This is a genomic window from Shewanella mangrovisoli, from assembly GCF_019457635.1.
In the GTDB taxonomy this organism is placed as follows: Bacteria; Pseudomonadota; Gammaproteobacteria; order Enterobacterales; family Shewanellaceae; genus Shewanella; species Shewanella mangrovisoli.
This window is the reverse complement of record NZ_CP080412.1, coordinates 57672-288357: the sequence shown is the minus strand read 5'-3', so window position 1 is coordinate 288357 and position 230686 is coordinate 57672. Positions and strand designations below refer to the sequence as shown.

At 48.7% G+C, this 230686-nt stretch carries 190 protein-coding genes, 8 tRNA genes, 6 rRNA genes, 1 pseudogene and 1 riboswitch (2 of these 206 only partly in view); of the genes and pseudogenes, 76 read left to right on the top strand and 129 right to left on the bottom strand.

The genetic code is table 11. From position 1 onward, the window contains the following. The 13 genes from rpoC to K0H60_RS01205 all read right to left on the bottom strand — a co-directional run. Positions 1 to 1497, bottom strand: partial view of a DNA-directed RNA polymerase subunit beta' gene (gene rpoC / locus K0H60_RS01265; RefSeq protein ID WP_011715458.1) — the 5' portion only. The gene continues 2721 nt to the left of window position 1, outside the view; only the first 1497 of its 4218 coding nucleotides appear in the window; it begins with the start codon at positions 1495 to 1497; the stop codon falls past the left edge of the window. Positions 1498 to 1580: 83 nt separating this feature from the next. Then, positions 1581 to 5618 carry a DNA-directed RNA polymerase subunit beta gene (rpoB, locus tag K0H60_RS01260; RefSeq protein ID WP_011715457.1) on the bottom strand — a complete coding sequence of 1346 codons (4038 nt, stop codon included), beginning with the start codon at positions 5616 to 5618 and terminating at the stop codon, positions 1581 to 1583. A 242-nt stretch (positions 5619 to 5860) separates the two neighbouring features. Beyond that, positions 5861 to 6232, bottom strand: coding sequence for a 50S ribosomal protein L7/L12 (gene rplL / locus K0H60_RS01255; RefSeq protein WP_011624800.1), 372 nt, complete (start codon positions 6230 to 6232; stop codon positions 5861 to 5863). 54 nt (positions 6233 to 6286) lie between these two features. Beyond that, a complete protein-coding gene (rplJ, locus tag K0H60_RS01250) occupies positions 6287 to 6787 on the bottom strand; it encodes a 50S ribosomal protein L10 (RefSeq protein ID WP_011070609.1) in 501 nt (166 codons plus the stop codon). Positions 6788 to 7052: 265 nt separating this feature from the next. Further along, positions 7053 to 7754: a 50S ribosomal protein L1 gene (gene rplA, locus K0H60_RS01245; protein WP_011715456.1), complete on the bottom strand. Its 702-nt coding sequence runs from the start codon at positions 7752 to 7754 to the stop codon at positions 7053 to 7055. A gap of 4 nt (positions 7755 to 7758) precedes the next feature. Next, positions 7759 to 8187, bottom strand: coding sequence for a 50S ribosomal protein L11 (gene rplK, locus K0H60_RS01240; RefSeq protein WP_011621019.1), 429 nt, complete (start codon positions 8185 to 8187; stop codon positions 7759 to 7761). A 128-nt stretch (positions 8188 to 8315) separates the two neighbouring features. Beyond that, positions 8316 to 8867 (bottom strand): transcription termination/antitermination protein NusG, encoded by a 552-nt coding sequence (gene nusG, locus K0H60_RS01235; protein WP_011715455.1) that lies wholly within the window; start codon positions 8865 to 8867, stop codon positions 8316 to 8318. Positions 8868 to 8876: 9 nt separating this feature from the next. Next, a complete protein-coding gene (gene secE / locus K0H60_RS01230; RefSeq protein ID WP_011621018.1) occupies positions 8877 to 9248 on the bottom strand; it encodes a preprotein translocase subunit SecE in 372 nt (123 codons plus the stop codon). Between the two features lie 279 nt (positions 9249 to 9527). Then, positions 9528 to 10712 (bottom strand): elongation factor Tu, encoded by a 1185-nt coding sequence (tuf, locus tag K0H60_RS01225; RefSeq protein WP_011715454.1) that lies wholly within the window; start codon positions 10710 to 10712, stop codon positions 9528 to 9530. 115 nt (positions 10713 to 10827) lie between these two features. Further along, a tRNA-Thr gene (locus K0H60_RS01220) sits at positions 10828 to 10903 on the bottom strand. 9 nt (positions 10904 to 10912) lie between these two features. Further along, positions 10913 to 10986: transfer RNA gene (locus K0H60_RS01215), tRNA-Gly, on the bottom strand. A 35-nt stretch (positions 10987 to 11021) separates the two neighbouring features. Then, positions 11022 to 11106 (bottom strand) — tRNA-Tyr (locus K0H60_RS01210). A 7-nt stretch (positions 11107 to 11113) separates the two neighbouring features. Continuing rightward, a tRNA-Thr gene (locus K0H60_RS01205) sits at positions 11114 to 11189 on the bottom strand. A gap of 234 nt (positions 11190 to 11423) precedes the next feature. On the opposite strand from K0H60_RS01205, the gene coaA reads away from it, so the two are divergent. Then, entirely contained in the window at positions 11424 to 12374 is a 951-nt protein-coding gene (gene coaA / locus K0H60_RS01200; protein ID WP_220057027.1) for a type I pantothenate kinase, read from the top strand. 1 nt (position 12375) lies between these two features. On the opposite strand, the gene birA is transcribed toward coaA, so the two are convergent. The 7 genes from birA to K0H60_RS01165 all read right to left on the bottom strand — a co-directional run bounded on the left by birA (position 12376) and on the right by K0H60_RS01165 (position 19770). Further along, the gene (birA, locus tag K0H60_RS01195) at positions 12376 to 13335 is read right to left on the bottom strand and encodes a bifunctional biotin--[acetyl-CoA-carboxylase] ligase/biotin operon repressor BirA (protein ID WP_011715452.1); all 960 of its coding nucleotides are present in this window, start codon (positions 13333 to 13335) and stop codon (positions 12376 to 12378) included. Beyond that, positions 13328 to 14353, bottom strand: coding sequence for a UDP-N-acetylmuramate dehydrogenase (gene murB, locus K0H60_RS01190; RefSeq protein ID WP_220057026.1), 1026 nt, complete (start codon positions 14351 to 14353; stop codon positions 13328 to 13330). Before murB ends, birA begins: the two co-directional genes overlap by 8 nt. 199 nt (positions 14354 to 14552) lie before the next feature. Continuing rightward, positions 14553 to 14668: ribosomal RNA gene (gene rrf, locus K0H60_RS01185) — 5S ribosomal RNA — on the bottom strand. A gap of 130 nt (positions 14669 to 14798) precedes the next feature. After that, positions 14799 to 17688: ribosomal RNA gene (locus K0H60_RS01180) — 23S ribosomal RNA — on the bottom strand. Between the two features lie 273 nt (positions 17689 to 17961). After that, a tRNA-Ala gene (locus K0H60_RS01175) sits at positions 17962 to 18037 on the bottom strand. Between the two features lie 45 nt (positions 18038 to 18082). After that, positions 18083 to 18159, bottom strand: a tRNA-Ile gene (locus K0H60_RS01170). 70 nt (positions 18160 to 18229) lie between these two features. Continuing rightward, a 16S ribosomal RNA gene (locus K0H60_RS01165) occupies positions 18230 to 19770 on the bottom strand. The 16S, 23S and 5S rRNA genes sit together here with 2 tRNA genes alongside, the layout of an rRNA operon. Positions 19771 to 20404: 634 nt before the next feature. Here K0H60_RS01165 and K0H60_RS01160 point away from each other — a divergent pair. Then, the gene (locus tag K0H60_RS01160; protein WP_011715450.1) at positions 20405 to 20869 is read left to right on the top strand and encodes an RNA-binding protein; all 465 of its coding nucleotides are present in this window, start codon (positions 20405 to 20407) and stop codon (positions 20867 to 20869) included. 11 nt (positions 20870 to 20880) lie between these two features. On the opposite strand, the gene murI is transcribed toward K0H60_RS01160, so the two are convergent. Next, positions 20881 to 21699: a glutamate racemase gene (gene murI, locus K0H60_RS01155; RefSeq protein WP_220057025.1), complete on the bottom strand. Its 819-nt coding sequence runs from the start codon at positions 21697 to 21699 to the stop codon at positions 20881 to 20883. Between the two features lie 141 nt (positions 21700 to 21840). On the opposite strand from murI, the gene trmA reads away from it, so the two are divergent. Further along, positions 21841 to 22938 (top strand): tRNA (uridine(54)-C5)-methyltransferase TrmA, encoded by a 1098-nt coding sequence (gene trmA, locus K0H60_RS01150; RefSeq protein WP_220057024.1) that lies wholly within the window; start codon positions 21841 to 21843, stop codon positions 22936 to 22938. 69 nt (positions 22939 to 23007) lie between these two features. Here the strand turns inward: trmA and fabR are convergent, their stop codons facing one another. Then, a complete protein-coding gene (gene fabR / locus K0H60_RS01145) occupies positions 23008 to 23622 on the bottom strand; it encodes an HTH-type transcriptional repressor FabR (RefSeq protein WP_011070594.1) in 615 nt (204 codons plus the stop codon). A gap of 143 nt (positions 23623 to 23765) precedes the next feature. Here fabR and K0H60_RS01140 point away from each other — a divergent pair, with 143 nt between their 5' ends. The 3 genes from K0H60_RS01140 (at position 23766) to mnmH (ending at position 27124) form a co-directional block, all read left to right on the top strand. Next, complete coding sequence (locus K0H60_RS01140; protein ID WP_220057023.1) at positions 23766 to 24872, top strand: acyl-CoA desaturase; 1107 nt, start codon at positions 23766 to 23768, stop codon at positions 24870 to 24872. Between the two features lie 96 nt (positions 24873 to 24968). Then, positions 24969 to 26027 (top strand): selenide, water dikinase SelD, encoded by a 1059-nt coding sequence (gene selD / locus K0H60_RS01135; RefSeq protein ID WP_220057022.1) that lies wholly within the window; start codon positions 24969 to 24971, stop codon positions 26025 to 26027. Beyond that, a complete protein-coding gene (gene mnmH / locus K0H60_RS01130; RefSeq protein ID WP_220057021.1) occupies positions 26027 to 27124 on the top strand; it encodes a tRNA 2-selenouridine(34) synthase MnmH in 1098 nt (365 codons plus the stop codon). Before selD ends, mnmH begins: the two co-directional genes overlap by 1 nt. A 57-nt stretch (positions 27125 to 27181) precedes the next feature. On the opposite strand, the gene K0H60_RS01125 is transcribed toward mnmH, so the two are convergent. The 12 genes from K0H60_RS01125 to K0H60_RS01070 all read right to left on the bottom strand — a co-directional run bounded on the left by K0H60_RS01125 (position 27182) and on the right by K0H60_RS01070 (position 50579). Next, on the bottom strand, positions 27182 to 28495 hold the full coding sequence (locus K0H60_RS01125; RefSeq protein ID WP_220057020.1) for a hypothetical protein: 1314 nt from the start codon (positions 28493 to 28495) through the stop codon (positions 27182 to 27184). A 66-nt stretch (positions 28496 to 28561) separates the two neighbouring features. Continuing rightward, a complete protein-coding gene (locus tag K0H60_RS01120) occupies positions 28562 to 30427 on the bottom strand; it encodes an MFS transporter (RefSeq protein ID WP_220057019.1) in 1866 nt (621 codons plus the stop codon). After that, positions 30418 to 31029 carry a TetR/AcrR family transcriptional regulator gene (locus K0H60_RS01115; RefSeq protein ID WP_220057018.1) on the bottom strand — a complete coding sequence of 204 codons (612 nt, stop codon included), beginning with the start codon at positions 31027 to 31029 and terminating at the stop codon, positions 30418 to 30420. Before K0H60_RS01115 ends, K0H60_RS01120 begins: the two co-directional genes overlap by 10 nt. 229 nt (positions 31030 to 31258) lie before the next feature. Continuing rightward, positions 31259 to 31702: a GNAT family N-acetyltransferase gene (locus K0H60_RS01110; RefSeq protein WP_220057017.1), complete on the bottom strand. Its 444-nt coding sequence runs from the start codon at positions 31700 to 31702 to the stop codon at positions 31259 to 31261. 6 nt (positions 31703 to 31708) lie between these two features. After that, entirely contained in the window at positions 31709 to 32521 is an 813-nt protein-coding gene (gene cysQ / locus K0H60_RS01105; RefSeq protein ID WP_011621003.1) for a 3'(2'),5'-bisphosphate nucleotidase CysQ, read from the bottom strand. Between the two features lie 70 nt (positions 32522 to 32591). Continuing rightward, on the bottom strand, positions 32592 to 33143 hold the full coding sequence (gene nudE / locus K0H60_RS01100; protein WP_220057016.1) for an ADP compounds hydrolase NudE: 552 nt from the start codon (positions 33141 to 33143) through the stop codon (positions 32592 to 32594). Between the two features lie 237 nt (positions 33144 to 33380). Then, positions 33381 to 45362, bottom strand: a complete 11982-nt coding sequence (locus K0H60_RS01095) for a putative Ig domain-containing protein (RefSeq protein ID WP_434086664.1) — start codon at positions 45360 to 45362, stop codon at positions 33381 to 33383. A gap of 119 nt (positions 45363 to 45481) precedes the next feature. Continuing rightward, a complete protein-coding gene (locus K0H60_RS01090) occupies positions 45482 to 46117 on the bottom strand; it encodes a phage tail protein (protein WP_220057015.1) in 636 nt (211 codons plus the stop codon). A 234-nt stretch (positions 46118 to 46351) separates the two neighbouring features. After that, on the bottom strand, positions 46352 to 46840 hold the full coding sequence (locus K0H60_RS01085; RefSeq protein WP_220057014.1) for a GNAT family N-acetyltransferase: 489 nt from the start codon (positions 46838 to 46840) through the stop codon (positions 46352 to 46354). After that, complete coding sequence (locus tag K0H60_RS01080) at positions 46827 to 47993, bottom strand: sulfotransferase (protein WP_220057013.1); 1167 nt, start codon at positions 47991 to 47993, stop codon at positions 46827 to 46829. The genes K0H60_RS01085 and K0H60_RS01080 overlap by 14 nt, the downstream gene beginning before the upstream one ends. Further along, entirely contained in the window at positions 47990 to 50002 is a 2013-nt protein-coding gene (locus tag K0H60_RS01075; protein WP_220057012.1) for a phytanoyl-CoA dioxygenase family protein, read from the bottom strand. Before K0H60_RS01075 ends, K0H60_RS01080 begins: the two co-directional genes overlap by 4 nt. Next, positions 49980 to 50579 (bottom strand): aspartyl/asparaginyl beta-hydroxylase domain-containing protein, encoded by a 600-nt coding sequence (locus K0H60_RS01070; protein WP_041412481.1) that lies wholly within the window; start codon positions 50577 to 50579, stop codon positions 49980 to 49982. The genes K0H60_RS01075 and K0H60_RS01070 overlap by 23 nt, the downstream gene beginning before the upstream one ends. 120 nt (positions 50580 to 50699) lie before the next feature. On the opposite strand from K0H60_RS01070, the gene yrfG reads away from it, so the two are divergent. Then, positions 50700 to 51362, top strand: a complete 663-nt coding sequence (gene yrfG, locus K0H60_RS01065) for a GMP/IMP nucleotidase (RefSeq protein ID WP_220057011.1) — start codon at positions 50700 to 50702, stop codon at positions 51360 to 51362. 63 nt (positions 51363 to 51425) lie between these two features. Here yrfG and K0H60_RS01060 read toward each other — a convergent pair whose 3' ends face one another. From K0H60_RS01060 to gspC, 12 genes are all read right to left on the bottom strand, one after another. Continuing rightward, the gene (locus K0H60_RS01060; RefSeq protein WP_011624783.1) at positions 51426 to 52187 is read right to left on the bottom strand and encodes a type II secretion system protein N; all 762 of its coding nucleotides are present in this window, start codon (positions 52185 to 52187) and stop codon (positions 51426 to 51428) included. A 14-nt stretch (positions 52188 to 52201) separates the two neighbouring features. Beyond that, positions 52202 to 52678 (bottom strand): type II secretion system protein M, encoded by a 477-nt coding sequence (locus tag K0H60_RS01055; protein WP_011715431.1) that lies wholly within the window; start codon positions 52676 to 52678, stop codon positions 52202 to 52204. A gap of 1 nt (position 52679) precedes the next feature. Beyond that, a complete protein-coding gene (gene gspL / locus K0H60_RS01050) occupies positions 52680 to 53867 on the bottom strand; it encodes a type II secretion system protein GspL (protein ID WP_011620997.1) in 1188 nt (395 codons plus the stop codon). 48 nt (positions 53868 to 53915) lie between these two features. Beyond that, complete coding sequence (gene gspK / locus K0H60_RS01045) at positions 53916 to 54914, bottom strand: type II secretion system minor pseudopilin GspK (RefSeq protein ID WP_220057010.1); 999 nt, start codon at positions 54912 to 54914, stop codon at positions 53916 to 53918. Then, positions 54911 to 55678: a type II secretion system minor pseudopilin GspJ gene (gspJ, locus tag K0H60_RS01040; RefSeq protein ID WP_011715429.1), complete on the bottom strand. Its 768-nt coding sequence runs from the start codon at positions 55676 to 55678 to the stop codon at positions 54911 to 54913. Before gspJ ends, gspK begins: the two co-directional genes overlap by 4 nt. After that, on the bottom strand, positions 55659 to 56027 hold the full coding sequence (gene gspI / locus K0H60_RS01035; protein ID WP_011715428.1) for a type II secretion system minor pseudopilin GspI: 369 nt from the start codon (positions 56025 to 56027) through the stop codon (positions 55659 to 55661). The genes gspJ and gspI overlap by 20 nt, the downstream gene beginning before the upstream one ends. After that, positions 56014 to 56586: a type II secretion system minor pseudopilin GspH gene (gspH, locus tag K0H60_RS01030; RefSeq protein ID WP_133182030.1), complete on the bottom strand. Its 573-nt coding sequence runs from the start codon at positions 56584 to 56586 to the stop codon at positions 56014 to 56016. The genes gspI and gspH overlap by 14 nt, the downstream gene beginning before the upstream one ends. 1 nt (position 56587) lies before the next feature. Then, the gene (gspG, locus tag K0H60_RS01025; protein ID WP_220057009.1) at positions 56588 to 57022 is read right to left on the bottom strand and encodes a type II secretion system major pseudopilin GspG; all 435 of its coding nucleotides are present in this window, start codon (positions 57020 to 57022) and stop codon (positions 56588 to 56590) included. 69 nt (positions 57023 to 57091) lie between these two features. Then, complete coding sequence (gspF, locus tag K0H60_RS01020) at positions 57092 to 58315, bottom strand: type II secretion system inner membrane protein GspF (RefSeq protein ID WP_089066680.1); 1224 nt, start codon at positions 58313 to 58315, stop codon at positions 57092 to 57094. Positions 58316 to 58318: 3 nt separating this feature from the next. Beyond that, positions 58319 to 59884, bottom strand: coding sequence for a type II secretion system ATPase GspE (gene gspE, locus K0H60_RS01015; RefSeq protein WP_086902859.1), 1566 nt, complete (start codon positions 59882 to 59884; stop codon positions 58319 to 58321). Continuing rightward, the gene (gene gspD, locus K0H60_RS01010) at positions 59881 to 61992 is read right to left on the bottom strand and encodes a type II secretion system secretin GspD (RefSeq protein ID WP_220057008.1); all 2112 of its coding nucleotides are present in this window, start codon (positions 61990 to 61992) and stop codon (positions 59881 to 59883) included. Before gspD ends, gspE begins: the two co-directional genes overlap by 4 nt. Positions 61993 to 62016: 24 nt before the next feature. After that, positions 62017 to 62943, bottom strand: a complete 927-nt coding sequence (gene gspC, locus K0H60_RS01005; protein WP_220057007.1) for a type II secretion system protein GspC — start codon at positions 62941 to 62943, stop codon at positions 62017 to 62019. 251 nt (positions 62944 to 63194) lie between these two features. Between gspC and hslR the strand changes: the two genes are divergently transcribed. The 4 genes from hslR (at position 63195) to K0H60_RS00985 (ending at position 68132) form a co-directional block, all read left to right on the top strand. Beyond that, complete coding sequence (gene hslR, locus K0H60_RS01000; protein ID WP_220057006.1) at positions 63195 to 63593, top strand: ribosome-associated heat shock protein Hsp15; 399 nt, start codon at positions 63195 to 63197, stop codon at positions 63591 to 63593. 36 nt (positions 63594 to 63629) lie between these two features. Further along, the gene (hslO, locus tag K0H60_RS00995) at positions 63630 to 64490 is read left to right on the top strand and encodes an Hsp33 family molecular chaperone HslO (RefSeq protein WP_220057005.1); all 861 of its coding nucleotides are present in this window, start codon (positions 63630 to 63632) and stop codon (positions 64488 to 64490) included. A gap of 200 nt (positions 64491 to 64690) precedes the next feature. Next, positions 64691 to 66232, top strand: coding sequence for a phosphoenolpyruvate carboxykinase (locus tag K0H60_RS00990; RefSeq protein WP_220057004.1), 1542 nt, complete (start codon positions 64691 to 64693; stop codon positions 66230 to 66232). Positions 66233 to 66572: 340 nt separating this feature from the next. Then, on the top strand, positions 66573 to 68132 hold the full coding sequence (locus K0H60_RS00985) for an AbgT family transporter (RefSeq protein ID WP_220054378.1): 1560 nt from the start codon (positions 66573 to 66575) through the stop codon (positions 68130 to 68132). Positions 68133 to 68252: 120 nt separating this feature from the next. Here K0H60_RS00985 and K0H60_RS00980 read toward each other — a convergent pair whose 3' ends face one another. Beyond that, positions 68253 to 69716 carry an OmpA family protein gene (locus tag K0H60_RS00980; protein ID WP_220057003.1) on the bottom strand — a complete coding sequence of 488 codons (1464 nt, stop codon included), beginning with the start codon at positions 69714 to 69716 and terminating at the stop codon, positions 68253 to 68255. A gap of 406 nt (positions 69717 to 70122) precedes the next feature. Between K0H60_RS00980 and K0H60_RS00975 the strand changes: the two genes are divergently transcribed. Continuing rightward, positions 70123 to 71856: a hypothetical protein gene (locus K0H60_RS00975; RefSeq protein WP_220057002.1), complete on the top strand. Its 1734-nt coding sequence runs from the start codon at positions 70123 to 70125 to the stop codon at positions 71854 to 71856. A gap of 81 nt (positions 71857 to 71937) precedes the next feature. On the opposite strand, the gene K0H60_RS00970 is transcribed toward K0H60_RS00975, so the two are convergent. After that, positions 71938 to 72294, bottom strand: a complete 357-nt coding sequence (locus tag K0H60_RS00970; protein ID WP_220057001.1) for a DUF7716 domain-containing protein — start codon at positions 72292 to 72294, stop codon at positions 71938 to 71940. 460 nt (positions 72295 to 72754) lie between these two features. On the opposite strand from K0H60_RS00970, the gene K0H60_RS00965 reads away from it, so the two are divergent. The 3 genes from K0H60_RS00965 (at position 72755) to K0H60_RS00955 (ending at position 77486) form a co-directional block, all read left to right on the top strand. Continuing rightward, positions 72755 to 73984, top strand: coding sequence for a dicarboxylate/amino acid:cation symporter (locus K0H60_RS00965; RefSeq protein ID WP_220057000.1), 1230 nt, complete (start codon positions 72755 to 72757; stop codon positions 73982 to 73984). A gap of 263 nt (positions 73985 to 74247) precedes the next feature. Next, positions 74248 to 75372: an FUSC family protein gene (locus tag K0H60_RS00960; protein ID WP_220056999.1), complete on the top strand. Its 1125-nt coding sequence runs from the start codon at positions 74248 to 74250 to the stop codon at positions 75370 to 75372. 131 nt (positions 75373 to 75503) lie between these two features. Beyond that, positions 75504 to 77486 carry a M14 family metallopeptidase gene (locus K0H60_RS00955; RefSeq protein ID WP_220056998.1) on the top strand — a complete coding sequence of 661 codons (1983 nt, stop codon included), beginning with the start codon at positions 75504 to 75506 and terminating at the stop codon, positions 77484 to 77486. Between the two features lie 25 nt (positions 77487 to 77511). On the opposite strand, the gene K0H60_RS00950 is transcribed toward K0H60_RS00955, so the two are convergent. Next, a complete protein-coding gene (locus K0H60_RS00950) occupies positions 77512 to 78279 on the bottom strand; it encodes a class I SAM-dependent methyltransferase (protein WP_220056997.1) in 768 nt (255 codons plus the stop codon). Between the two features lie 268 nt (positions 78280 to 78547). Here K0H60_RS00950 and K0H60_RS00945 point away from each other — a divergent pair, with 268 nt between their 5' ends. Together K0H60_RS00945 and K0H60_RS00940 are read left to right on the top strand one after the other, a co-directional pair. Beyond that, complete coding sequence (locus K0H60_RS00945) at positions 78548 to 79324, top strand: DUF4097 family beta strand repeat-containing protein (RefSeq protein ID WP_169548431.1); 777 nt, start codon at positions 78548 to 78550, stop codon at positions 79322 to 79324. 288 nt (positions 79325 to 79612) lie between these two features. After that, positions 79613 to 80116 (top strand): hypothetical protein, encoded by a 504-nt coding sequence (locus K0H60_RS00940; protein ID WP_220056996.1) that lies wholly within the window; start codon positions 79613 to 79615, stop codon positions 80114 to 80116. 2 nt (positions 80117 to 80118) lie between these two features. On the opposite strand, the gene K0H60_RS00935 is transcribed toward K0H60_RS00940, so the two are convergent. Together K0H60_RS00935 and K0H60_RS00930 are read right to left on the bottom strand one after the other, a co-directional pair. After that, entirely contained in the window at positions 80119 to 80457 is a 339-nt protein-coding gene (locus K0H60_RS00935; RefSeq protein ID WP_258405779.1) for a nucleoside deaminase, read from the bottom strand. Further along, entirely contained in the window at positions 80450 to 81139 is a 690-nt protein-coding gene (locus K0H60_RS00930) for an FMN-dependent NADH-azoreductase (protein WP_220056995.1), read from the bottom strand. The genes K0H60_RS00935 and K0H60_RS00930 overlap by 8 nt, the downstream gene beginning before the upstream one ends. Positions 81140 to 81273: 134 nt before the next feature. Between K0H60_RS00930 and K0H60_RS00925 the strand changes: the two genes are divergently transcribed. Beyond that, positions 81274 to 82125: a LysR family transcriptional regulator gene (locus K0H60_RS00925; RefSeq protein ID WP_258405778.1), complete on the top strand. Its 852-nt coding sequence runs from the start codon at positions 81274 to 81276 to the stop codon at positions 82123 to 82125. 274 nt (positions 82126 to 82399) lie between these two features. Here the strand turns inward: K0H60_RS00925 and K0H60_RS00920 are convergent, their stop codons facing one another. The 3 genes from K0H60_RS00920 to K0H60_RS00910 form a co-directional block, all read right to left on the bottom strand. After that, on the bottom strand, positions 82400 to 83461 hold the full coding sequence (locus K0H60_RS00920) for an AlbA family DNA-binding domain-containing protein (protein WP_220056993.1): 1062 nt from the start codon (positions 83459 to 83461) through the stop codon (positions 82400 to 82402). Between the two features lie 331 nt (positions 83462 to 83792). After that, positions 83793 to 84236 carry a GIY-YIG nuclease family protein gene (locus K0H60_RS00915; protein ID WP_220056992.1) on the bottom strand — a complete coding sequence of 148 codons (444 nt, stop codon included), beginning with the start codon at positions 84234 to 84236 and terminating at the stop codon, positions 83793 to 83795. A 10-nt stretch (positions 84237 to 84246) separates the two neighbouring features. After that, positions 84247 to 86382, bottom strand: coding sequence for a S9 family peptidase (locus K0H60_RS00910; protein ID WP_220056991.1), 2136 nt, complete (start codon positions 86380 to 86382; stop codon positions 84247 to 84249). A 240-nt stretch (positions 86383 to 86622) separates the two neighbouring features. Continuing rightward, a riboswitch (FMN riboswitch) is annotated at positions 86623 to 86856 on the top strand. A 211-nt stretch (positions 86857 to 87067) separates the two neighbouring features. On the opposite strand from K0H60_RS00910, the gene ribB reads away from it, so the two are divergent. Both ribB and K0H60_RS00900 read left to right on the top strand, forming a co-directional pair. Continuing rightward, positions 87068 to 87721: a 3,4-dihydroxy-2-butanone-4-phosphate synthase gene (gene ribB, locus K0H60_RS00905; protein WP_220056990.1), complete on the top strand. Its 654-nt coding sequence runs from the start codon at positions 87068 to 87070 to the stop codon at positions 87719 to 87721. Positions 87722 to 88084: 363 nt separating this feature from the next. After that, the gene (locus tag K0H60_RS00900; protein WP_220056989.1) at positions 88085 to 91318 is read left to right on the top strand and encodes an EAL domain-containing protein; all 3234 of its coding nucleotides are present in this window, start codon (positions 88085 to 88087) and stop codon (positions 91316 to 91318) included. 88 nt (positions 91319 to 91406) lie between these two features. Here K0H60_RS00900 and ftnA read toward each other — a convergent pair whose 3' ends face one another. After that, positions 91407 to 91943: a non-heme ferritin gene (ftnA, locus tag K0H60_RS00895; RefSeq protein WP_011620966.1), complete on the bottom strand. Its 537-nt coding sequence runs from the start codon at positions 91941 to 91943 to the stop codon at positions 91407 to 91409. A gap of 326 nt (positions 91944 to 92269) precedes the next feature. Between ftnA and moeA the strand changes: the two genes are divergently transcribed. Genes moeA through K0H60_RS00875 form a run of 4 tightly spaced genes read left to right on the top strand, consistent with a single transcriptional unit; the run spans position 92270 to position 95335 of the window. After that, positions 92270 to 93523, top strand: a complete 1254-nt coding sequence (gene moeA / locus K0H60_RS00890) for a molybdopterin molybdotransferase MoeA (protein ID WP_220056988.1) — start codon at positions 92270 to 92272, stop codon at positions 93521 to 93523. Positions 93524 to 93534: 11 nt separating this feature from the next. Next, the gene (gene moeB / locus K0H60_RS00885; RefSeq protein ID WP_220056987.1) at positions 93535 to 94296 is read left to right on the top strand and encodes a molybdopterin-synthase adenylyltransferase MoeB; all 762 of its coding nucleotides are present in this window, start codon (positions 93535 to 93537) and stop codon (positions 94294 to 94296) included. A gap of 54 nt (positions 94297 to 94350) precedes the next feature. Then, the gene (locus K0H60_RS00880) at positions 94351 to 95013 is read left to right on the top strand and encodes a Bax inhibitor-1 family protein (protein WP_220056986.1); all 663 of its coding nucleotides are present in this window, start codon (positions 94351 to 94353) and stop codon (positions 95011 to 95013) included. A gap of 25 nt (positions 95014 to 95038) precedes the next feature. After that, positions 95039 to 95335: a putative hemolysin gene (locus K0H60_RS00875; RefSeq protein ID WP_220056985.1), complete on the top strand. Its 297-nt coding sequence runs from the start codon at positions 95039 to 95041 to the stop codon at positions 95333 to 95335. Positions 95336 to 95376: 41 nt separating this feature from the next. Here K0H60_RS00875 and rlmF read toward each other — a convergent pair whose 3' ends face one another. Further along, the gene (gene rlmF / locus K0H60_RS00870; protein WP_220056984.1) at positions 95377 to 96471 is read right to left on the bottom strand and encodes a 23S rRNA (adenine(1618)-N(6))-methyltransferase RlmF; all 1095 of its coding nucleotides are present in this window, start codon (positions 96469 to 96471) and stop codon (positions 95377 to 95379) included. A gap of 60 nt (positions 96472 to 96531) precedes the next feature. Then, on the bottom strand, positions 96532 to 96942 hold the full coding sequence (locus tag K0H60_RS00865; RefSeq protein ID WP_023266265.1) for a flagellar basal body-associated protein FliL: 411 nt from the start codon (positions 96940 to 96942) through the stop codon (positions 96532 to 96534). A gap of 101 nt (positions 96943 to 97043) precedes the next feature. On the opposite strand from K0H60_RS00865, the gene K0H60_RS00860 reads away from it, so the two are divergent. Beyond that, positions 97044 to 97607, top strand: a complete 564-nt coding sequence (locus K0H60_RS00860; RefSeq protein WP_011715398.1) for a chorismate--pyruvate lyase family protein — start codon at positions 97044 to 97046, stop codon at positions 97605 to 97607. Positions 97608 to 97672: 65 nt separating this feature from the next. On the opposite strand, the gene K0H60_RS00855 is transcribed toward K0H60_RS00860, so the two are convergent. Then, positions 97673 to 100483, bottom strand: coding sequence for an immune inhibitor A domain-containing protein (locus K0H60_RS00855; protein ID WP_220056983.1), 2811 nt, complete (start codon positions 100481 to 100483; stop codon positions 97673 to 97675). Positions 100484 to 100890: 407 nt separating this feature from the next. Continuing rightward, positions 100891 to 103746, bottom strand: a complete 2856-nt coding sequence (locus tag K0H60_RS00850) for a TonB-dependent receptor domain-containing protein (RefSeq protein WP_220056982.1) — start codon at positions 103744 to 103746, stop codon at positions 100891 to 100893. 331 nt (positions 103747 to 104077) lie between these two features. Here K0H60_RS00850 and K0H60_RS00845 point away from each other — a divergent pair, with 331 nt between their 5' ends. The 3 genes from K0H60_RS00845 to K0H60_RS00835 all read left to right on the top strand — a co-directional run bounded on the left by K0H60_RS00845 (position 104078) and on the right by K0H60_RS00835 (position 107371). Further along, positions 104078 to 104683 (top strand): YhgN family NAAT transporter, encoded by a 606-nt coding sequence (locus K0H60_RS00845; RefSeq protein ID WP_220056981.1) that lies wholly within the window; start codon positions 104078 to 104080, stop codon positions 104681 to 104683. Positions 104684 to 104869: 186 nt separating this feature from the next. Then, the gene (locus K0H60_RS00840; protein WP_220056980.1) at positions 104870 to 106507 is read left to right on the top strand and encodes a ZIP family metal transporter; all 1638 of its coding nucleotides are present in this window, start codon (positions 104870 to 104872) and stop codon (positions 106505 to 106507) included. A 63-nt stretch (positions 106508 to 106570) separates the two neighbouring features. Then, the gene (locus tag K0H60_RS00835; protein WP_220056979.1) at positions 106571 to 107371 is read left to right on the top strand and encodes an NRDE family protein; all 801 of its coding nucleotides are present in this window, start codon (positions 106571 to 106573) and stop codon (positions 107369 to 107371) included. A gap of 4 nt (positions 107372 to 107375) precedes the next feature. Here the strand turns inward: K0H60_RS00835 and K0H60_RS00830 are convergent, their stop codons facing one another. Then, positions 107376 to 107825, bottom strand: coding sequence for a YybH family protein (locus K0H60_RS00830; protein ID WP_088212699.1), 450 nt, complete (start codon positions 107823 to 107825; stop codon positions 107376 to 107378). Positions 107826 to 107954: 129 nt separating this feature from the next. Here K0H60_RS00830 and K0H60_RS00825 point away from each other — a divergent pair, with 129 nt between their 5' ends. Further along, complete coding sequence (locus K0H60_RS00825) at positions 107955 to 108515, top strand: lysophospholipid acyltransferase family protein (protein ID WP_011715392.1); 561 nt, start codon at positions 107955 to 107957, stop codon at positions 108513 to 108515. A 25-nt stretch (positions 108516 to 108540) separates the two neighbouring features. Next, positions 108541 to 109164 carry a LysE family translocator gene (locus K0H60_RS00820; protein WP_023266272.1) on the top strand — a complete coding sequence of 208 codons (624 nt, stop codon included), beginning with the start codon at positions 108541 to 108543 and terminating at the stop codon, positions 109162 to 109164. Here K0H60_RS00820 and K0H60_RS00815 read toward each other — a convergent pair. Both K0H60_RS00815 and K0H60_RS00810 read right to left on the bottom strand, forming a co-directional pair. Then, positions 109161 to 110429: a mechanosensitive ion channel family protein gene (locus tag K0H60_RS00815; protein WP_011715390.1), complete on the bottom strand. Its 1269-nt coding sequence runs from the start codon at positions 110427 to 110429 to the stop codon at positions 109161 to 109163. The two genes, K0H60_RS00820 and K0H60_RS00815, sit on opposite strands and share 4 nt — an antisense overlap. Positions 110430 to 110662: 233 nt before the next feature. Then, on the bottom strand, positions 110663 to 111046 hold the full coding sequence (locus K0H60_RS00810) for a DUF1090 domain-containing protein (protein WP_220056978.1): 384 nt from the start codon (positions 111044 to 111046) through the stop codon (positions 110663 to 110665). Between the two features lie 197 nt (positions 111047 to 111243). Here K0H60_RS00810 and K0H60_RS00805 point away from each other — a divergent pair, with 197 nt between their 5' ends. Continuing rightward, positions 111244 to 111885, top strand: a complete 642-nt coding sequence (locus tag K0H60_RS00805) for a DUF3157 family protein (RefSeq protein ID WP_220056977.1) — start codon at positions 111244 to 111246, stop codon at positions 111883 to 111885. Positions 111886 to 112009: 124 nt separating this feature from the next. Then, entirely contained in the window at positions 112010 to 112999 is a 990-nt protein-coding gene (locus tag K0H60_RS00800) for a DUF481 domain-containing protein (protein WP_086902891.1), read from the top strand. Between the two features lie 2 nt (positions 113000 to 113001). Here the strand turns inward: K0H60_RS00800 and K0H60_RS00795 are convergent, their stop codons facing one another. Continuing rightward, positions 113002 to 113598, bottom strand: coding sequence for an MliC family protein (locus K0H60_RS00795; protein ID WP_434086670.1), 597 nt, complete (start codon positions 113596 to 113598; stop codon positions 113002 to 113004). Between the two features lie 409 nt (positions 113599 to 114007). Here K0H60_RS00795 and K0H60_RS00790 point away from each other — a divergent pair, with 409 nt between their 5' ends. Further along, positions 114008 to 114622 carry a hypothetical protein gene (locus tag K0H60_RS00790; protein ID WP_220056975.1) on the top strand — a complete coding sequence of 205 codons (615 nt, stop codon included), beginning with the start codon at positions 114008 to 114010 and terminating at the stop codon, positions 114620 to 114622. Between the two features lie 116 nt (positions 114623 to 114738). After that, on the top strand, positions 114739 to 116082 hold the full coding sequence (locus K0H60_RS00785; protein ID WP_220056974.1) for a M48 family metallopeptidase: 1344 nt from the start codon (positions 114739 to 114741) through the stop codon (positions 116080 to 116082). A 65-nt stretch (positions 116083 to 116147) separates the two neighbouring features. Here K0H60_RS00785 and yedF read toward each other — a convergent pair whose 3' ends face one another. The 3 genes from yedF to fdhD all read right to left on the bottom strand — a co-directional run bounded on the left by yedF (position 116148) and on the right by fdhD (position 118556). Beyond that, positions 116148 to 116381, bottom strand: coding sequence for a sulfurtransferase-like selenium metabolism protein YedF (gene yedF, locus K0H60_RS00780; RefSeq protein WP_011070517.1), 234 nt, complete (start codon positions 116379 to 116381; stop codon positions 116148 to 116150). Continuing rightward, positions 116381 to 117595, bottom strand: coding sequence for a selenium metabolism membrane protein YedE/FdhT (yedE, locus tag K0H60_RS00775; RefSeq protein WP_011715383.1), 1215 nt, complete (start codon positions 117593 to 117595; stop codon positions 116381 to 116383). Before yedE ends, yedF begins: the two co-directional genes overlap by 1 nt. Before the next feature lie 124 nt (positions 117596 to 117719). Further along, positions 117720 to 118556, bottom strand: coding sequence for a formate dehydrogenase accessory sulfurtransferase FdhD (gene fdhD / locus K0H60_RS00770; protein ID WP_220056973.1), 837 nt, complete (start codon positions 118554 to 118556; stop codon positions 117720 to 117722). Positions 118557 to 118697: 141 nt separating this feature from the next. On the opposite strand from fdhD, the gene K0H60_RS00765 reads away from it, so the two are divergent. Further along, positions 118698 to 118792, top strand: a tRNA-Sec gene (locus tag K0H60_RS00765). 93 nt (positions 118793 to 118885) lie between these two features. On the opposite strand, the pseudogene selB reads toward K0H60_RS00765, so the two are convergent. The 9 genes and pseudogenes from selB to hutC all read right to left on the bottom strand — a co-directional run. Beyond that, positions 118886 to 120679 (bottom strand): annotated as a pseudogene (gene selB, locus K0H60_RS20635) (selenocysteine-specific translation elongation factor); the annotation flags it as partial. A 2-nt stretch (positions 120680 to 120681) separates the two neighbouring features. Further along, the gene (selA, locus tag K0H60_RS00755) at positions 120682 to 122103 is read right to left on the bottom strand and encodes an L-seryl-tRNA(Sec) selenium transferase (protein WP_220056972.1); all 1422 of its coding nucleotides are present in this window, start codon (positions 122101 to 122103) and stop codon (positions 120682 to 120684) included. A gap of 57 nt (positions 122104 to 122160) precedes the next feature. Beyond that, on the bottom strand, positions 122161 to 123069 hold the full coding sequence (fdhE, locus tag K0H60_RS00750; RefSeq protein ID WP_011620939.1) for a formate dehydrogenase accessory protein FdhE: 909 nt from the start codon (positions 123067 to 123069) through the stop codon (positions 122161 to 122163). After that, a complete protein-coding gene (locus K0H60_RS00745) occupies positions 123069 to 123710 on the bottom strand; it encodes a formate dehydrogenase subunit gamma (protein ID WP_011620938.1) in 642 nt (213 codons plus the stop codon). The genes fdhE and K0H60_RS00745 overlap by 1 nt, the downstream gene beginning before the upstream one ends. Next, positions 123707 to 124621 carry a formate dehydrogenase subunit beta gene (gene fdxH, locus K0H60_RS00740; protein ID WP_088212711.1) on the bottom strand — a complete coding sequence of 305 codons (915 nt, stop codon included), beginning with the start codon at positions 124619 to 124621 and terminating at the stop codon, positions 123707 to 123709. Before fdxH ends, K0H60_RS00745 begins: the two co-directional genes overlap by 4 nt. 2 nt (positions 124622 to 124623) lie before the next feature. Beyond that, positions 124624 to 127638: a formate dehydrogenase-N subunit alpha gene (gene fdnG, locus K0H60_RS00735; protein ID WP_220056971.1), complete on the bottom strand. Its 3015-nt coding sequence runs from the start codon at positions 127636 to 127638 to the stop codon at positions 124624 to 124626. 607 nt (positions 127639 to 128245) lie between these two features. Continuing rightward, positions 128246 to 129787, bottom strand: coding sequence for a histidine ammonia-lyase (hutH, locus tag K0H60_RS00730; protein ID WP_220056970.1), 1542 nt, complete (start codon positions 129785 to 129787; stop codon positions 128246 to 128248). A gap of 47 nt (positions 129788 to 129834) precedes the next feature. After that, positions 129835 to 131505 carry a urocanate hydratase gene (gene hutU, locus K0H60_RS00725; RefSeq protein WP_011620933.1) on the bottom strand — a complete coding sequence of 557 codons (1671 nt, stop codon included), beginning with the start codon at positions 131503 to 131505 and terminating at the stop codon, positions 129835 to 129837. Positions 131506 to 131629: 124 nt separating this feature from the next. After that, a complete protein-coding gene (gene hutC / locus K0H60_RS00720; RefSeq protein WP_169548458.1) occupies positions 131630 to 132337 on the bottom strand; it encodes a histidine utilization transcriptional repressor HutC in 708 nt (235 codons plus the stop codon). A 197-nt stretch (positions 132338 to 132534) separates the two neighbouring features. Here hutC and hutI point away from each other — a divergent pair, with 197 nt between their 5' ends. Together hutI and K0H60_RS00710 are read left to right on the top strand one after the other, a co-directional pair. Then, the gene (gene hutI, locus K0H60_RS00715) at positions 132535 to 133761 is read left to right on the top strand and encodes an imidazolonepropionase (RefSeq protein WP_220056969.1); all 1227 of its coding nucleotides are present in this window, start codon (positions 132535 to 132537) and stop codon (positions 133759 to 133761) included. 153 nt (positions 133762 to 133914) lie between these two features. Then, complete coding sequence (locus K0H60_RS00710; protein WP_220056968.1) at positions 133915 to 134394, top strand: GIY-YIG nuclease family protein; 480 nt, start codon at positions 133915 to 133917, stop codon at positions 134392 to 134394. Between the two features lie 71 nt (positions 134395 to 134465). Here the strand turns inward: K0H60_RS00710 and K0H60_RS00705 are convergent, their stop codons facing one another. Both K0H60_RS00705 and K0H60_RS00700 read right to left on the bottom strand, forming a co-directional pair. Beyond that, positions 134466 to 135212 (bottom strand): siderophore-interacting protein, encoded by a 747-nt coding sequence (locus K0H60_RS00705; RefSeq protein WP_220056967.1) that lies wholly within the window; start codon positions 135210 to 135212, stop codon positions 134466 to 134468. A 35-nt stretch (positions 135213 to 135247) separates the two neighbouring features. Continuing rightward, positions 135248 to 135676, bottom strand: a complete 429-nt coding sequence (locus tag K0H60_RS00700) for a MarR family winged helix-turn-helix transcriptional regulator (protein WP_088212717.1) — start codon at positions 135674 to 135676, stop codon at positions 135248 to 135250. Positions 135677 to 135913: 237 nt separating this feature from the next. Between K0H60_RS00700 and K0H60_RS00695 the strand changes: the two genes are divergently transcribed. Then, the gene (locus tag K0H60_RS00695) at positions 135914 to 136513 is read left to right on the top strand and encodes a hypothetical protein (RefSeq protein WP_220056966.1); all 600 of its coding nucleotides are present in this window, start codon (positions 135914 to 135916) and stop codon (positions 136511 to 136513) included. On the opposite strand, the gene K0H60_RS00690 is transcribed toward K0H60_RS00695, so the two are convergent. Together K0H60_RS00690 and K0H60_RS00685 are read right to left on the bottom strand one after the other, a co-directional pair. Beyond that, positions 136484 to 137044, bottom strand: coding sequence for a hypothetical protein (locus K0H60_RS00690; protein WP_220056965.1), 561 nt, complete (start codon positions 137042 to 137044; stop codon positions 136484 to 136486). The two genes, K0H60_RS00695 and K0H60_RS00690, sit on opposite strands and share 30 nt — an antisense overlap. Before the next feature lie 51 nt (positions 137045 to 137095). Beyond that, entirely contained in the window at positions 137096 to 137674 is a 579-nt protein-coding gene (locus K0H60_RS00685; RefSeq protein ID WP_220056964.1) for a hypothetical protein, read from the bottom strand. 299 nt (positions 137675 to 137973) lie between these two features. On the opposite strand from K0H60_RS00685, the gene K0H60_RS00680 reads away from it, so the two are divergent. Further along, complete coding sequence (locus K0H60_RS00680; RefSeq protein ID WP_258405775.1) at positions 137974 to 139869, top strand: DUF885 domain-containing protein; 1896 nt, start codon at positions 137974 to 137976, stop codon at positions 139867 to 139869. Positions 139870 to 139977: 108 nt separating this feature from the next. Here the strand turns inward: K0H60_RS00680 and K0H60_RS00675 are convergent, their stop codons facing one another. Beyond that, complete coding sequence (locus K0H60_RS00675) at positions 139978 to 140709, bottom strand: hypothetical protein (protein ID WP_220054340.1); 732 nt, start codon at positions 140707 to 140709, stop codon at positions 139978 to 139980. A gap of 378 nt (positions 140710 to 141087) precedes the next feature. On the opposite strand from K0H60_RS00675, the gene K0H60_RS00670 reads away from it, so the two are divergent. After that, positions 141088 to 142674 (top strand): arylsulfatase, encoded by a 1587-nt coding sequence (locus K0H60_RS00670; protein WP_220056962.1) that lies wholly within the window; start codon positions 141088 to 141090, stop codon positions 142672 to 142674. Positions 142675 to 142726: 52 nt separating this feature from the next. Here K0H60_RS00670 and K0H60_RS00665 read toward each other — a convergent pair whose 3' ends face one another. Together K0H60_RS00665 and K0H60_RS00660 are read right to left on the bottom strand one after the other, a co-directional pair. Further along, positions 142727 to 143740, bottom strand: coding sequence for a DUF3137 domain-containing protein (locus tag K0H60_RS00665; RefSeq protein WP_220056961.1), 1014 nt, complete (start codon positions 143738 to 143740; stop codon positions 142727 to 142729). Positions 143741 to 143832: 92 nt separating this feature from the next. Beyond that, positions 143833 to 144267 (bottom strand): hypothetical protein, encoded by a 435-nt coding sequence (locus K0H60_RS00660; RefSeq protein WP_220056960.1) that lies wholly within the window; start codon positions 144265 to 144267, stop codon positions 143833 to 143835. Between the two features lie 363 nt (positions 144268 to 144630). On the opposite strand from K0H60_RS00660, the gene mtnC reads away from it, so the two are divergent. Continuing rightward, positions 144631 to 145311: an acireductone synthase gene (gene mtnC / locus K0H60_RS00655; protein WP_220056959.1), complete on the top strand. Its 681-nt coding sequence runs from the start codon at positions 144631 to 144633 to the stop codon at positions 145309 to 145311. Between the two features lie 61 nt (positions 145312 to 145372). Here mtnC and K0H60_RS00650 read toward each other — a convergent pair whose 3' ends face one another. From K0H60_RS00650 to K0H60_RS00640, 3 genes are all read right to left on the bottom strand, one after another. Then, positions 145373 to 145768, bottom strand: coding sequence for a GFA family protein (locus tag K0H60_RS00650; RefSeq protein WP_220056958.1), 396 nt, complete (start codon positions 145766 to 145768; stop codon positions 145373 to 145375). A gap of 16 nt (positions 145769 to 145784) precedes the next feature. Then, complete coding sequence (locus tag K0H60_RS00645) at positions 145785 to 146363, bottom strand: NAD(P)H-dependent oxidoreductase (protein WP_220056957.1); 579 nt, start codon at positions 146361 to 146363, stop codon at positions 145785 to 145787. Between the two features lie 71 nt (positions 146364 to 146434). After that, positions 146435 to 146788 (bottom strand): MerR family transcriptional regulator, encoded by a 354-nt coding sequence (locus K0H60_RS00640; RefSeq protein ID WP_220056956.1) that lies wholly within the window; start codon positions 146786 to 146788, stop codon positions 146435 to 146437. 182 nt (positions 146789 to 146970) lie between these two features. Between K0H60_RS00640 and K0H60_RS00635 the strand changes: the two genes are divergently transcribed. Continuing rightward, positions 146971 to 147399 carry an acyl-CoA thioesterase gene (locus tag K0H60_RS00635; RefSeq protein ID WP_220058097.1) on the top strand — a complete coding sequence of 143 codons (429 nt, stop codon included), beginning with the start codon at positions 146971 to 146973 and terminating at the stop codon, positions 147397 to 147399. Between the two features lie 59 nt (positions 147400 to 147458). Continuing rightward, positions 147459 to 147722 carry a GNAT family N-acetyltransferase gene (locus K0H60_RS00630; RefSeq protein WP_220056955.1) on the top strand — a complete coding sequence of 88 codons (264 nt, stop codon included), beginning with the start codon at positions 147459 to 147461 and terminating at the stop codon, positions 147720 to 147722. A 20-nt stretch (positions 147723 to 147742) separates the two neighbouring features. On the opposite strand, the gene K0H60_RS00625 is transcribed toward K0H60_RS00630, so the two are convergent. The 7 genes from K0H60_RS00625 to K0H60_RS00595 all read right to left on the bottom strand — a co-directional run bounded on the left by K0H60_RS00625 (position 147743) and on the right by K0H60_RS00595 (position 156061). After that, positions 147743 to 148291, bottom strand: a complete 549-nt coding sequence (locus K0H60_RS00625) for an HPP family protein (RefSeq protein WP_037416221.1) — start codon at positions 148289 to 148291, stop codon at positions 147743 to 147745. A 117-nt stretch (positions 148292 to 148408) separates the two neighbouring features. After that, positions 148409 to 148819: an acyl-CoA thioesterase gene (locus tag K0H60_RS00620; RefSeq protein WP_011624719.1), complete on the bottom strand. Its 411-nt coding sequence runs from the start codon at positions 148817 to 148819 to the stop codon at positions 148409 to 148411. Positions 148820 to 148926: 107 nt separating this feature from the next. Further along, entirely contained in the window at positions 148927 to 151416 is a 2490-nt protein-coding gene (locus tag K0H60_RS00615; RefSeq protein ID WP_220056954.1) for a toxin-antitoxin system YwqK family antitoxin, read from the bottom strand. A 140-nt stretch (positions 151417 to 151556) separates the two neighbouring features. Continuing rightward, positions 151557 to 153350 carry an AMP-dependent synthetase/ligase gene (locus K0H60_RS00610; RefSeq protein ID WP_220056953.1) on the bottom strand — a complete coding sequence of 598 codons (1794 nt, stop codon included), beginning with the start codon at positions 153348 to 153350 and terminating at the stop codon, positions 151557 to 151559. A gap of 128 nt (positions 153351 to 153478) precedes the next feature. Beyond that, positions 153479 to 154789, bottom strand: a complete 1311-nt coding sequence (locus K0H60_RS00605; protein WP_220056952.1) for an ABC transporter permease — start codon at positions 154787 to 154789, stop codon at positions 153479 to 153481. Further along, complete coding sequence (locus K0H60_RS00600) at positions 154786 to 155649, bottom strand: ABC transporter ATP-binding protein (RefSeq protein ID WP_220056951.1); 864 nt, start codon at positions 155647 to 155649, stop codon at positions 154786 to 154788. Before K0H60_RS00600 ends, K0H60_RS00605 begins: the two co-directional genes overlap by 4 nt. 46 nt (positions 155650 to 155695) lie before the next feature. After that, entirely contained in the window at positions 155696 to 156061 is a 366-nt protein-coding gene (locus K0H60_RS00595) for a GntR family transcriptional regulator (protein ID WP_088212733.1), read from the bottom strand. 146 nt (positions 156062 to 156207) lie between these two features. On the opposite strand from K0H60_RS00595, the gene K0H60_RS00590 reads away from it, so the two are divergent. From K0H60_RS00590 to K0H60_RS00575, 4 genes are all read left to right on the top strand, one after another. Then, entirely contained in the window at positions 156208 to 157773 is a 1566-nt protein-coding gene (locus tag K0H60_RS00590) for an alpha/beta hydrolase (protein ID WP_434086669.1), read from the top strand. A gap of 3 nt (positions 157774 to 157776) precedes the next feature. After that, positions 157777 to 158511 (top strand): ABC transporter ATP-binding protein, encoded by a 735-nt coding sequence (locus K0H60_RS00585; protein ID WP_220056949.1) that lies wholly within the window; start codon positions 157777 to 157779, stop codon positions 158509 to 158511. An 88-nt stretch (positions 158512 to 158599) separates the two neighbouring features. Then, a complete protein-coding gene (locus K0H60_RS00580) occupies positions 158600 to 159739 on the top strand; it encodes an ABC transporter permease (RefSeq protein ID WP_220056948.1) in 1140 nt (379 codons plus the stop codon). A gap of 57 nt (positions 159740 to 159796) precedes the next feature. Beyond that, on the top strand, positions 159797 to 160057 hold the full coding sequence (locus K0H60_RS00575) for a hypothetical protein (protein WP_220056947.1): 261 nt from the start codon (positions 159797 to 159799) through the stop codon (positions 160055 to 160057). Between the two features lie 3 nt (positions 160058 to 160060). Here the strand turns inward: K0H60_RS00575 and K0H60_RS00570 are convergent, their stop codons facing one another. After that, entirely contained in the window at positions 160061 to 161104 is a 1044-nt protein-coding gene (locus tag K0H60_RS00570; RefSeq protein ID WP_220056946.1) for a GlxA family transcriptional regulator, read from the bottom strand. A 151-nt stretch (positions 161105 to 161255) separates the two neighbouring features. On the opposite strand from K0H60_RS00570, the gene K0H60_RS00565 reads away from it, so the two are divergent. Next, positions 161256 to 161477 (top strand): hypothetical protein, encoded by a 222-nt coding sequence (locus tag K0H60_RS00565; protein WP_220056945.1) that lies wholly within the window; start codon positions 161256 to 161258, stop codon positions 161475 to 161477. A 33-nt stretch (positions 161478 to 161510) separates the two neighbouring features. On the opposite strand, the gene mog is transcribed toward K0H60_RS00565, so the two are convergent. From mog to K0H60_RS00545, 4 genes are all read right to left on the bottom strand, one after another. Continuing rightward, complete coding sequence (mog, locus tag K0H60_RS00560) at positions 161511 to 162044, bottom strand: molybdopterin adenylyltransferase (RefSeq protein WP_006083754.1); 534 nt, start codon at positions 162042 to 162044, stop codon at positions 161511 to 161513. Positions 162045 to 162177: 133 nt separating this feature from the next. Continuing rightward, positions 162178 to 163662, bottom strand: coding sequence for an MFS transporter (locus K0H60_RS00555; protein WP_220056944.1), 1485 nt, complete (start codon positions 163660 to 163662; stop codon positions 162178 to 162180). A gap of 24 nt (positions 163663 to 163686) precedes the next feature. Next, a complete protein-coding gene (locus K0H60_RS00550; RefSeq protein ID WP_041408656.1) occupies positions 163687 to 164151 on the bottom strand; it encodes an NlpC/P60 family protein in 465 nt (154 codons plus the stop codon). 114 nt (positions 164152 to 164265) lie between these two features. After that, entirely contained in the window at positions 164266 to 165003 is a 738-nt protein-coding gene (locus K0H60_RS00545) for a sulfite exporter TauE/SafE family protein (protein WP_220054323.1), read from the bottom strand. Between the two features lie 134 nt (positions 165004 to 165137). Between K0H60_RS00545 and K0H60_RS00540 the strand changes: the two genes are divergently transcribed. The 7 genes from K0H60_RS00540 (at position 165138) to K0H60_RS00510 (ending at position 172204) form a co-directional block, all read left to right on the top strand. Beyond that, complete coding sequence (locus tag K0H60_RS00540) at positions 165138 to 166064, top strand: pirin family protein (RefSeq protein ID WP_220056943.1); 927 nt, start codon at positions 165138 to 165140, stop codon at positions 166062 to 166064. Between the two features lie 227 nt (positions 166065 to 166291). Continuing rightward, positions 166292 to 167338 (top strand): sensor histidine kinase, encoded by a 1047-nt coding sequence (locus K0H60_RS00535; RefSeq protein WP_220056942.1) that lies wholly within the window; start codon positions 166292 to 166294, stop codon positions 167336 to 167338. Next, complete coding sequence (locus K0H60_RS00530; protein ID WP_220056941.1) at positions 167339 to 168028, top strand: response regulator transcription factor; 690 nt, start codon at positions 167339 to 167341, stop codon at positions 168026 to 168028. Positions 168029 to 168072: 44 nt separating this feature from the next. Beyond that, the gene (locus tag K0H60_RS00525; RefSeq protein ID WP_011624699.1) at positions 168073 to 168771 is read left to right on the top strand and encodes a potassium channel family protein; all 699 of its coding nucleotides are present in this window, start codon (positions 168073 to 168075) and stop codon (positions 168769 to 168771) included. 1 nt (position 168772) lies between these two features. Then, on the top strand, positions 168773 to 170134 hold the full coding sequence (locus K0H60_RS00520; RefSeq protein ID WP_220056940.1) for a TrkH family potassium uptake protein: 1362 nt from the start codon (positions 168773 to 168775) through the stop codon (positions 170132 to 170134). A 383-nt stretch (positions 170135 to 170517) separates the two neighbouring features. Then, complete coding sequence (locus K0H60_RS00515; RefSeq protein ID WP_220056939.1) at positions 170518 to 171705, top strand: MerR family transcriptional regulator; 1188 nt, start codon at positions 170518 to 170520, stop codon at positions 171703 to 171705. Continuing rightward, complete coding sequence (locus K0H60_RS00510; RefSeq protein WP_220056938.1) at positions 171695 to 172204, top strand: GNAT family N-acetyltransferase; 510 nt, start codon at positions 171695 to 171697, stop codon at positions 172202 to 172204. The genes K0H60_RS00515 and K0H60_RS00510 overlap by 11 nt, the downstream gene beginning before the upstream one ends. A gap of 730 nt (positions 172205 to 172934) precedes the next feature. On the opposite strand, the gene K0H60_RS00505 is transcribed toward K0H60_RS00510, so the two are convergent. The 7 genes from K0H60_RS00505 to K0H60_RS00480 all read right to left on the bottom strand — a co-directional run bounded on the left by K0H60_RS00505 (position 172935) and on the right by K0H60_RS00480 (position 179958). Further along, complete coding sequence (locus K0H60_RS00505) at positions 172935 to 173591, bottom strand: hypothetical protein (RefSeq protein WP_220056937.1); 657 nt, start codon at positions 173589 to 173591, stop codon at positions 172935 to 172937. Between the two features lie 51 nt (positions 173592 to 173642). Beyond that, entirely contained in the window at positions 173643 to 173774 is a 132-nt protein-coding gene (locus tag K0H60_RS20490) for a hypothetical protein (protein WP_258405773.1), read from the bottom strand. A 499-nt stretch (positions 173775 to 174273) separates the two neighbouring features. Beyond that, a complete protein-coding gene (locus K0H60_RS00500) occupies positions 174274 to 175773 on the bottom strand; it encodes a competence protein CoiA family protein (RefSeq protein ID WP_220056936.1) in 1500 nt (499 codons plus the stop codon). Positions 175774 to 176334: 561 nt separating this feature from the next. Continuing rightward, positions 176335 to 177519 (bottom strand): BaiN/RdsA family NAD(P)/FAD-dependent oxidoreductase, encoded by a 1185-nt coding sequence (locus tag K0H60_RS00495; RefSeq protein ID WP_220056935.1) that lies wholly within the window; start codon positions 177517 to 177519, stop codon positions 176335 to 176337. Between the two features lie 237 nt (positions 177520 to 177756). Next, entirely contained in the window at positions 177757 to 178773 is a 1017-nt protein-coding gene (gene gpsA / locus K0H60_RS00490) for an NAD(P)H-dependent glycerol-3-phosphate dehydrogenase (protein WP_220056934.1), read from the bottom strand. Positions 178774 to 178777: 4 nt separating this feature from the next. Continuing rightward, complete coding sequence (gene secB, locus K0H60_RS00485) at positions 178778 to 179263, bottom strand: protein-export chaperone SecB (protein WP_220056933.1); 486 nt, start codon at positions 179261 to 179263, stop codon at positions 178778 to 178780. A 260-nt stretch (positions 179264 to 179523) separates the two neighbouring features. Further along, positions 179524 to 179958 carry a rhodanese-like domain-containing protein gene (locus K0H60_RS00480; protein ID WP_011620881.1) on the bottom strand — a complete coding sequence of 145 codons (435 nt, stop codon included), beginning with the start codon at positions 179956 to 179958 and terminating at the stop codon, positions 179524 to 179526. A gap of 265 nt (positions 179959 to 180223) precedes the next feature. Here K0H60_RS00480 and gpmM point away from each other — a divergent pair, with 265 nt between their 5' ends. The 4 genes from gpmM to K0H60_RS00460 are packed head-to-tail and all read left to right on the top strand — an operon-like array spanning position 180224 to position 184934. Next, on the top strand, positions 180224 to 181768 hold the full coding sequence (gene gpmM, locus K0H60_RS00475; RefSeq protein WP_220056932.1) for a 2,3-bisphosphoglycerate-independent phosphoglycerate mutase: 1545 nt from the start codon (positions 180224 to 180226) through the stop codon (positions 181766 to 181768). Between the two features lie 10 nt (positions 181769 to 181778). Then, complete coding sequence (locus K0H60_RS00470; RefSeq protein ID WP_220056931.1) at positions 181779 to 182912, top strand: murein hydrolase activator EnvC family protein; 1134 nt, start codon at positions 181779 to 181781, stop codon at positions 182910 to 182912. Between the two features lie 48 nt (positions 182913 to 182960). Beyond that, a complete protein-coding gene (locus K0H60_RS00465; RefSeq protein WP_220056930.1) occupies positions 182961 to 184166 on the top strand; it encodes a S41 family peptidase in 1206 nt (401 codons plus the stop codon). A 12-nt stretch (positions 184167 to 184178) separates the two neighbouring features. Beyond that, entirely contained in the window at positions 184179 to 184934 is a 756-nt protein-coding gene (locus K0H60_RS00460) for a divergent polysaccharide deacetylase family protein (protein ID WP_220056929.1), read from the top strand. Here K0H60_RS00460 and K0H60_RS00455 read toward each other — a convergent pair. The 6 genes from K0H60_RS00455 to K0H60_RS00430 form a co-directional block, all read right to left on the bottom strand. Further along, complete coding sequence (locus tag K0H60_RS00455) at positions 184909 to 185364, bottom strand: Rrf2 family transcriptional regulator (RefSeq protein WP_011620877.1); 456 nt, start codon at positions 185362 to 185364, stop codon at positions 184909 to 184911. The two genes, K0H60_RS00460 and K0H60_RS00455, sit on opposite strands and share 26 nt — an antisense overlap. 21 nt (positions 185365 to 185385) lie before the next feature. Next, entirely contained in the window at positions 185386 to 185640 is a 255-nt protein-coding gene (locus tag K0H60_RS00450; RefSeq protein ID WP_011624688.1) for a YkgJ family cysteine cluster protein, read from the bottom strand. Positions 185641 to 185946: 306 nt separating this feature from the next. Continuing rightward, a tRNA-Asp gene (locus K0H60_RS00445) sits at positions 185947 to 186023 on the bottom strand. A gap of 30 nt (positions 186024 to 186053) precedes the next feature. Next, positions 186054 to 186169, bottom strand: a 5S ribosomal RNA gene (gene rrf, locus K0H60_RS00440). A gap of 130 nt (positions 186170 to 186299) precedes the next feature. Continuing rightward, positions 186300 to 189188, bottom strand: a 23S ribosomal RNA gene (locus K0H60_RS00435). A gap of 309 nt (positions 189189 to 189497) precedes the next feature. Beyond that, positions 189498 to 191040, bottom strand: a 16S ribosomal RNA gene (locus tag K0H60_RS00430). A gap of 527 nt (positions 191041 to 191567) precedes the next feature. On the opposite strand from K0H60_RS00430, the gene K0H60_RS00425 reads away from it, so the two are divergent. Continuing rightward, complete coding sequence (locus K0H60_RS00425; protein ID WP_220056928.1) at positions 191568 to 192116, top strand: gamma carbonic anhydrase family protein; 549 nt, start codon at positions 191568 to 191570, stop codon at positions 192114 to 192116. Between the two features lie 56 nt (positions 192117 to 192172). Here K0H60_RS00425 and K0H60_RS00420 read toward each other — a convergent pair whose 3' ends face one another. Both K0H60_RS00420 and aroE read right to left on the bottom strand, forming a co-directional pair. Next, a complete protein-coding gene (locus K0H60_RS00420) occupies positions 192173 to 192448 on the bottom strand; it encodes a DUF1488 family protein (protein WP_220056927.1) in 276 nt (91 codons plus the stop codon). Positions 192449 to 192468: 20 nt separating this feature from the next. After that, complete coding sequence (aroE, locus tag K0H60_RS00415; RefSeq protein ID WP_220056926.1) at positions 192469 to 193347, bottom strand: shikimate dehydrogenase; 879 nt, start codon at positions 193345 to 193347, stop codon at positions 192469 to 192471. Positions 193348 to 193517: 170 nt separating this feature from the next. Here aroE and K0H60_RS00410 point away from each other — a divergent pair, with 170 nt between their 5' ends. Continuing rightward, positions 193518 to 193955, top strand: a complete 438-nt coding sequence (locus K0H60_RS00410; RefSeq protein WP_220056925.1) for a group II truncated hemoglobin — start codon at positions 193518 to 193520, stop codon at positions 193953 to 193955. A gap of 16 nt (positions 193956 to 193971) precedes the next feature. On the opposite strand, the gene hemF is transcribed toward K0H60_RS00410, so the two are convergent. From hemF to K0H60_RS00380, 6 genes are all read right to left on the bottom strand, one after another. Next, positions 193972 to 194898, bottom strand: coding sequence for an oxygen-dependent coproporphyrinogen oxidase (gene hemF, locus K0H60_RS00405; protein WP_220056924.1), 927 nt, complete (start codon positions 194896 to 194898; stop codon positions 193972 to 193974). 29 nt (positions 194899 to 194927) lie between these two features. Then, positions 194928 to 195494: an L-threonylcarbamoyladenylate synthase type 1 TsaC gene (tsaC, locus tag K0H60_RS00400; protein ID WP_220056923.1), complete on the bottom strand. Its 567-nt coding sequence runs from the start codon at positions 195492 to 195494 to the stop codon at positions 194928 to 194930. Between the two features lie 138 nt (positions 195495 to 195632). Next, entirely contained in the window at positions 195633 to 196196 is a 564-nt protein-coding gene (locus K0H60_RS00395; protein WP_220056922.1) for a DNA topoisomerase family protein, read from the bottom strand. Positions 196197 to 196318: 122 nt separating this feature from the next. Next, on the bottom strand, positions 196319 to 196795 hold the full coding sequence (locus tag K0H60_RS00390; protein WP_011715328.1) for a DUF494 family protein: 477 nt from the start codon (positions 196793 to 196795) through the stop codon (positions 196319 to 196321). A gap of 2 nt (positions 196796 to 196797) precedes the next feature. Further along, on the bottom strand, positions 196798 to 197886 hold the full coding sequence (gene dprA / locus K0H60_RS00385) for a DNA-processing protein DprA (protein WP_491573771.1): 1089 nt from the start codon (positions 197884 to 197886) through the stop codon (positions 196798 to 196800). Between the two features lie 11 nt (positions 197887 to 197897). Further along, positions 197898 to 199022 carry a LysM peptidoglycan-binding domain-containing protein gene (locus tag K0H60_RS00380; RefSeq protein ID WP_220056920.1) on the bottom strand — a complete coding sequence of 375 codons (1125 nt, stop codon included), beginning with the start codon at positions 199020 to 199022 and terminating at the stop codon, positions 197898 to 197900. A 125-nt stretch (positions 199023 to 199147) separates the two neighbouring features. On the opposite strand from K0H60_RS00380, the gene def reads away from it, so the two are divergent. From def to K0H60_RS00355, 5 genes are read left to right on the top strand one after another with little or no spacing between them, the layout of a single operon-like run. Further along, the gene (gene def, locus K0H60_RS00375) at positions 199148 to 199654 is read left to right on the top strand and encodes a peptide deformylase (protein WP_011620865.1); all 507 of its coding nucleotides are present in this window, start codon (positions 199148 to 199150) and stop codon (positions 199652 to 199654) included. A gap of 15 nt (positions 199655 to 199669) precedes the next feature. Further along, entirely contained in the window at positions 199670 to 200626 is a 957-nt protein-coding gene (fmt, locus tag K0H60_RS00370) for a methionyl-tRNA formyltransferase (RefSeq protein WP_220054304.1), read from the top strand. Between the two features lie 2 nt (positions 200627 to 200628). Continuing rightward, positions 200629 to 201915 (top strand): 16S rRNA (cytosine(967)-C(5))-methyltransferase RsmB, encoded by a 1287-nt coding sequence (gene rsmB, locus K0H60_RS00365; protein WP_220058096.1) that lies wholly within the window; start codon positions 200629 to 200631, stop codon positions 201913 to 201915. 15 nt (positions 201916 to 201930) lie between these two features. Then, the gene (trkA, locus tag K0H60_RS00360; protein ID WP_011620862.1) at positions 201931 to 203340 is read left to right on the top strand and encodes a Trk system potassium transporter TrkA; all 1410 of its coding nucleotides are present in this window, start codon (positions 201931 to 201933) and stop codon (positions 203338 to 203340) included. 11 nt (positions 203341 to 203351) lie between these two features. Continuing rightward, the gene (locus tag K0H60_RS00355) at positions 203352 to 204794 is read left to right on the top strand and encodes a TrkH family potassium uptake protein (protein ID WP_088212866.1); all 1443 of its coding nucleotides are present in this window, start codon (positions 203352 to 203354) and stop codon (positions 204792 to 204794) included. Between the two features lie 46 nt (positions 204795 to 204840). Here the strand turns inward: K0H60_RS00355 and hemG (K0H60_RS00350) are convergent, their stop codons facing one another. Beyond that, positions 204841 to 205395, bottom strand: coding sequence for a menaquinone-dependent protoporphyrinogen IX dehydrogenase (gene hemG, locus K0H60_RS00350; RefSeq protein WP_088212865.1), 555 nt, complete (start codon positions 205393 to 205395; stop codon positions 204841 to 204843). 198 nt (positions 205396 to 205593) lie between these two features. On the opposite strand from hemG (K0H60_RS00350), the gene K0H60_RS00345 reads away from it, so the two are divergent. After that, entirely contained in the window at positions 205594 to 205902 is a 309-nt protein-coding gene (locus K0H60_RS00345; protein WP_023266030.1) for an ArsR/SmtB family transcription factor, read from the top strand. A 55-nt stretch (positions 205903 to 205957) separates the two neighbouring features. Here the strand turns inward: K0H60_RS00345 and hemG (K0H60_RS00340) are convergent, their stop codons facing one another. From hemG (K0H60_RS00340) to pepQ, 4 genes are all read right to left on the bottom strand, one after another. Continuing rightward, complete coding sequence (gene hemG / locus K0H60_RS00340; protein ID WP_220056919.1) at positions 205958 to 206482, bottom strand: menaquinone-dependent protoporphyrinogen IX dehydrogenase; 525 nt, start codon at positions 206480 to 206482, stop codon at positions 205958 to 205960. A 1-nt stretch (position 206483) separates the two neighbouring features. Then, positions 206484 to 207941, bottom strand: coding sequence for a TrkH family potassium uptake protein (locus K0H60_RS00335; RefSeq protein ID WP_011620857.1), 1458 nt, complete (start codon positions 207939 to 207941; stop codon positions 206484 to 206486). Between the two features lie 77 nt (positions 207942 to 208018). Continuing rightward, entirely contained in the window at positions 208019 to 208633 is a 615-nt protein-coding gene (locus tag K0H60_RS00330; RefSeq protein WP_220056918.1) for a YigZ family protein, read from the bottom strand. Between the two features lie 15 nt (positions 208634 to 208648). Further along, positions 208649 to 209968, bottom strand: coding sequence for a Xaa-Pro dipeptidase (gene pepQ, locus K0H60_RS00325; protein WP_023266033.1), 1320 nt, complete (start codon positions 209966 to 209968; stop codon positions 208649 to 208651). A gap of 443 nt (positions 209969 to 210411) precedes the next feature. Between pepQ and fadB the strand changes: the two genes are divergently transcribed. The 6 genes from fadB (at position 210412) to K0H60_RS00295 (ending at position 219425) form a co-directional block, all read left to right on the top strand. Next, a complete protein-coding gene (gene fadB, locus K0H60_RS00320; RefSeq protein WP_220056917.1) occupies positions 210412 to 212562 on the top strand; it encodes a fatty acid oxidation complex subunit alpha FadB in 2151 nt (716 codons plus the stop codon). A gap of 22 nt (positions 212563 to 212584) precedes the next feature. Next, positions 212585 to 213748: an acetyl-CoA C-acyltransferase FadA gene (gene fadA, locus K0H60_RS00315; RefSeq protein WP_011715316.1), complete on the top strand. Its 1164-nt coding sequence runs from the start codon at positions 212585 to 212587 to the stop codon at positions 213746 to 213748. A 224-nt stretch (positions 213749 to 213972) separates the two neighbouring features. After that, entirely contained in the window at positions 213973 to 215166 is a 1194-nt protein-coding gene (locus K0H60_RS00310) for a diguanylate cyclase domain-containing protein (protein ID WP_220056916.1), read from the top strand. 157 nt (positions 215167 to 215323) lie between these two features. Continuing rightward, positions 215324 to 215569, top strand: a complete 246-nt coding sequence (gene tusA / locus K0H60_RS00305; RefSeq protein ID WP_011620849.1) for a sulfurtransferase TusA — start codon at positions 215324 to 215326, stop codon at positions 215567 to 215569. Between the two features lie 35 nt (positions 215570 to 215604). Next, the gene (locus tag K0H60_RS00300; protein ID WP_220056915.1) at positions 215605 to 216042 is read left to right on the top strand and encodes an MOSC domain-containing protein; all 438 of its coding nucleotides are present in this window, start codon (positions 215605 to 215607) and stop codon (positions 216040 to 216042) included. A 194-nt stretch (positions 216043 to 216236) separates the two neighbouring features. Further along, positions 216237 to 219425 carry an amidohydrolase family protein gene (locus K0H60_RS00295; protein ID WP_220056914.1) on the top strand — a complete coding sequence of 1063 codons (3189 nt, stop codon included), beginning with the start codon at positions 216237 to 216239 and terminating at the stop codon, positions 219423 to 219425. Between the two features lie 85 nt (positions 219426 to 219510). Here K0H60_RS00295 and K0H60_RS00290 read toward each other — a convergent pair whose 3' ends face one another. Continuing rightward, positions 219511 to 220086 (bottom strand): DNA-3-methyladenine glycosylase I, encoded by a 576-nt coding sequence (locus K0H60_RS00290; protein ID WP_220056913.1) that lies wholly within the window; start codon positions 220084 to 220086, stop codon positions 219511 to 219513. 118 nt (positions 220087 to 220204) lie between these two features. On the opposite strand from K0H60_RS00290, the gene glyQ reads away from it, so the two are divergent. Then, on the top strand, positions 220205 to 221110 hold the full coding sequence (glyQ, locus tag K0H60_RS00285) for a glycine--tRNA ligase subunit alpha (protein WP_220056912.1): 906 nt from the start codon (positions 220205 to 220207) through the stop codon (positions 221108 to 221110). A 9-nt stretch (positions 221111 to 221119) separates the two neighbouring features. Beyond that, entirely contained in the window at positions 221120 to 223186 is a 2067-nt protein-coding gene (glyS, locus tag K0H60_RS00280; RefSeq protein WP_220056911.1) for a glycine--tRNA ligase subunit beta, read from the top strand. 63 nt (positions 223187 to 223249) lie between these two features. On the opposite strand, the gene K0H60_RS00275 is transcribed toward glyS, so the two are convergent. Beyond that, positions 223250 to 224293 (bottom strand): HDOD domain-containing protein, encoded by a 1044-nt coding sequence (locus K0H60_RS00275; protein ID WP_220056910.1) that lies wholly within the window; start codon positions 224291 to 224293, stop codon positions 223250 to 223252. Between the two features lie 158 nt (positions 224294 to 224451). Then, complete coding sequence (locus K0H60_RS00270; RefSeq protein ID WP_220056909.1) at positions 224452 to 225300, bottom strand: LysR family transcriptional regulator; 849 nt, start codon at positions 225298 to 225300, stop codon at positions 224452 to 224454. 126 nt (positions 225301 to 225426) lie between these two features. On the opposite strand from K0H60_RS00270, the gene K0H60_RS00265 reads away from it, so the two are divergent. Then, positions 225427 to 226083 (top strand): glutathione S-transferase family protein, encoded by a 657-nt coding sequence (locus K0H60_RS00265; protein WP_220056908.1) that lies wholly within the window; start codon positions 225427 to 225429, stop codon positions 226081 to 226083. An 82-nt stretch (positions 226084 to 226165) separates the two neighbouring features. On the opposite strand, the gene gyrB is transcribed toward K0H60_RS00265, so the two are convergent. From gyrB to dnaN, 3 genes are all read right to left on the bottom strand, one after another. Further along, the gene (gyrB, locus tag K0H60_RS00260) at positions 226166 to 228583 is read right to left on the bottom strand and encodes a DNA topoisomerase (ATP-hydrolyzing) subunit B (RefSeq protein ID WP_086903527.1); all 2418 of its coding nucleotides are present in this window, start codon (positions 228581 to 228583) and stop codon (positions 226166 to 226168) included. Positions 228584 to 228599: 16 nt separating this feature from the next. Beyond that, positions 228600 to 229682, bottom strand: coding sequence for a DNA replication/repair protein RecF (recF, locus tag K0H60_RS00255; protein WP_086903526.1), 1083 nt, complete (start codon positions 229680 to 229682; stop codon positions 228600 to 228602). 161 nt (positions 229683 to 229843) lie between these two features. Beyond that, positions 229844 to 230686, bottom strand: the 3' portion of a protein-coding gene (gene dnaN, locus K0H60_RS00250) for a DNA polymerase III subunit beta (protein ID WP_220056907.1). 258 nt of this gene lie beyond the right edge of the window; only the last 843 of its 1101 coding nucleotides appear in the window; its start codon lies beyond the right edge, outside the window; it ends in the stop codon at positions 229844 to 229846.

The following is a 230686-nucleotide window of genomic DNA, read 5'->3' as shown; positions in this document are numbered from 1 at the left end:
AACAGGCTCGCCGTTCGCAGGTGACAGGATGTTGTTGGTAGACATCATCAAAGCACGAGCTTCAAGCTGCGCTTCCAGTGTTAACGGTACGTGTACCGCCATTTGGTCACCGTCGAAGTCGGCGTTATATGCCGCACAAACGAGTGGGTGTAACTGGATCGCTTTACCTTCAATCAGTACAGGTTCGAACGCTTGGATACCCAGTCTGTGCAGTGTTGGTGCACGGTTAAGCATCACTGGATGTTCGCGGATCACTTCATCTAGAACGTCCCAAACTTCCGCCACTTCACGCTCTACCATCTTCTTAGCAGCTTTAATGGTTGTCGCTAAGCCACGACCTTCCAGCTTGCCATAGATGAATGGCTTGAACAGTTCCAGTGCCATCTTCTTAGGAAGACCACATTGGTGCAGACGTAAAGTAGGACCTACGGTAATTACCGAACGACCTGAGTAGTCAACACGCTTACCTAACAAGTTCTGACGGAAACGACCTTGTTTACCTTTGATCATGTCGGCCAAAGATTTCAGAGGACGTTTGTTAGAACCAGTAATAGCACGACCACGACGACCGTTATCTAATAGCGCATCAACGGACTCTTGTAACATACGCTTTTCGTTGCGTACGATGATGTCCGGCGCAGCTAAATCTAACAGACGCTTCAAACGGTTGTTACGGTTGATCACGCGGCGATACAGATCGTTCAGATCTGAAGTCGCAAAGCGGCCGCCATCGAGCGGTACCAGCGGACGTAAGTCAGGTGGTAACACAGGCAGTACTTTTAAGATCATCCACTCTGGCTTGTTGCCAGAAGTGTGGAACGCTTCCATCAACTTAAGACGTTTAGTCACTTTCTTGCGACGAGTCTCAGAGTTGATTGATGGCAGCTCTTCACGCATTTGTTCGATTTCTTTTTCGAGATCGATTGCGCGCAGCAGTTCTAATACCGCTTCAGCACCCATCTTAGCTTCGAATTCGTCACCGTATTCTTCTAGTGCATCCAGATAGTTTTCTTCTGTCAGCATTTGGCCACGTTCAAGGCTGGTCATGCCAGGCTCGATCACGACGAAAGATTCAAAATACAGTACGCGTTCGATATCACGCAGCGTCATGTCCAGCATTAAACCGATACGGGACGGCAGTGATTTCAAGAACCAAATGTGGGCAACTGGGCTAGCCAGTTCAATGTGACCCATACGCTCACGACGTACTTTAGTCTGGGTAACTTCTACACCACACTTTTCACAGATCACACCACGGTGCTTCAAACGCTTGTACTTACCGCACAAACATTCGTAATCTTTGACCGGGCCAAAGATACGCGCACAGAACAGACCTTCACGCTCAGGCTTGAAGGTACGGTAGTTAATGGTTTCTGGCTTCTTAACTTCACCAAAAGACCAAGAACGGATCAGATCAGGCGATGCCAGACCAATTTTGATGCCGTTAAATTCTTCAGTCTTGCTTTGCTGTTTCAGAAACTTTAATAAGTCTTTCACGTTTCTCTCCTGAAGGAGTTAAACCGGGTGCTCCGCTCGCACGGAGCACCATTCTGTTGCCAAACGCGGCTAAATACCTGCGCTTATTCCTGATCCAACTCGATGTTGATACCGAGTGAACGGATCTCCTTCAGTAATACGTTGAAGGACTCTGGCATGCCAGGCTGCATCTGATGGTTACCGTCGACGATGTTCTTATACATCTGAGTACGACCGTTAACGTCATCCGATTTCACGGTGAGCATTTCTTGAAGCGTATAAGCGGCACCGTATGCTTCGAGTGCCCACACTTCCATCTCACCGAAACGCTGACCACCGAACTGAGCTTTACCGCCCAGTGGTTGTTGAGTCACTAAGCTGTACGAACCGGTAGAACGGGCGTGCATCTTGTCGTCAACTAAGTGGTTCAGTTTGAGCATGTACATGTAACCTACAGTTACTGGACGCTCAAATTCGTTACCGGTACGACCATCAAATAATTTCAGCTGACCAGAGGTTGGCAAGCCTGCAAGCTCAAGCATCTGCTTGATCTCTTTCTCTTTAGCACCGTCGAAGGCTGGCGTAGCAACTGGGATACCGCCTTTCAGGTTGTTCGCTAAGCGCAGTAACTCATCGTCAGTGAATGAATCGATGTCAACGCGCTGCTGCACTTCGTCACCTAATTCGTACACTTGCTTGATGTAGTTGCGAACTTCTGCAAGTCCCTTCTCGCGCTGATCTTCCAGCATGGCAGCAATCTTGTTACCAATACCTTTAGCAGCAGCACCTAAGTGAACTTCAAGAACCTGACCGATGTTCATACGTGATGGAACGCCTAACGGGTTCAATACGATGTCCACAGGGTTGCCTTGCTCGTCGTACGGCATGTCTTCAATTGGGTTAATCTTAGAGATAACACCCTTGTTACCGTGACGACCCGCCATCTTGTCACCTGGTTGGATAGTACGTTTAACCGCTAAGTAAACCTTAACGATCTTCAGTACGCCTGGTGCCAAGTCATCACCTTGGGTGATCTTGCGACGTTTGATTTCAAACTTCTTATCGAAGTCTGCTTTCAGCTCTTCATGCTGTTCAGCTAATTGCTCAAGCTCAGTTTGTTTGGTTTCATCGTCAATAACTTGAACCAATACATCTTTACGTGGCAATGCTGCGATTTGTGCTTCAGTGAAACCGGCACTTAATAATAAGTTGCGCGCACGGCTCAATACGCCTTCTTCAAGGATCTTGAACTCTTCGCCTAAGTCTTTACGAGCTTGGGCAATGTGCATTTCTTCGATTTCAATGGCGCGTTTGTCTTTCTCAACGCCGTCACGGGTAAATACCTGAACGTCGATGATGGTACCTTTAACAGAGTTAGGTACACGCAGTGAGCTGTCTTTCACATCAGACGCTTTCTCACCGAAGATGGCACGCAGTAACTTCTCTTCTGGTGTCAGTTGGGTCTCGCCTTTTGGCGTCACTTTACCAACCAGAATGTCACCGCCCTTCACTTCTGCACCGATGTAAACGATACCTGACTCGTCGAGTTTCGACAGAGCAGATTCACCTACGTTTGGAATGTCAGCAGTGATTTCTTCGCTACCCAGCTTGGTATCACGAGCGATACAAGACAGCTCTTGAATGTGGATAGTGGTGAAACGGTCTTCCTGTGCAACACGCTCAGAAATTAAGATCGAGTCTTCGAAGTTGTAACCGTTCCAAGGCATGAACGCGATACGCATGTTCTGGCCAAGGGCTAAGTCACCTAAGTCAGTAGACGGACCGTCTGCTAACACGTCACCACGAACCACTGGCTCACCAACAGAACAGCAAGGACGTTGGTTGATACAAGTGTTTTGGTTAGAACGGGTGTACTTAGTCAGGTTGTAAATGTCGATACCGGCTTCGCCTGGGCGCAGCTCGTCTTCATTTACTTTAACTACGATACGGCTCGCATCAACGTAATCGATCACACCGCCACGTTTAGCGGCGACTACTACGCCTGAGTCCACAGCTAACGTGCGCTCAATACCAGTACCGACCAGAGGCTTCTCTGATTTCAGCGTTGGTACCGCTTGACGTTGCATGTTCGCACCCATCAATGCACGGTTCGCGTCGTCGTGTTCTAAGAACGGGATCAGTGACGCAGCAACAGAGATGATCTGTTGTGGCGATACGTCCATGTATTGAATGTCAGACGCGCGCATAAAGGTAGATTCACCTTTGTGACGACATGCGATCTGCTCTTCAACCATGCGGCCTTCAGAGTCAACTTCAATGTTCGCCTGTGCAATCACATAACGACCTTCTTCAATCGCTGACAAGTATTCCACATCGTCAGTGATCACACCGTCTACCACTTTGCGGTATGGTGTTTCTAAGAAGCCGTAAGAGTTAGTACGGGCAAAGCTTGCTAATGAGTTGATCAGACCAATGTTTGGACCTTCAGGGGTCTCAATTGGACATAAACGACCATAGTGCGTTGGGTGTACGTCGCGGACTTCGAAGCCAGCACGTTCACGGGTCAAACCACCTGGGCCGAGAGCAGAAATACGACGCTTATGCGTTACTTCTGACAGCGGGTTGTTTTGGTCCATGAATTGTGACAGCTGAGAAGAACCGAAGAACTCTTTCACTGCAGCAGAAATTGGCTTAGCGTTGATTAAGTCTTGTGGCATCAGCTCGTTCAGATCGCCTAATGACAGACGTTCACGCACGGCGCGCTCAACACGGACCAGACCAACACGGAATTGGTTTTCAGCCATTTCACCCACAGAACGAATACGACGGTTACCTAAGTGGTCGATATCGTCCACTTCGTCGAAGCCGTTACGGATGTGAATGATGTTCTTCATTACTGCAACGATGTCTTCTTTAGACAGTACGCCGCTACCTTCGTCATCAGGAATGCTGAGACGACGGTTGAACTTCATACGACCTACTTTAGACAGGTCATAACGTTCTTCGCTGAAGAATAAGTTTTGGAACAGGGCTTCTGCTGCATCTTTGGTTGGTGGCTCACCAGGACGCATCATGCGGTAGATCTCAACTAACGCTTCTAAGCGGTTAGTGGTTGGATCGATACGCAGAGTGTCAGAGATGTAAGCACCGTGGTCTAGCTCGTTGATGTACAACGTGCTCAGCTCTTTGATGCCTGCCAGTGATAACTTCGCTAAGTCTTCTAAGCTGATTTCACTGTTAGCAGAAACTAATACTTCACCCGTGTCCGGATCGATGTAATCTTGAGCAGCATATTTGCCCACGATGTACTCAACTGGTACTTCGAGTTCAGTGGTGTTGGTTTTTTCGAGTTGGCGAATATGACGTGCAGTCACGCGACGGCCCGCTTCAACCAATACAGTACCTTCAGCATCCTTGATGTCGTAGCTGGCGGTTTCGCCACGCAGACGCTCAGGCACTAAGGTCATAACCAGAGTATCTTTCTTGATCTTGAATTCAACACGTTCGAAGAACAGGTCGAGGATCTCTTGAGTAGAGTACTCTAATGCGCGCAGAATGATGGTCGCAGGTAATTTACGGCGACGGTCAATACGTACGAACAGCGCATCTTTAGGATCGAATTCAAAGTCTAACCATGAACCACGGTAAGGAATGATACGTGCGTTATACAGCACCTTACCTGATGAGTGGGTTTTACCACGGTCGTGATCGAAGAATACGCCTGGGCTGCGGTGTAATTGAGATACGATTACACGCTCAGTACCGTTGATCACAAAGGTACCGTTGTCAGTCATCAATGGGATATCGCCCATGTAGACTTCTTGTTCTTTAATATCTTTTACAGTGCCGGCCGCTGCTTCACGATCATACAACACCATGCGTAATTTAACGCGCAGTGGAGCTGAATATGTAACACCACGGATCTGACACTCTTTCACATCAAAAACAGGCTCGCCAAGCTTATAGCTGACGTATTGCAGTTCTGAATTACCAGAAAAGCTCTTGATGGGAAAAACGCTACGGAAGGCGGCTTCTAGACCGCGCTCACCGGTAGGATCTTGATCGGTGAACTTCTTAAAAGAGTCTAACTGAATAGACAAAAGGTAAGGAATATCCAACACCTGTGGACGCTTACCAAAGTCTTTGCGAATACGCTTCTTTTCAGAATAGGAGTAAACCATGGGTTTCCTCTGCTTGCGAGATGTGACCAAGACTGAACTTATAACAATCGTCATTAAATTCAGCACGTTTGCCCATCACCGTTGATGGCAAGAACCTAACCAGTAATCTCTGCTAGGGACTGCAAAATTTGGCGATAAACGGTGAAAAAAAATCGCCGACGCATATAGCGCAAAAAAGGCCGACGGTTAAAAAACCGCCAGCCTCCACCCAATTGGCTTGGGTGAGTAAGCTACATAATAGCTTACTTGATCTCTACTGTAGCACCAGCTTCAACCAGTTCTTTCTTCAGAGCTTCAGCTTCTTCTTTAGAAACGCCTTCTTTAACTGCTACTGGAGCAGCTTCAGACATTGCTTTAGCTTCTTTCAGGCCTAAACCAGTTGCGCCACGGATTGCTTTAATAACAGCAACTTTGTTGTCGCCGTGAGCAGTTAACATAACAGTGAATTCTGTTTGTTCTTCAGCAGCAGCACCTGCATCAGCAGCACCGCCAGCAACTACTGCAGCAGCAGCAGAAACGCCGAACTTCTCTTCCATAGCTTCGATCAGTTCAACAACTTCCATTACAGACATAGCTGCAAAGGCTTCTAAGATTTGGTCTTTAGTGATAGACATAACAAATGTTTCCTATTGTTCTGAATTCAATTTTATTAAGCAGCCAGCTTAAAATTAAGCGGCTTCTTGTTTTTGATCGCGCAGGGCGGCCAGAGTACGAACGAACTTGCCAGCAGATGCTTCTTTCATAGTCATCATTAACTGTGCTAGTGCTTCTTCGTATGTTGGCAGTTTCGCCAAACGATCAATGTCAGCTGCAGGGATGAAATTCCCTTCAAAGGCTGCGCCTTTAACTTCGAAGTTAGCTTGCTCTTTAGCAAAGTCTTTTAACAGACGAGCTGCAGCACCTGGGTGCTCGTTAGAGAAAGCAATCAAAGTTGGGCCAGTGAACGTTTCTGCTAGGCACTCAAATGCAGTACCTTCAACAGCACGACGAGCCAGAGTGTTACGTACTACACGTACATAAACACCAGCTTCACGAGCTTTTTTACGCAGACCGGTCATAGCACCTACAGTTACACCGCGTGAATCAGCGGCTACTGCAGATAGCGCACCTTTGGCAGCTTCGTTGACTTCAGCAACAATCGCTTTTTTGTCTTCGAGTCTTAATGCCATTGGCTTTACTCCTGGATTCCACCTAGGGTATTCCCCTAGTATTTACCATACTAAATACTTATGTATTTAGTGACTTACGGTGCAGATTATCCAGTAAAAAATTTAGCTGGGGCCTGACACCGTCTACGCAGGAAATTAAGTAAACCGATAAGGAAAACACCTGCGGTCTTGGACGGAAGCCCGTTTCACGATGTTTTACACATCAAAAACAGGCTTCAACCCACAAAGTGCGCGCATTATAGACTAATGCGCGTACCTTGTAAAATTAGTTAGCTGTATCGAGAGTCGCTTGGTCGATAGCTACACCTGCACCCATAGTGGTAGAGATGCTAACTTTCTTCACGTATACACCTTTAGCAACTGCAGGCTTAGCCTTTTTCAGTGCAGAGATTAACGCTTCCAAGTTTTCTTTCAATTGAACTGGTGTGAAATCCACTTTACCGATAGTAGTGTGGATAATACCGTTCTTGTCGTTACGGTAACGAACTTGACCAGCTTTAGCGTTCTTAACTGCTTCAGCAACGTTTGGTGTTACTGTGCCAGTTTTTGGGTTAGGCATTAAACCACGTGGGCCTAAGATTTGACCTAACATACCAACAACGCGCATTGCATCTGGAGATGCGATAACTACGTCGAAGTTCATTTCACCGGCTTTGATTTGCTCAGCCAGATCATCCATACCAACGAGTTCTGCACCAGCAGCTTTTGCAGCTTCAGCATTTGCACCTTGTGTAAATACTGCAACGCGAACTTCACGACCAGTACCGTGTGGTAATACAGTAGCACCACGAACGTTTTGGTCTGATTTACGTGGGTCGATACCCAGGTTAACAGCAACGTCAACACTTTCAACGAACTTAGCAGTTGCTAATTCTTTTAACAGAGCAACAGCGTCGTTGATTTCGTATAACTTAGTACCGTCAACTTTCTCGCGGATTACGCGCATGCGTTTAGTTAGTTTTGCCATTATATTAACCCTCTACAACCAAACCCATTGAACGCGCAGTACCTTCGATTGAGCGAGTCATCGCTTCAACATCAGCACCAGTCATATCGGCCGCTTTCAATTCAGCAATTTCTTGAATCTTAGCACGAGCGATAGTACCTACTTTCTGAGTGTTTGGACGTGGAGAACCTGATTTCAGGCCTGCAGCAGTCTTCAGTAAGTAAGAAGCTGGCGGAGTCTTAGTTTCGAAAGTGAATGAACGGTCACTGTATACAGTGATCACGACTGGAATAGGCATGCCTTTTTCCATTTTTTCTGTACGGGCGTTGAACGCTTTACAGAATTCCATGATGTTCACACCTTTCTGACCCAGAGCTGGACCAACTGGTGGTGAAGGGTTCGCAGAACCTGATTTCACTTGTAGCTTAATATAAGCATCAATCTTTTTTGCCATCTGACATTTCCTCAGTTTGGGTTCAAACGCGCATCAGCGACATGCCGACGTGCTCCCCCGAAAACAACGGGTGCGGATTATATAGAAATCCGCACCCGTTGCCAAACGGATTTTTGTATTTAATTTAATCAGCCTTTTTCGACCTGATTAAAATCGAGCTCAACAGGTGTAGAACGACCAAAGATCATTACTGACACTTTTACGCGGCTCTTGTCATAATCCACTTCTTCAACAGTACCGTTAAAGTCAGCAAATGGACCATCACAAACACGCACCACTTCGCCCGGCTCAAAAATAACACGGTGAGTCGGTGAAGCTGTGGTTTCTTGTAAGCGACGCAGAATTGCATCCGCTTCTCTATCTGAAATTGGGGCAGGACGATCAGAAGTTCCGCCAATAAAGCCTAAAACACGCGGGATGCTTTTGACTAAATGCCAGCTGTCATCGTTCATTTCCATCTGGACTAACACATAGCCCGGGAAAAACTTACGCTCGCTCTTACGACGCTGGCCTGCACGCATTTCGATGACTTCTTCAGTCGGAACTAATACTTCGCCGAAGTATTGTTCCATGCCGTGCATTTTAATGTATTCAATCAGTGACTTACAAACTCGGCCTTCATAGCCTGAGAATGCCTGCACTACATACCATCTTTTTTTAGCTTCTTTAGCTTCAGTCATTCGAGGTGCCTATACGCCAGTGATGAAATTGACAATGTGCATTAACACTGCATCTAAACCCCATAAAACAAGGGCTAAAATACCTGTTGCAGCAAGGACAATAAAAGTGGTGTTAAGCGCTTCTTGACGTGTTGGCCATACGACCTTGCGCACTTCAATTTGCGACTCACGAGCGAACGCTAAGGCTTTTTTACCCTTTTCTGTTTGCAGTGCAATAAAACCAGCAATAGCGAATGCAACGATAACAGCCAGTGCGCGGATCACGGCACTTGTCTCGCTATACATCTGATTGCCAATAACAGCAGCGGCCAGCAATAGGATCGCTAAACCCCACTTCACGATATCCAGAGAGTTAGTCTGGTTTTCAGTATTTGTTGTCATCGGTTATTCCGTTACTCAATACGGCCTGAGCTTGAGCACAATAATTAGGGACATACGACCCAGTTACAATACGCTTTAGATACTCTGCATTCCGAATACCCTTAGAAACGCATCATGTTGCATAAGCTCAGGGTCAAAAATCGGCCATAGATTGTATTCTTATTCGACTTTGTTAGCAAGGATGCACAGCCGTTGCAACCCACAAAACCTAGTAAATAATCGACTTAAACAAAAAAGGAAGCCGAAGCTTCCTTTTTCAGTACTATAACTAGTTCGCGATTAAGCGAAAATCTTAGCTACAACACCAGCGCCTACTGTACGGCCACCTTCACGGATTGCGAAGCGTAAACCTTCGTCCATCGCGATTGGGCAGATCAGAGTCACTTTCATCTTGATGTTGTCGCCTGGCATTACCATCTCTACGCCTTCTGGCAGTTCGATAGTACCAGTCACGTCAGTTGTACGGAAGTAGAACTGTGGACGGTAGCCTTTGAAGAATGGAGTGTGACGACCACCTTCTTCTTTTGACAGAACGTATACTTCTGATTCAAAAGTAGTGTGCGGGTTGATTGAACCTGGCTTAGATAATACTTGACCACGTTCTACGTCATCACGCTTAGTACCACGTAACAGAATACCACAGTTCTCACCTGCACGACCTTCGTCAAGCAGCTTACGGAACATTTCAACACCAGTACAGGTTGTCTTAGTGGTTGCACGGATACCAACGATTTCAACTTCGTCACCAACGCGTACGATACCACGCTCAACACGACCAGTTACTACTGTACCACGGCCAGAAATTGAGAATACGTCTTCGATTGGCATCAGGAATGGCTTATCGATATCACGCTCTGGTTCTGGAATGTAAGAATCCAGTGCAGCGGCTAATTCGATGATCTTCGCTTCCCACTCTGGCTCGCCTTCAAGGGCTTTCAGAGCAGAACCTTGGATAACTGGTAAGTCATCACCTGGGAAGTCGTATTCTGATAACAGTTCACGTACTTCCATTTCTACTAATTCTAACAGCTCAGCATCGTCAACCATGTCACATTTGTTCATGAATACGATGATGAATGGTACGCCTACTTGGCGAGACAGCAGGATGTGCTCACGAGTTTGTGGCATTGGACCGTCAGTAGAAGCTACTACCAGGATCGCGCCGTCCATCTGTGCAGCACCAGTGATCATGTTTTTAACATAGTCAGCGTGGCCTGGGCAGTCTACGTGTGCGTAGTGGCGAGTTGGTGTATCGTATTCGATGTGAGAGGTATTGATGGTAATACCGCGCTCACGCTCTTCTGGAGCGTTATCGATTTGAGAGAAGTCTTTAGCTTCACCACCGTAGGTCTTAGCCAGTACGTGAGAGATAGCTGCAGTCAGAGTGGTTTTACCATGGTCAACGTGACCGATGGTGCCCACGTTAACATGGGGCTTATTACGTTCAAATTTAGCTTTTGCCATGGTATTGCCTCAATCCAAGAGTCTTGGTGATGAAAACATACATATAGAAAAAATCCGATGCATATAAATGACATCGAACCGATTATTTAGGTATAGGAGCTTAATTTAGAAAGGCTGGTGCTGATAGGCAGATTCGAACTGCCGACCTCACCCTTACCAAGGGTGTGCTCTACCAACTGAGCCATATCAGCAACTAAATTTGGAGCGGGCAGCGGGAATCGAACCCGCGTTATCAGCTTGGAAGGCTGGAGTAATACCATTATACGATGCCCGCGCAACCTAACTAAGGCTACCTAACTACCTAGAAAATGGTGGAGGGAGAAGGATTCGAACCTTCGAAGGCGGAGCCGTCAGATTTACAGTCTGATCCCTTTGGCCACTCGGGAACCCCTCCAGTAAAATGGTGCCGGCACCAAGAGTCGAACTCGGGACCTACTGATTACAAGTCAGTTGCTCTACCAACTGAGCTATGCCGGCAAATCATTTCGGAACGGGATATTAGGTAAATGTGTGCCCAAGTGCAAGCAAAAATCGACGATTTGTTTAAAAAAAGCAATCAAATGATGCTTTTTTACACTTAAACCAAGGCTGTAGTGCAATTATTCTGCGAATACTCAAGCCTGACCAATAAACGGGGCATCGAGAATAGATTTTATATTGTCGATACTTAAGTCATGGTGTACTGTGCGATCCCTAAGCCGAGGAAAGCCAATGACGTCAAAAAATCCAATTCAAAAAGCACTCTATCTTGCCTTTGAGCGCGCGCAATGGTCTGTTTTACGGGACGCAGTGCCGATGACACTGAGTGAACAAGACTTGGAAAATTTGCGCGGTATTAATGAGAAGGTCTCCCTCTCAGAAGTGACCGACATTTACTTGCCACTCAGCCGGTTACTCAATCTCATCGTAAAATCGAAGCAACAACGTGGCTTAGTCTTAGATGAGTTTCTCGGCCAAAAACCCTCAAGTAGCCCTTATATCATTAGTATCGCTGGCAGCGTTGCTGTGGGCAAAAGTACCACTGCGCGTATTTTGCAAGCCTTGCTGCGCCACTGGCCTGAGCATCCTAAGGTCGATTTAGTCACTACCGATGGTTTTCTGTATCCTTTGGCTGACTTAAAACGCAAAGGCCTGTTGCAGCGTAAAGGCTTTCCCGAAAGCTACGACATGAAGATGTTGGTCGAATTTATTTCAGCGGTAAAATCGGGGCAAGTCCATGTGAATGCGCCTATCTATTCCCACGTGACTTACGATCGTATTCGCGGCCAACATCAAACGGTTTCTCAGCCCGATATTTTGATCTTAGAAGGGCTCAATGTACTGCAAACCGGTTTAGATTCACCGGTTGATATACGTCGCCCCTTCGTCTCCGACTTTGTCGACTTCTCCATTTACGTCGATGCTGAAGAGCACTTATTAAAGCAGTGGTATCAAGAGCGCTTTTTGCAGTTCCGCAAAGGTGCCTTCAGTGATGAAAAGTCGTATTTTCATCACTATGCCAGCCTAACGGATGATGAGGCGAATGCCATTGCAGCGAAGATTTGGGACACGATCAACGGCCCCAATCTACAACTCAATATTCAACCAACAAGAGAGCGAGCACATCTGATCCTGCAAAAAGGCCAGGATCACTTGATGTCCCACGTATTGTTACGCAAATAATCTATCTTGGTCTTAAACTGATTTCACCGCCGATGTATGCCTGTGTGCCATCGGCGGTTTCAAGTAGCACTGCGCCCTGTTCGTCGACACCGCGGCAAATACCCTCAACATGATTTTCACCCATGAGCAAACGGATCTCTTTGCCATAGAATAGATCAGCCGCTTGCCAACGCAGTTTGAATGCCGCCAGTCCTTCTCGCTCAAAGAGTTGAATGTCTTTCTTCAGCTGCTTTTGCAGCGCAATCACGAGGTCCGTTTTATTCGGCATAGTCGCTAACGCGGATAAATCGCTCCAAGGCTGGTCTATGCCTTTTCCTTGGTCTTCTGACATGGCCATATTAACGCCAATACCAATGATCAATTGGCACTCGCTGTCCGCCTGACCTGACATTTCAATTAAAATCCCAGCAAGCTTTTTATAATTCAGGTAAATGTCGTTTGGCCATTTCACGCCGATATTATCTACCCCAAAGGATTTCAATACCTCGACCAAACTACAAGCCACCACTAGGCTTAAGCCCATCGCCTGCGCCATCCCCTGTGGGAATGACCAAAACTGCGAGAAATATAAATGATGCCCATAGGGAGAAACCCAAGTACGGCCGCGACGACCTCGCCCTGCCGACTGGTACTCCGCGACACACAGGTCGCCACTCTTAAGCTCACCCGTATGACTTAACATAAATCCGTTAGTACTAGGGATCTCATCAAAATAAAAGCAGCGATTATCAATCGACTGAATTAACCGCGCTGAGTCGATGAGGGAGATGGGGTTCGCTAACTTGTAACCACGGCCTTTGACACTGTAAATTGCCACGCCGTAATCTTCCAAAGCATCCACATGCTTACTCACCGCCGCACGAGAAACACCCAGTTGTGTCGCCAATTCTTCACCCGAGACAAAATGTTCGCTCGACAGCAATCCCAGTATTTCGCGTTTTCTCACCCAGTTATCAGACATCGAGACTCGTCTCCCCTGTTAATCCCATAATTCTTGGCTCCGCTTCGAGCTTAACACCAAAAACCTCATTCACTCTCGTAATCACATGCAATGCTAATCGACAAATATCTTGGCCGGTCGCATGGCCTAAATTCACTAATACAAGAGCTTGCTTCGCATGCACTCCCGCATTACCAAGAGCAAAACCCTTAAGACCCGCATGCTCGATTAGCCAACCCGCAGCCAGTTTAACCTCTCCATTGGGTTGCGCATAACCGACGATACTCGGGAAACGCGCAGCAAGCTGCATATAAGTCGCTGCGCTTACGATAGGATTCTTAAAGAAACTGCCTGCATTCCCTAGCACTTCTGGATTAGGTAGCTTTTCGCTCCTCACTTCACAGACCCGCTCAAAAATCTCCCTTGGGGTCACTGTCTCAGCGGTAAATGATTGCAACGGACCATAGGCCAATTTCGGTTGCCAAGCTTTAGGAAGGCGCAAACCAACGGCGGTAATCACAGCTTTGTCGCGTAAGCTACCCTTAAATATCGACTCCCGATAGGCAAACTCACACTCATCGGCTGTAAGCCTTTGCAAGTTACCAGAGTCGAGATCCAGATATTCGACCCAATCACAAATATCGCACAGCTCAACGCCATAGGCGCCGATATTTTGGATCGGAGCCGCACCAACGGTGCCAGGGATCAGCGCTAAATTCTCAAGTCCTGGCATGTTCTGATTTAAGCTGAATTGAACTAATTCATGCCAGTTCTCACCCGCCTCAACAGCAAGGTAAAAGTGAGTATCATCTTCAGAGCAGGAAACTCCTTTAGAGAGAACACGCACTACGGTGCCATTAAAATCATCGGTGAATACGATATTGCTGCCGCCACCGAGAACAAGCATAGGTCGCTTAGACTGATATAAGGATAAGCAGGTCGACTGTAGCTCTGCCTTAGAATGGACTTCAATCAAGGATAAGCAGGATTGCTCCACGCCAAAAGTATTAAACGGCTTTAGCGAATATGGAAAAGACATGGTGATGTTCTGCCGCGACAAAAGCGACATTGTAAACGCTTCACCCTAGAATTGCAGCAAACTGAGGTCGATCAGTCAAAGCAGACAGATTAATGCAGCAAGATCTCGAACAAGAGTTAAAAACACGGAGGAAGTTGTAAAAAAAACGCCAAATGCAAAAAAGCCAGCTTATGCAGCTGGCTTCATTGTTTAATTAGGCGCTTGGCGATGACCTACTCTCACATGGGGAGACCCCACACTACCATCGGCGCGATTGCGTTTCACTTCTGAGTTCGGGATGGGATCAGGTGGGACCACAATGCTATTGTCACCAAGCAAATTTGTTATTCACTACCCGTCTTATCTCACGCAGGCAGTAAATTAAATTCGGAAAGCTGGTTTGAGTTACACTTCTTAAGTGTTTGTATTCAAGCTAAGTACTCTTAGCAAAACCCATCTGGGTTGTATGGTTAAGCCTCTCGAGTCATTAGTATCAGTTAGCTCAACGCCTCACAACGCTTACACACCTGACCTATCAACGTCCTAGTCTCGAACGGCTCTTTAGTGGACTTAAAGTCCAAGGGATGACTCATCTTGGGGCTCGCTTCCCGCTTAGATGCTTTCAGCGGTTATCGATTCCGAACATAGCTACCGGGCAATGCCATTGGCATGACAACCCGAACACCAGCGGTTCGTTCACTCGGTCCTCTCGTACTAGGAGCAACTCCCTCAATCATCCAACGCCCACGGCAGATAGGGACCGAACTGTCTCACGACGTTCTGAACCCAGCTCGCGTACCACTTTAAATGGCGAACAGCCATACCCTTGGGACCGACTTCAGCCCCAGGATGTGATGAGCCGACATCGAGGTGCCAAACACCGCCGTCGATATGAACTCTTGGGCGGTATCAGCCTGTTATCCCCGGAGTACCTTTTATCCGTTGAGCGATGGCCCTTCCATTCAGAACCACCGGATCACTATGACCTACTTTCGTACCTGCTCGACGTGTCTGTCTCGCAGTTAAGCTGGCTTATGCCATTGCACTAACCGTACGATGTCCGACCGTACTTAGCCAACCTTCGTGCTCCTCCGTTACTCTTTGGGAGGAGACCGCCCCAGTCAAACTACCCACCAGGCACTGTCCTTAACCCCGATTAGGGGCCCAAGTTAGAACATCAACACTACAAGGGTGGTATTTCAAGGACGACTCCACGAGAACTAGCGTTCCCGCTTCAAAGTCTCCCACCTATCCTACACATGTAGGGTCAATGTTCAGTGCCAAGCTATAGTAAAGGTTCACGGGGTCTTTCCGTCTAGCCGCGGGTATACGGCATCTTCACCGCAATTTCAACTTCACTGAGTCTCGGCTGGAGACAGCGTGGCCATCATTACGCCATTCGTGCAGGTCGGAACTTACCCGACAAGGAATTTCGCTACCTTAGGACCGTTATAGTTACGGCCGCCGTTTACCGGGGCTTCGATCATGAGCTTCTCTTGCGATAACCCAATCAATTAACCTTCCGGCACCGGGCAGGCGTCACACCGTATACGTCATCTTGCGATTTTGCACAGTGCTGTGTTTTTGATAAACAGTTGCAGCCACCTGGTATCTGCGACTGCCGTCAGCTTAGGGAGCAAGTCCCGTCACCAACAGCAGCGTACCTTCTCCCGAAGTTACGGTACCATTTTGCCTAGTTCCTTCAGCCGAGTTCTCTCAAGCGCCTTGGTATTCTCTACCCGACCACCTGTGTCGGTTTGGGGTACGATTCCCGCTAACCTGAAGCTTAGAAGATTTTCCTGGAAGCATGGCATCAACTACTTCAGTCCCTTAGGACCTCGTCATCAGCTCTCAGTGTATAGTGACCCGGATTTGCCTAAGTCACCCACCTACCACCTTAAACGCGGACTACCAACGCCGCGCTAGCCTAGCCTTCTCCGTCTCTCCATCGCAGTTAGCGGAAGTACAGAAATATTAATCTGTTTCCCATCGACTACGCCTTTCGGCCTCGCCTTAGGGGTCGACTCACCCTGCCCCGATTAACGTTGGACAGGAACCCTTGGTCTTTCGGCGAGGGGGTTTTTCACCCCTTTATCGTTACTCATGTCAGCATTCGCACTTCTGATACCTCCAGTGTGGGTTACCCCTTCACCTTCAACGGCTTACAGAACGCTCCTCTACCGCGCAACTCTAATGAATTGCACCCGTAGCTTCGGTGGTATGTTTAGCCCCGTTACATCTTCCGCGCAGGCCGACTCGACTAGTGAGCTATTACGCTTTCTTTAAATGATGGCTGCTTCTAAGCCAACATCCTAGCTGTCTAAGCCTTCCCACATCGTTTCCCACTTAACATACACTTTGGGACCTTAGCTGACGGTCTGGGTTGTTTCCCTTTTGACGACGGACGTTAGCACCCGCCGTCTGTCTCCCGGATAGCACTCTTTGGTATTCGGAGTTTGCAAAGGGTTGGTAAGTCGGGATGACCCCCTAGCCTTAACAGTGCTCTACCCCCAAAGGTGTTCGTCCGAGGCGCTACCTAAATAGCTTTCGAGGAGAACCAGATATCTCCCGGTTTGATTGGCCTTTCACCCCCAGCCACAAGTCATCCGCTAATTTTTCAACATTAGTCGGTTCGGTCCTCCAGTTGATGTTACTCAACCTTCAACCTGCCCATGGCTAGATCACCGGGTTTCGGGTCTACGCCTTGCAACTAAACGCGCAGTTAACACTCGGTTTCCCTACGGCTCCGCTATTCGCTTAACCTCGCTACAAAACGTAAGTCGCTGACCCATTATACAAAAGGTACGCAGTCACGGTCTCAAGAACCGCTCCCACTGCTTGTACGTATACGGTTTCAGGTTCTATTTCACTCCCCTCACAGGGGTTCTTTTCGCCTTTCCCTCACGGTACTGGTTCACTATCGGTCAGTCAGGAGTATTTAGCCTTGGAGGATGGTCCCCCCATATTCAAACAGGATATCACGTGTCCCGCCTTACTCGTTTTCATCAAAGGTTAGTTTTCGTGTACGGGGCTATCACCCTGTGCCGCTGGACTTTCCAGACCATTCCACTAACACCCCTCTGACTTAAGGGCTAATCCCCGTTCGCTCGCCGCTACTAGGGGAATCTCGGTTGATTTCTTTTCCTAAGGGTACTTAGATGTTTCAGTTCCCCTCGTTTGCCTCGCAACGCTATGTATTCACGTTACGATGACCGCTTATGCGGCCGGGTTCCCCCATTCGGACATCGTTAGCTCAAATGCTTGTTACTAGCTCGCCAACGCTTTTCGCAAGTTACTACGTCCTTCATCGCCTCTGACTGCCAAGGCATCCACCGTATACGCTTAGTCGCTTAACCATACAACCCAAATGAGTTTCACATCACTTGAGCCGTTGCGACCAGCTGGTTTTACTTGTCTCATCTTCGACCAAGAAGATGGACTCGCCTTAGACTTGAATATTCAAGACACTTAAAAAGTGTTTTAAGAACTCAATTTTTTCGTATTAACACAACGACAGACATCATTGTATTAATTACTATCAGCTTTCCAAATTGTTAAAGAGCGGGCTTAAAAAAGCCAAAGATAATTTTTCAGTTTATCTTTGGCATCTCTAACCAGATTGCAGTAAGTGGTGGAGCTATGCGGGATCGAACCGCAGACCTCCTGCGTGCAAGGCAGGCGCTCTCCCAGCTGAGCTATAGCCCCATTTACATGCAGTGCGAGTATCAGATGTCCCAACCCTCAAAGGATTGGTGGGTCAGAGTGGACTTGAACCACCGACCTCACCCTTATCAGGGGTGCGCTCTAACCAGCTGAGCTACAGACCCATCGTTTACTCTATCTTCTATCAAGCAAATCTGTGTGAACACTCAACAAACATCGAGTTAGTCGTATAGGTAAGGAGGTGATCCAGCCCCAGGTTCCCCTAGGGCTACCTTGTTACGACTTCACCCCAGTCATGAACCACAAAGTGGTGAGCGCCCTCCCGAAGGTTAAGCTACCCACTTCTTTTGCAGCCCACTCCCATGGTGTGACGGGCGGTGTGTACAAGGCCCGGGAACGTATTCACCGTGGCATTCTGATCCACGATTACTAGCGATTCCGACTTCATGGAGTCGAGTTGCAGACTCCAATCCGGACTACGACGAGCTTTGTGAGATTAGCTCCACCTCGCGGCTTTGCAACCCTCTGTACTCGCCATTGTAGCACGTGTAGCCCTACTCGTAAGGGCCATGATGACTTGACGTCGTCCCCACCTTCCTCCGGTTTATCACCGGCAGTCTCCCTAGAGTTCCCGCCATTACGCGCTGGCAAATAAGGATAGGGGTTGCGCTCGTTGCGGGACTTAACCCAACATTTCACAACACGAGCTGACGACAGCCATGCAGCACCTGTCTCAGAGTTCCCGAAGGCACTAAGCTATCTCTAGCGAATTCTCTGGATGTCAAGAGTAGGTAAGGTTCTTCGCGTTGCATCGAATTAAACCACATGCTCCACCGCTTGTGCGGGCCCCCGTCAATTCATTTGAGTTTTAACCTTGCGGCCGTACTCCCCAGGCGGTCTACTTAATGCGTTAGCTTGAGAGCCCAGTGTTCAAGACACCAAACTCCGAGTAGACATCGTTTACGGCGTGGACTACCAGGGTATCTAATCCTGTTTGCTCCCCACGCTTTCGTGCCTGAGCGTCAGTCTTTGTCCAGGGGGCCGCCTTCGCCACCGGTATTCCTCCAGATCTCTACGCATTTCACCGCTACACCTGGAATTCTACCCCCCTCTACAAGACTCTAGTTTGCCAGTTCGAAATGCAATTCCCAGGTTGAGCCCGGGGCTTTCACATCTCGCTTAACAAACCGCCTGCGCACGCTTTACGCCCAGTAATTCCGATTAACGCTTGGACCCTCCGTATTACCGCGGCTGCTGGCACGGAGTTAGCCGGTCCTTCTTCTGTAGGTAACGTCACAGCTAGCAGGTATTAACTACTAACCTTTCCTCCCTACTGAAAGTGCTTTACAACCCGAAGGCCTTCTTCACACACGCGGCATGGCTGCATCAGGGTTTCCCCCATTGTGCAATATTCCCCACTGCTGCCTCCCGTAGGAGTCTGGGCCGTGTCTCAGTCCCAGTGTGGCTGATCATCCTCTCAGAACAGCTAGGGATCGTCGCCTTGGTGAGCCATTACCTCACCAACTAGCTAATCCCACCTAGGTTCATCCAATCGCGGAAGGCCCGAAGGTCCCCTCCTTTCCCCCGTAGGGCGTATGCGGTATTAGCAGTCGTTTCCAACTGTTATCCCCCACGACTGGGCAGATCCCTAGGCATTACTCACCCGTCCGCCGCTCGCCACCTCAGGAGTAAACTCCCTTGTGCTGCCGCTCGACTTGCATGTGTTAGGCCTGCCGCCAGCGTTCAATCTGAGCCATGATCAAACTCTTCAATTAAAAGTTTTGTGAACCCGAAGGTTCGGCTCAATGAATTCTGATTTGTCGTTTCAACTCAAAAGCCAAAACAAACTGTACATATTGCTATGAACACTCATTCATTGATGTAAATTTTGATTACTCGCCAAACGACAGAGTAATTTCGATTAACTCAACACCTGTGAGTGTCCACACAGATTTGCTTGATAAATTGTTAAAGAGCGTTGACCATCGCCTTATCGTAATTGATTTCAGCGGGTCAGGGCTGCGTATTCTACGCATTCCCGTTTTTGCGTCAAGTAGTTTTTGCAACTTTCTTTTCGCTCATCGAGGAGTGAATCACTCGATGAACTGGCACTTGAAACTGCGTATCGCTGTCTGCCGTGTCAGTGGATGCGCATTATAGGCAGCAGAACTTTTTGTGCAAGGGCTTTTTTCGCTTCTTTAAATCGTACGTCGATATTTTAAACATCATGTCTATTTTTTATCTCTTTCTGCTTTGTTATTCGATTTTAAAGCGAATTTTTATCTGAGAAATGATAATTCACGCTCAATTTTTCGGCAGCAGTCTAGTGTAAAAGTAAATAATTCATTACCATATGACTTGCTGTTAACAGTTATTTATCATTTTCTATTTCATTCAGAGAGCATTTATATGCAAAAGTCATTTCTTATTGTTTTGGTTATTGCCATTCTCGGCGCAATCGCGCTATCTCAATTTGCAACTACATTACCTGCGTACATCGCTTTTGTTGCTGGCGTTATCATTACTACTCTCGTTTTTAAATTTGTCCCAGAGACAAACCAAGCTCAAGGTGCAGATGAGCAATATGTTGGCCCGACCATGACACTCTATGTAGGCAACTTGCCTTATCGTGTCCATGAGGGTGAAGTGAAGGTTCTGTTTGGTGAGTTCGGCCCCGTCAACTCAGTACGTTTAGTACGTGATCGTAAAACGGGTCGTCGTAAAGGGTTTGGCTTTGTGGAAATGTCCGAGGCGGGAGCTCAAAAGGCGATGGTCAAGTTGAACGATTTCAACTTCCAAGAAAGAACCTTAAAGGTTAGAGAAGCGAAGACTCAAGATTCGGAAGCTGCCGACCGTACAGGTACCGATGAGTAATCCGCGTTAATTTATCCGTTTGAGTTGATTGTGGTGATTCGCTCTAAAGTTGAAAAGCCACAATCGACTAACGTAGTCGCTAATCCCTCACTGATTTCCGCTTTAGTATAAAACGCCTGCATATGTGCATCGCAGTGCGCATCTTCTTGAACTTGCTGCTCACTGTTAGTCTCAGCCAACAAGGTTTTGACTCGCTTGGCGATTGCCTCACCGGAATCGAGCAAGGTGACACCTTGGCCTAATACCTGTTGCAATTCATCACGCAGCATAGGGAAGTGAGTGCATCCAAGCACCAGTACATCTAAGTCCGCTTCTACGATGGGTGATAGAACCTGTGTTAACCGCGCCATGTCCAATTGACCAGTGGCAATCTTCTGCTCGGCCATAAGCACTAATTCAGAAGATCCGAACAGCTCAACGTGACAATCATCGGCAAATTGGCTGATTAACTCGTAGGTATAGTGGCGCTTGACCGTACCTGGGGTGGCGAGCAAACCAATACGCTTACTCTTAGATAACTGCGCCGCGGGTTTAATGGCGGGGACCACACCCACAACAGGAATAGATAAGGTTGCACGCAGCGCGGGCAGCACCACAGTACTGGCGGTATTGCAGGCAACGACGACAATGGCGGCATGGGTACGCTCGACGACTTGGTCGATGAGCGCAACACAACCCGAGACAAGTTCCTGCTCTTCCAACTCTCCATAGGGCAATCTGGCATTATCGAACAAATAGCAGTAATAGTGATGTGGGAGCAATTTGCGAATTTCGGCCAATACGGATAGCCCGCCGATGCCAGAATCGAATACTAATATTGGTTGCGACAAGCCCGTCTCCAGTTAATTCGTTGTCCCATTCGCGAGCGGATTCTCCCACAGCTTAACTCAAACCGCAAAACCAAGATGCTGGACATTCGTGTCACCTAGTATAAAATTTGCGCCCCAATTTACAGCCACGGTGAATCGACAATGAACTTAGCAGCAATGGATCCCACGACCTATGATGCGCAACTAACTGCAAAGCGTATCAAGCTAGAGCAGGCCTTTGCCCAATTTGAGACACCGAGTGTTGAAGTGTTTGCCTCAGAACCTGCCCACTATCGGATGCGCGCCGAGTTTCGCGTATGGCACGAAGGCGACGATTTATACTATTACATGTTCGATAAAGTATTGAACGACAAAGTTCGTTGCGATCAATACTTACCCGCGAGCGCCTTAATCAATCAGATGATGGCGGCGCTGATCGCCGAGTTAAAACCGAACCACAGCCTACGTCATAAACTCTTCCAAGTTGATTTTTTATCAACGCTCAGCGGTGAGATTTTAGTGTCACTGCTGTATCACAGACAGCTTGATGACCAATGGCGCAGCGAAGCCGCCGCACTGAAAGCCAGATTGAGCAACCAATTTAAGGTCAATATCATTGGCCGTGCGCGCAAACAGAAAATCGATTTAGATAAAGACTTTGTGGTTGAGTCACTGCAAGTGAATGACAAAGTTTTCCATTACAAACAAATCGAAAACAGCTTTACCCAGCCAAATGCCAAGGTGGCAATCAAGATGCTGGAATGGGCTATCGACGTGACTCAACACAGCCAAGGCGATTTACTGGAGCTTTACTGTGGTAATGGCAACTTCTCCATCGCATTAGCACAAAACTTTAATCGCGTGCTCGCGACCGAGTTAGCTAAACCTTCGGTGGATGCAGCCCAGCACAATATCGAAGTCAACAATATCGATAATCTGCAGATTATCCGTATGTCGGCGGAAGAATTTAGCGATGCGATGGCGAAAAAGCGCAGCTTTAGACGCTTAGAAGGCATAGATCTGGATAGCTATGTCTGCAACACCATTTTTGTCGACCCACCACGAGCAGGTATTGACCCTGCCACATTGGAGTTAGTGCAAGGTTATGAGCGGATCCTGTATATCTCTTGTAATCCCGACACCCTGAAAGACAATTTGCAGCAATTAAATCAGACCCATAAAGTCACCCGTTTTGCCCTGTTCGATCAGTTCCCTTATACCGACCATATGGAAACAGGTGTACTGCTAGAGCGTCGTTAGGCGACTCTATGTACCTAAAAATAAAGGAGCCATTGGCTCCTTTATTTTTGGACTAAATCACACTCTTTCTTAACGATGCTCGACCTTATGTTGTAAGGCTTCGGCGCCCTTTGCCACCATACGTAATTGCATCACCAGTTGATCGGCGAGCACTTTACGATCGGCGCGCTTCATATCCAGTGCCGACGCTCCGGCGTTAAACACTAAGGTCACGAGCGCTTCTGCCTGTGCTCTGGCCAGCATAGGCGTGCGGCCCGCGGTCGCTTCGGTGTAATGGGCCAGTTCAGAGATAAAATGTTCAATCTCACGGGCTACTGCTGCGCGGAATGCCGCCGAAGTCCCTGAGCGCTCATGCAGTAAGATTCTGAAAACGTTTGGGTTAGAATCAAGCACTTCCATAAAGGTATCCACAGAAATGCGGATCACACTGCCCCCGGCTTCGGCACGTTGCCGCCCCTTTCGCATCATCTGTCTTAGGGTGAGCCCGCCTTCATCGACCATGGTCAACCCAAGCTCATTCATATCCTTAAAATGACGATAAAAGGATGTGGGCGCAATGTTGGCTTCCCTCGCCACCTCACGCAAGCTTAAGCTAGAGAAACTTCGCTCAGCACTGAGCTGGTTAAACGCCGCATCGACCAATGCCCGCCGAGTTTTCTCTTTTTGCTGTGCACGAATACCCATTCTTCAATCCGCTAACTGAATGTAATGACGCGATAATACCGCTTTTGCGTCTGAAACACAGCCCCATCCACCTTGACCAAACAAGATTGCTAGGATAAATTAGCTTACAGTTGTACGCTCAAATGCGGATATTGGAAACTATAATGAATAAACCCCCTATCATCTGGCTAAATGTCATCCTCTTTAGCCTCACCTTCCTCAGTGCAGTTATCCTCGTTCCTTGGTATGGCCTAGCCCACGGTTATGGCGCCAGCGAATGGATTGCTTTTGTGGTGTTAGCCTTTGCCAGTGGCCTGTCGATCACAGCGGGTTACCATAGACTCTGGTCACACAAGGCCTATAAGGCTCACTCTGCGGTACGTTTCCTCTACGCGCTTGGCGGTGCATTAGCATTACAAAACAGTGCATTACATTGGGCATCCGATCATCGTGTGCACCATAAGCATGTCGATGACAATGATAAAGACCCCTACTCGGCCAATATGGGTTTCTGGTACAGCCATATCGGTTGGATGCTGCGTGAATACCAAGCCCAGCGTTACCATGACTACCAAAACGTGCGTGATTTGCAGAACGACCGTATCGTGATGTGGCAACACAAGCACTATCTCGCCCTCGTCATTCTGATGAATATTGGTTTGCCTGCGTTACTCGGCTGGCTCACTGGCAATATCGCTGGCATGTTGCTGATGGCAGGATTACTGCGTTTAGTCGTTGTGCATCACTGCACCTTCTTTATCAATTCCCTCGCCCACGTGTGGGGTAGCCAACCCTATACCGATAAAAACACCGCCCGTGACAACGGTTTTCTGGCGATGTTGACCTACGGTGAGGGTTACCATAATTTCCACCATATCTTCGAGAACGATTACCGTAACGGCATTAAGTGGTGGCATTACGATCCGACTAAGTGGTTGATTAAGGGTTTATCTTGGGTTGGCTTAGCCAAAGACCTACGCACCAGTCCACAGGAACGGATTGAGAGCGCACGCCTGCAGATGCAACTGCTGCATGCCAAAAATAAAGTGGTCCATCTGCCCAATGCCGATGAAGTGATTGAGAAAATCCAACAGGAATACGAGTTAATGAAGGAGCATTTACTCGAATACTATCAGGCAAAAAAGGCACTGTTAGACGCCAAGCGTAAACAACTGGTCGATCAACAGTTGTTACTGCAAGTCGAAGAATTAAAGACTCGATTCCTCACTCAGCAAAAAAGCTGGAAGAGCCTCACAGCAAGTTATAGCTAGACCACAATTCTCGGTAAAAATCATACGGCCGCCTTGCATGGTGGCCGTATCCTATTATGATGATGCCTCAATCACTTTTTACAGGATGTAGGGCTCATGTCGAATTCCGCTGTATCTTCCGCCGATAGCATTAAACTCACAGAATATAGTCATGGTGCCGGCTGCGGCTGTAAAATTTCCCCTAAAGTACTGACCACGATTCTTGCCTCGCAGCTGCCTGTATTTACCGATCCTAACCTGTTGGTCGGCAATCAAAGCCGTGATGATGCAGCCGTTTACAAGCTCAATGATGAAATCGGCATTATCAGCACCACCGACTTTTTTATGCCTATCGTAGATGACCCCTTTACCTTTGGCCGTATCGCCGCCACCAATGCCATTAGCGATATCTATGCCATGGGTGGCACGCCCATGATGGCGATTGCGATTTTAGGCTGGCCAGTGAACAAACTTCCCGCCGAGATCGCGCAACAAGTGGTCGATGGTGGCCGTCAAGCCTGTATGGAGGCCGGGATAATGCTGGCCGGAGGTCACAGTATCGATGCGCCTGAACCAATCTTTGGCCTTGCGGTCACCGGGCAAATCGCCCTGACGGATTTAAAACAAAACGATACCGCAAAAGCGGGCGATCGCTTGTATCTCACTAAACCTATCGGTATTGGCATTCTCACCACAGCACAAAAGCAGAAGAAGCTCAAAGACGAAGATAGCCAAATTGCGGTGAATGCGATGTGTCAACTCAATAGCATAGGCGCCAAAATCGCTAAGATTAAAGGCGTGAACGCCCTCACCGATGTTACTGGTTTTGGGCTTGCAGGCCATCTACTGGAAGTATGCCAAGGCGCTAAACTCACCGCTAAACTTAATCTGGATGCCGTGCCACTCTTACCCCGCGCCCTCGACTATCTAGCGCAAGGCTGTATTCCCGGTGGTACCCATCGTAACTACGACAGTTATGGTGAACACTTACCCACACTTACCGATCATCAAAAAGCCATTTTGTGTGACCCACAAACCAGTGGCGGCTTGTTAGTGGCGGTGTCGAGTGAGGCCGAAGCGGAACTGGTGGCGCTACTTAATGCCCATCAAATTGAGCCTATCTGTATTGGCTCGCTAGAAACACCCACCTCCACCGCCAATGTGGTGCTGTGTTAATGACAACTAAGCTCATCCCCGCCCAGCAATATCACGATATCTTTATCGCTGGGCAGCCATTAATCGACTTAAGGGCGCCAATCGAGTTTGACCGCGGCGCTTTTCCTTCCTCGGTAAATCTGCCGTTAATGGTTGATAAGGAAAGGGAAAAGGTCGGCACTTGCTACAAAGCGCAAGGACAGCAAGCCGCGATAGCTTTGGGCCATTCCCTCGTGCATGGCGTGGTAAAACAGCAGCGTATTGATGCTTGGTTAAACTTTTTATCAGCAAACCCCCAAGCTTATCTTTACTGCTTTCGCGGCGGGCTACGCTCACAGTTAACTCAGCAATGGCTGCAAGAGGCAGGCGTTACCGTGCCTTATGTACAGGGCGGCTACAAAGGCATGCGCCAATATTTAATTGGTGTCATTGAGACGGCGCCAAGTCAGCAACCTTTGCTAAGCCTGAGTGGCATGACGGGAAGCGGTAAAACCGATTTTTTAAGACACCGTAAAGAAGCAATCGATCTCGAAGGCATTGCCAATCACAGAGGCTCGAGCTTTGGTAAAAACATCGACCCACAACCGACACAAATTAACTTTGAAAATCAGCTCGCCATCGCCCTGCTTCGGCATCAATTAGGCAACCACGCCTGTTTGTTGCTCGAGGATGAAAGCTTTTTGATTGGCCGCTCGGCGCTGCCGCAAAGCTTTTATAGCGCCATGCAGACGGCCGATATTGTGGTACTCGAAGAAGACGATGACATCAGGCTAACTCGCTTACTCGATGAATACGTTCACAAAATGCATCGAGGATTTAGCGAGCGTCTCGGCTTAGAGGCAGGTTTCGAAGCCTTTAGCCACTACCTATTACAGAGTCTTAGCAGTATTCGCAAACGTCTTGGTGGTAAGCAATATCAAGAGTTGCAAGACATGATGCAACAAGCGCTGTCGCAGCAGCTGAATCAAAACCACACCTCACAACATTTGGCCTGGATAAGCCTGCTACTGCACAAGTATTACGACCCCATGTACGAATACCAGTTGCAGAAAAAAGCCGGCAATATTCTGTTTAGGGGAAGCCACCAAGCCATGCATGAGTGGCTGGATAACTATTAATAAAAATAGAAAATACACCGCCGCACAATGGCGTACAGCGGTGCTTTTCCTGCAAAACTAATACGTTGAAATAGTGATATCTTCGTAGTCGTAATTGTCAAATTTAGTCGAACGTATAGAATTAGTGCTGCGGCTAGACTTACTCAGCTCAGAGCGTAAATCATATAAATCAGCCATACCACTATAACCCCATACATAGAAACTCATCGATGTCATCGACGAATCATCAAAGGCCGCTTGTAGGTGCGCAGGCAAATCTAAATCAGGAATAGAACCCTTCAGCGGGCCTGAAATAGACCAGTAATCATTGCTTTGCGATAAGGTTACCTGCACCCCTTGCATACGATTAGCGTTGAAACTGAAGTCATAATTTGTACTTCCTGCATTACCAATTGTACTCATTAAGCGTGTAACTTCACTTAGCATTAGATTTTCATTTAATGGTAAATTTAAGCTTAAGTTATTTGAAACATCTGCAACGGCTCTCCGAGTTAATCCGACATAACTCATAGTTCCAATATCATTTCCACCGAGATCGATTTGTTGTGATGCAGACACGAGATTGCGATTAAAAAGCTCGGGGAATAGCTGAACTTCTCTTGTAGGCCATGAAATCCAATTTTGTCGACCGTATTCTGTTTCAGAATAACTACGTAAAAAATAGTTACTGCTATTCACATCTACATTGAGCAAAGTACCCTCATGACTCGCCCCTTCAAACATACTGCTTGAAAGTGAAATAACTTGCGATAAATCAAGCTCATTGGGATCTATACTAGCTGCATAAGCAGCAATACCACCCTGCTTAGGAATTAATATAAAGTTCACCGGCGCGAATTTATTGTCACGCTTACACACATGCAATGGATTATTGGTGAGCGCTGGATTGATATAAGCATTATTACCATAAAGATAGTAGTTACTATAAACAGTAGCTATCTCGCTTGTATCTAAATTGACATCACTACAGTCACAACCATTATTTAAATTTTCATCGGTAAATCGATATATACCATAATCACTGGCTTTAGCATTTAAATCTGTCTGGATCCGCCAAGAAGAGCTACCATTCACAAACTCTTGTGCCGCGACCGTTAAATGTGATGCTTCACTAGACCAAGGGACATCGACATGTCCCTGCGCATCACTCTTATAAGAGTTCAAAATACTGCCGTCACGTCGATGAACAATCACATCAACACCTGCTTTCTTTTCTCTTATATTACACATTGACGCTGTGCTCTCGACATCCATTGTGAGTCGAGGTGATATAGGATTTCCTCCATCGGAGTCATCAGAGTTTGAATCACCAGCCCCTCCACACCCACTTAGCACAAGTACCAAAGCGCCTATATAGCATCCCTTTTTCATGACCAAACTCCAACACTTAAATTGTTATTTATATGTAACTTTTTAACTGAAGGATTACACCATATCTCAATTTCGTAAAGCAAGTAGGTTTACAACTTGCTGCCGTAGATTTGCGCGACTAGTGGACGCTCCCAGAATAGGGCTCTCAATATCCACTGATACCTTGGACCAGAAGCGTTTCGGTATAGTAGTCAATGCATGGCCGTCCTTATGACTAAAGTAAGAACCCCACAGGCCATTGAGCGCCATAGGGATTACGGGCACAGGATCGCGGGCCAAGATTTTATCGATACCGGGACGAAACTCGCCGAGTTCACCATCGGGGGTTAAACGACCTTCGGGGAAGATACATACCAACTCGCCATTCGCTAACGCCTCATGAATTGATTCAAAGGCTTGATTGTAAGTCGCCTCACTCTGGCGCGGCGAACAAATCGGGATCACCCCAGCATGGCGGAACAGGTATTTCAGCACAGGGATTTCACTGATAGATTTATCCATCACGAAACGAATCGGCCGGGTCGACGCCCCCATAATGATCAACGCATCCACATAGCTCACATGGTTACAGACTATGATACCTGCACCTTCTTTGGGGATCTTTTCTCGCCCAGTCACAGTCACGCGATACATCACATGACTGAGTAAGTAACTGATAAATCGTTGAGTAAACTCAGGCACTTGCGAATACACGTAAAGCGCAACCACAAAGTTCATCACCGCAAGCAGCAGGAACAACTGTGGAATACTCCAGCCAGCCACCCCGAGTAGCAGCATAGACAACAACGCCGACGCCACCATAAAGAGCGAGTTCATAATGTTATTCGCAGCAATCGCTTGCGCACATTCTCCCTTAGCGGAGCGCGCCTGAATAAAGGCATACAGAGGCACGATAAACAAACCACCGCTGACCCCAATCATAAAGAAGTCCAGCATCACTCGATAATGCTTCTGCTCGGCAATAAAGGAGTGTAAGCCATACACAAACTGCGCATCTGCAGGTGCGGGCGGAATCGCCCAGAGCAAGTCCACACCAAACACAGTTAACCCGAGCACCCCAAAGGGCAGCAAACCTAGCTCCACATGGCCAAAGGAAAAACGCTCACAGACAAAGGAGCCCACAGCAATCCCGATAGAAAACATCCCCAGTAGCAGCGACACCACAGTTGCGCCAGAGTGCAGGTGCAGCTTGGCAAAGTTAGGGAATTGGGTCAGATATGTCGCCCCCAAAAACCAGAACCAGCTAATGGCGAGGATGGCCATCCAAATCGAAGGCGTTTGACGCGCCTTCTTAATGGTGCGCCAAGTACCTGATAATGGGCGAAATTGAATTTTCTGAACTGTGCCCTGCGGCGGTAAAGCAGGGATCGCGCGGCTAGATAAATACCCCGCCAAGGCAAGGGCCGCGACTGTGATGGCCGACCATAGGGTGGCATTGTTTTCAGACACCAAAATCCCGGCACTCAAGGTACCAATCAAGATAGACAAAAACGTCCCCATCTCAACCCAGGCATTGCCCGTGACTAACTCATCTTCTTTTAAGGCTTGAGGTAAGAGGGAATACTTGACCGGGCCAAAATAGGCCGACTGACTACCGGTTAAAAACAGCAGTAATAACATCATCATGTAATTTTCGCTCACGATGGCCGCGGCGGCGCTGAACATAATGATGACTTCGAGCAATTTTAAGCGACGGATAAGTTTGGCTTTATCGATATAGTCGGCCACCACGCCTGCATGGGCCGAAAATAGGAAAAACGGCAGGATAAAGACCCCTGCAGCCAAATTGACAAACATGTCGACACTAATAGGTAAGTCGTTGACTTGGCTGAAGGTAACCAGCAGTAACAACACATTTTTATAAATATTGTCGTTAAGAGCCCCAAGGCATTGGGTAGCAAAGTACGGTAAAAAACGTTTTGTTAGCAGCATGATGCTTCCCTCTGATAACCCATTCCCTGTAAATACCCTGTCACATGACTCTCTAGCAAAGCGGGTAAAGATGCCGTATCGGCAAACAATTTATTATCCAGTGATAATGCCGTGAGGCCGTGGATGCCGCCCCAGAGTACTCGGCTCATTTGAAGTTGCTGCTCAGCAGTCTTATGGGGGAACAACAGGGCTAACTCACGCTCAATTAACCTGAATAAACCTGCGATAAGCTGGCCTTGGGATTCGGGCAAAGGCTCGGAGTCGAGTAGCTGCAGTTCAAATACCAACTTAAAACATTGGCGCTGTGCATGGGCAAACTCAGCGTATTTTTGCGCCATGCTGATGATTTGATTGCGACTATTCTCTGCACTTACCTCGGAGAGCTCATGCATCAGCGCCTGCAACGTTGCCTCAGAAACGGCTAACAGCAGGTAGTTATAGCTACCAAAGATATTGATTAAGGTACTCGGCACATAGCCAATCTGGCTAGCAATCTTACGTAAACTCAGTTCTTGTGTCCCTTGCTGTTGCAGCAATGCCATTGCCGCTTCTATTGCCATAGCACGAATCTCATCATGACTATGTTCTTTGCGTCTCGCCATAGGTCTCACTCCCTGTTGAATGCAGTGAGATTAACAGCCTCAAAAATAAAAAACAACGTTCAAAATAAGTTTATTTTGCGTACAGTATGAAATAAAAGGCATAAAAATGAGGGAAGATGGGCTAATTCTCAGGTAATCGCTCGATGGGAACCTTGGAAGGAATTTAACTTTCAACGCATAAAAAATGGCGCCCTCAATCGAGGGCGCCATTTCCAGGTTGAACTTTTACCTAGCAGCAGTGATAACTCATAACGACTCTATCGGCCCCGGCGCCAAAATAGTCCGTTTCGAAGGCGGTATCGACAAATCCTAAACGCTGATATAAACCATGGGCAGGATTATGGGGATCGACGGTTAAATCCACCCGCTTAACCTGAGACGGTAGTTGGGTTAAACATTGTTGGATTAATTGTTTACCAATGCCTCGCCCGCGGGCTTGCTCACTCACCGCCACGGAGAGGATCCACATACAGGCAGGGTCGCCACTTTGAGCGCAGAGCAAATAGCCTAAAATCTCTCCGCCATCATCTACGGCAACCAGAAACTGCTCGGGCCAACAATCAAACCCTTGGCGGAAGAAAAAATCGGGATAACAATGGTCGCCAAAGATAGCCTGCTCGAGTTGAAAAACGTCGGCTAACTCTGACTTTAATACTGGACGGATAGACTGCATGTAAAACTATTCACCAATTAAAATTTTATCCCACTCTAAATTGGGTGCACCAACAACAATAAAGTTAGGATTTTCAAGCGTCTCACGCTCGTTATAGGTTAAAGGTTGCAGTTCGGTATCCATGAGCTGGCCACCCGCTTCCTCAATAATGATCTGTGCGGCGCCGGTGTCCCACTCCCCCGTCGGCCCGACTCGCACATAACAATCGGCGCGTCCTTCGGCAACCAGACAACTCTTCAATGCTGCGCCGCCCATGACCACCAGCTCACAATGCTTAGGCTGATTAAACAGGGTCAACACAGATTGGGGATCCTGACGACGACTCACAGCTAACCTTAGGGAAACTTGCTCACGGTGCTGAATTTGCCGACTACTGATGCGCACTTCCTGCTTATCGGTGCGTTTATAGGCACCTAAGCCCGCAATGGCGTAATAACACACCTGCGTCATTGGCACATAGACCACACCCATGACAGGGCGGTTGTGTTCCACCAGCGCGATGATTACCGAAAAGTCACCACTACCAGCAATAAACTCCCCCGTGCCATCGAGAGGGTCGACTAACCAATAACGTTTCCAGCCTTCGCGCACGCTTAGGGGAATATCGGCAGCCTCTTCGGACAAGATAGGAATATCGGGCGTCAATGCGGCTAAGCGTTCACAGATCAGCTTATTTGCCGCTAAGTCCGCCGAGGTGACAGGGGTATTATCAGACTTGGTTTCTCGTTCAAAATTACCCTTGAGGTAAATCTCACGAATAGTGCGACCCGCATCCGTTGCTATCGCAATCACCTCGTCGATTAACTCTTCTGGCTTCATAACCACTCCAATCGCAAACTTCGCGAATGATTTACAAGCACTCAGTTGCTGAACGCTTTAACGAAAAAGATTATTTAAGTTGTAGGTGTTTCTGCGCTAAAAACAATGCGCTCACACTACGAGATTCGGAAAAATCGCTATTATCGAGTAACGCTTCCCACTCGGCCAACGCCCAAGGCACCACATCTATGGGTTCTGGCTCGTCGCCTTCGAGGCGGCTTTCATATAGATCTTCTGCAATAAAAATTTGCATCTTGCTAGAGAAATAACCCGGCGCAAGACTAAGTTCTTTCAACAGTGTCAGTTTACGCGCCCCAAAACCGATCTCTTCCTGTAATTCTCGATTGGCCGCTTCGATAGCTTGCTCACCAGAGTCGATTAATCCCTTAGGAAAACCTAGCTCGTAATTATCTGTTCCAGCGGCATATTCACGGGCTAACAGCATGTTGCCTTGATGAATGGGCACCACCATCACAGCGCCTCGGCTACCACCCTTCATCCGCTCATACTGGCGCTCGACACCGTTGGAGAATTTAAGATGAACCTGTTCAATTTGAAACAAGCGGCTCTTAGCGACAACTTCGGTATGTAAGATTTCCGGCTTATGGTGCCGCTGCGACATAACTGCCCCTGGATAAAAATAGCAACAAACTAACTAGGATAAGTGACAATCTTACTATCCTGTCTTTAATCTACAACCTGAATTTAGTGCGGCTATTCCAAAGACCACCATCCAAGCCATGGGATTTAAATCACATACTCAGCCAAGACAAAGGAGAAACGGTTAAAACTTTTCGCTTTTTACCGCGAAAAATCACCAACAAAAAAGGGGCTAAGCCCCTTTTTATGTCGACATCATTTAAAACTGATAGCGCAGATTGAGCTGATAACTCAATAGATCATTCGGCTCGATATCTATGTATTGATAACCTAACCCCACGGACCAAGCATCACTGAATTGGTAACTAAAACGCACTCCCGCATACCAATCAGTACCATCTAAATCGGTCTTGATCGTGGTATTGCCCATGGTACTGCTGATATCGGCTTGCCAATGGAACAAGCCAACGGGTACTTCAAAGCGCCAACCTTGATGCTGCAGCAGGGTAAATCTCAGGCCCAACATGACCCCATCGGCAAGCACTGGGGTGACGGTTTTCACCAACTCATGGTATTGCTCCGGCGTTAAGGTTGAGCCCTTAATTCTCGCGCTTCCTTCACCAAAGTCGGCATAGCCCAGTTCTAACGCTGCGGTCGGCGTCCACTGATAACCCAGACTCACCCCAAATGCGGTATCCGAGTCATCGACGTTGAGGAGTTGTCCCTCTCCAACTTGGACGTTCAACTCAGGCAGGGTTTTATCGGCCTGCGCTTGGCCGATAAAACCCTCAACATACCAGTCTGTTGCCTGCGCCTGTTGCGTCACACTGAGCAATAACAGGCTGCCTAAAGCAAATCGCTGTAACTCTCGGCGGCGCAACATGGCGCACGCTAAGATGAATGCCAACGCCCATAAGGTCATACTGCCACCTCCTGACTTATTATCGATAATGACCTCTTGATAGGCTTTCACTGTGATAAGCACTTGCCCCGTCGCTTCACCACCTTGGCCGTCGCTAATCCTATAGGTCACAGTATCCACGCCATCGAATCCTGTTTTAGGGATATAGCGCAGTTTATTCGCTTCGATAGTCACAGTGCCTTGTTGAGCCGTCGCACTTAACAGGGTCAACGTATTACCATCCACATCTGTGTCATTACTCAGCACGTCGATAAGCAAGCTGGTGCGATCATCGGTGGCGGCGCTGTCATCGACAGTCACAGGGGCTGTGTTGCCATTCACCACTATCGTCAACTCACTACTTGCCGTACCGCCCTTGCCATCGGTAATGCTATACACCAACACATCGGTACCGATGAAGTCTGCCGCCGGCATGTAACTGAGCCGTTGATCCGCTAACACTGTGACAGTGCCAAACTCACTAATCACTTGAGTGACGCTCAAACTATCCCCATCGCTATCCGTATCGTTGGCAAGCACGTTCACATCGACACTCTGGTTCCAGGCAATTGCTGCCGAGTCAGGATTGGCGACAGGCAAGTGGTTACCATTGAGCATCACAGCCACGCCACTTGGGTCGACAATAGTACGGTTAGCCACACCATCATCATCGTTAGGGCCACCGTCTTCGATGGTTAACTGCACACACCAATGGCCTTCGGTTAATCCCGGCGTCCAACGGCTATCCCCCGGTGGCGGGCAGAAACCACGCTCACCTTCGGTACTGGCAACAGTGTTATTTGCATCAATCACAAAGTCTCGCCAGCCCGCTTGAGCATTGAACTTGCGGTAGACGGCATTCGCGGGAACGGGTGAGCGTTGTGGCAATACCAAGCTATAGCTTTGGCCCTGTTGAGGTAGACCCGTGGCGATAAAGTCGAAAATACCGCCAACATTGTCTGCTAAAGCATCTTCAGCCACGGCTTCTGGCTGTAGCTGCACGCCGCTCTGTCCACGGCTTAGGGCAATATTCCCCAAACGTAAACAGACGCCCGCCTGCCCTTCAGCCAAGAAGTAGACTGGCTGTAATTCACCTTCAGGCATCACATTACAGTCGTTATTCGCATCCAAATAATCAGGAATACCATCGCTATCGCTATCGCTATAGCCTTCTTGATTATCGGGAATTAAATCGCCATCCGTATCGGCACTCGTCAATGCGACTAAACTTGGACGCACTACGATGTACACTGTTTCAGTACTCGACAGCACAGGCGAACCATCATCGGTCACCGTCAGGCTCACAGGATAAATCCCCGGTGACACCGCGGCTGGAGAGAATGCCATGCCTGTCGCATCCGCTTGCAAACTTAGCGCGCCGCTTGCCCACGTCAGCGTCAATGTATCTTGCTCATTGGCATCGGATGCTGTGGCACGGATATGCACATCACCGCCATTTTGCGCGACAATGACTTGCTGCTGGCCAGCTTGAGCCACAGCCAAACTGACCTGTGGTGCAATATTAGCTTCGGTAATCACAACTTGGGTCTGCTGCTTACTACCAAGATTCAAGCTTGGATCTAGGCTGATAAGCACCTCTTCATCCCCTTCGGTCACACCATCATTCAGGGTAGTAAAGTGGATTTCCGCCATCTGTCCCGAGGTTATCTCGACAACACCATCAACCAAATCATGGTCGCTGCTATCGGCTGAACCGGATACTGTGAATGGAATACTCAGCGGATAACTCGGCGCCTCACCATTGAGATGAACACTCACAGTCACTTGGTTACCTTCGGCTACCACTTGATCTTTGCTCAGTGAAATCAATGGATTGACTTTGACTTTCTGCGCTTTAATCGCCTTATTACCCTCGCCATCCACTGCCTGCCAATAGGCTAAGTAGTTGCCAGGGGCGAAGAACAAGCTCTTATTCACCAGCGACACAGGCAATGGATGGCCATTACGGTCAACCGCCTTGGCAAAACCGAGTTTCACCCGCGTAAACAGGCCAGTCGCATTCACCTCAACATCATCAGGTAGAGTGATCACGGGTTGACTCGCTGAGTCAGTGCCTTCAATCAGCACATTCACTTTGGCGGTTGCCCGCCCTTTGTTACCATCGCTGATGGTATAACGCAGAGCCACAGGCCCCACATAAGCCTCGGGCGCGGTAAAACTGAGCCCATCTGAGGTGATTTGCACACTGCCAATATCTGCAGCAGCGCCATCAATGGTTAGGGTGTCACCATCAACATCCACATCGTTTGCCAATACGGCCAGTGTATAGGTGTCATTGGGGGTACTGGTTAAGGTATAGCTGTCATCGACAGCTTGAGGATCGTCGTTCACTGGCGTAACCGTAATGGTGACAGTCGCAGGCTCTGAGCTTAACTCCGCATCTTTGGCAATAAAGCCAATAGAGTCGGTACCATTAAAATCCTTCTCAGGTGTATAAAGCCAGACACTACCGTGTTGCTCTAAGGTACCAGAGGCTGGTTGCGCGGTGATCTCATAGGTCAGAGGATCATTATCGGCATCCTCAGCGGCAAGCGTAATCATCAGCGAACTATCTTCCTCTAGCGTCACTGTCTGATTGGTCGCAACTGGCGCATCGTTGACGTTTGCCACCGCAATCGTAAAGCTCTGGTCTGCGGTTAAGCCATCAACATCCGTGGCGCGAAGCAATACCGCATAGCTACCCACGTTCGCGTTAGTTGGGGTACCACTCAGCACGCCCGTCGCCGCATTGAAGCTCAGCCAGCTTGGCAGTGTCACGGCGCTTAAGGTGAGACTGTCACCCACGTCGCTGTCCGTCGCCACTAGGGTGTAGCTGTATGCAGCATCTTGGGTCGCACTCGTGATTGCCGTTGAACTGATAGTCGGTGCATCATTAACGTTCGCCACCACTATCGTAAAGCTCTGGTCTGCGGTTAAGCCATCTACATCCGTGGCGCGTAACACCACCGCATAGCTACCCACGTTCGCGTTAGTTGGGGTACCACTCAGCACGCCCGTCGCCGCATTGAAGCTCAGCCAGCTTGGCAGTGTCACGGCGCTTAAGGTGAGACTGTCACCCACGTCGCTGTCCGTCGCCACTAGGGTGTAGCTGTATGCAGCATCTTGGGTCGCACTCGTGATTGCCGTTGAACTGATAGTCGGTGCATCATTAACGTTCGCCACCACTATCGTAAAGCTCTGGTCTGCGGTTAAGCCATCTACATCCGTGGCGCGTAACACCACCGCATAGCTACCCACGTTCGCGTTAGTTGGGGTACCACTCAGCACGCCCGTGGCCGTATTGAAGTTCAGCCAACTTGGCAAGGTCACTGCGCTTAAAGTGAGACTGTCGCCCACATCGCTGTCCGTCGCCACTAAGGTGTAGCTGTAGGCCGCATCTTGGGTCGCACTCGTGATTGCCGTTGAACTGATAGTCGGTGCATCATTAACGTTCGCCACCACTATCGTAAAGCTCTGGTCTGCGGTTAAGCCATCTACATCCGTGGCGCGTAACACCACCGCATAGCTACCCACGTTCGCGTTAGTTGGGGTACCACTCAGCACGCCCGTCGCCGCATTGAAGCTCAGCCAGCTTGGCAGTGTCACGGCGCTTAAGGTGAGACTGTCACCCACGTCGCTGTCCGTCGCCACTAGGGTGTAGCTGTATGCAGCATCTTGGGTCGCACTCGTGATTGCCGTTGAACTGATAGTCGGTGCATCATTAACGTTCGCCACCACTATCGTAAAGCTCTGGTCTGCGGTTAAGCCATCTACATCCGTGGCGCGTAACACCACCGCATAGCTACCCACGTTCGCGTTAGTTGGGGTACCACTCAGCACGCCCGTGGCCGTATTGAAGTTCAGCCAACTTGGCAGTGTGACTGCGCTCAAGGTGAGACTGTCACCCACGTCGCTGTCCGTCGCCACTAGGGTGTAGCTGTATGCAGCATCTTGGGTCGCACTCGTGATTGCCGTTGAACTGATAGTCGGTGCATCGTTGACGTTTGCCACCACTATCGTAAAGCTCTGGTCAATCGTCAGACCATCTCCGTCCGTGGCGCGTAACACTACTACATGACTGCCGACGTTAGCGTTAGTTGGGGTACCACTGAGCACGCCCGACGCCGCATTAAAGCTCAGCCAGCTTGGCAGTGTGACTGCGCTCAAGGTGAGACTGTCGCCCACGTCGCTGTCCGTCGCCACTAAGGTGTAGCTGTAGGCCGCATCCTGGGTGGCACTGGTTAACGCCGTTGAACTGATAGTCGGCGCATCGTTAACGTTTGCCACCACTATCGTAAAGCTCTGGTCTGCGGTTAAGCCATCTACATCCGTGGCGCGTAACACCACCGCATAGCTACCCACGTTCGCGTTAGTTGGGGTACCACTCAGCACGCCCGTGGCCGTATTGAAGTTCAGCCAACTTGGCAGTGTGACTGCGCTCAAGGTGAGACTGTCACCCACGTCGCTGTCCGTCGCCACTAGGGTGTAGCTGTATGCAGCATCTTGGGTCGCACTCGTGATTGCCGTTGAACTGATAGTCGGTGCATCGTTGACGTTTGCCACCACTATCGTAAAGCTCTGGTCAATCGTCAGACCATCTCCGTCCGTGGCGCGTAACACTACTACATGACTGCCGACGTTAGCGTTAGTTGGGGTACCACTGAGCACGCCCGACGCCGCATTAAAGCTCAGCCAGCTTGGCAGTGTGACTGCGCTCAAGGTGAGACTGTCGCCCACGTCGCTGTCCGTCGCCACTAAGGTGTAGCTGTAGGCCGCATCCTGGGTGGCACTGGTTAACGCCGTTGAACTGATAGTCGGCGCATCGTTAACGTTTGCCACCACTATCGTAAAGCTCTGGTCAATCGTCAGACCATCTCCGTCCGTGGCGCGTAACACTACTACATGACTGCCGACGTTAGCGTTAGTTGGGGTACCACTGAGCACGCCCGACGCCGCATTAAAGCTCAGCCAGCTTGGCAGTGTGACTGCGCTTAAGGTGAGACTGTCGCCCACGTCGCTGTCCGTCGCCACTAAGGTGTAGCTGTAGGCCGCATCCTGGGTGGCACTGGTTAACGCCGTTGAACTGATAGTCGGCGCATCGTTAACGTTTGCCACCACTATCGTAAAGCTCTGGTCAATCGTCAGACCATCTCCGTCCGTGGCGCGTAACACTACTACATGACTGCCGACGTTAGCGTTAGTTGGGGTACCACTGAGCACGCCCGACGCCGCATTAAAGCTCAGCCAGCTTGGGAGTGTGACTGCGCTTAAGGTGAGACTGTCGCCCACATCGCTGTCCGTCGCGACCAAGGTGTAGCTATAGGCCGCATCCTGGGTGGCACTGGTTAACGCCGTTGAACTGATAGTCGGCGCATCGTTAACGTTTGCCACCACTATCGTAAAGCTTTGGTCTGCGGTTAAGCCATCCACATCCGTAGCGCGTAACACTACCGCATGGCTGCCCACGTTAGCGTTAGTTGGGGTACCACTCAGCACGCCCGTCGCCGCATTAAAGCTCAGCCAGCTTGGCAGTGTGACTGCGCTTAAGGTGAGACTGTCGCCCACATCGCTGTCCGTCGCGACCAAGGTGTAGCTATAGGCCGCATCCTGGGTGGCACTGGTTAACGCCGTTGAACTGATAGTCGGCGCATCGTTAACGTTTGCCACCACTATCGTAAAGCTTTGGTCTGCGGTTAAGCCATCCACATCCGTAGCGCGTAACACTACCGCATGGCTGCCCACGTTAGCGTTAGTTGGGGTACCACTCAGCACGCCCGTCGCCGCATTAAAGCTCAGCCAGCTTGGCAGTGTGACTGCGCTTAAGGTGAGACTGTCGCCCACATCGCTGTCCGTCGCGACCAAGGTGTAGCTATAGGCCGCATCCTGGGTGGCACTGGTTAACGCCGTTGAACTGATAGTCGGCGCATCGTTAACGTTTGCCACCACTATCGTAAAGCTTTGGTCTGCGGTTAAGCCATCCACATCCGTAGCGCGTAACACTACCGCATGGCTGCCCACGTTAGCGTTAGTTGGGGTACCACTCAGCACGCCCGTCGCCGCATTAAAGCTCAGCCAGCTTGGGAGTGTGACTGCGCTTAAGGTGACACTGTCGCCCACATCGCTGTCCGTCGCGACCAAGGTGTAGCTATAGGCCGCATCCTGGGTGGCACTGGTTAACGCCGTTGAACTGATAGTCGGCGCATCGTTGACGTTAATTACACTCAAATTAAAGGGAGGAAGACTCGCAGACAGCGAACCATCTGACACGCTGATCACAATACCATTAATCACACCCACATCTTGATTAGAAGGCGTGCCAGATAAAGCTCCCGTTGCGCTATTAAAGGTCAACCATGAAATAGTCTGATTAATGCTAAACGTTAGACTATCTCCAGGGGAGTCAGTCGCTACTGGCGCGAAGTTATATAGCGCCCCTTGGTTAACGGCTAACGTTGGTGTGCCATTAATGACTGGTGCGCCATTGGGTTTTACCGTGTTACTCGCCGATGAGGCACTACCTAAACCAGCCGAATTTGTCGCAGCTACAGTAAATGAATAGGAAGTACCGTTGGTTAATCCAGAGATAACAATGGGCGAAGAGCCGCCCGATGCAGTAATGCCGCCAGGAGTAGAGACTAAGGTATATCCACTAATGGGCGCGCCACCACTAAATCCTGGAGCGGTAAAACTCACCGAGGCTTGAGCATCACCCGCTGTCGCAGTGCCAATTACAGGAGCCCCAGGAACAACAGCATTCACTGTAAAGGAACGACTAACTTGGGTCGCAGGTAAATAACTGGCGTCACCAGACTGGTCTGCATTGATAGTACAAGTACCCGCAGTAACAAATGCCAAGTTTCCACCGCTGGTAATAGTACAAACACCAGTTGTGGATGAAGTAAAGGTTGGCGTCAAACCGGAATCAGAGATTGCCGTCAAGGTTGGAGTAGTACCAAAGTTTTGTGCACCCGGGTTGCTAAAGGTAATAGTTTGAATTCCCCTCGGCGTCACAGGATTAGATGGACTAGACGCCATACCTGTGCCTGAACCATTGGTCGCAGTTACAGTGAAAGTGTATTGTGTGCCATTCGTTAAGCCTGTCACTGTAATCGGCGAGGTTGCGCCAGTTTGAACCGCCCCCCCCGGTATTGATGTGACTGTATATCCAGTAATCGCTGACCCACCGGTAACTGTAGGGATGCTAAAGGCAATCGTTGCGGAAGAAACGCCAGCCACTGCACTCACACCTGTTGGTGCCCCAGGGAGTAAATTGTTAGTTAAACTCAATTCGTTACCTGAACCAGCCATATAACTCACAAGCAAATTACTAGAGTTACCTCCGGCAACTAAAACATCACCTTCAGCGATACCCGAAAAAGTACCATTAATTGCATCAACACCATCATTGATGATGACCTCATAGCTATCGCCATTAGCTGCCACATAGCTGTGGGTTGCAGAAATAGCCGCGCCAGTAAGGGTGACCGTACCGGTCACATTTAATTGGTCATATTGAGTCGCAGCGCTGGTGCCAGTAATATCCAGCAGCAAGTTTGCGCCCGAATTAAGCAATAAATTACCGGCAATATTTATCAAACCGGGGCCAGCATTACCGGGGGAAAGATTACCGCCATTCGCAACACTGACAGCAGCGACAGTACCTGTCCCCCCCAAAGTTGCACCAGAGGCAACCGTCACACCAGAGCTGGGAGCTATGTTGCCAGTAACCAGTAAAGTACCAGCAGATACTTGAGTTGCACCACTGAAGGTGCTGGTACCGCTGAGTATGAAGGTACCAGTGCCCGCTTTAACAAGTGAACCCGCTCCACTGACCACACCAGAGAAAGTGGTACTGCTATTGTTAGATCCAGTGGTGAGAGTGCCGCTGGTCAGCACCAAACTACCGGCACCCGTAAGAGACCCAACGGTTTCACTGCCACTGGGTAAGATCACACTCGCACCCGCGCTGACAGACACCGCCACTGAGTCAGTCAATGCACTACCGTTCGCCAGCACTAAACCACCAGCAGTGACACTCACAGCGCCAGTTGTCGTGTTGGCCGCGCTTAGCGTCAAAGTTCCTGCCCCTGCTTTGGTCAAGGCGCTCGCACCGCTAACAATACCGCTGATGGTCATCGCATTGGCGTTGCTAATAGTTGCATCACCCGCAAGATTGATGGCATTAATGATTGTCTGCGCTGTGCCTGTAAGGGTTAGCAGACTAGAAGCATTGATCGTGACAGTCCCTGAGCCCAAGTTGGTAGAATCTGCTGCTGTCACGCCATTGGTGCCAGCAATAGACAGGCCGCCGGAGAAACTGTTGCTTCCACTAAGGGTTAAATTACCACCACTGGTTTTGCTCAAAGCACCACTGCCACTGATACTGCCAGACAAGTTAAGGGTTTGCCCAGCGCCGACTACTTGAGCAGTCCCGCCACTGGCGCCCAGTACTATGGCGTTATCAAACGTAAAGCTCGCCGTATTATTCGTTAGGGTGCCGCCATTTAGCGTGAGGCTTCCAGAGGAGAAAACATCGTCACTGCCAATCGATAACTCGCCCGCCATTACAGTGACACCACCACTGTAGCTAGTGGAGTTATTGGTGTTCGTTAAGGTTAAACGACCTGCACCGGTTTTGGTTAACGCACCTACACTGGTCAATTCACTCTCCAGTGTCAAGCTGTCGCCGCTGCCATTGGTTATCGTTAGACTGCCTAACGGGGTGAACGTACTGCCAGTGATAGTTGCGGTGCCCAGCGCATCGGCATCTAGAGTAATGTTGGAAGGTACCGATAAGGGAGCCCCCAAGGTGATAGTGGTTCCGCTCAATCCCGCCGCAAAATCGACCCTACCGCTAGCAGCGACATATGCCAATGCTTCACGCAGAGATAAGCCACCACCGTCGGCAATATCAGTTGCCAGACTGCCATCAATAGTCGCATCAGCCCCTGCATCGGAATTGGTCGTTACTGTAACTGGACCATCGATAGTAACCGTCAAGGCCGCTGATACACTGCTGACATTGTTTGCAGCATCGGTTGCAGTTGCGGTTATGTTGTGGATACCATTAACCATCGCACCTGCGGTATAACTCCAGTTGCCTGAACCATCGGCAACCGTTGTGCCTAGAGTACCGCTGATGGATGAAATTACCGTAACGGTTGCATTGGCCTCTGCCGTGCCGTTAAAGGTCGGGGTGTTGTCGCTGGTGTAATTGTCAGTATTAGATGCGCCCGTATCAGAGGCATCATCAAGATCCGGCGTACTCGGCGGCGCCGGTGCATCGCGGTCGACATTGTGGACAGTGCCTGCGACATAAGCTGCAATGCCATTACCAGCCGCATCAGCAATATTGGTTGAGCCATTGAGATTCAGCTTGAGAGTTCCGGTGCCGGAGATGGTATTAATGGCGACATTAATATTGGAGCCTGATGTTGCAGAGACACTGCCTATAGAACCAGCCGCAGTCCCAGTCGTGACCAAGGTAAAGTCGTCGGTGGAAATATTACCGACCGATTCATCAAAGGTCACAGCAAAATCCATGCTCGCGGCATTAGCAGTCGGAGAGCCTGTAGGGGCAATGCTGATGACGTTGGGCGCAACCCCATCCACCACCAGCGCTTTATTTGCGCCCAAGGAGTTGGCCGCACCGGGGGGCGCCAGTGTTAAGGTCGCATTATTGTTTGCAGCGTCTCTGATAGTGCCGCTATTGAGCGCAAGTGAGTTTATTCCAACGTAATCCAGATCGGCAGAGTTGTCGCCCGCCTGAATCGTATAGTTGAAAGTCAGCGTGCTGCTATTACTACCACTTGCATAATTAATCGCACGATCAGTCGCCCCCGTTTCGAGGGTTAGTTGCGGTGTGCCTCCGCCAGTGTCTACTGTAACGGTTTCACTAAAGTTGACCTGAATACTAATGACGTCACCGGCTTTGTAGGCGCCATCCGCGGTGCTGGAGTTGACCGAGGTTACACTGGGCACAACACCATCAACCACTAGAGCTTTGTTTGCTCCGAGGGAATTGGCTGCGCCGGGTGAGGCCAGGGTCAGGGTTGCGTTGTTGGTGGCAGCATCGCGAATGGTGCCGCCATTTAACGACAATGAGGTAGTTGCGACATAATCCAGATCAGCAGAGTTATCACCCACCTGAACGGTATAGCTAAATGTAAGGGTACTTGTACCTGAGCCGCTGGTGTAATTAATAGCGCGATCGGTGGTGCCTGTTTCCAGCGTTAATTGTGGCGTGCCGGTTACTGTAATCGCTTCACTGAAGTTGACTTGAATACTGATGGCATCACCGACTTTGTAGATGCCATTGGCAGTACTAGAATTAACCGATGTTACAGTGGGCACAACACCATCAATGACTAAAGCTTTATTCGCTCCCAACGAGCCAGCAGCACCGGGTGAGGCAAGAGTCAGGGTTGCATTATTACTTGCGGCATCCATGATGGTGCCGCCATTGAGCGTAAGGGAGGTGGTAGCTACGTAGTCCAGATCAGCACTGATATCACCCGCTTGCACAGTATAGTTAAAGTTTAATGTGCTTGTACCCGTGCCACTAGTGTAATTGATTGTGCGGTCTGTCGAGCCTGTCTCCAATGTCAACTGTGGAGTGCCAGTCACATTCACATTTTCACTGAAATTGACTTGAACAGTTATAACATCACCTAATTTGTAGGTGCCATTTGCAGTACTGGAATTAACAGAGCTGACAGTGGGAGGGGTGATATCAGGAACCGTATTAAATACGAAGCTATCAAACACATCATAATAACCGCTGCTATTTGAAGTAATAACTACCTTGTCAACATTATCAAAGGGATTGTTGTTTAACGTTACAGTAAATGAGCCATTAGCCTGACCAAAGCCTGACCCAGTACTTTGAGTCCCCACAGATGATCCATCTCTAAAGCCCTCAACCGAGGCAAAACCACCACCAAATGCATTGATGTAAAAACTAACGAAGTCAAATTCATTGCCCGAGGTGGTTTCGACAGTAATTGTTTCAACTCCAGAATACATACCTGCAAATAACCCGGCAGAATTACTCTGACCATCATCCGTATCCTGAAACCAGTTAACGGCGCTGTAAGTTATTTTAAAGTCACCCTGTGTAAAAACATTTGATCCATGATCAGCACCCTCAATAAAACCAGAAGAATTAAAGTCTATAGCGACATTGGAAGGAATTGAGGCTGCATAGCCATTCATACTGAGTAATGCGACTGCTGCAAAACACAGCCGAGCGATCAACTTAATGCCCGTATTTATTATGACAAATCTACAAGCAGAAGTTTGATATCGGTCATCGGGATAACCTGTTTTGCAGCGTGACATACTAAGTTCCTTAAAGCTGTGCACGAGGAATTTGATTTAATTCAAGAAGCTAAAATCTAGTACTCCAGAAGGTTTTCCTCTCTAGATTACTAAGATATTTTCATAGCAATTATCCGCCGTTAATTACGCGAGGGATAAATACCCTCCAACGCGATAATAAAATTCATCCCCAGATAGGGATTGCGAATTCCAACAGGCTGTCCTCCACCAACAGGATTGACGGTGACCGAGCCTGTAGGTGTTACGCTACCCTGCACTCCACCGAGGCTAGCCTTTGTAGAGTCTGGCGCCGTACCAGTAAACAACCCATTAAACGCAACATTTGCAGGCCCCGCCTTAGCTGTCGTAGCAGAGAGGTAGGTAGTTGCGCCCGTTGCCGGAGGAACCATTGCAGTGGCCGTAGTGGTAGCAACATCAACCGTTGCTGCCACACTACTTGCATTGCCAGTGAAAGTAGCTGTTGGTGTATGAATAGGTAGCTGATTGGTTGTGAGATTGATGTTCTCAGCACCCGAGCTCTGCCCGAGAACAACTGTTGTCAAACCTCCCCCAGTTCCAGTACCCACAGGAGTACGACTTTGCAAGTTAGGCAACCCAAAAGTCGTTGTGCCATTGCCACCATAGTTTGTACCCAGAAGAGAGAAGAGCGCGGTGTAGGTGGAAATGGCCAGTAACTGTCCATTGCAAAGCGCCCAACCACGCGGAGCGAAAGTACCAGCGAACATGCGGATTTCTCCAATAAATGGATCTGCCATTGTATTTCTCCTTAAATAACGATTTTGTCTACGTAACTTCTTTCAATGGTTTAATTACTCACGACAATTAATCGACAGCGAGTTCCTTCTGCTGATTACAACATCATCCGCATCACACATTGGGGAGGTTATTATGCAACACAATTAAAACAGCTTAGTTACAACTAAACATATCTGAAAAATCGGCAAACACAATTAAGCAGAAAAAATTTTGTATAAATTATCAGCCGACGTTTAAGGCCATCGCATTGACTCATAGGTTTCGGAACGGCTTTGAAACTGAAATCCATGCCGTAAATAAAGTGATTTAGCTTGAGTATTTTCACTCTCTACTGATAAATGAACAGGCAACTGACGTTGTGTCGCTTCAAGCTTGACCGCCTCTAATACCGCAGAGCCTAAACCGCGACCTCGCATACTTGGCGTAATAATAAAATCAACAAGATGAACTCTCTGCTCATTAATATCTAGCATCAGTTTGCCGACCGCTTGTTGCTGATAAAACAAAATGTAGCTGATGGCATGCGGATATTGCTCCCGATAGGAGACTTGTTGCAGCCGATATTGTTGCTCCAACATGTTCTGTGCAACATCAAGGGGTAAACCAAGCTCATAGAAGAAGGTTTTAGTTGAATAAAAAAGCTCTGCCATAAATAGGTTATCGTTTGCGTTGGCAGGCTTAATACTCAAGCCAGTTAATGGATTTAACTCAGCTAGCATCATGATTTTTATCTCGAGCTAAAAGTTGCAACAGTTGCTCATAAGCATTCAATAACTGCTGCCATGAGAGAGTTTGTGATTCATTTAATAGGGTAGATTGCGCGGGTACCATGGGCACAAACAATTGCCCTTGTCGCTTAACATCAAAGCGCCAGTGGCCTTGCCAGTGCTCAATATCTTCTGCGGCTAACGGCCAGTCTAAAATGGCCGAAAGTGCGCTGGGTTTAAGCGCATTTAATTGTTGATAATCCATTAAGATGCAACGACTTGATTGATAAAGTGCAGCAGTTTGCTGGGCAAAACCATGCAACACACCCATTCGAAATGCGTCTAAATTTGGCTCAGCATGCGTGCTTTCAGTAAGCGGTAACGGATAGGGGAATACAGCCTTCACCCGCCCTGCCATATGCATCCCAGCCTCTCGTTGATGCGAAACCAAAATATCTCTGGGATGGCGCATCAGACATAGCACTCGACTATTAGGATAGAGTTCTAGCAACATGGGCCAACAAGCTAAATCCCACGCATTCCACTTGATCACTAGCTCACACTCATCAGGCCTCAACCGCCCTTGTAGCCTTAAACATAAATCCACCAGCTGCGGTATTAAGCTCGAAGGCCAAGCATCATGGTGCATCACATCGCTGCAGAGCATAGATTCGGATAACACTCGGCACGCTTTGAGTAGGGAAAAACTGCTAGAAACCAGTGTTGACCCACAACGGGACCAATGGAAAATCATCAAATTAGGATTGATCGAAGGCAAACTTTCGCGTTGGGATAATAAGGGTTCGAGCAAGGTTTGAGGTTGGATAAAACTGGCCAGTAAACCACGGCGAGCATCGCAGATATCGTCCTCCAAGAAAGGTTTTGATAACCGCTGAAAGACGGGAACCCAACTTATTGTTTTGGTTTGAGCATGATAACGAGAAGGAAACCAAACTTGGCTGAAGCGTGCTAAATCCGGAATGAAGCCTTGTTGCTGTAAGGCAATAAATGCCAGCATCTGCTCTAAATTTAACTCGGGCCAATTGAGGAGGTCTGCCATCAAAGCAATAAAATGCTCAACATCGTTAGCTTGATGCAGCAAAATCAGCATTTGCGGTTGATGCAACAGTTGCCAATAGCGTTGCTGCTGTTCATGAATATCAATCATTGGCTAGCCATTGGGTAGAAGTTAATGTACTGCACCATGCGGGGTAACAGGCCTCGATTTGGCGTCGGTCCATGGGGCAAGGCATGGTGCCAAATGATTAAATCCCCTGCATTTGCGGCAATGGGTTTAATGGGCCACTCCTCCCAACGCTGTTGCTGCAACTCAATATCAGTCTTGTTTTGTTCCTGTAGCCAGGTTTCTATTTTAAGGTGAAAGCCGGGAACACAACAAAATGCCCCCTGCTCGGCAGGGGTATCCGAAAGATAAATCAATCCTTGTGTTCCAAATGGCACAGGTAGTTGCAGTGGCATGTCCCAATGCATATTGGGGCCAGGAAACTGCCAAGTGGGCGTTTCAGGAGGATTAAAACTCACTCTGTCAGTTGTCATCACTAAATCGGTACGCTGCCATAATTGTTCAAAGACTTGGCGGATTAGCGGTGTTTGCCGATTGGCATCGAGGATGGGATGACGAAATAACTGCAGCATGATTTTCTGCATCAACTCATGGGACTGGTACCAAGTTGATGGATCATTTTCATTCGCACCAAGCTGTTGCCAAATCACGGCTCGACTCGCCGCACATTGCGCTTTTGACAACACTTGCGGGATGACTATATAACCTTCCCGTTGCCAAGTGGCGAGTTGGGCGTCGGTAAGCACTTGAGGTAAAGCTGCACCATAAGCTAGCTCTGTATTGCCGCTTTCTGGCTCAGCTTGGGATAAGGCACGCAATCGCTGATTAATACCGACAATATCCGCTGTAGTCAGCTGAGTTTGCCTTTGAACGAAGGCGATAAAATCAGCCTGTGTATCATATTGATAGAGCGCCTTCATCCCAGGCTCTAATCCAATGCCGCACAGATCCAGTAGCGCTTTATCTAGGTTCCATTCACTCTCAGTAACCTCATTGGTTTGTCCACGCTTTTGCAACTGAATTTTTTGCCATAGTCGCTGCAAGTGATAAATCCCCAAACAACTCAAATCCTCACTGCCAACAAGTGGCAATTTCTGCTGCTGATATTGGAAGATAAAATCGGGATAGGTTCCCAGCTCGTAGCTAAAGTCCACTCGACTCAGAGGTTTAAGCCACAGGGATTTTTTATATTGAGATAGGGTTAATTGTGATTGATTTTCAAGTAATTGATGTTCGCCATAGACCCTGATTTTTGTCGTCAATTTTAGGTTTATGGGTTGAGGATCATAATCGGGTAACAATAAGCTCCCCGCTAACCCACTTCTGTCGCCTTGAGCGAGCAAGCGGACATGGGCTAAGTCGAGGCAGAATAAAGGGCCCAAATATATTGGCGGCTGTTCTTTTAGCTCGAGCCACGCATCCAACTCAATCGACTCGGGGATCAAACATCCATCCTCAGCTAAAAAATGCTGTAGATGGCTAAAAATCTGTACCTGCGGTTCCTGTTGCAGTAGGTGTTTCATGGTTTCAGAAATAATCAGATCAAAGGCTTGTGTTGATACAGGCCGCCAAAGCGTAGCGTCAGCACAAATAAGTGCATCGACACGATCCGCTACATCGAAATATGCCAGTAGCTTTTCCACACTCTCCAATGACGCTCGATGAATATCGAGTAAGGTTACTCGCACTTGCTTAGCCGTAAATAGTGGTAATAAGACTAAGATTAGCCAAGCAAAAGGCCCAGTTCCGGCATAGAGTATTTTTACAGGATGGTTCGAGTTAGCTTTAAGTTTGTCCTGTATCGCTTGATAAATTCCCTGAATAAACACTCTGCTACGTTCGGGATCTTCTGCACATTGCGCCGCAGTTGTTGGTGATACCGCCTTGCCAAAAGAAGTCATGCTGGCCTCAGTATCGAGAAACAACGCCGGGTGCAGTTCCAACCCAGTCAATTGACATAACTGCGCCAGCATAGGATCGATAAGCTGCTTTGCCTCGCCCGCAGAGTGCGATTGCAGTAGCTCCTGTGCAAACAGCTTTAATCTCAAGAGCGCATCGGGCTGCCCTACATCAGGCTTTGATCTTGGCATCATGGATAAGTTCCTTTAACCACGAGTTGACTTCACAATCGATCACCAAATTGATTCTGGCCTCCACACCTTTGTTCGCGACCCAATGGGTTTGGTCGGCATTGATATACCACAGCTCCCCCGCCTGCATCGGCACACGCTTATCGTCCACATAAAAATGCAGTTGGGCGTGGGTTTGAATGGGAAGATGCAATCTTGCTTCGCCTTGCTCTAGGGATAAGCCTTGATCCCTATGGGGTTTGATTTCGGCGCCAGCGTGTAAACGCATTAAGCGTACCGATTTAACCGAGCAAGCAAGGGATTGAATAAACTGCAGCAGCACGGGGCTCGATTCTAATGAGGGCAAGTTATCCCAATCTGTCGCGGCACTAATGGAAAAGGCCTGCAAAATAGGGTGCGCGACTCGGTATTCCTCGGCGCAGCGTAGGGCCAACACATCCCAACCACCCTGAGAGCCTGCGTGATAATCCCGTTGGTTAATGTGCGGCAACCACTCATGCTGCAACAAAGAAGTGAGTTCTTGCTGTAAACTAGTGATATTTGGGGCTTGGGTAAGTAAGGCAAATGAGCAGATATCCATATCCAAGTGTCTCATTTTTAGACAAAAACGAATTAATCAAGCCTAGCACAAAGTGTCATGCTGACAAGATAGGCTAATGAAAACCTCATTCTGAGCCGAGTGAACCACACAGGACATCCCATGTTTGACTGGAAGAAGATTGATACTGTACTGCTCGATATGGATGGCACCCTGCTCGACCTGCACTTTGACAACCATTTTTGGTTGAGTCTGGTGCCACAGGAGCTGAGCAAGCAACGGGGATTAAGCCAGAGCCAGGCACAACAACTGGTGGAAGAAGCCTACGGCAGAGTCGCGGGCACGTTAGACTGGTATTGCCTCGATTATTGGCAGTCCGAGTTACAGCTCGACATTATGGGACTTCACCGTAACTTAGTTGACCGTATTCAGCTGCGCCAAGACAGCATGCCATTTCTCGATGCCCTTGCCACCGCGGGTAAAAAACGTATCTTAGTAACCAATGCCCACCCTAAGAGTCTTGCGCTTAAGCTGGAGCACACTGAACTGGCAAGCGGCTTAGATGCGATGATTTCGAGTCATGAAACGGGTTATCCCAAGGAGCACCCACAATTTTGGCAAACGCTATTTGAAAAATTCGCCCTAGTGCCAGAGCGCTGCCTGTTTATCGATGATAGCGAGCCGATTTTGAATGCGGCGCGCTTAGCGGGCGTGGGCCATCAGCTCGGGATCAGCAATCCCGATAGCCAAAAGCCTGCCAAAACCTTCAATGATTTTCCGGCCATTAGCGACTATCGCCTGCTATTTGCCGATCTAGCGGGTTAATCCTTTAAAAACAAAAGGCACCCTAAGGTGCCTTTATCGAATCAACCACAAACTTACTGAAGATTAAAGCCCAGGAATACGGCCTTGATAAACCACTGGGAAGTAACCATCGCTACCACGCTTGCCCAGCATCCCGAGGGATTTACGCATATCTTCTGGCTGTTCGTTGGTTTCTTTAATCTTAGCGGCAACCTTAACCATATTGCCTTCATCTAGCTGCAGCGTGCCGATAATCCCCAACTGGTTTTTGCTCTCATCGGTGGCGAGCTGGGCTTTACCCTCAACACAACTTAGCCCCAGTTCGATATTACCCAGTGGATAATTGCCGAATTGGTTCTTCACATTGGTTTGATTTAAAAACAATTTACCCGATAACTGCTCGCACCAAGGTTTACCTTGTTCTAGGGTTTCCACAAGCAAGCTGACTTCACCGTTAATTTCGGTTCTAAAGGGCAGTTTAGCATTGCCAATCAAGAAGCTATCGGGCGCCTCAAAACGCAATCCTTGAGCGCTGATCCCGCCCATAGACCAAGTGATTAACCCTTTGGCACTCACTGGGGTTGCACGGCTACCTACTTGAAAGTCCAGCTTCACTTTACCTAAAAACAACGCCCAAGGGCTCAGCTCCCAGCGAACTTGTTCCAATTGGCGTTGCTGCAGATTTAAGGTTTCGATGCTGCCAGACCAAATACTGCCGCTCACTCCAGAAATTCCCACATTTGCAGGCAGTGGCGCGAGGCGCACAGCGACACTGGCGGGAAATAGCGCCAGTAAAAACACTAAATAAACCAGTACACCTATAATGATTTTTTTTATCAAACTCACAGCTACACCTTAACCTATTGCGCTAGTTGGATACGTCTTACTTTGACATAGCCAGGCGCGTCGGCCTCTGCCAAATCAACACTCTCAAGTGATAGGCCTTTTTTCTGCACTAAGTCACTCAAATAATTGAGTAAGGCATCGAATGGCACATCATCCATCCACACTTGGATTTTATCGCCCTGGGGCTGCATGCGAGTGATCACTAATCCGTAAGTGCCTGCAGTTTGGTTAACGACCGAGCTTAAGCTGCCTGACATAGTCGGCTTAGCGCCGCTTTGCTTTAAGCCAGCGATTTTATTTGCCGTTTGCTTTACATAGGTAAGTGTCTGCTGCTGCGCCGTTAAGTTGCGCAGTGCATTGGCTTCGGCATTGGCAATGGGTGTCCAGATGCCCCAGTAAAACACGCCGATCACTAAGAAAACGGCGCCGAAGCCGACGATTTGCTGCTCGCGCGATGCAAGCCCTTGCCACCAAGTCCGCAAATTATCCATCTTATTTGCTCCTCAAGGTTAAGGTACTGGTGACCTGATCTTCACCGCTGTTCATCGTACCGCCATCCATTTGGAAGCGACGGCCGACAATCTCTTTAAACTTCTCAATTTGCGCGTAATTCTTGGCCGTGACTTGCATACGGATTTCATTACGGGCGCTCTCAAATCTTAGGGTGTTTGGTTTCAGCTCGGGCACTTGTTTAAAGGCGTCCTGTAAACCATCGAGCATCGCAAAAAACTCAGCACCACTGCCTTGGCCTTGGAGTGCGCGCAGTTGGCTTTCCATCTGCGAACGTAAATTCACGATGCGTGAATTCCCCGGCACCACTTGTTGGTAAATGGCTTCACTCTGCGCCTTCAAATCGGCAATCTGGCCATTCACTTGATGAATGGTTAAGCCCTTATTTACCAAGGACAAGACAATGGCAACGCCTAACACGATTGCGGCATTTTTCCACTGCAACAGATGCTTACTGTATTCGCGCTTCGGCGTATACACACCCGTGAGTAAGTTGATGGGCGCATGTAAAATGCCACGCGCCAGTACCAACATAGGTAAATCGAGCGGCTGTGGCTTAAGCTCAACGCCGTCCAGTTCCATCTCTGTGTAACTGGCGACCGACACTTCGTCGGCCTGCGCCGTCAGTTGCTTCATCGCTACTGGCAGCCAAGGTAAAGGCAGGCTATGGCCAGTTCCTAATCCTGTACGCAGTAATAACTCGTTACCGAAACGCATGGCCGCCCATTGGCATTCCTGCAATGGCAAGGCGAGGCAATCGGGCACGATACGCTTCACTTTTAAACCCGCTTCAGCCAAACAGCTGAGCCAAGTTTGCATTTGTTCATGGGCAACGGCCACCACACTGAGGGCATCGCCATTGCGCGGGCCAACGGTAAAGTGCATCGCATCCACATCATCGGCGATGGTTTCTTCCAACATAAAAGGCAGGGCTTTTAAGGCTTGGCGTTGGCCTTTTTCGGGTAGATTCACGCTGGTGAGCGTCATGGCGGAGGCTGGCACCAATACATCGATAGGCCGATTTCCCGCGCGCTCGGTTAAGGTTGATAAACCTTGGGCGTTGGCAAGTTCACCAGAGGCGATAATTTCTTGTTCTTGTTCGGACCAAACCAGCCAAGAGCATGCCTGCTCTGCGGTTCTGCCTAAGCGAATAAATAGCCGTTCACTCACAGTTTTTCTCCACCAGCTTCCATCTTAAAAGATTGAGCTTGTTTGCTATTATTTTTGTCCACCAAACTGACGGGTGAGCACATCCATTTTGTTACCGCTGCTCTTTTTGAGCACGCTCTCCATTCTAAAAATGGCGTTGTCGACCTTTGCGCCCGAGGCGAGGAGGAAGTACTGACTGTCCACCACAAAACTAGACTTCATCGCATCTTCCCATTTAATCGACCCCATTGAGGAGGATTCATAAAAATCATCGATCTTGGCAAAACCATCGCCGGGGCGTTGGTTGATAATGCTTTCGGCCTCGCCAACCGATATCTGATTATCCAGCATGGCCGCCAGCAGCGCCGCCTGCTCGACATCTATAGTGTTCACGTTTAACAGTTGTCTGTCATTCCCTGGAATGACGCAAATATAAGGCAATAATTTCAAATAAATATCTTGTGTGTAACCTATCACCGCCCGCAACTCACTCCTGTGATTCATCAGGGTATTTGCAGCGCGATATGGCACATTTCGCGCTTCGTACTCGGCGTCTTCGGCGCCATATGGGCTCGCGACTGTGTCCTCGTCGATATAATCCTTTAGGGTTTGAGTTAAATGATCCGCGGTAAAATCATCCATCCCTAAACTCACTAATAAGGCTTTGTATTGCTTTGCCGCTAAGGGCAATTTAGGTTGACCGTTTTCCACATCTTTTGTGGTGACGGACAAAGCATTTAAGTTAAAACACGAACGCATATCGGTGATCTTGCCAGCAATCTCACCATATTCCGCCGGAAACACCACGTCGCTCATGGCCCAATATTGTTGCTTATGTACACGGCCTTCCGAATCGTCCAAGTCTTGCTTGAGGATCTTCTTCGCCAGTTCCTCGGCGGAAATCGCGTACCAATAGGCCTGATCGAACTGGGCTAAGTTTAAGGTGCGGCGCATCGACAACTGATTTCGACTGGTAATATTGGTGGCGATAATCACCACCATGGCCACAATCAGCAACACCACAATCAGCGCGACGCCACGTTGTTTAGCAGGATTTCGCCTTATCATGCGCCATCCTCATTTTCAGGGTCACCTTTGCCGGGATCTTCTTCGCCGTTACCCGAGCCATCGCCATTATTGTCTTGGTCGCCGTTGTCGTCTTTATTGTCATCGGCGTTGTCGTTCTTGTTGTCCTCATCATTGGACTTTTCTGGCGCCGCCGCGCCCAAGGGCAACATAAACTTACGTTGAATTTTGCCTAAGCCTTCAATCTCAATTTCCATTGCGATGGCTTTGGGTAACTTGGTCGCCTCGACCTTGCGTTCCCATTTGTCCTCCATAAAGAAGGAATACTCGACCGAAAGCACCTTGTCGATAATTACAGTCTTCATTGGCTCGGCGCCAAATTCGGGTTCGGGATAGGGAAAGTACCAACGCTCTAATTTTCCTTCGCGTACCACGTAGGCAACCGACTGTATGCTGCCACGGGGCAATAAGCCGTCGGGGTTGAGCCAGCCTAAGCGGTAAAACACTAAGGCCTCTGATTCCGAATCTAAAATATCGTTACCCGTTTGGAACACTGTGGTACCACGGCCGCCTTCGAGTAATCTGGGTGTCCGCGCCACCATCTGCCCAAGGTCGCGCTCAATCGCGCCAAAGCCCTGCTGCAATGCCTTTAAACGCACCGAGAAGTTACGGGTCACTTCATCGTTGGTCAGCACAGTGCTAAGTACCGCATTGGCGGCTAAACCTAACATGGCAAAAATCGCAATCGCGATCAGCATTTCCAGCAGGGTAAATCCCTTATGAGCCTTAGTTTGTTTTAAGGACATAACTGCTCACTTGTGCTGCAATACGCTGATAACGCTCATCTTCACTGACACTAATGCGGATCATGCGAAAGTTATCATCCGTGGTTTTCACCACTTCTTTACGCCAGTACCAATCCTTACCCGCGAGTTCTACCTGCCCTTCTTTTTTGCCTAATTCGGGAAATTGCGGATCGAGTCTGGCGTCGACCATTTGATTGTCCGCCACCCATTGGGCAAGGGTGCGCGACTCCAGAATCGGCATGTTCGCCATCTGTTCACCTAAGCTTTTGGTGATAGAGACTGCGGCGATGGCAAATACCGCCAAGGCCACAATGACTTCGAGTAGGGTCATCCCCTTAGCGTATTTCATCGGGTCGCCCTAGGGTTAAACGGCCAAGGGCATCGCCCACCACTAACACATCGAGTGGCCCATTGTCGGTCTTGGTAATAAAGCTCAGCTCAAAGGCGCTCATTTCACCACTCGGCAACAGCAAAATCTGCGGCTCTGGATGCTTTTTCTTATCTTCCGCAGAAGGCTCGATTAAGGGTTCGTCGAACCACGACTCGTCCTTCTCATCCTCCTGCACTAAGGGTAAACCGTCGAGCACTAGGTTCAACACGACGCCGGGCTCCATTTGTTTTTCAGACAGAATCCTGTCCTTCTCCAATGGATTCCATTTGCCATCTTTATAATAAACAAACTGATAGCTGGTTTTTTCCACCACGATACCGATAAATTGACCACTTAATACGGTTTCATCCAGCACTAGCTCTGTGGCGGCGATAAATTGCTGCGCGCTTTTTTCCAGTGCCTGTTGTGGGCCTGAATTGCCAATAGACATAGTCACCGCCGCGGCGGTGAGTCCCATTAACAAAATCACCAGCATCACCTCCATCAAGGTGAAGCCGGCGTGGCGCAGCGTTACCATCTTATTGGAAGTTCTGTAAGTTCCAGTTACCGATATCGTCTTCGGTACCTGGCTGACCATCTGGGCCTGCACTAAAGATATCTAACTTGCTGTTTTCGCCTGGGCTTAACAGTAAGTAGTTATTGCGCCATGGATCCTGTGGTAAACGCTTCACATAGCCTTCTTCACGGTAGTTACGTGGCTCGGGTGAGATCGTGGGCTTTTGCACTAAGGCTTCTAAACCTTGTTCAGTCGTGGGATAAATACCGTTATCTAACTTGTACATATCTAAGGCGTTTTCGAGCGCCACTATGTCAGATACCGCTTTCTGTTGGTCGGCTTTATCTTTGTTGCCCATCAGGTTTGGCACTACCATAGACGCCAAAATACCGAGGATAACGATAACCACCATCACTTCGAGTAAGGTAAAACCCTTGTGCTTTTTGTTCATTTGCATCGACTACATCTCCTAAAAAACCTGCGCCATCTCTGAGTCCAAAGAGGCAATAATCCATAAATTTAATAACTAGCCACTAATCAAATTGTTCAGTGCCAAAATAGGTTGCAGAATGGCCATCACGATAAAGAGTACAACCCCCGCCATGCTCACCACCAACATGGGCTCGAACACGCCCAGCGCCAGTGTAACATTACTCTCGAATTCCCTATCCTGGTTATCTGCAGCACGCTCAAGCATTTCCTCGAGCTGACCACTCTTCTCCCCCGAGGCGATCATATATAACATCATCGCCGGGAATAGCTTAGTGTTAGTCAACGCTGCGCCTAGGCTAGTTCCTTCCCGTACGCGTGCCGTGGCATCATCCACCGCCGCTCGCACCCGCACATTTTGCAATACTTCGCTGGCAATGCGCATCCCATCTAACAAAGGCACCGAGCTGGCAGATAAAATACTCAGGGTACGCGCAAACCGCGCGGTATTGAGTCCTTTACTCACTCGGCCAATCACCGGCATTTTCAGCAAAAACGTATGGTATTTCATCTTGAAAATCGGTGACTTGAGTAGACGCTGGAACACCACCAGCAGAATACCAATCGCCAAGATAACAAACAGGCCATAGTGCTGGACAAAGTCTGAGGCGGCAATTAAGAAGCGGGTCGTCGCCGGTAACTCGGCGCCCATATGCTCAAATTGGCCAACCACTTTTGGCACCACGGCGGCCAATAACACCGACACCACCCCAATGGCCACTATCGTCAGCATAATGGGGTAAATCATCGCCTGTTGCAGTTTGGACTTCAGCTGCTGACGACGTTCGGTGTAATCGGCTAAGCGGTTCAGTACCACTTCTAAGTGGCCGGATTTTTCACCCGAGGCTACCATGGCGCGGTACAAGTCATCGAAAATATGCGGAAATTCGGCAAGAGAGTCGGCCAGACTATAGCCTTCCACCACGCGGGAGCGCACCGCCATGATCATGCTGGCGAGACGCGCCTTCTCACATTGCTGGCCCACCGCCTTGAGACATTCCTCAATCGGTAAACCCGCCGCGACCAGTGTGGCGATTTGACGGGTGATCAACGCTAATTCCGCCACCGAAATCCCGCGCTTAAAGGGCGAGAATCCCGTACCTTTTGCCTTGGCTTCTTTTTCGGTGACCGGCAAAATTTCCAGCGGCATCATGCGTTGGTCACGCAGCTGACTACGGGCATGTCTGGCGGTATCCGCCTCAATCACCCCTTTTAGCTGTTTTCCCTTGGCGTCCAGCGCCTTATATTCAAATGCTGGCATAGCTTACTCCTCGCGGGTCACCCTCAGGACTTCTTCCAGAGTGGTGATACCTGAGAGCACCTTGCTCATGCCATCGTGGCGAATGCTTGGCACCGACTGGCGGATATATTTCTCAATCGCCAGTTCACCACGTCCACCGTGGATCAGCTCACGCACATTATCATCGACCAGCAATAACTCATGGATACCCGTACGACCACGGTAGCCACTGCTACCGCAGGCCTTACAACCATTGGCGCGGTAAATATGGCGATGATCGTCCGCCGCCATTCCCAGTAGCTCACGCTCACGGGCATCGGGCACATGTTCCGTCTTACATTTTGGACAGAGTGTACGGATTAAGCGCTGGGCTAATACCCCAAGCAAACTCGATGAGACTAAGAAAGGCTCTACGCCCATGTCCTGCAGACGGGTAATCGCGCCCGAGGCCGTATTGGTATGCAGGGTTGAAATCACTAAGTGACCAGTCAAAGATGCCTGCACCGCAATTTGTGCGGTTTCTAGGTCACGGATTTCCCCGATCATTACTACATCCGGGTCTTGACGCAGAATCGCACGCAGACCACGGGCGAAGGTCATGTCCGCCTTAGTGTTCACTTGAGTTTGACCTATACCCTCTAATTCGTATTCGATGGGATCTTCAACAGTTAAGATATTGGTATCTTTAGAGTTAATTTCGGTAAGACCCGCGTACAGCGTGGTACTCTTACCCGAACCCGTAGGGCCTGTCACCAGAATAATGCCGTGTGGACGACGGATGATCTCATCGAACTGGGCACGGATACTGTCGGTCATCCCCAGTTGTTTTAAGTCCAAATTACCGGCATTTTTATCTAACAGACGCAGTACCACACGCTCGCCATGGCTCGATGGCATGGTCGATACCCGCACGTCCACCGCACGACCCGCAATCCGCAGCGAAATACGGCCGTCCTGCGGTACACGTTTCTCGGCGATATCGAGGCGCGCCATGACCTTAATCCGCGACACCAACAGGGATGACAGCTTACGATTTGGTTTAAGCACTTCCTTCAACACGCCGTCGATACGGAAACGCACGACTAACTGCTTCTCGTAGGTTTCGATATGGATATCCGAAGCTTCTTCTTTAATGGCTTCAGATAACAAGGCGTTAATCAGCTTGATAATAGGCGCATCGTCATCGCCTTCCAGCAGATCTTCGGTTTGCGGCAGCTCTTCGGCGAGGGTGAATAAATCCATCTCGTTGCCAATATCTTCCATCAGCTGCTGCGCTTCGGAGGAGTTGGCTTGATAAGCCTGGGTTAATTTTGCCTCAAACTTGCCCGGTTCGAGCAATACCAGTGGCAAATCCGCGCCCGAGTAGCGGCGTGCTTCGAGCATGGCCGCCAATGGGGTCTTGGCGGTATAAAACAGGTTCAAGGCGCCATCATCGCCATAGGCTAAAATCACCTCATGGCGGTGGGCAAAGGCAAAGGGTAAACGCTCTTTGCTGCTGGAGCGAAATACCTCATCACCTTCGGCTTCAAGCCCTAGTTCGTTAGAAACTAGGCTTAAATCCTCGACTTGGGTTACTTGTATTTCACTCATTGTGTTTTGTCTTTGTTCTTGTTTTCATCCAGCGACTTGAGGGTCGAGTCCGTTTTACGCATATTGGTATCTAACCCTTTGCCTTCTTTATAACGCTCTAAAATCTCATTCACTTCCGGCGGCAGGTATTCAGATTGATTCCATTCTTCCAGAATTGGCACTTGAGTATTTGGCATTAAGTTCACGCCGCGCTCTTGCTGCTCAAGTTGTAATGCTCTGAAATAGTTGTATTTACGGCCTGCGATACCTTCCATAGTCACACCATCACGGATAATGGTAGGCTTGATGAAAATCATCAGGTTCTTTTTGGTCTTCTTACTCGAAGACGACTTGAATAGGTGTCCGAGTACCGGAATGTCACCAAGGAATGGCACTTTCTGCACGCTTTCTTGGACTTCTTCGTTAATCAAACCACCGAGCACTACGATTTGCCCTGAATCAGCCATCACAGTGGTAGTTAAACGACGAGTCGCGAAGGAGATATCCACACCTGTGTTACCGTTTACGCCCGAGACTTCTTGCTCAATCGCAAGCTTAACCGCGTTGCCTTCGTTGATCTGAGGCACCACTTTTAACTTCACCCCAACCTCTTTACGTTCAACGGTTTGGAATGGGTTACTGTTGTTTGAGCTGGCGGTAGAACCCGTCAGAATCGGCACTTCGTCACCGACGATAAAGGAGGCTTCTTGGTTATCCAAGGTGGTGATAGAAGGTGTTGCCAGTACGTTCGAGTTGGTATCGGCTGACACAGCTTGTATTAAGGCACCGAAGTCCCCCATAGCCACGCCCCACGCCATACCATTCACTTTACCTAAGGCTTGGGCAAGTAATGTCACATCACCTTTGGTATCAGGGTTGTCTGTACAGGTCTGATTATCTCCAGAACCGGTACAAGTTTGGGAAGCTTTCACATCCTGTGCCTGCCAAATACCGGCGCCAATTTCGCCAATGGTTGGGCCTAAGTTATTGAACTGAGTACCACCGCCCGCTTTAGCGGCCCATTGCACGCCAAAGCCAACGTTATCGCCTTCGGCAACTTCTACAATAATGGCTTCGACTAATACTTGGGCGCGGCGAATATCGAGTTGGTTAATCACGCTCTCGATAGTGCGCATTTGATCTGGCTCTGCGCTGATCACTAAGGCGTTGGTATCAGTGTGGGCCATAATGTTGATTTCATTACGACGTTTAGCTCCAGCCTGCGCGCTAGGGTCTTTTTCACCCTCTAGCTTTTGCGCAAATCCGGTCAACACCTCGACTAAATCTTCGGCCTTGGCGTAACGTAAGTAGCGTACCTTGGTATTACCTGTGCTGGCCTGCTCGGCATCGAGGCGGTGGATAAGCTCAACCACGCGTTGGCGGCTCTTTTCATCACCACTGACCACCACGGCGTTAATCCGCTCGTCGGCAACCACCTTAGGCGCTTGTCCTGGGAGCTGCGCTTGGTTAGCCGTCGCGCGGTAAAGGGTATCGATAATACGCACCATTTCACCGGCTGAAGCGTATTCGAGTGGCACCACTTGTACCGAGGTATCGCCCTGCTTATCTACACGACGCACGATTTCAACTAACTTATTCACTACCGCTGCGCGGCCTGACAACATCAGCACGTTCGATGGGTCGTAGTTCACTACGTTACCGCCACCAGCGTTATCGTTTAACTGGCGTAATAACGGCGCTAACTGCTTGGCTTCGGTGTTATACAACGCCACAATGCGGGTGACCATTTCATCGCCTAAACCTGGGTCGTTGTCGTTGGCAACACGAATCGCCGCGGTTTTCGCATCTTTGTCTTTGATGACCTTGATGACGTTGTTTTCCATCTCGACGATGGCATAACCGTAAACTTGCAGCACGTTGAGGAAGAATTGGTAATACTGCTCATCGTTGAGCAGATCATAACTGCGCACGTTGATCTTGCCGCGAATGGTCGGGTCAACAATGATGGTTTTATTCAGGTTTTTACCAACGATGTTGATAAATTCTTGGATATCAGTGCCTTTAAAGTTGGCCGCATATTGTTCAGACCAAACAAATTGCGAGGTCAGCATAGTGGCGCCAGCCACAACTCCAGCAATCAGTTTGCGTCGAATCCGTTTGTTATTCATTATTTTACTTTCCTCTAACGCGTGTTATTGCGGCAAACTAAACATGATTTCAACCAATTGTCCTTCCCGTTCCACCATAATGGAAACTTCAGTTAACTCAGGCAATTGGCTCATCATTTCTAACGCCTGACTCATCACAGTCAGGTCGTATCCATTAATCGATTTCGCAAGGTCATTGGGTTTAAAGCCCGCTTGCTTAAAAAGGTTCACATCTTTACCCGGGTTTAGACGGTAACCCACGACGCTTTCGCCCTGTCTGACGGGAGAGATCGCGATGTAATCGGTAATTTTGCTGGGATCGGCTAAGAGTTCGCTGCGGGATTCTGCCAGCTCTTGGGAAATTTCAGCATTTTTGCGCTGATCCACGCGGCTAACCACCTCGGCTTTTTCACTCTTAGCCTTTTGTAATTGCTGATTCGCCGGGCTTTGGCTGGTGTAAACCAGACCATCGAGCATCAGGGTCTCGTAACGGCCCGCGTTGGTGATGATAATCCGGTCGGCGTAGACTTCTTTTAACGAAGCCGAAGTGCCTTTGATCTTATCGCCTAGGCTGTAGGTTTCTTGACTACCGCTGGACTCGATAATCGCGAGGCCTTTTTGATCGGCGGTCGAGGCCACCACACCCGTTAATTGAATCGAGAGGGACGTCTTAGGCGCATCGGTCACAGTCTCAACCACTTCCACTTTCGGTTTATCGGTTTTGGCATCGGCTCTGCCAAACAGTGCAAGCTGCTGTAATCCCGCCAGATCAACTTGCCCAGCCCCTTTACCTATCGTGGTGACAGCCGTAGGAGACCAAGCCGTTGGGGATGCAGTGCTAGGTACGAGTTTCCATGTAATTTGCGCGGCTAAGAGTAAACACAGAATAAAACCAAACCAGAAAACAACCTGACTCAATGGCTTATGCGGGATACCTGCAGCTTTAGCGATAACTTTATCTAATAAATCCATATTTATGTGGACCCTCAATACAGGTCTCTGTTCTGATTATAAAAATTAGAATGTTCGCCACATGCTAACCTAGGCCGCATTTGGCAACAACCCCATAACAGTATTGCAATTGGCGAAAATTCGCCATTTATGCTAACTTTGCCCGCCTCAAAAGGGTGTGAAGCGCACCACCCTTTAACATAATAGCAATGCGGCTTAGGCATTTTATTGTTCAGCATGTGAACTCATCGATCTTTTATCTTGGAGACACTATGACGCAAAGTGTAAGCGACAGTGGCACCGTTCGACTCGATAAGTGGTTATGGGCCGCACGTTTTTATAAAACCCGTGCCATTGCCAAAGAAATGATCAACGGCGGCAAAGTACATTACAACGGTGCTCGCACCAAATCTAGTAAGAATGCCGAGATAGGTGCCGTCCTTAAGATACGACAGGGATATGACGATAAAGAGATCGTCATAAAAAAATTATCTGAAATGCGCCAAAGTGCATCGATTGCGCAGGAATTGTACGAAGAAACGGCCGCCAGTATAGCCAAGCGTGCGGTAAACGCCGAAGCAAGACGATTGAATATTCTCAATAATCCTGCGCCCGACCACAAACCGGATAAAAAGCAACGACGCCAACTTATCCGTTTTAAAGAATGCTAAGAATTACGTAAAAGTTACCTAACAGTGAGATACAAGATGATACAAGATATTTTAAACCGCTACTTGTTCGACAATGCCGATGTGCGTGGTGAACTCGTACAGTTACAAGACAGCTATCAACAGGTGATTGGCTCACACGCTTACCCACCCGTGTTGCAAATCCTGCTGGGTGAATTGCTGGCGGCGACGTCTCTGTTAACTGCCACCTTAAAATTCAGTGGCGATATCAGCGTGCAGTTGCAGGGCAACGGCCCAGTATCACTGGCGGTGATTAATGGCAATAACCAGCAGCAATTACGCGGTATTGCCCGCTGGGAAGGCGAGTTAGCCGACGATGCTAGCCTTGCCGATCTGTTTGGCCAAGGTTATATGGTTATCACCCTGACGCCGGATGAAGGCGAGCGTTACCAAGGCGTGGTCGCCCTAGACAAACCAACCTTAGCCGCCTGTGTCGAAGACTACTTTAACCAATCAGAGCAATTACCTACTGCACTCTGGTTATTTGCCGACGGTAAGCAAGCTGCGGGTATGTTCTTGCAAGTATTGCCAAGCCAAGAAGGCCACAATGCCGACTTCGAGCATTTGTGTCAGCTGACTGCGACCATCAAGGCAGAAGAGTTATTCACCTTAGATGCGCAGGACGTATTGCACCGCTTATATCACCAAGAAGAAGTGCGTTTGTTCGATCCTATCGAAGTCAGCTTTAAATGCACTTGCTCACGTGAGCGCAGCACAGCTGCGATCAAAACCATTGATCAAGCCGAAGTCGAAGCCATTCTGGCCGAAGACGGTAAGGTCGAAATGGGTTGTGAGTACTGCAATGCCAAATACGTATTCGATGGTATTGATATCGCAGCTATTTATGCCAACGGCACAGCTTCAAATACCCAGCAGTAAGTCAAAATTGACTGTTAAAAGGGCACCTTAGGGTGCCCTTTTTTGTACCGCCTCAATGATCCAGCTCACACTTTACCCGCGGATAGGATACAATCGGCACACTTTGTCCCCTAGCACGCCTCGGGCGATAAATAAAAACAAATCGGCAGACGATCGATAAAAAAATAACCTTACAAATACAAGTCAATGGAGACCTCACTATGGCGGATGGATTAAACCGCGTTCACTACAACCCCTCAACAGCACAACTGGTCGAATTTGCCCTGCTACGCGGCGAAGGTGAATTGACTGCAAACGGCGCACTGGTCGCTAAAACCGGTACCCGCACAGGTCGCTCTCCTGGCGATCGTTTTATCGTAAAAGAAGACAGTTCAGCGGCTGACATCGAATGGGGCCCCGTCAACCAAGCATTTGAACCCGGTGCTTTTGAAGGATTATGGGCGCGCGTAGAAGCATTCCTCGCCGATAAAGAGTTGTTTGTATCTGACCTCGAAGTCGGTGCAGATCCAGAACATTACCAGCCAGTGCGCGTGACGACTCAATACGCTTGGCACCAACTGTTCGCCCGCAACCTTTTTATCATCCCAGAAGAATTTAACCGTCAAGACAAGCCTGTATGGCAAATCATCAACGCGCCAGACTTCGTCTGTGTTCCTGAGCGTGATGGCACCAATTCAGATGCGGCGGTGATCTTAAACTTTGCCGAGCGCAAAGTGTTGCTAGCGGGCCTGAAATACGCTGGCGAAATGAAGAAGTCGATGTTCTCTGTACAAAACTTCCTGCTGCCAGCTCAAGGCGTATTGCCAATGCACTGCTCGGCTAACGTAGGTAAAGACGGCGACACTACCCTATTCTTCGGTCTGTCAGGCACGGGTAAAACCACCCTGTCTGCGGATCCAAAACGCTTCCTGATCGGTGACGATGAGCACGGCTGGGCACCGGGCGGCGTATTCAACATCGAAGGCGGCTGCTACGCCAAGTGTATCGACCTAAGCCAAAAGAACGAGCCAGTGATTTGGGATGCGATTCGTTTCGGTACTGTGCTGGAAAACGTGGTAATGGACGAGCACCGCGTGCCTAACTACAAAGACAGCAGCCTGACGGAAAACACCCGTGCGGCTTACCCACTCGAGCATATCGCTCAGCGTAAAGAAGACAACCGTGGCGCCGAGCCACACGCAGTGGTGTTCTTAACCTGCGACGTGTCTGGCGTATTACCACCGGTTTCTATCCTGAGCAAAGAGCAAGCGGCTTACCACTTCCTCTCGGGTTACACAGCTAAAGTCGGTTCGACTGAAATCGGTTCAACTTCGGCGATTCAGTCCACCTTCTCTACCTGCTTCGGCGCACCTTTCTTCCCACGTCCTGCGGGCGTGTATGCCGAGCTGCTGATGAAGCGTATCGAGTCATTCGGTAGCCAAGTGTACTTAGTGAACACAGGCTGGACTGGTGGCCCACACGGCATTGGTAAACGTTTCGACATCCCAACGACGCGCGCCATTGTCGATGCGATTGTCAGCGGTGAACTGAAAAACGTCGAAACCGTACACTTAGACACACTGAATCTGGCCGTACCTGTGGCGGTATCGGGTGTAGACACTAACCTACTCAACCCAGTGAACACTTGGAGCGATAAGGCACTGTACGCCGAATACGCCCAAAAACTGGCCGAAGCCTTCACTAAGAACTTCGCTAAGTACCAAGTGTCTGATGCCATCCGTAACGCAGGCCCAAAGGCATAAGCGCAGCGAATTCATTTAGATAATGTAATCAAACACATTGTTGAGTAAAAAAAGCGCGGGTTCAGCGATGAACCCGCGCTTTTTATTTGCCTATGGATTTTATGACTAATACCAATCGTATTAAATATCTGTTCATTCAGCGGGAGTTAAACGGGCTTTAGACAAGGCGAAGGCTTGAAGGCATAGTGGCGCTCTGTCGAAAGCCTTAAACGCACTAAAGTCACTGCGATAGATTTTTTTGTGTTTTATTTCTTATCGATTAGTTAAACCAAGCTTAAATTAATGCTGCGTTTTTATAATCATCGATAACAACCATCATTATTTAGGAAGCGACACCCAAATGGAAAACCATAAACCTGTCACTGGATTCCAGCGATTTCTCAATGGCGTCGAAGTCGTCGGCAATAAACTGCCCGATCCGGCGGTGTTATTTGCGATGTTTCTGGGCTTAGTCTGGCTGATCTCTTGGGGATTATCGGGTGTCAGTTTTGATGAAATCGACCCTCGTACTGGCAACCCCATTCAAGTCGTGAATATGCTCGAAGGCGGCGCACTGACTGCGTTTACCTCGACGATAGTCTCCACCTTTGTGACTTTCCCGCCGCTGGGTGTCGTGCTGGTTGCTATGCTAGGTCTTGGCGTGGCTGAGCATACTGGCTTTATTAATGCTGGGCTGCGCTCAATTTTATCTGTTACCCCCAAGATGTTACTCACTCCGGTATTGATCGCCGTGGGTATCCTGAGCCATGTCGCGGTAGATGCGGGTTATGTACTGGTTATCCCGCTCGGCGCGGTGATCTTCTATGCCGCGGGTCGCCATCCCCTAGCCGGTATTGCCGCCGCTTTCGCGGGCGTATCCGGCGGTTTTTCTGCGACCGTGGGCGTGCCTTCGAGCCTTGATCCTATGTTAGCGGGCTTAACTCAAGCAGCGGCAAGATTATCCGCCGATCCCGCAGCCGCCACATTAACGATTAACCCACTGAATAATATCTTCTTTACGTCGGCCTCAGCCGTGTTAATCATCTTAGTTGGTTGGTTCTTAACGGATAAAGTAATTGAGCCGCGCCTAAAAAACACCGCGGTGAATGGCGATCCCAGCACACTCCCAACGCTTGATGAGCTGGCGCCCCATGAGCGCCGAGGTCTCAAATTCGCCATGGGCGCCATGTTGTTATGTGCCTTAGGGCTAGTGTTTACCGCCTATGGTGACAACTCTGCCTGGCGTGGTACCGATGGCGCGCTAACCAGTGCCTCGGCTCCCTTAATGCGCTCCATTGTGGCGATTATTTTTGTGTTCTTCCTCGTGCCAGGCATAGTCTATGGCTATGTTGCGGGCACGGCGAATAACCACAGGGCCATTATTCAAGGCATGAGTAAGTCCATGAGCGGCATGGGTTATTACATCGTCATGGCCTTCTTCTGCGCCCAGTTTATTTACGCCTTCGGTCAATCCAATTTAGGCGCATTAATGGCGATTAAAGGCGCGTTGGCGTTGAAAGAATTGGCCCTTCCTATGGGCGTGACTTTGGTGGGGATAGTGTTTCTCACGGCGTTCGTCAATCTATTAGTCGGCTCTGCGTCGGCCAAATGGGCTTTGATTGGAGCCATCATGGTACCCATGTTAATGGAACTAGGCGTATCGCCCGATCTGACCCAAGCCGCTTACCGCGTGGGCGACTCGTCGACCAATATCATCACTCCGCTGATGCCTTATTTTCCGTTGATTGTGGTGTTTTGCCAAAAATACGTTAAGGAATCAGGCATTGGCACTCTAGTGGCACTGATGTTGCCGTTTTCAATCAGTTTTCTCCTGCTTTGGAGCGGTTTCTTATTGGCTTACTGGGCCCTAGGTCTGCCATTAGGAATTGGCAGCTCGCTGACCTTCCCCGCACTATCTTAGCCTTAGTATAAATATCGCTTGGCTGAGAGCGTCGGCTGAGCTATCACAGATAAACAAAAATGGCGCCAACTCGATAAGAGCTGACGCCATTTTTATATCTATTGAATCAAACGATTGGGCTTATTTAGTATCCGATCTCAATACTAACTCGACACGGCGATTCTGCTGCTGCCCCGCCTCATCACTGTTGCTTGCAACGGGGGCATGCTCACCAATCCCTACGGCTTCCAATTGTTGAGTTTGAATACCATGACTCGTGGTCAATAACTTCACTATCGCCACTGCGCGGCGCTGGGATAGACCTTGGTTATAGGCTTGATTACCTTTGTCATCGGTATGACCCACCACATAAAAGGCACGCTTAGGGTTTGCCTTTAAGTAACTGGCAAGCACCTCGACAACGGGCTGCGCCTCGGGCAATAACTTGTCGCTATCGTACTCGAATAACAACCCTTCTAAGGCAACATGCCCCTTAGCTTCGATTTGGTCGGTCAGCGCCTCAAGATTGATCCCCACGCGGTCATCCTTAAGCTCAGTCTCCTCTAACACCCGCAAATCGGTCCATAACCCGCCGATATAACCTATGGTATAAGTGCTCACATGCACATTCCCCTCGGGGCGCGTTAAGGTATACCAAGCATAAAACTGACTGTCTTCATTACCGATATTCACTAGAGAATCGATAGCTCTGATAAACCTATCCTCCCTACCACAGGCCTTTCCCTGACACTCAAATTGCGACTCGAATCCGAGTTTAGTCAAAGCTACTTTGTAGTTAGTGAACACCTCGTAACCCGAATATTCCTTTGGTATTGAATAGCCATTTTGAGTCAACTTACCCGCACGCTCCACCAGCACAGGCTTATTGCTTGCATCCATTGAAGACACAAATACTGTGCTCGCAAAGCCTTGGCGTTTAAAGTCCTGGATATAGCTTCCCTTTAAGCGGCTGATAAGCGGATGATCCTCGGCGCCATTCGTATCCTTCTTTTGATTGTCTTTAAACTCGATTTGCTTAGGCGCCTGCTGTAAAAATGCGGCATTAACCGTGACTAAATCTAACGGCTCTGGGATCACCTCGAGCGTCGTAATATGAAGACCCGCAGAATCATTCATAACTGCCGCTTGTATGGCGGTATAAAACTCTTTTTGCTCATTCTTCACTCGAGCAAACAAGTAACCACTTTCAACACCAATAACGCCATCCAACAGGGCAATTTTTTCTCGCAATAGGCGAGAATCACCACAGGCCTCAAGCAGACACTCGAATAGGACTTCGCCACCAAGCTTTTTAATCTGCTCACGGTAATTATCGAGAATATGCACAGGGCTGTATTCGGGCGCTAATTTGTATTTTTGCTGATGGACCTGACCGAAGATAGGCTTAAAACGATAGTCAGATCTTTGTTCACCCGCGCTGATAATAAAGGGATATTCTGCATAATGGCGCGTCAATTCATCCTTTAATTTCGCAGTAGGAAAAGGCGTAAATAATCCCTCATCCGCCGCCATTAATGACAATGGCAATAGGCTCGTCGACATAGCCAATAACCCCGCTAAATAACTCCGCTTAGAAACACGCATCAATATTTACCCTCCATAGAAATACTGCTGCGAAAAGTAACACTAAACAGATTGTGCAATAACAAATATTAAACAAGTTAATACTTTAGCGTGATTGAGGCGATGGGTTGTACAGGCAAAAATAGCTGTCGAAAATGCAGACTGATTTAAAAACAGCCGCATTTTGACCGGAAGGATGCCAAACGTTGTCGTGAAAGGGATTTCACATCAAGCCGCATGTTTTATCACAAGCGGCGTCGATTTTTATCCACTCAGACCGATACTCACTCCCTTCTTAGTCACCTAGGCTCATGCTATTTGGCTTGGCCACAAATAACACTGCAACACGTTGAATACTCGACGTTATCAGATGACTCCGCGCTAACTCAGTGCAATGGAAATTGCCGAATTGATGTAAGGACACAAGATGTTTAAACCTAAACTGCTCTCTTTGCTGATCGCCACCAGTTTGCTGACGGCTTGTTCTGGCTCCGACGATAAAGATGACACCACCACGACGCCAGAGCCGACGCCACCCACAGAATACGCCCATAAAGTCACAGGTCAGGTCACTTATATCGGCGCTATCGCCGGGGCCAACGTGTGCGTGGATCTCAACCAAGACTTAAGCTGCTCAGAGGGTGAACCGAGTACCACTACGGACACTGACGGTAAGTATCAAATCGATTGGAAAAGCGCGACCGAAAAACCTAACTATTACCTGCTGGCTAATTGGATTGATAACGCGCCTTCATCGGCACGCTCAGCATTGGCGGTTAGCACCGCCGCAGCTCACACAAACGCCACCGCAGGCGGTATGAATATCGTTGCCCTGCCCGATCATGCGGGTCATATCAACGCGCTGACCAATATTGAGTTTTCACGCTATCGCAAGCTGATTGAATCCGACTTAACGCCACAGCAAGTGATTGAGTTCCGCGCCAAACTCAAAAAATTATACGCCACTGGATTTAAACAAGTCGAAACTGATTTATTTAGTCTTTCGCCCGAAATCACCCTGCAACCAACATTTCTCGACACCCTGCTGTTACACGATTATCTGCTGAACCTCACCAATGAGCGCACAGTGGAAATTTTAGCGGCTATCGAAGTGTTAATCGCCGCATTTGAAGCCTTCGAGAATTTAATCCTAGGGTATGGCTTTGGCACAGAGGCTTATCTGCAAACCAATCCCGTTGCCGTCACTAATAAGGTGGAGAGCACCTTAGTGTCCTTCGGTTATATGGAAGCGCCAGTTGATGGTAAGGCGATGAACAGCACTGACTGGGATACAGTGTTTAGCAGCATGCTCAATCATACCGACGCATCTCATGTGCTCAACATCGCCACCGTTCGCAACAGCCACTTTGTCAGCTTAGATTATGGTACTGCTGACCAAACTCTTACTGGGGTATTTTCAGGTGACGCTGTGATGATCTTCGACAACTCGTCTGGAGAGGAGGTCCCTACCGAATGCTGGAATGAGCCGATGAAAAAATGGATCAATGCCTCGCGTAACGACCAAGGGTATGTCCTTAAAGAACCTGTAATTGAAGGCAATCAACTAAAAACCGTTTATGCCGGCACTGAAGTCCCTGTCGAAATGAATTTCCATAAGTATCAAAACACGGCCGCTGACTGGCAGGATTTGCTGGCAAACCTCCCGAGCGACCTTAAACTGGCGTCACTCAGTTGGCCTTCACAAATATATCGCATGGACATTAAGCAAACGGCTGATGTGCTATGCCGCGCAGAAGATCCCATCACCTATGAAACGGGCGTTGAAACCGCGAGCGAGCTTTCCTCTAGCGTGATCGTGGAGCTATTGTGGCCCTTCGCTTACCCCGAGAGTTACGTTGAGGACTCAACGAATAAATTCATCATTCTCGATAGCTTCGGTCAGCCTGAAAGCCAACATGAATGGAGCATTAGCACCAGCCCGAACGGCGGCAAGCTGCTAACTATCACTGAAATTGTGGAGGATCCGATTGCGAGCCAGATGGTGCAACCTCGCTACTACCTTGTGACCTCAAACTTGCTGACTGAAGTTGAGCTAAACACGGCATTTGATACGACTGACAATAAACAGTTATATCGCTTTACCTACGACCAAAGCTTCAGCAATACCCTGTACAACCACTTTAAGTCGCTAGCAAAATAAACCTTACTCCCTCCGCGCCCCTGAGTTGATTCCTCGGGGCGCTTATCTCAACTTAAGTCGCGATGCACCGTAAAGAGTCCATTAGAGGCAGATAAACGCATCTCGCTCATAGTAAAAGATAATCGCTTCAAGCAGTTCCTGTTCACTCGGCAGCGCTTTTTGCTGCTTAAGATTATCAATCACATCCTCTATTTGATCCGTGTTTAGCAGGTAACCATAGTCACTGTGGCCTAAGCCATCCTCAAAGGCATCAATTTCGTCATCCGAGAGATCCCTCATATCGGCCACTACCGGGAATAATAACGTGGTCAGCTGTAGGGATTCACCGTCATCAAGATCTTGATAAACCAGCCAATAACTTAATCCCGGTTGTTCGATGCACTTTCTTATCCAGCGCTGTAGCGACTCAGGCTGACCAAAGAATGAAGTGATTTTCATAATGTCCTCGAAATGGCGTTGTCATAGTAAAACCGAGTGAGTCAAAGAGTTGCATGGTCATAGAGGTTATTCACCACTCCCAAGATGCATACAAGTAACTGATGGGAATTCTCGCGACTCAACCCGCCCCAAGAATACGAGAGGATATCTGCGTCCATCAAAGCCAAAATCACAATTCATCAATTCGATGGACAAAACCCAAACCAAAATTAAACAAACATCACTTTACGATATGTATTTTTAAACATTATCCATTTAGGCATGGTGTTATTTAGGTTTTGGTTATTTTCAAACCAAGCTTGGTGATGTTTCACAAAACCCGTTACGCCAACTGTGGTACCTTAAGCGCCCAAAAAACGTGTCAGGGCTGAGCTTTTACGCCAAAAACGAGGGCAAGCCAGTAAATAGATAACTAGTCTTAAGACACAAAATGCCGCGGTAACTGGGGAGTTTCGCAAGAATGAAGAGCAAGAGTTTATTAGGCAACATTGGTGTGCAAGTGGTTATTGCCATGATTATTGGCGCACTGGTTGGTTTTACCATGGGCGAAAGTGCGAGCATCTTCGCCCCACTGGGCACCATTTTTATCCATTTAGTCAAAATGCTAGTGATCCCACTGGTGCTGGTGTCTATCATCAGCGGCGCCGCCAGCCTAGGCGATAGCCCCTCGGCGGGTAAGATTGGTGTCGGCACCTTCGGTTTCTTTATTGTCACCTCGGGGATTGCCGTTGCCTTAGCATTAGTCATGGGCAATATGTTTACCCCCGGCGCGGGTGTCGACTTTACCGCCCATAGTAGTAGCGGCCTGATGGAAGTCACCGCCGAACATGGCGCACTGCCTGGGGTAATGGATACCTTTATTGGCATGATCCCAACCAACGTGTTCGAATCGCTGACTGGCGGGAATATCCTTCAAATTCTGGTGTTTAGTATATTTTTCGGTATCGCACTGACCAAGGTCAAAGGCGATGGCGCTAAGCCCATCATGGCAGCGTTAAATACCGTCGTCGACGCCTTTGTGTGGATGATTAACTGTGTGATGGTGATTGCGCCCATTGGGGTGTTTGGCTTGATGGCCGATTCCGTCGGCACCTTCGGTTTCGATGCCTTAGAAGTAGTGTTTAAGTTGTTTGCCGTGTTTGTGGCCGCGATTCTGATCTACGGTTTTGTGTTCTTCCCCTTAGTGGTGCAGCTGTTTTCTAGGGTATCGGCACGCCAATTTATTTCGGCGATGAAAAAACCTCAGGTGATGGCACTGTCGACGGCTTCATCCATGGCAACGCTGCCGGTGAATATGGAAACCTGCGAAGAAAATCTTAAGGTTTCTAAGGCCACCACCGCCTTTGTGCTGCCTTTAGGCGCCACCATCAATATGAGCGGCAACGCGATTTACTATGGTTTAGTCGCCATGTTCTTCGCGCAAATGTACAACGTCGATCTGTCGATGACCGCCTATGCCGCGATTATCTTTACCTCAACCTTAGGCGCCATTGGCCAAGCGGGTGTGCCTGGTCCATCATTTTTAGTGGTCGCTGTGCTACTGGCCGCCGGTATTCCCATTGACGGTTTACCATTGTTATTCGCCCTCGACCGGGTGTTTGACATGATCCGCACCGCGCTCAACATCACAGGTGATGCCGCCTGCGCCGTGATTATGGATAAGTACACCGCAGAGCCAAGCTCGAACTAACTGTGCGAATACATTGATATACCAAGGCTTGAATAGGCTTGCTTATTCAAGCCTTTTTTATGGTTTAAACTTCGAGATACCGCATCTTATCCCACTGATTTTGTATCACTTAATGCAGATTAATGTGATCTTGGCGACGCCTTGGGCTAAGCTCAAACGGCGCCGCCTCGCAATTTGTATTTCTTTATCCGCCAAGCCACACGAGCACAATGTCTTTCTGCGATAATGGCTTGGCTACCATCAGTCCAAAGGAGTGTTGCACTATGTCCGTATTTGCCCCTGCAAGCCCTTTTGCCGACTTTATCTATCGTCATTTCCGTGCCATTCACGCCCTTAAACTCGGCCTCGCCCTACTGATTGCCGTCACCATTAACGCCATTTGGTCGCCGCCGCATTTTATTTGGAGCATGGTGACCATAGTGATCATTATGATGAGTCTGCCGCAGGTGGGCGGCGCGATTGAAAAGTCCCTGCAACGGGCGGTAGGCACTTGTTTAGGTTCGGCTTATGGCGTGATGTTAGTGGCCACCATCGACAGTTATTGGCTGATTATGGGGCTGCTGATCTTAGGGGTCACACTGATCTGTTTTATCTCGGCGGGACGCTACAGCTATGCCTATCTGGTGGCGGGATTCACCATTATTATCGTAGTGGGCGATGCGAACCACGACACCTCAGAGGCGCTCTGGCGCACGGCAAATATTCTGCTCGGTTGTGTTATCGCCATTCTGGTGTCGCTGTTTATCTTCCCGATTAAGGCCAAACAGGACTGGCGCAGCCAGCTCACTAATGCCATCGACAATATGGCCAAAGTGCTGACCCAACATCTACAGGCCCCCGCCAACCATGATTTAGATTTTCGCGCCGAACTCGAAGCGGCCATGAAGGCGGTATTAACCCAGAAGAAACTGTTTTTCTCCCTCGAGTGGGAAAGCCAAACCCTGAAAAAACATAAAGTGCTGCTGGCGGAATTAGTTAATAAACAGGTTAGGTTGATCACCCTACTCGAGTTATTACCTTTGAGTCGCTGGCAGGAGGCCGACAAAGAGGCATATCACCAAATCAACAAAGTCGCCGCCGAGCTTACAGCTTATCTGCAACGCCTTGGCGAATTTGTTGCAGGCAAAACAGCCACATTGCCCACACTACCAAATGCATTAGAGCAGGAGTTGCAACACAGATTACAACTTAGCTTGGCAACACCCGCGCCAGACCACACCTCAACCTCTGTGGCAAACGAGGTAGCGCAGGGATTTGCCCTCACGGGATACGGCTGGCTTATCTATCAACTCGCCATCGCCGTCGAAGCCCTCTACGCCGATATCGAGATTATCGAAATCGCCTATAGCGGACAAACCGTGTTACATAAAACCGACAAGCCTTCATAGGCTGTTACCACGGGGAATGGAAGCGAAAATCACTCAGTCAGATCAAGATAAACCCTTGGCAGCCCTTGCACTCGCAGGGGCTTAATGAAAAGATACCGCCCTAATAAAAATTCGATGTGTGGACTGTTTTCATGCGCTTGTTTTCCCCTTCCGTTATCGCCATTGCCTGCTTATCGGCGGGTTCACTATTCACCACCCAGTTAGCCGTTGCCGCGACTACCGAAGTCGCGCAGCCTGAAGTGACGACTACTGGAGCTGCAAACGCTGAGGCCGCTAAAACTGACACGGTTGACACCAGTGCCGAAAGCAGCGCTTTGCCCGCAACAGAAGCGGCTCCCGAAGCCGCAGTGATAGCGACACCGGCTCGCGCCAATACCTTTGTGAATGATGCCATTCTCCCGCCGAGCATCACGTGGCACGGTGCCAGTGAGTCGTTGTTACTTAGCGCCGATAACGAATGGGCGACGCCCTTCGAGCAAAGCAACGGCACCGAAAGCCCAAGCTATGACGACACCATCACTTGGCTCGACCGATTAGCGGCCGAAACCACCAAATTGCAGAAAGTCAGCCTAGGCAAGAGCCCTCAAGGGCGCGACATTTGGATGTATGTCGCCAGCAGTGAAGGCATTAACGAATCGGCGCGCCTTAAGCAAAACACTAAGCCGACGATTCTGGTGCAGGCGGGGATCCACGCGGGCGAAATCGACGGTAAAGACGCCGGCATGATGCTGCTGCGGGATATAGTCAAAGGTGATAAAAGCGACCTGCTCGAAAAGGCTAACTTGCTGTTTGTGCCTATGTTTAGCGTCGATGCCCATGAGCGCAGCGGCGAATTTAATCGTGTTAATCAACGTGGCCCAGTCAATATGGGTTGGCGCACCAATGCCAATAACCTCAACCTTAACCGCGACTACGCCAAGGCCGACACCTTAGAAATGCAGCATATGCTGCGGGCGATTAATGTGTGGCAACCGGATCTGTATATCGATGTGCATGTCACCGACGGTATCGATTACCAGTACGACATCACCTTCGGCTACAATCTCGCCCAAGGTTTGAGTCCCGCCAGTTTCCGTTGGCTCGAAAATAGCTACCGCCCAGCGGTAGAAGCTGCGCTAAGCGCCCAGGGCCATATCCCAGGTCCACTGATTTTCGCCGTCGACAATACCGATATCACTAAAGGCATGTCACTGTGGAACCCTAGCCCACGTTTCTCTAATGGTTATGGTGATGCCCGCCATCTGCCCACCATTTTGATTGAGAACCACAGCTTAAAACCCTTTAAGCAGCGCGTACTTGGCACCTATGTGATGCTAGAGCAAACCCTAAAAACCGTGGGCGACCAAGCGACCAAGTTAAAGAGTGCGATTCAAGAGGATAAATACCGCGCCTCGCCACTGATCACCTTAACGTGGAAATCGGCACCACTGGCTAAAGGTTGGGATTTTAAAGGCATAGATTACAAGTTAGAGCAGAGTCCGATTAGCGGCACCGAAGTAGTACGTTGGACGGGCGAGCCTAAGTTGTACCCGAATTTACCTGTGATTGCCGAAACTGTGCCCGATATAAAAGTCACTCGCCCGAGTGCTTACTATATTCCCGCCCAGTGGACACAAGTGATCGACCGCTTAAATCTACATGGCATTCGGATGACACGTTTAAGCAAGCCAACAGAGCTTAAATTGCAGCAATACAGCTTGAGCAATCCGGTGTTTAATACCAAGGCGTTCGAGGGACGACTCACTGTGAAGGCCGACTCGACACTGGCGAAACTGACCACCACCTTGCCCGCGGGCACAGTGAAAATCAGCACAGATCAACCCTTAGGCGATCTGGCGATTTTACTGCTCGAGCCACAATCACCGGACTCGTTACTGCAATGGGGCTTCTTCAACCCTATCTTTACCCGTACCGAATACATTGAGGACTACGCCGTAGAGCCGCTGGCCACCAAGATGCTGAAGGAAGATCCAAAGCTGCAGGCCGCATTTAATAAAGCGCTGGAAAACCCAGAGTTTGCCGCCGATCCCGAGGCACGCTTACGCTGGTTCTATGAGCGCAGCCCTTACTACGATAATCAATATCTTAAATATCCAGTCTACCGTAGCCGTTAATCCCCGCAGTTAAAAACAGCAAGGATTAAGCAGGCTTACGCGCACTGATGCTATACACCAAGGGCACATGTTGCCCTTGGTGTTTTAGCACATAACGGCCATCGGCTTGCGCCTCTAGCCCTGCGAAACAGTTATAGGGGCTAAACGCAAACTCGTGAAAGAGCTCCAACACTAAGCCCGCCTGCAATAAGGCATTGATCACCTCAGACAAGCTATGCGACCAGCACATTAAGGTTTGCTGCTCATCACCGGCATTCTCGGTATAGGTCCCTTCCTGCTCTATATCTGGCTCACCGCGATTAAAATAGCTATACCCATCGAATAGCTGCTGCGCCGGATGAAACTCGACCATGTAAAACTGTCCGCCGGGCTTTAAACACGCCGCAATGGTCTGCGCCCAGAGCGTTAAATCCGGCAGCCACACAATCGCGCCATAGGAGGTAAAGACAATATCTTGCGGCTCAACCTTGCCCGCCACGCTGTAGACATCGCTACAGATAAACTCGGCGGACAACTGCGTCTGCTCCGCCAGCTTGTGCGCCTCAGCAATCGCCACCTCGGATAAATCGACCCCAGTCACCTTTGCGCCCATTCGCGCCCACGACAGGGTATCTAAACCAAAGTGACATTGCAGATGCAGTAGGCTCTTACCCGCCACCGCAAGCTCATTTAATTCGATTTCCGTTAAGGAGGTGTTGCCATTCAAAAAGCCTTCAACATCATAAAAATCAGAGGTTAAGTGCACCCGAGTGCGGGCATCCCAAGCGATTTTATTGGTCGTTAAGTAATCCATGTGAATCCTTTCTGGTTATGCTGTTAGCCACGTTGGCTGAATGGACACACGCTAACCGAATAAGTGAGTAATTTCACCACTCTTTGGGAAAAATCACTCATTCAGCGGACATGTCCGCCTACGGCCAAGCGGACGCATTTGAAGTATTTAACTGATAATTAAGGAATTTAAAAGTTGGCATAGGATGTGCTATCTCTCGACATAGCAATTATCGCCATAGACTCCGCACTCTGCAGCTTATCGAGTGTCGATAACAAGGAAGAAGAAAATGTCACTACGCCCTTTTATATTCACCCTCGGATTTGTCGCCGCCTTTACCGTTGGCGTGTCACTCACTGGCTGCATTATCAATGTGAACGCCGCTGGCATGCCGGATTTAGATCACCAGCAACGTGAACTCAGCCTAGATGCTCAAGACTTACAAGAACTCGTCGCCGAAACGGGTGCGGGCAGCCTTGAAATAATCGGCGTCGAAGGCCTAACCCAAATTAAGTTAGTCGCTGATATCTATAGCAATGACGATAGCAAAGTGATTCTCACCCTTGAGAAAAAGGCTAACAAAGCCCAGCTTAAGGCCGACTTTGAATCCCATAGCAGCTTTAGCAATTACTCGCCTTATATCGACCTTAAGTTACAAGTCCCTGCCGGATTAGCACTGGACATTGACGATGGTTCGGGTGCGATTTTGATCAACAAGATGACCGCGGATATCAAGGTCAAGGATGGCTCGGGCGAACTGGTTATCCATGGCGGCAATAATGTCAGCATCGACGATGGTTCTGGCGCGATTGAAGTCAGCCAAGTGAACGGCAACCTCGCGATTGTCGATGGCTCTGGCGGCATCCAAGTCAATGATATTAAAGGCAGCATCACCATCGATGACGGCTCTGGCGAAATCAACGTCGCCAATGTGCAAAACACAGTCACCATCAACGATGGCTCAGGCGATATCAACGTGGTGAACACTAAGGGCTTAACCATTCTCTCGGCAGGTTCAGGGGATGTGAGCTTCGATAAAATCGATGGCCCAGTAAGCAAACACTAAGCCCGTTAGACCAACAGCATTACCGCTCCACCAACTTCCCGGCGTAGAGACTGATGTTGCAGTACCCAACCAAATGTCAGTCTTCTACCCACCCCTTTGCGTTACCGTTCCATGGACATTCTTATGCACTTTATGCCACTAACCCCTTGTAGTGGCATCTTTTTTGGTGCGACCATAAAACTTAAATTTGCGATAACCAGACTTTAACCCCGCGAATTTGTTAAGATAATTCACCTTCCCGCTTCGATAGTCACAAAGTCACGCAGCATTGCCTGTAAGGTCGAAAATATGGATCAGTTTTCGGAATACCAACAAGAAATTGAATCGCTTTCCCGCTCGGATAACCCAAGAGAAATAATGGAAGGACTAGGGGATATTTGTTTTGATGGCGAAAGCTTTTATCACAATGGTAATACAGCCCTAGCTAAACACATTTTCGAGCATATTTACGCCTTAGATGCGCACTCGGACTATTTCTCACACGCCAGAACAGTCGCCAAAACCTTCCTCATTAGCCTAGGAGAAATACCTCCTATTTCCCTAGAGGAGACTATTTTACAAATGCAGCATGAGAATACTGCGTTGAGCCAACAGCAGCTGAATCTATTGATTGCGAAGCGTATTTTTAGGGAGTTTAGTCATCATCAAGACACTATCCGCACCACGCTGGAGTATCTCAATAAAGCTGAAGCACTCGCGCCTTTGTGCAAAAGCGACCTTCGTTTTAAAGCCTTAGTGAATGCGGCAAGTCATACTGCCGCAAACCATACCACTGACCTACAAACCGATTGAGGTTAACCCAATTGAACTTTGGCGAAATGGCTGAAGACGATGACTCGACTGATTTTGGCCAGCTTTATCGCCATATAACAAAATCCACAAGGTTCACCAGAAGCGATTAATGTCATGCCCTCCAAGCTGACTTGTTTCAGCTGTTGCGTCGCCATTCGGATCGCTTGGATTTCAGCATGGGCGGTACAATCATGCAGCGCCAGCACCCGATTCACCCCTTCAGCCACAATCCGCCCAGACTCATCCACAATCACAGCAGAAAACGGCAGGCCAGCACCTTCGACTTCCTTTTGCGCCAACGCCAAAGTGTGGTTAACCGCAGGTAAAAAGTGATTACACATCAGTCGCTTCCTCTGCGTAGTGTTGTGCTAGTTGCAACCCCATGGCCGCGGACTTTGCCAGAGCCTGTTGTAACGACTGCTGATGTCGATTATCGGCAAACTCTTGATATTCAGAGGCGACTTCAAAAATCTGCTCAACACCCAAATACTTACTCAGGGTACGTAGATGCGGCACCAAATGCCCATGCCGTTCGTTTACGCCACCCGCCTCAAAGCCGAACTCACCACAGGACGTCAAAACCACTAAGGTTTTGCCTGACAGTAATGGGGCTAGAGGCGCATCCCCACGGTTTAAGTCAAAATCGAAGGTCTTGTTAATCCTCACAATCTGATCAAACCAAGCTTTAAGCTGAGCAGGCATACCGTAATTGTACATAGGTGCAGAAATCACAATCAGATCGGCCGCAGACACCTCCGCAATCAATTGATCCGATAATGCCAATTGCTGCCGCTGCGCCGCAGAGCGTTTAGCCTCCGGCGTGAACACCGCACCTATCCACTGTTGGTTGATAAAATCTGGTGGATTCATTCCGACATCACGGTAAGTATACTCAGCTGTAGCACAGTGAGTTTTAAAGCTAGCAATAAATCGTTCTGCCAATTGTTTAGAAATAGAGTTATGCGCTGGATTATCATTTAACACAGCTCTAACGCTTGAATCTATATGAAGAATATGTGTCATCTTAAGTCTCTCTTTAGCTGAAAATACCCAGTTATTGTGATTTTTCAGCGAGTGACAGACAAACGACTAAAACGCATTTACAGGTGAGCCAAACTCATCTATTTTCAGCTAATACTTATCGAAGGCGGATGACAATGCAGGTTTCATTACAAGCGTTAAAAGCATTTGAAGCAGCAGCCAGACTCGGCAGCTTTAAATTGGCAGCGCTAGAGTTATCACTATCACCGACCGCAATATCGCACCATATCAGCAATCTAGAACAGCGCTTGGATGTCGCGCTCTTTCAACGCCAGGCCAGACGCATTAGTTTAACGCCAGCTGGCGAGCGTTTATCAACCGTGACCACTCAAGGATTTCAGGCCATAAATCAAACCTTGGACGATATCGCGAGTACTGGACGCCATATTAAGGTCGCCACCACATCGTCACTTGCGGCGTTGGTCTTGATACCCGCACTACAACAGTTTTACGCGACTCACCCACAAACCCAAGTTGAAGTCGCGACAGGCGAAGATATGCAGCATGATGCCTTTACGCTACCGCTGCGCTTTGGGGATCTGCGCCATCAACATCCTGATGATGTATTAAAAACAGAGTTCTTTAATATGTTTGCCACACCAGCGGCTGCATCATTGCCAGCAGGTCTTAAGCCTCTGACCATATACACAACAAGATGGAAAAATAATAACTTACCACCACCGCCGCTAACGGACTGGTTGTCACAGCAAGGCTTGCAAGACTCTGGATTGGATATCAAATACTATGATCAGGAGTTGTTTGGTATTCAGCAGGCGCTCGCAGGGCAAGCTTGGGTATTTAGCTCTACCACGCTCACCCAACAATATGTACAGGCTGGGATATTGCAAGCCGTTAACCCTAACGCTGTAAAATCAGCGCTTTGCTATTACATCCCCAATAAAGCCCTACTAAGCAATCGGCATAACGCACACTTTATTGACTGGCTACAAGCAACCTTAAATACATAAGGAGCAGCGGCGTCGATACTGCCGATGCTCAGTTCCATGGAAGAACTTAGTTTCGGTAATGGTTCGAGGGGCTAATAGGCGGCATCATGGCTTCTGGCTATCGTATTCCCTAATTGCCTGCCGCAGGCTTTCGCACTGTTACGCCAGTGACTCGCCGTAAATACGTCCCTGTAGGCTCTGCTAAAACATCCATGTTTTAGAAGGTCACTGGCGCAACAATGCTTGATTGGGTGCAACCATTGATAACCGAGTTATGCCTGACCTGATTTTTCTCCTACTTACCAATATATTCGGAGACAAACTCCTCAAGAAATCTAGTTTTGACATACTCCTTATACTCTCTTGCATTAAGTAAGCGGTCGCTTGAGGGATTATTTCTTATGAAAAAGCATCTGTTGTCCCAAACTGGAAATGGGGAAGGCTTTACATCAACCATAAGCACAAACAAATCAGTGCCTACGTCTACAAGACTCCATTCAACCAAATTACAAATTCCTTTCCCTAATCTGCCTAAAACAGTATCTTTGAACTTAAGAACGAAATCATCATGGTTGTTATCAACATAAGATAAGTCCTTTTGCATTCCGAGAATTTTACCTGAATCATTAACACCAACGAGTAAAGTGCCACCTTGGGAGTTCAAGAAGGCCGCAATAGTCTTTGTGCATTCATATTTAAGATTTTTGTTCTTTGAATTCGATGTAACGTCATATTCGAATGAAGATTTGAACTCAAGCTGCTTCCCTTCCTTCTTTTTGGCAAGATGAAGTATTTTTATGGCATGTTCACTGAGTCGATCAGTGTTCAATTTAAGAATTTTCGCAAGATAATCTGAATCTGATTGACCGCCCCTAGCGGTTAGATATGAGGCGTATTTAACTATTTGATTAATTTCTTTAGAGCCTAATGGATACTTTCTGCATACTTCGCTCACTTTTTTATAAGCTTCTACACAAAGTTTATAATAGCTCGGTACGCATTCTTCATAGTGGCCACCACTGTTGATGTAATTAAGTAATGCGTCAACATTTGACTTGTTTTCATTAAACAAAACATCCAAACAAAGTCTAAATGTAGCATTAATCCAATTTTGCAGTGACTCTGGATAAAGCTTTTCATTCGGCAGATTTATTGAGCCTTGAATTGCTAAAAATGCCTTATAAACATTTGGGTAATGATGAACAAGCTCATGGATATCCGCCAACAAAAATTGTTTTTCGCGAACTCTAATAAGTAGTATCCATTCGCAATAAAAATACTGAATTTTTGGGTTTGAAAAAATTCGCTCATGCTCAGACAGAAAGCGTCTTGCTCCCTCAACAGAATATGATGACATCAATGACACCCTTTACAAAACTCAAGCAAAATACATCCTAATAATCAGATATATACCAGAATATAAAACGACATGCTAACCAAAATTCAGAATTACATTTTAACATCTGACACCTTGTAAATTGTGCCACTGTGTTGAGTATTGCGACAAATTTACCAAGCAATCCCATTGCTAAGTTTTGTTACGAAATGGTGGAATTGGGGCATTTACGGGCAGGATGCTCAGTGATTAACGGGATTAAGCACTGACATGGAAGTGACCGTTGGCGGCATGGATGCCGCCGTCGAGCCCTCAGGGATGAGTTCATGGCGAGTCACTGGAATGGCTGAGCTTAATCGTTCCCCGCTAACATTCCGAACTCAATCATTGCCAGCTTTTGATTGCGGCTTAACTTCTTAACCGCGATTTCTCGCTTGAGAGCATCGCTGCGGGTGCCGACTTGTTCTTGATACATCAGGGTTAATGGCCCTTTGCCGCGCAGGTACTTTGCTGCTTTTGGGCTGTTTGATTGATGTTCGTTAAAGCGGCGTGCGACATCTGTGGTGATGCCTGTGTATAAGTGGCCATTGGCGCAGCGGATAAGGTACAGATACCACATCGAGACTTGTTCTATCTCTGACGCCGCACCTTGCTCCGAAGTAACAGCTTGCTCAGCTCCTAGCGCTTCTGGCTTGCTAGAAAACTGAGCTTTGGTAACGGCTTGAGTTTGGCTAGCCCCTTTTTTGGGGCTAGCCGAGTGAGTTGAATTAGCGGCTTCAATCACTAAATCGGTCACCCGTTAGCGCCTACTTAGTCATGCCGAGCAGGCTTAGGAAGAAGGCATATTCCTGCGCTGTGTCTTGATACTGGCGGTAACGGCCACTCTTGCCACCGTGTCCTGCATCCATATTAACGTCGAATAACAACACCTTATCGTCCAGTTTGTACCATTTATTTTGCACTTCACGCAGTTTTGCTACCCATTTCGCAGGCTCGAAATACTGCACCTGCGAATCATGCAAACCTGTGGTCACCAATAGGTGTGGGTACTCATGGTCGGCAACATTGTCATAGGGCGAGTAGCTGAGCATATAGTCGAAATAGGTTTTCTCGTTTGGATTGCCCCATTCATCGTACTCATTGGTGGTGAGAGGAATAGACTCATCGAGCATGGTCGTGACCACATCCACAAAGGGCACGTGTGCCGCAATAGCAAAGTACTTGTCAGGCGCCATATTGGCAATCGCGCCCATTAATAGCCCGCCGGCACTACCACCCGAGGCCACCACTTTATTTTTATCGCCATAACCTTGCTCGGTTAAGGCGGCGGTGACATCGATAAAGTCATTAAAGGTATTCTTTTTATTCAGTAACTTGCCCGCATCGTACCAGGGGCGACCTAACATTTCGCTGCCGCGCACATGGGCGATGGCATATACAAAGCCGCGGTCGAGCAGACTGATAACCGACGACGAAAAGTCAGGCTCTACAGTGTAACCGTATGAACCATAACCATATTGGTACAGAGGGTTAGTGCCGTCTTTCGTGAACTTATCCTTACGATACACCAAAGACACTGGCACCTTAGCGCCATCGCGGGCGGTGACAAATAAGCGTTCGGCGCGGTACTGGCTGGCATCGAAGCCGCCGAGCACTTGTTCCTGCTTAAGCAAATCGCGTCTATCGGGATTGCTTAAGTGGTACTCATAAATCGCCTCGGGCGTGGTCAGGCTCGAGTAGAAAATCCGCAATTTGTCGCTATCTTGCTGGGCGTTAACATCTAAACCAAGCACATAAGCAGGTTCATCAAAACTTAGCTCAAAGGGCTTTTGACCATTGAATGGCATCACTTTAATGCGCGTCAGGCCATTCTCGCGGGTTTGAATAATCAGGTAATCCTTCAGCACCAGCTCGTCTTCGATGCGCGCATTGGGATTATGGGCAACCACTTCCTGCCATTTAGACTTATCGGCGGCATCCTTAATCGCCACTTTCATCAAACGGAAGTTAGTCGCCTGCCAGTTGGTCAGGATGTAATAGCTGTCGCCCAGCTTAGAGACGCTATATTCATGGCCTTCTTCTCGCGCGAGCACAGGTTTGAATAGGCTTAGTGGATCGTTAGCATCCAGCACCGACACTTCGCTAGTGGTGGTGCTCTCGTGGAACAGCACAATTTGCGACTCGTCTAAACTCTTGCCGAGGGAGATGTAGTAAGCATCATCTTGCTCCTCATACACCAACACATCGCGCGATTGTGGCGTGCCGAGTTCGTGGCGATATACACGGTAACCCAGCAGGGTTTGCAGATCCTTAGCGATATAAAACACATGGCGATTATCATTGCCCCAAACGATACGACCCTCTGTGTTTTCAAGCACATCGGTGATCATGGCGCCGGACTCAATATCTTTAAAATAGATGTGATACACGCGGCGGCTTAGCACATCTTCACCGAAGGCCAGCATGGTTTCATCTGGGCTGACGCTGACGCCACCTAAACCATAAAACTCATGGCCCTTGGCGCGCTCATTCACGTCCAGCATCATTTGCTCAATCCCGTCACTGCCTTTGCGAGCGATCAGCGGATATTCGCCGCCCTCTTGGTAGCGGCGGTAATAGCTGTGCTGGTGCCATTGGTAAGGCACGCTCGACTCATCGGCAACGAGGCGCCCAGTCAGTTCGTTAAACAGCCCATCCTGCAATGACTTAAGCGGCTTAAAGTAAGCTTGGGTATAACGGTTTTCGGCATTCAGATGCGCCAACACCTTAGGATCTTGGCGTTTATCGTCGCGCATCCAGTAGTAATCGTCGGTACGAGTGACCCCGTGCAAGGTCATCACATGGGGGATTTTTTCCGCAACGGGCGCAGAGACTTGCCCTTTTGGAGTGGAGCAACCGGGTAATAGCATAGCGAGACCTAAAGTAAGCAGCAGAGTGCGCATGTATACGTCCTTGTGACGTTCAAACACCATCGTGGGGCACGACGGCAAGCCAATAAGTTGATGTGCCAGATATGATATACCCAAGCTAGCGCTTGTTGCGAGTTTCCTAAAGATTGCGCTTGCTTTAGGTTCTCAAGGCATTGTGCGCTTGCGCAAACATTGCCCAATTTGTGGCGCGATTTTATTGCCATTCCAACTAAATAGGCGCAACATAACCGCGTTTTTAGGCCAAGGCCTAGCAACAATTCTCAGGGCGGGGTGAAACTCCCCACCGGCGGTAAATAGTGTCGTGAGCGTTTTCACTTCCACTAAAGCCCGCGAGCGCCCGAACGCAATTTCGGGGTCAGCAGATCTGGTGACTTAGCTTGTCTCGTTATGGTTAACGCCTATCGAGCGCTACTATTCCAGAGCCGACGGTAATGGACTGTTTGCAAACATAGCAACGGTACTGAGTCCGGATGGAAGAGAATGTAAGACAACATCAGGATGCAGGCGCTTCGTTTCAGCCAATGAGCGAAACCTACCGCCATCTGAATGTTAGCCTCATATTTTGCAATGTGCCGACGTAAGCCATTGAGCTTAAATGGGTCTATTGCTACAGCTCAATCCCTTTGGGGTAACGGCTGTATTTCTGCACGCCCTGATTCTGGAAATTCCCATGTCGTATTTTTGAAGGATATTAACCATGAATCAGTCTTTACTTGCTCCTTTTGGTACTGCTATCGAACGCGTTGAAGCGGGTCTTGAAGCCCTGCGCCAAGGCCAAGGTGTGTTGGTCGTCGACGACGAAGATAGAGAAAACGAAGGCGACTTAATTTTTGCCGCCGAGTCACTCACCAATGCGCAAATGGCCATGCTTATTCGCGAATGCAGCGGTATCGTGTGTTTGTGTATACCAGATGAAAAGGTCAAAGCCCTTGAGCTGCCACCTATGGTCGAAAACAACTCGAGCCAATATGGCACTGCCTTTACCGTGAGTATCGAAGCTAAAGTGGGTGTCACCACTGGGGTTTCGGCTGCGGACCGTGTCACCACCATTAAAGCTGCTATCGCCGACAATGCTAAGCCGAGCGATTTAGCGCGCCCAGGCCATGTGTATCCACTGCGCGCCCAACCCGGCGGCGTATTAACTCGCCGTGGCCATACCGAAGGCACTATCGATTTAATGCAACTGGCCGGCCTCAAGCCTGCGGGCGTGTTATGTGAAGTCACCAATCCCGATGGCACTATGGCACGTCTGCCAGAAATTATCGCCTTTGGTGCCGAGCACAACATGCCTGTGCTGACGATTGAAGATATCGTGGTTTACCGTAAGTCGTTATTAGCCAACGTTGGCTAATTAATCGCCAAAGCGGGATGCCATTTAAAGGACGTCGGCTCTGCCCACGTCCTTTTTTATTGACCAAACATCATGCTAAAAAGCGGGAGAATTTGTATCAAATTAAGCTCAATATCACAGACAAACAAAAGATTCGTTTGCTAGGAGAGCAAATACACTAATAAAAATAGTATGTTAGTTATATATAATAAATCTCTGAATTTCGTGAGCTAGATTAGATATCCATAAACTAGGGGTCGCGACCCTCTTGCTTCTATGTTAAATATCCACACCCAGTGCCCGGTCTTTTTTCACTTTTAACACATCAAGGTTTTGCCTTGATTTTTTATGTCTCCAACCGGGCAAAAGTAGGAGTAAGTTTACATGCCATCCACGCTACAGCATCTCAGCCTGAAGCAGAAGTTGATTCTGTTTTCACTGCTACCTTTGCTGATGATGAGTATTTTTGTGTTGTCGCGGATGTATGTGCTGGTGAAGGAATATCGCTCCGCCAATCAAAATCATTTGGCAATCCAAGCGACCGCCCAAACCACCGAACTACTCTACCAACTGCATAACGAATACGGCCTCAGTGTCCAGCTTTCTGCCCCCGGTTCCCCCCAAGAAGAAACACGCCTGCTACAGCAACAACAGATAACCTCAGACGCCTTAAATACCCTGCTCAATGGCTCAGCCTTAAGCACTTTAATGTCTACCTTGGGTCGCAATCAACTCGCCACCGCGCAGTTGCAGGAGCAGCTCAATACCCTAACACTGTTAAGTCATAGGCTAGCATCGGGTCGCCAAGAGGCGCTCGACCAACATCCTAAGGCTTTTATCGATTTGTATAACCAGTTCAACACGGAATTGGTCAAACTTATCCAGCAATTACAGTTACAAACCAACGATATTGCGCAATCTCGCGCCTACACGGATTTGCTTAATTTATTGATGGTGCAACAACTGGCGGTAAAAGAGCGCAGTGCGATTAATCGAATGCTGCTGTCGCAAACGCTGAACATTAACGACTACCGCGCGATCAGCACTATCATGTATGAATATGGCCAAGCCATAGAACATGCCAGCAACGCCTCGATTTCTGACCGTCAGTCCTTAATCCGCAAGGTACAGACCTCCCCCGAGAATCTGCGCATCCTCAAGATTAGCCAACAAATAGAGCAACAAATCCGCGTCAGTACCTTAGTGCAAAATATTAATGCTCATTTAGGCTACGGTGGCTTGATTGACAGTTTTCAGGATTACCTCATCAAGGGCGATGCTGCCTCGCTAGAGAAATTTACTAAGGCGCAGGCAATTATCCAGCTGAATCTCGATGAACTTAATCATGAAATCCGCAATATTCCAGAGCTCAAAGCGGCGGTCAGGACGATTGAAGACAGTGTCGATCAATATCAATTCTGCATGTCTAAACTGCAACAGTTGAAGCAACAGCAACTGTCACTCGAAGAAATCACCGCCCTCGCCCAAGTCAATGATAGCGGCCTGAGCGAGGCCATAGACAAGCTGTTAATGCCACCGCATCCGGTCAGCAGTAAGCACTGGTGGTCACTCACCAGCGATAGGATCAATAAGCTGCACGCCATCAGCGATGAAATCACCGAAAACATGGCGCACCAGAGTGAAGTACAACAAACTAAGTCACTCAGTTTGCTCGGGTTATATTTATTCTCCGCATTTTTTACCGCTGCAATAACCCTCTGGCTGGGGCGAAAAATCATTCGCAGCTTTATGGTGAAAATCACTAAGATTGCCAATGATATGCAGCGAATGGCCGCCGATCCGCAGCTCAATATCAATATCGATGCTTCCGGCTCCGACGAGCTGGCGCGCATGGCGCAGGCGATGAATCGAATGATCAGCGAACGCCAAAAGGCCAACCACGCCCTAAGCCGCGCCGCCGCCGTGTTTAACTATTCCGCCGAAGGCATTATGGTCACGGATGCCGATAACCATATCGAGCTGATTAACCCCGCCTTTAGCCAGATCACCGGCTATAGCCTCGAAGAAGTTAAAGGCCGCAGCCCCTCGATTTTAAGCTCGAATCGCCACCCGCATCATTACTACACCGCCATGTGGGAGGCGCTGCATAAAGAAGGCAAATGGGAAGGTGAAATCTGGAATAAACGCAAAGATGGCCAAGTGTATCCCGAGTATCTTGCGATTACCGTGGTGCGCAATGAGCAGGGCGAAATAATCCAACATATTGGTTTATTTATGGATATCAGTAAGCGTAAACAATATGAGCAGGATCTCTGGTATCAAGCCAACTTCGACACGCTAACTGGGCTGCCCAACCGCAAACTGTTTAACGAGCGGCTACAGCATGAAATCCAACTCGCCCAACACGACTCCCGCAAGCTAGCGATTCTGCTAATCGACTTAGACCAATTCAAATATATCAATGATGTGCAGGGCCATGCGACGGGCGACCTCTTACTGCAGGATGTGGCCAAACGGTTAGAAAATATTATGGGTAAAAACGATTTTATCGCCCGTATCGGCGGTGATGAATTTGTGCTTATTTTACCAAGATTAACCAATGAGTTAGCCATCGAGCATATGGCGAGCCGGATTATCGAAACCCTAGCGACACCCTTTAATTTAAATGAACGGGAAATCCAGATTTCCGCCAGTTTCGGTATTGGTGTCTACCCAGAAGACGGGCTCGATGTCAGTTCGCTGACCCGCAATACCGAAATGGCCATGTATCAAGCCAAGGATGCTGGTCGAAATAACTTTAAATACTTTACCTCTGGCATGAACCAGGCCATGTTTGCCCGTATGGAGCTGGAACAACGCCTGCGCCGCGCCGTGGCTCAGGATGAATTTACCCTCCACTATCAACCAATTGTGGATATGAAAACGGGTAAAGTGTGCAGCCTTGAGGCACTGATCCGCTGGCAAGACCCAGACTTAGGCCTGATCCCACCCGATCACTTTATTCGTATCGCCGAAGAGACTGGGCTTATCGAACCTATGGGCGAATGGGTACTTAACCAAGCCATGCACGATTTAAGGCAATGGCAACATATGGGATTCAAACTCAATGTCGCGATTAATGTCTCGAGCCGCCAATGCATCAACACCCGCGGCATAGGTTTCGACCAAGTGTTGCAGGAGTGTTTTAATCGTCACCATATCAACCCGAGAAACGTGCATATCGAGATCACCGAGAGCATGCTGATGGGCGATGCCAGCCACTGCCTAAGCACCCTAGAATCGATTCGCCACTTAGGCTCGCAGATTTATATCGATGACTTTGGCACAGGCTATTCATCCTTGAGTTATCTGAAGAAATTCCCGATTTCCGTTATCAAAATTGACCGCAGTTTTGTCGAAAACGCCCTCGATAACAGCTCGAACGCCAATCTGGTCAAGGCCATTGTGATGATGGGGCAAAGCCTTGAAATGGAACTGGTGGCCGAAGGAATCGAAACCGAGGCACAATGGAAGTTTCTGCGCGACCTAGGCTGCCACTATGCCCAAGGCTATTTACTCTCTAAACCGCTGCCATTCGATGAGATTACGCCATTACTCAGCCAGACATTGCCGAAAATGTTGCACTTAGAGCAGCGTGAGAAGTGCGTAAACAGTTGATAGATTTACCCTGTCGCCACGAATCATAGACATTAAAAAAGCAGCCTAAGCTGCTTTTTTATTATCGCGTTGAATATCGAAATGGCGCTTAGGCCTGTGGTTGGCTTTGGGGGTTCATAATGCTCTCGCCGCCCTTTGATGCCAACTTAGCTAAATCTTTATCGATAAAGAACAGTGCTTTACCATCTTCGCCCACTAAACGGATCTTATCGACAATCGACTTAAACAGCTTTTCTTCTTCGTGCTGTTCGGCCACATACCATTGCAGGAAGTTGAAGGTCGAATAATCTTGGTTTGAAAAGGCTGCATGGGCCAAGGCGTTGATCTTACTGGTGATCAGCTGCTCATGCTCATAGGTCAGCTCGAATAACGCCAGCAGAGAGTCAAACTGTGACTGCGGCGCTTCAATGGCACCCAGTAGAGGTAAGCCGCCAGTTTCGCTCACATAGGTGAACAAACGGCGCATATGGCCCATCTCTTCGTCCGCATGTTCGCGCATAAATTTTGCTGCGCCTTCAAAGCCTTGATCTTCACACCATGCGCTCATTTGCAGGTATAAATTAGAGGAGAAGAACTCCATATTAATTTGTTCATTCAACTTTTCGATCATGGTTGCAGACAGCATAGTTAATCCTCTTGGGCATTCGAACTGAAATCTTGGCACACATTGTCATGAAGGGCGTCGCCAAAAGCAACAAAATTTACCTTTGTTTATAGAGCTAAGTTAATGATTCATTGATAAAAATGATTTTCATTTGTTCATAGACTCGTATTTAGCAGCATATCCAAGTCATCGTAAAATGACGTCTTGCTAGCGTTTTCTTTAGGCAAGACTTAAGCAAAACTGTCTGACAAATCACATAAACCCCTATGCAGATCATAGCCAAGCAAGCACAGCGTGGCATAATAGCCAGCATATTTGCCCAACCTTTTGCCCATAAGGAAGACCCGATGTCCGTGAAAGCCGATCCTTGTTCGCAACCTAGCTTAATGCATCCAGATCAAGCCATTCCCCTTCTGCTTGAGCAGGTTAGCCCAGTGTCAGACACAGAAGTCGTTACCCTTCCCCATGCGCTTGGCCGCGTATTGGCCGAGGATTTGGCCTCTTGCATCGATTTGCCGCCCTTCGATAACTCCTCGATGGACGGCTACGCCTTTCGCTTTGCCGACTTAAACAGTCAGACCAATCAAACCACACTAACCCTGATTGGTAGCTCCTTTGCTGGCCATGGTTTTGAAGGTGAAATAACCCCTCACTCCTGTGTGCGCATTATGACGGGCGCACCTGTGCCAGCGGGTTATGATACAGTGCAAATGCAGGAAGAGACCCACGCGCAAGGCAATCAAATCCAAATTAATCACCCTAAGGCTAAGGGCGCCAATGTGCGTTGCCGCGGTGAAGAGCTGCTGCAAGGCACTAAAGTCTTGAAGGCGGGCATAGAAATTAAAGCCGCAGAACTGGGCGTATTAGCCACCATTGGCGTGAGTCAGGTGCGGGTTTACCGCCAACTCAAAGTCGCGTTTTTTTCCACTGGTGATGAACTGCGCCCCGTGGGCAGCGACTTAGCGCCGGGACAAATTTACGATTCAAATCGTTATTCCATCCAAGGCTTACTCAGTCGCGCCAATGTGGAATGGCTGGATTTAGGCGTGATAGCCGACGACCCAGAGGCCATTCGCCACGCATTTCGACATGCCGCGAGCCAAGCGGATATGGTGTTAACCTCGGGCGGCGTCTCGGTCGGCGAAGCAGATTTTACTAAGCAAATTCTTGATGAAGAAGGCAAAATCACCTTCTGGAAACTCGCCATTAAACCGGGCAAACCCTTTGCGATGGGACGCATAGGCAAGGCGGTATTCTGCGGCTTACCGGGCAATCCCGTCTCTTCCATGGTGACCTTCTACAAGTTGGTGTGGCCCATTCTGAATAAGATGCAGGGCTTAACCCCTAAAGCACCACTGATGCTGTCAGCCACCCTAACGACACCCGTGCGTAAACAGCCCGGCCGTGTCGAGTATCAGCGCGGCATTTTATCCCGCAATGCACAGGGCGAATTGGAAGTGGCCATCACGGGCAGCCAAGGTTCGGGCATGTTGACCTCTATGAGTCTGGCAAATTGTTTTGTACTGCTGGAACAATTCCAAGGTGACACCCCTGTGGGCACGCAAGTAACGGTTGAACCTTTTAATTCAGTGCTATGCTAAGGTACGCCTCGATGAATGAACAACTAGAGATCCTCAGCGACGGCGAACTCACCCGCTACAGTCGCCAAATCTCCATCAAGGCGATGGATATCGACGGCCAGGAGCGCTTAAAACTCGCCAGAGTCTTGATGATTGGCGCCGGCGGTTTAGGCTGCGCGGCGGGGCAGTATCTCACAGTTGCGGGCATTGGCGAGCTGACTCTAGTGGATTTCGATACGGTCGAACTCTCTAATTTGCAGCGCCAAGTGCTGCACCAGGATGCGACTATCGGCCAACCTAAGGTCGAGTCGGCCAAGCAGAGCCTTAACCGACTCAATCCTCACGTTAAAATCAATACCATCAATGCGGTATTAGATGACCATGAGATCGATGCCTTAGTCGCCAGCCACAGTATCGTGGTCGATTGCACCGATAATGTCAGTGTGCGTGAGCAGTTAAATCAAAGCTGTTTTAAGCACAAAATCCCGCTGGTCTCGGCCGCCGCGATTCGTATGGAAGGCATGGTTACTGTCTTCGACTATCAAGCGCAAACGCCTTGTTATCATTGCTTTAGTTCACTTTTTGGCGAGCAGCAACTCAGCTGTGTGGAGTCCGGCATTCTCGCCCCCGTGGTCGGCATGGTCGGCTGCTTACAGGCGGTTGAAGCCATTAAAGTGATTGCGGGTATGGGCAAGACACTCGCAGGACGAATATTGATGATCGATGCCATGACCATGGAATTTCGCGAAATGAAACTCCCTAAACAACCCCGCTGCAAGATTTGTGGTGAGTGACAGATTAACCTTTACCACTTAGCACGCTTTCTACAATTAAGGATATAAAAATCAATGGATTCTGAAAACAGCGTATTCGACCGCCGCACTACCGATGACACTCTCATTGGCGCGGGTCTTTATAATTTAGTGATTGGCTTAACCCTACTCTGGGGTTTTGCCGTGAACTATTTGATGGTCAGCCATATCGACCCCGAAGCGATTGCCAGCGTTAGCCCTTGGGTTTTCTTTATCGGTTACTTCGCCTCCTGCTTCTTTGGGATTTACTTATTTCAAAGTTCGAGTAACCCCCTCGTCAGCTTTATTGGCTACAACTTTGTGGTCGTGCCATTCGGCTTAATCATTAATATGGTCGTTAGCCAGTACGACCCTGAGTTGGTGACCGAGGCGATTCGAATCACGGGTTTAGTCACTATCGCCATGATGTGTTTAGGAACTATGTTTCCGGCCTTCTTCCAGAAAATCGCTGGGGTGCTGACTATCGCATTGTTATTAGTGATAGTCGTTGAACTGATTGAAATATTTATCTTTAAAACCCACCACGGCATTTTGGATTGGATAGTTGTGCTCATTTTCTGCGGCTATATTGGCTACGATTGGGGCCGCGCGAATCAAATCCCAAAAACCGTCGATAATGCTGTCGACAGTGCCGCCGCTTTGTATATGGATATCATCAACCTATTTCTGCGTATCCTGCGGATTTTAGGACGTAAATAAGTCACTCAACGACAAGGAAAACAGCATGAAGTTAACATCACCACTGTTAATCGGCCTGATTATGTGCGGCAGCTTAGTCGGCTGCGGCGAGAAGACTGAACCTACAACTCAGGTGCCCGCCGCAGTAACAACCGAAGCCAAAACAGGTGCTAAGGTGCAAATCGCCAACCCAGCCGCCGAATATTGCGTCTCACTGGGTGGCACCTCAGAAATCCAAAAGACTGCTGAAGGTGAACATGGCATTTGTACTTTGCCAAGCGGTGAAAAAATTGATGAGTGGGCGCTATTTCGCCGCGACCATCCACAGGAAAACGCCCAGTAATTGAGGATAAGTAAAAAACAGGCGCTCTCGGCGCCTGTTTTTTATTCCCCGCTGATGACCTGATTACGCCACTGCAAACGTTTAGCCTGCGAATGGAAACTCCATGCGAGCACCCGAGTGTTCTTATTGCCCTGCTGCATCTCAATGGTTTTTACGGTATCCACACCCAACTTTTCCAAAGCCTGATAACAAGGCTTTAGGTTCTCCTGCTTCGACACTAAGCTGGTAAACCACAAACACTGCTCGGCAAACGCGTGGCTCTCGCGGATCATAGTGGTTAAAAATTGCTTTTCTCCCCCTTGGCACCATAACTCCGCCGCCTGACCACCAAAGTTTAAGATCGCGCTGGTCGCTTTAGGCTGCTCACCACGATTGAGTTGCAGATTACGCACCTTGCGCAGCGAGCCTTCACTCGCTTCCTTTAACGAGCCATGAAAGGGAGGATTGCACAGAGTTAATTCGAAGCGATCTGAGGCTTGAATAATTCCCTTAAAGACCGCCTTGTCATCCTGCTGCCGCCTTAAGGATAAGTGCCCCTGCAAACTCGGGTTATTGTCGATAATCCGCTGCACATTGGTGAGCGACTGAGGATTAATATCCGAGGCGACAAACTGCCAGTCATACACTTGATGACCCAGGATGGCATAAACGCCATTCGCCCCAGTGCCTATATCTAAGGCATGAATCGCCGCAGCGCGCTTAACTTTGCCGCCCTCAAATAACAGATCGGCCAAGTAATGTAGATAGTCGACCCGCCCAGGAATTGGCGGGCACAGCGCGCCCTTGGGAATATCCCAAAACGCCAGCCCATAATGATGATTCAAGAGCGCCGCATTCAGGGTTTTTACCGCTAAGGGATCGGCAAAGTCGATAGATAAGGCGCCATAGGGCGTGGGCCGGACAAAGGCTTTTAGCTTAGGGAAACTCGCCACCAAGGCCGGAAAGTCATAACCATTAAGGTGCAAGTTACGCGGATGTAAGCGCTTCTGCTCGCCGTGCTTCGCCTTGAGCTTAGTCGCCGTTTTAGATTTGGTGGTTTGAGGTTTAGCTAGCGATTTTGGCGTGCTTGGCTTGCCCCGTTTACCTGCGGATGACATCGCGGGTTTAGCGGCAGTTTTAATGGCGGGTTTAGGCATAATGACTTATCAACAAGGGCGGGCTAATCCAAGGATCAGCCCTCAAACATATTGGCGGAATTAATCGTAAAGATAGGAGGTAAACAGTAGGTTGACCACTAAGGGCTTACCCGCTTCTTTGGTCAGCAGATTATTCACCATATCAAAGCATTCACGGCGGATTTCTTCACGGCCAGTGAGGGACTTAATCTTTTCTTCGGCCTGATTACCCAGCACCTCAATAATCGCCGCCCGCAGCAGAGGATCATGGCGCTCAACGATGACGAGATCATCAGGACTTTTTACCATCAGCTCGACACTGATCTTCACAAACCCCAGTTTTTTGCGGTTTGAAATATAGTTAGTCACAATTTCGGGTTCAAAACCGTAGTAGGCGTAATCTCCCGTGGGAGCCGCTTCTTTCTCGTCGGCCGCATATGCACTCAATACAACACTGAATAAGATCAGGCAGGCTGATAATAATTTTTTCATATTGGTTTACAGCTCCCTAAAAACAATAATGGTCAATGGAAGAAACTTCCCAATCTATCTGGTAGACTGCCGACGTTTGCTTATATTGTAACGAGTATTTAATGAATGTGACCAGCTTAAGCTTCCCCTATGGCGAATCTATTCAATGGTTTTGTGCCGATAACGCCAAAAATCTTCCCTCTTCTCCCCTTAAAGAATGGTTACTGGCACCGGGAAGCCTGACACAAAAGCTCAAGGGCTGTTGTGATAAGTTCGAAGTCAAAATCCTCGGTGAAGGCCAATGTGCCCCGCTCGAAGGGGAATATCCCAAGCAAAATGCCGTTTGGGTGCGTGAAGTGTTACTCTGCCTCGATTCAGTGCCTTGGGTCTTTGCTAGAACCTTGATCCCGCAATCTTTATTATCGACCCGCCAAGCCGATTTTTTAGGCCTAGGTACACGTCCACTGGGCGAATTATTGTTTAGCCAAGACAGTTTTGTGCCCGGTCGCATCGAAATAGCCCGCTTTACCACCGACAGTCGCCTCGCGCAGCTCGCTCAGAGTTTAGCGCAAAACGTCGAACACGAGCTCTGGGGCAGACGCCGATATTTCCACCATGACGAGGAGGAAATGTTTGTCAGCGAAATGTTCCTCCCGGCCGCAGTGCAAGCGATGGCTAGGCTATAGTCCGAACCTCTACGCTAAAACAAAAATGCCTCTATATCAGAGGCATTTTTCGTAAACATATCCGCTTATTGACGCTGGCGACGCCACGCCAAGCCACCGAGCAACATCAGGCTCAGCCAGCCTAGACTGCCACCACCGCCGCCACTCGATGTTTCAGCAGGCGTCGTTGGTGCTGTCACGGTTACGCTTGAACTGCTGCTTGCGGTAGCGTTTTGAGTATCTTTCACCGTCAGCGTGACAGTGTAAGTGCCCGCGCGAGTGTAAGTGTGGGTTGGCGATGCCGAAGTGCTTGAGGTGCCATCGCCAAAGTTCCATGTATAACTTAGGCTACCAACGCCACCTGCCGAGGTGTTGCTAAAGTTCACCGTGAGCTGGTTGGCACTGGCACTAAAGCCAGCGGTTAAGGGCAAGCTCACCACAAGTGTTTTCGTCACCGTAACGCTCGCGCCTTTGGCATCGGTTACCGTTAAGGTCAGCGTATAGGTTCCTGCATTCGCGTAGGTATAAGTTGCCGACGCTGAAGTGCTGGTCGCTCCCGCAACGCCAAAATCCCAAGCATAAGTGTAAGCGCCTTCACCACCATCAACCACAGCAGCCACAGTGGCGGTTAAGCCACTTTGGCTCAGATCGATTGCCGCCGTTAAGGGAGTGAACCCTGGATCTGTATTCGCATTGGCTAAACGGATCACCGCAGTGCTATTGTCGCTGGCTTGAGAGACCACTTGCATAGTCAAACCAAGTTTTTGCAGCACCATACCCGCTTGAGGTTGTAGCGGTGCACTGTAATCTAAACTATCGTCAAACAGACTCACAGGGCTAAGATTGGTGTCGCCCTTGTAAGCCGTTTGTCTTACAGTACTAAAGGCTGCATCACGGATTTGCACATCGGTAGAACCAGCGCTAATCCTATTCTGATCCGCATCAATTACCCCAATCAAACTATGGCCAGGATGATCAGACACATTGTTATCCTGGTAACTAAAATCCTCTAACCACAGGAGTACTCCGGGATCAAAACCTTCGTCCTTTAATCCGGCATCGACACCATTGTGACTGCGTAATTGGATTAAATAGCGAGAAGCTGCACCTGGGCGCGTACTAGTGATCCGGCTGTAACCTGCCAGAGTCGCTTTACCCCCAATCTCAGCATTATCGGCATACAGCTCAGTTGCACCTTGCTTAATGCTGATGTTGTCGATAGTAATACCCGACTCGATAGCGGCCTCATCGGTCACATAGGTAAATTCAATCGTCACAGCTTTGCCAGCGTAGGCTGATAAATCATATTCCAATCCTACCCAAGCATCACTGCCTACTGCGGTCGAAATACTCGATGATTTACCCGTAATAATATGTCGAGCGCTGTTAATCGCATTGACGGACTTAGTGTAATTGCCCGCCATCGCCACACCGTTCACTTTGACCTGCATATAGTCGTAATCGGCCTCAATCTCCCAACTTGCCTGCATCGTAAGGGTAAGTTTTTCACTCGTCGCCGGTAAATTTGCCGTAAAGCTCATGCTGTTGCTCAGCATATCGCCTTGGCCAGAGTAATACTGATAACTCCCTTGATAGGGTGCTTTAAAGGCAATCGGAGCAGCGGGGAGAGGAATCGACACCTGATTCACTAGGTCTTGATTTGACGCCTGATTCAGTGTCACTTCCATACCAGATCTAGGAATACTGTCTAAGCTGATTTCACGCTCATTCAGCCATTTACCTTTATATTTTTTCTGCAAATAGGAGCGTGCATAGGGGCTAAAACCGCTAGGCTTAGTTCCCGCAAGAGCGCCGGTCCAGCTACCACCCGACATTAAAGACCAAAAACCGACAGGGGAACCATCTTTGTTGGTGTTATCCGTAGTGTCATATTCATCGGGTAAACCCAGATCATGGCCAAACTCATGGGTACATACCCCGGTTGCCGCATCGATTGGTTGTATGGTGTAACCAAAGAGTTTTTTGGACGACCCAGGTAGGCTATAACCTTGCGTGCTTTGGTCAACATAGTAACGGTGCGACCAAATCGCGTTATCCCCTAATTTGCCGCCCCCTGTCTCTTCCCCAATACTCGAGTGGAAAATCATCACATGGTCAATTATGCCATCGGGCTCATTTAGATTGCCGTTATCATTAAAATCGTATGGGTCTTCAACATCATAGGTTGCGAGTTCGGCCGCCGACATATTGGCTACCGCTTGGCTGACAGCCTCTTTAACCAGCTCAGTCACATTAGCATCGCTACCCGTATCGGCATCATTCGCGCCATAGTAATCGGCATTTTGGCTCGCGGTATACCAACCTTTCACATCGCCAGTGAAGAAGAAAGTCTTGCCCGAAACAGCTTGGTAATATTGATAGGCCGAGTCTAAGGTCTGCCCTTGAGGACCATTAAAACCTGTGGTGGAGAAGAGTAAATTTTTATAGTGGGACGCAGGGTAACTGGGGTAATACATGTCGGTATCACTCGCCGTTAAACCATTGTTGTTATACTTTAAATCAGGAAAATCAATCAGTACGGTTAATACCTTCACCGTTTTAGTCACGTCGGCATCCGCTAACACCCGCTGTGCAGAGGCGCGCATCATCGCCGTCGACTTGGCTTTTTGCAGCCTGTCATGTTCAGCCTCAATCACCATTCTCGGCTCTTTGGGCTGGGCCAAGCTCGCACGGGCAATATAGGCTTCAACGGCCGCTTGCTTAACGCTGTCGCTAGCATCGGCGGAGACTTCGCCCCGCTTGATCAACCAATAGAGGATCCTTTCTTTATTAATGACCCCTGCATCCGCTGGCGTATGATTGGGCGCCGCAATACTTGCGCCACTCAGCAAGGCCAACATCAATCCTAACGCTGTGATACTTCTTGAACTTCGCATTACTCTTCCTTCCGTCACAATGTGCGCTGTAGCCAAGCTATTTTCTAAGGCTAGTGCCTATTTGCTCTATGGCAAGTTTGTTTTTGGCGGCTCGCGATCTTGAATACCTTCCCCCATTTCGGGGGATGTAAAAACATATCAGGACTACTTTTGCGTAACAACTTGATACATTCAGGAATGGGATTCTTTTTATGTTTTGTCAGCCGTTATTCAGCAAAAATACATCACCACAAGAAATATTTTAACGACATCATCACAACTAAAAACCACCTTACACCTGCTTATGCGCAACTAAAATGACAGGCTAAGGTATAAAAGAAATAGGGCTCAAATTAATTTGAGCCCTATTTGATGTTGGATTTAGTTCAGATACTTATGCAACGGATCTAAACTGGTTGCTTCAACCGTTACAAACTGAAGCTAATAGTAGTATAGAAGAAACGTCCTATGTTGTCGTAAGCAGCAGAACCTGCTGTTGTACCAGTAGAACCGTAAGGTAAATCTTTATTAAACAGGTTATCGACACCAACCTTCAACTCTATACCATTATCAAAGTTGTAACCAATACCCATATCACTAATGTAGTAGTCACCATAAGATAATAAACTATTTGGGTTAGCATTTACTGCAAGCTCTTGATCTGTGTATAAACTCACACCTTCAATGAAGCGAGTTCTCCAAGTAGCCTGCCAGCTATTCCATGAATAGTTAAAGGTTAAGTTAGCTTGCCATTCAGGAGTACCAACTACACCAACATAATTTTCATAGACATCAGGTTCGTCTTGGAATGAGTAATCTCTTCTTTTAAGTAATTTAGTTGCAATCAAGTTTGAACGTAAATCGCCACCAAAGAGTTCAAAGTTGTAACCGATATCAAAATCGATACCAGCAGCTTCTAATGAAGAGATATTCAACGCATATTGACGAATTGACGTGATTTCGTGACTGTTTGGATCACGTGTAATTAACGCACAATATTCGTTGTCAACGCCACTTGGAGAATCAACACATTTGTCAATAATATCTTGTGCAGAAACGGCGCTGATAGCGTCGTCAATTTTGATATTCCAATAATCGACTGTTAAAACTAAGCCGTCAACAAAGCTTGGTTGGAAAACACCACCAATAGTATAACTTGTTGATTCTTCAGCCTTAAGATCTCTATTTCCTCCAGAGAAGCCATCAACACTTGCTGAATCATAATCTGAATCAAAACTTGTTGGGATACCCAGCGCCGCACAGTTCTGACGACGAAGTTCTGAATTGGCTAAATTATCAAGCTCAGAAGATTTACAAGAGTCATCTACGTTGAAGAAGTTTTGACTTTGCGCACCAAATAATTCACTAATATTAGGTGCACGAATCGCCTCGGAGTAGGTAGAGCGAATACGAAGATCATCATAGACCTCCCAGCTCAAACCCGCTTTCCATGTTGTAGCGCTTCCAATTGTACTGTAATTCGCATAGCGCGCAGCCAATTCAGCATCTAATTGGCGAATTAATGGAAGATCACTCAACAGCGGTACACTGATCTCTGCAAATACTTCTTTAACATCAAAGTCGCCTTTATCTTCACCTAACACGTTGAAGAAAGTACCTTCGGCATTATCAGGTTCAAAGACTTCGCTTTCTTCTTTACGGTATTCAACACCAGCAGAGAAACCAACTGCACCCGCTGGTAAATCAAACAATGCCGAATTAGTTACAGAACCCCCCAACACAGTTTGCTTAATAACAGAAGAACCTGTAGAAGTAGTGTTGATGTAATCACGTGCACCTTGGCTTGCTTGACCATCACCAAAGATATTTACAGGCACACAACCAGCAGCTCTAGCAGCCTCATCACGGCAAACTGCAACGCCATCAACAAGAATAGAATCTAAAGCGTTTTCATAATTCGCATAAACTAGGTTATTACGGTTTACACGCTCAAGATCGGTTTGCCCGTAGGTAGCAAACACATCGTATGACCAGTCTTCTAGAATATTACCTTCTAGCCCAACTACATATCTTTGTGTTTCACGGGTATCATCTTCAAGACGCAAACCTAAATCCGTCATGAATCGGTTAATAGTTAAGCTCGTTTTACCATTTGCAGTCATTAAGTCACGCAGATCATCTTGAATGAATGCGTTATCAATACTGATAGTGTTCACAGGATTAAAGAAGAAAAATGCTGGTTGGAACATGTCATGAGACTTACTTCTCACGTATTTCCCTTCAGCGTAGAAATTCATATCGTCAGAGATAGCATAGTTACCCTTGACGTTGAAATTATAACGATCAAACTCCGGCTGCAACTCCACAAACTGGTTCAAGTTAGTGTAATCACAGTCTGCACAGTAACCACCATCTGAATTAGGTCCAATATAAACATCTTTAATTGAGCCATCTGGATTAAAGGTTTTCCAGCCATTTAGATTAAATGTTCCTGCGTTGCTGATACGATAATGTCCAGCATTCGGAGTTAAGATTTTATCAGGATAAGCTGGATCGTTTTCATCACCATTAGGACGATTGGAGTTTGTGATGGACGCAAATGAAGTCGCGGTTTGATCTCGATCGAATGCCTTTAGCTGGTTTTGACCACTATACTCAAAAGCACCAGCGATATTACCTCTACCATTGTCAAAGTCGGTACCGTAAGAAACTGAAAAACGCTTTTTAGTAAAATTGCTATCTTCAGCAGTCCCTAACGTAGTAGAGACATCTAATCCAGTTACATGTTTCTTTAGAATAAAGTTAACAACACCAGTTACTGCATCGGCACCATAAATAGCAGATGCACCACCAGTAATAACTTCTACTTTTTCAACCCATGTACTAGGAATAGTGTTAATGTCAACGGAAGATGTGCCAGAAGAGCTCGCGACATGGCGGCGGCCATCAACAAGCACCAAAGTTCTATCAGTCCCCATGTTACGAAGGTCAAGCAAGTTAAGACCTGAAGTACCAATAAAACGACCAGAGTTAGCAAGCGAATATGTACTACCTAAAGCGGGTAATTGGTTTAACGCCTCACCAATGTTTGTAACACCAGTAGAGAGTAACTCTTCGCCTGTGATAACAGTAACTGGAGTAGGAGCAATGGCCCCTTCACGAATAATACGCGAACCTGTAACTGCAATTCTTTCAACTTCTTCTTTCTTGTTTGCACCCGGAGCATCTTCTGCCGCATATGCAGAAGCCCCAAACATAATACTTGCAGTACTAGCAACGAGAGCTACTCGCACCGCCTTGGTTAAATATGACTCTATAGCCATTCTATCTCTCCCTATATTTATTTTTATACTAAACAAACACACAACCTAGAAGACAAACTTTTATCACCAGAAAAACAACTAGTCAACAAATAGGGCTATTAATTAATCAACAATAGGTGTGACACAAACCATTGTTATAACTTTGTTTATTAGTGTTTCAAAATGTTTCAATTATTATTTATCAAGCAGAGATAGATGTGCTTCGGGTTTATAACTATGCGCAACTCAAAAATTGCTGTGAATTGCCTCTAATTGGTAATTTTCTCACATCTGTAACGCGAAAAAGTTATACAATATCAGCTCATATTGGCTTGGGCGTTGATAACGTTAAATGGATATATTTTCTGCTGCGGTAATGTTGTTTTTGATCATGGATCCCCTCGGTAATTTACCGATTTTCACGTCGATTTTAAGGCATATCGACCCGAAAAAACGTCGTAGAGTTTTGATCCGCGAACTGATTTTCGCATTATTGATCATGTTAGCCTTCCTGTATGCTGGCGAAGCCATCCTCAGTTTCTTAAATCTGCGTTCCGAGTCTGTCAGCATCGCTGGTGGGATTATCCTATTCCTGATCGCTATTCGGATGATTTTCCCTCAGCCGGGCGGCGTGGTTGGTCTTGCGGCGGGAGAGGAACCCTTTATCGTCCCTATGGCCATTCCGTTGATGGCGGGACCATCGATTCTGGCCGCGCTGATTTTACTCGCGCACACCGACAGTACTCGCATGGGCGACTGGACGATTGCGCTAGTGTCCGCTTGGGGGGCGAGTGCGGTTATCCTCATGTTCTATAAGCTCTTTACCCGTATGTTGGGTGAAAAAGGCTTAACGGCTGTTGAGCGCTTGATGGGCATGGTACTGGTGATGATATCAGTGCAAATGTTCCTCGATGGAGTATCGAACTATATGAGAGCTGTCGGTTCGATCACAAGTTAATAGATGAAAGAAATTGTTGATTACATTTGTATTCCTACATCGACGAGGCAATGACCTTTCCACTAAATAGCTTATAGTACGTATGCTTGCACATCCTTGTGGGGAGGTAAATTGCCAGTAAGTCGCTGCTCATTTTGATTACAACTGGTATACTATGGCGTTTTTTCAGCAAAATTCGTGGAATCCATGCTCTATCTTCTCGCTAGCTGTATCGCACTCTTAATCGGACCACTGTTTTATCGCTACTTTTCATCGGGCAGCGGCTTACAGAAGGGACTCGATGGCTTTATCTTCGTCTCTTTAGGCGGACTAGTGCTGATCCATATTTTGCCTGAATTGCTCGAGCATGGTGGCCTATTAGCCATAGTCTTTGTGGTGCTAGGCCTCTGGGGACCGACCGCCAGCGAACGCTTATTCCACCGCTACTCAGAGATCACCCATAATCTCACCCTGTCACTCGGGATTGGCGGTCTTTTACTGCACACCATTACAGATGGCGGCGCTATGGTACTGGCGCAGCAGGACGGCAATTCCAGCCTATTGGCGCTCGGGGTGATATTGCATCGCCTGCCCGTCGGCCTCGCCATTTGGTGGTTACTCAAGCCTCAAGTCGGAACCCGTTGGGCAAGTCTCGTATTAGTCGCCATGATGCTACTCACTGGCGTGGGTTATTTCGCGGGCGAGCAATTATTATCCCAGCTAAGTTTAGATAATACCGTTTATTTACAAGCGTTTGTGACAGGTTCAATCCTGCACGTTGTGCTGCATCAACCCCATGGTCAACACGATACCGATAAGCAAGGCCAGTATGAATATCAGGCCGGTATCGGCAGCTTACTGGGGATTGGATTGTTGATGGTGCTGCTCCTGATGGATTCTGGCGGCCATGACCATGCCCACCACGATCACAGCACCGAACAGCTAACCACTTGGTTAATGACCATAGCGCCGGTACTTTTACTCAGCTATGCCGCGGCCGCGCTGCGATTCCAGTTTGGCTTAACCCCGCAGGATAACAGTCTCGCTCGCCGTTGGTTCCAACGCTTGGCGGGTCCTGAGGCGCTTGTGCTCAGCGCGCTACTGCTTGGCCCTTGGTTGGCGCTATTCCAGCTACTCGTGGTGTTTATTATGAGTGCTTATCTCGCCCATGCTCGGGTCGAGATTACCGATCCTCACAGCAAGTTGCCCCACAATGCGCTGCGCTTTGGCTTTGCCCATCTGGTTGATCGCAGTGCCCCTTGGGTGCTCCTCAGCCTAGTGCTCGTCAATCTGATCGGCCATCCTTCGGTACCGTTAAGCAATCCGATGTTGCAGATTGCCGTACTCTTGTTGGTCTTTTTACCTATGCGCTTCTGTAATTTAGGCGCAGCAGTACTGTCGATTGCCCTCGCCTACAGCGGCTGGAGCCCACTTGCCATCATACTGCCTCTGATTGCTGCGCCCGTGCTGAACATCGCCCAACTTAAACTTATGAGTTGGCCGCAGCGTGGTATTTTGCTGACTATTATTGCCGTATCACTGGTAGCAGCCCTTAAGTTGCCTATGTGGTTCTCCTTGGTCACCTTGCCTGAGGCGATTAACTTGGCCGCCTTGCTGGTTCTATCCGGTTTATTTGCCGCGAGCTTACTGCGCCTAGGACCACGTAAGTTCTTACGTCGCCTGATGATGTTAAAACCGGCTGCCCATGGTCATAAGCACAGCCATGATCATGCACACGCGCATTCCTCAGCAGCAGAAACCGCCCATAGTCACGGCCATGGCCATACACACTCTCATCAGAGTGGCGGCCACAGCCATAGCGATGCAAATAAGCACCATCACTAGCACTGTTCATTTGATCACAGACAGGCTAAGTTAATCCTACTCCTAGGATAAATTTAGCCTGTTATGTGCATACTCTTCGTCGCCCTTAAAACTCACCCCCAGTATCCGCTGATCATTTGCGCCAATCGGGATGAGTTTCACCACAGACCCACAGCCCCTGCACAATTTTGGCCGCCGGAGCAGAATATGCTCGCGGGCAAGGATTTGCAGGCGGGTGGCACTTGGTTTGGGGTGAATAAACAGGGGCAAATTGCAGGAGTCACTAACCTGAGGGTGGCGCAAAAAGCCCAAGAGCCGATGCGCAGTCGCGGCGAACTGATCATTAAAGCCCTAAGCTCGGGTTCGCTTATCTGCCCTAACTGGCTTGAGGAACACGCCGAAGATTATCAGCCATTTAATCTCGTGTTTGGCCAAGGCACCAACCTCTATTGCTTCAACAGTCTTAAGCGGAACACGGTAAAACTCACGGCAGGATTCCACGCCATTAGCAATGGCGCGCTCGATGATATCTGGCCAAAAATGGCTAAGGGCCAACGCTCGCTCGAGGCCCTTATCCAACAATCGGAACCGCTTGAGCTAGAGTCGCTGATTCAGTTAATGCAGGATGATTCGCGTCCAGAGGATAACGAGCTACCTGATACGGGCGTCGGGCTAGAATGGGAACGCCGACTCGCGGCAATTTATATTCGTCACCCCGACTATGGCACCCGCTCCACCAGCATTTTGCTGCAAAATGCCCAAGGGGAAGTCCAGTTTACCGAAGTAAGATATGACGGTAAGGGTCGACGACTGGGACAGCAGGACTTCCACTTCACCCTGCCGTCGCAATTACCTAAAGAGCCGGACTGTCTCGCCCACTTTTAACGGCTCAGTCCGAACTGTGGTCCATAGTGATCACCCAGCGGTCATCAATTTTTTCCACCAGCAGGGTAAATACCCCCGTGGGCGCATCCTTTTGCCGCTTTAAATCCCAACGCCCCACCACCATAGCGGCGTAGTTACTGAGCATTTTGATTTCTTTGATGGTGAACTTCAGCTCACCCAGCGCCTCTTTATTCGGATAGTTTTTCTTGTAGGCGGCAAGGGTTTCATCCCAGCCGTAACGAAACTTTCCATTAGAGACAAATCTAAGCTGTTCGCTCTTCCAATAACCCTGCATGTAAGCGTCAAGATCGCCGCGGTTCCACGCATCTTCCTGACCTTTTAGCATTTGGGCAATGTCATCCGTCGGCACTGCACTCACCTGCCCAACAAACAGCAACATCAGTACCGCGAGGCACCGTAAAATGTGTTTTTTCATCAATCCCTGTCGCAACATAGTATCGCTCCCCAACTATCAGGTTAGACTGTACTATAACCAAATTGGCGCAGACTATCTTGTCAAAGCCGATTTATAATTAAAAAAAGCTGATGATATTATTCATTTTTCGACTCTGAGCACCAAATTATGTTTACACATTTATGCCGCTGGCTACTCAAAATTTCAGGCTGGCAAATCCAAGGGCAGTTACCCTCTCAAGCCAAATATATTGTGATTGTTGCGCCACACACCAGTAACTGGGACTTTATCATCGGCGTGCTCGCTCGCGGCGCCTTAAACACCCGCATACACTTCCTCGGTAAGCATCAATTGTTTATTCCGCCTTGGGGTTGGTTCTTCCGCGCTATTGGTGGCAGCCCAGTGGACAGGCGTAAAAACAATAACTTAGTCGATGCTGCCGTGCAGCTGTTTGCCACCCAGCCGGACTATAAACTCGCGCTCGCCCCCGAAGGTACTCGCAGCCCAGTGACTCGCTGGAAATGCGGCTTCTACCATATCGCCTCCAAGGCGCAGGTGCCAATCGTGCCAGTCGGCTTAGACTTTGCCCGTAAGGCCGTGGTGATCCAACCGCCACTGCAACCAAGGGAAATCGAACAAGATATGGCGGAAATCCTCAGTTTTTACCGCAGCATTAAAGGGCGTCATCCCAAAACGATCCCCGACTATACGCCAGACAACAGACGTTAATGCTTGAGGAATAACGGAGCAAAACATGCAGACCGAAACTTGGTTACTCTACCTTTTTGCGATTGTTTTGATTGGGATTTCCCCCGGGCCTATCGCCATGTTGTCTATGTCCCACGGCATTCATTTCGGCAAAAAACGCAGCATAGCCACGGGGCTTGGCAGTGTCAGCGCCGCACTGGTGCTGATGGCGGCTTCGGCAGCAGGATTAGGCGCGATAATCAGCGCCTCGGAATACGGCTTTAGCCTACTCAAATGGTGCGGCGCCGCCTATCTAGTGTTCTTAGGTATTAAGTTGCTGCTCACTAAGCAACAAGGGCAAAAGCTGGAAGTAGCGAAAACCGAAGGAAAAGGGACAGCTAAGCAACTCTATAAACAGGCATTTTTAGTGGGGATCAGCAATCCTAAAGACCTGCTGTTTTTTGCGGCGTTATTTCCACAATTTATCGATTTAACCGCACCACAAATGCCGCAACTGACGATTCTTGCCCTCACCTGGGCGCTGGTCGATTTTAGTTTTGTGATGCTGTACGCCTCGATGGCGAATGTGCTGGCCCCGAGCCTAAAGGCCAGCAACAAACTGCATTGGTTTGACCGTACCAGCGGCGGCGTGTTTCTCACCCTCGCCGCCATCTTAGTCAGTCGAGATTAACCTTCGACTTTCACCGATTTTAGACTGCGGATATCGTTGCCCGTCGGCGCTTGGAAGGCCTGTAAACCAAACTCGGGCAATACGGCAAAGATATGGTCGAAGATATCCGCTTGTATCGCCTCATAAAAAGCCCAACGGGTGTCATTGGTAAAGATATAAATCTCTATCGGTAAACCTTCGGTCGTGGGGGCCAGTTGGCGCACCATCAGTGTCATATCTTTGTGCACTTTATCGTGGCGTTGCAGGTACTCCTGCAAATAGGCGCGGAAAGTGCCGACGTTGGTCAGATGGCGGCCGTTGACCTTCATATCCAGATCCGACACTTTGGCATTCGACTCTTGAATTTCGCTGATCTTGGCGGGGAAATACTCTTTCAAGCAATTGATTTTACTGAGGCGATTTCGCTCTTCCTCAGATAAAAACTTAATGCTGTTGATATCGATATTGACCGCACGCTTGATACGGCGCCCACCCGATTCCGACATACCGCGCCAGTTACGAAATGCATCCGATACTAAGGCATAGGCGGGGATCATAGTGATGGTCTTATCCCAGTTACGCACTTTGACCGTGGTTAAGGACACTTCCTCCACCGCACCGTCGGCGCCGTACTTGTCCATTTGGATCCAGTCGCCCTTGCTCACCATGCGGTTGGCGGCGAGCTGAATGCCCGCCACAAAGCCTAAAATAGTGTCGCGGAACACTAACATCACAAAACCCGTTGCCACACCTAAACCGCTGAGGAAGTACACGGGTGATTGATCCGCCAGTACGGAAATCGATACGATCAGACCAACAAAGAACAGGAACAGTTTAATCAGCTGCACAAAGCTTTTTACCGGCAAGCGGCGACTGACCAGATTGACATCGGAAATCTCATTAACCGCATCGAGCCCAGCGTAAATGGCGCGGATCATCAGGATAACCAACCAAATACTCAATAGACGGTCGACTAAACTGCTTAGCACGGGGTGCTCGGTTAAGGTAATGGGCACTAGCAGGTTGAGCACTATCGCGGGGACTAACATCGCCAGCTTTTCGAGCACTTTATAGCGCATAAACACATCGTCCCACGTCGCCTTGGAACGCAGGATCACCATGTTCACCGCGCGGATCACCCCACGGCGCATAATAAAATAAGCAATGGCCGCCACCAGCACACAGGCAAGCAGCATAATGCTCGTTGAAATGCTGTCGGACGGTTGGCTGTCGATCCCGACACTCGATAACCAGCCCGAGATTTCAAGGCGAATTTCTTGATCCACAATCTACTCCTAGAGAAACGGCTGGGTTATCTGCCCAATCAAGCCATCCCAAGATAAAGCAATAAGGTTGCGAGAGCGTGACACGCTCACAATTGAACCTAGCAACAAATATTTCACAACCATTTATTTTTCAAACGATTTTAGCATTCGAGGCCAAGAGCTTAAAGCGCATCGCAGTTTAAAATGCCAGATTGAGTCCAGCATCCATAGCGCAGCAGCTAATGGCCTCGCCGCTATTGCTCAAGTTTGGCCTGCGCCTGATCCAGTTCAGCTTGAGCCTCTGCCACCTTTTGGCGTTTTTTATTGATTTTATCCATAGACTTACCCGCAGCTATCGCGTCAGTTAGCTCATTTTGACGTTCGACGAGTTTAGCTTCTAAGGCCTCAACCTTGGCTAAGCGCTCTTGGTATAGCTTGTCATCGTCACAATGGGTTAGCACGGCTTGGCGCGCCTGCTCTAACCCCTCTGCTTTTGCTTGATTACCCGAGGCCTTAGCCTCAACAAGCTGCGCCTCAATTGCCGCTAGCTTTGCAGCACAGCCTTTAGGGGGCTCATCCTGCGCGAATGCCGCGCCACTGCACAACAAGGCTAGCAAGCATCCGTATCGACAAAACATAGGCTCCTCCTTTAGGTGACAATATTTAATCCTGCGATAGGCTTGATAGTGCCATAGCTTATAACCACAAGCTGTATTTGTGCTTAAGTAAAATCGACTTTCTTGGTACAAATGCGACTTAGGCAGTGACTTAATAGCAATAAATTGTTTATGTTAGGGCAAAATATTGACTCAGACGGATATCGGAGCCAGAAACCATGCCCAGTTCATTTCGCCTCAGCGCGCTCAGCTCATTATTGCTGCTCTCTTCATCTGTGATGGCCGCCGATGTGGCAACTATCACCCTAGAGAATGGCGCTCAGGTCAGACTCAAAGATGACTTCACTTGGGAATATATCATCACAGAAACCAAAGCCGCGGCAGCGCCAGCGGTTGCCACAGTTGCTACCCCAACTACCGCGGTGACATCAACCGCAGCGGCCACAGCAGTAGCCAGCAGCACACCCGCCATTGAAGCTGCGACGCCTGTCACCACATTAACCGCAAACGCCATTGCGCGCCCCGAGCTCTTAGGCTCTACCGCCAAAGATGGCATTAAAGTCACCTTCAACGAGAGCCAATGGAAGGGCGATAAACTCGGCCTGACCTTCGAGCTTGCCAGCACTAGCGGTGAGCACGTGACCTTAGTTGAAGTCGAAGCTAGCTTCTTTGCCGACGATGGCACCTTGCTCAAAACCGAAAAACTGGAAGTCTGGGAAGCCATTTTCCGCATGCCAGAAACCTACCTGCGTAAAGGCGAGCAACGTAAGAGCCCAGTGATTTGGGTCGAAGGCGTCGATAAAAACCGTTGGCAGAAACAACTGATTAATCTCAAGATCACTGAGATTAACTCGCGCTAATCCGACGAATGAGGTAAGGAATTGGAGTTAACTTTCAATTCCTTACAAACTCAAACGGGTGTAATCAGGCGAATAAGCTACAATTGCCAGAATGCCCTTATTCCCCATATGAGCCAGATGCAAGATGCCCAATAGATATTCATCTCTCGCTCTTACACTCTGGCTCTGTGGTGTTAGTCACCATGCCATTGCCGATACGGTATTTCTGAACAATGGCGATAAAATTACCGGTGAGATTAAAGCGCTAGATGAGCAAAATCTGGTAATCAAACCTAGCTACGCCCCCAAAATCACTATCGAACGCAGCGCGGTTCGCAGCTTTGAAACCCGTGAGCCACAGCCCTGGAGCATCAATCGCTCAATCAAAGAGGTAACGGTTCAAGCTTCTGAATTAGATAGCTTTGTGCTGATAGACGATAAGCAGACCCCAATCAGCGAGTTAATCTATTCGGAACTCCTGAGTGACTCGGACTGGCACTACAGCGGCAGTGTAGAGGCCGCCATTGATGTCACCCATAACAGTAAAAACACTCAAAAGCTGCATGCTAAGGGAGATGTGACCGCCGAAACCTTAAACTGGCGTCATAACCTCAAGAGTGAAGTCCGCTACGAGACCGAAGACAAAACCACTAAGCGTAATACCCTCGAAGCCCATTACAGCCTCGACTATTTGATCAGTGACCATTGGTTCCTGCGGCAAGAGGATTATTATCAGGAGGATAAGCTCAACCTCGATATTCGCAGCTACTACGCCGCATTGGGTCCGGGCTATCGTTTTTGGGGCGTCAACCGCGACAAGCTCGACTTTGTACTCACCTACAACCACTTCTGGCTAGATTATCAAGTATTTACCTATGAGCTAAATGCTTGGGCGGCAACCATCAACTACAAACAATATTGGTTCGACGGTGTGTTAGAGACCTATGCAGATTTGCAAATTGCCTTTCCCGATATTCCTACCATTGAATATATTTCTGACTCGACGTTTGGACTTAAATATCTGCTGACACAACAGATTTATCTCTCATTCAAATACGATATCAATGAGACTAAATCCGCTGTGCAGCATTCGCGGGATATTTCCTACAGCCTAGGTTTAGGGGTTAACTTCTAAATTTACTGAGGTTTTACCACGCAGGTCATTTCTGGCGCTTCGTATCCCCAGACAATTTTGGCTTCGCCATGGTGTTCCCACATACTCTCATTTCGGCCTTGATACTTAGCGCCGCTGCCACTGGGCTGAACAAACATCAAGGACGTTTGATCGCCACGCTCGGCTATCAGAGTGGCAGGCTCAGTCTTAAAGTAACTGACCACGACTTCATTCGCCGGATTACCGTCGCAGGCGTAAAATATCGGCCCGGTCATTTCCACGAGATGATACTGCGCCTGTAGCTCGGCAATCCGCGTCTGGTAACTCGACTCAACACAGGCGCGTTTATCTTCACTCTTCCAACATTCATTACGGCCTTTGACCCAGCCCCGCTGCATGGCTTTTAGCATAGGAGGTTGCTCATTCTTTGCCTTATCAGCAGCTTGAGCGTAAACATCTGCAAGCTGTTGATCGAGCTTAGTCAAACCCTCATCCTGACACACCAGCTCTTCGATACTGCCTGCCTGAACCTTGCCACAGTCAAAGGAAGGCTTTTCTGCGGCCATAGCTGGGACACTTAAGGCCACAGCTAAAAGCCCCGCCGCTCCTGCGGTTTGCATATTGATTCTCTTGGTAAATGTCATACCCGTGATTCCCTTTATCTATTGCTTATGGCTATCTGTTGCCCATAGCTAACGCCACCTTGGCTTAACCTAAGCTGACTTAAGCTCAATCCCCCTCTTTGAGCGAGCAAAAATCAGCACTTAGCCACAAATACCAGCCAATATTAGCGCTACAAGCTAACGGCTTTGCACAAACTCGAGTAAGTGTAGTGCAGCCACAGACGTTATCCCAAGAGTGTCCACTGAACGGACAATCGCGCGGACACATTTAAAGCCATAGTGCGGACACTTTAAACTTTTCACGCGGACACAATTTTTATCATGTTGATAAATAATAAATATTTAATTGGCACATATTCTGCCTAGTCAGTGGGTCACCACACTTATCTCAATACAAGGAAGCATTATGAACACTCACACAAAAGTATTCGGCGGTTTATTGATCCTCGCGCTCATCCCCTGTGGGATTTGGGCAGCCCAACAGGTAAGCACTCAGTCATCTAGCGACACCAACATCTCGATCAATAGCCGTAACTATCCTAACTTTTCGTGGATTTATGTGCGCCAAGATGGCGAGCTCACGATTGGCGCGGGTGAGAGCCAAGATTGGAATAAACTCAAACGCCAAGGCAATGCTTATCAAACCGACTATCTGTGGGTCAAAACCGCCGGAAATAGCTATGTGATTACCGATCCGGCCTTAGTCAATCAAGTAAAAGAGGCTGTTCGCCCAATGCAGATCCAAGGCGAGAAGATGCAGCGTCTGGGTGAACAAATGCAGGTTAAGAGCGATGCCATCAGCGCCGAAACCAGCAAACTCTTAATCAATCTCGCCTCAAGTGAAAAAGATGCTGAGGTTAACGCGCAAATCGAAAGCCTAGGCGCGTCGATGGAAGTGATGGGTAAAGAGATGGAACAACTCGGCGAAGAGCACCAAGCATTAGCCGATGTGGCTGAGAAGCAGGTTTACGAACTGGCGCAAAACGCGATAAAAAATGGCACCGCAGTACTAACACCTTAAGCCATTTTTAGCACTTAAGGGTAAATTATCGGTTATTCCAGTTATAGAGATTGAATTTCCTAGTGAAATTGACTATTTTCACGCCGCTTTGTTATTTCACTAGGAAAAGGATCAACATGGAACAAGCGATTAGCACAGGGAACGACAACCCCATTCAAATGGCCGATACCGTCTATTCGAAAGAAAAGTCACTGTTTGCAATTTTAGCGATTATTTCGGGGCTAATTTGGGCCGTGCTGATCTTAGCCACCAAAGGTCTCGCCCTGATTTATGTGCTGATGTTTTTTATCATTTACCTCTTCACCCACTCGGCGTTTATCAGCTACTTAAAGGGTACGGCGGTTGAAATCAGCCCTGAGCAGTTCCCCGATTTACACAAACAATACCTCGCCTGCTGCGAGCGTTTAGAGATTAAAGAACCGCCTCGCGCCTACCTGTTAGCCGCCGATGGCATGCTAAATGCCCTCGCCACCCGCTTTCTGCGTCGCAACTACATAGTGCTGTTCTCATCGATTGTGGATGCACTCGAGTCCGATAAAGATGCCCTTAACTTCTATATCGGCCATGAGCTGGGCCATATTCGCCGTAACCATATTGGTAAAGAGCCGCTGTTAGTGTTCGCCACTTGGCTGCCGTTAGTCGGCGCCGCCTACGCCCGCGCCTGCGAGTACACCTGCGACCTGCACGGTCTGCGTTGCTGCAATAGCCTACGTTCGGCCACCAATGCGGTTGCCGTATTAGCCGCTGGGGTTGAGCAGTGGAAGCGGATGAATGTGGACCAATACATTCGCCAAACCCAAGAGTCGAGCGGATTTTGGATGTCCTTCCATGAGCTCAATAGCAGCTATCCATGGCTGACTAAACGTATGGCAAGAGTACAAGCGACCGCACAGGGCAAAGTGTATGCAGCGCCTTCTCGCAGTGTATTCGCCTACCTCTTTAGCCTGTTTATGCCACGTATGGGCACCGCAGGCGGCGGGATTATCATCCTTGCGGCCATTATCGGTGTAGCCGCTGCGGTCGCGATTCCCGCATATAAGGAATACCAAGAGAAAGCGGGCGCTGCCAGCATTAACTATGATGATGCCAACTACGCCACCAGCACCCCGCAAATGGACACTGTACCCGCTAACGTGCCCGATGCTGCACTGGCTATCGAGCATATCGACCAGTTACATCAATCATTAGCCCCTATTACCGAGGTGCTGACTCAATACTACCAAAGCCATAAAGCTTGGCCGACCGAGTTAGAGCCGCTAGGTTTTAGCGATGAGCAGCTAGCCACCTTTAACCTTTATTCCGAGGGGATTGTTGGTTTTGTTGCCGGCGAAGCCTTAGGAGATTATCAAGGTTATGAGGTGTATCTGTCGCCCCAAGTTGACGAGCAAGACAATGTCACTTGGGTATGTAGCAGTAACGGTATTCCCGACGAATATCTACCAGCCGATTGCCAAGGCTAAGATCAAAAAGCGCTGCCAATGCAGCGCTTTTTATTTGCCTTAATGGCCCTATTCGAATAGCTCAATTAACGCTGGATCAGATAACGGATCGTTGGCCCGTTTTGCTCAATCTCTAGCACTTTATAGCCATGATTTTTGGCATCGAGTGGAATATTATTGATTGACTGCGGGCAGTCACTGATCACTTCTAATATCTCCCCCGGCTTCAGTGTCGGCATGGCCTCAAGGGTTGCCACTGCGGGATAAGGGCATGGCTCGCCCACCATATCGAGTTGATAATCTGGAATATATTGACTCATTACGCCGCCTCCGCGATCAGTTGTTCATCCCGCTTCGCCTTACGGGCAAAGAAACGTTTTTCCCACAGCAACATGGCCGCAAACGACAGCGCCAGCAGCAGATAGGTAAGCAATAAACCGCCCTTATCGCCAAAGCTAGAGAGCAAGTTAACCTTGTCCCAACTTGTGGCTAATGGCTGGGCTAAATCATCCCAGTAGTAGGCCAGCAGGGTTGAACCCAGCACGTTACCTAAACCAACCCACCAGAAATGCACTTGGCCTTCAACGGCGCGATACATCCAACCCGTCTCACAACCGCCCGCCAGCACAATGCCAAATCCAAACAGTAGGCCACCAATCACCGCATTCGGGCCGGCCCACATGATTTTGGGCGGCACACCTAATTGCACATAGCTATAAATCCCGATGGCACTCACCGCCATACCGAGAATAATTGCCTTGGCCATATGGGTGCGCCCGGTGATCCACATATCGCGAAATGCCGAGGTAAAGCAGATTTGTGCCCGCTCAATCAACAGACCAAAACCCACACCGCAGAGCATAGCGATACCCAGCTTAGGCGCATTGAACATTGTCAGTAATCCCCAGCCGATAATGGCCGCGAACACTAACATGCCGATACGAAAACGTCGTCTCGCTTGGTTTTCATCCTGTTTAACCGAGGTCGCCTTATCGACTTTCTTCAATTTCACCGGAATGCGGAACATAGGCAGTAGCGTAAAGCGCGCACCAAAGTAAGAACCCGCCGCCGTCGCCAGAGCAAAAAACCACGCATGTAAGGAAAACTGCGGAATCCCGGTGAAGAACGCCGCCAAGTTACAGCCCATCGCCAAGCGCGCACCAAAGCCCGCAATAATGCCGCCGATAAGTGCCTGAGCGATGCGGATACGACTCTGTGGCATACGCAGTTTGACGTTATTCGCCCACAGTGCCGCCGCAATACAACCACCAAACATGCCGATGATCATCATGCCGTCGATACGGTCTAAGGGAGAGCCCTGTAAACCAATCACTTTGAAATAACCCCAAGTTTCAGGATTGGCACCAACCAGTTGCAGTAAGTGCCCGCCCCAACGCGTAAACTCGCCCGTAACAGCCCAAAAAGTGCCAGTTAACCCAAAATAGTAAGTAGAAAGGATTCCGGCGGCGATAACCGCAGGCATAGGTGCCCAAAAACGGACTAAATATTGTTGTTTAAATTCTTGCCATGTCATGTCATTACCCTAATGAACGAGACTATAAAAAATAAGCACGAGGCTTATACCCGTTGCCACACAAGCAAGGCACAATCCCTTAAAAATAAGGCGCTAAAGAATCTTAATTGTGTGGCGACACGCTTTAGATGGCTTTCGCTAGACAGCCACGATTTACTCCCGATAACCGATAGCTATGGGTGTAGAGCGTGGCTCTGCCATTACGGCAAAAACCGATAAGCGTGATGTTGCTTTTCTCTGCTAATTCCAACGCCAGTGAAGTCACGGCGGACATAGCAAACAGAATTTGGATATTGGCACTGGCTGCCTTTTGCACCATTTCAAAACTGGCGCGGCTAGTGAGCAACACTGCGACAGGTCGCTGTGCCTGACGCATTGAAAATCCACCGATTAATTTATCCAGTGCAATGTGCCGACCTATGTCCTCAAAGGCGGCGATGATTTGTCCTTCCTCGTCTAAACCCATGGCGGCGTGGGTTGCCCCCGTGAGCTTAAAGTGATGTTGATTCTCTTTGATCTGCTCAAGGGCAAGCTGCAGATGATCGATATTAAATCTGGCGTCCGAGTCCACGCGGATAACGGGTTTAACCGCTTCCTCCAACTGCGCCACACCACAAAGGCCACAGCCAGTACGGCCAGCCATATTGCGCCGTTGCTGCTTGAGTTCCATAAAGCATCTTTGGGTGATTTCCACCTGAATGAGCACGCCTTCGGGGGTGAACTCGAGATCTACACCTTTGATTTCATTCACATGGGAAACAATCCGCTCCGACAAGGTAAAGCCAATGGCGAACTCTTCTAGATTTTCAGGGCTGGCGAGCATTACAGTGTGGGCGATGCCGTTATACACCAGCGCCACTCGCACCTCGTTAGCTACATAATCGGTTAACTCGGAAGCCTGCCCCTGCTCTAAAAGGGTCACCTTTCTTTCAGTAACCACTGCGTGTGAATGATATTCCATAGCGACCCTCTAAACTCATTAATTCAAATAAAAACAATTAGTTTGCTAACAAAATTCGACTCAAGTCACAAAGCGACTAACGAAATACGAATGCGCTTGATTCAGGTTTAAGCATTTTCTACTATCGGTTTGTCTTCTATTGGAAGAACGTCGTCTCCGGTGAGGCGTCCGGACTTCAAATCCGGGTAGGGCTGCCAGCAGTCCTGGGTAGGTTCGACTCCTATGTTCTTCCGCCAATTCTCATGGGAATAAAACAGTTCCCCATCCCGAATCTCCCGACTGTTACTGCGATACTTCCTACGGGTAAAACCACTGCGGTCAAAAAACTCCAACAGCTGAATACTCACCTTACGGCCTAGGCCAATCAGATCCTTAAACTCTGCGGTTTCAAGTTTGCCGTGAGTTTCCACATGCGCTCGCACCAGATTGGCGTAATGACACAACTGCTCGCTCAGCAGATATCTGTCCTTCACCACCGCGGTAATAAAGCCCTGTTGCACCAGTTGAAAACACAGCAATCTGAGTTTGGCGGGCTCGAGTTCGAGGTATTCCCCCATTTCAGTCACCCACACGGGCGAGGTTTGCAGTGCCAACCAAGGGGCCAAGCGTTGCCAGCACTGTTGTGCCTCGCTATCGAGGACAATCCTGTGATCCGCCAGCTGCAGCAAGGCGCCACGCAGCACCATCTGTCCGTCTTGGCAGAGGCTATCGAGCACCTTATTGGCAAGCTCGCTGGGCAATACGTTGTGGCTCATGCGTTGCAGGCGATTACGCCCCAGCCCCAATTGGTCGGGGTGCTGTTGATGGTATTCACGTAACAGATCGATAAACTGCTGTTTTTCTTGCTCAAGTAACTGGGTCGATAGCCAATAGGCTCCGAGGCGAGTCAGCCCCGCCTGCGCCAGCATGGCGGCCAGCCCTTCATCGGTTAGCTGCCAGCGCCAACGGATTTCATCGATACTGAGCGCCTCAGTCTGACCGAGTAGCGCCAGCACATTTACCGGATTGGAGAGCTGAGCCAGCTGTTGCAACTTACTGACACGCTCCGGCGTACGCTTCTTACGATTGGGAACTTTTAATGCCAGCACCCGCCCAGCGCCCAGCGTTTGCTTGCCACCAATATGCCTGAGCACTATCGGGTCGTCCTGACATAGCAGCAATGGCTTATCGAGCACAATTTCGGCCAGATAACGCCCCTGCTCATAGGCTTCATCCAGAAGCGATACTCGCCCTAGGGTATGGTCGGCGCCGTGGTGACAATGCATATTTTGCCAATGGCTGATGGGTTCAAAACTGCGAATTTGCACTACGGGTCTAGCGCACAGCTCAGCCTGAGGCAGACAGCTTAACCAGTCACCGCGAGCGGGCGTCCTATGGTTATCAACGCCAGTAAGATTTAAGGCGACCCGAGTGCCACTCAAGGCTCTGTGGGCTTCCATCCCTTGGCAATGAATGCCGCGCACCCGTAGTTTGGCCTTTTGCCCAGAACTGTAGAGGCTATCGCCGATACACACACTGCCGCTAATCACAGTGCCCGTGACCACACAGCCAGCGCCTTTAACGCTAAAGGCACGATCGAGTGTCATCCTAAAGCTGCTGGCATCTTCCGCTTGGGTCGATTGCTGCTCGGCAATATCCAAAATATGTTGCTTAAGAGTGTCTACTCCCGCATCGCCTGCATCATTCGCGCAAACCTCAAATACGCCACTGGCCTCGATACCGTATTCAGCAAGCAGCGCCATCCCCTCTAGGGTTAACTTGGCGGCGGTTTGGTCATCGACCAAATCCCGCTTGGTCAGCACTAAGGTCAAACTGTTTAGCGGTAAAAGCGCGAGAATTTGCAGATGTTCGCGGGTTTGTGGCATCACGCCATCGTCACAGGCCAACACCAACAGCGCGTGGCGCACATGGCTCACGCCCACCAGCATGTTATTGATAAATTTTTCATGGCCGGGCACATCGATAAAGGCTAAGCGAGTGCCATCTCGCAGTGGCATAAAGGCGTAGCCGAGATCGATAGTCATGCCACGGCGCTTTTCTTCGGGAAGCCTGTCGGTGTTCATGCCCGTCAAGGCACGGATCAACGTGCTCTTGCCGTGGTCGACATGGCCAGCGGTGACCATAATCATAGCTGCACACCTAAGGTGCTGAGTTCGGCTAACAATTCGGCCTCATCATCGATACCGCGCAGGTCGAGACGAAGTTGATCTTGGGTCATACGGCCAATCACAGGCCGCTGCGCCTGCTTAAAATGCTGCTCGAGCAACGTTAAACTGCCGCCCTCTTGCGCGTTAAAGCACAGGGCGATTGAAGGTAAAAAGGTGTCGGGCTGCGAGCCGCTACCGACTTGGGTCTGGCACTCCACTAGCTCGATGCCATAACTCGGAGCAAACAGTGGCGCTAAGGCGCGCTGCAGGCGCTCACCAATTTGGCGTAACTCAGCTTGGCTGCGGGCAAATTTGGCCATAATCGGCAGTTCCCGATCCAAGGATTCGGGGTTGAGATAGTGGATCAGCGTCGCCTCGAGCGCCGCGAGAATCAGCTTGTCGCAGCGCAATGCACGCTTGAGCGGATGACTTTGAAGCTTATTAATTAGCGCCTGCTTACCGACAATCAGGCCCGATTGCGGGCCGCCGAGGAGTTTATCGCCGGAGAAACTGACCAGATCGACGCCATCCGCCAACATGGCTTGGGGTGTTGGCTCTTGTTTTAGGCCAAAACGGCGTAAGTCGGTGAGTGAACCACTGCCAAGATCCGAGATCAGCGCGACACCTCGTTCGCGGCAGAGTTGGCCCAATCTGGCCTCATCCACCGAAGCGGTAAAGCCACTGATATGGTAGTTGCTGGTATGCACCTTCATAATAGCGGCGGTATTTTCGGTTATCGCCTGCTCATAGTCCTTGAGGTGAGTACGGTTAGTGCTGCCGACCTCCACTAAGGTGCAGCCCGCTTGGCGCATAATGTCTGGAATGCGAAAGGCGCCGCCGATTTCCACCAGCTCGCCGCGGGAGACGATCACTTCTTTGCCCGCCGCGACCGCAGATAACATCAGCAGCACAGCGGCGGCGTTGTTATTCACCACGCAGCAGGCCTCAGCCCCTGTTAGGCGCTGGATTAACCCACTAATGGCATTATCCCTATGGCCGCGCTCACCGGCGGCTAATTCAAACTCTAGCGGCGTGGGATAACGCATCACAGAGGTCACAGCACGAATGGCCGCCTCAGACTGCTGGGCACGGCCAAGATTGGTATGCAGGATTGTTCCGGTGAGGTTCCACACGGGCTTAAGACTATGGCTATAGTCCTTAGACAATTGATCAACCAAATATCCGTTCAATAACGCCGGGTTAGCACACCAAGCGGGTAAACGTCGCTCCTGGGCAATCAGCTCGCGCGCCGTGCGTAACTGGCTATCCAACGCCGCTTTTACTGCTGCTTTACCATAGCGTTGCAGCAGGGGCGCCAATATCGCATCGGCGAGCAGACTGTCCATCGACGGCAGCGCGCGGTACAGGGCTTGGGGTGTATCGGGTACTTGGGTCATCATTTGTATCATCTTGATAAATATAAGGGGAAGAGCTCAATGAGCCCTTCCCAACTTTGGTTATTGCTCAGTTTCGTGGGCCAGCAGCAATGGATTGACCGTGGTCGCCCCAAAGCCCTTGGCATTTAGCTCACTGTCGAGCATCAGGGTCGCTAAGTCGTCGGCCGCCACATCCATCAGCGGTGACTTTTCGACGAACAGCATCTTGGTGTAACCATGGCATTCGTCGCAGCTCTCGATACGCACCTGTGCCTTGGCATCATCAAATGACCAGAGCGTCGTCCCTTTATCCTGACCGCAGCTAGTGCAATGGGCGCGAATGTAATGCCATTCGCTCTCGCACAAACTGCAATGCAGATAACGCAGACCCGCTCTCGGCTGGTCGACGATCACGCTCGCCACGGGATGACAGCCGCAAATCGGGCATAGGTTCTGCTGCACGACTTTGCGTTGATCGATCCGTTTAATCACCATAGGTGCCCAATGGGACCAGTAGACCCCCATCGCCGCCCAGATAAACAAACTGAAGCGCGCGGGGACTTCGCTCATATGTCCCTGACGCAGTGCACTGCCCCATGAGGTGAGTTGCTCTGGAGATTGCTGCATCAACAAACGCAGCACTCGCGCCATATCCTCATCCACCTGCGGCAGCAGATCGCTTAACAGTTGTTGTAGCAGTCCTTGCCAGTAGCTATCTGCCTCTGAACCCAAGTGGGAAAGCGGAATCGCTTCATCTTTCCCCCAAGCGAGAAGCTGACCGAAGTCAGCCTCCGCCGCCAATCTGGCCTGAATCGCAACCACACGGCGGCATAGCTCAAAGTAGTCGGCCAGCGGCGAGTCCTTGGCCAACGACAACAAACGCTGCGCCCGTCTGTGATACACAGTTTTAGGGTCCACCGCCTTTAAGGGTTTAAGCTCCAGCGGCGATTCGCTGCCGGGGACCATAGGTATCTCGGCTGTATGACTCATTAATGTTTCTCCACGTCCGAATGTTCATCCAACATCAGCGGATGATGTTTACGGCACCAAGCCTTAGAGACCTTGCCGTAAAGCATGCCTGTGATAGAACCTTCCACCCAGGTCGCCATCCAAAAGTGCACCATCACAAACATCAGCATGATCAGAGCACAAATGGCATGCAGCACGATCGCCCAGCCCACTACAGTGGCCGAGAAGTAAGGTGCAAAGTAGGGTTGCCACATGATGAATCCCGTCACGGTTAAGGTGATAGACGTCAGCACAAAGGCACGGAACAGCACTTTTTGACCAGGGTTGTAATGGCCGATAGGCGGGATTTTGTCCTCGTTCTCGAACATCACGTCCTTGATGGCGAGCATCCAAGCCAGATCGTGTTTTTCCCATTTGTTGTGGTGGTAATAACGCACCAACATCAACATCAGCGGTAAACACATCATCAGGCCGGCAATTGGGTGAATAAACTTCGCCAATTGCGGCGTGCCCGCTATCGCGCCCAACCATTGGAAGGAGGGATAGAAGAAGGAAAAGCCCGTCAGAAACGTGACTAGCCCCACGGCCACAATGAACCAATGACAGATGCGGTCGAACAGTTTGTGACGCACTACCATTTCTTGCTTGTTATGCTTGCTCATTTCTTGGCCTCCTCTTCCGCTTGCGCCTTGTCCTCTGGCGGCTGATAGCCGGGTTGGTCCTCTTCCACTATGTTGCGACCGACGGTGATCTTATGCAGGCAGGCCACAGCCGCCGTTGCCAGAAGTCCGACAGTACCTAGTGGTTTCACCCAGTCCTGCCACAGGGTGACAGATAATGGGATTTGCGGATCCTTTGGCATTTCGTAGGTTTCAGGCTGAGTGACATCGTGCAATATCATCAGCATGCCTGTGCCACCGACACCTTCAGGGTTGTAGAGTCCCGCCTTAGCAAAACCACGTTCTTTCAGCTCGTTAACACGCTTTTCTGAGTAGAACAGCATGTCTTCGCGCGTGCCAAAACGCAGCGCACCCGTGGTACAGGACTTAACGCAGGAAGGCTCCAGCCCAACAGCCAAGCGGTCAGAGCACATAGTGCACTTGTAGGCTTTGTTGTCGACGGCGCTGATCTTCGGGATATCGAATGGACAGGCACTGGCACAATAGCCGCAGCCAATACATTTGTCCGAATCGAAATCCACAGTGCCATTGGCATGTTGAATAATCGCGCCAGAGGTAGAGCAGGCCTTTAAGCAGGCGGGATCCGCACAGTGCATACAAGCACTGTGGGTAAACTGCCAACGTAATTTGCCTTGGTCTTCGATCTCGTTGTACTTCATCAGGGTCCAGCACTCTGGGGACAGAGATGCTGGGTTTTGATAAGTCCCTTGGAACGAACCCACTTCTTCACGCAGGTCATTCCATTCAGAGCAAGCGACCTGACAGGCTTTACAACCATTACACTTAGTCGCGTCAAACAGCTTCGCAATTTGCTTCACGCCACCGACTCTCGCCTGTGCAGGCGGAGTCGCTTGCGAAGTGCCGGAACGTTGAATGATATCTTGAGTCGCCATTATCAGACCTCCGCCTTTTCAACATTCACGAGGAACGCTTTGTACTCAGGCACACCCGTGTTGGCATCACCCATCTCAGTGGTAAGGACGTTACAACTATAGGCCTTACGTGTGAGCGCGTTATGGCTACCGTGACGTGGAATACCGAGTGTGTGTACCGTTTGACCATTGACCTGCAATGGGCGCATACGCTTAGTCACTAAGGCTTTGGTGAGAATGTGGCCACGTTTCGAGCTCACTTTCACCCAATCGCCATTCTTAATGCCTTTTTCTGCCGCCAATTGCTCATTCATTTCCACAAAGGTCTCTGGCATGGCAATCGCCGCTAAACGGCAGTGTGTCGTCCAGAAGTTAAAGTGCTCTGTGAGTGAGTAAGTGGTACAGGCGTAGGGGTATTCCTCTTTAGTACCGATAGTGTCTTTCACCCCTTCGAACCAACGCAGCACAGGGCTGTGCACCACATTGGGATGCAGTGGGTTGGTGCCGATAGGCGATTCGACAGGCTCGTAATGCTCTGGGAACGGTCCTTCTTTCAGCAGTTTGAGCGCGAAGAAACGACCCACGCCATCAGCCTGCATAATGAAAGGATGCGCACTTTCCTGTGGATTCAACTTGGCATTAAAGTCGGGCACGTCTATCCCTTCCCACTTGCCGTCTTTCCACTCGACAATCTTACGGTGCTCATCCCAAGGTTTACCGTTCACATCGCAAGAGGCACGGTTGTAGAGGACGCGGCGGTTAAGCGGCCATGCAAAGGCCCAGCCCGGCGTAATACCTTTACCCGATGGATCATGGTTATCGCGGCGAGCCATTTGGTTACCGGCTTCGGTCCAAGAACCCGCGTAAATCCAACAGGCACTCGCGGTACTGCCATCGGCCTTCAGTTCAGCAAAGCTGCTGATCTGACGCTTGGTCGCGACATCATAACCATTCAACTCTTTCGTCAGTTCGATAGAGCTTGGGTTGTGCGGATCGATATAGTTCCAGTTAATCGCTTCAATCGGCTCGGGCAGTTTGCCGCCCTCTTCACGATAGAGCTGTTTCAACTCTTGCAGCAGGCCAGAGACAATCTCAGAGTCCGACATCGCTTCGCCTGGAGGATTAGCCCCTTTATAGTGCCATTGCATCCAGCGGCCAGAGTTAACGATCGAACCTTCTTCCTCTGCGAACACGGTCGCAGGTAGGCGGAAGACCTCGGTTTGAATACTGGCGGTATCGACCTCGTTAAAACCGGGTTCGTTTTGCCAGAAGGTGGCGGTTTCCGATGACAAGTTATCAAGCACCACTAAGTACTTAAGGTTACTCAGCGCCTTGATGTTCTTGTTACGGTTAGGCATGGAGTTAATGGCGTTAACCCCTTGCACGATGCAACCGTTCACTTTGCCACGGTACATCATGTCCAGATGCTTACCGAAGTCATACATCTGATCCCACTTAGGTAACCACTGATAACCGAACTCGTTTTCAGGCGTCGCGTTCTCACCCCAGAAGGCTTTGAGCAGGGACACATAAAACTTCGGATAGTTTTGCCAGTAGTTGGTTTGACCTGGGCGCAATGGCTTAGGCGTATTCGCCGCCAAGTGAGCCGCTAAGGTCGGTTCTTTATCGTTTGGCAGTTTTAGGTAACCGGGTAAACTTTGGGCCAGTAGCCCCATATCGGTTGAACCTTGAACGTTGGCGTGACCGCGCAATGCGTTAACACCACCGCCTAACTGACCAATGTTACCCAGTAATAACTGGATCATCGCCATAGAACGGATGTTCTGCGCACCTTTACTATGGTGGGTCCAGCCCAGCGCATACATAAAGGTTGCCACACGATCTTTAGTATGAGTGCTCGCAATGGCGTCACATACCACTTGGTAGTCCGCCGTTGGCGTACCAGTGATATTACTTACCGTTACAAAATCATAACGTTCTACGTGTTGTTTGAGTAAGTTCCACACACAACGCGGGTGCTCAAGTGTTTCATCCACTTTGGCATAGCCGTCTTCGTCGAGTTGGTAGAACCAGGATTCTTTGTTGTACTCACCTTTTGCTTCATCAAAGCCTGAGAATAAGCCGTCATGGAAGTCAAAATCATCCCGCACCAGATAACTGGCGTTGGTATAGGCTTTCACATAATCGAAGTTAACTTGATTGGTCGAAATCAAATAGCGAATCACACCCAGAAGGAATGCTATGTCAGTTCCTGAGCGGATTGGGGCATAGTGATCTGCCAATGACGCACTGCGGTTGAAACGTGGGTCAACCACAATCAACTTAGCATTGTTATGCTGCATAGCTTCTGTAACCCAGCCGAATCCGACAGGGTGAGCTTCTGCGGCATTACCGCCCATAATAATCACTACGTTAGAATTTTTAATATCGATCCAGTGGTTGGTCATGGCACCGCGCCCAAATGTTGGAGCAAGACTTGCTACCGTTGGGGAGTGTCAGTTACGTGCAATAGTATCGATAGCCACTAGGCCTAAAGCGCGCGCAAATTTTTGGGTCGCTAAGCCGCTTTCATTGGCCATACCGGATGAGGTCATCATCCCTGTGGTTAACCAACGGTTAACCGTTACGCCATCGGCGTTTTTCTCAATCAGGTTCGCATCACGGTCATCTTTCATTAAACGTGCGATACGTTTAAAGGCATCATGCCAGCTGATCCGTTCCCATTTGTTGCTGCCGGGGGCGCGATACTCTGGATACTGTAAACGGTGTGGACTGTTAACATAATCCACAAGGCCAGCACCCTTAGAGCACAATGCACCTCGGTTTACTGGATGATCGGCATCACCCTCGATATGGAAAATAGCATGCTCAGAGTTTTTCCCCCCACTGCCTTGGCTGTACATCAGCAGGCCACAACCAACCGAGCAATACGGACAGTTGTTACGGGTTTCTTTGGCTCCGATCAGCTTAAACTCTCGCACTGCTGCATAGGCCTTTTCGGACATCAATCCCAGCGCTGAAATCGCTGAGGTTGCCGCTCCGGCCGCACACAGTTTAAAAAACTGGCGTCTGTTCATAGCGTTCTCTCACACTTTTGTCGTTATGAGTTGGGTAATTGCAGTGGTAACGCTGCAATCGTTTGAGTGAGTCATTAAAGCCCCCACTTAATTTAAGATTATCCTTAAAGTGAAAATAGATAACAAATAATGACACGAGATCAAGATCCCAATTCACCAGCTACAGAATAAATGACCGATAATACAGGTTTAATTGAAAATATTTAGATTTTAACTTCAAAAATAAAGAACAAATAAAGATATAAGCCCAAAACACGCCAAAAGACATTTTGTCCAACAAGCAAGACCCATTTTGTCTCACATTGGCATGTTGAGGTTATATAAAGCATGAGTTTAAAGCCGAAACGAAATAAGAGATGGTTAAAAACACCTCAGATTTACCAGTTTTGGACGGATAGACAGCGATCAAAGCTGACAATGTAAAGATTGGATAAAAAAGCACTCATCCTGCGGTGTTAAACACACCTAAAGTACAAAGTGCAAAAACAGCGAAATCGCCGCATAGATAGACAAAAGGCATAGCAAATCGCTATGCCTTTCACTTTATTGAGCGCTTACTTCGGCACTTTTCACCCGCTGATGGGTTATCGGCGCCAAAGACTGCGTATTACAGACTCGGCAATACGCCTTGGGGCAAGTAAGCATTGAAGCTGGCGGTATAAAGCAGATCCGTGGCCGCATCGATATCCGGCGCAAAGTATCTGTCTTTATCATAGTAGGCAACTACTTCGCGTAGCTCGGCCTTCGCCTGCGCCACTGCTTTGCTTGGCATTAACGGCGCGCGGAAGTCCAAGCCTTGGGCAGCCGCCAATAACTCAACCGCTAACACACCACGGGTATTCTCGCTCATATCCCGTAAACGGCGCGCCGCAAAGGTCGCCATAGACACATGGTCTTCTTGGTTAGCCGAGGTCGGTAAACTGTCTACCGATGCTGGATGGGCGTAGGTTTTGTTTTCAGAGGCCAATGCCGCCGCCGTCACTTGGGCGATCATAAAGCCCGAGTTCACCCCACCGTTTTTCACCAGGAAAGGAGGCAGTTTAGACAGGCTAGAATCGATGAGCAGCGCGATACGACGCTCAGCAATCGCGCCTAATTCGGCAATCGCAATCGCCAAATTATCGGCGGCCATAGCAACAGGCTCGGCGTGGAAGTTACCGCCAGAGATAATGTCGCCAGTATCTTGGAACACTAATGGGTTATCGGTTACGCCGTTGGCTTCAGTGCCTAACACCTCGGCCGCTTGACGGATTTGGGTTAAGCAAGCGCCTAACACCTGTGGTTGGCAGCGCAGTGAGTAAGGGTCTTGCACCTTCTCGCAGTTGAGGTGGCTTAAGCTGATCTCAGACTCTTCGCCCAGCAGATGACGGAACACCATGGCTGCATCGATTTGTCCTTTCTGACCACGGGCCGCATGAATGCGTGGGTCAAACGGACTGCGGCTACCCATGGCCGCTTCGACGCTCATGGCGCCAATCACTGAGCTGGCAGCAAACAAGTCTTCAGCGTGGAACAGGCCTTCAAGCGCCAGTGCGGTAGAAGCCTGAGTACCGTTAAGTAGAGCTAAGCCTTCCTTCGCGGCTAAATCGATGGGCTTGAGACCCGCGATTTCTAAGCCTTCGGCGGCCGAAATAATCTGACCTTGATAGCTCATCTCGCCTTCACCCAACAGCGGCAAACACATATGGGCTAACGGCGCTAAGTCACCGGAGGCGCCCACAGAACCTTTTTCAGGCACGCAGGGGTAAACCTCGGCGTTCACTAGGCTGATAAGGAAGTTGATGACTTCTAAACGGATACCCGAGAAGCCACGACTTAAAGAGTTGATCTTTAACACCATCATCAGGCGCACTGTGGCGTCCTGCATGTATTGGCCCGTGCCCGCTGCGTGGGATAACACGATAGAGCGTTGCAGTAATTGCAGATCTTCCGGGGCAATCTTAGTGTTGGCCAGCAGACCAAAACCCGTGTTGATTCCGTAAACGGTGCGACCTTCATCCAGCACCTTTTGCACGATTTGCGCGCTGGTGTTGATCTCGGTAATCGCCTCTGGTGCCAGTTCGAGTGTCAGCTTATGGCGGCTGATTTCACGCAGTTGCGCCAGACTTAAACTGCCAGGCGTTAATACTAAATGATTGACTGATTTCATTTTTACATCCGTATTCTTGTCGTTGTTTTTCACGGTTTGTTGAATAGTTAGTCTTTAAGCATGGGCAGATCTAAGCCCTGCTCCTTGGCACAGTTTTTCGCGATCTCGTAACCCGCATCCGCATGGCGCATCACGCCTGTCGCTGGGTCGTTCCACAGCACGCGGCCAACACGTTTAGCGGCGGCCTCAGTACCGTCACACACGATCACCACACCTGAGTGTTGGCTAAAGCCCATGCCGACACCACCGCCGTGGTGCAGCGACACCCAAGTCGCGCCGCTGGCAGTGTTCAAAAGTGCGTTCAGTAATGGCCAGTCAGAGACTGCATCTGAACCGTCCATCATAGATTCAGTTTCACGGTTAGGGCTGGCGACTGAGCCTGAGTCTAAGTGGTCACGACCAATGACGATCGGCGCCGACAGCTCGCCGTTTTTCACCATCTCGTTAAAGGCTTGGGCTAAACGCGCACGGTCCTTTAAGCCCACCCAGCAGATACGCGCTGGTAGACCTTGGAAGGCGATACGCTCACGGGCCATATCTAACCAGTTGTGGAGGTGTGGATTGTCGGGGATCAGTTCCTTCACTTTGGCGTCGGTCTTGTAGATATCCTCAGGATCGCCAGACAGGGCTACCCAACGGAACGGGCCGATGCCTTCGCAGAAGAGTGGACGAATATAAGCAGGCACAAAACCGGGGAAATCAAACGCGTTTTTAACGCCAGTTTCGAAGGCCATTTGGCGAATGTTGTTACCATAGTCTAAGGTCGCCGCGCCTGCCGCTTGCAGATCCAGCATGGCTTGCACTTGTACCGCCATCGAGGCTTTAGCCGCTTTTACGACGGCGGCTTCATCGGTTTTACGCATGTCAGCCGCTTGCGCCATGGTCCAGCCCTGTGGCAAATAGCCGTTCAGCGGATCGTGGGCAGAGGTTTGGTCGGTGACAACATCAGGAGTAATGCCACGCTTCACTAATTCGGCAAAGATATCGGCAGCGTTAGCCAGCAGGCCTACAGATACGGGTTTACCCGAGGCATTGGCATCGTTGATCATAGCCAAGGCTTCATCTAGTGAAGTCGCCTTTTTATCCACATAACGGGTACGCAGACGAAAATCGATACGAGTTTCATCCACTTCACAGGCAAGCACAGAGAAGCCAGCCATAGTACCGGCCAGCGTTTGCGCGCCGCCCATACCACCTAAACCACCGGTGAGGATCCACTTACCGGCAGCCACGCCGCCAAAGTGTTGTTTTGCCACGGCCACGAAGGTTTCGTAGGTACCTTGGACAATCCCCTGAGTCCCGATATAAATCCACGAACCCGCGGTCATCTGGCCATACATGGCCAGACCTTGCTTATCTAACTCGTTGAAGTGCTCCCAGTTTGCCCAATGTGGCACTAGGTTAGAGTTAGCAATCAGCACGCGCGGAGCATCAGCGTGGGTGCGGAATACGCCCACAGGTTTGCCCGATTGCACCATTAAGGTTTCGTCATCTTCGAGGCGTTTGAGCACTTCGATAATCTTGTCGTAGCAGTCCCAGTCGCGCGCCGCGCGGCCGATACCGCCGTAAACCACTAAATCCTCTGGGCGTTCGGCCACATCGGGATGTAAGTTGTTCATTAACATGCGCATTGGCGCTTCGGTTAACCAGCTTTTGCAGCTTAATTGGCTACCATGGGGCGCAATAATGCGGCGGCTTGGGTCGTGTCGCTTGTCCATTGAGATGTCCTCTTTCAACCTGTTGAACTCACTCGCCATTCGGCTAAGTGCTATTGTTTTTATTGTGTTTTTGTCGCTAAACATCGGATGAATGCAATAAGCCTTCATCTCTGTTTGAATGACGTTATTTATTGAATGTCAGGTGTCCGCCGAGCTTAAAGCGGCTACCCGGGTGTACTAATTTGGCAAAACTCACCACCCCTTGGCGTGACCAAGTGCGGCGTGAAATCTGTAAACAGGGTTCGGTCGCCGGAATGGCTAACCTCTGTTGCAATTCGACACTGGCAATAATGGCTTCGATGGTATGGTGCGCCTCGGTCAGCGGCGCCACCTGCGACAGGTATTCATGGGGTGTCTGCTCGCTAAAGTCCTGCTCTAAGTAATCAGGCGCAAAGGCGGGATTCACATAACGCTCCTCGACTTGCAGCGGCACGCCTTGCTCGCAATGCACTAACACCGAATGAAACACCGGACTCCCGAGCTCCAGCGCCAGTGCGATAGCGATAGGCGCGGTGGCATTCACTTGTCTCAGTGCCAATTGCTGCACACTGTAACCATGACCACGGTCTTTGATTTCATCGGCAATGTTGCGGATCGCCAACATGGAGGATTGCGACTTTCGCCCCGCCACAAAGGTGCCCAGCCCCTGTGAACGCTCAAGCACGCCGTTGTCTGTCAGCTCAGTCAGGGCGCGACGCGCCGTCATCCGGCTACAGACAAACAGTTCGGCCAGCTGATTTTCCGAGGGGACACGGGCATTTTCTTCCCACTCACCAGACTCGATACAGCCAATGATATATTGCTTAATTTCTGCAAACTTAGGCGTCGCCAAAACACTTCCTCAAGATAAAATCTACCTAGGTTTGGGGTGGTAGGTACTCACACACCAAAACACTGAGCCACTTTCAAACGTTCAAAATTGCGGCTACAATCCTAGCTTGTATATACAAGTAAATACAAGCTAGCTCACATAACTTTCGATAATAAAGAGTTTGCGGGGCAAAAAAGCCAACGCAGCGAGGGATTACAATGTCTTGGGATCAGGTTTGGATAGACGTTAACGTAGCAACAATGGACCCTTCCATATCAGCACCTTACGGCGCAATTACCAATGCGGCTATCGCAGTTAAAGACGGTAAAATTGCCTGGTTAGGCCCACGCAGCGAGCTGCCTGCCTTCGATGTGTTGTCCATTCCTGTTTACAGGGGCAAGGGCGGTTGGATCACTCCAGGGCTGATTGATGCCCACACCCATTTAGTGTTTGCAGGTAATCGTGCCAACGAATTCGAGCTACGCCTAAAGGGCGCCACCTACGAGGAAATCGCCCGTGCTGGCGGCGGCATTATTTCCACAGTTAACGCCTGCCGTGAGGCCGACGAAGCCGAACTATTCGACCTCGGTCGCCAGCGTTTAAATGCCTTGGCGAAGGAAGGCGTTACCACGGTTGAGATTAAATCAGGCTATGGCTTAGATACCGAAACCGAACTCAAAATCCTGCGCGTGGCCCGCGAACTCGGCCAACATCACCATGTGGATGTGAAGACCACTTTCCTCGGTGCCCATGCGGTGCCGCCCGAGTTTAAAGACAATAGCGACGGCTATGTCGACTTAATAATCAATAAGATGCTGCCTGCGGTGATCGCCGAAAATCTTGCAGATGCAGTGGATGTGTTCTGTGAAAACATCGCCTTTAACCTAGAGCAAACCGAGCGCGTGCTGAGCGCCGCCAAGGCGGCTGGCCTGCAAGTTAAACTGCACGCAGAGCAATTATCCAATATGGGCGGCTCTGAATTAGCCGCACGTTTAGGGGCTAAGTCGGTTGATCATATTGAATATTTGGATGAGGCTGGCGTTAAAGCCCTAAGTGAAAGTGGCACCTGCGCCGTGCTGTTACCGGGCGCGTTTTACTTTTTGCGGGAAACCCAAAAACCGCCTATCGACTTATTGCGTCAATACGCTGTGCCTATGGTGCTCGCCAGCGACTTTAACCCCGGCTCATCACCCATCTGCTCGACCCTGCTGATGCTGAACATGGGTTGCACCCTGTTCCGCCTAACCCCAGAGGAAGCGCTTGCAGGTTTAACATTGAATGCCGCTAAGGCGCTAGGGATTGAAGAGAGTGTCGGCAGCTTAGTGGTCGGCAAACAGGCGGATTTCTGTCTATGGGATATCGCCACCCCGGCGCAACTCGCCTATAGCTACGGCGTGAATCCCTGCAAAGATGTAGTTAAAAACGGTAAGTTAGTGCATCAATAGGTCGTATTATACCGACATAAACAATAGGTTATTAGAGACAACTTATAACCTATTGATTTGCTTAGCCATCTAACATGAATATTGAGAATTGATTGGTTATACAGCTTTGTAATATTAAATTTAATCTCTTTCGAAAAAAATAAAGTGAACAGCATGCCTTACACCATATTAATTTCTGAAATTAATGACGTCATAAGAAAATTCAACATTTTCCTAACTAACGATAAATCAATCCCCCTTTTGTCTCAGGTTAATGGTGAATTGCAATCGGAGTTAATTAAAGTTGTGCACGGAAATTGGAATGCCTTTCCCTTTCCAAACGCTCAACGGCGAGGAGTTTATTTTGCTTTTGGAAAAAAACAGGATACCAGTAAACTGGGGTTGTACATTGGTAAAGCCTCATTCAACTCAACTATTGGGAAGCGTCTATACAGCCATTTAAGAATTCATGCAGATGCTGAATTTTTTACAATGAAAGGAGCAAACGACCAAGTTTTTATCATTGAATACTTAGCCTCCATAGATTTGGACGCCTTGAATATGCATTTCATGGCCTCAAGCCTAGAGGAATACTTAATTTCTAATCTCACAAACAAATTGCCATTGATGAATGTTACGGGTGCAAATAGCTAATGCAGGCTACAACAAGCCTGCAAAAAATGTACTGTGCATTTTAATTTTGGTCGGCTAATCCTAAACAGGGTTTATTGGTTTTCTAACTGCTCATCTTGTTGTTTTACCAGTTTATGCTCGCCTTCATTACAGCCGATCTTCCAGTAACTTGATGTATAAAAATAGCTTTTCGGTAAGTCGTATGTCTGCTTAAGCAGCTTTCTTAGGGCGCGCATACTGCTAAATTCACAGGCGAGCCATACTGCGCCTTGCCCTTCCAGTTTTGGCAACTGGGCAATGCATTCGGCTAAGGGCTTACCTTCTGGGTCGGCTTGTGGATTAATTACCCAATGCAATTGCACATGGCTAGGATGCACTAAGGGCTGAATATCGGCTTCACTTAACACCTCAATCACAGCGTAACCCACGGCATTGCTTGGCAATTGCGCCAAGTTCACGCTGATGGCGGGCAAAGCCGTCATATCCCCTGCCAGTAAAAACCACTCGGCATCCACATTGATCAGTTTTTTCAGTCCGGGGCCACCGATTTGGATGGTATCCCCAATCTCGGTCGACTTTGCCCAACGGGATGCGGGGCCATCGGTGTCGTGCAAAACAATGTCTACATCGATTTCATTCGTCCGCTGCTGACGAATGGTATAAGTGCGCATTAATGGCCGCTCATCCCCCGGCTGCGGAAACAGTAACTTGATATAGGCGCTTTCTTGATCGGCGGGAAAACCTGCAAAGCCAGCGCCGCCTAAGGTGATACGTAGCATATGTGGCGTGACTTGGGTTTTACCTATCACGGTCAATTCGCGCGGAGCGGGTCTGTTCATACTAAAACTCCAAAAAGATAAATGGCACTCAATTGTTAACTTTCCGCCACGCTATCGCTGATCTGGTTGGCAATACGGATAAACACCGCAATTTCATCCTGATCGAGTGCTTGGGTCATATGGGCAACGGTGGCTTTTTCGGCGGCAATAATTTGCGTCATCAGCTGCTCGCCCTGCGCCGTCGGCCTCAACAACTGACTTCGACCATCCTTAGGATTATCGACTTTTAGGATATAACCACCCTGCTGTAGCTCATTGAGCACCCGCGTAATTTGGGCTTTATCCCGTTGCATACGCAGGGCAATAGACTGCGCCGTGGCCTCGGGATGGCGGCAAATCCCCTTGAGCGCCCGAATATGGGTGACAGGTAATTCAATCTGCTGCGCGGCAATATCCGCACGCAGCTGTTTTTTGTAGGCATGCACTAATCTGTGCAAGGTTTCACCGAGGGAAGTGGCTGACATAATGGCATCTCGATATAGTTGACAGTATCAACAATATCGATATTGGTTGATTGTGTCAACTAATGAAGTTTTTGGATAACACCTTTACTGAGAAAGTAGACTTAAGCAATTCACTCATGACGTACTTAATCAAGGGATTTGTGCAACTAAATGACTTATCTCGGAGGTCATTGAATTTACAAAGGAGAATCCTGTAAGTTAGTGCAAACCAACTAACAGGCGCGAAATGGAGTTATTATGTTAAGAATACTGAGCTTGCTGCTACTGATTTTTTCCAGCCAAAGCCTAGCCAGTTCATGGCCTGTACCTAAGTCGATTGTGATGGTTAGTCCTGATGGAGGAGTAATTGCGCGACTCCACTCTGGCTCATTTCCTTTAGACAAACCTGAATCAGCACAGATGAGTATTTTTATCTGGAATGAACAGTCTGGATATGTGCTTTCCGAGCGCTATCCACTGCCTTATCGCTTTGCTCCGGCCAAATTTGCAGTAAACGACAATGGATTTGTGATTACTGTAGGTAAATATGTTGCAGAAGAAACAGGCCCAGATATTGGCATTTTTAATCCTCAAGGACAGCAAATACAGTCCTATACCTTGGAGCAACTTTTCCCTGATACAACGCAAAGACAGCAATTAATCGCTCAATCACAAAAATTAACCACTGAATGGCAGCAGCCTCTGCGAGATGAACCCCAATGGTATTGCCTATCTGCCCCAGAGGCCATGATGAATAATGCTTTCTCCGTTAGATATGAATTAGGTGCTTTATTGTTTTATGTCGATGAGAATCCATTTGAAAGCTATCTATTTGAGAGTGGATGTCCTCGCCTCTAAAATAAACTGGTTAATGCGGCCTGCGCATTCTTTCGCTTCATGGTCCCACATAAAACTACAGATATCGACTTTCAAGCCACCTGGCATTTGTAATGTTAAAAAATGTTCGTAGTCAGGATTTTGCGCTGGTAGTCCAACCTTTGTGATTTCAACCTGGTCGAGGGGATAACAAGTTATTTGCCAGCTTATTCCGCTAGAACGCGTTAGCACAACTTCATTCGTCACTGCATTAATCCGCAACTCTATCGACATAGCTAAGCCTGCAAACCAGAGGGAGAGTATAATAATCGCGGAAGGTAACAGGCACAAAAACAAGGTATGAATACCGAGAAACAACAAAGCAGGAGGATTTGACCAATCTATTTGCAGCCAATGAGATAGAAAATACCCGAGCGGAAGCAGAGGAGTTAACCCCCCAACCAAACCTACTAATAACCTGAGCCAGCCCGGAATAGGATTATGATAAAAGATCGCCCGCTCTTGATAGAGCAGGCAATCATCTCTTTTTCGCAGTGAGTTAAGCCATGCCATTAATGCCATCCTAACGACATGCGGATAAGTAAAATATCTCAGAAGAGAAGCTTAATTTAACACCCTTTGCTCATCATCAACTTGATGATAAAACTTAACTTCTTTAATCTTTTGCTCTGACTCTTCTTCCGTTAGCACTTCTTGCTTAACTAGCCATTTGAATTTGTTGATCTCATTATTCAACTCATTCTCAGGGTTGATATCTGCATACCAATGGGCCAGTTGTGCTTTGCGGCGCACCATTAACTCTTCAATCAAGGCATCATGATGTTTGTCTTTGATAATAAAGATATTGGCACCTTCAGCTTTAAATACAGTGTAAGTTACCTTAGTCATTAGTGCCCATGTTAAGCAGGCGGCCCCAATAAATATCCACATGGGGTCAAAGTAAAAAGCACCTCGCGTAAAACTGCCATAGCCACTTTGAAACAGGCCAAGCAAGATCCACAATACACCTACGTTTCTAAGCCAATCATTTTGCTCAGTTTGCTCAGAACGTTTAAGGGGTAGATCACCGTAATAAACTTCAACATCACCTTTAGCAGACCCATCTTCATAGGCATATTCAAACTGCTCTTGCCCTAAGCGAAAAGTATGTTTGTTTTTTCCCTTCTTTTGTATAACTTCCATTTTTTGTCCTTTTATTGCTCGCTCATCCCAAACAATGAGATTTAAGCAACTTATACCTTGAGTCGTCAACAAATTAGCAACAAACAACGATTTAAGCATGTAATAAAATGAAAGTCGTGGCTTAACAGCTGCTTGGCTTTAGTCCACTCAAAACGAGTAACAAAAGTTATACGGTTTGAGTGCAATAAACTGCTAGGATAACCGTTCAAATTTGAGCTTGATCACACAAAACACGGTTTAACACTTGGGGTGTCAGTTCGATAACGGATTTGCCTCAATGTCTTTGTATGAGTAACCCGATGAAAAGAATAATAAATGCTTTAATGCTGGCCATGTTAGCAACGGGCTGTAGCGATCCAAACCCAACACAGACCAATCAAACTGCTGAGCAGGCCAAGGCCGAAAAGGCCGTCCCAGTATTGAGCCTAAAGCAGCAACTCGCGCCAATCACCCAGCGTTATTTTGCCCTTAGACCCGAAATCGCCACCTATTATGGCGTGGCCGAGGATGAGGCAGGCAAGGATGTGCTCTCTAAGCTGACCGATTACAGCCCATCGGGGGAAAATCATCGCCGTAAAGCACTTAAGACCATATTAGCCGAACTCAACGCTATCGATGCCAGCCAGCTTAGCGCCTCGGAGCAAGTGAGTTTAGGCTCGATAAAATCTGAAATCGCCGGTGCCCTGCTGCCTGCCGAAACCGTGGCTTATGGCACTATGCTCGGTGAATACGGCGTTTGGTTTTTACCTTATGTCGTCAACCACTTATCGGGACTACATGTTGAATTTCCGGGGTATATGGAAGATAAGTTTGCGGTCACCAGCCCAGAGCAAGCCAAGGCCTATCTTAACCGCTTAACCATGTACCCTGCCGCCATGGGCACAGTTATCGATAAGCTGGATCAAGATGTGCAGATGGGGGTAATCCCACCCGATTTTATTATCGATAAGACCATAGCGGGTTTGCAGCAACAGTTAGTCCACCATGCAAGTGAACATCCCTTAGTTAGCAGTTTTAAAGCCAAATTAACCGCCGCCCAAGTACCAGACAGTGAGGCGTTGGCGAACTCTGCCGCCGAACTGGTGGAGACAAAATATTACCCTGCGACGCGTCAGTTGATTTCCGCACTGCAAGCCGTGCGCCTTAAGGCCACTCATGTGGCGGGACTCGGCCACCAACCTCAAGGCGCGAAACTTTACAAGGCGATGATTAAGCACCTCGCCAATTCGGAGATGACCCCAGATGAGATCCACCAACTGGGATTAGACGAAGTCGCCCGCATTACCGCCGAGATGGATGTGTTACTCAAACAAGTGGGTTACCGCAAAGGCACAGTTGGCGAGCGTATGCAGCGATTGCTTAAGGATCCTAAATACATCTACCCCAATACCGCCGAGGGCAAACAGCAATTAATGACGGACATTCACGGCTATCTGGCGAAAGTGAATGCCAAATTACCACTGTGGTTTGGGCTGTTACCGAATCAAGAGGTTGCGGTCGAAGCCGTGCCCGATAGTCGCGCCGCCGCAACCAGCGGTGCATTTTACGATGCGCCTTCACAGGATGGTTCACGTAAGGGCACCTTCTGGATAAGCCTGTACGATATGGCGGCGCTGCCCTCCTATTCGCTGCAAACCTTAACCTATCACGAGACCAATCCCGGCCATCATCTACAGACGCTCATCGGTCTGTCGGATACCTTGCCGCTGCTGAGTACCATTTTTTACTCTAATGCCGCGGGAGAAGGTTGGGCGCTGTACGCCGAGCGTTTAGCCGCCGAGATGGGCATGTATCAGGATAATCCGATTAATGACCTTGGCCGCTTGCAGTCTGAGTTACACCGTGCGGTGCGCTTAGTGGTCGACACGGGTATGCATGCTAAGGATTGGAGTCGTGAGCAAGCCATTGATTATGCAGTGGCGACTGAGGGAATACACCTCTCTGAAGCTACGGGCGAAATCGAGCGCTATGTGGTTTGGCCGGGGCAAGCCTTAGGTTACAAGCTGGGCGAGCTGAAAATTATCGAATTGCGCACTAAGGCCAAAAAAGCCTTGGGCGATAAGTTTGATATTAAAGTCTTCCACGACAGGCTGCTTGAAAATGGCGCCTTGCCCTTAGATTTATTGGAGCAAAAGATGGATCTGTGGCTCGAATCCGCTAAGGCGGCCAATGCCGCCGCCGAGACCAAGGTGTAACTCGGGTAAAACCACTCAAATCATCTCAATATAGGGGCAGCTTAGGCGGCCCCTATGCTTTTAGGGCTCCCTTGGTTTTTACGGCTCCCTTTGTTTTCAGGATTCAGGTTAATCCGCAAAGCGACCTTGATACTTGCCGCTTAAATAGCGGATCACCACAAAACCGACAACACCTGGCAGTGTCCACGACAACAGACGCAAATTGCCATGGTCGATAAACAAACGGCTGCCGCCAAAGGCAAAAAAGGCGGTATAACAGGCGATACCCGAGCCAATCATGGCGCCTAAATGCTCAATCCACCATTCTAATTTGGTCAGAGTCGCCTTAAAGCTATAACGCAGGAATCCCGCCCCAACCGTTGTGCCTAACAGGCCAAAAATCACCGCGAGGATCAGCTTTTCTTGGTATCCCCATAGCGCCATCACAGGGCCAAGTAGCGTTAAGCTCAGCATTAATGACAAATGCAGCGGCGATTTTAATAACTGACGCTGCGCCTTATAACGCAGAACTAACACGCCATGCCTCACGGTCACTAGGGTTAATAAGCTGATATAGATGAGAAATATCCAAGCATTTTGACGATTCGCAATCTGCGCCGCTAAGGCGTCGGCACTGGCCGCAGGCTGTTTAATCACCGCGAGCGGGTCAATGAGGCCCGTCGTTGCCATCGCCACGCCCGTCGCCGCCACTGTGTACATGGCATAGACATAGTAACGGCCAAAACGACTGTGATTCGCGCTGCCCTTTTTCAGCATGGCAGGCATCCAAAATAACACTAATGCCAGTGCGCCCGCGGTGATATGCACAAATTGCGACAGGGTGAAAATCGTGTTCATCATCTTGCTCCATCAAAGTTTGAAGCTTGATAGTAACTAGCATGGGGAGTCACCCATAAGTGCCAAAAGTCATGTTTTATCTTCGCGCTAACTTTTGAATGTAAAGATTGCGTCAATCTGCCCGTAATAATGCACTCACTCTGGCCAAACATTCGCTAAAGAGGTTTATAAAAATCAATCACAAAGCCTCTATATGCTGACAATCTAAAGAAACCCGTTTGAATTGATTGAGAAATTTTCCGATACCCCATAATAAATTGACATTGAATACTGGTTATTTTTTGCTAAGTTAGATGCAGCTCAGTTTTATTCACTTAAATTTTGCGTGGTTAAAACTTTGCAAGCGCTCGCTTGCTAACAGGGAAATGGAGGTTACACCAGATGTTGAAACGGAAATTACTATCAACGGCAGTGCTTGGGGCGTTAACAATTACGCCCACAGTCTTAGCTGCAGAACAAAAACAACCCAATATCTTAGTAATTTTTGGCGATGATATTGGTTGGCAAAACGTCAGTGCCTACGGCATGGGTACCATGGGTTACACCACACCCAATATTGATCGTATTGCCAACGAAGGAATTAAATTTACCGATCATTATGCGCAGCCAAGCTCAACTGCAGGCCGTGCCGCTTTTATCACAGGCCAATATCCCATCCGCTCGGGGATGACGACTGTCGCCATGCCTGGTGGTGATTTAGGCTTAAAAGCCGCTTCACCATCCTTGGCCGAAGTGCTTAAAGCTAAAGGTTACGCCACCGGACAATTCGGTAAAAACCACTTAGGCGACCATAACTTTGCTCTGCCAACCGCCCATGGTTTTGATGAATTCTTTGGTAACCTCTATCACTTAAACACTCAGGAAGAATCCGAGCAGCGGGATTATCAAAACTTCGCTAAGGCCTATTCAGGCTCAGCCGAAGCCTACGAGAAAAAATTTGGTACTCGTGGTGTATTACATTGCTATGCAACTGAGAAAAATGACAAAACCGTAGACCCTCGCTTTGGTGTCGTCGGCAAGCAAACCTGTACCGATACGGGTCCATTGACCCAAGAGCGGATGAAGGATTTTGACGCTTCTGAAATGATCCCAACGGCGATGAAGTTCATCGAAAAATCGAAGAAAGATGGCAAACCCTTCTTTGTCTGGATGAACACCAGCCGTATGCACCTCTACACCCGCCTCAATGATAAGTGGCGCTATGCCGCTGAGAAGTACACCAGTGAATACGATCTTCACGGCAGCGGTATGTTACAGCACGACCATGACATCGGCATGGTGCTAGACCAGCTCAAAGAAATGGGTTTAGACGACAACACTATAATCGTCTACAGCACAGATAATGGTCCTGAGCACAGTTCCTGGCCACATGGCGCAACCACACCGTTCCGCGCCGAGAAGATGACAACCTATGAGGGCGGTGTAAGGGTGCCTATGATGGCACGTTGGCCCGGCCATTTCCCTGCTGGCAAAGTGTTAAATGGTATTCAGGGTCATCAGGATTTATTCACCACATTAGCAGCTATCGGCGGTGAGCCAAATGTGAACGAGAAAATGCTGAAAGAGAAAAAACAGTATATCGACGGCGTGAATAACCTCGATTACTGGACGGGTAAGGCGGCAGAATCAAACCGTAATTCAATCCTCTACTACTACGAAGGTAAACTCACCGCCATTCGTATGGGGCCTTGGAAGTTCCACTTCTCAACCAAAGAGGATTACTACGCAAACCTAGTGCCACTGACTGTGCCTAAAATCTATAACCTGCGTGCCGATCCGTTTGAAAGTTACGATACCATCGACGCTCAAGGTCATCTGATGCAAAAAATGTCCTGGTTAATGGCGCCTGCGACCGAGATCATCAATGGTCATGTCAAAACGCTGATGGATTACCCACCTGTGCAAGGTGGTACCAGTTTCGATATGTCTGACATGATTGGTGAAGTGCTGAAAAAAGGTCAACAATAACGACAACGTGGCTAACGGTGCAATCTGTTAGCCACTCTTTCCGCAAATGGCATTAGAGCCCAGTGTGTTTATCCAATTTCAAAGTATCAATAATCGAGAAGGTATAACCTAGCTCGGTAAACATCCGCTCGATATTGAGCTTAAAATCGATGGGGCGATCTAAATCGAGTTGATTGATAAAGAAATGGTGTTTTGTCGGGATCTTAATCAGCAATTGTTTTTGATAGAAACAAGCTTCAACCTCGGCATTTAGCTCGCGACCTAAGGCCAAGAGATTCTCCATCATCAAGGGATTGAGTAAGTAGCGCGCCTCGACTTGGTCGCTGCTATACACCTCAAAACAACGCTCAAAACGCACATCCTCAAGCTTGACCCGCGACAGCTTTGTCTTAAACCCCTCAATACGATTTTTTAAACTGCCCTTATCCGTGACTAACAAGGTCGTGCCGTTGAATCGCTTAGGAATATTGCACACCAGTAGCACACCATTGAAGATGGTCTCTCGCTCAACCGAGCCATTATTGTTCGATTTAGTGTTGTAAGCATCGACCTCATAAAACTGGAACGGCACCTTGTTATAGGTTCCCTTAAGGCAATTTTGCGCATACTGTTTATCGGTTTTAGGCAGCAGCCCCAACTCCAGGAAGGTTGAGAAATCCACCTTAGGCTCCCTCGTTAACACATAATCATTGCCGAAGTACTTGAGACTAATGGGATAGAGTTTTTCAAAGGCGGCATTATAGAGTTCATTGCTTTCCTTTCCCGAGGCAATCGCCACTAACGCTATCACGGGAGTCGGCAGAAACGCGCCAATCATCAAAGGCACAAAATAATCCATAGGCACCAGCATAAACTGCACCCCGAGCAGCCCAGCGAAGGCACCCAAAATCACCGTGATGCATATGTAGTAGATTGGGGTGGTGAACTTGGCATTTTCACGCCGCCTTTGGTTCACGCCTTCACGTTTTGCTTCAAACGGGGCGCATTTAGGGGCGATTTTTTGTTTGTAATACTTCTGAAAGGGAATACGGTGATCTTCGGGAATATCAAATTCAATCGAACTCATTGGCTCCTACTCTTACGACTCAAATCCATTTAGGCCAATGATTTTACGGATTTTATTTCAGCAAGGCCAGTTTAAGACCAACAAATGACCAATTAAGCCCGAGCAAGCCTGCGGCTACGGCGCTGCAATAAGCCAAAAATAATCAGCACTCCAAAGGTGGCGCTAAATAGGGTTAAGGCTCTGGCTACGCCGTAAAAATCCGTGAGATTAAAGGAAACCCCATCCGCCCATAGCACTAAGGAACCTAAGGGCAATTGCATCGCCACCGCTGCATACCAATCGAATGGCAATCGAGGAAAAAGCCGCTGATAGCTAAATAACATCAGCCCAGAGAGCAGCAATAATAAGCCCGCGTCATGGGCACCTAACCCCAGATAAACCGGGCTAGTGTGGCTGAGGTTATCGACACTTCCGAGCAAAGCGTACATATAGCCCGCCGTGGCAACCAGCGCGAAACTCACAAAGCTTAATACCGCCAACAGAATACCTAAGCCAAATGCGGGTAAATATTTCATAAACAGTCTCATCAGTGCAGAACTCGCTCGACCTCATTCCTAAAACCCTAAAGGAGAACAAATTCAGTCGAAAGATAGTAAAGCTACAATAACAGCCAAAATTTCCCTTAGCTATTAAGACCATAGTCTTATGCCGACAACAAACTGTGGGATCATAAACAGCCTAATTCTCCCCACTAAATCCAGTATTTCATCCATATCCACTAGATAAGCCTCTAAAATTCCTCATTTAATTAAGTTTCAGTCGAATAGTTGAGTGATATGGTGCACAATCTCCCACGGTCTAAGGGCGAAATCCACTAGCCAATTCCCCCAATAACGCTTAGGATCGGGGTTGCATTTTTTAGCCAACATATTGTGGAGTATCAAAACATTATGGGTATCAGAGCCATAGTCGTAGACACAGCAGGCACCACGACAGACCTAACCTTTATCCAAGATGTGCTATTCCCCTATTCTGTCAAAGCCTTACCAGACTTTTTAGCGCAGAACCAACACAATGTCTTGGTGGAAAACTGTATCTGCGACACCCGAGATATCGCCCTCGAACCCGATGCCGATTTAGCCCGCGTGACTGAAATTTTGCAGCAATGGGTGCATGAAGACCGCAAAGTGACCCCACTCAAAACCCTACAGGGTTTGATTTGGAAGCAAGGTTACGCCCATGGCGAATTTACAGGCCATATCTTCCCCGACTTTATCGAAGCGGTTAGCCGTTTTAGCGCGCAAAAACTGCGTATTTACAGTTTCTCTTCGGGTTCGGTTGAAGCCCAAAAACTGCTGTTCAGCCACAGTGATGGCGGCGATTTAACCGAGATGTTTAGCGGCCATTTTGATACCCGTACCGGTAACAAATTAGATAAACAAGCCTACGCCAACATACTCAACACCATCAGCCTAAGTCCTAAGCAAGTGCTGTTTGTGTCTGACGTGGTTGAAGAGCTTAAAGCCGCAGAAGCCGCAGGCATGATGACCTGCCAAATGGTGCGCGAAAGCAAACAACGCACTGGCGATTTTCGCACTATCAACAGTTTCGATGAGCTAGTGATCGAGTAACACCGACACAGCACATAAAAAGCGACCCTAGGGTCGCTTTTTGTTTATCAGGCAACCAAACCTACCTGTCCGCAGGGTGATTCACCCCATCGCAAACGGGCACATCGCCTAATTCGTAAGGATTCACGCCTTCGAGGCAACCAAGGTTATAGCCATATTCATTGGGATTAGAGCGCCTTTGATGATGGGTATAGATACCGCACACAGAGCAGAAGTAATGTTTGGCGGTTTTGGTATTAAATTTGTAGCACTTTAATACGTTCTCGCCTTTGATAATCTTCAATCCCGCCAGCGGCACTGAGCCGACGATAGCGCCCTTGCGCCGACAGATTGAGCAATCACAACGCCTCGGCTTTTCAATGCCATTGGGCAGCGATAATTCCAATACCACGGCGCCACAATGGCAACTGGCGAGATGCTTGGCTTGGATCTGAGTATTGCCAACGTGTTTAATCACTTAAGCTCCTTGTTGATTAACGCCCCAATCTGCCTTGCCGTTCAACTTGCGCTTGCCAGTTTTGCACTTGCAGCGCCTTGGCATTGATCACAGGCCCCAGCATTTGGCTCTTAGCGCGCTTAAAGCCACTAAAGACTAAGGTTGCGATATCTAATTGCTTTAGGGCGGGCGCGCCTTGGAACCACTTGTAATACCAAGGCGGCGTATCCATGGTCATGATAATGCGTGAGGTTTTCCCCTTGAGCAGTCGATCGGGAAAGGTTTTTCCCTGCTGATACTGAAAGGCAAAACCAGGTAAAAATGTTCGATCAATTAATCCTTTAAACTTAGCAGGTACGCTGCCCCACCAAATGGGCACCACAATCACAACATGGTCGGCCCAGAGAATAGCCTGTTGAAAGCGTTGCAGATCCGCCTCTAATGGCTGTTGTTGATGGTACCCCTGCGCCAAATTAGGCTCAAATTCCAACTCGCTAAGTTTTAATAGGCGCACCGAATGCGACTCGCCAGCGGCCTTGGCGTAAGTGTCTGCTAAATGTTCACACAGGCTATCGGGTTTGGGATGGCCAGAAACCACCAGTATCTTTTTTGTCATAGTAAAAACCTTGAGTATTCAATATGACAACAGCTTAAGCTCTGCCCCTAGGGGCAGAGTCAAGCCCACAATTACGCGCGGGATTCGCAGGTATCCAAACCATCAATACAAGCGTCGAGCCTGACTAATTTATCTTCTAATTCGCTAATCTGCCGTAGGAAATCGGCTTTGATATGCAATAAAAACTGCAGCACAGACTCAAGCTGCGCCGCCTGTTCACCCTCGGTAAGCAAGTCCTTCAGTTGCGAGAGTTTGATACCTAAGGTTTTGGCCTCTTTGATCAGCAATAACTGCTTTATATCGGTTGCACTATAAGTGCGATAACGCCCCTTACGGATCGGCGCACTGATCAGCCCCCACTCCTCGTAGAGGCGAATCGCCTTGATTGATAGGCCTGTTTGCTTCGCCACAGCACCAATATACATAGTATTTAATCCATTAAAATAATTGAAAAAATCATCATAAATCTGCCGCCCTTTGCCAGCATATCACTACGCTTTAGGCTTGTCGCTCGCACTTTATACTGCTAGTCTGGCTTCTTAAACGAGCGTTTTAACTAGAGCTTTTGACTATGAGTAATGCAATGGAAAGTCCAACACTAAGTCCAATGGAAAAGTTTCTCGCACAGCACCCTATAGTGACCGAAATCCCCGTGGCTTGGGGCGAAATGGATGCGCTGCAACACGTCAACAACGTGGTCTATTTCCGTTATTTTGAAACCGCACGTATCGACTTTTTCAACCGCCTCTTTCCACTCGATGCCCTGTATAAATCCGGTGTCGGTCCAGTGATTAGCGAAAATCAGGCCCGCTATAAACGCCCTGTAACCTTCCCCGATACCCTATTGGTCAGTGTGAGTATCAGCGATATTCAAAGTGACAGATTTACCATGCATTATCAGTCATTTAGTAAACAGCAACAGGCCATAACGACCCTAGGCACTTCGGTCGCTGTGATGTTTAACTTTAAAACTGGCCAAAAAGCCGAGCTTCCCACGGAATTACTCGCCATTCTTAAACAACACGAGCAAGCTTAAGCTACCGAGTCTATGGCGACATTGCCATAACACTTTAGGCCAAATCAGAGGGAGGCTGTATGTCAGAAAAAACGCCAATAGAAGTCGTTGTTGAGCATCAACAGGATCAACAACGCTTTGTGATCCCCGTTGACGGGCATGAAGCCGTGCTGGAATACCGACTCAATGGCCAGCACATCGACTTTAACCGTACCTTTGTGCCCGACGAGCTACGCGGCAAAGGCCTTGCCGAACGTTTAGTTCGCCATGGCCTGAAATGGGCCAAAGCCCAAGATTTTGAGATAGAAGCCAGCTGTTGGTATGTGCAGAAGTTTTTGAAATAACGGGCTTCGCAACAGGTAAGCTAAATCCAATACACTGGATAGTGGCGTTTCGGATCGGTGGAGAGGTTATTCACGACTAGCGCCACCAGCAATAGCAGTAGTGAGCCGAGAAAGACTGGCATCAAGGCATAGAGAAACCCGAGTTGATGCACGTTCTCGCCGCCTATCACAGCAATTAATGCCGTTGCGCCGCCCGGAGGGTGCAGCGTGCGAGTTAAATACATCAATGCGATGGCAAGTGATACCGCTAACGCACTCGCGAGCACCATATAGTCGGCAAATACTTGATACACAGCCACACCAATCAGTGCCGATAACACACTGCCGCCAATCAAGTTACGTGGCTGAGAAAACTCTGCCAGCGGCGCACCGTAGACTAATACCGCCGACGCCCCAAATGAGCCAATCACAAACATGGTGCCGAGCAGATTATCGCCCATATAAGTAGCGAGACTGGCGACTAGATAAATGCCACAAAAAGCCCCTACCCATGACCAAACGATCTTTTTCAGGGGTTGTCGTGGCGGACAGATGTCCTTAGAACGCATTCGGGTGAAGTAAAATCTCATGCTAAATCCGGCCGGGGGAATAAAGGCGCGGATAAGTGATCCGCATCACATTTGCGGCCGCCACGTTAACGTTTTCACCGCGCAATTGCAATTGTGCGGTGAAAGCGAATATCAGACTTAAGCAGCTTCGCCATTAAGGCTAGCTAAGATTTCACGAATATCTTCGGGGATGGGGCGGCTCTTTTCGCAGCTGTAGTCGTAGTGCACTAAGGTGGTTTTCACTTCGGCGGTTTTATTACCCGCTTGCCAACAGGTTTGAGTCAGCTCGAAGCTGCTATTGCCGATACGGCTGACATAGGTTTTCACCGTCACGCTCTTGCCGTAGTAAGTCGGCGCGATAAAGGCCACAGTAAAGCCTGCCACTATGAGATTCCACTGATGCAAATCCAACTCGGGATTAAAAATCTCGAAGATTGGTGTGCGCGCCGCCTCGCACCACACGGGGATCACTGTGTTGTTGATATGACCTAGGCCATCGGTTTCGGTAAATCTTGGGTGGATTTCGAGGCTGTATTCGGTGACTGACATGCAAACTTCCCTTTTGTTGTTCTTATACTTTTATGCTGTAAATGGGATAAACGAGGCGCTTACCCTGTTTATCCCTACCAAGCCTAACAGAAATAAGAAGCGCGATGCTAGAACTGGCAGCTCGCGGTCTCAGGGGTTTGCTTGCCATTGGCATCGTACTTTTTCATACAACCAGCCTTACCCATCTCATAGATTTTTTCGTATTTGAGCTTGCCACTACTGTCGTAGGACTTAAACACACCATGGCTTTTCGGGTTTTCTAAGTGATAGATTTTGCGCCCCTTAGTCACATGGGAAAAATCCGAGAACCCGGGTTCCTCTTGATAGATAACCCCGTTCATATAGCGCTTATGCACCACATGCTGCTCATCGATACGCAGCATTTCACTGGCTAACTTACCATTCTGGTCATAACAGACTTTATCCACGGCATAATTGCCGTCGAGATCCTCGATACAACTCACGGCACCATTATCAAAATATTCCCGCTGGATACCGCAGCGCGCAATGGCGTTATCCCAGAAATAGGGTTCACCGTTCCAGGTTTCACCTTCTTGCTGGCAATAGTTCCACAAACTCTTTAACTGGCCGTTTGGATAGAAAGTGTAATGGGGGCCAGAAAGACGGTTATTGATAAGATGACCATATTGGACGAGCGAATAGCCGCCGTCGGTGGAATAGCGGATGCTTGGCCCGTATTCCTGACCCGCTTTATAGGTCTGCAGAGACGTTAAGCGACCGTTGGAATCGAATCGATATTCTTTATCAACCGACCCATTGGTGTAATAGCTTAATTCGGATAGTTGGCCGCCGCGATACACTCGCTGCTCACCGTCTTTAATCGAGCTAGTTTCAGCATTTTTTGCGCTTAATACGCCCTCACAATCACCTGCGTAGGGCTCTTTTCGCATCATGCATTCATCCTGCGAGGGTTTAAGTGTTACGGCGTCATTAAACTTATATTGGCTCAACTCATTGAGATCGCCGTTAGGCTCGAGCCACATTTGTGCGCCATCCAACTCACCTTGACGATAGTTGGCAACATTGCTGACGATATTTGGCGCTGAATACCATAGACTTTCTCCGTGGAGACGGCCCTTATCGTAATGCTTAAGGGCGAACATAAAATTATCTTTATTGAATAATTTAGCCTCACCTTGGCGTAGACCATTCTCATAGTTGACTTCGGTCTTATAGAGATAAGTCACTGATTGCTTCGTGGTAAAAGCATCGTTCTCATCGGGCGTTCGAATATATACCCAAGTGCCTGAACGTTTACCATCGAGGTAGCGGCCTTCACCAGTTTGAAAGCGATAATCCCCTTGGGTGACCTTTTCCACCCAAGCGCCTTGTTTCACACCCTTTTGGTATTGGCCTTTGCTGCCATCGGACTCAAGCCACTCGCCATCTTTTACGCCATTGAGATAAATGCCCTTTTCGGACAACTTTTTCGCGCCTTCGGTGCTGGACTCGTAATCTGGGGTATAGATTTCACTCGGGCCATCTGGCACGCCCTTGTTGTAGTGGATAAAGCCGTAGTTATCGGCGTCATCCATAATGGACTGCAACACCCATTTGCCCTGTTTCTTACCATCGAGGTACTCGCCTTCCCAGTAGGTTTCACGGCTGTCGGCTTCAATCCACTTACCCACTTGCTTACCCAGCTTATAGTCACCGGCATACATCACACTGCCATTGCGGGCATCGTAGGCGGCAAAGTGGCCATCCAGCTCACCCTGCACATAATGGGCTTCACTGGCAACACCAGCCCAAGTACTACCCATGCTCATGAATTCGTAAAAAGGCCCTGTTCGCGGGATTTTTTCGCTGCCATTTTTAAGCCAATCGATGTCGTCGGCCTCGTAGCCAATGGCAACCAGCATAAAGCTACTATCTTCTTCGACGTAGGCGCTGCGATCAAAAGTTGCCACCAGACTGTATTTTCGTTCACGCCCCTCGGCATCCTTATCGGTGCGAGTCAGGGGATAGCGCAGCTTGTATTCCACTGCGGTTTTGATATCCGTTGCCGTGCCTTCAGAATTGCGATAGCCAATTAAGGTCGGTTTGAGCTTAGAGGTACCATCAAGAATCGCTTTGATGTCAGGATCTTGGACACCCTCAGCCTCATAGGTCATGCGGTACTGCTGCGGCGGCAACTGGCTTAATACTTTGCGAACGCCGCCGACGGTAAAGGTGCTAATGGTGGGTGCGACTTCATCGAGCACGGCTTGCAGGCGCGGCAGTTTAGTCAACTCCTCGCCCTCAAAACCATAACCCCGCAGATGCTGGCCATCGGCATCCTTGAGCATGACGATCACTTCTTTAGTGCCGCCTTTGTCGAAGTCATAGTAAAACACCGCCACGATTTCGGCGCGGCCGTAATCGTCAATGCGCACACCAGGCGCATCGCCGTAGAGCATTTCGCCCCACACCTGTTGATCTTTTTGATAAAAATTGAGCCATTGGCCATTGGGAAGATCCACGGGACCGTGAACCATTTTGTCATATTCCGCCGCAAGTGCAGCAGGAATAACCGCAAAAGAAGAGAGCAACACCGCACCAACTGCGGCGCATAAACGACGAATCGAAAGTTCCATTTAACTATCCTTAACACCGACACCTTGCGCCTCGTGCGCACCAGTAAGCGGGGCGAATTTTAAGCGAAGTCCGGTGCTTCAGGAAGTAGCTGACACAAAAAAGGCCGCAAAGCGGCCTTTTAGGATCAAAGCTTTAACAATCAATTATTGTACATAGCATTAATTTCATGGGCGTACTTGTGATAAATCATTTTGCGGCGCAATTTCAGCGTCGGGGTGATTAATCCCGCCTCCATCGAAAAGGCTTCTGGCAGCAGGGTAAACTTTTTGATTTGCTCAAACCCCGCCAATTCTTGCTGCAAATGCTTTAAGCGCTGCTCGAAATGCTCAACCACATGGCTATGACGCAGCAGCTCGATAGGCGACTCGTATTTCAGGCCCTTATCCTTGGCCCAAGCTTCGAGGGATTCAAAGGCGGGCACAATCAGCGCCGTCACATAGTTACGGGCATCGGCAATCACAGCCACTTGTTCGATAAAGGGGCAACGGCCCACAGTGCCTTCAACCCGCTGCGGTGCAATGTATTTACCGTTAGAGGTTTTCATTAACTCTTTGATGCGGTCGGTAATAAATAAATTACCATTGGCATCGAGTCGCCCCGCATCGCCGGTCTTCAACCAGCCACCTTCGAAGGCAGCTGCGGTATCTTCAGGGCGATTGTAATAACCGCGCATCACGGTATCGCCACGGACTAAAATCTCATCGTCCTTACCTAGCTTCACCTCGATTTCGGGCAATACTTTACCGTTCGAACCCGCAACCCGGTTATCTAAAGTATTACAGGTCACAGTCGCGTTCGTTTCCGTCATGCCGTAACCACAAAGTACTGGAATACCAATGGCATGGAAGAAAGACGCTACGTTTAAATCGAGGGCGGCGCCACCGCAGGGCATAAACTTTAAGCGGCCACCGAGCACGGCTTGCAACTTGCTGTAAACCAGCTTGTGCGCTAAACGCCATTGCAAGGATAACCACAAGCCACCCTTAGCGCGGCCTTGGCTCACCTCAAACTGACGCTCGCCGACGCCCATGGCCCAGGCGAACAGTTTTTTACGGCCTTCGGCGGATTTAGCGACCTTATCCTGCACTGCGCTATAAACTTTCTCGAGGAAACGCGGCACCACACACAGGGTATGCGGACGCACGGCGCTGATAGCCTCTTTCACTCTTTGGGTGTTTTGCAAGTACACATTGTGGCCACCACGGCACAGCACGTAGAAGCTCCAACCACGCTCAAACACATGGCTTAGCGGTAGGAAAGCTAACGACACATCGCCAGTGGTAAACGGCAGGATCTGATCGTGCTGACGCACAGTCGAAGCCATATTGCGGTAATCCAACATCACGCCCTTAGGGTCGCCCGTGGTACCAGAGGTATAAATCAGGGTTAACAGATCGTCGAGATTGGCATCCTTTAAGCGCTGCTCAAGCTCAGCACTCTGGTCGTATTCTTTGGCTAATAAGCTGTCTAAATGCTGATGTTGGGCGTTGTCCTGCGCCAGCTCAACACTCGCGTCGAACACAATCACATGCTCTAGGGTCGGACACTGTTTTTGCAACTCACAGGCCAGCGCATATTGCTTAGCATCGTCGACAAAAATCACCTTGGCCGCCGCATCATTAATGATAAAACTGGCCTGCTCTAAGGTGCTGGTTGGATAGATAGGTACCACAACGGCACGGCTTTTCAGGGTACCTATGTCGGCACAGGTCCATTGGGGGCAGTTTTGCGACAGGATCACGCAACGGTCTTGCACTTGTACGCCAAGTTCAATCAACACCTGTGCAATTTTATGGCTGATTTGATCGAATGCCTGCCAACTGACTTGATGCCAAGGCGCAGCCATTTCAAAACCTTCCAGCGCGATAGCCTCTTTTAATGACTGGCTTTGCTGCTGTAATAGTCGAATTACGTGATATTGTTCGAGAGACATGAGTGACTCACCTTTTAGCTTACAAGTGTACCGCTTTTGCGGCATTCTACCTGAAGGCAAGCTAAAAACTAAGAGTTTTTGCTCTAATCTTGTGCAAATGTCGCCCCAATCACGCCATTTCAGGGCAATTAGAGTCCGGTAATGTCGCCCTGCCAGAGCTTTTTACTGCCCCAATACAGTGCGATTTGCCCAAGGATCATCAGTAAAATATTACCCAGCGACCAATAAAACAGGCTGCCCTCATGTTGCAGCGCTGCAAGGCTAATAGACACCCAGATTGAATGCCCCACGACCACCAGCATGGTTAGGCTCACCTGTAATACTCGGCGGCACAGGCAGCCTAGCCCTAACACTAAGGCGCAGGCCCAATAAGTGCTCATGACTAAGTGCGCCAGCAAGGCCAATGTCATGTTGCCATTGAGCCAAGTGATAAACAGACTCGAGAGCAAAATGCCTATGCAGATGAAATACAGTAATCGTTGCTGCCCACGGGCAAAGGCTTTGACTAAACCAGCACGGCCATCGAAACCCGGCAGTAATAAGAGCAATTCTGTTGCCCGAGAGCGCTGCACCCGGCTCCAGTGCACTAGCGAGCAGCCGATCACACTAAACTGCGCCAACAGCAGTAACACAGGGAAGTTCCAATGCAGTTCATGGGATAACACCCCAAGCACTATCGTCAGCACAGGGAGCAACAGTAACAACACCGTCAGCATAGGACCAATAAAGAAGTTCACCGGATGCAGGTAGCGCTCTAATCGGCTCAACATTCGCATCGATTGCAGACTCGGCAACCAAAACCAGCCCATCTCGAGTCCATTGAGGTACACGCTGCGCGCCTCCACCCGCCAAGGTAACACTAGACATCGGCGCCAAATCAAGGCGGCTAATACAAACAACACGGCTAAACTCAGCCACAGCGGCACTTGCTCGGCTAAATCGCTGGAAAATGGCACTAAGATAAACAGTAAAAATGAGCTGTAAAACCACTGGGTTTGCAACAAACACAGCAGAATAAAGCCTAGGCTTATCCCTTGCGCAAATACCAATAATGACAGGCTCGAGGTGAAGTCATACAACACGCAAAGCAGCACGGCTAAACTAAATACACCGATAAGCATCACTTCGCATTGGATAAACACATTCTGTCGATAACGGGGAATTAATATCGAACACTCATTGGCCATCAAACGAATAAGCTGCCAAGCCACGGCCGCCGAAGTCGAAACGACAGCCATGGCAACGAAGATATCGAAACTCTCTTTCTGCCCCGCCCATCCGGCCAAGATACTCAGCACTAAGCCAAATATGCCAGTGCCGAGAAAACTCACACTGCCGACATCAAACAACCACAGGCGCAACATGCCGTTAAAGGGATTAATCGAATGGTGCGTCCCCAGTTTTTCAGGTACCTGCACTAAGGGTTTAGCGGCACTCATTTGTGCAGCTCCACAAAGAGTTGCTCCAAATTCAGCGCCTCACTGCGCAGCACACCGGAGAAATTAAGCTCAATATCGCCCCTGTCCACCAGCACAGAATCGCCATCGCGGCTGAGGATACGCACCTGCTCCGGCAACTCGGCGCCGTCCGCGAGTTTGACTAAACGTACCTCTTCCCTCAGGGCATCGATCTCCTTAAACAGCACTAACTCGCCCTGCTTAATCAGGGCGACATGGCTCGCCACCCGCTCTAAATCTGAGGTGATATGGGATGAAAACAACACGGCCGAGCCGGATTCGAGGGCCAAGTCGAACAAATCGACCATAAACTTGCGCCTGACTATCGGGTCGAGGCTGGCCACGGGTTCATCGAGGATCAGTAACTCGGGACGATAGGCCATCGCCATGATCAAGGCTAAGGATTGGCGCTGACCAACGGACAGGCGTTGCACCTGTTGAGTCACATCTAATTCAAAACGGGCGAGCCAATCCTGCTCTAACTGCATGTCCCAGTGGGGATAAAAACTGCGGTGCAAATCGAGGGCGCGTTCAACGGTAAAACCTTCATAACCAAAGGGTTGCTGCGGCACATAGCCGAGGCGTTCCTTAGCCGCCGAGGAGAGCTGCTCCGGCGTTTCGCCTAAGGTGCGGATTTCACCCGAATCCGGCGAGAGGATCCCCAAAGCGCAGCGCATTAGGGTCGATTTACCCGCACCGTTTTGTCCCAATAGACCCACCACCATACCGGCCGATAAACGTAAGGTCAGATCCTTGAGCGCACGTTTTTCGCTGGCACCTTTGCCGCGAAACACTTTGTTTACGTTAGAAAACGCTAGTATTGGGGTAAAGTCTTGGTCCATCGAATTGCGTCCTTTTTATTCTCGTTTTCGCTTAGCTCGACTCAGGCTACCAGCGCTCATTAATCAATTGCAGTAACTCGGGCAGACTCACGCCCAGCTGCTTTGCCTGTGCCAGCAGCGCATCTAATTGCGGCTCGAGCAGACTCACGCCCGACTCCATCGCCTCGCTGCGCGCGGCGACCCTTGTCGCCTGACCTCGGCGGCGCTCTAGCCAACCCTGATCGACCAATTGCTGAATCGCGCGGGACACCGTCATCGGATTGACCGCAAGATATTCAGCAATTTGGCGTACTGAGGGTAATACGTCTTCCTCTTGCAGTTGTCCGCCCACAATCAAGCGCACGATTTGCTCGTGTAATTGCTTGTAAATTGGCTCACCACTGCTGGGGTTGACATTTAAAAGTTCTAACATTAGTCTTTACACACTGTATTAATACATTGATACACCGATACACTGTATTTAAAGTAACACACTCATCCTGAAATGCAAAAAGGAAAGCGCTCATGATAGATAGCATGATCCACAGGAAGTCCCATAATGCCAGCGCTGACGTGGCAATGAAGCGCGTTGATACGCGCCAGCACTCGGGCAGATTAAGCAGAAGCATCATCAGTTTGAGTGCGCTGATGCTCGCCATGGGTAGCGCCGCGACTTGGGGCAGCGACAACTCAGTGAAGCCAACTGAATCCGCCAACACCTGTTACGTTGAAGGTGTATCAGACCGCTTAAACTGCGGCTTTGTCACTGTGCCCGAAAACCCTAACAAGCCCGATGGCAAGCAAATCCAAGTGCATTATGTGGTCTTGCCCGCGGTGAAAAACGTCAACCACGAAGAAGCCTTACTGGCGATCGCCGGTGGCCCGGGTCAATCGGCCATAGATAATGCGGCAGGCTTCGATAGTATGCTCAACAAAGTGCGCCAGCAGCGCGATATTCTGCTTATCGATCAACGCGGAACGGGGCGCTCCAATGTGCTCAATTGTGACGCAGGCCCGCAATCGCCACTGTCCTTCGACGATGATAATGTCGATACCCTCGCCGAGGCGCAAAAATGCCGCGATCAATTCCCCGATACTGATGTCACCCAATACGGCAGTCTCAATGCGGTGCAAGACTTCGAGGCCGTACGCGCCCACTTAGGCTACAAGAAGCTGCACCTCTACGGCATTTCCTACGGCACGCGTATGGCGCAGCTCTATATGCGCTTATATCCCGAGCACTTAGCCACAGTCACCTTAGACGGTATAGTGCCGATGCAGCAGAGCGTATTGGAGATTGGCTCGGCAATTGAGCGCGGCTTTGACTTGCTGTTTAAAGACTGCCAAGAAACAGCCGCCTGCCATGCCGAGTTTCCTGAGCTCAAAGCCGAGTTTGACCAAGTGGTTGCTAAACTCAGCCAAGGGCCGGTGATGGAGCCGGTGCACGACCCAGTGACGGGAGAAAAGACCCTACTCACTATGACCCGCGCGAAGTTTTACGGTGCGATCCGCATGGCACTGTATCAAACCAATGTGCGCGCCTTAGTGCCCCATGCAATTCATCAGGCCGCCAAGGGTAACTACCAACCGCTACTCGGGTTATTTGCCTTAACCACGGATGGCGCGGGTATGGCGATGGGCATGCACGCCTCAGTCGTCTGCGGTGAAGACATACATCGCATCACCCCTGCGATGCGCGAACAGGCCAAAACCTCCTATGTTGGCAAAACCATGCTCGAAAGCTTAGAGGCATCGTGCTCTGTGTGGAAGGTGCCGCCAGTCGATGCCAACTTTAGCGAGCCTATCAAGAGTGATATCCCCACCCTGTTGCTATCGGGCGAAATTGACCCAGCAACCCCACCGAGCTGGGGAGAACTGGCGATGGAAAAACTCACCAACGCCAAACACTTTGTCGCCCCTTATGCGACCCATGGTGTGGCCTATCAGTCCTGCGCCAATAATTTAGTCGCCGAGTTAGTGCGTACTGGTTCGGTCAAAGATCTCGATGGTGAATGTTTGAAGAAGGATGTGCGCCGTAGCTTCTATTTAAATGCCAGCTCGGTTGAGCCACTCGCGACCGAAGATGCAACCCACTCTTCCCAAGATAAGCCCAAGGATAAGCCCAGCACTGGAGCCAAGGAGTAAGTCATGATCAAAGTATCCCATCTTTCTAAGCGCATCGGTGAAGTGCAGGCCTTAAACGATTTGAGCTTCGTGGCCGAAAACGGCCAGATCACCGGCCTGCTCGGCCCCAATGGCGCGGGTAAAACCACTTGTTTACGCACGATTTTCGGTCTGTTAAAGCCCGATACCGGCACGGCTGAAATTGAAGGTATCGACGTTGCCATCGACCCGATTGGCGCTAAGCAGCAACTAGGCTTATTCCCCGACCCGTTCGGTCTGTATGAGCGCTTAACGCCGCGGGAATATATCCGTTACTTTGCCGAGCTCAGCGGTTTATCCGCGAGCAATGCCAAGGCGGCCACAGATAATGTCATCGCCAAACTGCGCCTCGAAGATATCAGCGATCGCCGCTGTAAAGGCTTCTCCCAAGGGCAAAGAATGAAGACCGCCCTCGCCCAGGCCATAGTCCACAGCCCGAGCAATATTATCCTCGACGAGCCGACCCGCGGACTCGATGTGATGAGCACTCGCTTGCTGCGCGACATTCTTATCGACCTTAAGAATCAAGGGCATTGCGTGCTGTTTTCCAGCCATGTGATGCAGGAAGTCGCGGCCTTGTGCGACCAAGTGATCGTGATGGCGCAGGGCCGAGTGGTCGCCATCGGCAGCCCAGAGCAACTCTGCGCGCAAACGGGTAAGGCCTCACTCGAAGATGCCTTTATCCAGCTGATCGGTACCGATGAGGGGATTGCCGCATGATGACTCACAGCATTAACGCTCACACAAATTGCGATAACGCCTGCTTCGACTTAATAGCGAACAGATAAACTTGGGATAAGGAATAATCATGAACAAAATCATCGCAATGGTTCGCAAGGAACTGATAGACGCCGCCCGCGATAAACGCTCTGTGATGGCGGGACTCTACTACGCCATCGGTACGCCGCTGATCATGTGCGGCCTGTTTATGGTGCTTATCGGCCAGCTGACTAGCCCGGACGATCTCAAAATCAGCATCACTAATCCCGACAAAGCACCGGATTTAGTGCGTTTTTTATCTAACAAGGGGATTACACAAGGCGAAGCTGGCGCGAAGGATCTGAAAGCCATAGAGCTGATTATCAGCCCCGACTATGCCAAGCAGATGAACCAAGGCAAAGGCGCCGAGATCACTATCGTGGCCGATAATTCAGAGGAAAAACTGCAAAACTCGATTCGTCGCTTAGAGAAACAGTTACAGGCCTATAGCGCCGAAATGGGCAGCCTGCGCCTAATCGCCCGTGGCATTGACCCTCGAGTAGTGCAGCCGCTGAAAGTGAATGTGCATGACCAAGCCACAACCGACTCTAAGGGCGGGATGATCTTAGGTATCGCCATTTTCACTATGATTTACTCAGTGTTTATCTCGGGGATGAATCTGGCCATCGATACCAGCGCCGGTGAGCGTGAGCGTAACTCCTTGGCATTGTTACTCAGCCATCCGCTGACCACGCGCCAATTAGTGCTCTCTAAAATCATCGCCGTCGGCCTATTTGCCCTACTCGGTTTAGTGTTGATTCTACTCGTGTCTAAGGTCGCCTATACCTTCGTGCCTTGGCAGGAGCTCGGTTTTAGCGTCAGCATCACCAACGAATTTATGGTGTTAATGCTGCTGGTCGGTATTCCCGTCGCGCTGATGGCCGCCTGTCTGCAATTGTTTGTGTCCTTTATGGCGAAAACCTTTAAGGAAGCCCAGTCCTACCTGACCATGGTGTTGTTTGTGCCCTTAGCGCTGTCCATGGCGGCCAGCTACAACATAGCGCCGGACATACTGCAATGGCTGCCCGTTTCGGGTCAGCAACAGGCGCTGATGGACTTTATCAAAGGTAAGGACATGAATATGCTGCAATTGCTGGTATCGACGCTGGGCACCCTAGCCATCGCCTTCGTATTAGCGTTTGGCATGGAAAAATCCTTAAAGAGTGAAAAGGTAGTCTTCGGTTTATAACGCTATCGACCCGCAGAGGGTGCGCTGCGCCCTCGAATAGGGTTAAAGGAGCCTGTTATGGAAAACGAATATGTGCTGATGGTGATCATGGTGACTTTTGTGGTGGGCATAAGTGCCACCGAAATGTTTAAGCATTATCTAAAAATCCGCCAATTGGGTGGCGGCAACGATCGACAGCTTGAGGATAAACTTACTCAGTTGAGCTTACAGAATCAGGTGCTTATCGAGCGTGTGCAAGTGCTGGAGCGCATAGTTACAGACACTGAACACAACGCCCAGCAAAGCACGCTGGCGCAGCAGATCGATGCGCTAAAATAGCCACTAATGCAGTTCGGCCTCGCAACAGTTGTCGCTATCAAACTCATATTGCTGGGTATTAAAGCGTTGTCTGTAGGCCCTCGGGGTTAAGCTCGTTAGCTGAATGAATAATTTGCGAAACGAGCTGACATCCTCATAACCCACACGGGTGACCACTTCCTCTAAGCCTAGACTGGTCGTTTCCAATAAGCGTTTTGCCTCGTCCACCCGTAGACGCTGCACATAGCTAGCCGGGGTTTCGTTTAATGCCTTTTTAAAGCGGCGGATAAGAGTGCGCTTACCTAGGGCAAATTTATCAGCGATATCATCCAGTAGCAGCGGTTCGGTTAAATGATGCTGCATCCATTGCTGCACATTCCAAATCACCTCATCCTTATGGCTCGAGGTCATCAGCTCCATGGTCATAAAGGGTTGTTGGGATTGGCGATTAGGGTCAATCAGCAGGATTTTTGCCATCTGGCTTGCTAGCTGTTCACCCACCAAAATGTGCACTAAATGCAGGGCGAGGCTCATATTCGAGGTCGTCGCCCCCGCGGTATGCAGATGGCCGTCGGACACCACCAGCTTGTCCATCCGCAGATTCACCCTGGCAAAATGTCGCTGAAACATCTCGTTAAGCCACCAGACAGTGGTCGCCTCTCGCCCATCCAGCAGGCCCGAGGCCGCTAAGATCAGAGTGCCGGAGCAATAGGCCGCTAATGGTTTGCCGGATGCGGTAAACAGCCTTAATGGTTCGAACAAGGGCTCAAAATCATGGAGATAGTTTTGAAACTCGCTCTTATTGGTCACCATGGCCGAGGCCAAGATCACCGCATCGGAGTGCAGAATATCACTCGGGGCATTGAGCCCCACCGCGGGCACTTTAATGCCTTGATTCGTTAAGATATCACCGCCGTGACTCGACACCACTTGGCACTCAAACAGGTCTTGCCCGGCCTGAGGATTGACTCGCCGCCAATAGGTATTGCAGAAACTAAACACATCGAGAAAACCAATAATTCCGCTGGCAACCGTATTGTCCGTCGCCAAAATAGTGATCCTTTTCATCTCAATGCCCTCGCCAGTCTCATCATGCATTGAGTCTAGCGCACTGGCACAAAATGTCACTACTCACCTTTAAATTGTCAATAACGACACTTCAAGCCCAGTGTGAGAGTTTCTAGACTGTGCTTAAACCTCCAGCACACAGGATGACACTATGACACAGCGCCCCCTCAGCCAGCTTAAACGTCTACTGGCCTTTGGCTTACTCAGCCTCACTTGGGCACTCTTGCTCTGGTTAAACTTCAGCATTGCGCCCAATGTCTTCGCGCATTTTGTCGCTATCCCTGTGCTGTTTATCGCAACGGGCGTATCGGCGCTGCTGATCACCAACAAGACGCCAAGTCCTATTAACAAGGCAATAAAAAACCCAAGCTAGGCTTGGGTTTATGTCATCTTGCAGCGCGGAGCGTTATTTTGCCTTAGGTCTAAAAGGCTTAATCACGGCCTCGTTACACTCGAGGTACGGCCCTTCCATCAGGTCGATGCAGTAAGGGATAGCGGGGAATACGGCATCTAAACATTCGCGGATTGATTTGGGCTTGCCCGGCAAGTTAACAATAAGCGAATCACCGCGTAAGCCCGCAGTTTGGCGAGAGAGAATCGCCGTAGGCACAAACTTTAACGACTCGGCGCGCATCAGCTCACCAAAGCCAGGCATCATGCGATCGCACACGGCCTCAGTCGCCTCTGGCGTCACATCGCGCTTGGCTGGACCTGTGCCGCCAGTGGTCACAATCAAACAGCAATCCTGTTCATCGGCCATCTTGATCAGGGTCGCTTCAATCACATCCTGCTCGTCGGGGATCACTTGATAAATCGGCTCCCACTCGCTGGTGAGGTAATCATTGAGGGTGTCGATAATGGCCTTGCCCGAGATATCCTCATAAATCCCCGCGCTGGCACGATCGCTTACCGTAACAATCCCGATTTTTGCTTTGCTCATATCCCACTCCAAACATCAATCTGTGACTCGACCCCTAAGCACTTTGGGATCCACTAATTTCTCTGCGGCTAAAATAGCATAAAAACAAGGCAAAATGCGCGCCGACAACTCGACTTAGCTCACGTATTAGCAGCTAGTCTGCCGGGCTAGCGGCTTTAGGGAGCGGCTCAGTATTGTGATCCTTAAGCGGCGTTGCGGGCGAGAGATAACCCACAATCGCAGAGCTAAGCGCCACCAGAGCCGCCGCGATAAAACCCCACTGGAAGGCATGATGCACAACCTCTATGGGTAACTGCTTTATTGCCGCAATCCCCACCTGCGCCCCTTCGAGCGGTAACAAGCCATATAGCAATAGACTAAATAAGGCCGTGCCAATTGCCGCGCCCATGGAACGACTCAAGGACACCATAGCGGTGATTTGGCTTAAACGCGCCTTGCCCGACACGCTCTGCACCACCAGTTGTACGCTGGGCATCACAGTTCCTAAACCAATGCCCACCAGCACACCTAAGCCGCCGATAAGATTCGCATTCGGCGGCACTAAACCGATTAAGAGCAAACCGATAAAGGCCAAGCCCATACCAAAGGTCGGCAACCATTTAGGTGCAACGTCCCGACTCAACAGCCTGCCCGCTATGGTGGAACCCGTCACTATGCCAAAGGTCATTGGCATCAGCAGCAAGCCCGTTTTGGCCGGATTGGTGTGCAGACCGACCTGTAAGTAAATGGGTAAAAAGAAGATCATCGCAAATAGGCAGGCGGCAAATAGCGCTGCCGTGAAGAGCGGCATGTAAATGGCTTTATTGGCGAGCAAATCCAGCGGTAGGAAAGGACTTTCACGCCGACGCTCCCACCACAACAGCACAAGGGCGCCCACACAGATAAATCCCATAAAGCCTAAGCTTGTGGCCGATAGCCAAACAAAGTCTTGCCCTGCCACAGATAACCAATACAGCAGCGCCGTAATGATAGCGGGAAATAACAGCACGCCGAGCAAGTCAAACCTGCCTTGCCGTACGGGTTTAACACTCTGTTTATGCAAGCGATTAAGCCGCCAAACCGCCAGCATGACCAAAGGAATATTCGCCCAAAATAACCAATGCCAAGAATAGGCATGCACCACAAAGCCGCCAATCACTGGGCCGCCAACACTGGCGAGGGTAAACATAGCGGCAAAATAGCCCTGAAAACGCGCCCTTTGCCGTATCGGTACCAGTTCACCCACAAGGGATTGGGACAGACTCATCAACCCGCCACCGCCGAGGCCTTGGAGGATCCGCCCGGCAATCATATGGTCCATTGTACTGGCACTGGCGGAGACAACCGAACCCAGCGCAAACACGACTAAGGCGATCATCAGGATTTTAGCGCGGCCAAAGTTATCCCCTAGCCAGCCGTAAATAGGCACGCTAGCAGCCATCGCCAGCATATAACCGATAGTGATCCACGAGGCTTGCCTGAGGCCGCCCAAATCTTCCACTATGGCAGGGGTGGCGGTAGCGAGTAGGGTCTGATCGACCGCCGCCAGAAACATGGGTAAGAATACGGCGGAGAAAATCGCCAGAAAAACTGAGGTGGGCAGAGGCTCATGCTGGGACGAAGCAGACGCTGGGGTCATAGAGTCTCCACCTGTGATTAAGGCTTAAATTCGCCTTGCATTCCAATACTTTGATGCCCAATAACTGTTTAGCAGGCTCGAAATTTTCACCCCTTGGCTCGTCGAGACATGGAGAAAATTATTTCCGCCCACATAAATGCCGACATGGTGCGTGCTCCAACCCGTTTTGAAAAACACTAAGTCGCCTTTACGCAGTTGATCCCGCGCCACGGGTTTGCCGAGGGCTTGCTGTTCTTCCACTGTGCGCGGCAGAGTCATACCCAGCATCTTTTGATAAGCGACCGACACAAAGGCCGAGCAATCGATGCCTTTCTTAGTGCCGCCACCTAGACGATAGGGTACGCCGCGCCATTCGGAATGGAAATCGGCGATATTGCTATCGTTCCAAACGGATACGGGTTCCACTTGCTTCACCACAGGCTTAGGTTCTGGCGCGCTCGCACAGGCGCCAAGGCCTAAGGCTAAGATAACTATCAGTAATCGTTTCATTAGCGTAAAACTCATCGCAGGCAATTCTTGCGTAATATCGGGTGCTATCAAAGCGATAACGACAATACAGTGAAAAATCGATGGTATCAGCCTAAGCTAATCTCAAGCTTAAAACTATAACGCCGTCCACAGTAAACGAATACCCACCAGCACCATTAAAATCAAGATGATGCGTTTAAACAACCTATCGCTGATCTTATCCTGGATCGACAACCCCAGTTTTACGCCTAACCAAGCCAAAGGCGCAAGTAACAAGGAGATCAGAATGTTACCTTGGTTAATTTGTCCAAGCAGGCTGTAGGGCACCAATTTAACCAGATTCACCACCGCAAAAAATACCACTGCCGTGGCTAAAAACTCTGGCTTGGCCAAGCGTAACGGCAGCAAATAGGCATTGAGTGGCGGCCCGCCCGCATGGGCCACAAAGCTAGTAAAGCCTGCGGTTAAGCCGCAAAGCCGCCCCACGAGTGGCGAAGGCGTTGCTTGGGTTTTATCCCCTAATATCAAGCCATAAAGGCCAAAACCTAAGGACACACAGCCTAAAATCGCCCGTAAGTAATCTTCGTTTAAGCGGTCGAACAGCCAATAGGCTATGCCTATGCCCACAATCGCCGCGGGTAAAAGGATCCATAATTGGCGTGAATTATGTTGGCCCCACCACGAACGAACACTTAAAAAATCCATATAAATCAGCAAAGGTAACATGATTGCCGCCGCGGTTGCCGGGCTTATGGCCAGCGCTAACAGGGGCACGGTCAGGCCACCGACACCGCCAGCAAAACCCGATTTAGAGATCCCAGTGATCAACACCGCAGGAATCGCCACCAGCCAAAAAAGAGGGTCTGTTAACATCCCTTATTCCCAATATTGCGTTAAAGTCATTAAGGTCGAGCATCGAGTAACAGACCTTGAGGGCGATAACACGCCTCGCTGCACCAGCATAAATGTTAAGTCTATCCGTGTCTAAATGAAGATAAGGAGTCGATATGAGTCAAATGCAAACATCGCCATTTTACGGCGGCCCAAGGGAATGTCCCGTCGAAGATGGGCGGATCCAAATCCAGCAGATTGCCCCCAAAATCAGTGATGTGGGCGGGATACCCGTAGCGCGGGCGATTCCGCAAAAGCCGCGTCGACTCATAGGTCCTTGGTGTTTTCTGGATCATATTGGCCCAGTCACCGACGGCCCCTTAATGAATGTGGGCGAGCATCCCCATATCGGCCTTCAAACCTTCACTTGGATGCTGGAGGGGGAAATCATGCACAGGGACAGTCTAGGTAGCGCCCAAGTGATACGCCCGAGGCAAGTAAACCTGATGACCGCAGGCCATGGTATCGCCCACACCGAAGAGTCCGTCGAAGGTCATCGCACTATGCATGCGGTGCAGCTATGGATTGCGCTGCCGCTGGAACACAAAGACACAGCCCCTAGATTCGACCATTATCCCCAGCTGCCCACTTGGCAGGAGGCGGGCGTCGAATTTACCCTATTGATTGGCTCGTGGAAGGATAAACAAGCGCCCACGCTGCACTTTTCACCAATCGTCGCGCTCGATATTTTTGCCGCAGAGGCCACTCAACTGACGCTCAGGCTGGATCCGCGATTTGAATATGGCCTAATGCCCCTCGAGGGCCGATTCGATATCGACGACGAGGCCTTTGATAACAATAACCTCGCTTACCTTGGCATGCTGCGCGAGAGTGTGACGCTCGACCTTCACCCTGGCGCACGTTTACTGCTGATTGGCGGCGCGCCCCTCGCCGACACCGTCAGTATTTGGTGGAATTTTGTCGGCCACAGTAAGGAAGATATCGCCAGCGCCCAAGCCGATTGGGAGGCCAAGTCCCCACGTTTTGCCACTGTGCCGGGTTATAATGGCAAACGCTTAATGCCGCCGCCCATCCCTTGGTAACCCAAGCCGTTCATGCGTTAGCGCGAGGTAATGGAGCTAGATTACCTCGCGTAATCGCGGTATTTGCAGCCCTTATCTGATGCAAGGCGGCGAGCAAAACCGCCAGCCTGATGTAAATGCCAGACAAAACCACACGCCAAGCCACAAAAAATTTTACGGATTTTTTACGCGCTATCCCCACATGCCTTTGCTAGAGTAGCCTTAACTTCAGCAATGCCTTAGCCGTTATGACTTTTGCAAACACAGCCTCCATCAACCAATACTGGCGCACGCACCCCGCGTTATTTACCGCCATGCTGTTAGTGATAGCCTTGCTCACTAGCTATTTGATTGATCACTTTTCAGGCTCGGCCATTGCCGTACTGCTTATCCTGCAATTAGCCGTGGTCGCCGTGGCTCTGCAATGCAGCGCCAATTACGCCTATTTTGTGGCCGTATTTGGCGCTGTCAGTTTCAATTTTTTATTTACCACGCCACGCTATTCGTTACAGATGTTCAACGTCGAAGACATAGTCAATCTAAGCGTGTTTTTGCTGGTCGCCCTCACTAGCAGCAAGTTAGCCGAACATTACCGCCGCCAGCAGCAGGCACTCGAACAGGCGCAGCTCAGAAACAGCATTTTGCTCTCTGTCTCCCACGATTTACGCACGCCGCTTGCGACCATTATCGGCACCCTAACCACGCTGAAGGAATACCAAGCCAAACTTAACCCGACGCAAACCGAGGAGCTTATCGACTCGGCCGCCGCCGAGAGCCATAGGCTGCACCAATATATCGAAAACCTTTTGCAAGCGACTAAGTTACAACATGGCGCGCTCAAATTTAGCCTAGACGAAGCCAATCTACGCGAAGTGTTACAGCGCACTATCGCCCGCTTTCAAACCGCGCAACCTAGGATCCAAATTCACTGTGAGCCAGAACTTCCGCCATTAATGATTTGCAGCTCTTTGATTGAGCAGGCGATTTTTAATGTACTCGATAATGCCCTGCGCTACTCGCCCGCAGAACAGCCTGTTACGGTAAACCTCTATCGCCACCAACAGATGCTGCGCATCGATATTCAAGACTTAGGACAAGGCATAGCACCAGCCGACGCCGAGGCGATTTTTGACCTCTTCTATCGTCAACATCCCTCGACCGATGGCGGTGCGGGATTAGGCCTTGCGGTCGCCAAAGGCATTATTACCGCCCATAAGGGCAGCATCGGCGCCGAAAGTGTTGCCAAAGGCAGCCTGATCCGCATCGCTTTGCCAATAACCACGAAGGCGGCATAAATGGCTTACAAGGTATTAGTGGTGGATGATGAGCCGCAAATCCATACCTTTATGCGGATCTCACTCGAGGCGGAAGGCTTTGAATACTTAAGCGCCACCAGCATAGCCACGGCGCTTAAACAATACCGCAGCCATCAGCCGCACCTTATCGTGCTCGACCTCGGCCTGCCCGATGGCGATGGTATCGAATTACTCTATGCGCTGCGCCAGCAGGATAAGACCCCTGTGCTAGTACTCACCGCACGCGATCAGGAGGAAGAAAAAATCCGCCTTCTCGAGGCGGGTGCTAACGACTACCTGAGTAAGCCCTTTGGGATCAGGGAATTAATCGTGCGTATCAAGGTGTTGGTTCGTGACCTTGTGAATACCTCAAACACCATCGATATACTGCAATTTGGCCCGCTCTCCCTACAAAAGAGCAGCCATCAATGCTGGCTCAATCAACAGGAAGTGGCGCTTACCAAAAAGGAATTTGCCCTGCTCGCCCAACTCATGTCCCACCCGGGGCAATTACTGAAACAGAGCGAACTGCTGCGCAATATCTGGGGCGAGACTCATCAAGAAGATAGTCACTATCTGCGGATTTTAGTCCGCCAACTGCGTAAAAAGCTCAACGACAGCGACGAACAACAACTGATCAAAACCGAACCCGGCTTAGGGTATCGACTCACCGACCTCGACCCGCCCTAGGCCAGCTCACCTCACTCTTTAGTTCAATCACAAAAGGATATGGAATGGCACATTTTACTGTCATCGGATTAGGCCGCTTCGGCGTTGCCGCGAGCCTCGAACTCATCCACTTAGGTCACACGGTTACTGGTGTCGATAGCGACCCAAAAATCGTTGAAAAATATGTAGAAAGTCTTACCGAAGCGGTGATTTGCGACTGCGCCGATGAGGCATCGCTGCGGGAACTCGATCTGACCAACTGCGAGGCCGTGTTGGTCGCTATCGGTGAAGATATGCAGTCTAGCCTGCTATGCACGCTGGCACTGAAAAACCTCGGCGTGCAGACGATTTGGGTCAAGGCCAGCACCAAGGCGCACCATACCATAGTGTCGAAACTCGGCGTTGCCCGCATTATTCATCCCGAGGAAGAAATGGGGATCCGCGTCGCCCAGTCGCTTAACTATCCTATGGTGAATAATTTTCTCGCCATAGGTGATGGGCTCTATATTGTTGAAATCCATATTAAAGCTCAGTTGCATCACACCACTGTTGGCCAACTGCTCGGGAGCTTGCAGGAACACAGTGCCGATGAGCAAACCAATGTCCCACGCAATCCTAAGGGCAAGGTGGCGGCGCTGATGGTTAAGCGTGAGCACAACGTATTTAGCAAGATTGATAGCGACTTTAGCCTGCACACAGAAGATGCCCTATTCCTCTGCGGTAGCCGTGCCGAGTTAAAACAACTCGCACCAAGGTTGGTGTAACGTGGTTCAATGGCACCCTTCGCTCACCCTAGAGCACACACCTAAAAGCGGTAAAAAACTCTTTGGCGCGCCGCCCTTTATCCTCAGTGTCAGTTTTGCCCTGTTGATCCTCGTCGGCACTTGCTTGCTAAAACTGCCCATCGCCACCGAGTCGCCTATTACTTGGCTACAAAGCCTCTTTACCGTGACCTCGGCGGTGACGGTAACAGGACTTGTGGTCGTCGATACTGGCAGTGTGTTCACGCCCTTTGGCCAAGTGATTATCGCGCTGCTCATTCAATGCGGCGGCCTAGGCTTGATGACTTTTGCCATAGTCACGCTAATAGCGCTGGGCGGTAAGATAGGTTTCTTGCAGCAAACGGTCGCGAAAGAAGCGTTTAATCAAACTGATACCTCCACCTTAGTCTCGACCGCTAAGGCCGTGCTGGTGTTTTCGCTATTGGTTGAAGCCGTGGGTATGCTGATTTTATCCGTCTACTGGAGCGGCGAGCTGGGCTGGCAAACCAGCCTATTTCATGGCTTCTTTTATACCATTAGCGCCTTTAATAACGCGGGTTTTGCCCTAAGCCCAGATAGCCTGATGCCCTATGTGGCAGACCCTGTCGTAAACCTTACCATCACCGGCTTATTTATTGTGGGTGGCCTTGGGTTTTCGGTGTGGATTGACCTTAAACGCAATAAACGTTGGTCGAAACTCACCGTCTACAGCCGCATGATGATTACTGGCACCGTACTGATCAATGCCGTGGCCGTGATAGCCATTTACCTGATTGAGTACAACAACCCCAACACCCTCGCGCCCTTAAGCGAACTCGGCAAATGGTTGGCCTCTTGGTTTCAAGCCGTGACCCCGCGCACCGCAGGCTTTAACACCCTACCCATAGACCAACTCGAAGATGGTTCCACCTTGTTGATTTTGGTACTGATGTTTATCGGCGGCGGCTCCCTCAGTACCGCCAGCGGCATTAAGGTGGTGACCTTTATGGTGTTAATCCTCGCCACCTACGGCTATTTGCGCCGCGATGAAGCAGTGTATGTGTTTAAGCGCGAAATCCCCAAAGACACTATTAGCAAGGCGCTCGCCTTGACAATGATCTCCATCGGCGTCACTTGGCTGGCAATATTCGCCCTCGTGCTCACCGAAAAAGCCCCAATTATGGATATCGCCTTCGAAGCCGTATCCGCCCTCGGCACCGTCGGGTTATCCCGCGGATTAACAGGTAATTTATCCAGTGCCGGCCAAGGGATTATCATCTTTATGATGTTTATGGGACGCCTCGGCCCACTGATGTTGGCCTACTTCCTTGCCAACCCAAGAATAAAAAAACTGCGCTATGCAGAAACCAAATTAGCAATTGGGTAAGGATAGATTGGTGGTGACATAATAAATTTAGTGGCTATCAGAGGTTTGTAATCTTGAGTCAGCGAGATAGTCGAGTTGGCTCTGAAAGCGCTGAATTATAGGTGAACCATGGCATTTGCTCGACGACGCGATGAATAGACCACTAGGGCGGACGGTCGTCTTGCTCGAATATAAACAATGCCAGCCAAAGTACAACAAGAATCCAGAGCAAAGTGGCGGCAAATAAAGGCCTATGTCATACAGATTTAGGCAGGTATGGAGCCCCTACTCGCCATTCCACACCCTTCTGACGATCAAGATTATTTTTAAATTTCTGCCAAAATGAATGTTGACCTGTCTAAAACTTCACAGTTTATAGTTCGCTCATAAATGAGAGGAACCCCATGTACCGTATTTCTGAATTAGCACAAAAAGTCGGATTAAGCCGTTCCACTCTGCTCTATTACGAAAAACTCAGACTAATTTCTGCCAAACGGCAAAGCAATGGGTATCGCCGCTACTCAAACAAAGATGTCCAACAAGTCAAACTGTTACAACAACTACAGGCTGGAGGATTAACCTTAAAAGAGTGCCAAGCATGTTTGGAGGCTCAAATTGACAGAGAGTTGCTACTTCATAGGCTGAATGTATTGGATGAAGAAATCGCCCAAAAACAAAAGGCAAGAGAGCTGCTTTCCTCAATGCTTGGCATGAACTCGATGAAGGAGTGGCACCTATCAATGGAAAAAGAAGCTCCATCAGCACACCTAGAATGGTTGTTAAAACAGGGTTTTAGTGAAAAGCAGGCACTGAGACTCAAATGGTTGTCCAAAGATATGAATGAACATGATCAATATATGGCTGACTTTGAAGCGATTTTTCAAGGTTTAGATCGGCTGGGGCCTAGTGATGATGGTGACTCCCTCAAAGCATTACGCTCTTTACCTATTAAGTCGGGGGATGCGCTAGAAATTGGCTGTGGAAAAGGAGTCACAACCCTCTTTCTAGCAAAAAACTCTGCCTTCAATTTAACGGCACTCGATAACGATGAGTACAGCTTAAGCTGCCTTAAAGAGAAGACTAAAGAAAATGCTCTTGAACATCGAATAACATCGATTTGTGCCAGCATGACGGCACTACCATTTGAACAGGGGCAATTTGACCTGATCTGGTCAGAAGGCAGTGCCTATATTATGGGAATCAAGCAGGCGCTCAAAAGTTGGAAACCATTTCTTAAGCATGATGGTTATTTAGTGATTAGTGACTTGATTTGGTTGACCAATAACCCAGATACCGAAGCCATAGAGTTTTGGCAACAAAACTATCCCGACATGGCAACTAGCGAACATCGAATCAAAGAGATGATAAAAGCGGGCTATGAGGTTATCGAAAACTTTACACAGAGTGAACAGTCGTGGCGTAACTATCTGGAACCATTGAAGCAAAAGATCGCTCAGCTCGATGACAAGGATTTTACTTCTAACTCACTCAATGACTTACGCAAAGAACTCAGGATACACGAGCAATACTTAGGTCAATATGGTTACCAAGTATTTATATTAAAGAAACAAAGGTTAAAACATGAAAATTAGAGCTGAAAATCACTCCGACCTTTCAGAAATTGAACATCTTATTTATCGAGCGTTTGAGAACCATCCGCACCACGAACCGGGAGCTAAACCAACAGAACACTTGATCGTCAACAGACTACGTGATGCGAAAGTTTTGTCGTTATCTCTAGTTTGTGAAGATCAAACAGGCATCATTGGTCATATTGCCTTTTCTCCGATTCTGATAAATGGCGAAGAGTATGCTTGGTGTGGCTTAGGCCCAGTTTCAGTAGTGCCGGAACGTCAAGGTGAAGGTATCGGTGGTGCACTTATTCGTGAAGGGTTATCACAACTTAAAGCACAAGGGATTGAAGGGGTCGTATTACTTGGCGAACCCAAATACTATGGCCGATTTGGCTTTGAGTCACTGCCAAAACTGACACTTCCAAATATTCCTTCAGAATATTTCCTAGCTTTATCGCTAGCCGACGATACTCCGACAGGGGAAGTTAGCTATCACTCTGCATTTTTCGACAACTAAAAAGTAAAGAAACATTATGAAACGAATGAGTTAGAGTCAATTCCCTAACTCATTTTTTATCCATTGCTGAAATGTGACTTCAAATAGCTATGCATTACAGCACATCATATAAATGTGGATATGAAGATGCCCTTTTCTGCATAGTTCAGGAAGCCTTCAAGCATCACCATCACTGACCTTCTGCTTAGTAGAGTCTCAGGGTCGGTTCTTAAATAAAGGGAGGTATACGTGACTGAGGAAACAATGACACATCACCCTGCACGCCTAACGACAACGTTATCAAGCTTTGGAATTAACCCGAAGATTGGCTTTGATGAGTTCAAACAGTCAGGGCTTTAAGTCTTGCAAGTTAGGGATTAATGATTCCCCATAATTAACCAAAGACAAACTATTACCTATATTTATCAATAAATTGAAAGTATCGCTGTGTGAATAAATATTGTAACGATGATCAAAATTAGGAAAATAAAAGCCAGCGGTCAGTGACTGACGGCTGGCTTTTTACCCACCCAATCCCTTAACTACATGTTATGTTTCGGCTATTCAGCAGTGCCTTTGGCCTAGCTCCTTTCAAAGCAATAACAATGTACTCCTAAAATTGTTTGAATAGCACTATGGTTGCGAACTGGCTAACCATAGGGCTTACCTAATTGGGTACTTCAAACATTGTGGTTTCCCCACATATTTTGGCTTACAGGTGCCAAGCCCTTTCTTTGGGTTCTTCTATACCTTACCAAATGGCAGGGTATTCAACAATTCCATCAACTTGAAATCCGTGATTTAGTAGTGATTGACGCAAAATGAAAGGTAACGTGTATGCGTCACTAGGGTATTCAGCTAGCGTTTTTTCAGCATAGTTATCAATTACAAGAAGTAGCTCCGCAAGCTCATATTGCTCAGAAACTTGTGATCCCCAAATAGCATCTTCTACTGTTGATTCAAGCTCTGCATTGCTATGTTGAAACCTTAAACGACTTTGATAAACAACTCTGAATTTATTATCACCTTGATGATGAATGGTAAGTTTATGCTGAGGAACTTTTTTTTGTAGCTTGTAATTAACTCTTCTAGCGTCATAAAAGGCTTGGCTCAAAATAACTTTGCCTTCAACCTTGTGGAATACCTTGGCTTCGCTTTCAGAATCAATACTCCAATAAACCCTAAAGGAATTCCGTCTTAACTTATGACCATATTGCTCAAGCAGAGGTTTAAGCTGTTGCTCCGTTCCTTGATCTAAGCCTTTGTACCAATGGCTAACAATAGATTGATGTGTTCGGCACGCTTTAGCAATTTCTATTTGAGTCCATCCATCATTAATTGCCAATCTAACGAGCTGTTTCGTTAGCTTAAATTTGCGCTTTTTCTTTTTATGATTGGTAGCTTCCATACTTGTCCTTAGAAAGTGGCAGGCGTTGTGAGCCTGCCACAATATATCCCATTATTTTTTCTGATTAGGATTCATTTGCTTACCGCGATTACCTTGTACCTTATCATACGCTTGGTTAGTACCAGTAGTACCTTTGTTAGCGTTACCTTGATTTGCTTTATGGTTGTTTTGTTGATTAGACATCGTTATCTCCTGTTTATGTGATTGTCTAAATCAATCCTATGAAATCGTGGAAAAATAAAAATTGATAGTTTGATGATAAAACGTGATATCTCATGATAATTAATAAATCAGTTCAAAACTGATAAGCGTAATTACTATATAGCAGGGTTTTAAGTCCCTACTAGTGTACTAATCATTTATTGCGGCTCTTTTGAAATGTCGGATGCCATGGGTTCATTTGTCTTGAGCGGTTATCGTTTAAAACTTTATTTGCTGGGTTATTAGGATTTTTGAGTTAGAACGTTGATCATTAGGGGTATAGCGGGATGAATTTTAAGCCATGTTGCTCTCCTTTTATTAAACGTATGGAATGGCACTCAGTGCATAAAAGGTTCTTTTCGATTTTTTGATAAAAAGTTGAAATTTAATCTCTGAAAAATTATCAATTTAAAATCAATCTATTAGCTATTAACCTTAGATAATATGTACCTTCAACCTCGCTCAATTCAGAACAATGAAGCTATCTTATGAATTGCCATGGTACAAAATTGCTTAACTGACAATGCTCTACTTCATACTTGCTCCAAGCGACTCTCCTTAAGAATCCCACTTCGTATAACTTCTTTAACCAAGCCCCCAACAATTTTCTTCGTGATTCATACGCCCAATCTTCTGTTGAAAAACCTAACAAAGACTCGAACCAAGGGTCAGATGCGATATCACCAGCATCTATTTTGTACCCTTCATTTCCGTGAATTTTGTAAACCCAGACCAGCGTTTTCCAGACATCATAGGAAGCATTCCAGCAGGAGACATGATTGGAGGTTTGAGTAGGAGCGGCTAATCCAAGCTTTTGACAAAGTATTTGCATTTTTATTGGCTCATCACTAGAACGAAAATACTCCGCAAATGAGGATATTCGTTGTGATTTATTAATTTGCTGGAGCCTCCTTTGTTTCAACTCACTATCGGCAATCTTCTCTAACTTACTTTTCCAAGATTGTACGTTTTCCCATTTAAGGTTAAATCGATGCTTCTCATCATACTCATGCTGGTTATAGCCTATGAGCAAGGTGGGAATATCCGGCTCAGTAATTGGACTACTTTTCACATCAACATAGAGCAGCACATTTACAATTGTTTTATTTTCAACTACCGCTGTGCCTGAATACCCAAAATCAGATTTAGCCCACGCTTCATTGAAATGTGTAATCTTAGGCACTCTCGTTACTGCAAATCTTTCATTCTTCGATAAAGCTCGATACGTTATTAGTTCTGGCCAACAGAAGACCGGTAGGTTGGTATTAGTGCTTAGAGATGCAGCCAGACCATTTAAATTGGATAGATAATCTCGATTATTGGACTCTACAGTTTGGTCTACTTGTTGTTTCAAAGATTGGTATAGCTCACATATCCTATTGTTATGTAGCCATGTTCGTTTTGCCTTGTGCAACACCGCTTCTTTCAATTCATGGCGACTGATAGTCCAAGGCAGCCTACTAAGATCAATTTCTAGTGCATCAACCCCGATTGATTTGTATTTACCGATGCTTATTGTGTCCTTTGCATTAGTAACGAATATCTCTATTGCCAGTTCTTTTCCTCGGGAAGATTTAGCAAAAACATCAGTTATGAGTGAATCACTCAATCTCACCTCTTGCCTTGCCTCAAGTAACTCAAAACTCGCCAACTCGACACAGGATTCCGCTACAATCTCTCCAAGCATATCGGCACACGAGTACTCCGCACGGATTTCGGGCAATATGATGTACTCATCTTTAGATGCTGCATCCTCTAAAATCTGCTTTGCAGCAAGATGAAGCGCTGATTCTCCACCACAATCTGTATTTGTTTGATGGGAAAAATAGTGAGCCTTCAAGGAACCTTGATTGGCGATAAGTGGACTTGAGCAATTTGGAGATGGGCATATACATCCACACGCTTTCCCATTTGCAACTTCGGAAATATGGCGCATCACACCATCAGCGCTAAGACCCCATGAAATTTTAACTTCAGACACATTGAATCCTTTCAATCTTTAACTAGCGGCAACTCCAGCAGAGCCCCACAACAACTTTCAGATATAAATCATATGTTTACAAATTAAAGTTAGAAAAAGAACTTATTCATCAGCTTTAGCGATTGTTTATTGAGATACAACTCTATGGTGATATAGTGTCATTCTTAAAGTGACCAGACTTCTCACTCGCGACATTCAGTAATGTATTGCTAGTTACTAGTTAAAACATTTTATATGCCTGATAAAAAGACAGATTTAGTGCTTATCAAGTTGATATTTTTGCTGTTTTCATAATATCTATGGCGATGTATACAGGCTTTCAAGTCATACCCAATATTCACTTCAGTTTTTACATCGCTCAGATAAAAACTTTCTTAATAAGTATTGTGTTTTATATTCCTTTTTCGACACGAATGAGTGGCCTCTCAAAAAAATAGCTAAAGTGATCTCTTCAACAAACAAAACGCAGACTATCTATTTATAATATCTAATCAAACGGATAAGAAATATCTAGATATTTTGTTAACCAGAAAACTCTGCATTTTAATTTCATTAATTCAACTAAACTGCCCTACCAGCAGCCACACCAGATGCCCAGGCCCATTGGAAGTTAAACCCACCTAGCCAACCGCTGACATCCATCACTTCACCGATAAAAAACAGGCCGGGGACCTTTATGGCCTCCATGGTTTTGGAGGACAGTTCATGGGTATCCACGCCGCCAAGGGTGACTTCGGCGGTGCGATAACCTTCGGTGCCATTCATTAAGACTGTCCAGCGATGTAGATCGTCGACTAATTTGGCACGCTCTGCATGAACCAGCTGATTTAAGGCTTTGTTGAGTAAAGCCTCATCAAATAACACTTCCACCAGCCGCTTAGGTAACCACTGACTTAAGGTATTACGCAGACTCTGTTTAGGATGTGTGGCCAGCTGTTGATCTAAAGCCTGCGCGGCATCCATATTGGGTAATAGATTGATTTCTATAGTTTCGCCTGCTTTCCAATAGTTGGAAATTTGCAAAATGGCGGGGCCAGATAAGCCTCTGTGGGTAAAGAGCAGGGCTTCGCTAAAGGCGGTGCCATCTTTGGCGGTAATACGGCTAGGGACGGCAATGCCCGACAGCGGTTCGAAGCGAATTTTATCTTCGCTGTGCCAAGTAAAAGGCACCAGACCCGCGTGAGTTGGCAACACCTTAAGCCCAAACTGCTCGGCCAATTGATAGCCGTAGGGTGTGGCGCCGAGTTTTGGCATTGATAAACCGCCGGTGGCGATCACTAAGGAGTCACAACTTAACTCGCCATTTGAGGTGTTTAGCTCAAAACGGCCAGCCTCGGTTTTGCTCACTGCCAGAATATCGGTGCGAAGTTTAATGCTCACGCCAGCCCATTCACATTCGGTCAGCAGCATAGTAACTATCTCTTTGGCCGAGTCATTACAGAATAGCTGGCCATGATCGCGCTCATGGTATTCAATGCCGTGGCGCTCAACCAGTTCGATAAACTGCTGCGATGGATAACGCGCCAATGCGGATTTAACGAAGTGTGGGTTGCCACAGATAAAGTTGGCGGGTTCGACTTTCAGGTTGGTAAAGTTACAACGGCCGCCACCGCTGATAAGGATTTTACGCCCAGCCTGCTTGGCATTATCGAGTACAAGCACATCACGACCTCGGTAACCCGCTGTCGCAGCACACATTAATCCTGCGGCGCCGGCTCCGATAATAATTACATCATGATGTTTCACACTCATACTCCAGTCGATAAATTAATTTGGCTATTGCCATCATCCCAAATAGTTCAAAGACTGAGTGACAGTATTGGTCTTTGATATTGGGGTAGATATTCCGCGTTCAGCATCCAGCCTTAATGGATACAGCCAATGCAGACTGCTGCCAGTACATTAAGGCGATAGCGATCGGACATAAAAAAGGGCGCTATTTTAGCACCCTTTATTTTATTCAGCATCATCACAACCCGCGCTTTATTGCGCTGGCGTTTCTGATTTCTTTTCTCTGCTGAGCAGTTCTTTGGCGGCATCCAAGGGCGCTTTGCCTTGGTATAACACTTGGTAGATTTGCTCGGTGATCGGCATTTCGACGCCCATGCGCTTCGCTAGGGTAAACACTTCTTTAGTATTGCGATAACCTTCAACCACTTGGCCGATTTCGGCCTGGGCGGTATCCACATCGCAGCCTTTACCTAAGGCTAAACCAAAGCGGCGGTTACGGGATTGGTTGTCGGTACAAGTCAACACTAGGTCGCCTAATCCAGCCATGCCCATAAAGGTGGCGGTACTAGCGCCTAAGGCTTCGCCTAAGCGAGTTAACTCGACTAAACCACGGGTAATTAACGCCGTTCTGGCGTTGGCACCAAAGCCAATACCGTCGGACATGCCAGCGCCAATCGCGATAACGTTCTTCACCGCGCCGCCTAATTGCAGGCCGATAAAGTCGTCGTTAGCGTAAACACGTAAGCGTTTAGGGCTGTGCAGCAATTCCACTAGCTCAGCGGTAAATTTCGGACAGGTGCCCGCAACCGAAATCGCCGTAGGTAACCCCATGGCTAATTCCTTCGCGAACGTCGGCCCTGACAATACCGCCAGCGGATATTGCTCCCCTAACACATCACGGGCCACATCTTGCAGCAAACGTCCGGTTTCAGGCTCGAGTCCTTTGGTCGCCCATACGATGCGAGCATCTTGGCGTAACAAAGGTTTCGCTTGGGCCAATACCGAGCCAAACACATGGCTAGGTACCACAACCAGCACATTATTGCTGGCCGCTAAGGCTTTAGCTAAGTCGGCTTCGATATGTAAACACTCGGGGAAGGCAATACCAGGCAGGAATGCTTGGTTGCATTTGTCCTGAGCAAGCGTTTGCATATGGGCAGGTTCGTGCCCCCACAACAAGGTCTTATGACCATTGCTGGCTAAAGAGATGGCAAGGGCGGTGCCATAAGAGCCCGCCCCTAACACCGTGATATCGGCAGAGTTTTTCATGTAATTAAGCGTTAGCTTCTTCGGCTGCTGGTGCAGCTGCGGCGGCTTGACGTTGTTGCACGTATTGTGCGAACAGAGCGTCGAAGTTTACTGGTGCTAAGTTCAGTTGTGGGAAAGTACCACGACCCACTAAGCTACCTACAGCTTCACGCGCATATGGGAATAGGATGTTAGGGCAGTATGCACCTAATGAGTGAGCCAGTTGTGGCTCAGTCAGACCTGCGATTGAGAAGATACCCGCTTGTTGTACTTCACACAGGAATGCAGTTTCGCCAGCGTTTTGTGCAGTCACAGTCAAAGACAGAACCACTTCGTATACGTCGTCGGCTAATTTAGCGCTGCGAGTGTCTAAATCTAACTTAACTTCTGGACTCCATTCTTTTTGGAATACAGCTGGGCTGTTAGGTGTTTCGAAAGAAACATCTTTAGTGTAAACACGTTGGATGTTGAATTGTGGGGCTTGTTGTTCGTTGTTTGCTACTTCAGCCATAATTTCCTACCTATCCTATCAATGTTATGCCAACACTTATCTGGTTGGCTTTTTTGTCTATTTAGCTGGGCTTATGCTTTGATGCCTGAATGAGATCTCAGTACCGTCCCAACGTTCCCTTAACGGGGTACTTTTGAAGTCAATCTAAATACTTAATTTAAGCCCTTAGTGACCACAGGATTAGTATGCCAAACAATGATGACGCAACTGCTGCACAATCAATTAACTATGCAGCACAGCGCATAACTGCCGCCGACAACTTATCTTTTGCTTTTTGAAACAGGCATATTCGCTGCCTGCCATTCACCCATACCACCTTTCAAGTTATACAGGTTTTCAAAACCTTGTTTACTTAAAAGCTGAGCCGCTTGAGACGAGGTCATGCCAGCATTGCATACCAGTATAATGGGACTGCCTTTGAACTTTTCAAGGGCTGAAACCTGATTATTTTTGATATCCGCAAGCGTAACGTTAACTGCATCAACAATATGGCCCTTACGGAACTCGTCATTTGAACGCACATCCACGACTTTAGCGTCTTGTCTGTTCACCATAGTGGTGAGTTCTTGATGAGTGACATTTTTGATTTTAGAGAAGCTCGATTTGATCACACTGACCACAAGCATTACAAACAAACCCACCCAAGCCAGACTTAGCATAGTGTGAGCCTTAAAAAATTCGATATATTCTTGCATGGTTACAGCCCGTATAAATGGCGAAAAATTCGATAAGGGCACAGAGTATACCCATTGCCTTGGCAGATTGCAGCAGTTTAGTCACAGTTCTAGAACACAGCTCAGCCCTTGCGCCATCTCGCTTCTCTTGGCGCTCACAGAATCTGCTCAAATAGCGATTCGATGACCTTAATCTAGGTAAAGCGCTTTTTCGTACCCCGCTTACGTAGTAATATTTAACCAATTTCAGATTTCTTTAGCTTCCTTAAACTTTAAAGGTATCACCATGACGACAACTAAACGTCCAATCGCGTTGTTGATCCTCGATGGCTGGGGTTACCGTGAAAATACGCATATGAATGCGATTTACCACGCCAACACTCCAGTACTCGACCGTCTCAACGCCCAATATGCCCACGGTTTAATTTCAGGTTCAGGCTTAGATGTAGGCTTGCCCGATGGGCAGATGGGGAACTCTGAAGTAGGCCATATCAACTTAGGTTCTGGCCGAATTGTTTACCAAGAGCTGACCCGTATCAGCAAAGCCATTGCAGATCATGAGTTTGAGCAAAACCCAGCCCTTTGCGATGCCGTCGATGCGGCAGTCAAAGCTGGCGGTGCAGTGCACATTATGGGTCTGCTCTCTCCAGGTGGTGTACACAGCCATGAAGAGCATATCGAAGCCATGTGCCGTATGGCCGTTGCTCGCGGTGCCACTAAAGTGTACTTACATGCCTTCTTAGATGGTCGCGATACCCCACCTCGCAGCGCCAAAGGCAGCCTAAGCCACTTTGATGATCTGTTTACTACATTGGGCCATGGTCGTATCGCCTCGATTATTGGTCGTTACTTTGCCATGGACCGCGATAATCGTTGGGACCGCGTGTCTCAGGCTTACTCACTGATCACCCAAGGCAAGGCGAAGTTCCAATACGATAACGCAGTGACCGCGTTAGAAGCCGCTTACAGTCGTGATGAAAACGATGAGTTTGTGTCGTCTTCAGCCATTACCGATAGCGAAGGCAAGGTTGCCAGCTTGAACGATGGCGACGCGCTGATTTTCATGAACTTCCGCGCCGACCGTGCTCGTCAAATCACCCGTAGCTTTATCAATGCCGATTTCGACGGTTTTGAACGTGCGGTGACGCCAAAGGTTAACTTTGTAACGCTGACCGAATACGCGGCCGATATCAAGGCGCCTATCGCTTATCCTTCTGAAAACCTAGTGAATACCTTAGGTGAAGTGCTGCAAAACCGTGGCCGTACTCAGTTACGTATCTCCGAAACTGAAAAATACGCCCATGTGACCTTCTTCTTCAACGGCGGTAAGGAAGAGCCATTCAACGGTGAAGATCGCATCCTGATCAACTCACCTAAAGTGGCAACCTACGACTTGCAGCCTGAGATGAGCTCAACCGAGCTGACGGATAAGTTAGTCGCGGCGATTGAATCCGCTAAATACGATGTGATTATCTGTAACTACCCGAACGGTGATATGGTGGGTCATACTGGCAACTTCGATGCGGCGGTTAAAGCCTGCGAAGCTGTCGATGCCTGTATCGGCCGCGTAGTCGATGCGCTGGCGAAAGTGGGTGGCGAATGTATTATTACCGCCGACCACGGCAACGCCGAGCAGATGACCGACGAGACCACAGGCCAAGCCCATACGGCGCATACCAGTGAACTCGTGCCCTTTGTGTTTGTTGGCCGTGACGCCACCATAGACGAAGGCGGTAAACTGAGCGATGTCGCCCCAACGATTCTGCACCTGATGGGTGAAACCATTCCCGCAGAGATGACGGGTAAGCCCTTAATCCACGTAAAAGAGTAGTTGTTACCTAGTGAGCACTCGACTCCCCGTTAAAGCCAGCATTATTGCTGGCTTTATGATGTTATCTTTCTCGGTCTACGCTTCTGATTTGGAGAAGCGTCAGTCCGAGTTGAAATCCATCCAAGCGCAAATCAACCAACAACAAAGCGCGCTCAAAAACACCAGTAAACAGCGGGAAAAGTTACTCGCTTTGCTGCGTAGCGATGAAGAGGCGATTGCTGCAGCAGCCAAAAAGGTCAATAGCACCAAAAACAGTTTGGCGCAGATTGATACTAAGCTCGCCGAACTCAAACAACGCCAAGAAGAGTTAGAAACCCTTAAGGTTAGCCAGCAAAAAACGCTCTCAAAACAGCTCTCGAGCGCCTATCTTGCTGGTAACCACGATTACACTAAGATGATGCTGAATCAGCAGAGTCCCGCCACGATTGAGCGGATGTTGGCCTATTACCAATACCTCAACAAGGCACGCATGAACTCGATTAACGAGTTAAAAAAAACCATCACCGAACTAGATGAAATTAAAGTCTCGCAAACCAGCAAGCAAAAACAATTAACTAAGCTGATGGCCGAGCAACAAGTGCAATCTAAGCGCTTGAACCAAGAACAAGATCAACGCCAGCTCACCCTAAAAGAATTACAGCGCACCCTGAATACCAAGGGCGCCGAACTCGAACAACTGCAAATTGAAGAGGCCAGCTTAAAGCGAGTGGTTGAACAAGCGCTCAAGGCGATGCGTGATAACCCCTCGATGGAAGGCTTCGATAAACAAGGCGGCAAACTCAAATGGCCAACTAAAGGCCGTGTCAGTGCCAGCTTTGGCAGCCCGAGATCCGGCCAAGTGGTGTGGAAAGGCACTATGCTCTCAGCACCCGAAGGGCAAAATATTCGCGCGGTTTCTGGCGGTAAGGTCATCTATGCAGACTGGCTAAAAGGCTTTGGTATGGTGATGGTGATAGACCACGGTAAAGGTTATATGAGCCTCTACGGCCATGCGCAGGCCCTGTTAAAAAGCCCTGGGGACATGGTCAAAACCGGTGACGCTATTGCTTTAGTCGGACGTTCGGGTGGACAGACTGAGCCTGGCCTATACTTTGAAATAAGGTATAAGGGGCAAGCGGTCGATCCAGCCAAGTACTGTCGTTAATCAGTACTGTCGCTAAGGTGGCCGTCCCCATCATCACAGGGGACGGCTATGAAACAACTAATCCGCAATATCGTCTGCCTTGGACTCGGCCTAAGCCTAGGCCTGTCCATTAGCCTCTCCAGCCAAGAGAATGCCAAGTCATATCAGAGTGACTTCGACTACCCGCTATTGCAGGATGTATTAGAAACGGTCGAAACCTATTACGTTAAAACCGTTTCCAAAGATGAGCTGGTGCAAGCCGCCATTAAAGGGATTTTTGAGCATTTAGATCCCTATTCCAGCTTTTTAAATCACCAAGAGTTACTCGACTTAAAAGACTCCAATCGGGGCGAATACTTCGGCTTTGGTTTTGAAGTCGCCAGCGATAAAGACCATATCAGCATTATCGCGCCCTTTGCTAATTCCCCCGCCGAACAGGCCGGTATCCAAGCGGGCGATATTATTATCAAGCTGAATAACACACCAACGACCGAAACCAATCTTGCGGATATTCTTAATCAAATCAAACAACATAGTCTGAGTAATCAGAGTATTCACCTCACCCTGAAGCATCATAATGATGACGCTCTGTTCGAGGTATCACTCAAACCTAGCACTATCACCATTCAATCTGTCACTAGCAAATTACTGGATGGCAATATCGGCTACATTAGGCTCAGTAGCTTTCAAGAGAACTCCACCGAGGATATGGTGCGCAGTTTAAGCCAGTGGCAAAACGCGCATCTCACGGGCTTGATTTTAGATTTACGCAATAATCCCGGCGGCTTACTGGATCAGGCAATCAAAATTGCTGACCTCTTTTTAGCGAAGGGCCGAATCGTCTCGACCTCTGGCCGCTTCTTCGATGCCAATTCCGACTATTACGCCTCACCGCAAACCATGTTGACCAATGTGCCTATGTTAGTGCTGATCAACAAAGGCTCGGCCTCCGCCTCCGAAGTGCTCGCCGCGGCTCTACAGGAAAATGGCCGTGCTAAACTGCTCGGCGAAACCAGCTTTGGCAAAGGTACGGTACAAAGCCTTATCCCCATACTGAACGACGGTAATGCCATCAAGCTCACCATCGCCCAGTACAACACGCCAAGAGGGGAAAACATTCACAATATCGGCATAGTGCCCGACATTAAAGTTGTAACCGAAACTGGTTCCAATCAAAAGAATATGGCTATAATCGACGCCATCTCAGCACGAACCGATGTTAGCCAAGACAGCCTAGTGACCTCTGCTATCGCTTGGATGCGACATCATGACTAATAAGAAGAAATAGTGCGTCTATTTTACATATTGACCCTTTGGGCCCTGTGCATTGCGCCAAGCAATGCGGCTCAAATTGCCTTGATCATCGATGATATTGGCTACCGACACACCGACGAAGCCGTGCTGTCACTCCCAAGCACCGTCACCTTGTCGGTGCTGCCACACACACCGCTCAGTAATAAATTAGCCAAAGCCGCGCACGCCAAAGGCCATGAGATTATGCTGCACTTACCCATGCAGGCTCTCAATGGTAAAGCCCTAGGTGTTGGTGGTTTAACGAATAATATGAGCGAAGCACAGATACGTAGCAGTGTACTTGCAGCCATCGCCAGTGTGCCCTTTGCTAAAGGCGCCAACAATCATATGGGAAGCCTGCTAACGCAGCTCGATGATCCTATGCTATGGGTGATGGAAACGCTAAAGCAGAAGCAGCTCTACTTTGTCGATAGTATGACAACCAAGTTTACTAAGGCGGGAGATAAAGCCGATTTACTCGGCGTGCCACTGCTACGACGCCAACTCTTTCTCGATAATGACGTCAGTGCCGCAGCGCTGGAAAAACAGTTTAATTTGATGATTAGTCAGGCTCACGCGCAAGGCAGTCTGGTGGCTATAGCCCATCCTTACCCCGAAACCATTCACTTCTTAAAAACGAACTTAGCGCGCCTAAAGGCGGAAGGGATTGAGCTAGTGCCGACATCAAACTTGTTGCCCATCGAACTAGCCCATGAGAAAGGCGCTAATCCAACTGTAAGACAGAAATAGTCATATCAGGCAGCAGTGCCAGCAGCTCATTTCGATTACTAACAATGTCCTGCAGGCTGTATTGATCGAGCACATTTAAATACGCCTCAACGGCTTGGGCTAACACGCCCTTCAACTGACAGGCGGGAGTGAAACGGCAGTAAGGTTTGCTGCAATCAATCGGTGCCAGAGAGTTCTCTAACGCACGGATCAGCTGTCCAAGGTTAATCTCGCTCGCCGGTTTCCCTAAACGAAATCCACCCATTTTGCCGCGTATGGTTTCCAGATAACCTAACTTGCCTAAGTGGTGCACAATCTTCGAGACATGATTTGGCGACAAATCGAAGACCTCGGTAATCTCTGCGATCCTAAAAAGGGTTGTTCTATCGGGCTGAACCGCCAGATACATCAGCGTGCGAACACCAAAGTCGGTATAGCGTGTTAACTGCATAATTCACCTGTCAGCAATAAACTATTGAGATGTTTGAGATTCAAGGTTTGTGATCAACCAGAGCGCCTCTTCGTTTGAATCCCCACAGACATCTAAAGACGCTTCAAAATCACTACAAACCGCAGGACGATCAGGCGAGCCGAAAATCAAACATAAATTGTCATCACTGAGCTGCACACAGCGCTCTCCAGCCGCCTTACCATTTGGCATACCAGGGATCCCACTGCTGATTGAAGGTGCAATACAGCAAGCACCGCAACCTAGACGACAATTCATTTTATTACTCGTAAAAATTGGTAAACATTATACCGTTTAATTTATCTGAGGGCAGAAACACAGTTCAATACTGCCAAGTGGCGCACAACCACCTCACCCACAAATGAAAAACTGACCTGTCCAGCCGTAAAAACTAGCAGTCTATCATAAAGAAAACCGCTAAACCCTTTTAATAAAAAGAGTGGTTTCAGAATAACTTACATAAATGAGACAGAGTAAAACACCGCTGAAAATGAGTCTGAGCAGATTTATCCAGCGTGTAAACGAAAAAAGCCTCATCTTTCGATGAGGCTTATCTCTTTGTGTTGGCGGAGCGGACGGGACTCGAACCCGCGACCCCCGGCGTGACAGGCCGGTATTCTAACCAACTGAACTACCGCTCCAACTCTGTCTGGTCATTGACCAAATTAGGTGCTTGGCGATGACCTACTCTCACATGGGGAGACCCCACACTACCATCGGCGCGATTGCGTTTCACTTCTGAGTTCGGGATGGGATCAGGTGGGACCACAATGCTATTGTCACCAAGCAAATTTGTTATTCACTACCCGTCTTATCTCACGCAGGCAGTAAATTAAATTCGGAAAGCTGGTTTGAGTTACACTTCTTAAGTGTTTGTATTCAAGCTAAGTACTCTTAGCAAAACCCATCTGGGTTGTATGGTTAAGCCTCTCGAGTCATTAGTATCAGTTAGCTCAACGCCTCACAACGCTTACACACCTGACCTATCAACGTCCTAGTCTCGAACGGCTCTTTAGTGGACTTAAAGTCCAAGGGATGACTCATCTTGGGGCTCGCTTCCCGCTTAGATGCTTTCAGCGGTTATCGATTCCGAACATAGCTACCGGGCAATGCCATTGGCATGACAACCCGAACACCAGCGGTTCGTTCACTCCGGTCCTCTCGTACTAGGAGCAACTCCCCTCAATCATCCAACGCCCACGGCAGATAGGGACCGAACTGTCTCACGACGTTCTGAACCCAGCTCGCGTACCACTTTAAATGGCGAACAGCCATACCCTTGGGACCGACTTCAGCCCCAGGATGTGATGAGCCGACATCGAGGTGCCAAACACCGCCGTCGATATGAACTCTTGGGCGGTATCAGCCTGTTATCCCCGGAGTACCTTTTATCCGTTGAGCGATGGCCCTTCCATTCAGAACCACCGGATCACTATGACCTACTTTCGTACCTGCTCGACGTGTCTGTCTCGCAGTTAAGCTGGCTTATGCCATTGCACTAACCGTACGATGTCCGACCGTACTTAGCCAACCTTCGTGCTCCTCCGTTACTCTTTGGGAGGAGACCGCCCCAGTCAAACTACCCACCAGGCACTGTCCTTAACCCCGATTAGGGGCCCAAGTTAGAACATCAACACTACAAGGGTGGTATTTCAAGGACGACTCCACGAGAACTAGCGTTCCCGCTTCAAAGTCTCCCACCTATCCTACACATGTAGGGTCAATGTTCAGTGCCAAGCTATAGTAAAGGTTCACGGGGTCTTTCCGTCTAGCCGCGGGTATACGGCATCTTCACCGCAATTTCAACTTCACTGAGTCTCGGCTGGAGACAGCGTGGCCATCATTACGCCATTCGTGCAGGTCGGAACTTACCCGACAAGGAATTTCGCTACCTTAGGACCGTTATAGTTACGGCCGCCGTTTACCGGGGCTTCGATCATGAGCTTCTCTTGCGATAACCCAATCAATTAACCTTCCGGCACCGGGCAGGCGTCACACCGTATACGTCATCTTGCGATTTTGCACAGTGCTGTGTTTTTGATAAACAGTTGCAGCCACCTGGTATCTGCGACTGCCGTCAGCTTAGGGAGCAAGTCCCGTCACCAACAGCAGCGTACCTTCTCCCGAAGTTACGGTACCATTTTGCCTAGTTCCTTCAGCCGAGTTCTCTCAAGCGCCTTGGTATTCTCTACCCGACCACCTGTGTCGGTTTGGGGTACGATTCCCGCTAACCTGAAGCTTAGAAGATTTTCCTGGAAGCATGGCATCAACTACTTCATCCCCTTGGGGACTCGTCATCAGCTCTCAGTGTATAGTGACCCGGATTTGCCTAAGTCACCCACCTACCACCTTAAACGCGGACTACCAACGCCGCGCTAGCCTAGCCTTCTCCGTCTCTCCATCGCAGTTAGCGGAAGTACAGAAATATTAATCTGTTTCCCATCGACTACGCCTTTCGGCCTCACCTTAGGGGTCGACTCACCCTGCCCCGATTAACGTTGGACAGGAACCCTTGGTCTTTCGGCGAGGGGTTTTTCACCCCCTTTATCGTTACTCATGTCAGCATTCGCACTTCTGATACCTCCAGTGTGGGTTACCCCTTCACCTTCAACGGCTTACAGAACGCTCCTCTACCGCGCAACCCTAATGGATTGCACCCGTAGCTTCGGTGGTATGTTTAGCCCCGTTACATCTTCCGCGCAGGCCGACTCGACTAGTGAGCTATTACGCTTTCTTTAAATGATGGCTGCTTCTAAGCCAACATCCTAGCTGTCTAAGCCTTCCCACATCGTTTCCCACTTAACATACACTTTGGGACCTTAGCTGACGGTCTGGGTTGTTTCCCTTTTGACGACGGACGTTAGCACCCGCCGTCTGTCTCCCGGATAGCACTCTTTGGTATTCGGAGTTTGCAAAGGGTTGGTAAGTCGGGATGACCCCCTAGCCTTAACAGTGCTCTACCCCAAAGGTGTTCGTCCGAGGCGCTACCTAAATAGCTTTCGAGGAGAACCAGATATCTCCCGGTTTGATTGGCCTTTCACCCCAGCCACAAGTCATCCGCTAATTTTTCAACATTAGTCGGTTCGGTCCTCCAGTTGATGTTACTCAACCTTCAACCTGCCCATGGCTAGATCACCGGGTTTCGGGTCTACGCCTTGCAACTAAACGCGCAGTTAACACTCGGTTTCCCTACGGCTCCGCTATTCGCTTAACCTCGCTACAAAACGTAAGTCGCTGACCCATTATACAAAAGGTACGCAGTCACGGTCTCAAGAACCGCTCCCACTGCTTGTACGTATACGGTTTCAGGTTCTATTTCACTCCCCTCACAGGGGTTCTTTTCGCCTTTCCCTCACGGTACTGGTTCACTATCGGTCAGTCAGGAGTATTTAGCCTTGGAGGATGGTCCCCCCATATTCAAACAGGATATCACGTGTCCCGCCTTACTCGTTTTCATCAAAGGTTAGTTTTCGTGTACGGGGCTATCACCCTGTGCCGCTGGACTTTCCAGACCATTCCACTAACACCCCTCTGACTTAAGGGCTAATCCCCGTTCGCTCGCCGCTACTAGGGGAATCTCGGTTGATTTCTTTTCCTAAGGGTACTTAGATGTTTCAGTTCCCCTCGTTTGCCTCGCAACGCTATGTATTCACGTTACGATGACCGCTTATGCGGCCGGGTTCCCCATTCGGACATCGTTAGCTCAAATGCTTGTTACTAGCTCGCCAACGCTTTTCGCAAGTTACTACGTCCTTCATCGCCTCTGACTGCCAAGGCATCCACCGTATACGCTTAGTCGCTTAACCATACAACCCAAATGAGTTTCACATCACTTGAGCCGTTGCGACCAGCTGGTTTTACTTGTCTCATCTTCGACCAAGAAGATGGACTCGCCTTAGACTTGAATATTCAAGACACTTAAAAAGTGTTTTAAGAACTCAATTTTTCGTATTAACACAACGACAGACATCATTGTATTAATTACTATCAGCTTTCCAAATTGTTAAAGAACAATGCTTACCGGCAAGCGGTGCATTTCGCTCTCCCTTCCCTTTCGAGAAGTTCAACAAGCCATCTGTGTGAACACTCAACAAACATCGAGTTAGTCGTATAGGTAAGGAGGTGATCCAGCCCCAGGTTCCCCTAGGGCTACCTTGTTACGACTTCACCCCAGTCATGAACCACAAAGTGGTGAGCGCCCTCCCGAAGGTTAAGCTACCCACTTCTTTTGCAGCCCACTCCCATGGTGTGACGGGCGGTGTGTACAAGGCCCGGGAACGTATTCACCGTGGCATTCTGATCCACGATTACTAGCGATTCCGACTTCATGGAGTCGAGTTGCAGACTCAATCCGGACTACGACGAGCTTTGTGAGATTAGCTCCACCTCGCGGCTTTGCAACCCTCTGTACTCGCCATTGTAGCACGTGTGTAGCCCTACTCGTAAGGGCCATGATGACTTGACGTCGTCCCCACCTTCCTCCGGTTTATCACCGGCAGTCTCCCTAGAGTTCCCGCCATTACGCGCTGGCAAATAAGGATAGGGGTTGCGCTCGTTGCGGGACTTAACCCAACATTTCACAACACGAGCTGACGACAGCCATGCAGCACCTGTCTCAGAGTTCCCGAAGGCACTAAGCTATCTCTAGCGAATTCTCTGGATGTCAAGAGTAGGTAAGGTTCTTCGCGTTGCATCGAATTAAACCACATGCTCCACCGCTTGTGCGGGCCCCCGTCAATTCATTTGAGTTTTAACCTTGCGGCCGTACTCCCCAGGCGGTCTACTTAATGCGTTAGCTTGAGAGCCCAGTGTTCAAGACACCAAACTCCGAGTAGACATCGTTTACGGCGTGGACTACCAGGGTATCTAATCCTGTTTGCTCCCCCACGCTTTCGTGCCTGAGCGTCAGTCTTTGTCCAGGGGGCCGCCTTCGCCACCGGTATTCCTCCAGATCTCTACGCATTTCACCGCTACACCTGGAATTCTACCCCCCTCTACAAGACTCTAGTTTGCCAGTTCGAAATGCAATTCCCAGGTTGAGCCCGGGGCTTTCACATCTCGCTTAACAAACCGCCTGCGCACGCTTTACGCCCAGTAATTCCGATTAACGCTTGGACCCTCCGTATTACCGCGGCTGCTGGCACGGAGTTAGCCGGTCCTTCTTCTGTAGGTAACGTCACAGCTGCAAGGTATTAACTTACAACCTTTCCTCCCTACTGAAAGTGCTTTACAACCCGAAGGCCTTCTTCACACACGCGGCATGGCTGCATCAGGGTTTCCCCCATTGTGCAATATTCCCCACTGCTGCCTCCCGTAGGAGTCTGGGCCGTGTCTCAGTCCCAGTGTGGCTGATCATCCTCTCAGAACAGCTAGGGATCGTCGCCTTGGTGAGCCATTACCTCACCAACTAGCTAATCCCACCTAGGTTCATCCAATCGCGGAAGGCCCGAAGGTCCCCTCCTTTCCCCCGTAGGGCGTATGCGGTATTAGCAGTCGTTTCCAACTGTTATCCCCCACGACTGGGCAGATCCCTAGGCATTACTCACCCGTCCGCCGCTCGCCACCTCATAAGTAAACTTACTTGTGCTGCCGCTCGACTTGCATGTGTTAGGCCTGCCGCCAGCGTTCAATCTGAGCCATGATCAAACTCTTCAATTAAAAGTTTTTTTGTTTAACTCGCGTTAAACGACTCAATGAATTCTGATTTGTTGTTTCAACTCGAAGTCAAAACAAACTGTACATATTGCTATGAACACTCATTCATTGATGTAAATTTTGATTACTCGCCAAATGGCAGAGTAATTTCGATTAACTCAACACCTGTGAGTGCCCACACAGATTTCTTGTTTAGATTGTTAAAGAGCATTTGACCATTCACTTCACGTTACCGCTCAGCGGGTCAGGGCTGCGTATTCTACGCATTTCCCTTGTCGCGTCAAGGCGTTTTTAAAAACTTCTTGGCGCTTTCGAATCAACTGCACATTTTGCATTCGATTCGCACTGTAACCGCAGTTGCTTTCGCTGTCTGCCGTGTCAGTGGATGCGCATTATAGGCAGCAGAACTTTTTGTGCAACCCCTAATTTAAAGATAATTAGCTTTTTTACACTGTTCGTTGGATATTTGACCTGACCAGTCAGTTTTTAGCCTTTATAATGCGAAAAACCACTCAATTAGGGACTTTTTTATGTCAGGGCCACTCAGAACTTACCAAGGGATTCATCCACAACTCGGCGATAATGTGTATGTAGACTCTGCTTCGGTACTCGTTGGCGATATCGCTTTAGATATAGACGCCAGCATTTGGCCTATGGTGGCGGCGCGTGGTGACGTAAACCACATTCGTATTGGTAAGCGCTCCAATGTGCAGGATGGCAGCATATTGCACGTGACCCGAAAATCCGCCTCTCGTCCTGACGGTCATCCATTGATCATTGGTGATGATGTGACGATTGGGCATAAGGCGATGCTGCATGGCTGCAAGGTTGGCAATCGTGTATTAGTGGGAATGGGCGCGATTATCCTCGATGGCGCCATATTAGAAGACGATGTGATTTTAGGTGCGGGTTCGCTAGTACCGCCAGGTAAGGTGCTGCAGAGCGGCTACTTATATGTCGGCAGCCCAGCAAAACAGGCGCGACCTTTAACCGAAGCAGAATTGAAGTTTTTACCTGAATCCGCGGATAACTATGTGCGCTTGAAAAACGAATACTTGGCGGAACCTCAGCCAGAGTAATGTTTCTATTAAATCGAGATGGCAGAATTTAAGCTGCCATCTTGCTTATGTTGTACTTAGCCTAAGTGTACTGCGCCAAACTCATCAAACTCTTCTGCTTCAATTAAGGCTTCTGCCATTTCTTCCGCATCGAATCGCACCGCATCAAATAGCGCTAACATGGCAGCCGCTTCATCGCTATTAGGCTGAGGCGAAAAATCATTTAACTGCGCCAGCTTCTGCGCGCTGATATAGCACTTAATGCTCATTCCCTGCTGCTGGGCAATAAAGCAAATGTGTTTTTGGGTTTCATCCCAATGTTGCAGATCGGGGAATAAAATACTCTGATTCATCTTATCTTCCTCTTGAGCCACTATTGCGCGTCGGCCTGTAGTTTGTCCCTGAGCAATTTAAGCACTCCTGAGGTATCTGGCTCGACACCACGCCAGAGTGCAAAACTCTTCGACGCTTGACCGACAAGCATACCCAGTCCATCAACCACTTGCGCTGCGCCCTGTTGCAAAGCCCATTGATTAAATGCCGTTGGTTTGGCGCCATACATCATATCGTAGCAAGCCGTTTTGTTGCCTATGATGGACCGTGGTAATGGCGGTAACTCTCCCGCTAGACTCGCTGAGGTCGAGTTAATCACTAAATCGAACTCACCCGACAACTCTGGCATCGATACAGCCTGGAGTTTATCGCTATAGCGCCCTTCTTGTACTTGGCTAAAAATATCCACTAAGGCCTGTGCCTTACTTTGGGTTCGGTTGGTGATGACCAGTTGACCCACTTCGGCCTTAAGCAATGGCAAGATACAGCCGCGCGCCGCACCGCCAGCCCCCACCAAAAGTACCCGCTTATGCTGCAAACTGCCGAGATGGCGAACAAGATCGGCCACCAGCCCCAGACCATCGGTGTTATCACCGTAAATAGTGCCATCGGCCAACAAGCTTAGAGTATTGACCGCACCCGCCAATGTCGCTTCGGCACTTAAGCTGTCGCAGAGGGCAAAGGCTTGCTCTTTAAAGGGCACAGTCACATTCGCGCCCTTTCCTCCCGCCTGAAAAAATGCTCGTAAACTCGCTTCAAAACCATCTATGGGCGCCAGAATCGCTTCATAACTCAAAGTCTGCTGTGTAAGAGACGCAAACTGTCCATGAATAAAGGGCGATTTACTGTGACCTATCGGATTGCCAAACACGGCATATCGATCAAGCACTGGCGTAGTTACTGAGGGCATATCTGTCATCTGCGGGATTCTATTGGCTGTGAGTGGCTTGCAGTCTAGCGTGCTTTTAGGCGGTAGCACAGCTTAATGGCGAGTCTAAGTTGTTGTACCTGACTTTAGCCCCCTGTTTCGCAGTGGCATTCAGGCTATAATGCGCGCATCAATATTGTAGATGCAGTGCAGTTAGACCTATGAACTGGCTTAAAAAGATTTTTAGTAAACACACAAGTGCGCCGGATGACAGGGATCCGAATCAGTCTAATGCCTATGATTTAATTGGTGGCGACAAAGTGATCCGCGCAATTGCCAATAGTTTCTATCAGAAAATGGCAAGCTCAGAAGAAACACAAGCCTTATTCGCAATTCACCGTGCGCCGGTTGCGGAGTCGGAACAAAAGCTCTATGAATTTTTAAGTGGCTGGCTCGGCGGTCCGCAGTTATATCAGCAAAAGTATGGCCATCCCGCATTACGCGCTCGGCATATGCCCTTCGCTGTAGATGAGACAATGCGGGATCAATGGCTATTTTGCATGAAGTTTGCCATTGAAAAACACATAAAAAAGCCAGAGCATCGCGCCGCTATCTATGAGGCGATTTCCACTCTGGCTGATCATATGCGTAATCAGTAAAGTACGATTACGCGACTCATAGTAGCGTGCTTATACCTACCCAATCTCGAGGCTTGAGGTAATTATCGTAGAGATCTGCCTCAGGGCTACCCGCCTCTGGCGTATAAGCATATTGCCAGCGTACCAGTGGCGGCATTGACATCAAAATGGATTCAGTGCGGCCACCGGTTTGCAGACCAAACAAGGTACCTCTGTCGTATACCAGATTGAACTCAACATAACGGCCGCGACGATACAACTGGAACTCACGCTCACGCTCGCCATAGGGCGTCTCTTTACGGCGCTTAACAATCGGCGCATAAGCGGTTAAGAAGCCATTCCCCACCGCCTGCATAAAATCGAAACTCTTATCGAAGCCTGCTTGGTTCAAGTCATCGAAAAACAATCCGCCCACACCACGGGTTTCATTACGATGTGGCAGGAAGAAATACTCATCACACCACTTCTTATATTTAGGATATACGTCGTCGCCAAAGGGCAGACACAGATTTTTAGCGGTTTGATGCCACTCGCGTACATCTTCCTCGAAAGGATAGTAAGGCGTTAAGTCGAAACCGCCGCCAAACCACCAAACGGGATCCGCACCGTCTTTATGGGCAATAAAGAAACGCACATTAGCATGGGTAGTTGGAATATAAGGATTTTTAGGGTGAATCACTAAAGAAACGCCCATGGCCTCAAAACTACGACCCGCCAATACTGGGCGATGAGCCGTTGCCGATGCGGGCATGGCCGCACCTGTTACATGGGAAAAGTTCACTCCGGCTTGCTCGAACACCGCACCTTGGGTTAATACACGACTGGTACCGCCACCGCCTTCGGTGCGCGTCCATGAATCGGCCGCAAAGCTTGCTTGCCCATCCAACTGCTCAAGACCCGCACAAATTCGATTCTGTAGATCGAGTAAAAATGCTTTTACCACTGTCGCATCTGGCACGCTCATCTGCTTTTATCCTTTGCGTTATAAATCAGTTATTGTCCGTTACGTAATATCTTACCGCTGCGGGCATCAATAATGGTGGAGGGTTGACGCTGTTCGCCTAATGCCCCTAACACTAAGGCATCAATCTTACCCTCAAAGGCATTAAGAATTTCATCAGCGCTGAGTGCGGGATCTTCGCCGGCTAAATTGGCGCTAGTCGAGACCAGTGGTTTACCTAAGGCCTGGCATAGGGCGCGCACTCCTTCATGGGCGGAAACACGCACGGCGATAGAATCAAACTCACCACATAGATAGCGCGAAACATGCGGCTTAATCGGCATTACAAAGGTAAAGGGACCAGGCCATTTAGAAAAGGCAAACTCGAGTTGCTCGGCGCTCAGCTGTGACTCATCGACATAATCCACTAATTGGGAAAACTCGCTCGCCACTAAGATAAGCCCCTTCTGCCAAGGACGTTGCTTTACCGCGAGTAATTTTTGGATGGCTGTGTCGTTGTCTGGATCGCAGCCCAAACCATAAACGGCTTCAGTGGGATAGGCGATAACGCCACCGTTTAGCACTATGTCTTTAATTTCAGATGGGTGCAGCTGTAACATCTTAATATCACCTTATGAATTGAATCGATTTCTACAAACACGTTTTGGCTTTTTTAGCGCTTGGCCACCCCATCCGTGGTCGATGGGGGATTATACCCAAGGGTGTTTATACGACCAAATCTTTAGAACCAGATCACACTAAAGCGCGCGTCTGTATTTACAGCTTTTTTGCGGACATTCTAAACGCATCCCCGCGGCCCCTTTGCGCTCGACTAAAATACCAAAGCCACAACTCGGGCAAGTTTCAGCAACGGGAGGATAATTCACGATGAATTTGCATTTGGGATACGCACTACAGGCATAAAAACTCTTACCAAAACGGCTGGTACGATGCTCAAGCTTGCCGGTTTTGCATTCGGGACATGCCACCTCAGGTTTATCACTCTCCTGATCAGGCCTTTCTATGTGGGTACAACTGGGATATTGAGTGCAACCGATAAAGATACCAAAACGCCCCGATTTGACCGCCAGCTCATGCCCGCACTCGGGACACTTGGAACCTTCAATCACTTGGGTTTCAATCGATTCATGCTGCACTAAAGGACGGGTATATTGGCAGGTGGGATAGTTGTTGCAACCAATAAAACTCCCATGTTTGCTATGTTTTACCGACAACTTGCTGCCACACTCTGGGCATAGCTCGTATTCTTTTTCCAGTGCGTGCTCATGGGCACTAAATAGTTGTTCATCGATCTTAGACATAATCATTACCACCAGTCATTGCGTCTAATCCGCAGATAACTCACCACACAGGTATTAACAAGCTTATGGCATCAAAAAAGGAGGGCTAGCCTCCTTTCTCATTATTCATCACATCGCAACGCTTAAGAATGTAGCCGACCTTCTTCAGGCTGCTCAAAAATTAAATCTTCCATTTGCTCATAGGCGGACTCATGGCCGGGCGCATTAAAGAGCACCATCAGAATCACCCACTTAAGATCTTCGAGGATCAAGGCAGGCTCATCGAGTTCCATGACTCTGTCGATCACCATTTCACGGGTTTCGACATTCAGCACTTTCACTTGCTCTAAAAATAGCAGGAATCCACGGCATTCCACGTCCAGCTTTTCCATTTCTTCTTTGGTGTAAATCCGAAATGAATGCTGATCATGATTGCACAGGTAAGGCTTATCGCTTTCCTGCAACTCAGCCAGACGCTCCAACCAAGTTAATGCTTTCAAAATCTCTGACTGGTGAAAACCAGCACGAGTGAGTTCCTTGGTTAACTCGTCTTCATCCACTAACAGTTCAACTTCACTGTGAACATAGTTTTCAAATAGATACATGAGGATATCAAACATGGCTAGCTCCTCTTTACTCTGACGTAACCACCGGGTACTGCAACAACCCAACCTTGCAACTCAAGTTCAAGCATTTGTTCTAACACCAGATCTATCGTTTTCCCACTATGTTCGACTACAGCATCAATTGTTGTAGTTTCATAACCTACACTAGCTAACAGCGATGAAAATGGCAAATCACAAATCTCACCTTGCTGTATATGGTGGCGAGTGTTGACTTCTTCAAGGTGAAAAGCCGTCAAACTTACCAGCTCTTCCACTATATCGGCCGCACTCTCCACAAGTTTTGCCCCATCCCGCAATAAATCATGGCAGCCTTGATGAAAGCCGCCGAGAATCGAGCCCGGAACCGCAAAGACCTCACGCCCCTGCTCCATGGCCAACCTAGCGGTGATAAGTGAACCACTCTTACGGCAAGCCTCAACCACCAGCGTACCTAAAGAAAGACCGCTAATAATGCGGTTTCGTTTCGGGAAATTGCCCGCAAATGGCCCTATATCCGGCCAAAACTCGCTTATTATACAGCCTTGGTGCTGAATATCCTCATAAAGCTGCTTATGTCGACGCGGATAAATAATATCAATCCCGGTTCCGAGCACGGCAAGCGTTCTTCCTCCATGGTCAACACAGGCTTTATGGGCGGCGCCATCAATCCCTATCGCCATGCCGCTACAAATACTAAATCCTAGCGCAGACATCTCTCGAGCTAACAGATAGGCAACCTGTAATCCACCGGGAGATGCATTACGACTCCCGACTATCGCGAGCGATGGGAGCAACAACGCCTCAGCACAGCCTTTGATAAATAAGACGCTTGGAGGATCAGGTAACTGTTTGAGTAATGGAGGATAAAGGGGATCGGTAAAACAAACGAGGTGATGCAGTTCAGACTGCTGTTGCCATTCAAGGGCGGCATCGACCCTTTGATAATCAATGACTAAGCTATGGAGTAGATTGTCAGACAATGGGAGCGAGTGCCTCTCATGCTCCAATCTTTGCCTGAGGTCGTCCACATCCATGTGCGTTAATAATTGTTGTGTCCGAGCGGGTCCTAGCCCAGATACCGCATTAACAATTAACCAATCGACCAAATGTTCAGGGATTATTCACCTCTAAAGGCTAAGGAGTCTGGCGCAATTAATTTATCGTCGACACGTACAGAACGTTCAGTCGAGACAATCAAACCTAAGCTCGCTTTATCAAACACTTTAAAGACTAAGAGTTTGCCATGGTAAATATCGGGCATCTTGATGGCGCGATCTGACGACAGTGACGCCACCACATTATCATAAGCGGTGCGCTCGGCTGCAGGTACGGGTTGGCCATCGTTGTTGATCACGATTTCTTCACCATCGCGGTAAATGGAGAACACTTCACCAGGCTCAACACCATCCTGCGTGCCTTTATCTAAGTACACCACATTCAGCTTACCCGCCTCACGCATTTTCGACTCAATCGCTAGCACTGTCGCAGGTGTCTTAAGCTCTGCAGGTTTTGGCGTAAAATAGGCAGACATTAAGGCTTCATCTTCCATCGGCAACGCCCTAAAACCCGCCTTGGTTTCACGGTAGTTGCTGAGGATTTTGACCTTAGACACTTTGCCTGATTCAATTACTTGGCCAGTAGATGCCAGAATCGCTTCTTGTCCTAATGCTTCGCCCGTTTGTTTATTGAAGAAGTCTCGGCCGCGTTCATACATACCCAGCTTTTGGTTTAAAGGCAGTTCGCTATCGATATAAATCACATCGCCAACCACATGGTGACGTGAAGGACTCTCACCCGCGAGCACCATAGGTTGCTGTGCAAACCAGTCGGCATCCACCACACGGTTTTGCACGAGATAATTTTGGATTAACGCTAAGTCAACCGCAGGAACCGCATTACTCTTAGCAATCACGCGTCCTTCAGGGGTTTTGCGAATATGGGGTTTTCCCTCGTTAGCACCATTACGCACTAATCTGGGTTGACCATCGATAAAGACTAAAGTGAGCTGATCGCCGGGGTAAATTAAATGAGGGTTAGCAATCTGGGGGTTAACATCCCATAAACGTGGCCACTTCCAAGGGTCATTTAAAAAGGTTGCCGAGATATCCCACAGGGTATCGCCCTTCTTTACCACATATGACTCAGGATGCCCTGCTTTCAGCGTGAGAGTATCAGCGGAAACCAACGTGCAATTAAATGTCATTAACGCAAGTAAAATTAGCCGTTTCATGGTGCGGTCCATGTTGTTTAGCTCTTAAATCGAGCTTTTACTGTTATTGATAGGCACTAAAGATTAAAATTAGCCCATTAGCCTCAGTCAGTATAACCAACTGATTGAGATTTGACAGACTTGTTAAGAGTTTAAGTATGGCACTATTAAAAGTTTTACGCTTTCCCGATGAAAGATTGCGAACTCAAGCGACCCCGGTCACAGAGTTTACTGCTGAGTTGCAAACACAAATCGATGATATGTTCGAGACCATGTACCAAGAAAAAGGGATTGGTCTGGCAGCAACCCAAGTCGACTATCATAAACAACTGATCGTGATGGATTTACAAGACGAGGTCGATCGTCCTAAAGTCTTTATCAATCCCGAAATTATCGCCAGTAGCGGTGATTTCTGTAACGAAGAAGGTTGTCTGTCGGTCCCTGGTATCTATGCCAAGGTCGACCGTGCCGAGTTTGTTACCGTTAAGGCACTGGATAGACACGGTAATGAATTCACCGTTGAAGCCGATGAGCTTTTTGCTATTTGCATTCAGCATGAAATGGATCACCTGAAAGGTAAGTTATTTGTCGATTACCTGTCGCCATTGAAGCGCCAACGGATCAAACAGAAACTTGAAAAAGCGGCCAGACAGGACGCCAAATAAGCATTAGGATCAGATTTGAAACCACTCAATATCATCTTCGCCGGAACACCGGATTTTGCCGCTCGCCATTTACAGGCGCTGATTAACTCACATCACAATGTGATTGCCGTCTACACTCAGCCGGACAGACCCGCAGGGCGCGGTAAAAAACTCACCGCCAGCCCAGTTAAAGAACTCGCAGTCAGCCACGACATTCCGGTTTATCAGCCGGGCTCTCTGCGTAAAGAACCCGCGCAGCAAGAACTTGCCGCCCTCAACGCCGATATAATGGTGGTGGTCGCCTACGGCTTGATTCTGCCTAAAGTAGTGCTCGACACGCCGCGTTTAGGCTGCATCAATGTTCATGGTTCTATTCTGCCACGCTGGCGCGGCGCGGCGCCGATTCAACGCGCGTTGTGGGCTGGCGATAAAGAAACCGGCGTGACTATCATGCAAATGGATGTCGGCCTAGATACAGGCGACATGCTACTGAAAACCTACTTGCCGATTGAAGATGATGATACTTCCGCCACCCTTTACGAGAAGTTAGCTCTGCAGGGGCCAGACGCGCTACTGCAAGCACTCGAAGGTTTAGCCAACGGCACCCTAACGGCTGAAAAACAAGATGAAGCCTTAGCTAACTACGCCGAAAAACTTAGTAAAGAAGAAGCGAGACTCGATTGGAGTAAATCCGCAACTCAATTGTGGCAAGAAGTGCGCGCCTTCAATCCTTGGCCTGTGAGCTATTTTGAGCACCAAGGCAATACCATCAAGGTGTGGCAGACCCAAGTCAGCACCACCAGCAGCAATGCCGCCCCCGGCACTATTATCAGCGCCAGTAAAAAAGGCATTGAAGTCGCCACCGGCGATGGTGTGTTAACTCTGCTCAGCATGCAATTACCCGGTAAAAAACCACTCAGCGTGGCCGACATACTCAATGCCCGCGGCGACTGGTTTACCCCAAATACTCGTCTTAATAACGAGGCGCAATAATGATGAACTTGCGTGCACTGGCGGCCAAAGCCATCTTCGAAGTCTTAGAGAAAGGCGTGTCACTTTCAGTTGCACTGCCAGAACAGCAAAAGCATCTTGCCAGTGGTAAAGATAAAGCCCTGCTCGCAGAGCTATGCTACGGCGTGATGCGCACCTTGCCGCAGATCGAAAAACGCGTGGCCGAGTGTTTGGCTAAGCCGCTGAAAGGTAAGCAAAGGATCATCCACCAGTTATTAATTGTTGGCTGTTATCAACTTTACTTTACTCGCATTCCAAGCCACGCCGCTATCTCCGAAACCGCCGAGGCCTGCCGTCAGTTAAAATTTGAGGGCATGGTAAAGGTCGTCAATGGCGTACTGCGTAATATTCAGCGCCAATTAACGCCACTAAGCACTGAGTCAGAGACCTTAAGCTACAACACGCCGGGCTGGTTAATTAAGCGCTTAAAAGCCGCTTATCCCGATAATTGGCAAGAGATAATCCAGCAAAGCCATGAACGTCCACCTATGTGGTTACGCAACAATCGCCTCTCCCAAAGCCGCGATGCATATCTTGCCGCCCTGAGTGAGCTAGAGATAGAAGCCAGTGCTGGCCTCAGTGATGATGCCATACTGCTGGCCCATCCCAAGGATGTGGCGACATTGCCACGCTTCCACGAAGGTGCGGCATCGGTGCAAGATGGCGCCGCCCAATGGGCCGCGACTCTGCTGGCTCCGCAAGCCAATGAACTGGTCCTCGATGCCTGCGCGGCACCGGGCGGCAAAAGCTGCCATTTACTCGAACTTGAACCTAGCATCCAGCTGGTCGCCGTCGATTTCGATGCTAAACGACTGGAGCGCGTGCAACAGAACCTTGACCGTTTATCATTAAAAGCGGAAGTTATTCATGGCGATGCAGCCAACATCGACTCATGGTGGCAGGGTGAACAGTTTGCTCGTATCTTACTCGACGCGCCTTGCTCGGCGACGGGCGTTATCCGCCGTCATCCCGATATCAAGTGGTTACGCAAAAACCATGACATCGAAGAACTGGCTGAGCTGCAAAGACAAATTCTCGATCACTGCTGGAAGTGGCTCAAACCCGGTGGCACACTCCTGTATGCAACTTGCTCTATTTTGCCGCAGGAAAATCGAGACCAAATTAGTGCATTTTTAGCCAGAACCGCAGATGCTAAGCTAGACACTCTTGCCCAGCAGGCTTCAAGCCAAGATATAGGTTGGCAAATCACGCCGGGACAACACAACATGGATGGGTTTTATTACGCCCGTTTATTGAAAGCGACCCATTAGGAAGTAAGCAAGGCCATGAAAATTATCATATTAGGTGCGGGTCAAGTCGGGGGAACCTTGGCCGAAAATTTGGTGGGTGAAAACAACGATATCACCATAGTCGATAGCGACAAATCCAGATTACGCGCCCTGCAGGATAAATATGACCTTCGCGTCGTGGCGGGCCATGGTGCCCACCCCGATGTACTCAAAGAAGCAGGCGCCGAAGATGCCGACATGCTGATTGCTGTAACAAACAGCGATGAATGCAACATGGTCGCCTGCCAAATGGCCTACAGCCTATTTGGTACACCGACTAAAATCGCCCGTATTCGCTCCGAACCTTATCTGGCGATGCGCGATAAATTATTTATCGACAGTGAAACCAAAAATAGCGAGGGACGTCCTCGCGGTGGTTTTGTGATCGATGAACTTATCGCACCTGAGCAGTTAGTGACCGCTTACATTCAACGTTTGGTTGAATATCCTGGGGCGCTGCAAGTGCTCGAATTTGCCGAAGGCCGCTTAAGTTTGGTTGCGGTTCGCGCCTATTACGGCGGCCCTTTAGTCGGTAATGCCTTGGCCGCGCTGCGCGAGCATATGCCGAATATTGATACCCGGGTGGCGGCGATTTTCCGCCAAGGTCGCCCTATCATGCCCCGCGGTACAACGATTATCGAAGCCGATGACGAAGTGTTTTTCGTCGCCGACAGTCGTCATATCCGCGCGGTGATGAGTGAAATGCAAAAGCTGGATAACTCCTACCGCAATATCATGATTGCGGGAGGCGGTAACATCGGCTTAGGGCTGGCTAAACGCCTCGAACGCACTCACTCAGTCAAGCTGATTGAGCATAAGTTCGAGCGCGCCGAAACACTCTCTGAACAGCTTGAAAACACTACAGTATTTTGTGGTGACGCCTCAGATCAAGAGTTGCTGCTCGAAGAACATATCGACCAAACCGACGTGTTTATTGCCGTCACCAACGACGATGAAGCCAACATCATGTCCGCCCTATTAGCTAAACGCATGGGGGCGAAAAAGGTGATGGTACTGATCCAGCGCGAAGCCTATGTGGATATTGTGCAGGAAGCCAATATCGATATCGCGATTTCACCCCAGCAGGCGACGATTTCAGCCTTACTGACCCATATCCGCCAAGGCGATATCTGTAACGTGTATTCCTTACGCCGCGGCGCCGCCGAAGCGATTGAAGCTATTGCCCATGGCGACTCCAGCACCTCCAAGGTTGTTGGCAAGGCTATTGGCGATATCAAGCTGCCGCCGGGAACCACCATTGGCGCCATAGTACGTAATGAAGAAGTGCTGATGGCCCACGACAAGACAGTGATTGAGCAAGGGGATCACGTGATTCTGTTCCTCGTGAACAAAAAGTTTGTCGGCGAAGTCGAGAAACTGTTCCAACCTAGCGCCTTCTTCTTCTAAGTCATCATCTTATGCTGAACTTTAGACCGCTATTGTTTATTTTGGGGCTGTTTCTGTCGATGTTAACAGCCTTTATGTTAGCGCCCCTGCTCCTTGCCGTGTTCAACGGTGAGGAAACCGTGGGCGCTTTCATGCTGTCGGCTTTAGTCACTGGAATTTGCGCCAGCCTCTGTTTGCATAACGGCCAGAGCAAAACCATTAACCTCAATATTCGCGATATGTTTCTGCTCACCAGCCTCACTTGGCTGATCGTGAGCCTGTTTGCCGCCATGCCGTTTACCTTATACCACGGCATTGGCTATACAGACGCCTTCTTCGAGACCATGTCCGGCATTACCACCACAGGTTCAACCGTGCTCTCGGGCTTAGATACTATGGACCACAGTATCTTAATCTGGCGCTCGTTATTGCAATGGCTGGGCGGTATTGGCTTTATCGTGATGGCAGTAGCGATTCTGCCCTTCTTAAACGTCGGTGGTATGCGGCTGTTCCGCACCGAGTCATCGGATTGGAGCGATAAGGCGGTGCCGCGCACTCAAAACATGGCTAAGCATCTATTTTTTATCTATATCTTGCTGACCGTGATGTGCTGTGTTGCCTACCATCTTGCTGGCATGACTTGGTTTCAAGCCATCAACCATGCGATGACCACACTGTCGACGGGAGGCTATTCGACCTCAGATAACTCGATGGCGGCGTTTTCAAATTCAGCCCATTGGGTTGGCGTTGTGTTTATGGCGGCGGGTGGTTTACCCCTACTGATGTTTGTGCAGATGATCCAGCAGCGAGACTTCACTGTTTGGAACGATGCACAAGTTAAAGGTTTCTTGTTTTTCCTCACTTTTGTGTCTTGTTTTATTGGCTTCTGGCTGTGGCAAACGAGGGATATCGCCCTTATCGACGCGCTGCGCCTCTCCAGCTTTAACGTGGTTTCCGTGGTTACGACTACGGGTTATGGTTTAACCGACTACGGCGCCTGGGGCGCGTTTGCGAATATCGCGTTTTTATTCTTAATGTTTGTAGGTAGCTGCTCTGGCTCTACCTCAGGCGGGATTAAAATCTTCCGCTTCCAAATTGCCGGCGCCATTATGCGCGAGCAGTTAAAGCAGCAATGTCACCCCAATGGCATCTTTCGGGAGCGCTATAATAACCGCCTGATCAGTGAAGATATTGTGCGCTCACTGATCACCTTTGTGCTGCTGTTTATGTTTGTGATTGTTGGATTATCTGTGATTCTGGTGCTGACGGGGCTAGACCCCATGACCAGCTTTACCGGTGCTATTACCGCAGTCACCAACGTCGGCCCAGGGCTTGGCCCCATCATTGGTCCTGCGGGTAACTTCTCGACGCTGCCCGATGTAGCTAAATGGGCGCTCTCTTTGGGTATGTTGCTCGGCCGCTTAGAGATTTTAACCGTAGCAGTGCTGTTCCATCCCAGCTTTTGGAAATACTAGTCGTATCAATCAAAAACTAAAAATGCGCTCACAGAGCGCATTTTTATTAGGCAGGTTCAGCAACCTCGGCCAAGGTCAGCAAATGGTCGGCATAGACCTTCACATCTTCCCAGTCGGTATAATCGATCACCGCCTTAGGATCCGTTGGTCCTTTGGTGATTTTCATAATCAGCTGGATCATCAGTCTGTCGTACCAAGGCCATGAGGGGTAATCCACCTTACCGGCGATAATCTTCAAATCGGCGGGAGTCCAAGGTGATAAGGCAATGAATTTTTGCAGGTATTTGTTGTTCTCGGGGATGCGCTTCTCAGGATTACGCGCCACCACATTGACGCAGAAGAAACTGTTTGGCAACGCACTCAAAGCTGGCGCATTCTGCTCAATAAATTGGAATACGCTCTTATCGTAGGTGCCATAGAGCACGCAAGCCCCTAGCGCCACCAGTTGATAATCGGGCCAGTTAATTCTGGTGGCCGCCGCACTATTAATATCCACCAAGTCAACCTTGGCGCCACGCAGGGTTAATTGCTGCGCAATCGCATTCGCTATCTTGGCCGTATGGCCACCACGGGTAAAATAAAGCACCAGAATGCGTGTCATGGGGTATTCCCGTTCAGTAAAAGTATGTCACCATTGTGGCAATCATTGGTTAAATAAACCCCTGATAGGATCACAAATCAGCGTTATCTCATATTCTGAAATGCAAAAATTGAGATCTGAATTGCCGAGCAGTATGATTGCGTATAGAAACACCTTCAATTAGAATTATCTAATCAAAAGCGATAAAGTGAGTACCTTATGCAAAATGATATTGATGTAAATGCAATGGTAACGAATGCGGAAAGTGCGGCTAAATGGCTCAAAGCCATAGCGAATCCTTATCGCTTAATGATTTTGTGCCTATTGCTGGATAAAGAGCTGAGTGTAACCGAGCTGAATGAGACTGTGCCCTTAAGCCAATCGGCGCTATCACAACATTTAGCGGTGTTGCGAGCCGAAGACTTAGTCGATACCCGTAAGAGTTCGCAGATTGTGTATTACAAGCTTAAGAATGAGCAAGTCACCCAAGTGATTTCGATTCTCCACAGCCGTTATTGCGCCGTATAAAGTCCTGTCATGCAATAACAATAAAGCCCTAGCTGAGACTAGGGCTTTATCATTTTTACAGCTTGCTAAAGTGTGCCCCAAAGGCTTCGACTTTACCCCAGTCGGTAAACTCGAAGGTGCCCTTCAGATCGGTCGGTCCCTTGGTCATCCACATGATAAAACGGATCATAGTGCGGTCGAATAAGCCGTATTTAGGGTAATCAATCTTGCCCGCAAACACTGCCAATTGCTGTGGCTGCCACAGGGATAATTTGAGGAACTTTTGCATATAAGGATTGGTTTCTGGCGTGTTCTTTAATGGCTTGCGCGCCACCACATTCACGGTAAAGAAGCCGTTGATTTTACTGTCCAGCACCGCATGATTGCGATTCACAAACTGGTAGAGATCGGGCCTATGTTTGCCATAACGAATACTCGCACCAATCAACACTTTATCGAAATCGGCAAGGCTTAAGGCTTCGGCCTGTTCTAAGCTCACTAACGACACCTGGTCACCCGCTTGTTCGGCAAGCGTTTTGATTTTGCGGCAGATTTCCAGTGTTTGGCCATCGATTGTCGAATAGATGATTAATGTCTGCATGTTAATCCCTCCAGAAAGTTGGCGTGAACAAAATCAGCAAGGTAAAGACTTCGAGGCGACCAAATAACATAGCCACCACCAGCACCCATTTAGCACCATCACCAATACTGGCGTAGTTACTTGCTACTTCCCCAAGACCCGGACCGAGGTTATTTAAGCAGGCCGCCGTGGCACTAAAGGCGGTAATATCGTCCAGTCCCATAGCCATCAATGCCAACATACACAGCACGAAGACTAAGGCGTAGGCGGAGAAAAAACCCCACACGGCGTCGACAACCCGGTCAGGCAGCGCCTTGGAGCCGATGCGAATCGAGAACATCGCCTTAGGGTGAACGAGGCGTTTAAGTTCGCGTGAACCTTGCAACAGCAGCAGGATAACCCGGATCACCTTAATCCCGCCCGCAGTTGAGCCACCACAACCACCGATAAAGCTTGAGAAGATCAACAGAATCGGCAGGAACAGCGGCCACATATGGAAGCTTTCGGTACCAAAGCCTGCAGTCGTCGCCACCGAAACCGCTTGGAATAAGGCGTGATCTAAGGTTTCTTCTGGTGAGTCATAAATCCCTGAGTGGTAAAGGGTTAAGAAGCAAATCGCCGTTAACACCAGCTGAATCGCCACCAGCATCTTGAATTCTGTATCTCGAAAATAGACTCTAAAATTGATCCCGCGGCGCGAAAATGCCGCAAAGTGCACGCTAAAGTTCACCGCCGAGACAATCAAAAAGAACACGCAAATTAGGTTGATCACTGAGCTATCGAAGTATCCCATGCTGGCATCGTGGGTCGAAAACCCCCCGATGGCGATGGTCGAAAACGAGTGACACACGGCATCGAATACGCTCATCCCCGCCAGCCAATAAGCGCCAGCACAGGCAATGGTTAGCAATAGATAGATGTACCATAACGCCTTGGCCGTTTCGGCAATCCTCGGCGTCATCTTACTGTCCTTCACAGGCCCCGGGATCTCGGCGCGATACAGCTGCATGCCCCCAACCCCAAGCACTGGCAGAATCGCCACGGCTAAAACGATGATCCCCATACCGCCGAGCCATTGCAGCATATGCCGATAAAACAAGATGGCCTTAGGTAAGGAGTCCAGCCCGACAATGACTGTGGCTCCCGTGGTGGTCAGTGCGGAGAAGGATTCGAAAAAACTGTCGGTCCAGCTGAGATCGGGTTGGCTTGAGAAGATAAAGGGTAAGGCACCGATGGAGCCAAGAACGGTCCAGAACAGGACCACAATCAGGAAACCCTCGCGGGTTCGCAATTCCTCTTTGCAGCGACGATTAGGATACCAGAGCCAAAAACCTATAAATAAGCTGACAAAAAATGCCTGAATAAACGCTGTACCACCGCCATCGTTATACCAAATGGCGATTAAGGCTGGCGGCAGCATAGTGATGGAGAACAGGCCGATAAGCAGACCTATGATTCTTATTATGGTTTTGTATTGCATTCCGCGTGTTCAATTATTCCATTGGCTGCAAAGGTATTTTCAGCATTTTGCATATTTTGGCATAATTTACGCAGGCATCACAGCTCAAACTCTGCGCGCAGGCTGCCCTGACTCAAAGTTGCCAACGATTCATTTAATATGCCCTGCTGTTGTTTGCCTATTTCAAAATGGATATCAACGGCTTCGGCAAATTGCTTATCGATGATCACCGCCTCTAACTGCTGCAGTAGATGCTCAACATCCCTTAATTGGGTGTAATCACAATGCAGTTTTGCCGGATAACGTAATTGCTTCACTCGCGTCGGCAATTGCCCTAAACCTTGGCGTAATCCCGAGGTATAGGCACGCACTAAACCGCCTACGCCTAACTTAGTACCGCCATAGAAACGCACCACCACAGCACCGACTTCACCGAGATCTGCGCCTTGCAATACCGCGAGCATTGGACGACCTGCGCTGCCCGCAGGCTCTCCATCGTCACTCGAACCGATGGCAATGCTGTCGTTAGGCGCTCCAGCGATAAAGGCATAGCAGTAATGGCTGGCGCCGGGATAATCTCGCTTTATGTCAGTAAGTACTAACTTCAATTGTTCTAAACTCGTGCAATGAAATAGAAAAGAGATAAAGCGGCTATGCTTTATCTCTTCTTCTATCAGCACATTTTCACTCGGTATCAGATAACTTTCGAGCACTCGCTCTCCCTAAACTCACGCTAAGCCCAGTTCGCGGGTCATGTTTTCGTTTCTATCTTGATGCACAATCACATTGTCTTCGATACGAATGCCGCCGAAAGGTCGCAGCTCATCAACAGTGCGCCAATTGATCTGCTGGCCACGGCTATCTTGTTTTAGCTCATTGAGTAACGTGTCGATAATGTACAAACCTGGCTCCATGGTTAGCACTTGGTTTGGCGCCAAAATGCGGGTGCAACGCAGGAACGGATGAGCCTCAGGTGCTGGAATATGGGTACCACGCTCATCGAAGGCAAAACCTCCCACATCATGCACTTGCAAACCTAACATATGGCCGAGTCCGTGGGGGAAGAAGGCGCTGGTAATACCTTGGTCCACTAAGCCTTGGGCATCGCCCGTGGCTAACTCAAAATCCAACAGCATTTGCGCGACTTTGCCATGGGTCGCCAAGTGTAAATCGGGATAACGCACGCCCGGGCGCATCATATCGATCAGTTCGAGCTGCGCTTTGTTCATGGCAGTGATTAATTCGTCGAAACGATTCTTCTCAAACGCATAGGTACGAGTGATATCCGACGCATAGCCAAAGTAACTGGCACCCGCATCGATTAAAAAAGATAAGCGCCGCGCCGGATTTTGATGCTCAAGCGCGGTGTAATGCAAAATCGCCGCATTTTGGTTTAAGGCAATGATATTACCGTAGGGCACTTCGTTCTCGCCCTGTCCCACGGCAGATAAATACTGCTGCTGAATTTCAAACTCGCTCGCACCGTTATAGAAGGCATTTTTTGCCGCTAAATGCCCTTGCACCGCGATCTGGTTCGCACGGCGCATACATTCGAGTTCATATTCGGTTTTAGTAGTGCGGTGGAAATGCAGATAGCTCATCACAGAGTCAGGATTGCGACTAGTGAAACCCAGCACCTCAGCCACATCTAAATGCTCGCCCAAATACGCCCAGTTGGCGATATCGCTAGGCAATAGTTCGGCAACCTTATCGGCCTTAGTGAGTAACTTGATCTCAAAATGCTCGGTCCAGAACATCTCCGGCACGTCAGACACCTTATGCCAAAAATCCACAGGGCGATAAAAAATCAGTTGCGGCTTATCGCGACCGTTCACCACTAACCAGCAGTTAGGGTTATCCAACACAGGTAACCAGGCCTTGAAGTGGGGATTGGCTTTAAAAGGGTAATTAATGTCGTCCAAAAACATTCGATGTGGCTGACCCGAGTGGATCACTAAACCTGATAATGCTTCACGCGATACAATTTCAGCGACTCGACGATTAAGCTCGGCGATGTGGGCATGATAGTGATGAGCCAAGTGATCCATGTGTCATATCCTGTAATGAACGATAGTTAATAAAAAAACCGCAAATCTGACTAAGCCATATAGGCTCAGTGTTTTCCTTCGCTAACGCCCTATGATTTCACAGGTTAGCAAATTCTCGATTTAAGCCTATGCTTTTAATTCTAAAAATAAAATTATCCATTTAGCCAGCGAGCAATACCGCTAAAGTACAAATTCCCACCACGTACTCTTTGGCGTAATCTGTCACTTCTACACTTTGTGCAGTGTATCACAAAGCTGAAAATTCACTCTAGCCGACAAGAAATTAAACAGTCGTTTAAATTGGGTGTTGTAATTTATCGAATTTCGAAGCACACTGGCACACAACTGGTCAAATGATGGCCGAAGCTGCTGTGAGATAGAGAGTCGTACTAACACCAACAGATAATGGTGGGTATCACTTTTAAGCCAAAAGGAAGCAAGCAATGATCTACCAAAGTCCTACAATTCAGGTTGAGTTACTCGAGGATAATATTGCCAAGCTGTGCTTTAACGCACCCGGTTCGGTGAACAAATTCGACAGAGAAACACTCGCCTCACTCGATGCCGCATTAGACAGCATTAAACAACAATCAAACATTCAGGCCTTAGTGCTCACCTCAGGTAAAGATACCTTTATCGTGGGTGCCGATATTACTGAATTTTTAGGCTTATTCGCACAGGATGATGCGGTACTGCTCTCTTGGGTTGAACAGGCCAACGCCGTATTCAACAAACTCGAAGATTTACCTTTCCCAACCGCTTCTGCGATTAAAGGTTTCGCCTTAGGCGGCGGTTGTGAAACTATTCTGGCAACGGATTTCCGTATCGCCGACACCACAGCCAAAATCGGTCTACCCGAAACCAAGCTAGGTATTATCCCAGGCTTTGGTGGCACAGTGCGTTTACCACGTGTAATTGGTGCTGATAACGCCCTTGAGTGGATCACCACGGGTAAAGATCAACGTCCAGAAGATGCCTTAAAAGTAGGTGCGGTTGACGCCGTTGTTGCGCCAGAGGCTTTAGAAGCCGCTGCCATTCAAATGCTAAAAGATGCAGTTGCAGAAAAGCTTGATTGGCAAGCCCGTCGCCAACGTAAGATGTCACCACTGACCTTACCAAAACTCGAAGCCATGATGTCTTTCACTACGGCTAAAGGCATGGTGTTTGCGGTGGCGGGTAAACACTACCCTGCACCGATGGCGGCTGTCAGCGTAGTCGAACAAGCTGCAACCAAAGGCCGCGCCGACGCACTGCAAATTGAGCATCAAGCATTTATCAAGTTAGCAAAAACCGATGTAGCCAAAGCGTTGATCGGTATCTTCTTGAATGACCAATTAGTCAAAGGCAAGGCTAAGAAAGCGGGCAAGCTCGCTAAAGATGTGAAAAGCGCCGCCGTATTAGGTGCTGGTATCATGGGTGGCGGTATCGCTTACCAAAGCGCCAGCAAAGGCACGCCAATCGTGATGAAGGATATCGCTCAACCTGCATTAGATTTAGGTTTAGGCGAAGCCGCCAAACTGTTATCTGCGCAAGTTGCTCGCGGCCGCTCTACCCCAGAAAAAATGGCTAAAGTGCTGAATAACATCACTCCAGCCTTAGACTATGCCCCAGTAAAACATGCTGACGTGGTTGTCGAAGCCGTCGTTGAGCATCCAAAAGTAAAGGCACAAGTACTGGCGGAAGTTGAACAATACGTGAGTGAAGATGCGATTATCGCCTCTAACACGTCAACCATTTCAATCAACCTGCTCGCCAAGAGCATGAAGAAACCTGAGCGTTTCTGCGGTATGCACTTCTTCAATCCAGTGCACAAAATGCCATTGGTTGAAGTTATTCGTGGCGAGCACAGCTCAGAAGAAACCATCGCATCTGTTGTTGCCTATGCCAGCAAAATGGGTAAAAACCCTATCGTTGTTAACGATTGCCCGGGTTTCTTCGTTAACCGCGTACTCTTCCCTTACTTTGCTGGCTTTAACGGCCTGCTCGCCGAAGGTGGCGACTTTGCCGCTATCGATAAAGTGATGGAAAAGCAATTCGGCTGGCCAATGGGCCCTGCTTACCTGCTAGACGTTGTCGGCCTAGACACTGGCCACCACGCACAAGCGGTAATGGCCGAAGGCTTCCCCGATCGTATGGGCAAATCTGGCAATGACGCGATTGACGTGATGTTCGAAAACAAACGTCTCGGTCAGAAGAATGGTAAAGGCTTCTACGCTTACTCTGTGGATAGCCGCGGTAAGCCAAAGAAAGATGTCGACCCAACCAGCTACGAGCTGCTGAAGGCCGCCTTTGGTGAGCAAAAAGCATTCGATGCAGATGAAATCATCGCCCGCACTATGATCCCAATGATTATCGAAACCGTTCGCTGTTTAGAAGAAGGCATTGTGGCATCACCTGCCGAAGCGGATATGGGCTTGGTCTATGGTTTAGGTTTCCCTCCCTTCCGTGGTGGTGTATTCCGTTACTTAGATACTATGGGCGTAGCAAACTTTGTCGCCTTAGCTGATAAATACGCTCACTTAGGTGGTTTGTATCAAGTCACCGACGCCATGCGTGCCCTTGCAGCCAACAACGGTAGCTACTACCAAGCCTAATTAGCGGGAAAGGAATTTAATTATGAAACAAGCTGTTATCGTAGATTGCATTCGTACTCCTATGGGCCGTTCTAAGGCTGGGGTGTTCCGTAATGTACGTGCAGAAACACTCTCTGCCGAATTAATGAAAGGTCTATTACTGCGTAACCCGCAATTAGATCCCAATACCATTGAAGACGTGATTTGGGGCTGCGTGCAGCAAACCCTAGAGCAAGGCTTCAATATTGCCCGTAACGCATCATTGCTGGCAGGTATCCCGAAAACGGCTGGCGCAGTGACAGTCAACCGCCTATGTGGTTCTTCCATGGAAGCCATCCACCAAGCCGCTCGCGCCATTATGACTGGCATGGGCGACACCTTTATCATCGGTGGTGTTGAACATATGGGCCACGTGCCAATGAACCATGGTGTGGACTTCCACCCAGGTTTAGCCAATAACGTCGCCAAGGCGTCTGGCATGATGGGCTTAACCGCAGAGATGCTAGGTAAGCTTCACGGCATCACCCGTGAGCAACAGGACGCCTTTGCTGTACGTTCACACCAACGCGCTCACGCAGCTACTGTTGAAGGCCGCTTTGCCAAGGAAATCTATGGCATCGAAGGCCATGATGCTAACGGCGCACTGATTAAAGTACTGCACGATGAAGTGATTCGCCCAGAAACCTCAATGGAATCATTAGCGGCGCTGCGCCCAGTATTCGACCCAGCAAACGGTACCGTTACTGCCGGTACCTCTTCAGCATTATCTGACGGTGCTTCGGCAATGTTAGTGATGGAAGAATCTAAAGCACGCGCTCTAGGTCTACCAATCCGTGCCCGTATTCGCTCAATGGCGGTTGCAGGTTGTGACGCGGCAATTATGGGTTACGGTCCAGTACCTGCTACTCAAAAAGCACTGGCCCGCGCAGGCATCACAGTCAATGATTTGGATGTTATCGAACTGAACGAAGCGTTCGCTGCTCAGTCTCTACCATGCGTTAAAGATTTAGGTCTGCTGGATGTGGTAGAAGACAAGATCAACCTGAACGGTGGCGCTATCGCGCTTGGCCATCCACTGGGTTGTTCTGGTGCACGTATTTCGACAACGTTGATCAACCTGATGGAACACAAAGATGCGACCTTAGGTTTAGCTACTATGTGTATCGGTTTGGGCCAAGGTATTGCGACCGTTTTCGAACGTGTTTAATCCTTAACGATTCCTCCTTCAAAGCCGGACTCAGTTCCGGCTTTTTTATTTGCGATAGCACCTTAATTATCTTCCTTTCTGCTCAGCTTCAATTTGAAAATCAGGCAGTTTTCGACTTAACTTGATAAATATCCTTAATGCACTTCTCCGCATTTGACCGTCATTACGACACTGCTAAGAAGCATGGATGCGTTTCATTCTTTAGGCTATGAGAGGGATGTTCAATGCTGCAAACGGAACAAACGCTTTTCGAACAAATGCGGATCACTGAGCTTGAGATTGATTTTCGCAAGTCCTTGTTCTCTTTTACCTTAGCCGATGTCAGAGCACTGCAATCCTTCAAACCTGTGATTGAAGAGAACATAGACAAAATCGTTGATGACTTTTACGGTCTACAAACTAGTGTGTCCGAGATTGCTCTGCTGATCGGTGACTCCGATACCCTCGCTCGTTTACGTACCGCCCAGAGACGCTATGTGCTCGACCTGTTTAATGGAGTGTACGATTTAGAGTACGTTAACAACCGCCTGCGGATTGGCTTAGTACACAAGCGTATCGGCGTTGAACCTAAACTCTACCTCTCTGCCGTTCATACTCTAAAAGAACTGATTTATGCGGAGATTAACAACTCGGTTAAAGATGCGGCTCAAAATGAACGCATTAGAATCGCCATCGACAAGTTGGTGCTTTTCGATGTTACCTTAGTGTTTGATACTTATATTCGTAGCTTGGTATCTGAAATTGAGAATGCTAAAGACAAGGCTGAACGTTACGCACAGAGCATGGAAAGCAAAGTCAAAGAACGTACACAACAGCTCGAAGAATTATCTCAAACTGACCCATTAACCGGCTTGCTAAACGTGCGTCACTTGCAGGAATTTGCCACACGTATCCTAAGAGCCGCACAAAGACGTGCCGAACCCGTAAGCGTTATTTATCTCGATGTGGATGACTTCAAACACTTTAATGATAGCCAAGGCCATAGAGCGGGAGATGAAGTACTCAGAGCCGTCGCTCAATCAATAAAGGAAAGTACCCGAGCGGAAGATCATTGTTTTCGCTATGGTGGTGATGAGTTTTGTATCATCATGCCCAACTGCCGTGAGGAACAAGCCAGAGATCATTTTATCGAACGCTTTAACCAGAATATCAAGCGTCACCTGAATAACATCTCATTAAGCTTCGGCATCGTGGATACTGGCCCCTACGACTACGATGATGCCAATACTCTAATCCATAAAGCCGATCAAAAAATGTATAGCTACAAACGCGCACGAGCTGCCAAATCACAGTTACCAGCAACGGCGGCCAATGATTTAAAAAGTGAGATGAATAACATAGAGACTCTGAACCTCGACGGCGCAGAGTCTTGTCCCCATGAATCTGCTGCACCAATCATAGATAAAATCGCCGAATAATGATGTTGTTCCACGTGGAACATTTGATTGTTACGAGCAAACACCTACTCGGCTGGAGCAATTCCAGCCCCATCACAAATTCAGGCCATCAACTTGGTTTATCCAAATCACTGGAGTAACATTAGCCAATTCTGTTTAACCGTTCACTCGAGGTCACATGAACGACGTTTTCTCAACCGCACAACACAAACTGGATGCACTTGGTTTACGCTGCCCAGAACCGGTAATGATGGTGCGAAAAACGGTAAGACAAATGGCACAAGGTGAAACCCTGCTTATCATCGCAGATGATCCTGCGACCACACGTGATATTCCCAGCTTTTGTGAATTTATGGACCACACACTGATCGCCAGTGAAACCAGCCAAACACCCTATCAATATCTAATTAAAAAGGGACTCTAAGTCTCTACATCGACATTAGGATAAGGACATCAAACATGCCGAAACTAGTTGCTATCGCCTACAAAACGGTTAAACGCGGGCCAATGAACGAAGTGCTATGCGCGAATGTCACCCAGCACTGCGGCGTCGAAAAAGATGTATTTGGTCGCCCGGGTAAACGGCAAGTAACAGTGCTGTCGCTGCAGCAGTGGCAAATAGCTTGTCAGAGCATAGATACAAATTTACCTTGGACGACTCGTCGAGCAAACCTATTAGTCGATGGCTGTAGTTTTGGGGCGGCTGATGTGGGTAAGCAGCTGCACATTGGTGATCTCTGCCTCGAAGTGACGGGTGAAACCGATCCCTGTAAGAAGATGGAACAGGCTCATGCAGGCTTGGAATCAGCGTTAACTCCTGATTGGCGAGGTGGCGTCACCTGCCGCGTCATCAATGACGCCATGATCCACATCGGCGATCCCGTGACATTAGACTAGTCATACTTCGCGGAGAGTAAGCCACATTACTCTCCACTTGTTTGCCCGCCTCAACTTCTCCACTCGGTCATTAATTGAAACAGTATTTCCGTTTTCCTAACTGGGTATTTGTGCGATAACTTAGCGCAGCATTAACAAAAGTTTATCTAATCCGATAACAGCAAAGCCCTAGAATAACGATAACAGGACATAACATGTTGAAACCTAAGCTGACACCGCTTTATATCGCCTTGATGCTTGGCCTTAGTTCCCATGCCGTACAGGCAACAGATGCCCAGAAAGCCAGTTGGGACGTCAATGCGCCAGCCAATGCTCCACTAGAAAAAGTGACCATAGATGTAACCGAAGGCACTTGGATGAACATCAGTGTCAGCCCAGATGGTAAACATTTAGTGTTTGATTTACTTGGCGATATTTATCAAATCCCAGTCACGGGTGGAGAGGCAAAGCCATTAGCTCAAGGCATAGCCTGGCAAATGCAGCCCGTGTATAGCCCAGATGGTAAGCACATTGCCTTCACCTCAGATGCAGATGGTGGCGACAACATTTGGATTATGGATGCCGACGGCAGCAATCCACGCACAGTCACGACAGAGACCTTTCGTTTACTCAACAGTCCCGCGTGGAGCCCTGATTCCCAATATTTAGTTGGTCGTAAGCATTTTACCGCCAGTCGGAGCTTAGGCGCTGGTGAAGTCTGGCTCTATCATGTCGCCGGTGGCGAAGGTGTTAAACTCACCGAACGGCCTAACGATGAAAAGGATTTAGGTGAGCCAGCCTATTCACCCGATGGCCGTTACATTTACTTCAGCCAAGATGACACACCGGGAAAAACCTTCCATTATTCCAAAGACTCAGTAAACGGCATCTATAAAATCAAGCGTTATGATACCCAAACGGGTGATATTGAAATCTTGATCGAAGGAACCGGTGGCGCCATTCGTCCAACACCGAGCCCAGACGGCACCAAACTGGCATACATCAAGCGAGATGATTTCCAATCCTCCTTGTATTTGCTCGATTTGAAATCCGGCGAAACCACTAAGCTATATGGCGGTTTAGATCGCGATATGCAAGAGACGTGGGCCATCCACGGTGTCTATCCCACCATAGCTTGGACTCAAGATAACAAAGATATTTTTTTCTGGGCTAAAGGCAAAATCAATCGCCTGAATGTTGCCAATAAAACGGTTACCAACATTCCCTTCAGTGTCAAAACCCAGTTAGACGTGCAGCCTTCAGTACGCTTTAAACAAGATATTGATAAGGATGTATTCGACGTAAAAATGCTGCGAATGGCACAAGTTTCACCGGATGGCAGCAAAGTCGCCTTCGAAGCATTAGGTAAAATCTGGTTGAAGACACTTCCCGATGGCCAGATATCACGCTTAACCGAGTTAGGTAACGACATTGAAGAGCTCTATCCCCAGTGGTCGCGTGATGGCAAAAATATTGTCTTCACAACTTGGAATGACCAAGACCAGGGCACAGTTCAAGTGATCAGTGCAAAAGGTGGTAAAGCGAAACAACTTATCACTGAGCCAGGCAAATACGTTGAGCCCACCTTCTCACCCAATGGTGAACTGGTAGTGTATCGCAAAACCCAAGGTGGACACCTTACGCCTCGTACTTGGTCGCAGGAACCCGGCCTGTACAAGGTCGATTTAAAAACCAAACAAAATAAGAAGATTAGCGCTGAGGGTTATCAAGCACAATTCGGCGCTTCGGCCGATCGCATTTTCTTTATGAACACAGGTGATAACGACACACCACAGCTTGCCTCAATTAGCCTAGATGGGTTTGATAAACGCGTTCACTACAGCAGTAAGCATGCAACGGAATTTAGGGTTTCACCCGACGGCGAACAACTCGCCTTTGCCGAACGTTTTAAAGTTTGGGTCACCCCCTTCGCAAAACATGGTGAAACCGTTGAAATCGGCCCTAACGCCAGCAATCTTCCAGTCACACAGTTAAGTGTGCGGGCTGGCGAAAGCATCAGTTGGAATAGCAAGAGTAACCAACTCTATTGGACTCTTGGCCCTGAACTGTACCAAGCTGATGTTGATTCACAGTATCTCAAAAAGGACGAGCAAGCCAAGCCAAGTATTATCAACTTAGGCTTTACCGAAAAGGCCGATGTTCCACGTGGAACAGTCGCCTTTGTCGGCGGCAAAGTGATCACCATGGAAAATGACCAAGTCATCGATAAGGGTGTGGTGATCGTCAAAGACAATCATATTGTTGCCGTTGGCGATGCAAACACGGCGATTCCAAAGGATGCACAAGTTATCGATATTAGCGGCAAATCCATTATGCCTGGCCTGTTCGACGCGCATGCCCATGGTGCCCAGGCCGATGATGAAATCGTGCCTCAACAAAACTGGGCACTCTACTCAGGGCTATCTTTGGGTGTAACAACCATCCATGATCCATCGAATGATACCACTGAGATTTTTGCAGCCTCTGAACAGCAAAAGGCTGGTCACATCGTTGGTCCACGGATTTTCTCCACAGGAACGATTCTTTATGGCGCAAATGCTCCCGGCTACACCTCGCATATCGACTCACTCGATGATGCAAAATTTCATTTAGAGCGACTCAAAAAAGTCGGAGCCTTTAGTGTTAAGAGCTACAACCAACCCCGTCGTAATCAAAGGCAACAGGTTATCGCCGCTGCTCGCGAACTCGAAATGATGGTTGTGCCAGAGGGTGGCAGCTTGCTACAACATAACCTGACCATGGTTGCCGATGGCCATACAACCGTAGAGCACTCGTTACCCGTGGCGAGTATTTATAACGATATTAAACAGTTCTGGAGCCAAACTAAGGTCGGTTATACCCCAACCTTAGTCGTCGCCTACGGCGGTATTTCGGGTGAAAACTATTGGTACGATAAGACCGATGTGTGGGCACATCCACGTTTGTCTATGTATGTGCCAAGCGATATTTTGCAGGCTCGCTCAATGCGTCGCCCCCATGCCCCCGACAGTCACTACAACCACTTCAATGTTGCTAAAGTCGCTAATGAGTTTAATAAATTAGGCATTCATCCAAACATTGGCGCCCACGGTCAGCGTGAGGGTTTAGCCGCACATTGGGAAATGTGGATGTTCGCCCAAGGCGGCATGAGCAATATGGATGTGCTGAAAACTGCGACCATCAACCCTGCCACCACCTTCGGTCTAGAGCATCAACTTGGCTCAATTAAAACCGGTAAGCTTGCAGACTTAATCGTTATAGATGGTGACCCATTAGCGGATATTCGAGTCACAGATAAAGTCACTTATACTATGGTCAATGGTAAGTTGTTCGACGCAGAGTCGATGAACCAACTCAATGGTAACAAGCAACAGCGTAAGCCTTTCTTCTTCGAGAAAATCTAATCTCAACAAGGTGAAATAACAAAAGGCATGTTCCACGTGGAACATGCCTTTTTATTTTGGATGCTAACTCAATTAGATTAGTGACTTATTTACCGCCGCAGCATGCATCATAGGCAATGCAATCAACTAGATGATCGTTCACCATCCCCACCGCCTGCATAAAAGCATAACAAATCGTCGGACCAACAAAGTTAAAGCCAAGCTTTTTTAATGCCTTAGACATTGCCTCTGATTCAGGTGTTTGCGCAGGCACTTGCGACATGGAGGTAAATTGATTCACCAATGGCTTGCCACCAACAAAGCTCCACAGAAATTCAGAAAAATCTTTGCCATCCTCAGTGTAGGCTAAGTAACCTTTTGCATTACGAATAATCGAATGGATCTTAAGGCGATTACGCACAATGCCTGGGTTAGCCATCAACTCCTGGACTTTAGCGTCGTCAAAAGTTGCAATCACTGCTGGCTCAAAATCCGCAAAGGCTTGTTCGTAGTTTTGCTGCTTCTTTAAGATAGTAATCCAAGACAACCCAGCTTGTTGCCCATCTAAACAGAGCTTGGCAAACAACTCCTTCGAATCATAAACTGGGCGCCCCCACACCTTATCGTGGTACTCGCGATACAAGGGATCATCACTGACCCAATTACAGCGGATTTCTTCCATGGCCTATCTACCTTAACGTTTTAACGAAGAAGGTAAAAAATAACCTACATAAGCAGAGATCTACAAGGTATAATCGAAACCATTTTCTATTAAAGCTGACGGCAGTAGACAAGTAGACATGACGACGAAACACGACGTAAAAACATTTCAGGGTTTCATTCTAACCCTGCAGGAATATTGGGCGCAGCAAGGCTGTGCAATCGTTCAACCTTTAGATATGGAAGTCGGTGCGGGTACATTCCACCCACAAACTTTCCTACGCTCTTTAGGGCCTGAGCCAATGAGCAGTGCCTATGTGCAGCCATCGCGCCGCCCTACCGACGGCCGTTACGGTGAAAACCCAAACCGTCTGCAGCACTACTACCAATTCCAAGTCGTGTTAAAACCGTCACCGGATAATATCCAAGAACTCTATTTAGGTTCTCTGCAAGCCCTTGGTATTGATACACAAATCCATGATATCCGTTTTGTGGAAGACAACTGGGAATCACCAACGCTAGGCGCTTGGGGTCTGGGTTGGGAAGTCTGGTTAAACGGCATGGAAGTGACTCAGTTTACTTACTTCCAACAGGTCGGCGGCTTAGAGTGTAGCCCTGTCACCGGTGAAATCACCTACGGTTTAGAGCGTCTCGCCATGTATATCCAAGGTGTGGATAGCGTGTACGACCTAGTATGGACCGATGGCCCTATGGGTCGCATCACCTACGGCGATGTGTTCCACCAAAACGAAGTTGAGCAATCGACCTATAACTTTGAACACGCAGACGTCGACTTTATGTTTACCCTGTTCGATCAATGCGAAAAGATGTGTCAGCATTTATTGTCGCTTGAAAAACCATTACCTCTACCCGCCTATGAGCAAGTGATGAAAGCCTCTCACGCCTTCAACCTGCTCGATGCACGCCACGCCATTTCAGTGACTGAACGTCAGCGTTATATACTGCGCGTTCGTACCATGGCTAAAGCCGTTGCTGAATCCTATTATCAGGCACGCGAAGCGCTTGGCTTCCCAATGTGTAAGTAGAGGTAACACATGAATTTTGAAAACTTACTCATCGAGTTAGGCACTGAAGAACTGCCGCCAAAGGCGCTGCGTAAACTGGCTGAGTCTTTCTTAGCGAACTTTACCGAAGAATTAACCAAAGCCGATTTAGCTTTTAAATCAGCTGTTTGGTATGCAGCACCCCGTCGTCTAGCCATTAATGTGACAGAACTAGCGCTCGCTCAAGCGGACAAAATCGTTGAAAAACGCGGCCCAGCTGTCAGCTCAGCCTTCGACGGTGAAGGTAAACCAACGAAAGCCGCTGAAGGCTGGGCACGTGGTAACGGTATTACCGTTGACCAAGCTGAGCGTTTAGTGACCGACAAAGGTGAATGGCTGGTTTATAACGCAAAAATCGAAGGCGTTGAAACCAAGAGCTTAATCGCTGCGATGGCACAACGTGCGCTGGATAAATTACCCATTCCTAAGCCAATGCGCTGGGGAAGCAGTAAGACACAATTCATTCGCCCAGTTCACACCGCCACTATGCTGTTAGGCAGTGAATTAATCGAAGGTGAATTACTCGGCATTAAATCGGCGCGTAATGTTCGTGGTCACCGCTTTATGGGTACAGGCTTCGAGCTTGACCATGCAGACAACTACCTGACGCTACTGAAAGAAAAAGGTAAAGTCATCGCCGATTACGAAAGCCGTAAAGCCTTAATCAAAGCCGATGCCGAAAAAGCGGCCGCTAAGATTGGTGGCACCGCCGATATCGAAGATGACCTGCTTGAAGAAGTCACCTCTTTGGTTGAATGGCCAGTCGTATTAACCGCAAGCTTTGAAGATAAGTTCTTAAACGTACCTTCAGAAGCCTTGGTTTATACGATGAAGGGCGATCAGAAATACTTCCCAGTATTCGATGATGCAGGTAAGTTACTGCCAAACTTCATCTTTGTTGCGAACATAGAATCAAAAGATCCGGCACAAATCATTGCGGGTAACGAGAAAGTGGTTCGTCCACGCTTGGCCGATGCCGAGTTCTTCTTCAATACCGACAAAAAACACACGCTGGAATCACGTTTACCGAGTCTTGAGACCGTCTTGTTCCAACAACAACTCGGTACTTTAAAAGACAAAGTCACTCGTATCTCTGCCCTAGCCGCCTTTATTGCCGAGCAAACTGGAGCTAACGCCGTTGATGCTGCCCGTGCTGGTTTATTGTCTAAAACAGACTTAATGACCAATATGGTGATGGAGTTTACCGATACTCAAGGCACCATGGGTATGCATTACGCCCGCCTAGACGGTGAAACTGAAGCCGTCGCCTTAGCCATGGAAGAGCAATACAAGCCCAAATTCTCTGGCGATACAGTTCCGACTGCAGCTGTATCTTGCGCAGTAGCCTTAGCGGATAAACTCGATACCTTAGTCGGTATCTTCGGTATTGGTCAGGCACCTAAGGGCGCTGCCGACCCATTCGCACTGCGCCGCGCCGCAATCGGTGTGTTACGCATCATCGTTGAGAACAAGTTGCCACTGGACTTAGTGACCCTGATAGCTAAGGCTCAAGAACTCCATGGCACTAACTTAAGCAACGCGAATGCAAGCGATGAAGTGCTTGAGTTCTTAATGGCGCGTTTCCGTGCTTGGTACCAAGATAAAGGTATCGAGGTTGACGTGATCCTCGCCGTATTAGCACGCCGCCCAACTCGCCCAGCTGATTTTGATAGCCGTATCAATGCCGTATCACACTTCAGAAGCTTAGAAGCCTCTAGCGCTCTGGCAGCGGCGAATAAGCGTGTGTCTAACATTCTGGCGAAAGTGGAAGGCGAATTACCCACTGCGATTAACTCAGCTCTGTTAGCCGAAGCAGCAGAACAAGCATTAGCCGCTAAGCTTGCCGAACTACAGCCTCAACTCGCTCCGCTGTTTGCTAATGCTGATTACCAACAGGCATTAACACTGCTGGCGAACTTACGTGAGAGTGTTGACCAGTTCTTCGAAGACGTGATGGTTATGGCGGACGACGAAGCATTGAAAAACAACCGTTTAGCTCTGCTAAATAACCTACGTGAACAGTTCTTACATGTAGCGGATATTTCTCTGCTCCAGTAAGTCGCACGTTAGAGTCTTAATAAAAAACGCGCATATAGCGCGTTTTTTATTGGCTGCAATATATTAAAACTGCTGAAGTTTCTCGTGCAACGCTTCGAATTGAGCGGGCTCGAGTCCAACCAAGGCTAACAAGTTGCTCAGCATATCAGCAGGCAGTTTACCCGCTTGCTGCAACATCGAAACCTCACTGATGATATTGGCGCGCCAAACCACAGCGGCAATTCCCTCATTCGGCCGAGTGTGGACATGGGCTAATTTATCCAGCTCGGTTTCAAAGGTACTTGGCAATTGCCAATGCTTTGCCAACAAAGCACTTAAGGTGAGTGATTTGGCTGTCATCACTTGTCGGAATAACCAAGAATTTGGCTGCTCCCCAGGCTCTGCTTGCACAAAGGCATCGAGCAACATTTTAAAGATGGCGAGCTTACCCACATCATGCAGTAATCCTAATAGGAATGCCGTGTCTCTATCTTCTTCACTCAGTTCACTGGTTAAAAAGGCCACCTGCATCGAATGACGCCAAATTTCGGCACCAAAGCGACGAAAATAAATGGGTTTAATATCGAGCATCTCACGCACTAGGCAGCTCGTCACAAAGCGGCGTAACTGCTCACGGCCGAGCTGCACTAAAGCCTGTTGCAGGCTTGTGACCTCTCGATCGCCACGCTTAAAGGCTGGTGAGTTACACAGCTTAAGCACTTCGACGCTCAGTAAAGGATCTTTCTCTATTAGCGCCAACAAGTCCTTAGTATCAAACTGTGGCTCAGCTAATTTACGGTCTAATTCCAAAACCTTAGAGGGAAGCTTAAGCACCTTTTCTGCTATCACTTGTGGCGATGCTAAGGCCAACTCTATTTCTGCCATGACTCGCCGCTCAAGGTTATTGGCAACGCCACCAGCATCTTTGGTTCTGGCGGGAAACAACAGGCTGTAAAATAACGCCTCTAAGTCGATACTCACCACGGTATCAACGGATTCTTCTTGGCGTTTAGGGGCTGAAACTTTGTCCAACGATTTACTGAGATCGGTTTGGCTAAAGCTTTTAGGTCGCTCCAGTATTGTCTCTTCGCGGATATTAAAAATTTTATTAAATATGGACTTAATCAAGACGTTCCAACCTATAAGAGCTGAGTTAACTGACCCTGCATAATTATCAGTCCATTGTAGTTCATATACTAGTGGTCACATCATGTATTACGCGCAGCTTTACTATATGTCCCTAGACTTAAGGCTGCATTATCAAATCGAATGTTTCACGTGAAACCTTATTCCAAGTAGCCTTGATAGGCCCGTGCAATTTGCTTGGCCAACTCCGCATTTATGGGTGAATAAGCTTTCGCGGAAATAACCAGTGCGACGGCGACCACAGGCAGAGGTGGAAGAGTTTCAGAATCGATAATATTCAGTGGTGCCGATACACTGCATTCAGCCATGGCACTAATAGCCAAATCCTTAGCCACTATCGCTTTAAGAGCCGCAGCACTGCTGCTACAAGCTAACAACTGATAATGCCTATCTTGCTTCATCAATCCATCTAACGCCGTGATATGGAATTTACAGTCCTTTTGGAATAGCGCTATAGGTAAGGGATCGGCATCACTCAAGTTCGAACCACTCGCGCTCACCCAAACACCTTTTGAGGTTTGTAATAAGTAGCCTTCATCGGACTCGGGCAAACGAGTCACTATCGCCGCATCGAGCTGCCCAGAATCCAGCATGATCCGCAGCTTTTGGCTCGAGGCGCAGGTAATTTGAAGATCGAGTTGCTTAATGTGACCATGTAACAACGCCACTATCCGCGGCAACACGGATTCGGCATAGTCATCTGGACAGCCCAAATGCAATTGTGTGCCGACTTGGGTCTGCTTAATGGTAGTGACAGTCTCATCGTGCAATTGCAGTAATTGCTTAGCGTACAAGCCAAAACGTTGGCCTTCGGTAGATAAGACTAAGTTTCGCCCCTCTTTTACAAAGAGCGTTTTTCCCAACTCTTGCTCTAAGCGCTTCATTTGCATACTGACGGCAGATTGAGTCTTATAGGTTTGCATTGCCGCACGGGTAAAACTCCCGGTATCGACAAAAGCCACAAAACTGCGCAGCGCTTCTATTTCCATAATATTTCCTACCTGATGTCAGTCTATCTATTCATTTTGCTGATAGATAACATCAAATCTATTCGTTAGTCATGCAAAGTACAAGCGCCTATATTGATAAGCACAACCCCAAACAGGAAGGTGAAAATGGAACTCTACATTGGTAATAAAAACTACTCTAGTTGGTCGCTCCGCGCTTGGTTAATGGCTGCAAAATCAGGTATTCAGTTCGATGAAATCCTACTACAGCTCGATACCGAGAGCTTTTATCAGCGGCTCAAATCTATTTCGCCTACCCTAAAAGTTCCAACACTCATCGATGGAAATATCACGGTTTGGGATTCGTTGTCGATTTGCGAATATATCAACGATACTTATCTTTCAGGCTCAGCTTGGCCACAAGACCCGAAACAAAAAGCTAAGGCTCGCTCCTTCGCCTGTGAAATGCATTCAGGCTTTCATGCCCTGCGAAATGCCCTGCCGATGAATATCCGTGCCCATCGTTATGTTGAATTAAGCCCTGCCGTGTTGCAGGATATTGCCCGCATCGACAGCATCTGGTCACAACAAATGGCAGAGTTTGCCACAGCCCAAGGCACTTGGTTATTTGGCAAGTGGTCGATAGCCGATATGATGTTTGCGCCGGTTGTGATGCGCTTCTTCACCTATGAGATTGAAGTCTCCCAAGCGAGTCGAGCCTATATGGAATTTATTGTGAGCCAGCCGGAAATGCAGGCCTGGATACAAGCCGCCAAAGCCGAGACTGAAATAGTGGACATCGACGAAGCTGGTGTTGATAGATAATTTTCTACCAAACAAAAAGGGAAAGCTAAGCTTTCCCTTTTTTATCAATTGCTAACGATATAGATCGTTAAACGTCTAAATGTTAAACATCTAAGTTAGCCACGTTCAGCGCGTTGGCTTCGATAAAGTCACGGCGTGGTTCAACTTGGTCGCCCATCAAACAAGTAAACAACTGATCCGCACCAACGGCATCATCAATCGTCACTTGCAGCATGCGGCGAGATTCAGGATCCATCGTGGTTTCCCACAATTGTTCAGGGTTCATCTCACCCAATCCTTTATAGCGTTGGATGTAGAGGCCACGCTTGGCTTCGCCGATGGTCCAATCTAACGCTTCAATGAAGCTACCCACTTCCTTCACACGGTCGCCACGTTGCACATAACCACCGACTTCAATCAGGCCTTCAAGCGCCGCACCTAACTTACCAATGCGTTGGTAGTCAGTTGATTGGAAGAAGTCGTAGCTGAACAGGTAATGTGTATCGATACCGTGTTTACGGATAGTGATCTTCGGCAGATACACTTTGCGCTCAGGATCGAGTACAGGCTCACCAGAATACAACACACCGCTGTTTTCTAATTCCACCAGCTCATGGATAAAGGCGTCGATCCATTCCTTCATCTTGCCTTCATCCGCCAACATTTCGTTGTTGATCATTGGATGATAAAGCATGCGGTTGGTGATCTGCGTTGGGTAACGTTGCTCTAAACGGGCCACAATCGCTTCCACTTCACGGTACTGAGTCACTAAACGCTCTAATGGCTCACCCGACATACCAGGCGCACCTTGAGATGGATAAATACTAGTACCATCTAACGCTTGAGTGGTCAGATACTGAGTCAGTGCCGCTTCGTCTTTCAGATATTGTTCTTGCTTACCTTTCTTCACTTTGAATAAAGGCGGCTGAGCAATATACACATAACCACGTTCAATCAGTTCAGGCATTTGGCGGAAGAAGAAGGTCAACAGCAAGGTACGAATGTGCGAGCCGTCGACGTCAGCATCCGTCATGATGATGATGTTGTGGTAACGCGTCTTATCCGGGTTGTATTCGTCACGACCAATACCACAGCCAAGCGCGGTGATTAGCGTGGCAACCTCTTGAGAAGAAAGCATTTTATCAAAACGCGCTTTCTCAACGTTTAAGATTTTACCTTTCAGTGGCAGAATCGCTTGGTTCTTACGGTTACGTCCCTGCTTAGCGCTACCGCCAGCAGAGTCCCCTTCCACTATGTAGATTTCTGAAAGACCAGGGTCTTTCTCTTGGCAATCCGCCAGCTTACCTGGCAAACCACCTAAATCGAGTGCGCCTTTACGACGGGTCATTTCACGGGCTTTACGCGCCGCTTCACGGGCACGGGCCGCATCGACAATCTTACCGACGATTAACTTAGCATCGGCAGGGTTTTCCAGCAGATAGTCGTTTAGCTTCTCACCCATGGTTTGTTCAACCGCGGCTTTCACTTCGCTAGACACTAACTTGTCTTTGGTTTGCGAGCTGAACTTAGGATCAGGCACTTTAACTGAAATCACGGCCGTTAAACCTTCGCGGGCGTCATCGCCTGTCGCGTTAGTTTTGCCTTTCTTGTTATAGCCTTCGTTTTCCATATAGTTGTTGAGGTTACGTGTCAACGCACTACGGAAACCCGCTAAGTGAGTACCACCATCACGCTGTGGAATGTTGTTGGTAAAACAGAAAATGCTTTCTTGATAACCATCGTTCCACTGCATTGCCACTTCAACGGTAATACCGTCGTCACGCTCTTGCATAAAGTGGAATACGTCTTTGTTTACTGGCGTTTTATTACGGTTCAGGTAATCAACGAATGCGCTGATACCACCTTCGTATTTAAAGAATTCATTCTTATTGTCACGCTCGTCGACTAAGCGGATACCCACACCTGAGTTGAGGAACGACAGTTCGCGCACGCGCTTTGCCAGAATCTCGAAGTGGAACTCAACATCGCTGAAGGTTTCTTCACTTGGCCAGAAACGGATTTCGGTACCGGTTTTTGTCGCATCGCCGATCACTTTGATTGGCTCGTCAGGAACACCGTGGGTATAAAACTGCTCGTGGACTTTACCTTCACGGCGAATGGTTAACTGCAGCTTTTTAGACAGCGCGTTAACTACCGACACACCCACGCCGTGCAGACCACCTGACACTTTATAAGAGTTATCGTCGAACTTACCACCCGCGTGCAGTACGGTCATGATCACCTCGGCGGCAGACACGCCTTCTTCCGGGTGAATCGCCACAGGAATACCACGGCCGTCGTCGCGAACGGAGACCGAGCCATCCACATGGATAGTAATAGTGATATCAGTACAATGGCCGGCTAAGGCTTCATCGATAGAGTTATCGACTACTTCGAACACCATATGATGTAGACCCGTACCGTCGTCGGTGTCACCAATATACATCCCAGGTCTCTTACGTACTGCATCAAGGCCCTTAAGGACCTTAATACTCGAAGAATCGTAACTATTCTCTGACATATTATTCTCTCAATGGTTATTCAATTACCGTTACACGTCCCTGTTCCACATGGAACATCCTACTGGGAGGAGTGTGTAACGAATCGACTATTGCTGCAGGCTCAATGGCAGTGACAAACACTTGTGCACCTGTGTCCACTAGCTGCTTAAGCAATAGCTGCCTATGCTGTGCATCCAACTCGGATGGAAGATCATCCACAAGATAAATACTGTGTTTATCTATTTGTTGTTTGAGCAACTTTCCCTGTGCAATACGCAGTGCACAGACTAATAATTTCAATTGACCACGGGACAGGGCATCCTGCGCCGGTAAACTACCTACACGAAGTCTGAGGTCAGCTTTATGGGGACCGCTGACGGTATGACCCGTAGCCAAATCTCTGGGATATTGGGATTCGAGAAGTTGTGCAAAATCCGTTTTGCTATCCCAGCCGCGAGTAAATGAAACCTTAACATCTACCTGCGGTAAAAACTCCCCGATTATACCCTTAAGTAGCTCATTTAACGAGTCTACATAACGGTTTCGTATTTCTGTGACCTGCTCGGTATAACGGACAAACTCCCTATCCCAATATTGGATTTGATCATAGGAAGAATTATTTCTAAGTAGTTGATTTCGTTGCTTTAAAACCCGTCTTACGTTCACCCATGCCGCATAAAACTGTGGGTCGGAATGAAAGGCGCCCCAATCGATAAACTGCCGACGGGATTTAGGACCTTCAAATAGGAGCGAAAAGCTTTCCGGCGTGATCACTTGGATGGGTAAGGTTTCGGCTAATGTCGATAACCGTTTCACCTTTTCCCCGTCGATTTTGACTTCGGTTTCACCACTACGGAAACGTCGCAAGCCGATTTTACTATCGCCCCGTGGCAAATTTAAGGTCGCAAACAGGGTTAACTTATCCTGTTCATTATTGATCACCCGTTGGGATAAATGACTGCGAAACGAACGCCCCATACCGAGAAAGTAAATAGCCTCGAGTATGCTGGTTTTGCCACTGCCATTTTGACCGTAAATCAGATTGATCCCTTCAGTCGGGCTCAGCTGCGCCAATTGAATATTGCGAAAAGAATCAATATTAAGACGGATAAGACTCATGCGTTACTCATCACACCACATCGACGGCTTAGGCCAAGACTCAGAACAGTCATCATACCGCAATTCACATCCATCCGAGTAAATAAGGCAACAAGGGATAAGGCTTGAAGACATATACGCCGCTAAAAAGCGGCGTATGGCACAAAGTAGGCAACGGAATACTATAAGCGCATCGGCATAACCACATACATGGAATCTTCTTCCAAGTGGTTTTCCAATAAAGCACTCGAGTTACCATCGATTAGGGTGATACGCACATCATCGGACTTAAGGTTGTTTAACACATCCAATAAGTAACTGACGTTGAAACCAATTTCGAGTGGCTGATTGTTGTAATCCACATCGATGATTTCTTCCGCTTCTTCCTGCTCTGGGTTATTGGCGGTGATTTTCAGTAATCCCGCTTCTAACTGAATGCGTACACCGCGGAACTTCTCGTTCGATAAAATAGAAGCACGGTTTAAAGCTTGCTTGAAGTGGTTACGGCTGGCGATAACGATTTTATCACCGCCCTTAGGTAACACACGGCGATAATCGGGGAAACGACCATCGACTAATTTACTGGTAAAAACTGTGGTGCTGGTGGTCGCACGAATCGCGTTATCGCCAATGGCAATTGCGATATCTAAATCATCGGCTTCCAATAAACGCGCCATTTCCATCACGCCTTTACGGGGCACGATCACTTGTTTTTCAGGCAATTGCGCATCTATGCTTCTGTGGCTTAAGGCTAAACGGTGACCGTCGGTGGCAATGGCACGCAGCACATTACCTTCGGTTTCGAGTAATAAACCATTCAGATAGTAACGCACGTCTTGGTTAGCCATCGAAAACTGAGTCGCATCAATCAGTGACTTCAGTACGCCCTGCTTAAGAGAGAACTCGATTTCCGCCTGAAAGGCTTCCACATTGGGGTATTCTTCTGCGGGCAGGGTTGCCAGCGAGAAACGGCTACGGCCTGAGCGCAATAACCATTTGTTATCTTGCTGCTCAACCTTAAGCTC

Excerpts from the sequence above, each read along its gene's own strand:
- rpoB (WP_011715457.1), bottom strand. The coding sequence starts at position 5,618 with ATGGTTTACTCCTATTCTGAAAAGAAGCGTATTCGCAAAGACTTTGGT.
- rplL (WP_011624800.1), bottom strand. The coding sequence starts at position 6,232 with ATGTCTATCACTAAAGACCAAATCTTAGAAGCCTTTGCAGCTATGTCT.
- rplJ (WP_011070609.1), bottom strand. The coding sequence starts at position 6,787 with ATGGCATTAAGACTCGAAGACAAAAAAGCGATTGTTGCTGAAGTCAAC.
- rplA (WP_011715456.1), bottom strand. The coding sequence starts at position 7,754 with ATGGCAAAACTAACTAAACGCATGCGCGTAATCCGCGAGAAAGTTGAC.
- rplK (WP_011621019.1), bottom strand. The coding sequence starts at position 8,187 with ATGGCAAAAAAGATTGATGCTTATATTAAGCTACAAGTGAAATCAGGT.
- nusG (WP_011715455.1), bottom strand. The coding sequence starts at position 8,867 with ATGACTGAAGCTAAAGAAGCTAAAAAAAGATGGTATGTAGTGCAGGCA.
- secE (WP_011621018.1), bottom strand. The coding sequence starts at position 9,248 with ATGACAACAAATACTGAAAACCAGACTAACTCTCTGGATATCGTGAAG.
- tuf (WP_011715454.1), bottom strand. The coding sequence starts at position 10,712 with ATGGCAAAAGCTAAATTTGAACGTAATAAGCCCCATGTTAACGTGGGC.
- coaA (WP_220057027.1), top strand. The coding sequence starts at position 11,424 with ATGACGTCAAAAAATCCAATTCAAAAAGCACTCTATCTTGCCTTTGAG.
- birA (WP_011715452.1), bottom strand. The coding sequence starts at position 13,335 with ATGTCTGATAACTGGGTGAGAAAACGCGAAATACTGGGATTGCTGTCG.
- murB (WP_220057026.1), bottom strand. The coding sequence starts at position 14,353 with ATGTCTTTTCCATATTCGCTAAAGCCGTTTAATACTTTTGGCGTGGAG.
- K0H60_RS01160 (WP_011715450.1), top strand. The coding sequence starts at position 20,405 with ATGCAAAAGTCATTTCTTATTGTTTTGGTTATTGCCATTCTCGGCGCA.
- trmA (WP_220057024.1), top strand. The coding sequence starts at position 21,841 with ATGAACTTAGCAGCAATGGATCCCACGACCTATGATGCGCAACTAACT.
- fabR (WP_011070594.1), bottom strand. The coding sequence starts at position 23,622 with ATGGGTATTCGTGCACAGCAAAAAGAGAAAACTCGGCGGGCATTGGTC.
- K0H60_RS01140 (WP_220057023.1), top strand. The coding sequence starts at position 23,766 with ATGAATAAACCCCCTATCATCTGGCTAAATGTCATCCTCTTTAGCCTC.
- selD (WP_220057022.1), top strand. The coding sequence starts at position 24,969 with ATGTCGAATTCCGCTGTATCTTCCGCCGATAGCATTAAACTCACAGAA.
- mnmH (WP_220057021.1), top strand. The coding sequence starts at position 26,027 with ATGACAACTAAGCTCATCCCCGCCCAGCAATATCACGATATCTTTATC.
- K0H60_RS01125 (WP_220057020.1), bottom strand. The coding sequence starts at position 28,495 with ATGAAAAAGGGATGCTATATAGGCGCTTTGGTACTTGTGCTAAGTGGG.
- K0H60_RS01120 (WP_220057019.1), bottom strand. The coding sequence starts at position 30,427 with ATGCTGCTAACAAAACGTTTTTTACCGTACTTTGCTACCCAATGCCTT.
- K0H60_RS01115 (WP_220057018.1), bottom strand. The coding sequence starts at position 31,029 with ATGGCGAGACGCAAAGAACATAGTCATGATGAGATTCGTGCTATGGCA.
- K0H60_RS01110 (WP_220057017.1), bottom strand. The coding sequence starts at position 31,702 with ATGCAGTCTATCCGTCCAGTATTAAAGTCAGAGTTAGCCGACGTTTTT.
- cysQ (WP_011621003.1), bottom strand. The coding sequence starts at position 32,521 with ATGAAGCCAGAAGAGTTAATCGACGAGGTGATTGCGATAGCAACGGAT.
- nudE (WP_220057016.1), bottom strand. The coding sequence starts at position 33,143 with ATGTCGCAGCGGCACCATAAGCCGGAAATCTTACATACCGAAGTTGTC.
- K0H60_RS01095 (WP_434086664.1), bottom strand. The coding sequence starts at position 45,362 with ATGTCACGCTGCAAAACAGGTTATCCCGATGACCGATATCAAACTTCT.
- K0H60_RS01090 (WP_220057015.1), bottom strand. The coding sequence starts at position 46,117 with ATGGCAGATCCATTTATTGGAGAAATCCGCATGTTCGCTGGTACTTTC.
- K0H60_RS01085 (WP_220057014.1), bottom strand. The coding sequence starts at position 46,840 with ATGATGCTAGCTGAGTTAAATCCATTAACTGGCTTGAGTATTAAGCCT.
- K0H60_RS01080 (WP_220057013.1), bottom strand. The coding sequence starts at position 47,993 with ATGATTGATATTCATGAACAGCAGCAACGCTATTGGCAACTGTTGCAT.
- K0H60_RS01075 (WP_220057012.1), bottom strand. The coding sequence starts at position 50,002 with ATGATGCCAAGATCAAAGCCTGATGTAGGGCAGCCCGATGCGCTCTTG.
- K0H60_RS01070 (WP_041412481.1), bottom strand. The coding sequence starts at position 50,579 with ATGGATATCTGCTCATTTGCCTTACTTACCCAAGCCCCAAATATCACT.
- yrfG (WP_220057011.1), top strand. The coding sequence starts at position 50,700 with ATGTTTGACTGGAAGAAGATTGATACTGTACTGCTCGATATGGATGGC.
- K0H60_RS01055 (WP_011715431.1), bottom strand. The coding sequence starts at position 52,678 with ATGGATAATTTGCGGACTTGGTGGCAAGGGCTTGCATCGCGCGAGCAG.
- gspK (WP_220057010.1), bottom strand. The coding sequence starts at position 54,914 with ATGATAAGGCGAAATCCTGCTAAACAACGTGGCGTCGCGCTGATTGTG.
- gspJ (WP_011715429.1), bottom strand. The coding sequence starts at position 55,678 with ATGTCCTTAAAACAAACTAAGGCTCATAAGGGATTTACCCTGCTGGAA.
- gspI (WP_011715428.1), bottom strand. The coding sequence starts at position 56,027 with ATGAAATACGCTAAGGGGATGACCCTACTCGAAGTCATTGTGGCCTTG.
- gspH (WP_133182030.1), bottom strand. The coding sequence starts at position 56,586 with ATGGTAACGCTGCGCCACGCCGGCTTCACCTTGATGGAGGTGATGCTG.
- gspG (WP_220057009.1), bottom strand. The coding sequence starts at position 57,022 with ATGCAAATGAACAAAAAGCACAAGGGTTTTACCTTACTCGAAGTGATG.
- gspF (WP_089066680.1), bottom strand. The coding sequence starts at position 58,315 with ATGCCAGCATTTGAATATAAGGCGCTGGACGCCAAGGGAAAACAGCTA.
- gspE (WP_086902859.1), bottom strand. The coding sequence starts at position 59,884 with ATGAGTGAAATACAAGTAACCCAAGTCGAGGATTTAAGCCTAGTTTCT.
- gspD (WP_220057008.1), bottom strand. The coding sequence starts at position 61,992 with ATGAATAACAAACGGATTCGACGCAAACTGATTGCTGGAGTTGTGGCT.
- gspC (WP_220057007.1), bottom strand. The coding sequence starts at position 62,943 with ATGGATTTATTAGATAAAGTTATCGCTAAAGCTGCAGGTATCCCGCAT.
- hslR (WP_220057006.1), top strand. The coding sequence starts at position 63,195 with ATGACGCAAAGTGTAAGCGACAGTGGCACCGTTCGACTCGATAAGTGG.
- hslO (WP_220057005.1), top strand. The coding sequence starts at position 63,630 with ATGATACAAGATATTTTAAACCGCTACTTGTTCGACAATGCCGATGTG.
- K0H60_RS00990 (WP_220057004.1), top strand. The coding sequence starts at position 64,691 with ATGGCGGATGGATTAAACCGCGTTCACTACAACCCCTCAACAGCACAA.
- K0H60_RS00985 (WP_220054378.1), top strand. The coding sequence starts at position 66,573 with ATGGAAAACCATAAACCTGTCACTGGATTCCAGCGATTTCTCAATGGC.
- K0H60_RS00980 (WP_220057003.1), bottom strand. The coding sequence starts at position 69,716 with ATGCGTGTTTCTAAGCGGAGTTATTTAGCGGGGTTATTGGCTATGTCG.
- K0H60_RS00975 (WP_220057002.1), top strand. The coding sequence starts at position 70,123 with ATGTTTAAACCTAAACTGCTCTCTTTGCTGATCGCCACCAGTTTGCTG.
- K0H60_RS00970 (WP_220057001.1), bottom strand. The coding sequence starts at position 72,294 with ATGAAAATCACTTCATTCTTTGGTCAGCCTGAGTCGCTACAGCGCTGG.
- K0H60_RS00965 (WP_220057000.1), top strand. The coding sequence starts at position 72,755 with ATGAAGAGCAAGAGTTTATTAGGCAACATTGGTGTGCAAGTGGTTATT.
- K0H60_RS00960 (WP_220056999.1), top strand. The coding sequence starts at position 74,248 with ATGTCCGTATTTGCCCCTGCAAGCCCTTTTGCCGACTTTATCTATCGT.
- K0H60_RS00955 (WP_220056998.1), top strand. The coding sequence starts at position 75,504 with ATGCGCTTGTTTTCCCCTTCCGTTATCGCCATTGCCTGCTTATCGGCG.
- K0H60_RS00950 (WP_220056997.1), bottom strand. The coding sequence starts at position 78,279 with ATGGATTACTTAACGACCAATAAAATCGCTTGGGATGCCCGCACTCGG.
- K0H60_RS00945 (WP_169548431.1), top strand. The coding sequence starts at position 78,548 with ATGTCACTACGCCCTTTTATATTCACCCTCGGATTTGTCGCCGCCTTT.
- K0H60_RS00940 (WP_220056996.1), top strand. The coding sequence starts at position 79,613 with ATGGATCAGTTTTCGGAATACCAACAAGAAATTGAATCGCTTTCCCGC.
- K0H60_RS00935 (WP_258405779.1), bottom strand. The coding sequence starts at position 80,457 with ATGTGTAATCACTTTTTACCTGCGGTTAACCACACTTTGGCGTTGGCG.
- K0H60_RS00930 (WP_220056995.1), bottom strand. The coding sequence starts at position 81,139 with ATGACACATATTCTTCATATAGATTCAAGCGTTAGAGCTGTGTTAAAT.
- K0H60_RS00925 (WP_258405778.1), top strand. The coding sequence starts at position 81,274 with ATGCAGGTTTCATTACAAGCGTTAAAAGCATTTGAAGCAGCAGCCAGA.
- K0H60_RS00920 (WP_220056993.1), bottom strand. The coding sequence starts at position 83,461 with ATGTCATCATATTCTGTTGAGGGAGCAAGACGCTTTCTGTCTGAGCAT.
- K0H60_RS00910 (WP_220056991.1), bottom strand. The coding sequence starts at position 86,382 with ATGCGCACTCTGCTGCTTACTTTAGGTCTCGCTATGCTATTACCCGGT.
- ribB (WP_220056990.1), top strand. The coding sequence starts at position 87,068 with ATGAATCAGTCTTTACTTGCTCCTTTTGGTACTGCTATCGAACGCGTT.
- K0H60_RS00900 (WP_220056989.1), top strand. The coding sequence starts at position 88,085 with ATGCCATCCACGCTACAGCATCTCAGCCTGAAGCAGAAGTTGATTCTG.
- ftnA (WP_011620966.1), bottom strand. The coding sequence starts at position 91,943 with ATGCTGTCTGCAACCATGATCGAAAAGTTGAATGAACAAATTAATATG.
- moeA (WP_220056988.1), top strand. The coding sequence starts at position 92,270 with ATGTCCGTGAAAGCCGATCCTTGTTCGCAACCTAGCTTAATGCATCCA.
- moeB (WP_220056987.1), top strand. The coding sequence starts at position 93,535 with ATGAATGAACAACTAGAGATCCTCAGCGACGGCGAACTCACCCGCTAC.
- K0H60_RS00880 (WP_220056986.1), top strand. The coding sequence starts at position 94,351 with ATGGATTCTGAAAACAGCGTATTCGACCGCCGCACTACCGATGACACT.
- K0H60_RS00875 (WP_220056985.1), top strand. The coding sequence starts at position 95,039 with ATGAAGTTAACATCACCACTGTTAATCGGCCTGATTATGTGCGGCAGC.
- rlmF (WP_220056984.1), bottom strand. The coding sequence starts at position 96,471 with ATGCCTAAACCCGCCATTAAAACTGCCGCTAAACCCGCGATGTCATCC.
- K0H60_RS00865 (WP_023266265.1), bottom strand. The coding sequence starts at position 96,942 with ATGAAAAAATTATTATCAGCCTGCCTGATCTTATTCAGTGTTGTATTG.
- K0H60_RS00860 (WP_011715398.1), top strand. The coding sequence starts at position 97,044 with ATGAATGTGACCAGCTTAAGCTTCCCCTATGGCGAATCTATTCAATGG.
- K0H60_RS00855 (WP_220056983.1), bottom strand. The coding sequence starts at position 100,483 with ATGCGAAGTTCAAGAAGTATCACAGCGTTAGGATTGATGTTGGCCTTG.
- K0H60_RS00850 (WP_220056982.1), bottom strand. The coding sequence starts at position 103,746 with ATGGCTATAGAGTCATATTTAACCAAGGCGGTGCGAGTAGCTCTCGTT.
- K0H60_RS00845 (WP_220056981.1), top strand. The coding sequence starts at position 104,078 with ATGGATATATTTTCTGCTGCGGTAATGTTGTTTTTGATCATGGATCCC.
- K0H60_RS00840 (WP_220056980.1), top strand. The coding sequence starts at position 104,870 with ATGCTCTATCTTCTCGCTAGCTGTATCGCACTCTTAATCGGACCACTG.
- K0H60_RS00835 (WP_220056979.1), top strand. The coding sequence starts at position 106,571 with ATGTGCATACTCTTCGTCGCCCTTAAAACTCACCCCCAGTATCCGCTG.
- K0H60_RS00830 (WP_088212699.1), bottom strand. The coding sequence starts at position 107,825 with ATGTTGCGACAGGGATTGATGAAAAAACACATTTTACGGTGCCTCGCG.
- K0H60_RS00825 (WP_011715392.1), top strand. The coding sequence starts at position 107,955 with ATGTTTACACATTTATGCCGCTGGCTACTCAAAATTTCAGGCTGGCAA.
- K0H60_RS00820 (WP_023266272.1), top strand. The coding sequence starts at position 108,541 with ATGCAGACCGAAACTTGGTTACTCTACCTTTTTGCGATTGTTTTGATT.
- K0H60_RS00810 (WP_220056978.1), bottom strand. The coding sequence starts at position 111,046 with ATGTTTTGTCGATACGGATGCTTGCTAGCCTTGTTGTGCAGTGGCGCG.
- K0H60_RS00805 (WP_220056977.1), top strand. The coding sequence starts at position 111,244 with ATGCCCAGTTCATTTCGCCTCAGCGCGCTCAGCTCATTATTGCTGCTC.
- K0H60_RS00800 (WP_086902891.1), top strand. The coding sequence starts at position 112,010 with ATGCCCAATAGATATTCATCTCTCGCTCTTACACTCTGGCTCTGTGGT.
- K0H60_RS00795 (WP_434086670.1), bottom strand. The coding sequence starts at position 113,598 with ATGCAAACCGCAGGAGCGGCGGGGCTTTTAGCTGTGGCCTTAAGTGTC.
- K0H60_RS00790 (WP_220056975.1), top strand. The coding sequence starts at position 114,008 with ATGAACACTCACACAAAAGTATTCGGCGGTTTATTGATCCTCGCGCTC.
- K0H60_RS00785 (WP_220056974.1), top strand. The coding sequence starts at position 114,739 with ATGGAACAAGCGATTAGCACAGGGAACGACAACCCCATTCAAATGGCC.
- yedF (WP_011070517.1), bottom strand. The coding sequence starts at position 116,381 with ATGAGTCAATATATTCCAGATTATCAACTCGATATGGTGGGCGAGCCA.
- yedE (WP_011715383.1), bottom strand. The coding sequence starts at position 117,595 with ATGACATGGCAAGAATTTAAACAACAATATTTAGTCCGTTTTTGGGCA.
- fdhD (WP_220056973.1), bottom strand. The coding sequence starts at position 118,556 with ATGGAATATCATTCACACGCAGTGGTTACTGAAAGAAAGGTGACCCTT.
- selA (WP_220056972.1), bottom strand. The coding sequence starts at position 122,103 with ATGATGACCCAAGTACCCGATACACCCCAAGCCCTGTACCGCGCGCTG.
- fdhE (WP_011620939.1), bottom strand. The coding sequence starts at position 123,069 with ATGAGTCATACAGCCGAGATACCTATGGTCCCCGGCAGCGAATCGCCG.
- K0H60_RS00745 (WP_011620938.1), bottom strand. The coding sequence starts at position 123,710 with ATGAGCAAGCATAACAAGCAAGAAATGGTAGTGCGTCACAAACTGTTC.
- fdxH (WP_088212711.1), bottom strand. The coding sequence starts at position 124,621 with ATGGCGACTCAAGATATCATTCAACGTTCCGGCACTTCGCAAGCGACT.
- hutH (WP_220056970.1), bottom strand. The coding sequence starts at position 129,787 with ATGAAATCAGTCAATCATTTAGTATTAACGCCTGGCAGTTTAAGTCTG.
- hutU (WP_011620933.1), bottom strand. The coding sequence starts at position 131,505 with ATGGACAAGCGACACGACCCAAGCCGCCGCATTATTGCGCCCCATGGT.
- hutI (WP_220056969.1), top strand. The coding sequence starts at position 132,535 with ATGTCTTGGGATCAGGTTTGGATAGACGTTAACGTAGCAACAATGGAC.
- K0H60_RS00710 (WP_220056968.1), top strand. The coding sequence starts at position 133,915 with ATGCCTTACACCATATTAATTTCTGAAATTAATGACGTCATAAGAAAA.
- K0H60_RS00705 (WP_220056967.1), bottom strand. The coding sequence starts at position 135,212 with ATGAACAGACCCGCTCCGCGCGAATTGACCGTGATAGGTAAAACCCAA.
- K0H60_RS00700 (WP_088212717.1), bottom strand. The coding sequence starts at position 135,676 with ATGTCAGCCACTTCCCTCGGTGAAACCTTGCACAGATTAGTGCATGCC.
- K0H60_RS00695 (WP_220056966.1), top strand. The coding sequence starts at position 135,914 with ATGTTAAGAATACTGAGCTTGCTGCTACTGATTTTTTCCAGCCAAAGC.
- K0H60_RS00690 (WP_220056965.1), bottom strand. The coding sequence starts at position 137,044 with ATGGCATGGCTTAACTCACTGCGAAAAAGAGATGATTGCCTGCTCTAT.
- K0H60_RS00685 (WP_220056964.1), bottom strand. The coding sequence starts at position 137,674 with ATGGAAGTTATACAAAAGAAGGGAAAAAACAAACATACTTTTCGCTTA.
- K0H60_RS00680 (WP_258405775.1), top strand. The coding sequence starts at position 137,974 with ATGAAAAGAATAATAAATGCTTTAATGCTGGCCATGTTAGCAACGGGC.
- K0H60_RS00675 (WP_220054340.1), bottom strand. The coding sequence starts at position 140,709 with ATGATGAACACGATTTTCACCCTGTCGCAATTTGTGCATATCACCGCG.
- K0H60_RS00670 (WP_220056962.1), top strand. The coding sequence starts at position 141,088 with ATGTTGAAACGGAAATTACTATCAACGGCAGTGCTTGGGGCGTTAACA.
- K0H60_RS00665 (WP_220056961.1), bottom strand. The coding sequence starts at position 143,740 with ATGAGTTCGATTGAATTTGATATTCCCGAAGATCACCGTATTCCCTTT.
- K0H60_RS00660 (WP_220056960.1), bottom strand. The coding sequence starts at position 144,267 with ATGAGACTGTTTATGAAATATTTACCCGCATTTGGCTTAGGTATTCTG.
- mtnC (WP_220056959.1), top strand. The coding sequence starts at position 144,631 with ATGGGTATCAGAGCCATAGTCGTAGACACAGCAGGCACCACGACAGAC.
- K0H60_RS00645 (WP_220056957.1), bottom strand. The coding sequence starts at position 146,363 with ATGACAAAAAAGATACTGGTGGTTTCTGGCCATCCCAAACCCGATAGC.
- K0H60_RS00640 (WP_220056956.1), bottom strand. The coding sequence starts at position 146,788 with ATGTATATTGGTGCTGTGGCGAAGCAAACAGGCCTATCAATCAAGGCG.
- K0H60_RS00635 (WP_220058097.1), top strand. The coding sequence starts at position 146,971 with ATGGAAAAGTTTCTCGCACAGCACCCTATAGTGACCGAAATCCCCGTG.
- K0H60_RS00630 (WP_220056955.1), top strand. The coding sequence starts at position 147,459 with ATGTCAGAAAAAACGCCAATAGAAGTCGTTGTTGAGCATCAACAGGAT.
- K0H60_RS00625 (WP_037416221.1), bottom strand. The coding sequence starts at position 148,291 with ATGAGATTTTACTTCACCCGAATGCGTTCTAAGGACATCTGTCCGCCA.
- K0H60_RS00620 (WP_011624719.1), bottom strand. The coding sequence starts at position 148,819 with ATGTCAGTCACCGAATACAGCCTCGAAATCCACCCAAGATTTACCGAA.
- K0H60_RS00615 (WP_220056954.1), bottom strand. The coding sequence starts at position 151,416 with ATGGAACTTTCGATTCGTCGTTTATGCGCCGCAGTTGGTGCGGTGTTG.
- K0H60_RS00610 (WP_220056953.1), bottom strand. The coding sequence starts at position 153,350 with ATGTCTCTCGAACAATATCACGTAATTCGACTATTACAGCAGCAAAGC.
- K0H60_RS00605 (WP_220056952.1), bottom strand. The coding sequence starts at position 154,789 with ATGAGTGCCGCTAAACCCTTAGTGCAGGTACCTGAAAAACTGGGGACG.
- K0H60_RS00600 (WP_220056951.1), bottom strand. The coding sequence starts at position 155,649 with ATGGACCAAGACTTTACCCCAATACTAGCGTTTTCTAACGTAAACAAA.
- K0H60_RS00595 (WP_088212733.1), bottom strand. The coding sequence starts at position 156,061 with ATGTTAGAACTTTTAAATGTCAACCCCAGCAGTGGTGAGCCAATTTAC.
- K0H60_RS00590 (WP_434086669.1), top strand. The coding sequence starts at position 156,208 with ATGAAGCGCGTTGATACGCGCCAGCACTCGGGCAGATTAAGCAGAAGC.
- K0H60_RS00585 (WP_220056949.1), top strand. The coding sequence starts at position 157,777 with ATGATCAAAGTATCCCATCTTTCTAAGCGCATCGGTGAAGTGCAGGCC.
- K0H60_RS00580 (WP_220056948.1), top strand. The coding sequence starts at position 158,600 with ATGAACAAAATCATCGCAATGGTTCGCAAGGAACTGATAGACGCCGCC.
- K0H60_RS00575 (WP_220056947.1), top strand. The coding sequence starts at position 159,797 with ATGGAAAACGAATATGTGCTGATGGTGATCATGGTGACTTTTGTGGTG.
- K0H60_RS00570 (WP_220056946.1), bottom strand. The coding sequence starts at position 161,104 with ATGAAAAGGATCACTATTTTGGCGACGGACAATACGGTTGCCAGCGGA.
- K0H60_RS00565 (WP_220056945.1), top strand. The coding sequence starts at position 161,256 with ATGACACAGCGCCCCCTCAGCCAGCTTAAACGTCTACTGGCCTTTGGC.
- mog (WP_006083754.1), bottom strand. The coding sequence starts at position 162,044 with ATGAGCAAAGCAAAAATCGGGATTGTTACGGTAAGCGATCGTGCCAGC.
- K0H60_RS00555 (WP_220056944.1), bottom strand. The coding sequence starts at position 163,662 with ATGACCCCAGCGTCTGCTTCGTCCCAGCATGAGCCTCTGCCCACCTCA.
- K0H60_RS00550 (WP_041408656.1), bottom strand. The coding sequence starts at position 164,151 with ATGAAACGATTACTGATAGTTATCTTAGCCTTAGGCCTTGGCGCCTGT.
- K0H60_RS00545 (WP_220054323.1), bottom strand. The coding sequence starts at position 165,003 with ATGTTAACAGACCCTCTTTTTTGGCTGGTGGCGATTCCTGCGGTGTTG.
- K0H60_RS00540 (WP_220056943.1), top strand. The coding sequence starts at position 165,138 with ATGAGTCAAATGCAAACATCGCCATTTTACGGCGGCCCAAGGGAATGT.
- K0H60_RS00535 (WP_220056942.1), top strand. The coding sequence starts at position 166,292 with ATGACTTTTGCAAACACAGCCTCCATCAACCAATACTGGCGCACGCAC.
- K0H60_RS00530 (WP_220056941.1), top strand. The coding sequence starts at position 167,339 with ATGGCTTACAAGGTATTAGTGGTGGATGATGAGCCGCAAATCCATACC.
- K0H60_RS00525 (WP_011624699.1), top strand. The coding sequence starts at position 168,073 with ATGGCACATTTTACTGTCATCGGATTAGGCCGCTTCGGCGTTGCCGCG.
- K0H60_RS00515 (WP_220056939.1), top strand. The coding sequence starts at position 170,518 with ATGTACCGTATTTCTGAATTAGCACAAAAAGTCGGATTAAGCCGTTCC.
- K0H60_RS00510 (WP_220056938.1), top strand. The coding sequence starts at position 171,695 with ATGAAAATTAGAGCTGAAAATCACTCCGACCTTTCAGAAATTGAACAT.
- K0H60_RS00505 (WP_220056937.1), bottom strand. The coding sequence starts at position 173,591 with ATGGAAGCTACCAATCATAAAAAGAAAAAGCGCAAATTTAAGCTAACG.
- K0H60_RS20490 (WP_258405773.1), bottom strand. The coding sequence starts at position 173,774 with ATGTCTAATCAACAAAACAACCATAAAGCAAATCAAGGTAACGCTAAC.
- gpsA (WP_220056934.1), bottom strand. The coding sequence starts at position 178,773 with ATGAAAAACTCTGCCGATATCACGGTGTTAGGGGCGGGCTCTTATGGC.
- secB (WP_220056933.1), bottom strand. The coding sequence starts at position 179,263 with ATGGCTGAAGTAGCAAACAACGAACAACAAGCCCCACAATTCAACATC.
- K0H60_RS00480 (WP_011620881.1), bottom strand. The coding sequence starts at position 179,958 with ATGCAAGAATATATCGAATTTTTTAAGGCTCACACTATGCTAAGTCTG.
- gpmM (WP_220056932.1), top strand. The coding sequence starts at position 180,224 with ATGACGACAACTAAACGTCCAATCGCGTTGTTGATCCTCGATGGCTGG.
- K0H60_RS00465 (WP_220056930.1), top strand. The coding sequence starts at position 182,961 with ATGAAACAACTAATCCGCAATATCGTCTGCCTTGGACTCGGCCTAAGC.
- K0H60_RS00455 (WP_011620877.1), bottom strand. The coding sequence starts at position 185,364 with ATGCAGTTAACACGCTATACCGACTTTGGTGTTCGCACGCTGATGTAT.
- K0H60_RS00450 (WP_011624688.1), bottom strand. The coding sequence starts at position 185,640 with ATGAATTGTCGTCTAGGTTGCGGTGCTTGCTGTATTGCACCTTCAATC.
- K0H60_RS00425 (WP_220056928.1), top strand. The coding sequence starts at position 191,568 with ATGTCAGGGCCACTCAGAACTTACCAAGGGATTCATCCACAACTCGGC.
- K0H60_RS00420 (WP_220056927.1), bottom strand. The coding sequence starts at position 192,448 with ATGAATCAGAGTATTTTATTCCCCGATCTGCAACATTGGGATGAAACC.
- aroE (WP_220056926.1), bottom strand. The coding sequence starts at position 193,347 with ATGACAGATATGCCCTCAGTAACTACGCCAGTGCTTGATCGATATGCC.
- K0H60_RS00410 (WP_220056925.1), top strand. The coding sequence starts at position 193,518 with ATGAACTGGCTTAAAAAGATTTTTAGTAAACACACAAGTGCGCCGGAT.
- hemF (WP_220056924.1), bottom strand. The coding sequence starts at position 194,898 with ATGAGCGTGCCAGATGCGACAGTGGTAAAAGCATTTTTACTCGATCTA.
- tsaC (WP_220056923.1), bottom strand. The coding sequence starts at position 195,494 with ATGTTACAGCTGCACCCATCTGAAATTAAAGACATAGTGCTAAACGGT.
- K0H60_RS00395 (WP_220056922.1), bottom strand. The coding sequence starts at position 196,196 with ATGTCTAAGATCGATGAACAACTATTTAGTGCCCATGAGCACGCACTG.
- K0H60_RS00390 (WP_011715328.1), bottom strand. The coding sequence starts at position 196,795 with ATGTTTGATATCCTCATGTATCTATTTGAAAACTATGTTCACAGTGAA.
- K0H60_RS00380 (WP_220056920.1), bottom strand. The coding sequence starts at position 199,022 with ATGGACCGCACCATGAAACGGCTAATTTTACTTGCGTTAATGACATTT.
- def (WP_011620865.1), top strand. The coding sequence starts at position 199,148 with ATGGCACTATTAAAAGTTTTACGCTTTCCCGATGAAAGATTGCGAACT.
- rsmB (WP_220058096.1), top strand. The coding sequence starts at position 200,629 with ATGAACTTGCGTGCACTGGCGGCCAAAGCCATCTTCGAAGTCTTAGAG.
- trkA (WP_011620862.1), top strand. The coding sequence starts at position 201,931 with ATGAAAATTATCATATTAGGTGCGGGTCAAGTCGGGGGAACCTTGGCC.
- K0H60_RS00355 (WP_088212866.1), top strand. The coding sequence starts at position 203,352 with ATGCTGAACTTTAGACCGCTATTGTTTATTTTGGGGCTGTTTCTGTCG.
- hemG (WP_088212865.1), bottom strand. The coding sequence starts at position 205,395 with ATGACACGCATTCTGGTGCTTTATTTTACCCGTGGTGGCCATACGGCC.
- K0H60_RS00345 (WP_023266030.1), top strand. The coding sequence starts at position 205,594 with ATGCAAAATGATATTGATGTAAATGCAATGGTAACGAATGCGGAAAGT.
- hemG (WP_220056919.1), bottom strand. The coding sequence starts at position 206,482 with ATGCAGACATTAATCATCTATTCGACAATCGATGGCCAAACACTGGAA.
- K0H60_RS00335 (WP_011620857.1), bottom strand. The coding sequence starts at position 207,941 with ATGCAATACAAAACCATAATAAGAATCATAGGTCTGCTTATCGGCCTG.
- pepQ (WP_023266033.1), bottom strand. The coding sequence starts at position 209,968 with ATGGATCACTTGGCTCATCACTATCATGCCCACATCGCCGAGCTTAAT.
- fadB (WP_220056917.1), top strand. The coding sequence starts at position 210,412 with ATGATCTACCAAAGTCCTACAATTCAGGTTGAGTTACTCGAGGATAAT.
- fadA (WP_011715316.1), top strand. The coding sequence starts at position 212,585 with ATGAAACAAGCTGTTATCGTAGATTGCATTCGTACTCCTATGGGCCGT.
- K0H60_RS00310 (WP_220056916.1), top strand. The coding sequence starts at position 213,973 with ATGCTGCAAACGGAACAAACGCTTTTCGAACAAATGCGGATCACTGAG.
- tusA (WP_011620849.1), top strand. The coding sequence starts at position 215,324 with ATGAACGACGTTTTCTCAACCGCACAACACAAACTGGATGCACTTGGT.
- K0H60_RS00300 (WP_220056915.1), top strand. The coding sequence starts at position 215,605 with ATGCCGAAACTAGTTGCTATCGCCTACAAAACGGTTAAACGCGGGCCA.
- K0H60_RS00295 (WP_220056914.1), top strand. The coding sequence starts at position 216,237 with ATGTTGAAACCTAAGCTGACACCGCTTTATATCGCCTTGATGCTTGGC.
- K0H60_RS00290 (WP_220056913.1), bottom strand. The coding sequence starts at position 220,086 with ATGGAAGAAATCCGCTGTAATTGGGTCAGTGATGATCCCTTGTATCGC.
- glyQ (WP_220056912.1), top strand. The coding sequence starts at position 220,205 with ATGACGACGAAACACGACGTAAAAACATTTCAGGGTTTCATTCTAACC.
- glyS (WP_220056911.1), top strand. The coding sequence starts at position 221,120 with ATGAATTTTGAAAACTTACTCATCGAGTTAGGCACTGAAGAACTGCCG.
- K0H60_RS00270 (WP_220056909.1), bottom strand. The coding sequence starts at position 225,300 with ATGGAAATAGAAGCGCTGCGCAGTTTTGTGGCTTTTGTCGATACCGGG.
- K0H60_RS00265 (WP_220056908.1), top strand. The coding sequence starts at position 225,427 with ATGGAACTCTACATTGGTAATAAAAACTACTCTAGTTGGTCGCTCCGC.
- gyrB (WP_086903527.1), bottom strand. The coding sequence starts at position 228,583 with ATGTCAGAGAATAGTTACGATTCTTCGAGTATTAAGGTCCTTAAGGGC.
- recF (WP_086903526.1), bottom strand. The coding sequence starts at position 229,682 with ATGAGTCTTATCCGTCTTAATATTGATTCTTTTCGCAATATTCAATTG.